Consider the following 226,048-nt stretch of genomic DNA (forward strand, 5'->3'; position numbering starts at 1 on the left):
GAATCTGGCGTACTGCGAGGCGTCCGCACACTGTTACTCGGACGTCTCCGCCGCGGGGAGTGCCGACACATCCAGCGCGAGGAACACCGGCACCGACAACCCGAACGCGAGGAACACCGGCACCGACAACCCGAACGCGAGGAACACCGGGACTGACACCCCGATCGCGGGGGACACCGGGACTGACACCCCGAACGCAGGGGACGTCATCACTGGCGGTTCCACCCCGGAGCAGACCGGCTCGACCGTCGACACCACCGAGGCGGTGACCGGAGGGCGAGACGAGTGACGGGCCGCCCGTTCGTCCCCGACGGTGCGTCGCGAGGGAGCGATCATCGCGATCGGGCAGACCGGCTGTCGGCACAGTTCGGAAACAGCGAGCAGCGCAACGATGTCTGGCGAGCGCTCGACCTCGTGTTGCCCACTGACGCGTACCTCAACATGGGCTATTCCCGGGCGTGGCAGACGCACCTGATCGGCGCACCGCAGCGACGCCTCGTCGAGCGAGCCCTCTCGGAACTGTCCTCGCTCGATCCGCACTGGCACGAGCGGCGCGTCCTCGATCTCGGATGCGGCCGCGGCGGCGCCACGCGGGACGTCGCAGCGCGCTACGCCGCCGACATCGTCGGCGTCGACCTCGTTCCCGACAACGTGGCCATCGCGCGGCGACACTCGACGTCCGACGACGCCGAACCGACGGCCGTCCCGTCGTTCGTCGCGGGCGACGCGACCCACCTGCCGTTCGATCGCGATGCGTTCGGCGCCTGCCTGTCGCTCGACGCCATCGTCTACGAACCCGAAAAGGAGCGCCTGTTCGGCGAACTCGCCCGTGTGATCGCGCCGCGCGGTGTCTGTGTCGTCTCCGACCTCCTCGCCGTCCCCGGCGTCGTCGACGAACGGGCACTCGCGCGCTTCCAGGACGCCTGGGACATGCCACCGCTGTGGACGCGCCACGCCTACCGGGAAGCGATCGAGTCGGCCGATCTCTCCGTGCCACTCATCACTGACATCTCCGCCTACAGCGTTCGTCGTTTTCGGGCGTGGACGCGACGGTTTCTCGTAGTCGCCGACGGGCCGCTCGGTCGACTCCTGAAACGCACGCTCGTTCACCTGGGTACCGACGCCGAGACGGTGGTCGAGCAGGTCCGCGCGGCCCACGACGCGCTCCCCGCGCTCCGACACGTACTCGTGCCGATATACGGGTCGGAGAAGTGAGTAGCGGACCGGATCGATCGTCGAGGCACCGCCAATCAGCCGACGAGCGGAGTTCGACGATTGGGCCGTCGTCCGATGTCACGGTCCCCATTACAGGCGTTCGAGAAACGTATCGAACGCGCCGCTCTCGGGGTGGACGTGGGCGTAGGTGCCGAGTGTCTGATGCTCGGTCAATCCGTCGTGGGTCCCGTCGATCCCCGTTCCCCGGACGGTCTCGAACGCGAACCGAGCGTCATCGTCGACGGTCGCCTCCGAGTAGTGGAACTCGTGGCCGCGAAGTCGTGCCCCGTTTCGTGCCGTCAGCGTCTCGTCGGTGGCGACGAGTTCGACGTGATCGAGCGCCTGGTACCGCTCCTGCATGGTCACGTCGGCGGGGAGAAGGTCGGCCATCGTGTGCGTGTCGCCCTCGGTAGTGGTCAGTGATTGCGACAGCGCCATCAGTCCGCCACACTCGCCCAGGATCGGGAGGCTGTCACTCGCGAGTCGCCCGAGTTCGGTGAGCGTCCCCGTTGATTCGAGTGCCTCGGCGTGCAGTTCCGGATAGCCGCCGGGGAGATAGACGCCATCGCACTCGGGAACGGGGTCGCCGGCGACCGGTGAGAACGTCACCAGGGTGGCTCGCTCGCGAACGCGCTCGATCGTCGCGAGATAGCGAAAGCAAAAGGCCGCATCGTCGGCGACCGCGACCGTGGGACCGCCCGGGGACGGCCCTGCCTCACAGGCTGCCGACGGCGGTGCCGGATCTCGCGCGACGTCGACGAGTTGCTCGACGTCGATCGGCTCCGCGGCCTCGGCGAGCGCGTCTTCCGGGACCGGCGCCTCGTCGGCCAGCTCGAGCCCGAGGTGGCGATCGGGAATTTCCAGGGCGGGAGTCGGCGGAATCCGGCCGAAATACGTGAGACTGTCCGGCAACGCCTCCCGGATACCCGTCTCGTGGCGACCGCCGTGGGCCCGCTGGGCGACGATCCCGGCGACATCGATCTCCCGCCCGATATCGTCGGCGTAGGTCTGGAACCCACGGGCCGTCGCCGCGACACTTTCCATGCCCGCACTCGCGTCGACGACGAGGACGACCGGCAGGCCGAGGGCCTCGGCCACCATCGCTGTACTCGATCCGTCACCGTCGTACAGTCCCATGACGCCCTCGACGACGCAGACGTCACCCTCGCCGCGGTGGTAGTTGCGCCGGAGGCCGTCTTCCCCGCAGAGCCACAGATCGAGCGTCCGGGATGGACGACCCGCGACCGCCTCGTGGTGACTTGGATCGATGAAATCCGGGCCCGTCTTCGCAGGTTGAACGTCGTAGCTGGCGCCTTCGAGGGCCGTCGTGATTACGAGCGTCGCGACGGTCTTGCCGACTCCTGAGCTGACGCCGCCGAGGACGAACCCGGGCGGTCCGGCCTCCCGTTCGGATCCGGCTGCCGCTCGGTCGCTCATCCGGTCGTCACCTCCCGCCAGCCGGGTTGTTCCAACAGATCAGCGACCATCGATGTCCCCGTTGGCCCCACCGTTACCGGCCGCGGAATGCCATTGGACCGATCGAGGACTCGACGCAACGGTGAGAGACTCCCGCGTCGTGGCGCTCGAACTCGCAGCTGCAGTCTCGGTACTATCGCCGCTTCCCGCCCGATTCTCGTCGTGGTGACTCCCCCGCTCGCCGACATCGGTGACGAAAGTGTGTTTGTGCAGCCACAAATACGATTGCATCTCGGTAGAGATCGTCTTTGGACGTCGTTTTCGATGTACAACGAAATGGTGACCGGAGCCGATACTGGTTTATTCGTCGACACCGAACGGTTCGATAAAATGGGCTCCGGGAGTCATCGATCGCCGGTGTCCTTCGACCGGGACGGGGCGATCGTTCGCGTGGGGGACGATATCGAACGAGCGGAAGTGCGTATCGAGGTCGACGGAGCGTCGGGACTCGAGCCGGCGCTCCCCGACGTATTCTTGTTTCCCGTCGACGAGGCAGTTTCGGTCACGGTCACCCAGCTGCGCTTCGCCGAGACGTTCGGCCAGACGCTCTGGGATGCGAACGGAAATCAGGTCGGAACGATCGCGGACGGGATCAGCGAGATGGCGCGGGGGACGTACTACGCTTCGCTCACCGGCGCAGTGAAGCTTCACCTCCGGATCGAGGACGCCACCTTCTGGGCCGAGGAGCATCTGGACGACGCGGGGCGATCGATCGTCGAGATGCGCTTCGACGAGCCGACGTCGGTGGCCATCGGCGCCCGCTCCCTTCGCTCGCATCCGACGGCGACGATCACGGTTCCCGACGATCCCGGAGCGCTCCTCGACGCGCTCCCGTACCTGGCCGCCTCGGTCAAGGAACACACCTGTGAACGGTCCTGGCCGACGATCCGACAGCACCCACCAGCACTCGAGCGGGGCGAGCAGTTGGACGTGCCAGCCGAACTCCGAGCGCCGGAGACGGGTGTCGAAATCCGAGTACCGTCGACGTACGAGCACTGCTACCGGGTGGCGCCGCTCGCGTTCTACCTCGGGGCAGACGTAAGCGCCGGCGAGTCACCGGCACTGATCCTCGAGAACGGCCACGTCGAACCGCTCGAGACGCGCCGGGCGACCCTGGCCGAACGCGTCGGAGACCTCCTCGACCGGTGTCTGTTGCTCGACTCGCTGGTGAGAGAAGCGGGTTACCAGCCGATGGGGAACGCCGAGTACGAGCGGCTGGCCCCGCAACTGCCGTTCTACCCGCCGAATCTCTACGACCTGCCCCCGGCCGACCAGTTGCTCGAGTACCTGGAGGTGCCACGTGAGGTACTCGAGCCCTTTACCCCGTGCTGGCCGAAGCGCGCCGTGTTGCGCCCGGCTCCCGAAGACGTCTCTGTGCTCCCCTCGTTACTCCACGAACTCGCGCGGATCGACGTCGCCCGCTCACCCGACGCGATCCCACCGACGGTCCCGTCCGACTCGACGGCTGGCGAGGGCCGCGATCGAGGGGGTGAAAAGCGTCGGTCGGATGCGCTACTGACCGCCCACACGTTCCCAGCGCAGGTACCGGGAACTTGCCGGTTGCACCCGGAGGCGATGGAACGGGCACGGACCGTCGAACGTCCCACGCCGGACGGAGCATCGCTGACGCTCGCGACGGCCGACTCGGCGCGGGCCCGGTCGTTCCGACAATTCGCCGACCAGGCTCGTAACGAGACAGCGATCACGGTCCTCGAACAGCCCACGGCGGCCGCCCTCCGCGACGCGGTCGAGGCGGATCGAACCGCCCTGTACTGTGAGATCCCGACTACCGAAGCGGGAATTCGCTGTGCCGACCGGACGCTCTCGTTCGACGAGCTGGGGCCCGTCGGCTCGCCGGTCGTCTGGCTCTCAGACGTCGCGCCCGGCGTGACGGGCGAACCGCTCGTTTCTGCTGGGGCGATCGCCATCGTGCTCACGGACGACGAACCGGACCTGGGGGCGGTCTGGGGTGCGCTCGACCAGCTGTGCGCCGGGTTCTCGGTCGCCGACGCGGTGTACACGGCCGACGTCGATCACGGAGTCGACGTCAGGTTCGTCGGTGACGCGTCCGTGACGGTCGTCCGCCGCGTGAGCAAAACGCCGACGGTCGTCGACGTCCGCCCGCTCGACGAGGACCGCTACGCCTTCACGATCAGAAGTTACCCCACTGACGTCGTCCGGCAGGGGACGGCCGTCAAACCCGTCAGCGCGGAAGACGTCGTGGGTCGCGTCCTGGAGGAGTGCAATCACGACGGCTACTGGCTGGTCGGCGCGGACGCGAGGCAAGCCCTGCCCATCACGTCGGCGGAGGTCGCCTCGCTCGTCGAGAACGACGGGTTCGCCGTCCGTCTCGACGGTCGTCTTCTGACCACCGCCGACGCCGACGACTGCCCGCTCCAGGAAGTCGTACAGGGTGGTCCCTGACAGCTCCACGGCGAGCACGTGGACGGTCGTCGCTACTGCTGTCACCGCGAGCGATCACACCAGTCGGTCCACGTGCAACACGCACGACCCGAGCGTCTTCGGATCGTCGTGGCTACCACGCCAGCAGCTCGACGACCCAACTGTGACAGAACGGCACGATCGTCGCACAGACCGGAGACGGCAAAAATATATCCTGCATAGACGAACAGCCAGAAGACGTGATGGATCGCAGTCCCAGCTCACCTGTTACCATCGAACGGGACGGCTCGACTGTTCGCGTGGGGGACGACATCGAACGTGCCGAAGTGCGGATCGAGGTCGACGGGGAGCCGGGCCTCGAGCCAGCGATGCCCGACCTGTTCTTGTTCCCCATCGACGATGCAGTCTCCGTCACCGTCTCCCGGATGCGGTTGCAGGGAACGGTCGGCCGAACGCTCTGGGACGGAAACGGGACACCGGTGGCCGAACTCTCCGACGGCCGAAACGAGGTTCCGAACGGGACGTACTACGCCTCGATCACCGGAACGGTGAAGATTCACCTCCGGATCGAGAACGCGGCGGTCAGCGCCGAACAGCACATCGACGACGATCAGGCGATCGTCGACCTGCGCTTCGACGAGCCGACGTCGGTGGCCATCGGCGCCCGCTCGCTCCGCTCACACCCGTCTGCGACCATCACCGTCCCCGACGATCCCGGAACCCTCCTCGAGGCCCTCCCCTACCTGGCGTCCTCGATCAAGGAGTTCACCTGCGAGCGCTCCTGGCCCACGCTCAGACAGCACCCGCCAGCGATCGAGCGTGGGAACGAACTGCACGTGCCGCCGGAGCTCCGAATCCCGGAGACCGGCGTGGAGATCCGCATTCCCCCGACGTACGAACACTGCTATCGGGTGGCGCCGCTCGCGTTCTACCTCGGCGCCGAGCTTACCCCAGCGGACGCCCCCGAACTCGTCCTCGAGAACGGCCACGTCGAACCGCTCGTCACCGAGCGCGCCAGCCTCGACGAGCGCGTTGCCGACATCCTCTCCCGGTGTCTGCTGCTCGACTCGCTCGTGAGAGCGGACGGTTACCAGTCGCTGAAGAAGGCCGAGTACGACCAGCTGGCACCGCAACTGCCGTTCTACCCGCCGAACCTCTACGACCTGCCCCTCGCCGATCAGTTGCTCGAGTACCTCGACGTGCCGCGCGACGTGCTCTCACCGTTTCTGGCGCGCTGGCCGAAGCGCGCCGTGTTGCGCCCGGAGCCCGAAGACGTCTCTGTGCTCCCCTCGTTGCTTCACGAACTCGCGCGGATCGATGTCGCCCGATCCGTCGAGCACGTTCCGCCGACAGTTCCGGCCGGCGAGAGCACAGCCGCCGACGGCGACCCGGCCAGCGGCGTGAGACGACCGGGCGCACTGCTGAGCGCTCACACGTTCCCCGACGACACGCCGGGAACCTGCCGCCTGCGCCCGGACGCAATGGAGCACGGACAGTTCCTCGAACGCACCACGACCGACTCGGCCCACCTCACGCTCGTAACGGCCGACCCGGACCGGGCGCGAGCGTTCAGTCGGTTCGCCGAGCGTACCGACGACGAGGCAGTGGTCTCGGTCCTCGAACAGCCCACGGCGGCCGCCCTCCACGACGCGCTCGAAGCCGATCGAACCGCCTGCTACTGCGAGTTGCCGGCGACAGAGGACGGCATCCGTTGTGCCGACCGTCCCCTACTGTTCGATGCGATCGACGACGTATCGACGCCGGTCGTCTGGCTCGCCGAAACCCCACCCGAGCCGATCGGCGACGCGCTCGTCGCCGCCGGATCGGTTGCGGTCGTACTCACCGACGGGGCGCCGTCTCCAGCCGCGATTCGGGCCACCCTCACCCAGTTGCTCGATGGCTACTCGGTCGCGGACGCAGCGTACACGGCCAGTCTCGACCGTGAAGTCGATCTCCGGTTCGTCGGTGACGCGTCCGTGACGGTCGTCCGCCAAGTGAGCAATTCGCCGACGATCGTCGATCTCACCGCGACCGGAACCGACCGGTATGCCGCCACAATCCGCTATTACCCCACAGACGTTATACGACAGGGATCAGTCGCGAAGAGAATCGGCGGAGCTGACGCCCTTAGCCGACCCCTGGAGGAGTCCGCCCGTGATGGGTACTGGCTGGTCGGCGCCGATGCGGAGCAAGGACTTTCGGTCACGCCGGCGGAAGTCTCGGCGTTCGTCGACGACGTCGGAGTCACCGTCCGGCTCGACAACCGCTTGCTGACCACGACGGACGACGAAGCACTCCAGACGCCGACGCTCACTCGAGGCGCGAACGAGGACAGCGGCTGACACGCTCGATCCAGCGACGGATAGCGATACGACTCCCTGGCCAACGGGCGTACGAGACTTATTGTTTCGATAGTGTGTTTCGGAACATGGCTGACAAATCCCGTGTGGGGATTTGGAAGCCACGTCCCGGGTATCATCACCACCCGGGGCACTTTCGTACCCATATGGACGCGGCTTCAGTGCGGATAATTGACGTGATGGGTGCTATGGGTACTGGTTAGCGTATGGAATACAGCGGGGGTAGGAGCATAGAATATCCGGATAACCATCTCGCTAGCCCAGTCACACTGACGCGGACGGAGATCGTTCGGCGGCCCCGACGAGTCGCTGTCCGGCGTTGCCGGCGGCCAGGATGGACCGGCTGAAATCGGTGTGGCGGCTCAGTCCCACGTCATCGAGATGTAAACCAGCGCGATCATGCACACGATCGCGACGAGAAAGATGGCGATCGTCGCGATCTCGGGGTAGAGCTGATCGATCAGCGCCGGGGTCGCGAACGCGCCGGCGATGGCGTCTCCGGTCATTATCGGGCGTTGGCGTTCCGATAGCAAAGCGTTGCTGATTCGACGGCAATCGAGGTCGCCGCTCACTCGTCGAGTTCGTCGACCAGCTCCGCCGCGACGCCGGTGTAGCCGGCCGGAGTCAGTGCCAGCAGTTCTTCGCGGACGCCTTCGTCGACGTCCAAGTCGGCGAAGAGGTCGCGGAAGTCATCGATGGTGACGCGCTTCCCGCGAGTGAGTGCCTTGACCTGTTCGTAGGCGTCGTCGCGGCCCTCGCGGCGGAGGATGGTCTGGACGGCCTCGCCGATGACTTCGGGCGTGGCCGCGAGCTCGTCGTCCATCACCTGCTCGGTGGGGGTGACCTTCGCGAGGCCGTCTTCGACCTTGGTGTAGCCGATCAGGCAGTGGGCGAAGGCGGCCCCGATATTGCGCTTGACCGTCGAGTCCGAGAGGTCGCGCTGGAGGCGGGAGGTAGTGACGTACTCGCCGAGGAACTGCAGGTCCGAGTTGGCCTTCGAGAGGTTGCCCTCCGAGTTTTCGAAGTCGATCGGGTTCACCTTGTGGGGCATCGTCGAGGAGCCCGTCTCGCCGGCGGCGGCCTCCTGGCCGAGGTAGCGATCGGAGACGTAGAGCCAGTCGTCGAGATCGAGGTCGAGGACGATCTGGTTCGCACCACGGAACGCGTCGAAGAGGGCTGCGAGGTCGTCGCAGGGGTTGACCTGGGTGGTCAGGGGTTCGAAGTCGAGGCCGAGATCCGTGACGAACGCCCGGGCAAAGACGGGCCAGTCGACGTCCGGGTAGGCAGCGTGGTGGGCGGCATAGGTGCCAGACGCCCCGCCGAGTTTCCCGCGCAGGCGATCGGTCGCGTCCGAAATGCGGTCGATCGCGGTGTCGAGCCGGCTCGCGTAGACGGCCATCTCCTTGCCGAACGTGGTCGGCGTGGCGGGCTGACCGTGGGTGCGCGCGAGCATCGGGCGATCGCGGTACTCGCGGGCCTGGTCGGCGAGGGCTTTGCGAACGTCTTCGAGGGCGGGCAGCAGGACCTCGCGCACGGCGTCGCGCACGTTCAGTCGGTGAGCGAGGTTGTTGACGTCCTCGCTGGTCAGGCCGAAGTGGATCCACGGAACGGCGTCGTGTTCGTCGGGGAGCTGGAGCCGGAGGAAGTACTCGACGGCCTTGACGTCGTGGTTGGTCGCCTCGAACGGGCCGTGCCCGGTCGTCTCGATCGCCTTGACGACGGCAGCGTCCTCGGCGTCGAACTCCTCGTAGGCCGCTCGGAGGGTAGCTCGGGTCTCTTCGTCTATGGAAAGCGGCGTCGCCTCGAGGTCGGCGAGCGCGAGGAGGTACTCGACCTCCACGCGAACGCGCGCCTGCATCAGGCCCGCCTCGCTCGCGTAGGGTCGGAGGGGCTCGGTTCGCCCGGCATACCGCCCGTCGAGCGGCGAGACGGCGTACAGCGAATCCACAGTTGTCATACCCGCGACTCGCCCGCGAACCCGAAAAAGCGTATCGTTTGGGCGACCAGTCGGGCCGACTGGCAGCAGCGACCGATCGACGCGCAGTCGGTGATGGGCAGTCGCCCAGTGGTGACTCGTGTCAGTCCATCCGCTGAATCAGAACCCCTTTGATTCGGGTGGCCGGAGTATCGAGCATGACGCGCATCGCCGGCATGGCGGGCAATCGGGGGCGAAACCTGTTGAACATCGCAGATCGGCAACCGGGCGGCGCCGAGGTCGCGGTTATCCTCACGAACGCCGCGGACGCGCCGGTGCTGGAGGCGGCAGCCGACCGCGGGATCCCGACCGAGGTCGTTCCGCAGGCGGACGGAATGGATCGACAGGAGCACGAGGAGGCGGTCCTCGACGCACTCGCGGACCACGACGTTGACCTCGTCTGTCTCGACGGCTACATGCGCATCCTCTCGGAGACTTTCCTCGACGCGATGCCGACGACGCTCAACGTTCACCCCTCGCTGCTGCCGGCGTTCCCCGGCATGGACGCCTGGGGTGACGCGCTCGACGCCGGCGTCTCGGTGACGGGCTGTACCGTCCACGTTGTCACCGACGCGACGGACGACGACGGCGACGTGATCGAGGAAGAAATCGACGCCGGCCCGATCGTGACGCAGGAGCCGGTGCCGATCTACGAGGGCGACGACGAGGAGACGCTGAAAGAGCGCGTTCTCTACGAGGGCGAGTTCAGGGCGTACCCGCGCACCGTCGAGTGGTTCGCGGAAGGCGCTGTAACCGTTGATATCGAACGGGGCGAGGTGAACGTGGCCGACGACGTTGCGAGCGTTGCGGACGCGGACCACGATGGGCTACCCACCCGTCGCCTCGTCTCGAACGACCGGGTCGACACCCTCCGCTACGGCGAGAACCCCCACCAGGACGCGGCCGTCTACGCCGACCGGACCTGCGACGAGGCGAGCGTGGTCCACGCCGACCAGTTGAACGAGGGCGCGAAGGCGCTGTCGTACAACAACTACAACGACGCCGACGGCGCGCTGAACCTGATCAAGGAGTTCGACGAGCCCGCCGCCGCGGTCATCAAGCACACCAACCCGGCCGGCTGCGCCACGGCCGACACCCTCGCCGGAGCCTACGAGAACGCCCTCTCCACGGACCCGATGAGCGCCTTCGGCGGGATCGTCGCGCTCAACCGCGAGTGCGACGCCGCCACCGCCGAACAGATCATCGACTCCTTCAAGGAAGTCGTCGTCGCGCCGGGCTACACCGACGACGCGCTCGACGTCCTCTTCGAGAAGGACAACCTGCGCGTCCTCGACGTTGGGTCGTTCGGGGACGAACCGTCGGAGCGATTTACCGAAAAATCCCTCGTCGGCGGCCGCCTCGTCCAGGAGCGCGACCTCCAGTCGGTCACCGTCGACGACCTCGAGGTCGTCACCGAGCGCGAGCCGACCGACGCGGAACTCGAGACGATGGTCTTCGCCTGGCAGACCCTGAAACACGTCAAGTCCAACGGCATCCTCTTCGCCGACGGCACCGAGACCGTCGGCGTCGGGATGGGACAGGTCTCCCGCGTCGACGCCGTCCGCCTCGCTGCGATGAAGGCCGACGAACACGCCGAGGGCAAGGACGCCGAGGGCGCCGTGATGGCCTCGGACGCCTTCTTCCCGTTCCCGGACGGGATCGAGGAGGCCGCGAAGGCGGGCATCGAGGCCGTCGTTCAGCCCGGCGGATCGGTCAACGACGAGGACGTGATCCAGGCCGCCGACGAGCATGGGATGGCGATGGCCTTTACGGGACAACGGTCGTTCAAGCACGATTAGCGCGATTCGGAGCGAACGAAGTGAGCGAGAATCGCGTAATTGCGAGCGGCGAACGAACGTGAGCCGCGAGGAGCGCGATTCGGAGCGTGCGAGGAACCGAGCGAAGCGAGGTTCCTCGGAAGCGCGAACGGGGAACGCACGTGACCCGTGAGCGAGCAAAGCGCGTGAGAACCGCGGGAAAGGCGAACGCCAAAGCCGTGAGCGGGCGGAACGAGTTGGAACCGAACGAAGCGAGGAACCGAGTTCGGACGAGACTTTTCCGAGGCAGGCCAGCCCCGTCTCGGCGAATCTTTTTCCCCTCGCGTGATAGTTCGAGGGTCGAATGGGCCTTTCCGGGAACCCGTCGCGACGCGGACTGCTCGTCGCTGGGGTGACGGCCACAGTCGGGCTTGCGGGGTGCATCGGCGGACCGGAGCCGTTTACGAGCCTGGAAGTCGACGTTTCTGCGCCGTTCGCGTCGGAACCGCCGGTGTCGGTTCCCCTGCGAGTCACCGTGCACGTCCAGAACGTCGACTCGCCGGACGTCGCGCTTCGGACCGTCGAACTGGTCGCGTACGACGCCGACCTGACCGAACTCGCGGCCGAACCGCTCGGCGATTTCGACTGGGCTGGGGCCGACGAGGCGAATAGAACCCGCGACGAACGCGGCGGACAGTTCGTCTCGACGACGGTCTACAGTGCCGATTGGGACGTTGAAACGAGCCTCGCGGTCGACGCGGTGCCGGAGTGGGTGACGGTTCGGGTCGGTGCGGTCTGGTTCGGCGACGAGCCGGCAGACGAAGCGTCCGCTCCAGCTGGTATCGTGAGTGCGTCGACACCGCCGCCGCTGTTCTCGGCGCACGTGGCGCGGTACGCGGGATCGCGACCGCCGCCCGAAACCGTCGAACCCGGTGACTTCACGCGGGACCGCGTCGAGACGGGCCGCGACGTCGAGGAACCGGTCCTCCCACCCGCCTCCGCGGGAGCGACGAACGGGTCGGCGTCGGACGGGTGATCCCGACTCACCGGCCGATACCGCGGAGTCCATCTTGGAGTCGGTACAAGAGGGTCTTCGCTGGGCGGTCACGTTGCCGACATAGCAGGACGTCGCTGTCGGCCTGCCGGGCGACCGACTCGGCGACGTCGTCGGCGACGATCCGGTGGAGAAGGCCGCTGCCGCCGGCGCCGAGTATCGTGAGGCCGTGTTCCGCGGTGTGATCGACGATCCCCACCGACACTTCGTTGCTTCGAAGCACGGTCGTCGCCACCGAGTCGACGGCGCCGAGGGCGGGCGACGTCTGCGCCAGAAGTGCCTGCGCCTCTTCGACGGTCTCCTCGTCAGCCCCGACGGCGACCACGGTGGCGAGCTCGACGCTCGCGTCGCGTTCGCGGGCGATCGAACCCGCTATTTCGGCGGCGTACTCGGTGTGCGGGCCGCCGGCGACGGGGACGAACACCGATTCGATCGGTCCTCTGTCGCGGTCGACGCGTTCGACGAGAACGTCGCAGGCCGCCTCGCGAAGCACCGTGTCGATGTAGCTCCCGAGGACGATGTCGCGCCGACGCGGTCGGCCGTGCCAGCCGAGTAGCATCGCCTCGACGTCGGCGCCACTCGCCAGATCGACCAGACTTCCCGCGACGTCGTGGCCGTATCGGACCAATCCCGTCGCCTCGACGCCAGCGGCGCGGGCGCGCTCGACGGTCTGCGAGACGACGGACTCGCCGGGTTCCCTGTCCATCGACGCGCGTGCCTGTTCGAGACTGGTCTGCGACGGGACGTCGATCACGTGCACGACGAGCAATTCGAGGCCACGATCCTGCGCGACGTCGACAGCCGTCTCGAGGAGCCGGTCGGCCGTCTCGGGATTGGCGACGGGCACGAGCAGGCGGTCCGCGGTCATCGTCTCACCTGCCACGGACCGGCACGTAAGCGTTGGCCCCGTTTCGCCGATAGGTGTGGGGAGTGACTGTCTGCTGTGGGTGGCCTCTGGGCCGACGACGCGAAAGCGTACTTACGTGGGAGTGTGTAGCTCGCGGTGACGGCCGATGAATACGCTCCGAGACTTCGTCGATACGGCGGCCAGTACTATCGATTCTCTCGATTGCTTGTCCTGGGTATCGACCACGCCGGGTGCCGGAGACGGCGTCTTTCTCGTCGACGAGGGCGATTCGGTTCGATTCTATACGCTGGAACGCGGGCACCGGTACTTCGACGTCGAAACGTCGTCGGCCGACGCGGCGATCCGCTACCTGCTCGCGTCGACGCCGGGCGTGTTGACCGAGCACCTGCCGTCGTCGGCGTCGGCGGCGGACGCGCGGGACCTGGTTTCCCATCGCGCGACGCTGGACAGCGCCAGGGTGGCGTGGGAACTCGGAGACGAGTCGTTGATCGTTCCCGACCCTCCTGGCTCGACGGCCCGCGACGCGATCGCGAACGCGCTCGACATTGAACCGGCGGCGATCACTCCCGTCGAGGGCCCCGCCGAACAGGTCGTGTGTCGCTGTCCGGCCGACACCGAGTCGACGACGATGGCGGTGCGGTTGCGCGACGCGTTCGTCCTCCCGGTCGCCGTCCTGATCGACGGAGACGAGACGCGGCGGGTCACGGCGCCGGACGTTCGGTAGCCACGACGCTCGCTTTGCTGGAGCGCTCGAAGGTACCTCGATACGACAAGCGAAGAAGAAACCTGCTGTGCGTGTTGCGTTCAGTCGTCGCAGGGGATCGCGCGCGATGAGGGTGCGTCGGTCATCGTGAGGACCTCGTCGAAGAAGTCGAGGGTGTCTTCGGGGCCGGGGTTGGCTTCGGGGTGGTACTGGCGGGTGATCACGTCGCAGTCGACGCCGGTGAGACCTTCGGGCGTCTCGTCGTTGACGTTGCGCTGGGCGACCTCGAGGCGCGGACCGGGGTCGTCGACCGTGTAGCCGTGGTTCTGCGTGGTCATGACGACGCGTCCCGATTCGAGGTCGATGACGGGCTGGTTGACGCCGCGATGGCCGAACGCCATCTTTTCGGTCGTGCCGCCCAGCGCGAGGGAGACGATCTGCTGGCCGAGACAGATGCCGGCGACGGGGTACTCGTCGACGAGGTCCTGCACGAGCGAGACGGCCTCGCCGTAGTTTTCGGGATCGCCGGGACCGTTGGAGATGAACAGGATATCGGGGTCGACGTCGCGAACGTCGGCCGGCGTCGCGTCGTGAGGAAGGACGTGGACGGTCGCGCCGCGCTCGACGAACGACTCGATCATCGAGAACTTGACGCCGCAGTCGACGAGGGCGATCGTCTCGCCGTCGTTTTCGGCGCCGTAGGTCTCCGTCGACTCGACGCTGACCTGGGCGCCGATCTCGGTGTGGTCGCTCATGCCCACGCAGCGATCGAGTTCGGCCAGGGCGTCCTCGGGTGTCGCGGCTTTCCCGACGGCGATCCCGCACTTCATGGCGCCGCCGTCGCGGATGTCCGTGACGACATCGCGGGTGTCGAGGTGGTCGACGGCCGGCACGCCTTCCTCGGTGAGCCAGTCGGCGACGTCGTCGGTCAACTCGCGTGCGAGGACGGCCCGCGGGTGGACGCGCTCGGATTCGAGGCGCTCCTCGCGGACGCCGTAGTTCCCGATGAGCGGGTAGGAGAACGTCAGGATCTGTTCTTCGTACGACGGATCCGTCAGACTCTCCTCGTATCCTGTGTAGGCTGTCGTGAAAACCAGTTCCCCGCGAGCCGTACCCGGTGAACGTCCACGCCCCTCGATCACGTGGCCGCCCTCCAGTGCGACGTAGGCCGGTGGCATTACGAGATACGAACTCGTGCCAGGGCTATAAATGTTGTCTTCGAAGCTGAATTACGATTTTCGTAATCATCAAGTGCGACCCCACCCTATCGTCGCATCTCAATGGACGACCTCGACCGAGAAATCCTCGCCGTCTTGCGACGAGACGCGCGGACGCCCTACACCGAGATCGCCGAGACGGTGGGGACCAGCGAAGGAACGGTCCGAAACCGCGTCGATCGGATGACCGAAGACGGCGTCATCGAGCGCTTTACCGTCGCCACGCGCACGGGAAACGTAAAGGCGATGCTCGAGATCGGTGTCGCCGTCGACGTCGACGCCCGCGAGACGACCGCACGGATGGCCGAGTGGGACGAGGTCGACTACGCCTGGCAGGTCTCCGGCGAGGACGACATCGTTCTCGTCGTCGACGCCGCCGACACGCGTGGCATCAATAGTCTCATCACGCGCGCACGGGAGCAAGACGAGGTCGTCGACACGAAGACCCGCCTGATTCTCGACGAACAGCGCGGCTGAGCACGCTGTTCTCGACTGGGGCAGGTGCGTTTCCGCCAACTGGCGGTGATCGGTCGCTCACTGGGACCGATCCTCGCCGTTGGGGGACGATCCTGCGTCATCGTCTCTATCCGCCGACGCTGTTGTCGATTCGGTCGTCGGTTCTTCCGGCGGCGTCCCCACGCCTGGCGTCGGTCCGGTGTCGAGGCGCTCGAACGCACGGGTGACGCCTTTTCGCTCGTGGACGCGCCGGTAGAGTCGACGGACGAACCGGTCCAGTGGGCCGCGGTCGATCCGATACTCGACGCGGCCGTCCCGGATCGCCTCGACCACCGCGTTCGGGCTGAGTTCCGGGGCGTCGATCCGCGTGTACGCGCGACCGACTTCGAACGGATAGTGGGCGTCGCTCCCGCCGACGAGCGGGAGGTCCCACGTCTCGGCCAGTTTCTCGACCAGCGGGAGCGATCGCGGGTGCTTCCCGTTGACCTCGATGGCGTCGAAGGCCACGTCGTCGACCTCGCGGACGGTGCTGTTGCGAAACGGGTGAGCGACGATCGCGGCACAATCGCGGTCGTGGGCCAACTCCACTGCCTCGGTGGGCGTCAGTTCGCCGGGGGTGACCTCCGACGGCGGGTCCGGCCCCACGACGAGGACGTGGCCCCGATCGGTCGAGATCTCGATCCCCGGGATGGTCACGACCCGGCCCGCCGAAAACGGCGTGTAGTAGTCGTGGTTGGTCGTCGCGAGTCCGTCGAGTCCCCGTCTGGCGGCGCTCCAGGTGAGCAAGCGGTGACCGACGGGGTCGAATCGGTCGCCGAGCGCTCGGCGCCCGTGAAAGAATCGCGTGTGCGTGTGGAGGTCGACGGTGTACACGTCAAGGTAGTATGCTGGCCAGGGACTTTTGCACTTTCTCCGCGTGAGTGACACTCATGACAGCTCCCGGGTTCGAGCGAGGGGTCGTCGTGGTGAATCCCGAAAGTGGAGGCGGCGACCACGTCGATTCTGTCGTCGAACGCGCGGGTGAGCGTGGCTTCGAGACGCGATTGACCGAGCAAGCGGGCGACGCGCGCCGAGTGGCGCGCGAGGAAGCCGCCGACGCGGACCTGCTCGTCGCCGCCGGGGGCGACGGGACGGTGAACGAGGTGGCGAACGGGATCGTGGAAGCGTCGGCACTGGATTCGACGACGCTCGCCGTCGTCCCGGCCGGCACTGGGAACAACTTCGCGGCGAACATCGGCGTCGCGGGGATCGCGGACGCGTTCGACGTCGTCGACGGTGGTCGTCGACGAGCCCTGGATCTCGGCCTCGCGAACGACCGGGTGTTCGTCAACTCCTGTGTGGGCGGCGTCACCGCCCAGGCGAGTACCGAGACGTCCTCCGATCAGAAGGCCTCGCTCGGCGTCCTCGCCTACGTCGTCAACACGCTCGAACAGGTCGCCTCGTTCGACGCCCCGCCGCTGTCCGTCGACGTTGGCGGTGAGGTCACCGACGGTCCCGACTGGCACGGCGAGGCGCTGTTCGTGTTCGTCGGCAACGCACGCCGGTTCTCGGGCACGCGGACGGCCCAGGCGAACGTCGAGGACGGCCTGTTCGAGGTGGTGGTCATCGAGCGGGCGCCGCCGTCCGAACTCGTCGGCGAGGCGGCACTCGGCCGCCTGTTCGATCGCGATGGCGAGTCGATCGTCCGCCATCGGACGCCCTCCGTCCGCATCGCCTGTGACGAACGACCGGTCGAGTACAGTCTCGACGGCGAACTGCTCGAAGCCACGCACCTGGAACTGGACGTCGCGTCCGACTCGTTCTCGGTCCTGGTTGGCGACGGCTATCGACCCGATCCGGACGCAGGCTGAGCCCCACCAGTGACGCGACGATCCACTTTTGACCCGCTCCTGTCACGGTGACCCCGTCTCGCGTCGGACCGAGTCGATACTGGTTTGGGCTCCCTTCGCCACGTTGGGCGTATGAGTACCGATCCTGACGCGGCCGAATCGCATCCGAACGCCGGCCAGGACGTCATCGCCGTCGACGAGAACGACACCGAGCAGGGACTGGTCAACCGACTCGAGGCGCACACCGGTGACGGCATCCGCCACCGAGCCTTCACCGCGCTCGTCTTCGACGGGGACGGGAACATCCTGTTGGCCCAGCGCGCCCCCGAGAAGCGTCTCTGGGGGACCTACTGGGACGGCACGGTCGCCTCACACCCCGTCGAGGGCCAGAGCCAGGAGGCCGCCACGCGAGAGCGCCTGGAGGAGGAACTGGGAATCACGCCCGACCAGTACGACGACGTCGAACTCACCGACCGCTTCGAGTACCGGCGCCACTTCGAGAACGCGGGCCTCGAACACGAGGTCTGTGCCGTCCTGCAACTCACGCTCGACGACTGCGAACTCGACCCCGACGAGTCGGAGGTCGCCGGACTCATGTGGCTACCCTACGACCGACTGCAGGACCATCCGGAGTGGTATCGACAACTCCGGCTCTGCCCCTGGTTCGAGATCGCGATGCAACGCGACGACTGAGGCGAACTGGGACGGGAGCAGTTACTGGTCTCGCAGGTCGATCGAACGCCGTCGCGCTGACTTATCATGTGTTTCTCCAGTCTGACCGACGCCGGTCAACGAGATAGGAACTCATACACTCTACTTACTCACTCACGCACGCACTCACTCAATCACACACTTGACTCACACACTCATCTCTCTCTCTCTCTCTCTCTCTCTCTCTCTCTCTCTCTCGATCCCCAGTTTGGTGGTGCGGGCTGTCTAGGCGTCCTCGCGGTCCCGAGTGTTCACTCACTGCGCCACCGAGGGTTCCATGGTAACAAGCAACAAGGTTTATGAGGTCCACTTTCGTACCAACGACGTGTGAGCCGGTGTCCGGCTCCGTTCCCACATGAGTTCCAGTCCGAGTAAAGCGAAGACGTACGACGTTGATTTCACCAGGGAGCAGGCGTGGATCGCCCATCACCGGGTCGTCACACAGGTCGACGAGTCGCTCGCCGCGGGATCGCAACCGCCGGCGTGGCTCGTCGACCTCTTCGAACGGCTCGAGACCGGTGCGGATTCGATTACAGGTCGACAGGCAGCGGAACTCCAGCGACTCCTCGCTGACTACGTCGAGGACACCGAGACGCCGGCCGACGACGAACGCGTCGCGACGGCGCTCATCGACGAACTGCCGACTATTTATCCGTAGAGAGGCGGCGCGACGCCCTCACGGGCGCGTCGTCGCCCACACGGCACCCGCTGCGAGCAACAGCGCCGGGAAGAGTGGAAAGAGGATGAGCGCGAATCGGTAGCCCTCGGCACCGGGCGGAAGTAGGTAGATGCCGGCGGGGGCGACGATGAACGCCAGTACGATGATCCCGACGAGCACCCAGCCGCGCCAGCCGAACGTCCGGTCGACTGACGTGGGGTGGACGCCGGTGAGTGTACTGTCCGACTCGTCGTCGGTTCGCTCGCCCGCCTCGTCGAACGTCGCCGGATCGTGGACGTAGCCCTCGTCGTCGCTCACACGAGCAAATTTCGTCCCATCGGATAAGTGCGCACCGTTTTCGTGGCGAACCCGGTTGGTACCGGGTAATCAACAGTTCGGAACGGGTACGACCGGCTGTCGGTGCCGACGGCTACAGTTCGCTGTCGGGGACGACTACGACCTTGCCGAACCCCTCTCGTTCTTCGAGCAGTTCGTGCGCGCGGGCGGTCTCGCTCATCGGGAGCACCTCGCGGATCGCCGGCTCGAAGGTGCCGTCCCAGACGAGTTCCATGACGTCGTCGACCTGCCCGGGTGTGGCCATCGTCGACCCGATGATCTGGAGCTGGTTCCAGAAGATCCGTGGAATGTCCGTCTCGGGATTCGGTCCACTCGTCCCGCCGCAGGTGACCAGCCGGCCACCCTTCGCCAGGCTCTTGATCGAGTCGCGCCACGTGGCCGCGCCGACGTGGTCGACGACGACGTCGACGCCGCGCTTACCCGTCTCCGCGCGGATCCACTCGGCGAAGTTTGCGTCCTCGTAGTTGCAGACGTGATCGGCGCCATAGTCGCGAGCGGCCTCGAGTTTCGCCTCCGTCGAGCCGGTCGCGTAGACCTCGGCGCCGACGTAGTCGGCGATCTGCACTGCCGCGTGGCCGACGCCGCCGCTCGCACCGAGGACCAGGATCGATTCCGAGGGCCCCAGGTCCGCCCGATCGACGAGCATGCGCCAGGCCGTCTGGAAGACGAGGCTCGTCGAACCGGCGACGGTCCAGTCGACGCCGTCGGGGACGGGGATCAGGTTGTCCTCGGGGACCGCCGCCTGCTCCGCGTGGACGCCGGGGACGTGCTCGCCGAGGATGTGATAGGAGACACAGCGCGTCGGATCGCCGTCGCGACAGAACTCACACTCGCCGCAACTGACGCCCGCCGTGACCGCCACCCGGTCGCCGACGTCGAACCGTGTGACGTCGTCGCCGACAGCCTCGACGACGCCCGCGCCGTCGCTGCCCGGCACGTGCGGTAATTCGAGATCGATCGTCGGGAGGCCGCCCCGCGTCCACACGTCGAGGTGGTTGAGCGCACCAGCCTTCACGTCGACGAGCACCTCGTCGTCGCCGACCGTCGGGTCGGGGTACTCGCCGTACTCGATGACGTCCCGGTCGCCGTGTGCGCTGAAGGTGACTGCGTCCATGTCTGCCCGATGGACGAGAATCGGGATAACGATTGGTATGTCAGATCTCGCCAGCGGATCGAAGCGTCCGGCTACGCCAATTCCATCAGTTCGTCGACGAATCGATTCCGGCTTCGGAGCAGTCGACGGGGGTTTGCATCACAAAGTACAATTCAAAGGAAAGTATTTTGTATTCGCTGACTGCAGTGTATGCCGAGTGACAATGGGACGACGTACTCCCCACGATCAGGGACCGTCCAGGGGGCAAGAAGCGACCATCCGGGCCGAACGCACCGATTCTCGCCCGATCCTGACCGACGGTGGTGTCGGGACGACGGACGCCGACTCCACGGCCAGAACCGGTACGTCCGCGCAGTCGAACGGAGCCGCACCGTCAGAGACGGGGGTGTCGGCACCGGCGCCCGACGCCGGGATGGCCGTCTGGACGAGTCAGGTCCGTGCGTTCGCCGAACGCTGTCTCCGGGAGCTCTCGACGGGTACGACCATGCTTCTGACCCTCGTCGGCACGGCTGCCGGGATGCAACTCTTCTACGGTTCGCTCTGGGAGGAGATGTCGGCCGCGATGATCGCCAGCGCCGCCATCGGAACGGGGATGTTCGGAGCCATCTACGTCTGTCTGTACGCTTTCGGTTACCTGCTCGCCGGCGACCTGGAGGATCGACGATACGAAGCCTATCGGTCCATGCCGATCGCGGCCTCGGCCGATCTGACCGGACGGATGGTCGCCGCCGGAGCACTCGCCGCCGTCGCCTTCGGCCTGACACTCGTCGCCGGCGTCGTGACCGGGGGAACCTTCGCCCTCCGGAGCCTCGCATCGATTCCCGTCGTGGTGCTCGCGTTCGTCGTCACCTGCCTCTTCTGGATGCTCGTGGCCCTCCCCGTTATCGCGACAGCAGCGAACGAGCGCCTCGCGGAGTACGGGGTGCCGATGATCGCCGTCCTCGGCTACATGCTCACCGGATTCAACGGCGCGAACGTCGCGATCTCGCCGCTGCAGGGCGAGGTGTTGAACTACCTGCCGAACACGCTCTCGACACGCCTGTTGATCTACCACCTCGTTCCGACGGGCGAGTGGGCCGACGCGGGGCTGGGGCCGCCGGGGCCGCCCGTGGGGCCGGAGTACGTCCTCCTGCTGGTCGCGTACGCGGTCGTCGTCCTCGTCGCGGGGACGGTCGTCACGAACCGCGTCCTCTACGAACGAGGGTGGTGGCCGTGAGCTGTATCGAGGTGACGAACCTGTCGAAGTCCTTCGACGACGGGCCCGTTCTCTCGGGCGTCGATCTGACCGTCGGCGAGGGCGAGGTGCTCGCCGTGATGGGCCCGAACGGCGTCGGTAAGTCGGTGCTGTTCACCTGTCTCGCCGGGAGCACGCACCCGTCGGGTGGTGACGTGACGGTCTTCGGGGTGGACCCGACAGACCGCTCCGACACGACTAGCTTCCTCTTGCAGGACGCGCTGTGTTCGGAGCGACTCACCGGTCGGGAGAACGTCCGCTACTTCGAGCGACTCCATCCGGCGTTCACCGACGACTGGCAACGCTATGCCGACCGACTCGGCCTGGACGCGCTCGACAAGCGCGTCGAGGACTACTCCGGCGGGATGACACGCAAGCTCGAACTCACGATCGCACTCGCCATCGACGTCCCGCTGTATCTGCTCGACGAGCCGACGGCGGCGCTCGATCTCTCGACGATCCAGGTGGTCCATCAACTCTTGCGGGAAAAACGCGACGCGGGACGGACGATCGTGCTCTCGAGTCACCAACCGATGGACGCCGACCTCGCCGACCGAATTGCGTTCGTCGCCGACGGGCGCGTCGTCGCGACCGGCACGCCCGAGACGCTCTTCGACGACGTTCCGACGGTCGTCGAGACGCGCCTCTCGAACGCCGACGCGCTGGACGACATCGCGCTCGCCGACGAGGTATACCCAGCCGACGGCGCGGTTCGCGCTTTCTCCCCGGACGTGGACGGCGAGTCGGCACCTGCCGGTGACGAACCGTCGCTGCCGTCGGCTGTCTCACTGGTCGATCGACCGACCTACACCGATCTCTTTACGTATTACACGCGAGTGGTTCCGGCACTGAGGTGACCGACGCTGACGAACACAGATCACGGCTCCGATTCGACGGAATCCGCCCTATCGACCGCCGAGAGCGGGGCCGGGCGGCCCGACGGTGATACCGGACGGCCCGATAGCGAACAGCTACGCGAGGAGCTCGGCCACATCAAACGCGCCGTGGGACTCTCGGAGTCACACCCGTACTGGTGGCGGTGGTGGCTCGTCGAGGGCCTCGGCGTCGCGCTCGGATTCACGCTGTTCAACGTTGGTTTCGTGTACGGCTTTTCGATACCCGTCATCGTCGGGCTGGTCGCCGTCTTCGGTGGCCACCAGTACGTCCTCTCCCGTGTCCAGCGTTCCTACGAGGAACCCACGACCGGCGTGCCCGGCTGGGGACGCTGGCACGTCGGCGTCTACGCCGGCCTCCTGGCCTGGATCGTCGGATTCTGGCCGGTTCAAAGCAGCGTCGAGGGTGTCGCCGAGACGCCGCTGATCTGGGTCGGTGCCGGTATCGTGATGGGCGTCGCCTTCGTCTACATGGGCCAGCTGCTGGGCGCCTACGACATCAGGTCGGCCGACCAGTACGCGTTCTACGTCGGCGGGTTCTGGCTGCTGGCCGTCTCGGCCGCACTGCCATGGATTCCGGCCGTCGAAAACTGGTCGTTTGCCACCCTCGGCCTCGCCTATGGCCTGTACTGCGTCGTCGCGTACGTCGTCCTCGCCCGTCGCTAACGATGGAACTCGACAAACTCGTCCACCAGCCGACCCGGTTGCAAATCTTCACCCACCTCTACGCGAACGGCGAGACGACGTTCTCCGCGCTGGCGTCCGCGCTCGACCTCACGGAGGGAAACCTCGCCAGCCACATCGAGCGGATGGAAGACGCCGATTGCGTGACCGTCGAAAAAACGTTCGTCGATCGAAAACCCCGGACGACGTACGAACTGACCGACCGTGGGGAAGCCCTGTTCGAATCCCACATCGAGTCGCTCGAGTCGCTCATCGACCGGATCGATTCCGACGACGGCTCGGCGTGATCTGGCCCGCGACCAAGCGATAAAGGTCCCACCGGTCTAGTCGGACGTATGGACGACGACGAGGCCGGACCTGGGACAGATGGGTCCGTGTCGGAGTCTGACGGAACCGCATCGGAAGCCGATGGGACCGAACCGGGGACTGATGGGAACGAGTCTGGAACCGACGGTCAGCCCAGCGTCGCGGACGACGGATCGGTGCTCGGCGTCGCCGTCGTTTCGATCGGTGTCGGTCTGACGGGCGAAGAGGCGACCGAGAAATCGGACGGGGAGACGGACTCGGAGCAGAACACGGAGACGGACGATGACGTGAACGAGGTGACGGAGAAGGACGTAAACGAGGTGACGGACGAGGAGCCGACCGAAGCGACGGACGTGCTGGCTGCACTCGCGGCCTCGATCGACGGGATCGAGCACGAGATCGCAATACGGGAACGGGTCGCAGCGGACTTCGATACCGTGCAGGCGACGGTATCGCGGCTGGCCGACCGCGACGACGTCGACGTCGTCCTCACGGCCGGTGGGGTCGGCATCGAGCCCGACGACGCGACCGTCGGGGCCGTTGGCCAGTTGCTAGACGCCGAACTGCCCGCGTTCGAGACGCTGTTTACGACCCGAGTCGCCGAGCGTGTCGGCACGGACGTCCTGTGTGTGCGTCCACTCGCCGGTGTCATCGCGGGCGTTCCGGTCTTCTGTCTCCCCGCCGACGTGGAAACGGCGACGTTCGCCATGTCGGAGCTCGTCGTTCCCCAGCTACCACGTGTGGTTTCGCTTGCGAGTCTACCAGCTGCGGGGCCCGACGACGAGGCGGAACACACGTAGTCTCGGCCGGTGACCGTTCGAGACGAATGCCATCCGACACGACCGATTCGGCGGCCGACGATGGTGACGAGCCCTCGGAGCTGCCGGATGCCGTCGACGGGGAACGGGCACCGGCGAAAGACGCCATCCGCGAGTACGTCTGGGACGACCTCGAGGCCGAGGGAGTGGCGCGCTTTCCGTTTCCGCCTCACGGCCGGATCCCGAACGTCGCCGGCGCGTCGGAGGCGGCGGCGCGACTGGCCGACCAGCCGGAGTGGCGAGACGCGGCGACGATCAAGGCCAATCCCGACGCGCCGCAATTACCCGTCCGTAGGCAGGCCCTACGGGACGGGAAACGCCTCCTCGTGGCCGTCCCGCGGCTGCGATCCGACGCGCCGTTCCTCGAACTCGATCCGGCGGTAATCGACGACTACGATGCAGCGACGACCGTTTCGGGTATCTCCGGGTACGGAACCCCGGTAACGATAGACTCGCTCCCCGAGATCGACCTCATCGTCTCCGGCAGCGTCGCCGTCACGACGGCCGGCGACCGGATCGGCAAGGGCGAGGGCTACAGCGATCTCGAGTACGCCATCCTCGCCGAACACGACTGCGTCGACGCCGACACGCCCGTCGCGACCACCGTCCACGAGCGGCAACTGGTCGACGCGATCGACGCAGCTCCCCACGACGTCGGTCTCTCCCTGCTCGTCACCCCGGACCGGACCGTTCGACCGGAGACGGTCTCCCGTCCCGACGGCCTCGACTGGGATCGCCTCCCCGCCAACCGGATCGAGGAGATTCCCGTTCTCTCGCAACTACAGCCGTGACGGCCCGACTCAGAGGTGACTCTGTACAACGTGGCGGGTTCCTATGAAAAACGAGTCCGGAGCCGGGAGGTGCTAGGCCCGGCCCGGACGACGTGGCACTGCTGAACGGTGCTGTGGTGGATGCTGGAAGCCACGGGTATCGAACGTGGATATTCGTTGTCGGTGCCCGCTGCCTCCACTCGGTTCGTTGGTCGGCGCCCCCTTCAAGGGGACCGACCGTCCAGCGCGATTGCGGATACTCAACCGGGATTGAACTGGATTTAATTCGGTTAAATCGGCCCCCTCGCCGGGGAGAACGGTCGATTACTGTGGTCGGTGTCGAACGGGGGCGGACCGGTCAGTCGTCGGTCGTCGTCAGTTCGTCGGCGACGATCGTGGCGTCCAGCAGCTGCGGATCGACGGCCAGATCGAGCTGGCCGCTGACGAACTCGGGAAGCGAATCGCGTGTGTAGCCGACGATCCGAATCTCGTCGGTCAGGTCGCGAACGATTGGTACGGCGGTCGCGTCGGCGGCATCCGTGAGGACGAACAGCGACGCCTCGTGCACGCCGGCCGACTCGAGCGCCGGCCGGGTCGAGACGTCGTCGATCCGTCGCACCGACTGCCCTTCGGCTTCCAGTGCGGTGGCAATGTCGTCCTCGTCGGGGCCGGAAACGATTGCGACCGGCGCCTCGCGGTCTGCGCTCATTCGTACTCGATCGTCGCCGGTGGTTTGTGCGTGACGTCGTAGACGACGCGGGCGACGTTCTCGTTCGCGCCGGTGATTCGTGACTGGATGCGCTGGAGTGTCTCCCAGTCGATCTCCTGGGCGCGGGCGGTCATGCCGTCGCGAGAGTCGACCGATCGAACCGAGACGACCCAGCCGTGGACGCGGTTGTCTCCCTTTACGCCGGTCGCCTTGCCGATGACGGCGGCCAGGGCCTGCCAGGGGTCGTACTCCTCGAGTTCGTCCTCGACGACGTGACAGGCCTCGCGGGCCACGTCGAGTTTCTCTTCGGTGACCTCGCCGATCACCCGGACGGCGAGTCCGGGCCCGGGGAACGGCATCCGCTCGGCGACGAGTTCGTCGAGATCGAGGTGGCGAGCCACCTCACGCACCTCGTCCTTGTAGAGGTCGCGCACCGGTTCGACGATGCCGTCGAAGTCGACGACGTCCGGGAGACCGCCGACGTTGTGGTGGGACTTGATTCCACCCTCGCTCTCGATGCGGTCGGGGTAGATCGTCCCCTGGACGAGGTAGTCTGCGTCGGCCGATTTCGCCTCGCGCTCGAACTCGCGGATGAACTGCTCGCCGATCACGGCTCGCTTTGCCTCGGGGTCGGTGACGCCGGACAGTTTCGAGAGGAAGCGGTCTTTGGCGTCGACGATCCGGAGGCTCTCCATGTAGTCGAAGGTCTCGCGGATCTGGTCGGTCTCGCCCTTGCGCATCAGGCCGGTGTCGACGTAGACGGGCGTGAGCTGTTCGCCGACGGCCTCGTAGGCGAGCGCCGCGGCGACCGAGGAGTCGACGCCGCCAGAGAGGGCGATGACGGCGTTCGCGTCGCCGATCTCGTCGCCGATCTCGTCGATCGCCTCCGGAACGAAGGAGTCGACGTCGACCATCAGGCGGTCACCTCCGTGTCGGGGGCGTCGTCTCGATCGTCTGTATCGTCGTCCGTCGAACCGGCTGTCCGGTCGTCGACGTCGGTCTCCTCGAGAATCGCCTCGACGAGGCCGACGAACGGCGGGCTCGGGTCGTCGGGTCGTGAACTGTACTCGGGGTGGAACTGCGTCCCGAAGAAGAACGGGTGATCGTCGAGTTCGAGGATCTCCATCCGGTTGCCAGCGGTGCCGGAGAAGACCATCGGTTCGTCCGCGAAGTCCTCGAAGTACTCGGGGTTGACCTCGTAGCGGTGGCGGTGGCGTTCGGAGCAGGAGGTGTCGCCGTAGAGGTCGTAGGCGAGCGTTTCGGGTTCGATAACCGTCGTGTGCTCGCCCAGGCGCATCGTGCCGCCCATGTTCTCGACCTCGTACTGCTCGGGCAGGATGTCGATGACCGGGTGTGGCGTGTCTTCGTTCATCTCCGCGGAGTGGGCGTCCTCGTAGCCCAGGACGTTGCGCGCGTACTCGACGACGGCCATCTGGAAGCCCAGACAGAGTCCGAGGAACGGGACGTCGTTCTCGCGGGCGTACCTGACGGCCTCGATCTTGCCCTCGGTGCCGCGCATGCCGAAGCCGCCGGGGACGATGACGCCGTCGGCCTCGCGCAGTCGATCGCGGTGTTTGTCGGCCATCTCGTCGGCGTCGACCCAGTGGGTCTCGATGTCGACGCCGAGTTCGAAGCCGGCGTGTTTCAGCGACTCGTGGATCGACATGTAGGCGTCTTCGAGGTCGTACTTGCCGACGAGCGCGATGTCGATCGTGCCGGTCTTCTCCGTGGTGACGATGTCGCGCCACTCGTTCGCGCGCTCGCCCTGCGGGAGCGCTTCGTCCGCGATGTCGAGTCGCTCGAGGACGTACTGGTCGAGTCCTTCCTCCTCGACGACGAGGGGGACGTGGTAGACGTCCTCGACATCGGGGTTCGAGAAGACGGCCTCGGTTGGGATGTCACAGAACAGGGCGATCTTCTCCTTCACCGACGGCTGGAGCGGATCCTCGCTCCGGCCGACGATGATGTCGGGCTGGAGGCCGATCGAGCGGACCTCCTTGACTGAGTGCTGGGTCGGCTTGGTCTTTTGCTCGCCGTTCTTCGAGTAGGGGACGAGGGTGACGTGCGTAAAGAGGACGTTCTCCTCGGGTTCCTCGTGGGCGAACTGGCGCAGCGCCTCGAGGTAGGGCATCCCCTCGATGTCGCCGACCGTGCCGCCGACCTCGACGAGACAGACGTCGGTGCCTTCGGCGGCCTCGCGGATGCGGCGCTTGATATCGTTCGTAATGTGGGGGATGATCTGGACCGTCTTGCCCAGGTAGTCGCCCGCGCGTTCCTTCTCGATGACGTGCTGGTAGGTCTTGCCCGTCGTGACGTTGTGGTCCGAGGTCATCTGCGTCCCGAGGAACCGCTCGTAGTTCCCCAGATCGAGGTCGACCTCGCCCCCGTCCTCCAGGACGTACACTTCCCCGTGCTGGAAGGGGTTCATCGTCCCCGCGTCCACGTTCAGATACGGGTCGATCTTCACGGCGGTGACGTCGAATCCGGCGTTCTTGAGCAGGCGGCCGGTGCTCGCGGCCGTGATACCCTTCCCAAGTCCGGACATCACGCCGCCCGTGACGAAAATGAACTTCCGGCCCAGCGTGGGATCGTACTCGGTTTCCGATTCCGTCGGCATACCGACTCTGCGCGGGTCCGGGTGAAAACGATTTCGGGACCACGTCGTGCGTGACAGGCGGTGACGCTCAACCCTGCTCGTGCGGATCGGTTGCCCGGGTCGACGCGCCCTCTCCTATGCGTCGACCCGGCGCTCCACCGGCTCGTCGAACGCCAGCCCCACCGCTTCGTGCGGTTCGTCGTGGCGAATGAAACAGTCGCCCGTCAGTGCTCCACGTACCGTTCGACCCACTCCTGGCGATGCTCGAGTTCACGTTTTCCTTTCGGTGTCAACGCGTAGTAGTTCGTCCGTCGGTCTAACTGTCCCTTCTCGACGAGGTCCTCTTCCACGAGGGCGTCCAAGTTCGGGTACAGTCGGCCGTGAGTGACTGGCTGTTCGACGTAGTCGTTGATGTCGTCCAGGATGTCCTGCCCGGACGGTCGGTCCATCCCCGTAATGACGTACAGGAGGTCTCGCTGGAAGCCGGTGAGCTGATCCATGGTTCCCTCTGAGAGTGACTGTATCGGAATCTGGGGCTTTGTTATGTGACTGGTACGTCCTGATAACGGGTCCGAACCGGCTACGTCGCCGGGTTTCCCGTTCTCGGCGGCCGTCGGCGTCGTTCGACGGCGAATCGGCCGTCGGTCGCGACCGACCGTCCCCGCCGGACGCGGCGCTTTTGTGGGGGCCTATCGTACCGCCTGCCATGCCCGAGCCGCCGCGTCGGTGGGAAACTCGCGACGAATCGGTAGCGTACTCCTGTCCCGGCTTCGACGTGATTACGCAGACCGTTCGCCTGCCCGACGGCACCGAAACCGACTTCGACTACCTCTCGGAGCCGCCCAGTGTGGCGATTTTGCCGTTCACTCCCGACGGCGCCGTGGTGACGACCCAGGAGTGGCGCCAGGCCGTCGAGCGGTGGGTCACCGGCGTGCCGGTCGGTGGCGTCGAATCGAGCGACGCCGATCTGTCTGCGGCCGCCCACCGCGAACTCGCCGAGGAGACCGGGTACGAGGCCGAGACGATCGACCCGCTCTGTACCGTCGAACCGGCGAACGGCCTCGCCGACAGCCTCCTGCACCTGTTCGTCGCCCGGGACTGTCGACAGACCGGCGACCAGTCCCTCGATCACGACGAGACGATCCGCGTCCGTGAGCGCCCGTACGACGACCTCAAACGGGCCGTCCTCGACGGCGAGATTCGCGACGGGCGCCCGGTTCTCGCCGTTTCGTACTACGAACTGGCGGGGCCTGCAGACTGACGCCCGTCGTGGGGCTGGTTTCCCGGCCGCCGGAACGCAACGTTTACCGACGCGGCCACGAAGCCCAACGCGATGGGTGAGCGCTTCGAACTTCAGACTGCGGACGCCGCCGGCCGGATCGGCGAACTCACGGTACCCCGGGCCGGGGTCACGGTCGAGACGCCGACGCTGTTGCCGGTGATCAACCCGCACCTGGACACGATCGCGCCGCGTCGGCTCGCCGACGAGTTCGGTGCCGAGGCGCTCATCACGAACGCCTACATCTTCCACGGCTCCGAGGACTACCGCGAGCGCGCGTTAGACGAGGGGCTCCACGACCTGCTCGACTTCCCGGGGGCGATCATGACCGACTCCGGCTCGTTCCAGCTGGCGGAGTACGGTGAGATCGACGTCACTACCGAGGAGATCCTCGACTTCCAGTTCGACATCGGCTCGGACATCGCGACGCCGGTCGACATCCCGACCGAGCCCGGCGTCTCCCGCGAGACGGCCGAAACCGAACTCGAGACCACGCAGGAGCGCCTCGAACTCGCGGCCTCGATCGACACCGGCGACATGCTCGTCTCCGCCCCGGTTCAGGGGTCGACCCACCCCGACCTCCGGGAGCGGGCGGGCGCACACGCCGCCGAAACCGGCCTCGACGTCTTCCCGATCGGTGCGGTCGTCCCGTTGCTGAACGAGTACCGCTACGCCGACGTCGTCGACGCGGTCGCGGCGGCGAAACGCGGCCTCGGCCCCGCCGCGCCGGTCCACCTCTTCGGCGCCGGCCATCCGATGATGTTCGCCCTCGCCGCGGCGCTCGGTTGCGACCTGTTCGATTCGGCGGCCTACGCGATCTACGCGCGCGACGACCGCTACCTCACCGTCCGCGGCACCCGCCATCTCGACGATCTCGACCACCTGCCCTGTTCCTGTCCGATCTGCGTCGATCACGGCGCCGCGGGCCTGCGTGATCTGCCAGACGACCGCCGCGAGACGGCGCTCGCGGCGCACAACCTCCACGTCAGCTTCGCCGAGATCAGACGCATCAAGGCGGCGATCCGCGAGGGGTCGCTGCTCGAACTCGTCGACGAGCGCGCCCGCAGCCACCCGGCCATGCTCGACGGCTACCGTGCCCTGTTAGACCACGCCGATCAGCTCGAACGCGAGGATCCGTCCTCGAAGGGCACGTTCTTCGCCACCTCCGCCGAGAGCGCTCGCCGGCCGGAGGTCGTCCGTCACCACGACCGGCTCGATCGGCTGTCGGTCCCGGACGCACTGTTCCTCACGGAGGGCCCCGATCCGCCGTCGGACGAGTACGACGACGTCTGGCGCGTCGTCCCGCCGTTCGGCCCGGTACCGAGTGCGCTCTCGCGGACCTATCCGCTCACCGCGGAGGTACCGACGCGACCCGATCGCGCGGCGCTCGAAGCGGCAGCGAGGGGCGTCTCTCGACTCGTCTGTGCCCACCCAGAGACGACGTTCGGCCTCGCCCACCGTGGTTGGCCGCCGGCGATCCTCGAATCGCTGCCCGACGAACTGGCCCTGTTCGACGGCGAGTCTTGACATCCTCCCCGCGCTGAAGCGCGAGGATTCCTCTCGTGGGAGTCTCAGTCGTCTGAGTCCCCGAGAGCGATATTCCCACCGTGAACAGTGGTACTCTGGTTTGTGTACGCCTCGTTGGCTGTTGTCTCCACGAGGGAGGGCGGGCTGTGGTGTTCCCGCCAATCGTGATTGTTCCACTTGAGGTACACGGGCCGTGCCATCGACCCGACTGCAGTGGTCTGCCGTCTCAAGAACGATTTGGACGCTACCAAATCAGCGTGCCCCTCGAACCCACACGGACACGTCAGCGTATCCTCATGACGAACCGTGTCATCACGTTCACCGCATTCAGGACATTCCTGACTCGTCCACACCTCGGATTCCTCCTCAACCGTGATACCATATTCTTCGCACACGCATTCGAGGCGGTTGATGAACCGTCGATACGCCCAGAAGTTATGCGTCTTCTCGTTCACACGAGCCGACCAATGCGTCGATAAGACACCTTTGATATCACCTACGTACAGCGTGGAGACACCCTCGTCGTAGAGTCGCTCCACGAGGTCTCGGACAAGGCTGTCCTGCGCGTGGTTTCGACGACTCGTGCGCTTACGGTACAAACAGTCGATACGCTTACTGGTCTTCCGTTGGCCTTCGAGGCGTGATTGCAGTTCTGCGATTCGGTGCGTCGTTTCGCGGAACCGCTCGAATTGCCCGCGCCCTTTGTATAGGTATTGAGACCCTGTCGAAACCGTGCAGGCGACGAGGTTGTTCGCACCTACGTCCAGAGCGGCTTCGTGGGAAGCCAGTGGTGAATCCAGTTGAGAATCATCAACAGTGACTGGTTGAAAAGCCCTGAATGTATCTGCGAGTTCGTCGTACACGAGTTCTAATCGGCCCTGCTCGCCGCTCCACTTCGGGTCACCCGACACCTCAACACGGAGACGCTGATTCCGGTTCAAGCCGAGTTCGTCTTTGAGTTCGGAGCCAATCGGGACTTCGAGTCGGGACCGTTCCCCGAGTTCGATGGTGTACTGGTCGTTGCGGACGTACGTGCGAAGTACCCGTCCGTCGTCTTCGTTGCCCCAGTATCCTGGTGGGCTGGGTTTCTCATCGAGTTTCCCAGCGTGGTACTTCTCGTTGAGGCTGAGGAACGACCGCCACGATTCCGAGTTCTTGCGGATGATTTGCTGGGCGACGGAGCTGCTGAGGGCGGCTTTGTATTTGCCTCCGAGTGCGCCTGTCTCAGCGTCCCAGACGCTCTCATTGCTGCCTGAGAGGAAGGCTTGGCGGCGAGCGTAGTTGGTCTCGTTCCAGAGACTGGCAGAAGCGTCCAACCAGCGTTTGAACACCTCACGCTCTTCCGTGAAGCGGGGGCGAACGTTGAACTGGTTGGCTCGCTTCATCCTCGATTTATTTCAATTGGGTGCTTGTAAAACTATGGGTTTTCGTTGGAGACTCGGGCTTTCTATCGAACGTGGATTGTTCAATCGTTGTCGGATTCATCCTCGCCCTAAAGGGCGAGGCTTTCTCCTCGCACTTCCGTAATCTCCGTCCAAGGGGTTGCTACACGACCCGCCGATGGTAACGCCGTAACTCCTCACGTCGCGACTCCACTCGAAGTGGAAACACCGAAGAGGGAGCGCTCGATTTCTCGGAACGATGGACGAAGGGGTCGCAACGGTTCGCGAGGTCGTCGGGGCCGGTATCGAGGCCGCGCTCGAGAAACCGATGGTAGCCGGTGGCGCGATCGGCGCGGTCGTACTGGTGATCGTCGGGTTCGTGGCCATCCGCCGCCTTCGACGTTGGTGGCGCGTCCGGCGCGACGTCCGCCGTTCTCGGACGAGTCACGAGCGTGCGCAGGACCGCGAGCCACCGGTGTCGGTCGGCGATGAGTACACCGTCGGCGTTCAGGAGTTCTCCCACCACCACTCTGGCGAGCGCCACGCGGTCGCGAAAGTCGAGGGGTTCGTCGTGTTCGTCACGGACGTCCCGTCGGACGTCGATCCGGCGGACACGATTCGCATCTCGATTCTCTCGTTCAATCGTGGGAAGACCTCTGCGACGGCCGCGTTTCAGGGCCGGGCGTAGTGGCCGATGGTGACGGACGATCGGCCACGTGTCGCTGTTGGTCGCCCGTACTCGTCGGACGTGCCGTCACTACCGCTCACGGTGGCTGTTAAACAGGCATTGATGCGCCCGAGGCGACCGAGACCTCCTCGACAACACTCCCTCACGTCCCGACTACAAAACCCGGTAATTTTTGAAGGTCCGCTGAATTGGTGGCCCCATGAACCGAGGGTTAGTGGCCGTCAGCGACACGGACCGGCACCGGGAACTGCTCCGATCGGCGGGTGAGTTCGCCGCCGGCGCGGACGCGGAACTGATTCTGTTCTCGACGCTCAGCTACGACGAGTACGAGGACGGGAAAGACGCGATGAAAGGCTTCGAACAGATCGAAGGGACGGATTACGGGATCGATACGTTCCGTAACCAGCTCGAACAGCGGATCGAATCGCTGGCGAACCAGGTCCTCGACGATCTCGACGTCGAGTACCGCATCGTCCCCCGTATCGTCGACGATCGGTCGGAGGCCGACGAGATCTTAGACGCCGCCGAGGAGACCGAGTCGGACCACATCTTCATCGTCGGACAGAAACGGTCGCCGACTGGCAAAGCACTGTTCGGCGACGTCGCACAGTCGGTGATCCTCGGCTTCGACGGCCGGGTCACCGTCGATCTGGAGTAAGTTCGACTCGTCCTCGCCAGGCGTCTCGTCGTTGCCAGCGTCTCGTCGTCGCCGGCCTTCGATCCACTGTCGGGTTTCGATACTCTCTTTCGCTTCCCGCTCGCAGTAGCGCTATGACCGAGTACTTCGAGATTCACGAGCGCGACGGGCCGGCGCGCCTCGGCGAGTTTCGCCTCGCCGACCCGCGTCAGACCCCGGCGCTCGTCGACGATATCCTGGTCGACGGCGGCTCCGAGTGGGTCGCCGACCGCGACCGGCCCGACGGCGATCCGTCGGCGCTCACCGTCCTTCCGCACCGGGCGTTCCCGGGCGGCACCGCAGCCGAGGTCCGCGATTCGTTCGCGCCAGCGACTTCTGCCGTCGACTATCCGAGCGCGGCCGTGATCTCGAGCGAGTCGCCCGTCGACTACGGCGCCGACGCGTACGTCCTCTCCGACGCCCAGTCGATCCGGGGTCACGGCGCCGCGTTCGCCGATGCCGTCGTCGACGTCCGTGAGACGGTCGCGACGGACGCGGCCGTGATCCTCTCCGGTGTCGCGACGCCGCGAAACGTCGCCGTGCTCGCCTCCGCCGGCGTCGACGGGGTCGATGCGGCACGTGCGACCGCCGAGGGAACTCGTGGGCGCTACCTGACGACCGAGGGCGACTACCCGCTCGACGAACTCGACGAACTCCCCTGTGCCTGTCCGGCCTGCCAGGGGCCGCGAGACGCGTTCACGCGTGCGGACTGTGTCGACCACAACCGGAACGCCCTCGCCGCGGAACTCGCGACCGTTCGCCAGCGCATCCGATCGGGCCGGCTGCGGGACTACATCGAGGGGCAAGCCCGCCACGATCAGTGGCTCACGGCCGCGATGCGCGAGCTCGACGACCAGTGGGCCTACGTCGAGGAGCGCGCGCCGATCCTCCGGGAGGCCGAGATCGCGGCAACGACGAGCGACACGCTCCGACGTACCGAGATCCAGCGCTACGCCGACCGGGTGACGAGCCGATACCGGAACCGATTCAAGAATCCGCTCGTCCTCGTCCCCTGCTCGGCCAGAAAGCCCTACAGCGAATCACAGAGCCACGGCCAGTTCCACGACGTCATCCGGTGGCGCGCCCACCTCGTCTCGATGACGAGTCCGATCGGCGTCGTCCCGCAGGAACTCGAGACGACCTATCCGGCCCAACACTACGACACCGTCGTCACCGGCCGCTGGAGCGCCGAGGAGATCGACTTCGTCGCCAGCATCCTCCGTCGCTATCTGGAACGCAACGAGTACTCGAAGATCGTTGCCCACGTCCCCGACGAGGGCTATCGCGACGTCGTCGAGCGCGTCGAGACCGAACTCGACCTCGGCGATCGCGTCACCTACACCGTCCCCGAGGGCGGCCATCCGACGGACGACGAATCACTTTCGAATCTCGCCGATGCGCTCGACGGCGAGCTCAAATACTCGAAGCGCGAGCGCGAACACAACACCGTTCGCGCCATCGCCGACTACCTGCTCGGTGACGGGGCCGGCGACGCCCTCTTCGCGGACGTCGACCTGCAGACGACGAGCCGCTACCCCAAGATCCAGGTGCGCGACGGCGAGGAGACGCAACTCGCGACGATGGTTCCCCAGTACGGGACGCTCTCCTTCACGCTCGACGGCGCTCGCCTGTGGGCCGACAGCGACGCACCCACGAAGCGGGTCGAGATCGACGGCTTCGTTCCGCACGGCAGCGTCCTCGCGCCGGGCATCGTCGACGCCGACGAGGAGATCCGTGTCGGTGACGAGGTGATCGTCGAAGGTCCGAAGGCGTTCGCCGTCGGTCGCGCGGAGATGTTTGGCCGCGAGATGGCCGAGAGTACGCGCGGCGAAGCCGTGGCGGTCCGTCACGTCGAGGAGTTGTAACTGCCGCTGCCAGCCGCTGTACTCTCTCGCGGAATCTATATAGATATACGTTACTCACCGATTCTCTCACGTCGCTTTTGATATACCCCCGGAATTTCTCCTATCCTCGATCACCGCATATTGACGTTCCGTTCTCGAGGAGGCGTTCTGGGCTGGATACTGGGCCTGTGGGCCGGGTATCGGTCCGATCCCCCCCGTTGTACTGGCTGCTACGGACGGCTCTATAGCACTTCGGATTCGGATATATAGATATTAGCATTCTACTTAACCCATCCCGGGAGACGCACAGGTGATGTCCGACGACAGATTCGGGCGGTTCACTGGTGGTGTATCGCGGCGGAACTTCATCGCGGCAGCAGGTGCGGTCGGCGCCGTGTCGGTTGCAGGCTGTTCGGAAACCGAGGGGGACGAAGGCGAGGGCGACCTTTCCGGCAACATCCGAATCTCCGGAAGCAGTACGGTCTATCCCGTGGCGACGGCAGTTGGCGAGCTGTTCAAAGAAGAGCAGCCGGAGGTCACGATTGACCTCAGCAAGGACGGGAGTTCCGGCGGCTTCGAGAACGTGTTCATCCCCGGCGACGCGGACATAAACAATGCGAGTCGAGCCATTAAAGAGGAAGAGATCCAGGCGTGTCAGGACAACGGTTTCGAACCCGTCGAGTTCGAAGTCGCCAAGGACGCCCTGACCGTCGTCGTCAATAACGACAACGAGTTCATCGACTCACTGACCTACGACGAACTCGAGGCCATCTGGACGCCCGACGACACACCCGAGACGTGGGCCGACGTCAACGCCGACTGGCCCGACGAGGAAATCGAACTGTTCGGCCCGGCATCGACGTCGGGGACGTTCGACTACTTCACCGAGACGATTCTCGGCGAAGCCGGCCGGATTCGCTCCGACTTTACCGGCACCGAGGAGGACGACCAGATTGCGGAGGGCGTCCAGGGCAACGAGTTCGCACTTGGCTATCTGCCGTTCGCCTACTACATGAACAACCCCGACGAGACGGTCGCCGTGCCGCTGGCCGCCACCGAGAGCGAGGACCCCGTCGAGCCGAGCCTCGATGCGGCGTCGACCGGCGAGTACGCGCTCGCCCGCCCGCTGTTCTTCTACGCTAACAGCGAGAAGGTCGCCGAGAAGGAGCACCTTCAGGAGTTCATCCGGTTCTACATCGACAAGACGACGGACAAGAAACTGATGGCGGAACGCATCGGCTACGTCCAATCCTCCGAAGATCGCGCCACGGAGAACATCGAGAAACTGGAAGAGTATCTCTGAGGAACGCGATCCGCATGACTTCGGTTTCCAATCCGATTGTAAATTAATTATTGAGAAATAAGATGGGTAACGAAATACACGTTCTACAGCGCGAGGGGATTGCGGTCCAGAAGGAGCGCCTCTACCGATACCTTTTGACCGGGTGTGCGCTCTTGACGCTGGGGGTGACACTGGGTATCGTCCTCGCGCTGTTGTTCGAGACGATTACGTTCTTTACGGAGGTATCGCTGATCGAGTATCTGACCGGCACTGACTGGAGCCCCATGATCGGGGAGCAGTCCTACGGTGTGTTGCCGCTGATCAGCGGCACGCTCACGGTGACGATCGTCTCCGCGATGATCGCGCTGCCGATCGGGCTCGCCATCGCCATCTACCTCAGCGAGTACGCGACACAGCGCGTTAGATCGGTGTTGAAACCGGCACTCGAAATCCTGGCCGGGATTCCGACCGTCATCTACGGCTACTTCGCGCTCGTGTACCTGACCCCGATCCTGGACAAACCGTTGCCGCTGACGATCCCGATACTACCATCGTGGCTTCCGGTAGTACCGGAGTTCTCGGTCACCATGCCGTCACTAGGGACGTTCAACGCGTTGTCGGCGTCGGTGGTCGTCGGTGTCATGATCATCCCGATGGTCTCCTCGATCAGCGAGGATGCACTGAGCGCAGTCCCGGATAGCCTCCGGAACGCAGCCTACGGGCTCGGGTCGACGAAGTTCGACGTTTCGACGAAAGTGGTCGTGCCCGCAGCCACGTCGGGGATCATCTCATCGTACGTGCTCGCCATCTCGCGGGCCATCGGTGAGACGATGGCGGTCACCATCGCCATGGGAACGAGTCCGCGCATGCCGTCGTTCCCGAACCTCCTCGACAACCTCGCACAGGGCGGCCAGCCGATCACGGCGGCAATGGTCGAGATCGCGAACGCCGAGAATCGCGGCGGCGTCCTGTTCGAGTCGATGTTCGCGCTCGGGCTGACGCTGTTCGTGATGACGCTCGTGATGAACGTCCTCGCCGAGTTCGTGCGGCGACGCTATCGGGAGGTGTACGACTGATGGCGGCCGAAACTGGCTCCCCGCCGACCTTCGAGGCCGACAGGGAACTCTGGTGGCGCCGCGTCAAGGGGCGACTCTTCGAGGGGGCGCTCGTCGTCGCGACACTGTTCGGGCTGCTAGCGCTCGTCGCGCTGTTCGTCCTCATCGGCGCCGATGCGTTCGGCGTCGACGCGGCCTCGCCGGAGTGGTATCTCGTCTACCTCGGCACGCTTGTCGGGCCGATCGGCGCGTACACGCTGTACGTCCGTCGACGGCCGGCGATGGCGGAGGTTAATGCGCGGTCGTACGTCGTCGTCTTCGGCTGTCTCGCGTTCAGCCTGGTCGCCTTCGCCGTTCCGGACGCGCTCGGCCCCCGCGACGTCGGCATTCACACGGTCTTCACGCTCGGTCCGCCCGCATTCGTCCTCGCGTACGCGCGTCTCGTCGGCGAGAACCAGTACACGGGGCCGGCTATTCCGATATCGACGTTACTCGGCCTGCTCGCGGGCTTTCTCCTTTACGACCTCGTCGCTCCGGTCGTCGCACTGGCCGCTGACTGGGTCCTATACGCGATTTTCGTGCCGATCTCCGTCGCGTTGATACTCGGCGAGATCGCTCGCCGGCGCCGGTCGCAGCGAGCAGCCGTCGTGACCGTGTCGGCCGTGCTCGGAGCCGTCGGTCTCACCGTCGTCGTCGCGTTGGTGCGTGGCGTCGACCCGTCGCTGTGGCTCGTCCTCGTCGGCGGGTTCGTGGCACCGGTCGCCTTCTTCACCGTCGACACGCTCCACCACAACCGTAACGGAGCAGCCGGGCTGCTCGGCCCGTACGTTCTCGTCGGCGGCATGCTCGCCGGGGCGTGGCTCGTGAGCTTCTTCGATGTCTCCTCGATTGAGACGTGGTTGACGCCGACACTGCTGCTGGATAGCTGGTCGGACTTTCGGCCCAGACAGGCCGGAATCTACCCGCAGTTGATCGGATCCATCGTGTTGGTGGGGCTGATGGCGCTGCTGGCGTTCCCCGTCGGCGTCGGGGCAGCGATCTATCTAGAGGAGTACGCCGCTTCTACCGGGTGGCGTGGCCGACTCGCGAGCGTGTTGGACGTCAATATCTCGAACCTTGCCGGCGTCCCGTCGGTCGTCTATGGCCTGCTCGGCCTCGCGCTATTCCGCCAGGGATTCGGCCTGACGCCGGGCATTCTCATCGCCGGCGCGGTGACGCTCGGCCTCCTGATTTTGCCGATCGTCATCGTCGCCGCACAGGAAGCGCTCCGATCCGTCCCCGACGAGTACCGCAACGCATCGTACGGGCTCGGCGCGAGCCGCTGGCAGACGGTGCGGAACGTCGTCCTCCCCGAGGCGGTTCCCGGTATCCTGACCGGGACGATTCTCGCGCTGGGACGCGCGATCGGGGAGACGGCGCCGCTCGTGATGCTCGCCATCGCGACCACGCGCTTCTCGCCCCCGGACGGTATCTTCTCCGGCGCGACCGCACTGCCACTTCAGATCTTCGCCGCGAAGGGCAACAACATCCCCGAGTACCGGACGGGCGTCGTCGCTGCGGCTGCCGTCGTCCTGCTTGCGTTGATGTTGCTGATGAACGCGGCGGCGATCCTGATCAGGAACCGGTACCAGAAGCGAGACAAATCATGAGCAAGAACGACATTGACGACGCGACAGTACAGCCAGTCGACGACGGCGGAACCGTCGGTGATGGACAGCAGTCGACAGGGGAGGGTCAACGGCCGACCGGCGACGGAGCACCCCAGTTCGACACGAACGTCTCGTACCGCGAGCGCAGGTCGACCCCTTCGGTCGTCGAGGTGCGAGACCTGAATGTCTACTACGGCGACGAGCAGGCGCTCGAGAACGTTGAGATGACGATCCCACGCCAGCAGGTGACCGCGATGATCGGTCCGTCGGGTTGTGGGAAGTCGACGTTCCTCCGCTGTCTCAACCGGATGAACGACCTCGTCGAGGCCGCCCGTATTGAGGGTGAGGTCCTGCTGGAGGGAACGAACCTCTACGGCGACGACGTCGACCCCGTCGTGTTGCGTCGCCGAATCGGCATGGTGTTCCAGCAACCGAACCCGTTCCCGAAGAGCATCTACGACAACGTCGCGTTCGGCCTCCGCGTCCAGAACAAGACGGTCACTGACGAAATCATCGAGCGGGCGTTGAAGCGGGCCGCGCTCTGGGACGAAGTAAAGGACAAGCTCCACCGGAGCGCACTCGATCTCTCGGGCGGCCAGCAACAGCGCCTCTGCATCGCCCGCGCTATCGCGGTCGACCCCGACGTCATCCTCATGGACGAGCCTGCGAGTGCGCTCGACCCGGTTGCCACCTCGAAGATCGAGGACCTGATCGAGGCACTCGCCGAGGACTACACCGTCGTCATCGTCACCCACAACATGCAGCAGGCTGCCCGGATCTCCGACAAGACGGCCGTCTTCCTCACCGGTGGCGAGCTCGTCGAGTTCGACGACACCAACAAAATCTTCGAGAACCCCGAACACGACCGCGTCGAGGATTACATCTCCGGGAAGTTTGGGTGATCTCAGTGTCACGAAACTCCTACCAGGACGACCTCGATCGGCTTCGGTCGGACGTCCTCACGATGAGCGATCTCGTCTGTGACCGACTGCGACTCGCGCTCGACGCGTTCGAATCCCGCGACGGCGAACTTGCCCAGCGCGTGGTCACGGGCGATCACGAGATCAACGACCAGTACCTCGATATCGAGGGCGACTGTATCGACCTGCTGGCGCTCCAGCAACCGGTCGCGAGCGACCTGCGGTTCGTCGTTGCATCGTTCAAGATCATCACCGACCTCGAACGGATCGCCGATCTGGCGACCAACCTCGCACAGTACACCCTCGATGCCGACCGCGTGCGGTTTCCCGAGATCGACGCCGTCCGGATCGGCGAGGCGACGGTCGAGATGGTCGAAGACGCGGCGGTGGCCTACGCCGAGGGTGACGGGGCCACGCCCCGTGAAATCGCCGCCCGCGACGACGAGATCGACGACCGGTGTCGACGGGCGAACGAGGTCGTGGTCCGCAACCTGTTGTCCGCCGGCGTGGCCGTCGACGCGCCGGAATCCGTCGAACCCGTTCTGGCGGACGTCTCGCGGGTCCTGCTGACGATTCGCGACCTCGAACGGGTGGGTGACCACGCGGTCAACATCGCGGCCCGGACCCTGTACATGGTCGAAAATGACGACGAACTGCTGTACTGATCAACCGAATCAATGAGCACCGAGATGTCAGACGCCGTCGAGCGGACCGTTCAGCTGGCCGGGAACTCGACCTTCGTCGTTTCCCTCCCGAAGACGTGGGCGCTCGAACAGGGGATCGAACGCGGCGCGTCGATCCGCCTCTACCCGCACGACGACCGGCTCGTCCTCGCGCCGGAGGCGCTCGAACCGGCGGCGCGTTCGACCCGCATCGACGCCGAGTCGGCGGACGCCTCGCTGGTACTCTCTCGCGTTCGGGACGCCTACGCTGCGGGGTGCGGGCGGATCGCGGTCGTCGACGCTGCGGCCATCGACCCGCCACTCCGGCGCGATCTGTCGACTCTGGTCGCCGAACTGATCGGTCTCGAGATCCACCGGGAATCCGAAACCGAACTCGTCGCGACGGACCTCCTCGACGCGGCCGATGTCTCGCTCGCCCAGACGGTGTCCCAGATCCGCCACCGCACGAACTCGGCGTACGACGCGGCGATCGAGGCCCTGGTTGCAGACGATGCTGCGTTCACGACTCGCGCCCTGGATTTGTCCGACGATGTCGATCGACTGGTTGCGTTCGTGTGCCGCGGCTTCCGCCGTGGCCTGGCCGACGTGACGGAACTCGACCGGCTCGGCGCCGATCGGACCGCCGCGTTCACGCACTACCGGACGGCCCGATCTCTCTCCCGGCTCGTCGACGAGGTCAAACGGATCGCGACCGCCGCCGCTCGCCAGTCGAGTCCACCGGAACCGCCGATACGGGAGGCCTTCGAGCCGGCCGACGAAGCGGTTCGGGCCGTCCTGGATCCGGCACTCGCCGGCCGGCCCGAACCCGTCCTGGATCGGTACGCTCGCGCCACGACCGAGGTAGCGGCGCTGTCGGAAGTGGCACGCGCGTCGGACGCCGTCCGCTACGAACTCGTCGCCGACTCCCTTCACCGGATCGCCGCCGCCGCTCGTTCGGCCTCGGAGGCGATCGACGCGGCCGACGGTGATTGTTGCTGAGACATTCGGCGGGCCGTGCCGCGATGGTCCGATCGTCGCCTGTTGACACCGTAACAGGATTCGCGAGCGCGTCTTCGCGCCACGGCGCATCGAGGTACCCGCGTCGGATCGTCGGCGGATCGAGTACCCCGGCGAACGTATCCCTACATAGTCTCCCGTACGCCTCATATAACGGCTTAACAAGCCCCAGAAAGCCGGTACAGATGTGAATGAATCGACCCGCTCGCCGGCGAACCCCGTCGACCGAATGGTGGCGGCGAAACGAGCACTCAGGGGAGAGCGGCGCCGTCTTTTGGCGGAAGCCCGCGCGTTCGAGACGTTCCTGGACGCGGTCGACGATGTCCCGGTCGCGACGTCGCCGACGACTGGTGGCGGGCAGTTCCTCGTTGGATCGGGCGCGGATCGATCCGGCGCCGCGGCGGTCAGGCGGGCCTACGAAGATACTGTCATGGATGTCTTTCACTACGCAGCCGACTACGACGACACGTATCCCGACAGCATCGCGGCCGAGTTCGGTCCGGACGTGGCGTCCGCGCTGCTAGCGGGCCCCTTCACCGACCTGTGCAAACGCGCGGTCCGCACGGCGGCGAGCGATGCGCGAGACCGTCGAACCCGATTTCTGGCCACTCTCGACGACGAACGGCACTCTCTCGAGGTGGCCGAACGGCCGATTCGTCAACTCTCGACGGGCCTCGAATCGCTCGCCGCGTCGTCCTCGTCACGTGACCCGTTCGACGACCGCGACGCGGTTCGCTCGACGCTCGTCACGATGGAGCGACGCTGCAAGTCCGTCGCGGCCGATCGACAGGAAGCGATCCAGGAGCACGCGCTCACCGGTAGCTGGCGGGTAGACACCAGCCACGTTCAGGAGTACCTCTACGCCGATCTCGAGTCGACATATCCGGTTCTCGCGACTGTCGCCGACATACTCTCCCGAATCGAGCGGCGCTACGAGTGCGACGAACGCCCCCTCGCCCGTGCCTGAGACGTCCCCGCTTGGCCGCTCACCCTCGCGTTCCGGTGGGCCGTCCACCTGGTAACCGTTTGGCCGCCGATTTCTCCCTGTCGACCGCTCGATTTCCGTTTGTCCGGTCCGACGACGTTCGTCCGCCTGGTTCGCCGCCGTCGATTCCGCACTCGCGTCGTTGCCACCCGAGCTGCGTCGGCTGCGCGCTCTGATCGGTCCGGATCACTCAATAGTCCTCTTAGCAGTCGTTTTTACCCCGCTCCCGATACCCGAAATCGGAGTGGTCGCACGCCCCGGAGTTCCATGACAGCCGACAGCCACACGCGGGGAAACCCGACCGACCAGATAGTGGACGATGGCCCAGCCCACGCCCCGGTCGATCTCGTCTCGACGGTCGTCCGGAACGACGCCGCCCCGGACCGACGCACCGTGTACCCGCGTCAGTGTTACGAGTGGGCGCGCCTGACGGCGTGGCTCTCCGCGGACGACGAGGTGTTTCTGGCCCTCGACGAGTGCCGGTGAGCGGCTTCCTACTGGGTCTGCACGTCACCGGCGCACATCGACCCGAACATCTATATGAGGGCCTGTTCAGATATTCAGATACTGATGCCCCAGTCATCCTCGCTCCGTCGATTGCTCGAAACACAACTCGACGAGTGCTGTGACGCGGACGTCGCCGACCGCGTGCGCGAACTCGAGTCGCTCGACGAGGCGGTTCCGACCGACCCGTCGGCCGATCTCGACGCACTCTCGACGCTCGGCAACGAGACCCGCTACCGACTCGTCTCGTTGCTCGTCGCAGCGGCGGACGAACTCTGTGTCTGTGAACTGTCACCGCTGGTCGACGTCAGCGACAGCGCGATCAGCCACGCGCTGTCGGACCTGACCGACGCGGGGCTCGTCACCCGACGGAAGGAGGGTACCTGGCGGTACTACCGTTCGACCGAACGTGCCGAAGTACTCGTCGCCGCGCTCGATGCGACGCGGGGTGAAGGGAGTGACTGACGCCCGCGACGTGGCGGTGGACGCGGACGCTTCCACCCTTCGGCTCGCGTTCGTCTGCGTCCAGAACGCCGGGCGCAGTCAACTGGCGACGGCGCTCGCCGAACGTGAACGCGACCGCCGTGGCCTGGAGGCCGTCGAAATCGTGACCGGCGGCACCGATCCCGCCGACGCGGTTCACCCGGTCGTCGCCGACGCGATGGCCGAGGCCGGACTCGACCCCGTGGACCGCGAGCCCCGGGCGATCACGCCCGACGAGTTGGCCGCTTGCGACGTGGTCTGTACGATGGGCTGTTCGATCGACGGCATCTGTCCAGCCACCTGGCGCGGTGACGCCCGGGACTGGGATCTGCCCGACCCCCACGGCGCGGATATCGAAACTGTCCGCGAGATTCGGGCTACGATCGCGGACCGGGTTCGGAACCTGTTCGACGAACTGGAGGGAAGCCACGATGAGTGATGGAACGTCCACGGCCGGCACCGATTCGGACCCGGTCGCTCAGCACGACCAGCGGTCCGACCCGGCCGTCCAGCACGACCACGGCCCGGACTGTGGCTGTCCGGATTGCGGCGACCCCCGGACAATGGATTTTCTCGATAAGTACCTCTCCGTCTGGATCGTCGCCGCGATGGTGGTCGGCGTGGGACTCGGCTCCGTCGCACCCGGCGTGGTCGACCCCATTCAGGACCTCCACCTCGTCGAGATCGGGTTGATCGCGATGATGTACCCGCCGCTCGCGAAGGTCGACTACGCGCGCCTCCCGCGCGTGTTCAGCCAGTGGCGAATCCTCTCGCTTTCCCTCGTGCAGAACTGGCTCATCGGGCCGACGCTGATGTTCGCCCTCGCCGTGGTCTTCTTCAGCGGCGTCGTCCCCTGGTTCCCCGCCCGCCCCGAGTACTTCCTCGGCCTGCTCTTCATCGGGATGGCGCGCTGTATCGCGATGGTGCTCGTCTGGAACGACCTCGCCGACGGCTCGAGCGAGTACGCCGCCGGCCTCGTCGCGTTCAACAGCGTCTTCCAGATCCTCACCTACGGCGTCTACGTCTGGTTCTTCGCCCTCTTCCTGCCGGGCCAGCTCGGCCTCGACGCGATGGCCACCGGCATCGAGACGTTCGACATCGGTCCGTGGGACGTCTTCGGAGCGATCGCCGTCTTCCTCGGGGTTCCCTTTGCCGCAGGTATCGGCTCGCGGTACGTCGGAACCCGCGCGAAGGGCGAGCGGTGGTACGACGAGACGTTCGCGCCGTCGATCAGCCCCCTCACGCTCGTCGCACTCCTGTTCACTATCGTCGTGATGTTCGCTACGCAGGGCGATCGGATCGTCGCCCAGCCGACGGACGTCCTGTGGATCGCCGTCCCGCTGACGATCTACTTCGTCGTCATGTTCCTCGTCAGCTTCGGGATGGGCCACGGGATCGGCGCGGACTACTCGACGACGACCGCGATCGGCTTCACCGCGGCGTCGAACAACTTCGAACTCGCGATCGCCGTCGCGGTCGCCATCTTCGGCGTCAGTTCCGGCGTCGCCTTCGCGACTGTCGTCGGCCCGCTGATCGAGGTACCCGTCTTACTCGCGCTCGTCCACGTCGCGATCCGCTTTCAACGCCGGTTCGATTGGACCGGTCACGAGACCGGTCGGCTGGACCGTGCGCCATCGGCCGACGGCTCCCCGGTCGATACTGGCGGTGATGAGTGAGTTGCCGTCGCTATCGCCGCCGTGGCGCACCAGACTCGTACTCGTGGGCCGAACACGCGACCGAGTACCGAACCCGTCATCACGCGCCGAACGCCGACAACGAGACCGGTTGGCTCTCCGCGAGAGAGGCACGGATCCGGTCGCGATCCCAGCCGAGCGGCGAGACGACGCTCTCGGCCGCCCGGATCAATAGGGTGGTGTAATACTCGACGTCGTAGTCCGGGCCCGAGCCGGTCTCGAGTTCGCCGTCGAGTTCGAGTCGCAATCGGACGCGCTCGCTCGTCCGACTCGCACCGTCGTCGACCACGACGTACTCGACCGACTGGCCCGGCTGGCGGGGCACGCCGACCGCCTCGTGGCGCTCCAGTGCGGCTACGGTGTGGGTCGCCTGCGTGTACGCCTCGAGCGACTTCGAGACACGCTTCGTCGCAACGAGATCGGCCGGTTCTACGGCGCCGCGCTCGAGCATGGAGACGTGGCGTCGGAGTCGATCACAGACGGCCGCTGGCTCGCGCTCACCGTCTATGACGTCCACGTACTCATGCTGGCAGTCGGCCACGAACGCCGGCGTCGAGCGCTGGCGAAGCTCGATCCCGCGGAACTTGTACTCGCCGGACGCGCGCTTGCCGAAGTAGCGGGTGAGAGCGCCCGGCGCCGTGGACGGCCCCCGCTCGGTCCCAGAGCCGCTCACCGTCCGCCCGCCCGTTCCGCGCGTCTCGCCACCACCGACCGAGTCGCGCAGCGGCACGAAACACACCCACTCGTAGGTCCCGTCGTGTTCGAGCGGGATGCCGACGTCGTCACTCACGTCGGCGATCACGTCCGCGAGCGGTTCCGGATCGTCGACGGCCGGCGTCACCCAGAGGCTGTCGACGATGCCGTGGACGATTCGCCAGCCGCCGGTCTCCAGGCGCTGTTTGGCCGAGAGGGCGATCTCTCGCGCGTACGCGTTGATCGCCTCGTGGCACTCGATGCGGCCGAACTTGGCGTTGCGATAGCCCTGATAGCCGAAACACGAGACGAGGACCCACTTGATCGCGCCCGACTGGCCGCGCAGCCGTCGACGCTCGCCCGCATCGAGGTCGTCTTCGGCTAGCCGTCGCTTGATCCCGGCGCGGTCTGTCAGCAGGTCTGCCAGTACGTCGGGGAGAAACCCTCGGTCCTGGCAGACGTGGGAGGCGAGTCCGGGAACCTCGTCACGCGGTTGCCGGTCGCCGTCCGGCCCGCAGCACGCACAGTCGACGGTGTCCGGACTCACGTTTCGCTCGCAGATGATCCGGGGATACAGCGACGCGAAGTCGATCTCGTGGACGTTCTCGTGGAGGCCCACCTCCGGGGCGAAGGTAAAGCCCCCACGGTCGGCCGCGTGCAGCGTCCGGACGTCTTTGAACGCTTCGGGCTCCCACTTGTTCCAGGGGGCGGGGACGTCTCGTGCCCGTGCCAGTCGAATCTGTCGCGAGGTGAGGAGCGTCCCGATACTCCCCCACGCCGCCTCCTGGAGTGGTCGACCGCTCGCTTCGACCATGTACAGCAGTCCCGAGAGCCCCGACTGATGCCAGAGAAAGCTGTTCGACTCGTCGACGATCGCCCGGCCGGGAACGCGGTATCGAGCCGGCGAGTGGCCGACCTGCCCGTAACTGGCGTACGTGTTCTCGCCCGCGATACGCGTCCAGCCCGGCAGCCGGCCCAGTTGGAAGTCGGCGATCCCTTCCTCGGCCGCCGTCTCGCAGAGCAGCGGGACCAGTTCGGCGTGACTCAGCACGAGCACGTCGGGATCCACCTGCGCCAGCCGATCCGATAGCGCCCGGAGGACCGCAACTGGCCCCCCATCGAGGCGCTCGGACTCGATCGACCCGTCGTCGGCCGTCCCACGTCCGACTCGCAGGGACGAGACGTCGCCGGCTGCGAGCGCTCGCTCGTCGACGGCGATGTGGAATCGCCGAAGCGCCCGGCCGGGGGCCGACGACGCTGGCGACTCGCCCCGATCCAGACAGTACCGGAATCCCGGGGCGAGATCCACGTCGAACAGGCGGAACGTCCCGGGAGCGAACTGTGGCTCACAATCGCGCCGTCCCCGGTCCCGGCTGGCGGTCGACCGACCGCCGTGCTCGCCCGATCGATCCGATACCGGTCCCTCGTACCGGTGGACGAGTTCCCGTGCGAGCGTCCGAACCTCGCCCATTCGGTCGAGCGAGACCGAAAGCATCGGGTCAGTCGCCGACCCTCGTTTCGTATCGCGTAATGTGGTATATTTCTCGACGAGCCGGGCGCTCGATACCTTCGGATCGGTCGCGAGATCGTCCCGAACGGTCGCCAACGCGTCCGGCGGTCCGTGGAGATACGTGGTCGGCTCGTACGACTCGTCGACGACTGCCTCCGCGCCGGTTTCGGTCAGGTACCAGGCACGGACCTCGTCGCCCTCGCACTCGATGGTGAACGGCCCCGTCTCTCTCGTCACTCCGCACCCACCCCCGTATCGGCATCGTGGGTACAGTCACAGGCCGTTCCCGTGTCCGCTCCCATCGACGTCTCCTTCGTCTCGGAGGTGCCTGATTGGTGCGACCGTTCGAGCTCGTCGAGTCGGTCGTTGAGGCGGCGAATCTCGGCTTCGTGAGCGAGCAAGAGTGAGAGGACGAGTGCACGTTCGGGATCCGGCGGGTTCGCGTAGCCCGCTGCATCGGCGTACCCGCGCGCCCGATCGAACAGCCGGTCGAAGTCGTGCTGGTACTCGCGACGGAGCGCGCGTCGCATCGGTTTCCACTCCGCCTCGAGTTGTGCGAGGGCGTCGCGATAGGTCGGGTTGGTTCGTCCCATCAGGCCTCACCACCGTCGATGGCTGGCGTCGAGCGCGTCAGTGGACCGCTCGCTCGATCCGTCGTCGGTGGTTCCCACTCCCGGGTGAGGTCGGGTGCGAGCAGTCCTCGGTCGTGGGCTGCGATCGCGGGATCGAGCGCGTCGGTGGTCCCGTAGCGGTCCGCCCAGTAGGGGATCGTCGTCTGCCAGCCGTGGCGGTCCCAGTAGCCGACCGATTCGACGCCGTCACCGTCCAGGCGCGTGCCCACGCGCGTGGTGACGGATTCGAGTGTGTGATCGGCGTACTCGTCGAGTCGCGGCGAAACAGTGTCACCGGTGGTCGTCACGAGCACCGGGACGTCGAGCGAGTGGCCGAGTTCCCGGAGCGTCGAGAGCGATGCCGCGAGCAATCGCTCTCGTTCCCACTCGTCGAGATCGTCGTCGTGGTACAGCGAGTCGACGTTCGGCGCCACGAGCATCGACGAACGCGCCGAGGCCTGGCGTGCCAGCGCCTGGACCAGTGAGTGGTGCTGATACGCGGTGAACGCTCTGGCGATGCGGAGCGGGGCCAGCGTCGTCGCGCTCGGCGCCTGGTCGTACAGGACGTGCGTACTCGCGGTGTTTCTCGCGTCGACCCAGTGGATCGGACCCGATTCGTCGACCAGTCTGGTACAGACGAGCTCGGGGACGACCGTCGACCGCGGCGACGTCACCCGGAGCACCGTCAGGCCGGTGTCGAACTCGACGTGATGCATACCGGCACGTCACTGGCCCGGGAGTTAAGGGTCGGAATACCGTTTCCGGAATTTCCGATACCGGCGTTCCTCATCGTGTTATCGGCGCGTATCGGACTCCGTGGGTGTCCGCCCGGTCGTGGTGGTGTCGGTGTACCAGGCGACGTCGGTGGCCGCTGCCTCGCGGACGCACGCGAGGTACGGTTCGAGCCGGTCGCCGCGATCGGCGAGCGTCACCGCGTCCGTTTCGCGGTCGTACGTGACGAGTCCAGTATCGGCAAGTGTCGGAAGGATGGCGTGGCGGAGTCGTTTTTGGGCGTGTCTGTTGGTGGGTGCGTCGGCGTCGCCCTGTTCCCCCGCGGTGAGCTCGTCGGCGAGTTCGCCGACCGGGACGGTTCCCCCACGATCGTACAGCGTCGTCAGCAGCCGTCGCCCACCGTCGCTCGCGAGCAGTGCGAAGACGTGCGCCGGTGAGTGACCGCTCTCGTCCCGCACCACTGGCTCGTCGCCCTCGCCAGATGCGCCCATACCCGTCAGTCACTCCCTGCCACGAAAACACTCCGGCGTGCACGTCCCACCACCTTTAGTCAGTCGTCCGGCCGGCGTCGCTCGGCGTGTCCATTCGATCGTTCGATAGTGCTCGTTCGCTCGCCCGATATCGCCCGGTTGTGCCGTAGATCGGATGGCTCGTCCGATAGTGGGTGCGGTGTACCGCCGCGGCTCCTTAGGGCGTGTCTACGACGGTCGACTCGACGATCCGGTACGTCCGTCCGCGGTTCTCTCCGGTGGCCTCGACGAGGTCGTAGTGGGCCATCTTCGTGAGGTAGTTGCGGACGGTCCGGCGCGTCTTCGGCTCGTCGGCGCGGTCCTCGTAGGCTTCGTAGAGGTCGCTGGGTTCGATCTCGCCGTGTTCGTCGATCACGTCGTAGAGCGTCCGCTGGTGGGTGGGGAGGTTCTCGATGGTCTTCTGGCGGATCGCGTTCCGGGCGTCCGGAATGGCATCTTCGAGCAGCGAGTCGGTGAGGCGATCGTCGCCGCGTCCCTGGGCACGCGTCGCGGCCGATCGAAGGATCCCGATCGCGACCCGGGCGTCGCCCGCCGCCGCGTCGGCGATCCGGCGGAGCTGCTCGTCGGTCACACTCTCGGGTTCGAGCCCCTGTCGGACCCGTTCTGCGAGGATGGCGACGAGCTCGTCCACGCCGTAGCGGTCCAGCGTGACGCGTGTGCCAGCTCGAAACCGCGACCGAACCCGGTCGTCGAAGCGAGCGAACAGCTCTTCTTCGCGATTGGCGACGAGGACGACCGAGACGTGCGGTAACCGGTGGACGTCGTAGAGCACCTCGCTCTCTTCTAGCTGGTCGACCTCGTCGAGAATGACCACGATCGGCGCCTCGTCGGCCGATCGGAGTCGACCGTACAACTCGTCCTGGGCGGTCGAGCGGTGGACGTCGTACGCCTGATCGACCGCTTCGAGGAGGCTGTAGAGGACGCGAAACCGGGTGTACTCCTGCCAGCAGTTGACGTACGCGACGCGAATGGAGGGCCGTCGCTCGGCCAGTTGATCCAGGGTGTACCGGGCGATGCACGTCTTCCCGACGCCCGTGGGACCGAAGAGGAACGCGGGATCGGCCCGTCCGCCGGAGAGCAGCGGTTCGACGGCCTCGGAGAGGCGTGAGATCTCCTCGTGCCGGTGAACCACTTCGCTCGGGACGAACGCTTCGGTCAGGACACGGTCGTCGACGATCACGGTCGTCTGTACCCGTTGGAGAATCTTAAGCGACGGTGACCGTCTTCCAATTTTCCGATTCCGCCGCCGAACGGGAAACGATTACGCCTGGAGCCGGCCCCCTCGCGACTACTTTATATGGTATATTGCATAGTGCGATACGAAATTTTGGTGACGGAGCGTCCCTCGAACGGTCGCAGTATCGGCCGAAATAGCTGTGTATCGGGCCTGAATGTGGAATTTGCACGTATGGTTTATATGGTTTAATTGATTGTCGGAGAGAACTAGCCGGGACGATATCGGAGTCCGCCGGTGGATTGGCCGATGTGCCGGTCGAACGCGGAGTGAGATCAGTGACCGCTCCCAGCTCGTTCCACGTACACCAGTTCGTCGGCCCGTTCTAACATCCGGACGCCCCAGGTGACCGTCACGGGGACGAGCGCGGTCGTGAAGATAGCGATGAAGACCAGAATCGAGAACAGCTCGGTGTCGATGACGCCGGCCGACAGCGCGACCGAGGCGATGATGATCTCGACGGTGCCGCGGCCGTTCATGCCGAAACCGATGACGAGGCCCTCACGCGACGTCAGCGAGGTGGGCAGGGCGAACAGCCACGAGCCGAGGATCTTGCCGAGGAAGGCGATCGCGACGAGGACGACCAGGATGCCGAACGAGTCGGCGAAGACGTCGAACGTGATGTCGAACCCGACGGTGACGAAGAACACGGGGGCGAACACGCCCATCGCGAGGGTGTAGATCACCGTGTGGATGTGCTCGTGCAGGCCCGGTTCGACGTCTGACTGGCGGAGGAACATCCCGGCGACGAAGCCGCCGATGATCATGTGCAACTCGGCGAGCGTCGCGAGCTGGGCGAACAGGAGCGAGACCAGCAGGGCGAACGTCAATCCGGTCGTCTGATCGACGAAGCCGTATCGCTCGCGTAACGTCTCGATGAGCGCCCACGCCCGCGGCAGGAAGAGGTAGCCGAGCAGGAGTGTGACGACGAAGAAGCCGAGTGCCTTCCCGAGGATCGTCACGACCTCGACGGGGTCGAGCGTCCCGGCCGTGACGTAGCTGTCGACGCCGGCGAAGACGACCAGCACGCCGACGTCGGAGGCGAGCGCGCCGCCGAGGAGGACGTTCGCGATTCGGGTGTCGAGCAGGTCGAGATCGGCGAGGATGCGCGATTTCGTCGCTAGCGAGGTCGCCGCCATCGCGAGCCCGAGAAAGAGCGCCGCGCCGGTCGACACGCCCAGCCAGACGCCGGCTCCGTACCCGAGTCCGAAGGGGACGACGAACGCGCCGAAGGCGATCAGCAGCGACGGCGGGCCGAGTTTGAACAGCTCCCGGAGGTCGACCTCCATGCCGACGTAGACCATCAGGAGGAAGATACCGAACTCCGCGAACACGGAGAGCAGGGTCGACGGTTCGAGCAGGCCCAGCAGCGGCGGGCCGAAGGCGATGCCGGCGAACAGCTCGCCCATCATCGTCGGGTAGCCGAACCGCTCGGCGACCGCCCCGAAGACCCACGCGACGGTGAGGACCAGCAGAAGACTGAGAATGTCGATGCTGACGGTTTCGACCATTGTCGAGGACCTCGATCGTTCGTCTGGGGACTGTCCACCCGTACGCTCTGACCAGAACCGTCCGAACCCGGTGACCGTCCGAACCCGTGCCGTGTCGCCGTCGATTCACTCGTATCGCGTCGGTACCCGAGCGAGTACGTTCCGGCGGCTGGTCTTCCTGTACCCGTCGTATGCCGGTGCCGACTGTGGACCCTCGAACACGGTGTCGAAGCGAAAGACGGAGGGCTGACTAATTGGATAGTTAGTTCATGCAGAACCGCGTCGATCGCGCTCGGTCGAGCTGGGTCGCGACGGCGGGACACTCGACGGTGCGACTCGAAACGGTAGGGTTCGCTACGGGGAACGTCCGGGTTGGTGTGTGGTCCGTGGCGCCGACCGCGATCGAACCACGTACATGCGTTCGGCCCCCAGCTGGGGCCGAGACCGATGACCGATCGATCGCGCCTCGCGCTCGTCGTCTGGAGCGTCCTCGTCTCGCAGGTGTTCCTCTACCCGGGGCTCTCGGAGACGGTCGTCGCGCTGGGCGGCGGCGACGACATCCTCGCCGGCACGTGGTTCCTCGTCGCGGAGTTCGGTGCGTTCGTCGGCTGTGCCGTGCTGTGGGGGGTGGCGAGCGACGCGCTCGGTCGGCGGACGCCGCTGGTCGTGCTCGGCGCCGTCGGCGGCGCGGCGAGCTACCTCGCGGTCGCGCTGTCACCGACGCTGGGCCTTGGGTTCGGTGTCGTGCTGGCGCTTCGTGTCGTCGGCGGGGCGTTCACGATCGGCGCCTTCTCGCTGGCGATCACCATGCTGATGGATCTCTCGGGCGGCCACGGCCGTAACATGGGTGCGGCGGGGACGGCGATCGGCCTCGGAGCGGCGCTCGGCTCGGTCGTCGGCGGGCAGTTCGCGACGATCGATCCACTGGCCCCACTGTACGCCGGCGCCGCGCTGCTCGCCGGCGCTGCAGCCCTCGCGGCGACCGTCCCCGACCGTGGACCCGGGGACGGCCTCCCCGTCGGGACCCTCGTCGCGCGCGTTCGCGACCGACCGACCCTCCTCGTCCCCTACGCGTTCGGCTACGTCGACCGGTTGACGGCCGGGTTCTTCGCACTGACTGGCGTCGCGTACTTCCGGGACGCGTTCGGCATCGACGCGGGGCAGGCGGGACTGACGCTGGCGCTCTTCTTCGTCCCGTTCGCCGTCTTGCAGTACCCGGTCGGCTCGCTCTCGGATCGTGTCGGCCGATTCCTCCCGGTCGTCGTCGGCTCGATGCTCTACGGTGTGGCGATCATTGCGGTCGGGCTCGCCCCGACCTACCTCCTCGCTGCCGGGCTGATGGTCGTCGTCGGGATCTGCGGCGCACTCGTCTCGCCGACGACGATGGCGCTGGTCACCGACATCGTCCCGTCGTCGGGCCGCGGTGCGGCGATGGGTGGGTTCAACGTCTTCGGCAGTCTCGGGATGTTCTCTGGCTTCCTCGTCGGAGGACTCGTCACGGACGCGTACGGCTACCTGGCGGCGTTCCTCGTCGCGGGTGGGCTCGAAATCGCGATCGCCACCATCGCGTCGGGAGCCGTCAGACGAATCACGTGGGAGTCGGCGACGGCGACGGGAAGCTAGCGGACTCGCGAACGTCCGCCCCACGTGACCGGTGTGAAAGGCTTATTGCTTACTATCCGGTTAGTTCTCGTATGGGCCACTCGATCTCGCAGAAACGGCCGTGGCTCGCCGCGGTGCTCGCGACGCTCGTGACCGGGCTCGGCCACCTGTACCTCAGGCGGTGGCGGCGTGCACTCGGCTGGCTGCTCGTCGTCTTCGTGACCGGTGCGCTGTTCGTCCCGCCGGAAGCGATGGAGGCGCTCGTCAACGAGGGTGCGATCGACCCTGTCGCCCTCGCCCCGTCGCTCCTCGTCGGTGCGTTCAGCGTCGTCGACGCCTATCTCGTCGCCCGCGCCCTGAACAGACGAAACCAGGCGGCTGCGGCGGCGATGGACGAAGCCGAGTCGGCGGTCAGTACCTGCCCGAATTGCGGGAAGGAACTCGACCCGGACCTCGACTTCTGTCAGTGGTGTACGACGTCGATCGACGACGCCGAACGGTGATGCCCACGCCGAACGGTACACATGTCGAACGGTGACACACACCAAGCGGTGACGCACACGTCGGCGTGTTCGCGCGGGAAAATTGTCCTCTCTATCGTCCCAGTTCTATCGCCCGGTCGATCACGCCGGTCGGTGATCGAGCGTCCCCGCGAGGTACTCGGCGGCGGCCCTCCTCGCGGTCGCTAACGCCGTCTCCTCGTCGAGCACGACCGCCCGGGTGCGCGCCCCGTCGACGATCGTCATGAGCGCCCGGGCGACGTGTTCGGCGTCCGCGTCGGCGAAGACGTCCGCGTCGATCCCCTGGTCGATCACGGTCTCGAGCAGGTACCGCACGTAGGCGTCGTTCTGTCGAAATCGCTCGCTGAACGGTTCGTTGTACGGTGCCTGACTTCGCATCTCGAGCATCGCGACCAGGAGATCGCTGTGGTCGCCCGCGCTCACCAGTAACTGATCGAGCAGTAACTCCAGGCGCTCCTCAGGGTCGGTCGTCTCGACCTCGTGGACGGCGTCCTTGAATCGCCCGAGAACGAAGTCGAGAAACGCGGCGAGCAGGTCGTCTTTCGTGTCGTAGTGGTAGTGGATCGCCGCCGTGGACTTGCCGTACTCCGCGGCGATCCGTTTCATCGTGAGATCCGCGTACCCGTGTGCAGAAAGCGCGCGATAGGTCGCACGCATAATCGCCTCGTCAGGGTCCGCGCTCGATCGATCCGGATCGTCGACCATCGAATACAGCATACACGGTCGGAGGGATAACGGTTTTGTACGCCAGTTATCGCCGTTCTCCCGATCGTGAGGGGCCTGTCGGGTTTCGGGCCCGGCTGGGATTCGCCGTCGGAATCGGTCGTCGGTCCGGCTGGCCACCCGGCTCGGCGACACACGCGGCCGCGTTCCCAAGGTTTTTGACTAACTGGTTAGTAAGCACTGCTACTCAATGGACGACTCGGGACGGACGATCCTCGACGCGGCCTATCGCGCTCTCTGCGAACGCGGTGACGCGGATCTGCCGATACAGCGTATCGCGGGCGGGGTCGACGCGTCTCTCGTCGGTGAGGACGCCGCAGAGGTGTGCGCCTGATGGGGCTCCGGGAGTCCGTCGACTCGCTGTTCAGAGGGCCCGAGGGAATGGACCTCACATCGGGTGGCATCGGCTGGCCGCTCTTTTACCTCTCGTTGCCGATCATCGTCCAGAACCTCTTTCAGGTGCTGTACAACCTGGCCGACACCTTCTGGCTCGGCCGTCACAGCACCGAGGCGCTGTCGGCAATCACGTTCGCGTTTCCGATCGTCTTCCTGATGATCTCGCTCGCGCTGGGCGTCTCGGTCGCGGGGAGCGTCCTCGTCGCCCAGCACGTTGGGGCCGGCAACGAGGGGCGCGCCGCGTACGCCGCCTCGCAGACGATGGCCTACGCGGCTGTCATCTCCATCGTGCTGGGGGTCCTGGGCTACGCCTTCGTCGACGACGTCACCGCGCTCATGGGCGTGAACGCCTCCGTCGAACCGCTCGTCGTGGAGTACATGCGCGTCTACGCGATCGGCCTGTTCGCGGTCTTCGGCTTCGCCGTCTTCATGGCGCTCATGCGCGGCTACGGCGACACCGTGACGCCGATGTACGTCATGGCCGGCTCCGTGGTACTCAACATCGTCTTCGACCCGATCCTCATCTTCGGTTTCGAGGCGAACCCGCTGTTCGGGGCGTTCGGACTCGACGGCCTCGAAGCCGCGGCGCTTGCCGCGACGGGCTTTACCGGCTGGGGGATCGGCGGCGCCGCCATCGCGACGGTCGGCTCCCGGGCGCTCGCACTCGTCGTCGGGCTCGTGATCATGTTCCGCGGGAATCACGGCGTGCAGATCCGCCTCTCGGAGATGCTGCCCGACCGCTCGTTCGGGCGGACCATCGTCGAGATCGGCCTGCCAGCCTCCGTCGAGGGGGCGGCTCGGTCGCTCTCGATCACGCTCTTGCTGGTCGTCGTGGCGACCTTCCCGAACGCCGTCAGCGGGGCGTACGGCATCGGAACGCGAGTGTTCTCGGTGATCTTCCTGCCGGCGCTCGCCGTCTCGCAGGGGATCGAGACGATGACCGGCCAGAACATCGGCGCCGACGCGGTGGAACGCGCCGCCGAGACGAACCATTTCGGCGCACGCGCCATGCTCGTGCTCCTCACGGTGGGCGGCGGCCTCATCATGCTCGCTGCGGGACCGATCGCCAGCATCTTCTCACCCGATCCCGCGGTGGTCGACCACTCCACGACCTTCCTCCGCGTGACCGGGCTCACCTTCGGCTTCATCGGCGTCATGCGCGCCTACACCGGTGGGTTCCGCGGTGCCGGGCACACGATGGTCGCGGCCGTCATCTCGCTCGTGACGCTCGGCTTCGTCCGCCTTCCGGTCGCCTGGATCGCGTCGGGCCCGCTCGGTGTAATGGGCCTGTGGATCGCGTTCCCGATCTCGAATATCGTCGGCGGCGTCGTCGCGTACTGCTGGTTCAAACGCGGGACCTGGCGCGACGGTACCCTGACGCAGAGCGGCCCGACGCCCGACGTGCCGGCACCCGACGCCCAACCGACAGACGACGACTGACGATGATGCACCTCACCGACCACACGGACCGACGCGCAGCGATCGACCAGTCAATCGAACATGCACTCCCGTCCGACCCGACCGGCTGTCTGGCGCCTGCCGACGCGCAGATGGACGCGTTCGAGGACCGGTGGTACGGCCGGCTCGTCTTCGTATCAGCCGCGGCGGGACAGGCCGGTGACGCACCGGCAGGCGATGTACCCGACTCGACGACCGGGGCGGCGTTCGGTGACGAAACAGGGTCAACAGCCGGCGCCGCGGCTGCCATCGAGTTACTTCGTGGCTACTGTTCGCTCCGGTACGCGCTTCTGTGCGATGGCGACGATCGCTCCCTCGAGTCGGTGACGCCGGAACTCCTCTCGAGTGACTATCTCTTCGCCGCAGCGTTCGAGCGCCTGGGGGATTCCGTGACCAGCGACGACGATACCGCCCGGCTCGAGTCGTGCTTCGAGACCCTCGCCGGGACCGCCGAGCGGAGTATCGAGGCGATGGCCACCGACGTACGCCGGTCGCCATCTCCCGACGCCTACGCGGATGTGATCGGGGAGACGGCGGGAGCACTCGGCTGGTGGGCGGCACGAACCGGGGCGGTGCTGGCTGGTTCCTCCACCGGTCACCGCCAGACGATCGCGTCGATCGGTCGTCTGGCGAGTGTCCACCGGCAACTTCGCCACGTCCTCGATCCGTCGACCGTTCCCGGGCCCGTGACGCCGTTTCCTGGCGTCGAGTGCGACGGTTCGGCGCCCGGAGACGCCGATCTCCGTCGCCTGGCGGGAAAGCGGCGTGACGAGGTGCTAACGGCGATCGAATCCTTGCCGGCGACCATCGACGCGACTGCACTGCGCTCACTCGTCCGGGCCGACTCTCGGAGATAGACGCTGATTTGTGATCGATCAACTGGGGTCCCGATCCGGAGTCAAGCGACGTGAGTATCGTCCGTCCTCCAGAATTGGATAGTATCGCGGCTTCAGCCCATCTCGGTCGGTACTCTTGTCGAGGGCGGAATCCCAGCTTGGAAGTCGACGACCGCAGGAGTGTTGTCACGCCGGGGTCCTCGGCTGGCTGTCGACCGAACCGTCCGTTCGATGGGTCCAGATTGGCCCTCAAAGCAAGAGCGCGACGATGGCGAGGACGATGAACAGCAGGACGAAGATTCGAGCGATCTCCATCGAAATGCCGGCGACACCGCGGGCGCCGATCGCAGCGGCCACGAGCGCCAGCACGAAGAAGATGATTGCCCAGTACAGGAACCCGCCGTTGCCGAGCTGGAGTGAGATGGCGTCGACCATAGCCTGTGTCGCCACGGAGTCGTACTTAAGTGATGCACACTGTTCGGTTTACAAATTGGTCAGATGACACGAGTAGTGAGTGCGTACCTCTCGTATTCAGCGATCTGGTCGGCCCATCTCTGCCGTCCCCTTTCCCACAGTGTGTGTCAGTACGAGCGTGCTCGGGGCGTGCCGGCGGTAGCGTTATCAGCTCCTGTGTGGTATGATAGCACATGACTGTGTTCGCCGTCGTCAGTCCGTTCGATCGGCTGCGTCGAACGTACGAAGCCGACGCTCGATGTACGTCCTGCGGGAGTGAGGATGCGAGCGAGTGGACCGTGCGCGCCAGCGGTCGCTCGGTCCGGTACGAGCGCGAGTGTCGCAGCTGCGGCGCTCGTGAGCGTCGCGAAATTCGCCTCCCGGCGTAGCAAACCGCGTGGATGGTGACCGGCTGCGGTCGAGCAGAGCGATCCGGGACGATTGTGCGACGAGCACCCGCCCGGTGAGACGAAGCGGCTATACGCGTCGGGGCGCTTTGCCCGGCAATGAGTACTCCCACGCCCGAGGTCTACGAGCAGGGCAAGGGCATGGACGCCCACAACCAGGTGATGCGGGAGATCCGCTCGCGCAAGGAGGCGAGCTACGACCCCCACGAGCCGACGCGCGTCTGGCTGGACGAAGACAACACGCCCGACGGCGTCAAACGGAGTCTGACGATCATCCTCAACACGGGCGGCTGTCGCTGGGCCCGTGCCGGCGGCTGTACGATGTGTGGCTACGTCGCCGAGAGCGTCGACGGCGGCAGTGTCTCTCACGACGCGCTGATGGACCAGATCGACGTCTGCCTGGCACACGAGGACGACAATGCCGAGGCGCCCGCCGAACTCATCAAGATCTACACCTCCGGCTCCTTCTTAGACGAGCGCGAGGTTGGTGCCGAGACTCGCCGGGCCATCGCCGAGACGTTCGCCGACCGCGAGCGAATCGTCGTCGAATCGCTCCCCGATTTCGTCGACCGCGAGAAAATCGCTGATTTCACCCAGCACGGCATCGACACGGACGTCGCTATCGGCCTGGAGACGGCCACGGACCGTGTGCGCCACGACTGCGTGAACAAGTACTTCGACTTCGCCGACTTCGAGGCCGCCTGCGCGGAGGCAGCCGTGGCGAACGCCGATGCGGATGGCGATACCGAAGCCGGCATCAAGGCCTACCTCCTGATGAAGCCGCCGTTTCTCGCGGAATCGGAGGCCGTCGAGGACATGATCTCGTCGATCGAACGCTGTGCCGACGTCGAGGGCTGTCACACCGTCTCGATGAACCCGTGTAACGTCCAGCGCTACACGATGGTCGACGACCTCTACTTCAACGACGGCTACCGCCCGCCGTGGCTCTGGTCGGTCGCCCACGTTCTCGAAGAGACCGCCGACGTCGACGCCATCGTCGTTTCCGACCCCGTCGGCCACGGCTCAGATCGTGGGCCACACAACTGCACGGAGTGCGACGATCTCGTCCAGAAGGCGATCAAGGACTTCGACCTCCGGCAGGATCCCACCGTCTTCGAGCAGGTCTCCTGTGAGTGCGAGACGACCTGGGAGACGGTGATGGAACAGGAGACGAGTTACAACATGCCGCTGGTTCGGTGAAGATCTGTGATGATGTGAACTCTCTGTCTCTAATTTAGACTAGAATCATATATGTAAAAATTATGCTAAAACGAATATCGCCAGTAGCCATAGGATGGCGGCAGTGCTTGAAAGATACTTCGCTAACAGTTCTCGCTCAGCCGGGAGCAATGATGCAAGCCCTAAAACAACCAACGGAGGAATGGAGAGGAGGCTAATAAGTTCGTTTTTGTGGGTGTAGAGTGCCCCATTAGACATGGCAAGAAAAAAACATATTAATGCCCAAAGAATGCTTATCGGTTGATAGTCCTCAGAATGCGCCATTTGTAGAGTTTCCTATACGGCCTTTATTTCAATATTTGTGAAATCCAGACCCCATACGCCTACAATATCCTTCATATCTACTTTGGCCTTTGATAGCCCTGTTGCACTAATTGCACATCCGCCCATAAGAATTAACCTATATGTGTAGTCACTATCTAAATTGCCAACTGTTATGGTCTCTGAATAGTTGTTTGTGTTACTATGGCTGAAGGTCCCGGAGTCATTAAAGTCATATAAGTCACCATAATCTATGATCCGAGAGTTTGGATCGTTTGTGCTTTGGTCTATCCGGTCAATTGCATAGCCAATCGAGTAACTCCCACCCGAGTTAGTTAGTGCTGCCAATAAGCTAACAGTTCCGACTCCCAAAGCAGCAATCGGAAGTATAAGTGGGGCTCCTTTCGGTTCATATTCCTCCCCATTAACGAACGTTGTGTTTTCGCTGATAGCCTCCCCTTCAACATTATTAGTGAGATCCGCATTTGAGAGGAGGGACCACCCTTCTGCCTCTACGTTTAGATCATAGTCAATGGTCAATTCCAATTCTTCTACGTCGTTGGAGATGTCGAAATAACACCAACCTGCTCCTGCGCGAAGAGTTTGTGAACGAATCACCTGCCCACCTGTATATAGGTCCATTGCTTGGCCTACTTCACCAACGACTGCTTTCGTGTTGCCGCCACCTTCACGCGCTACTGCGGTTCCGTGGAATTTCCAAGGGCTGATGGAGCGTCCTTCCTTTACTTTTCGAACCGTTGATCCGCCCGTTTCAACTCCACTTGGTAATTCAAATTCGGAGATCCCTTCACTACTCTGAGATTGTTCGGCTGCCACTCCTCTCATTAAACCTATGGCACCAACTGTTCCAGCCGATCCTCCGACCACGCTCTTCACAAATTTTCTTCTTTGCATGCTCAAGCAAATATTCGATAAATGGGTATATAATAATTTGCATTCTTGAATAGTTATAAATAATTTATATTCCAGGACGAGACCCATTAAAAATTCGGAATTAGTAAACCGAGGGCCGATATATGTTATTATTGAATTTCATATTCAAATATATTCTCACCCCTCTCCACCCTCGATTCTATTTGTGTATGTGTTTAATCACGACGGATGCTGATGCTTGAGACGCTCGCCGATCTTTCCCGGGACTGGCATCAGGCAATCCTTACACTTCCAGGTGGGATAGACGCCGCTATCCTCTTTCTTCAGGTCCTGCCGAAAGCGGAGTTCGGCACCACAGACACAGCGGTGAGTCGTCGATGCCATGACCGGGTTTCGACGTACGAGGGGATAATCGCCACGGCGAGCCGGACCCGATGAGACGAACGTCGTGGGCCACCGGTCGCAACGACACACTGGATGCGGCGAACCACCGTTCCCGACGACACCTGCGCACGATCTGGTATCGGACGCAGAAAGTATTTATCCGTGACACGAATTTGTCGAGTGATGCCCTCCCGACGTCGCGTTCTCGGAACCGTGGCGGCCGGTCTCTGCGCCACGCTCGCGGGCTGTATCGACGCGACCGGCGTCCTGCAGATGGACGAGGCCACGACGGACGAACTCCTCGACCCGGCGACGGTCGAGGTCGGTCGGACCGGTGAGGAGCGCGACATCGTCGTCGACGTTCTCGACACGGGTTCGGCGACCGTCTCCGGTGAGCGACCACCGCTCGGGGTCGATCAGCCGGTTACCTACGACGGAGCCGTCTACGAGCTGGCTCGTACCGAGACGGGCGACCGAACTCGCACCGACTACCGAGTCGTTCTCGAGACCGATCCCGGGGCGGCCGACACTGCCGACCGCCAGTTCGACACGCTCCCGGGCGTAGACGCCGAGCGGCTCGAACCACTGCTCGCCGAGCGCACGTCGGGCGACGATGCCGTCGGCGCCGACCTGTCCTACACTGAATCGGAGCGGGCGGAATCCGCCATCGTCCCCGACCCGGACTTCGACGTCCTCGCGGTCGACGGCGACCGATTCGGCGTCGCGGTCGAGCCGATCGAGACGACGGTGACGACCTACGAGTACACGCTGGTCGACGAACTGGGGAGCGAGGGACGCTACGCCGACGAGCTGGCGGCCGACCATCGATTCGACCTCGCCGGCCTCTCCGACGCTGAACGCGACGTCGTCGAGGAGGCCATCGACGAGGGCGGTTACTACGCCGACTCGACCGACGACGAAGCGTTCGAAGGCGTCGCGCGAACGTTCTTCGATCACGACCCCTTCGCGAGCGACGACGATCGGGCCTACTGGATCGCGACCTACGAGGGGACGACGTACGTCGCGATGGTGGACCCGATCCGGTGGCGCGACCTCCGGCGCGACGTGCCGGCCGCCGAGTAAGTGCGTGACGGATCGACCGGCGACCGGGTGCGTGACGACCGACCACCGACCGGGTGCGCAACGGGTCGACCGCCAATTGATTTCCCCGGCCTGACCTGGCTCGAACGACCCGCCTTCGGCACGGACCATCAGAGATAAATACGCGTCTGTAGCACCACTCAAACAGATGATTCCGATCGACGACTCCCCGATCGTCCGCGACGGAAAGGTACTGATTCTCGCGATGGACCACGGCCTGGAGCACGGCCCCGTCGACTTCGAGGACGTCCCGGAGAAGTTAGACCCCTCGACGGTCTTCGAGACGGCGACCCACGACGCCGTCACCGCGATGGCCGTCCAGAAGGGCATCGCCGAGGGCTACTACCCCAGCTACGAGGACGACGTCAACCTCCTGCTGAAGATCAACGGGACCTCCAACCTCTGGATGGGCGAACCCGACTCGGCGGTCAACTGCTCGGTCGACTACGCCGCGGAACTCGGCGCCGACGCGCTCGGCTTCACTGTCTACGGCGGCTCGAACAACGAGATCGAGATGGTCGAGGAGTTCCGCGACGTGCAAGAGGCCGGACGGGAACACGATCTCCCGACCGTCATGTGGTCGTACCCGCGCGGGCAGGGACTCAAGAACGACACCAAGCCGTCGACGATCTCGTACGCGACCCGTCTGGCGCTCGAACTCGGTGCCGACGTCGCGAAGGTCAAGTACCCCGGTAGCAAGGAGGCGATGGCCCACGCCGTCGACTGTGCCGGCGACATGAAGGTCGTCATGTCCGGCGGCTCGAAGACCTCCGACTACGAGTTCCTCTCGACCGTCGAGGCCGTCATGGACGCCGGCGCGAAAGGCCTGGCCGTCGGCCGCAACGTCTGGCAGCGTGAGGACCCGACCCACCTGCTCGACGCCCTCGAGAAGGTCATCTACGAGGGCGAGACCGCCGACGCCGCGCTCGACGAATGAGCGAGCGCGACGGCGACGGAGCGGACGCCGAACGAGACCGCGCCGCGACGGTCGATGCGATCGTCGACGTCGTCGCGGATTCGGCCGAGGACATCCGCAGCGGACTCGTCGGCCGCCGCGGGAAGGCCGGCCGTGAGAACCCGAGCGGTGAGGTGCAGGCCGAGGCCGACGTCTACGCCGACGACCTGCTCGAAGAACGCCTGTCGGCGATCGATGGCGTCGCCGAGTACGCGAGTGAAGAGCGCGCCGACGTGATCGACTGCGGCGGGTCGGCCGCCGACCCCGACGCTGTCGCCGTCGCCGTCGACCCGCTCGACGGCTCGTCGAACCTCGAACCGAACAACACGATGGGGACGGTCTTCGCCGTCTACGACGAGCCGCTTCCCGCGCCCGGAACGTCGATCGTCGTCTCGGGCTGGGTGCTGTACGGCCCGATCACGACGATGGCACTCGCTCGCGACGGCACCGTCACGAAGTACGAACTCTCGGGCGACGAACCGACCGTCGTCGAGGAGGACGTCACCATTCCCGACGATCCGCTCGTCTACGGCTTCGGCGGTCGCGTCCCCGACTGGCCCGACGACTTCGCGGACTTCGCCCGGGCGGTCGAATCCGATCCCTCGCACAAACTCCGCTACGGCGGCGCGATGATCGGCGACGTCAACCAGGTCCTGACCTACGGCGGCATCTTCGCCTACCCGGCGCTCGACGGCAGTCCCCGCGGTAAACTTCGCCTCCAGTTCGAGGGCAACCCGATCGGCCACCTCGTCGAGACGGCCGGCGGCCGATCGTCGGACGGCTCCCGGTCACTGCTCTCTGTCGAGCCGAACGAGCTGCACGATCGGGTCCCGCTCCACGTGGGCACCGCCGAGTTGATCGACCGTCTCGAGGCCACCCTCGAGTAGCCGGCCGGGACGCGCCGCTCGTTCTGCGATCCAGCATCGTCTCGCGGTGACCGTCAGAATCGTCTCGTAGTGACCGCCAGAATCGTCTCGTGGTGACCGCCGGAATTGGCTCGCCGTGACGGTTAGAATCACTCACTATGGCCGTCGGGCCGTCTCGACGGCGATGGCAGGTGACGCCGATACCGGACTCAGCAAACCGGCGACCCTGTACCGGATCCGGTGTGGGCCGACGGTACCGGCTCGCCTCACTCCGTCACGACGACGTAGCGTCTCCCCCACAACTGATACCAGCGTCGTCGTGGTACGACGTCACCGATGCATCAGCCCACGCTCCCGGCGCGGTCGATCGACGCCTACGCCGCCGTAACCGATCGGGAGCGACTCGATCGGCTTCGGTCGCTGGCTGGGGCGCTGTCGGACGTTCGGGTCCTCCACGTCAACTCGACGGCGGTCGGCGGCGGCGTCGCCGAACTGCTCCGGTCGATCGTCCCGGTGAGTAACGACCTCGGTGTCGACGCTGACTGGTTGGTCATGGACGCCGACGACGAGTTCTTCGAGGTGACCAAGGCGATGCACAACGGGCTCCAGGGAGCCGACACCTCGTTGACCGAGGAGATGAAGGCGACGTACCGTGCGGTGAACGAGCGGAACGCGGCCGAAATCGAAGGCGAGTACGACCTCGTCGTGATTCACGACCCGCAGCCGCTCGGATCGATCGATCGACTCCGTGAACGGCTGCCGGATGCGCCGATCGTCTGGCGGTGTCACATCGACCTGACCGATCCGGCGCCCGCGCATCTCGCGTTCGTCTCCGACTACGTCGCGCGGGTCGACCACGCGATCTTCAGTCGGTCGGCGTACGGGGCGCCGATCGAGATGCCGGCGGCGAGCGTCGTCTACCCCTCGATCGACCCGCTCGCGGCGAAGAACCGCGCTCTCGACGACGATACCGTCGCTGCGGCGTGCGACCGACTCGACCCCCTCTCTTTCGACGCGCCGGTCGTGACCCAGGTGTCGCGCTTCGATCCGTGGAAGGACCAGTTCGGCACCCTGGAGATCTTCCGTCGTGCCCGAGAGCAGGTTCCGTCCCTCCAGCTCGCGCTGGTCGGCAGCATGGCGGGCGACGACCCGGAAGGGCTCGCGATCTACGAGCGCGTCGCCAGGGAGGCCGTCGCCGAGCCGGACGTATACGTCCTGACCGACCTCCCGGACGCGACGGTGAACGTCTTGCAGCGTCGATCCGACGTCGTCGTCCAGAAGTCCATCCGCGAGGGCTTCGGACTGGTGGTCTCGGAGGCGCTCTGGAAGCGCACCCCGGTTGTCGGCTCGAACGTCGGCGGTATTCCCCTCCAGATCGAGGACGGACACACCGGGTACCTCGTCGAACCCGACGACGTCGCCCGCGCCGGGGACCACGTCGTCGAGCTGCTGCAGGACGAGGAACGCCTGGCGTCGTTCGGGACGAACGCACGCGAACGCGTTCGTGAGCGGTTCCTCTTGCCTCGACAGCTCGCCGACCAACTCGCGATATACGTCGAGGTGCTGGATCGCGACGAGTCCGTGTCCTGACGGAGTAGGTAACCGTCTCGACGGGGAGCCGAACGGTCCGATCCATATCGAGCCCCCTGCACCATTATCCGGTGAGGCGGTGAGTACCAACGCATGGCCCGGTTCATCGAGCGAGTCCTGCTCCCGACCGACGGCAGCGATGGGGCGCTCTCCGGGGCGAGACGCGGGATCGCGCTCGCCTCGCAGACCGCCGCGTCCGTGTCCGTCCTCTCCGTCGTCGACGCGCCCGTGGTGGGCGACGACGCCGCGATCGCGTCGCTCGAGTCGCGGGCGGAGGAAGCGGTCGAGACGGTCGCGAACATGGCGAGAGACTACGACGACGGGATCGACGTCACCACCGCGGTCGAACGAGGGACACCGTTCCAGGCGGTCAGGGAGTATGCCCACCGACACGAAATCGACGTCATCGCGATGGGCACGAAGGGTCGGACGGGACTCGACAGATTCTTGCTGGGCAGCGTCACCGAGAACGTCCTCCGAACGGCCAGGGTGCCCGTGCTCGCTGTCCCGCCGGACGCCGACGAACCCGGGATCGCGGACGTGGCGTTCGATCGACTGCTCCTGCCGACCGACGGCAGTGAGGGGGCCGAGATCGCCGCCGAGTGGGGGGTCGCCCTCGCCGATCACCTCGGGTCCGACGTGCACTCGCTGTACGCGGTCGATCCGGCCCCTCCGCACCACGAACCGGACGCGGTGATCGAGGCACTGGAACGGCGGGCGGAGGCGGCGATCGAAGCGACGAGCGAGCGGGCCGACGCCGTCGACGTGGCGGTGACCGAATCGATCGAGACGGGATCACCCGCGAACGCGATCCTCGCGTACGCGAGCGACCACGAGGTCGACCTGATCGTCATGGGGACACACGGACGGACGGGCGTCGGCCAGTGGTTTCTCGGCAGCGTCACCGAGAACGTCGTGAGAGGGGCCGACGTCCCGGTACTTTGCGTCCCGGTCACTGCCCCGTCGCCATAGCCGATCGAATCGGGTCGGTCGCCTCGTCACGCTCCCGCGCCCTCGCCCGGAATCTGCGTGTACGCTCCGACCATCGCGTCGACGACCTCGAGGTCGCCGAGCGACGCCCCTTCGTCGACGATCGACCGCCGGACAGTCGTCGCGGAGAGCGTCGCGTCCGGGAAGATCACCGCCCGTTCGACGTCGGCGTCGACGAGGGTCGCGTTCGGCATGACGTGAACGCCGCGGCCGACCGACGAGTGCTCGACGGACGCCGAGTCGGCAATCAGTGATCCCCCGTCGAGATACCAGTCGACGGCGTCGAGGTAACTCGCCCGCGTACCGACGTCGAACCAGTGTCCCGCGAACGAGTACGCGTACGTCGGTTCGCGAGTGTGGAGCCACTCGACGAACCAGCCGGGCTCGTCCGGATCGTTCCCGCCGTCGAGGTAGGTCCGAAGCGACGGCAGCGTCTCCCGGGGAAAGGCGTAGCACCCGATCGAAACGAGCGTCCCCGGGGGCTCGTCGGGTTTCTCCACGAACTCGATCACGCGTTCGTCGTCGACCGCGAGGACGCCGTAGTCGGTGGCCCGATCCGTCGAGCCGACGTCGTAGGCGGCGACGGTCGGCGCTCGCCGCCGATCGAAGTACTCGATGAAGTCGTCGATCGCGAAGTCGAAGACGTTGTCCGCGGCGACAACGAGCACGTCGTCGTCGATCGATTCGCGCTCGACGAGGGGCGCGAGGCCGCCGACGACGCCGTGCTTCTCGGCTTCCGCTCGCGTCGACTCGATCGACAGGCGGGGTTTGTCGTAGGCCGCCTCGGCCAGGTGCGCCTCGAAGTCGCCGGCGAATCGCTCGTTCGTACTGACGTACACCGTCTCGATCCGATTGCTCCGTTCGAGTTCGGCGTAGAGCCGGTCGATGACGGTTGTCTCCCCGAGCGGCAGGAACATCTTCGGCCGATGTTTCGTGATCGGCCACAGTCGGGACGCGTAGCCGCCGGCGAGCACGATCGCGTTCATCGACTCGTCCTCCGCGGTGACCACCGTCGGCCGGTCACGCACGTCGTCTTGACCGGTCCGAACTGCTCGTTGGTGCTGTCGGGGAACATGGCTAACTCGGCTGGGTCGACTCCCACGACGCCAGTGGTAAACCTTACACCGTGTCGACTCGTCTCGGGGTAGCGCGATCGACGCACGCCAGTACCACGATGACGGATCGATGCACACCAGTTCCCTGGTGAGTGCTGACGCACACCATTAACCTACTGGGGCGTGGAGGTGTCCGCGAGATGGCCGACGCTCGCGCCCAGCTGGACGCCGACATCGATGCGCTCGAGGGCTTGCCGGTGTTCGTGGCGTACAACGCCAACGTCGACGCGATCGTTCGCGTCGGCGAGGCACTGGCGTCGTTCTTGCCGCGCCCGGCCGACCCGGGAACCGAGGCCCCTCCGACCCCACTCGCGTCGACGCGCGATCTCGCGACCGCGATCACGCACACGATGGCGACGGGCGTGGGAGACGAGGTCGCCATGACAGATCCCCTCGCCGCGACGCTCGAAGCCGAGTTGTCCCCCGATTCGCAGCAGATGGGTGGACAGACCGGGATCATGACGAATCTCCTCACCGCGCTGGGTGCGGCACCAGTCGCGTACACCTACCTGCTCTCGGAGCGACAGCTGTCTCAGTTCGACCACCCCGGGGCAGTCCGGTATCCACGCGTCGAGGACGGCCGCGTCCGCCTGATTCCGTTGGCCGAGGCCGTCGACGCGGACCGGACGAAGATCAACTGGGTGTTCGAGTTCGGGGCCGGCGACGAACTCTTCGGGGTGCGTGCGACCGAGGACACGCGCTTCATCGCCGCCTCGCGACCGCCGGAGTTCGATCTCGTGACGGGCGATCTGGACGCCGAGATCGATCAGGTCGGTGCCGCCGTCGAGGGGGCGCTGCTTGCCGGGTACCACAACCTGACGCCCGACCACGTCGAGAGCGGCTACGACGAGGCACTTCGTCACGCCCGGGACGTCGTTCGCCGCCTCCGCGCCGGTGGCGACGTCGACGTCCACGTCGAGTACGCAGTGACCCACGACGACGCGCTCAGGGCGGGCATCTACGAGCGGATCCTTCCCGAGGCGGACGTCGTCGGCGTCGACGCCCACGAACTGTCGATGCTCGCCGACGACGCCGGACTCGACGTGGTCGAGGACCGTCCGAGCGAGGAGCCACCGTTCGAGGCGACCGAGATCGTCGCCCACTACCGCATGTGTTCGGCCCTGCTCGACGAACTCGACGTCGCCTGCCTGCGGCTCCACGCGATGCAGTACCACCTCGCCGTGATTGACGACTATCTGTCGCCCGACGCCGTCCGCCGGGGACTCGCGTTCGCCGCGGTCAACGCGGCGAGCAAAGCGGCACGAGGCCACATCGATTCGTCCAGTGATCTCGAGACCGGGCTCACCTACGAGCGATCGGCAGTGGGCCGCGAGGCGATCGACCGACTCGCCGCGCACGTCGGCGAACCGACCGACGACGGTGCGCTCTGCTCGCCGACCGTCGTCGCGTGTCCGAACCGCGTCGTCGCGGACCCGGCCGGCACGGTCGGCATCGGTGACATCGTCTCGTCGTCGAGCTTCGCGCTGGAGCAGGCCGTCGCCAGCGAGCGCGACGACGCGTGACGTACCTGTCCGTCGACTCCCTCTGTTCCTCGATTCGATCAGCGGACCACGGTCACCGGAACGGTCGCCCGCTCGACGACCGCCTTCGCGACGCTGCCGAGCATGGCCTCGGCGCGACGTGACCGTCCCTGGTGGCCGACGAAGATGGCGTCGAACCCCTGTTGGTCGGCGAAGTCGGTGATCGCCACGTCGGGATCGCCGTAGAGGAGTTCCCCCTCGGCGTCGACCCCGTCTATCGTTTCGAGCGCCGACTCGAGGACGGCCTGTCCGCGGGTCTCCGTGTCCGCGATGTTCTCGACGATCAGTCGCTGGTCGGCGTCGGAGCGCGACGAGATCGGTTCGCTGCCGCCAACGTCGTAGACGGCCGGATCGACCGCGTGGACGACGGTGAGTGAGGCGTCCATCGCTGCGGTAATCTCGGCGGCGTACGACAGGGCACGGTCGGCGGGGTCGGAGTCGTCGATTGCCACGAGGGACCTCATAGCACACGATACACCACCTGTGCCGATAAAGCGCTACCCGCCCTCGAAATCCGGGTCGATCAGCTGTCGGCGGGTCCGGGGCCACTCCCCGTCGCCGCTCCGAAGCTCGCGAAGGCGATGGCCCCGCCGATCACCGCGACGTAGAACGCCCAGCGGGGCCAGCCGGTCGAGACGAAAAGCAGCGTGAGCCCGACCACCCAGCCGGTCACCGTCAGTGCGAGCCACGCGAGTCGCCACAAGGCGGCACCGACTTGTTGGAGTGACAGGGTGTCGTACATTGTCTCAGAAGTGATAGCCGTGGGCGCTGGTGAGTGCGTGGGCCGCGATTCCCCAGCAGTGGTTCTGTCCCGGCCACCAGGTTCGGGCGCTGTTGACCGAGGCGACGAGCGCCCCGTCGACACCGGCCGGATCCGGATCGACGGTGACGGAGCCGCTGTCGCCATTTCCGAGGGTGGATTCGTTCCCCCAGGTCACCTGTCCCAGTCGGCAGCCGTCGGCCGTCACACAGGTGGCGGCGTCGATGCCGTGAATCGGGCCCATCGTGTAGCCGGTCGAGCCGCCGACTTTCGCGAGGGAGACACCACGGGCGACGCGATCCGCCAGCCCCCAGCGCGTGAGTTGACCGCGGATCGTCAGCTGGCCTCGATTCCCCAGCACGCTTCCCGGCGTGTGGCCGTTCGCGGGTGTCCCGATCGCGACGTCGCTGTCTGCGAGCGCCGCCGACGCGTGGCCGACGGTCTCCGTCTCCGGGGGCCCGTCGATCGGCACCGAGATCGCCGTCCCGTGAAATCGATCCTGGTCTCGAAAGGCGTGGAGCGCTGTCCCGAAGGTCGGGTGTCCGTCCGCATCGTACAGCGCTGGCGTAAGCGTCGCCGCGTGGCCCCCGGTCTGGCAGCGGACGCCGCCGGGAACCGGATCTATCGACCAGCCGAGCGCGAGGTGGTCCTCGCGTTCGACGTTGGCGTCTCGAATGTCGTCGATCACCTCCGTCCGCGTGACTCGCACGCCGATTCCCTCGAAGAGCCCGTGCCACTCGATGTCGAGCGTCGACACCAGCTCACCGATCGTCCGCGGAATCGCGCCGAGTTCATCGGGGCTGGCGTGGATCGAGATCCGGGCGGTTCCGTCCTCGTAGGGACCGGGGACGACGGCACTGTTCAGGTAACCGGGGAGGCGCGTCGCGAGCAGCCGTTCGTGGAGGTCGAAGGCGGCCTCGACTCGCGCTCGCCAGTCGGCGGGCACCGTCCGGGTCCGGGACTGGATCGCCGACGGGTCGATCCCGCCGTCTCCGGGGCCCGGGTGGACGAGAGCGGTCTCGACCGAGACGGTTCCCTCTGGCGGATCGAGGACTCGGTCCACGCCGAGGACTCGCGTCAGGCCGAGCGCACCGGCGACGCTCCCCACGGACGCGAGGACCGAGCGCCGGGAGGCGAACCGACCTGCGGCGCGTGCCGTCGACTCACTCGACGGATCGCCGTCGCGATCGGTCGCGGTAGTCGGTTCGTCGGGTGGCTCTCGGTCGGTCATCGGTCCCAACCCGGGTTATCGGGTCGGCGGAGAAAGGATGGCCGACTCGGTGGCAGTTGTGCTTGCGAGGTGCGGGCCACTGGGCTGCAGCGCGGGTGGTGAAATCCCTCCAGCCGTGACCAGCACGAATGGAAAACGGTTTGGCGTCGACCGCCGCAGATGGCGACATGAAAGTACGCATCGGGGCGGACGCGTCGGCTGACGAGGCCGAAGCAATCGCGTCGGCGATGGCCGAGCACGTCGGCGGAGAGGTTTCGGTCTACGTCGGTGACGACGCCGAGCCGGCCGCAGTCGAGGACGCCGCTGGTGACACCGACTCGCCATCTGGGACAGGCGGGACGACCGGTACGGTCACCCCACCGGCGGACGATCTGGGACCGACCGACCGCGAAGCAACGCTTCGCGAGGAGATCGCCGAGATCCTCGCGGGCGGCCCGGAGAAGTACAAGGAACAACTCCCCGAGGAGGACAAACTCTTCGTCCGCGACCGGATCGATCTCTGGTTTTCCGGGGACGGGAACGACTTTCTCTTCGAGGATGGCCGGTTCGCGGAGTTCGACGCCGACGACCAGCTCCCCGCCGACGGCCTCATCACCGGCGCCGCGACGTTCGAGGACCGGGACGTCCACTTCATGGCCAACGACTACACGGTCAAGCGCGGGTCGATGGCCGCCAAGGGTGTCGAGAAGTTCCTCCGGATGCAACAGCGCGCGCTGAAGACCGGCCAGCCGGTGGTGTACCTGATGGACTCCTCCGGCGGCCGGATCGACCAGCAGACGGGCTTTTTCGCCAACCGGGAGGGCATCGGCAAGTACTACTACAACCACTCGATGCTCTCGGGGCGCGTCCCGCAGATCTGTGTGCTCTATGGCCCCTGTATCGCCGGTGCCGCGTACACGCCGGTCTTCGCCGACTTCACGATCATGGTCGAGGGGATGTCCGCGATGGCGATCGCCTCGCCGCGGATGGTCCAGATGGTCACCGGCGAGGAGATCAGCATGCAGGAACTGGGCGGTGCGTCGATGCACGCCCGCCAGTCGGGCAGCGCCGACCTCGTGGCCCGCGACGAGGAACACGCCCGCGAACTCGTCTCCCAGCTGATCACCTACCTGCCGGACAACGCCGACGAGCAGCCGCCCAAGACGCCCGGTCGGCAGCCGGTCGCGTCGCCGGCGGGGATCGACTCGATCGTCCCGCAGGAACCGAATCGTGGCTACGACATGGTCGACCTGATCGACCGCGTCGTCGACCAGGGATCGTACTTCGAACTCAGCCCGGACTACGGCAAGGAGATCATCACGGCCTACGCCCGGATCGACGGCCGGCCGGTCGGCATCGTGGCCAACCAGCCGAATCACCGCGCGGGCGCGATCTTCCCCGACGCCGCCGAGAAGGCCGCCGAGTTCATCTGGAAGTCGGACGCGTTCAACGTCCCGATCCTCTATCTCTGCGATACGCCCGGCTTCATGGCCGGCTCGCAGGTCGAGAAGGACGCGATCCTGGAGAAGGGCAAGAAGTTCATCTACGCCACCTCCTCGGCGACGGTGCCCCAGCAGACGGTCGTCGTCCGCAAGGCCTACGGCGCCGGTATCTACGCCATGGGTGGGCCCGCCTACGAACCCGAGAGCGTCATCGGCCTTCCCTCCGGCGAGATCGCGATCATGGGTCCCGAGGCTGCGATCAACGCCGTTTACGCCCGCAAGCTCTCCGAGATCGACGACGAGGACGAACGCGCCGAGATGGAGGCCGAACTTCGCGAGGAGTACCGCGAGGACATCGACATCCACCGGATGGCCAGCGAGGTCGTCATCGACGAGATCGTCCCGCCGAGCGAGCTCCGCACCGAACTCGCGAACCGCTTCGCCTTCTACGAAGGCGTCGAGAAGGACCTCCCGAGCAAGAAACACGGGACGGTCCTGTAGCCGGTAGCTCACTCCGTCCGACTCGCCTCACTGTCTCGCCCCGATCCTTCTTCGCGACGTCGTTTCCCACGTCTCTCTGGAGCAACTCCGTAGCGGGTGACTCCACTCCCGGTCGCACGACGGGCGACTCCTCGTCCGGTTGCACGACGGGTAACTCCCTCCTACCGAGTACTCGCGGTACGGCACTCGCCCCGTAAGCACCGACTAGCGCCCCCACTATCGCCGTATCCCTGGGATAACTATTCGTCGAGCTGTGGCCCGCCTGGACGAGTCACTTCGGGGTAGCGGTGGACCCAGTTCGGGTTTCGTGGCGTACGTGTGGTCCCGTGGACCCGGCGATCGGTTCGAGTCCGGCGAAGTGGCCTCCATGAGCAGCCGTACGCAGCACGCCCTCGACTGGTCGCCGATGCCGACCCCGTCCGACACCGAACGCGTCCTGTGGGGCCTGGTCGCTATCGTGCTGATCGGCGACGTCGTGACGACGATCGTCGGCCTCCACCTCGGCCTCTCCGAGTCGAACCCCATCGCTAGATCGGCCATCGACGGCTGGGGCGTCGTCGGCATGCTGGCGCTGAAAGCCGGAGCGGTGGCCATCGCCGTCGCCTGTCGGGGGCTCGTTGCGCCGGCGTATCGATCGATCGTCCCCGCTGCGCTCGCGATTCCGTGGGGCGCGGCGACGATCGTCAATCTCTACATGCTGTCGCTGGTCGTCTAGGTTCGCCCTCGCGTATACCGCCGCGACTCCATCTCGATATTCTATTCGTTCCCTGAAATCGTGTCGAGAAAGTATGAATGCGAGCGGCCGGGAGTCCAGTCTCGATAGATCGAACGCGACCGTTAGAGTCGCGTCGCCGCGTCAAGACTGATGTCGATCGCGCGCGCGACGTTGTTCTTCGCCTTCTCCGGGAGCTCTTCGTCTTCGGTGTCCGTGCCCTTCTGGGTTCCCTCGACGAGGTTGCCGTCGACGGTGCAGATGGCGCCGGCGCGCAGGCCTTTCCGGCGGGCGAGCGTGAAGATGGCCGCCGCTTCCATCTCGACGGCGAGCATGCCCGCCTCTTCCCAGGCGGTGACGTACTCGTCCGTCTCGGCGTAAAACGCGTCGTCGGTCGCGACGGGACCGACGTGGACGTCCGCGGATTCGGCCTCGGCGGCGTCGACGAGCGCCGAGAGCACCTCGTAGTCTGGAACGGCCGGGATCGTCTGTTCTTCGTAGCGCTTGGTCGTTCCCTCGTCCTTCGCCGCACCGGTCGCGACGATCATGTCGCCGATCTCGAGGTCCGCCTGGAGGGCACCCGTCGTTCCGACCCGGACGACCGTCTCGACGCCGACCGCGGCGAGTTCTTCGATCGCAATTGCTGCCGACGGCGAGCCGATCCCTGTCGAACAGATGGTGAGGTCGCGACCCTCGTAGGTCGCGTTGACGACCCGGTACTCGCGGTTCTCCGCGATCGTCTCGGCCTCGTCGCAGTGGCTCGCGATGCGGTCGACCCGTCCCGGATCGCCCGGAACGAGCGCGAGATCGTGGACGTCTCCCTCGTCGACCAGCAGGTGTGGCTGGGTCATAGCCGCGGATTCGTCGCCCACCACAAAAAGGCGGCCGTCTCGCGTCGCCACCTCGTCGTGATCGAAATGCGACTCCGTTCGGTGACCGACTGAGAGAGAAATCGCCACCCGAGAGCGGTAGCTACTTTTCTTCCCGACCGAAACGGAGTCGTATGGAGTGGAAGCTGTTCGCCGACCTGGCCGAACGCGCCGGCGACAGACACGTGGCCGTCGATGTCGAACCCGGGGCAACCGTCGATGACGCCCTGCACGCCCTCCTCGACGGCCGGGGCGACCTTCGCGATCGCGTCCTCGACGAGGATGGTACCCTCAGCGATGGGATCAACGTCCTCCGCAACGGCAGCGAGATCCATACCCAGCAGGAGGGATTGGAGACGACGCTCGAAGCCGGCGACGAGCTCGCGATGTTTCCGCCGGTCAGCGGCGGGTAGTTCGTTCGGCGGACGGGTTCTGAATCGGTTGAGCCGTGATCCGCTGGATGCTGAGTCTCGAATGGCTGCGAATTCGCGATGCGCCTAGTTTCTGTGTGCGGTATTGTCACCCGTTCCGCGAGCGAACGCAGTGAGCGAGCGGGCCGACGACCCCACCGTAGGTGGGGGAGGAGTGCTTTTCATCAAAGCTAAGCGGAAGCTTCGCTTCCGCGAGGTCCAAAAGAGCCTCCGGCTCTTTTGAAGATTTTGCCGAGGGCCGGCTCCGCCGGCCCGCAGCGCAAAAGTTTGTAGTGGGAAAAGTTCGTTAGTAGTTCGTCAGGTCGATCCCGAGGACGAAGTCTGGTTCGTCGGAGAGGTCGGCGCCGGCGTAGGAGGCGTCGCTGACGGCGGTGACGGTTTCGGGGATCAGCACGCGCGTCTCGTCGGCGCCGAGTTCGGCGGCGTCGCGGGCGATGGCGGCGAAGAGGGATTTCGCGGCGGGCACGTCGGCCCAGGCGCCGACGCCGTATTCGGCCCAGTGGACCGTCTCGCCGTCGTCGTTTTCACGTTCGTAGTCGCGGCATCGGTAGGCCATTCCCGAGACGCCGGTGTCGCCGTCGACGGCGAAGACGGCGGTGTCGTCGGCGAGGGTGGCGAGGTCGTCGCGGGTGAGGTCGCGCATGGCCCAGGACTCGTCGGCGTCGAGTGTGAGTCCACGGAGGTGAGTACGGGCGTCGCTCGTCGTCCAGAAGCGCCAGGCTGCGTCCGGGTCGGCCGAGACGGTGTGGGGGCCGTCGGCGTCGGGATCCGGGTCGGGCTGGGCGAAGCGGAACTCGGTTTCGGGGGCGAAGCCACCGGCGCGGGCGGCACCGAGGGCGGCGACGTTCCAGGAGAACGTCATCAAGCGCCCGACGGTCGCGCCCTGTTCGATCGCCCAGTCGAAGCCGGCTTCGTTGAGCCGGCGACTGACACCCTGTCGGCGGTACTCGGGGTTGACCCGCATGCCCTGGAACCAGGCTTCGTCGGACGAGAGCATGACCGCCTGGACGATTCCCGCCACGTCGTCGCCGACGGTCGCGAGGAACGTTCGTTTGTGGTCGTCGGTCTCGTCTTCCAGCCAGTCGTGGTAGACGTGGTGGAGGTAGTCGCCGCCGCGGTCGTCCCAGAGATCGCGGGTGAAGGCGGCGACACCCTCGTAGTCGTCGTGCGTTGCGCGTCGGATCTCGATGTCGGTCGCGTGTGTCATTGGGTCAGTTGTAATCGGGTGTGGGTGGGCTCGCGTGTCCCCGCTGGTGACTAGTCCGTTCGGCACCCGTAGTGCGCGGATTGTCGACGGGTCAGGTCCACGGCACGGATCGTTCCTGCAGTTCGCCGGCGATCGACCGGCTCATAATCTCGTCGACGGCCTCGCCGTCGGCGTTTTCGAGCGCCCACATGAGTTTCACGAGGGCGGTTTCCGGGAGGGTGTCGCCGGCTTCGACCACGCCGGCGTCCAACAGGTCGCGGCCGGTGTCGTAGACGCGATCGCAGACACGCCCCTCGAGACACTGGCTGGTCACGACGACGGTGGTTCCGTCCTCGATCAGTGCTTCGATGCGTGGGATGAAGTCGGTGTGGACGTGCCCGAGGCCGGTCCCCTCGACGACGAGTCCGTCTTTCCCCTCGACCACGTCGAGGAACGCCGGGTCCATCCCGGGCGTGAACTTGACGAGTTCGACGTCGGATTCGAGGTCGTCGGCGAGGGTGAGCTCGGTAGCACCACGCTCGCGGTAGTCGCCGTGGAACGTGACGGCGTCCGTCTCGGGGGAATCGATCGCCTGGCCGTCTTCGTCCCGCCGGAGGTCGGCAGCCCGGTAGTCGACGGTGCCGAGCGGTTCGGCGCCGACGGTCTCGAAGGCGTCCCGTCGCGAGGTGTGGTTCTTCCGGACGCGGGTGCCCCGGTGGAGCGCACAGGTGTCGTCCGACTCGCTTCCGTGCATACAGACGAGGACCTCGGCACAGTCGGCTTTGGCCGCTTCGACCGCGCAGACGGCGTTCATGACGTTGTCCGAGGAGGGTCGGTCGGCCGAGCGCTGCGAGCCGGTGAAGACGATCGGAACCGGCGTTTCGAGCATGAACGAGAGTGCGGCGGCGGTGAACTGCATGGTGTCGGTGCCGTGCATGATAACGACGCCGTCGGCGCCGGCGTCGATCTCCTCGTGGACGGCCCGAGCGAGATCCTGCCAGATCGCCGGTTCCATGTTCTCTGAGAGGATGTTCGAGACGACGCGCCCGCGGTAGTTCGCTCGCCCGGCGAGTTCGGGCACGGCGCGAAGCACGTCCTCGGCGTCGAACTGGGCGGTCACGGCACCCGTCCGGTAGTCCACGGTCGAGGCGATGGTGCCACCGGTCGAGAGCAGTGCGATCGTCGGGAGCGAGTCGTCGAACGCGATCTCGGACGTCGCGTCGTCGGCTCCGTCACCGGCCCCGACGTCGTGGACGTCCGACTCGAGGACTTCGACGCTGGCCTCGTCGCGCTCGATGCCGACGTTGTAGCCGCCATCGAGCTTGACGACGAGGTGGTCCGGCGTACTCGAGGGAAGACAGACCCCTTCGACGGTTCGATCCGCCCGTTCGACGCGGATCCGGTCGCCTGGATTCATACCTGGCGATTGTCTGCGCGACGACTTGAACCCACCTTTTCGACAGTGAGTGGGCCTTCACACGAGGGCGAGCAGTCCGTGGCCGACGAGGAGCGTGGCGAAAACCACCGCGAGCCCGGCGATGACGAGACCGATCACTCGGACGGCGCCGAACAGCGGCCCCACGGTTTCGGGCTGGCGTTCCATGGTCAGTGCCAGCCCGCCGGCGATCCCGGCGGCCGCGTAGCCGCCGAGTCCGATCACGATCGCCACCACCCACTCCATGGCCTCGGTTCGGACGCGCAGTCTCCTATACGCTGGGGCCGCCAGTCTGACCGGGAACGACGGCGACGGGAGCCGTCACCCAGCCTGATGGGACGTCACTCGGCTCGGGAGCGACACAGATCCCTCGCGTGGTGGGAAAAACCCATCCCGGTCGACGCCGAAGGAGTGGTATGGCCGGCGAGTCAGAGGACACCGTCTCGGAGACGCGTTCGACGGAAGAGATTCTGGCGGAGACCGAGCAGTTGCTCTCGGAGACGGGCGCTGTCGGCGACGCCGGACTCGATTCCGCGGAAACGGACTCTGCAGCACCAGCCCACTCCGAAACGGACGCTGCCGACGCCGGACTGAATGGGGCGTTCCCCAGTGAGACCGAAGCTGACCAGTCGGACGAGCGTACGGGCGCGGGCCGCTCGTGGCGAACGCGGCTCACGCCATCGCTGCCGTCGCTCAGTCTGTCGTCGGTCTTCTCGGTTCGAGCGTTCCTCGGACTCGTCGCCGCGCTCGGTGTCGGCTACGTCGGCGGCGGCCTGACGATTCCCATCGCTGGCTCGCTCATTGGGCTGTTCGCCGTCGCGTTCTTGATCGGCGCCGTGACGTCGAAGCGACGCTACACGGAGATGGTCGCTGCTGGAAGCGCCGTCGGCGGCGTGACGGCGCTGTTCGATTACTTCGTCGTGATCGTCGGCGGGTTCAGCAGTCGACTCGTGCTGGTCGGGCTCGCGACTGGCCTGCTCGCCTGTCTCTTTGGCTATTACTTCGGCCGAGACCTCCGTGCTGGGCTGACGCGGGAACCCTAACACGACGACTGCTGCGAGCGCAAATCCGTCGATTGTAGCGGGGAGTAACAACACGGCAACCGTGAAGAGTACGGGTCGATCGCCAGATCGGGCGGTCTATCTACTATCGTCCGTTCGACGATCGCGTTACGCCACCGTCGATTGCTGAGTGAGTTCCCAGCCGCGCTCGGTCCGGCGGACGATGCCCCGATCGGCCATCGCCTCCAGGAGTTCTGCGACGACCTCGCGCGGGGCGTCTAGGTCTGCGCTGATGGCGCTGACGCTCTTTGGTTCGCGGCGGATACTCGCGAGGAGGTCCGCGTAGACCCGACTGTCACCGTTCGAGCCGACCGACTCTGAGATTTCGTCGAGTACCTCACAGAGCTGTCCCTGTACCCACCGCTGAGCCAGCGAGAGCTCGTTCTCGAGGCGTTCGAGGCGTTCGAGCTGGCCGAGGAGCCCCGAGAGCGCGTCGTCGTCTTCGCGGCCGACGTCGAGGCTGAGGTGACGACAGCTCGTGATGTCGACGTTCGTCCCTTCGGGGTAGGCGCTCTTACTGGCGAAGCCGTACGGCGAGAGGTTCACCTCGAGGCGGACGTTACGGGCGATGTGGAAGTACTTGCGTCGCTGGTCGTCGGTTCGACTCTCGACGAGGCCGGCTTCTTCTAGTTTCCGGAGGTGTTCGATGACGGCCTTGGGGCTCACGCCCAGGTACTCGGAAATCTCGGTCACGTAGCAGGGCTTCCGCGAGAGAAGCCGGAGAATCCGCCGGCGATTCTCGTTCCCGAGCAGGTTGAGCAGAGCCGCGGAATCCATCTGCCCACGGGTAAGCGATGGACGCTGAAAAGCGTGTCTGCTCGACGGTCTCGGCGTGTCGTCGTTCGCCGAGTCGTCGGGACCGTCTGCTCGATTCGCTTCGTCGATATCGTTCCGGCGTTCCCTCGGGCTCACTCACCCGGGAACCCCGAGGACGGTGATCTCGTAGCGATCGAGCACTGCTGGATTCTCGAGGATGATGACGGTGAACGCCCAACTGTCGCCACCGGCGAGGTCTCCGGTTCTGGCCATGTACTGCCCGAGCTGGGCCCCGGATTCGTCGTACACTCTGGTGCGGACCTCGACGAGTTGTGCCTGGCTGTCTCCGCTGTTCCTGACGGTTCCCTGAATCGTCGATCCCTGATAGCCGCCCTCGTAGACGAACGAGTGCTCGGCAAGCGAGAGCGATTCCACCGGTGAGACGCCGCTTGCGGTGCTCGTGGTCGCGCTCGCAGTCGCCGCGACCTGTTGCTGGGCGGTTCGATTACTGCCGTTGACTGCCGGGATCGAGCCGGATTCGTACGATGGCCCACCGCCCCCGAGGCAGCCGGCGAGTGTGGCCCCGACGATGCTGGCGCCGACGACGGATAGCCAGCGACGCCTCCCGGGTCGTGGTGATTCCCCCGCGGACATCGACGGCTCCCCGTCGGGTATCGACGACTCCTCTGCGGACATCGACGACTCCCCGTTGGGCATACCCCTTCGACACCGCGATTCCATTTCAGTCTACAGCCTGCCCCCGCCGGATTACCCGGCTTACGGGCTGCTGGCCCATCAGACCGGAGCCGGTACGCAGCGCATGCGCACGTCGCAACGCCGAGCCTTTTGCGGCCGCCCACCGAAACTTTCCCCCGATGGCCGCAGACGCCGACGACAGCGGGGCGCCCGGTCGGACGACCGGCGCGGAGTCGTCGCTCGACGACGCGTCCCCGCTCGGTCGGGTGCTGGAGTGGTTCCTGCTCGATGGCGACCGCCTCGTGGTCGCGACGGTGCTCGTTCTCGTCGTCTTGCTGGCGACGCTCGTTCTCGAGGCGATCGGGGCGATATCGTTCACCAACCCGGGCGCGATGACGCGGGTGGCGAGCGGGTTGATCGCCGGCTCGTTCTCCCTGGTGACGGTCGTCGTCTCGATCAACCAGTTGATTCTCTCGAGTGAGTTCGTCGCCGCAGGGACGGCCGAAGATCGCCTCGAGGGCGTCGAGTCTGTCCGCGACGATATCGCCGAACTCGCCGGCGTCCCCGCGGCCCCGGCGGCACCAGCGGCCTTGCTCGAGCTGCTGGTCGAGACGGTGAACCGGCGAGCGGGTGCGCTCGAATCGGCCGTCGAGTCGACGGACGCTCACGAACCGGCCGATGGATCGACGGAGGCACACGAATCTACTGCCGGGTCGGCGGGTGCGTCGACCGACCTATCGGTGCAGCGCTACGCCGCCGAGTTGCGCCACGATACGGATCGAATCGACGACGCGCTGGATTCGACCTCGTTCGACGCGTTCGACACGCTGTCGCTCGCCGCCCGGTTCGACGACGGCTGGTACCGGTACGCCGGTGAGCACCTGCGGGCCGCACGCGAGGACACTCTCAACCCCGAGGCGACGGACGCCTTCGACGACATCCGCTCCGGGTTGCGGTTATTCGCCGTCGCCAGAGAACACGTCAAGACGACGTATCTCCAGCGGGAACTGACGCGATTCTCCCAGTTGACGATCGGCTTCGGCGTCCCGTCGATCCTCGCCGCCGTGTTACTCGGCGTCACCTACGCCGACGCGGCGGGGCCGACACTCTCCTACACCGCGCTGCCGGCGGTCGTGAGCGTCATCGTGACGATCGCCATCGCGCCGGTGGCGCTGCTGGCCGCCTACATCCTGCGGACGGCGACGATCACGCGCCGAACCGCTTCGACCGGGCCAATGCTGCCAGCGAAGGCGGCGGACGAGGGCCCTTTCGACGTGACCGATTCGGACGACGAGGGGACCTGATCTTCTCGCGTATCGACCTCCTACTTATCCTGCCGCGAGTCGTCGACGCGCCGGATGGGGCTCAGAGACGACGTCAGTGCCGGGATCAACGTTGCCCTGCACGTTACGATGCTCGGCGGGTTGGCCTGGGTGACCGGTCAGCCGATCCTCTTTCCGAGTCTGGGTCCGTCGGCGTACCTGCTCGCGACGGGCGAGAACCCGCGAGCGGAGGGTGCCTATCACGTCGTCGGCGGCCACGCCATCGCGGCGGTCGCCGGCCTGGCCACGTACGTCGTCTTCGCCGACGGCCTCGTCTCCGTGGACGCGTTCGAAGCGGGGACGCCGTTCTCACCAGCCGTGGGGCGCCTGGTCCTCTCGGGGCTCGTCGCGATGGTACTGACGACGATCGGCATGCTCTGGTCGAACACCAACCACCCGGCCGCCTGCGCGACGACGCTCATCGTCGCCCTGGGGCTCATGTCGACACCGCTCGCGGTCGTCCTCATCGTCGTCTCGGTCGCGCTCTTGGTCGCCTTCCACGGAGTCGTCGTCGAACGAGTGCAAGCGCGCTACGGTGTCGAACCGACGGATCCACGGTAGGTGTGTGACCCGCAGTTGTGAAATCCGCAGTCCGGTGCCCAGTTCGTCGGGCGAGGTATTTTGACGACGCCGGTCGTATCCGGTGACAGACCGGCCGGCAGGCCGGTATCCTCGAATTGACTATGGTCTCGACTGCCGAGGGCCGGAACGGCGGCCGCCTGCGTGGTCTCCGAGAGTACCTGTTGCTTCGGATGAATCGCTGGCTCCTCTCCGCCGTTATTCTGCTCGTCGTCTACGCCGCGCTCGTCCTGGCGAGTCGCCTCGGGCTCACGCCGCTCCGGCAGATCAACGAGGCCCAGGGTGGGATGGGTTTCTTCTTCACCGCGTTCATCGGGGCGATCATCACCGGCACGTCCATCGTCGTCACGATCAATCAACTGGTCCTCTCGCAGGAACTCGGCGCGGTCGGCGATCAGCGCGACCGGATGGACGCGGCGATGACGTTTCAGCGCGACGTCGAGGAGTCGATCGGAATCGATATCACCGAACCGGAGCCGTCGGTCTTCGTCAGGGAACTGCTCGCCGGGATCAGCGACCAGGCCGGGACGCTTCAGGCGGTCGGTTCGAGTGCAGACGCGGACGCCCGTGACGATATCGACGCGTACGCGACGACGCTGGGCGACGTGGCCGACCAGGTGCACGAGATGCTCGCGTCCGCACAGTTCGGTACGTTCGACGTCATCTGGGTGATGATGCACTTCGAGTACTCGCGGCTGATCCACCAGGGGCGGTCGCTCCGGGACGAACACGAACTGCCCGACGACGTCGACGCCGAGATCGATACCGCCGTCGACCTGTTGACGTTCTTCGGGCCGACCCGCGAGCACTTCAAGACGCTTTACTTCCAGTGGGAGTTGATCAACCTCTCGCGCGCGCTGTTGTACGCCTCGATTCCGGCGCTCACGGTGATGGCGATGTTCATCATGTACGTCGACGCGGGCACGTTCGTCGGGTCGACGCTGGGCGTTTCCCACCTGGTCTGGGTCGTCAGCGCCGGGGTCGTCGTCGGGTTCTCGCCGTTCGTCATCTTCATTACGTTCATCGTTCGCATCGTCACGGTGGCCAAGCGAACACTCGCGATGGGACCGTTCATCCTCCGCGAGACGGAACAGACCAACTGATCGGCGGACGACGCCCTACCGGTCCCGGAACGAGACGACCGTCGACACGCCGTCCTGGCCGTCGACGGCCTCCGTGGCGACGTCGACGCCGAATCGTGGTTCCTCGTCGAGTGTCTCCGCGACGATCGACCGAACCGCCTCGGCGCCCGCGTCCTCGGCGAGGACGATCCTGACGAGGTCGCGGTTCGTCGTTACCTCGCTGACGTCGTAGCCGGCGGCTTCGTACGCGGATTGCAGGTCGGCTGTGAGATCACTCATCAGCGACCAGGTTCCGTCCGTGTCGGCATAAAATGCGGTGTCGCTCTGTAGTGGCTCCGTGTGGTTTCGCTCTGCGGTGACACCGTGTTGTGTCGCACTGCGCGGTCGCAGTTTGAAGATCGGCTCCGACACTGGCCTACTGCGTCCCGGCGCCGGTTCCCGGTCGATCCATCGCTTCGAGGTCGATCCGGCCACCGGGCAGCGGGACGCCATCGTACGGGTCGTCGTCGAGCAGGAGCGAGCCGTCCAGGTCGGCGTAGTCGAGCAGCGGTGCGAGGTGACAGGCCGCGGCGATCGAGGCGTTGGACTCCGACATGCAGCCGCACATCACCTGGAGCCCGTGGGCGCGGGCGGCGTGGACGATCCGTTTCGCCTCCCGGAGGCCGCCGCACTTCATCAGCTTCAGGTTCGCGACGTCACAGCGATCGGCGACCCGGGGGACGTCGTCGACCGTGATGAGCGACTCGTCGGCTGCGATCGGGAGCGGGCTGTGTTCGGAGACGTATCGAAGCCCCTCCGGGTTCTCGGCAGGCACGGGTTGTTCGACGAATTCCAGGTCGTAGGCGGCGAGCCGTTCGATCGTGCGGACGGCCTCCTTCGGCGTCCAGGCCTCGTTCGCGTCGACGTAGAGACGGACGTCCGGCGCGACGTCGCGGATGGTCTCGACGATCTCGACGTCTCTGTCGGTCCCGAGCTTGACCTTCAGCGTGTCGTGGCCGCGATCGAGCGCGATCTCGGTCTTCTCGCGCATCCGCTCGGTATCGTCGATGCCGATGGTGTACGATGAGGTGACGGTCTCGGTCGGATCGAGTCCCCAGTAGCGATAGAGCGGGACGTCGAGGCGCTTGCAAACGAGATCGTGCAGGGCGATACTCACCGCACAGCGTGCCGCCGGATTGTCCGCAATTGCCGCACGCATCCGGCGCTCGATCCGGCCGAGCTGGTGGGGGTCGCCGACGGTTTCGACGACTTCGAGCAGCGAGGGAAGCACCGCCTCGACGGTCGCCGCCGTCTCGCCGTAGTGTGGCGACGGTGCGGCGCCGCCGATCCCGACGCGCCCATCGTCGTCCTCGACCTGGACGATCACGTTCTCGGCCGCCGTCTGCGTCCCTCGCGCGATGGTAAAGGGGAACTCGAGGGGCAGCGAAACCCGTTCGAAACTCGTCTCGAGGCTCATACGATCGCCTCCAGGACCTCGGCCGCGTCGAAGCGGATGGGGTCGGTCGCGGGTCCACCCAGTTCGTCGGCGAAGGCGTCGACCGCCTCCCGAGCCGCGTCGTCGCCGTCGACGTTCCGCGTGTTGAGCATCCCCGCGACCACCTCGGCCTCGTTCACCGGTGCGGCGAGCGACTCGTAGAGGTCGACGTACGTCGGGATCGGCTGGAGGGCGAAGGATTCGTAGCCGTGGATCCGCTCGCGGCCGGCCTCGTGACAGAGGACGAGCCGGTCGGCCATCGCGCCGTGGAGGATGCCGCAGGTGACCGCGGAGTACGCCGGGTGGACGATGCTGCCCTGCCCCTCGACCACGAGGAGGTCGTGTTCGTCGCCCTTCTCGACGATCATCTGCTCGACGGAACCGGCGGTGAAGTCGCTGATCACGCGATCGACGGGATTACCCCAGCCTTCGACCACGATACCGGTCTGGCCCGTCGGGATGACGGCCGCGTCGTGGCCCGCCTCGCGGGCGGCCTCGACGAGTTCCATCGTGGCCGTCATCTTGCCGACCGAGCAGTCGGTGCCGACCGTACAGACGATTTCGGCGTCGACGTCGGCCGCGACACCCTCGCTGACCGTGAGGTCTTCGGGCGGCTTCCTGACGTCCCAGATCTCGCCGCCGTGCTCGTCGGCGAGGGCGGCGAACGCCTCGTCCTCGGCGAGGAAGTAGTGGAGTCCGGAGACGACGTCGCAGCCGCGTTCGAGGGCGGCGCGGACGTCCGGTCGCCAGGACTCCTCGAAGCCGCCGCCGATCGGGGCGATGCCGATCACCAGCGCGTCGATCGACTCGTCCACGTCGTCCATCCCCGCGACGATCGGGGCGTCCTGGACGTCCGGGACGTGCTCGGCGACGCGGTCGCCGGCCGTGTCGCGGTCGAGGACGGCGACCACGTCGTAGTCTGCGTACCTGAGAATGCCCTGGGCGGTCTTGGCCCGGTCGGGAAACTGCTCGTGGGCGAGGAGTGCGACGCGCATACCGTCACATTGTCGACCCGGTACTTAGACGTTCGAGATGCGGTGACCTGTGTCACCCGTCGAAAGCCACGACGGATCTCCAATCTGCCAGTGGGCTAGATGACGAGCAACTCCGTCGACCAGAACGAGCGGTGGGCGTCGTCGAGGGCACGTTCCGTGTCGCCGGTCGCGTCGACCGCCGCGAGGGCGTCGGGGCCCGGATCCAGCTGGTCTGCGAGTTCGTCGAGGACGTCGCGCTGGCCGGCCAGGTAGAGGGGCAGGTCGGCCGCCTCGTCGCGAACGTCTTCGATCGCCGCCCTCGCCTGGGCGACGTGGTCGTCGATCTGTTCGTCTCGAATCCGTTCGAATCGTGCCTGGGAGAAACCGCCCTTCGAGTGGGCGCCCTTGACGTCGCTCTCGAACCCGGCGTACTCGACTCGCTCGGTACCGTCGTAGCGCCCGATCGCGAACCGGTCGGCCCGGACGAGCGCCAGGAGATGTGGTCCCGTCGGCCGGAAGCGAGCCGTGTCGAGCTCGACGCGGTCGCTCCAGGTCGGTTCCACGTCGACGGGAAGCGGGCCGTCGAGAGCGACCGAGACGAGGCCGGCATCGTCGGCGACGACGAGGCAGGGCGCGGCGTCGGCCGCGAGGCGGGCTCGATCGCCCAGCGCGGACGCCACCGACTCCGGAACGGCGTCCGGTTCGACCGACGCCGTCAGGACGGATTCCGGCGCTGCACGAAGCGATTCGAGCCGGGCAAGGACGTCCGCAAGCCGGCTATCGTGGAGTGTCTCACGACGTCGGTACGTCAGGTCGTCGCCGCTGTCGTCGCGCCGCTCGAGCTCGCCCTCGAGCTGTGCGATCCGGTCTTCGAGGCGGTTTTCCCGTTCCTCGGCGGTTTGGCGTTCCCGAACCGCCTCGCGACGACGATCCGATTCGGCCTCGTAGCGCTCACGCAGGCGTTCACACTCGGTTTCGAGCTCGTCGATGCGGTCCCTGAGCGACGCCCGGCCCAGCCACTCGTCGAGCTTCGACATCGATCGAATCCGGGCGGCGCTGGTACTTCTAGGTTCCGACGGGCGGCGTGGCGCCGTGCGTCTCGGCGAACGTGGTGGCCTTACATTCCCGCCGGCGGGGTTCCGTCGGGCTCGTCCCCGCGCACTGGGGTGTCGGGATCCCAGCCCGCGAACTGGAGGAGCTGGCGAGCCCGGTCGCGACTGGCGAGAAAGACCGACGAGAGCGCTGGCGGGTTGTCGATCTCCGTCTGTTCGAGGACGGCTGTCGGGACGGCGAGCGTATTCGCCGGGAGTGATTCGGTTCCGTGAACCGGGAAGTGCTGTGTCTCGAGTTTCATCACCAGCGGCGTATCGAGTCGTTCGACGCCGTCACCGCTCGCGTACAATTGTTCGTTGACGCGCTCGTGCTGGGTTCGTTCCATGGTGACCCGGTCGGTTTCGGTCGGCGTCACGTAGAGACGACCCAGGTAGTAGTGTTGCGAAAACCGCTCGAACATGCCATATGGTAACAGGGGTCGGTCACAGATAACCGTTGTGCGGGAACCTTTACGTCGAAGGGCTTTCAGGCACTTCTTTCGCGTCCGTGAGACGAGTGAACTGCTCGATCGTCGTTCCGGACCGAGGCGACACACCCCACTCCAAATCACCGAAACCAACAGGCAGCCGGGAACGGAATCGTCGCCAGTAAACGGTGGTTCGAACGGTCTGAACGCTTCGAACGAAGATTTATCCTTTTATGGACGACCAGTAGAATGGACACTCGATGACGACACATCGGATCGCGCTCGTCGCTGCACTCGTCGTCGGTGCGCTTGCGCTCACGTCAGTGGGGGTCGTCGGGGTGGGGAGTGACGCGCCCGCATCGTCCGCCGACAACGAGTCGACGATGGGTGACAGTATCGGCGCGTTCATGCAGGCAAGTTCGGCGTCCGCCGACGGGAGTATCGACCGTGGGATGTTCGACCAATCGCTCAACGAATCGGCCGACAAGGAGGCACTCGTCCGTGAGCGTATCGAAGCGCTCGAAGCGGAGTACGAGGAAGCCAGAAAGCTGTCGGCGTCGGTCGACACGAACTCGTCGTTACCGGCCCCGGCCCGCCGGGCGACGCTGGTTCGCCTGACGATGCAACTCGATTCGCTCAACGCGTCGATCGAGGAAACTAGTGACCACGCTCGAGCTGTCGGGGTGGACACCGAGCGTCTGGAGACACTACGGGCGAACGCCTCCGAACTGACTGGCCCGGAAGTGGCCGAAATCGCGACCGAGATGGCCGGTGTCGACCCGCCAGGGTTGCGAGACGGCCAACCGGGAAACGGTAATTCGGGGGCCGGCGCCCCCGGGAACAGTAGCGGATCGTCGACACCGGGTGGTTCGGGAAACGGTAATTCGGGGGCTGGCGTCCCCGGAAACAGTACCGATTCACCGGGTACTGGTGGTCAGGGAAACGGTAACGGGGGAGCTGGTGCTCCCGGGAACGACTCATCAGGAGACGCCGGCGATTCACCAGGAAACGCCGATTCGGGATCGACTGATTCGGCGAACGGAACTGGTGCGGACGGAGGAGCGGACACGGATCTCCTCCGGTCGGTCGTCGTGCCGGTTGGCTTCCCGCTTTGGTGACGAAGGCGGTCAGCAGAGCTCGGGCAGCGCCACGTCGACGTGAAACAGTGGTTCCGTCGTCCCAGTCTGCAACCGATTCTTCTCCGCTGGTCACGGTTCATGTCTTGTACGGCCCTGTCTATTTCCGCCGAGACGGATCTCGTCGGTCTTGACAGGGACCTCGTCCTAGATTCCCTGTCCCATCAGGTGACTGCGCAGGACGTCGGCGTTCTTGTTCCCGGCGCCGGTGTTGACGATGGCAACCGTGTCGTCGGCGTCGAACTCACCCCGTTCGGCGAGGGCCCACGCCCCGCTCGCCGCGGCAGCACAGGTTGGCGCCATCTCGAGACCCTCGTTCTGGGCGACGGCAACCGCGGCGTCTAAGATCTCGTGGTCGTCGGTGGCGACGGCTCCGCCTCCGCTCTCGCGAAGGGCGTCCAGAATCCACCGGCTCGCACCCGGATCCGGAATTTCGATACCGCCGCAGATGGTATCCGGATTTTCGATCGGCTCGTGTTCGTCTCGGCCGGCGTCGAACGCCTCGACGATCGGCGCACAGCCCGACGCCTGCGCGGCGTAGAACGCGGGTATCTCGTCGATCAGGCCGAGTTCGCGCCACTCGCGGGCCGCCTTGTACATGCCGACGAGGCCCACGCCGCCACCGGTCGGATAGACGATCGCATCCGGCACCTGCCAGTCGCGCTGTTCGACCAGCTCGTAGAGCATGGTCTTCTTTCCCTCGTGGCGATAGGGTGTGACGAACGACGACAGCGAATACCAGTCGTCGTGCTCGGCCATCGCGTCCGTCGCTGCAGCGCCGGCGTCGCCGATGCGGCCACCACTGACCGTCAGATCACCGCCGTGGACGTTCACCATCGCCTTCGTCGTGAAACTCGAGCGCGACGGGAGGAAGACGTGCGCGTCCAGGCCCGCGCGAGCGGCGTACGCCGAGGCGGCTTGCCCCGCGTTCCCGGCCGACGGAAGGACGACGTCGGTCGCCCCGTGGGCCACCGCCGCCGTCACGGCCATCGAGGCGCCCCGATCCTTGAACGTGCCAGTCGGGTTTCGCCCCTCGTCCTTTATCAGCACCTCCCCGACGCCGAGTTCGTCCGCGAGCGTCTCGCACTCGACCGCCGGTGTCGCACCCTCGTCCATCGACACGGCTACGTCACGCTCGAACGGCAGGAGTTCGGCGTAGCGCCACAGCGAGTCGAACGGGCGATCAGCCAACGATTCTCGCGTGACGTCGATCGCGTCGTAGTCGTAGGTCGGATCCAGGATCCCGCCGCAGTCCGCACAGCGGTGCGTTCCCGCCTCCGGAGCGTACGACCGATCACAGTCATGGCACTCGAGTCCGGTGAACGCCTCGGTGGTCTCCATACCGTGGTGTTCGGTTCCGCGGCCAAATTCCTATCCATTGCTGTCGTCGTGAGCGTCCGGCGTCGAACACCGCTCGATCGACGGTTCGCCCACCTGCGCTTTATTTCACTGGCCGGTGAATCGCTCTCCCGAGAAACGATGGGACACGATCGCAGGAAGCGCGGTCGGTGAGCGATGACGTTCGAAGACGTGGCGATCGTCGGCATCGGCGAGACGGCAAAGCGCCGGCCGGACGATCCCGCCGAACTGCGGAGTCTCGAACGGCTGTACGCGGACGCGACCGCGAGCACGCTCGCCTCCGCCGGCCTCCCGCACGCGGCGATCGACGGCGTCGGCGTCATTCGGCCGGGGGTCGAAACCCCGGCTAACTTCGTCGGCCACCTCGTCGAGACGCTCGGCTTCGAGAACGTTCGCTGGGCGACCACGGCCGACACCGGCGGCTCGAACGCGGTCTCCCTGGTGCTACAAGGGGCGCTGGCGATCGACGCCGGTATCGTCGACACGTTCCTGTGTCTCGGCGCCGACGCACCCGTCGATCCGACGGACTCCTCGGCGGGACTGTTCGGGCGCGATCCCCGGGGATACGTGCGAAACTACATGGACCCGTTCGGCACCCAGGGGCCGAACTCTCGCCTTGCCCACGTCCAGACCGTCCATGCCGACGAGTACGGCACGACGCGGGAACAGCTGGGCCATATCGCCGTCGTCCAGCGACGCCACGCGACGCTGAATCCGCGTGCGTGGTTCGACGACCCGATCGATCTGGCGGCGTACCTGGACGCGACACCGATCGCCGATCCGATCGGCCTGCTCGACTGCGTGATCCCGGTCAACGCGGGATTCGGCGTGGTCCTCGTGTCGGCCGAGCGGGCGTCGACGCTCGACGTCGACCCGGTCGAGATCGCCGGCTTCGGCGAGTGCTCGAACTACGGCGACTCGCGATCGCCGGACGTGACGACGACGGGCGTTACCGTCGCCGGTCGAGCGGCCTACGACCGCGCTGGCGTCGGCCCGGACGCGATCGACTGCTGGCAGGTGTACGACGATTACCCGATCGTCGTCGCGATGCAACTGGAGGACCTCGGACTCTGTGACAAAGGCGATGGCGGGCCGTTCGTCGCCGGCACCGACCTCGGGTTCGACGGCGACGTCCCCCTGAACACGTCCGGCGGGCAACTCTCGGCCGGCCAGCCGGGGATGGCGGCCGGCTTCGTCCAGCTCGTAGAGGGAATCCGACAGCTCCGCCGCGACGCCGACGACCGACAGGTTCGGGGGGCGACCCGTGGCGTCGTCACCGGGGCTGGCGGCGTGGCGTACGGGAAAAATCTTCGGCACTGCTCCGTGCTCGTGCTCGAGCGAGGTGATCGGTCGTGACCGACTCGCGACCGCTCCCGTCGCTCGCGGAGGCGTCGTACGCGCGCGAATTCTGGGACGCCGCCAACGAGGGGCGACTGGTCGTTCAGCGGTGTGAGACGTGTGCCACGACGCAGTACTTCCCGCGACCGCGGTGTGGGACGTGTGGGGGATCGGTCGATTGGGTCGAGGCGTCCGGGCTCGGAACGGTGTCCAGTCACGCGGTGATCCGCCGACCGGTTTCGAATCCCGCGTTCCGCGACGAGATTCCCTACGTCACCGCGTACGTCGAACTCGAGGAGGGGCCGCGGCTGTTCACGCGGATCGTCGATTGCGAGCCCGAAACGGTCGAACGGGGGTTACCGGTGTCGGTCACGTTCGAACGGGTGTCCGAGACGGTGACGCTGCCGACGTTCGAACCACGATAGCTTGGCGGTAGACGGATTCGCGTCGTCGGACGGATCGATTCTCACCGGATCGGCCGCGTCGGGGGGCCTATGTGACCTGATCGCAAACAGCTCCGGTATGACCGATCGCCCGTCGGTGATCGTCGTCGGTGGCGGACTCGCCGGGCTGGTGGCCGCTCGTCACCTCGCTGCGGGCGGTGCGGACGTGACACTCGTAGAGCGGCGCGATCGCGTCGGCGGTCGCGTGGCCACCCGCGAACGGGACGGCTACCGGTTCGACCGCGGATTCCAGGTGCTGTTTACCGCCTATCCGGCCGTCCGCCGCGAGCTCGACCTGGACGGGCTCGATCTCCGGCGGTTCGCGCCGGGAGCCTGCCTCGCGCGCCCGAGCGGCCGCTCGACCCTCGCCGATCCGCTCCGGGAGCCGAGGGCGCTTCCGGCGACGCTGCGCAACACGGACGTCACGGTCGGGGACAAACTCCGCGTTCTGCGACTCCGGCTCGCGCTCGGGCGGACCGATTTCGCGGACATCTTCGAGGGTCCCGATGGCGATATCGAGGCGTTCCTCGCCAAGCGCGGCTTCTCGGCCCGCTTCAGGAATCGGTTCGCGGCACCCTTTCTCGGCGGGATCACGCTCGACCGCTCGCTTTCGACCTCTGCACGGGTGTTTCGCTACGTCTACAAGGCCCTCGCCGAGGGTCACACCGCCGTCCCCGCGTCGGGAATGGGCGCGATCCCCGCGCAGTTGGCCCGAGGCGCACGGCGCGCGGGGGCGACGATCGAGACCGACACGGCGGTCGACCGCCTGGAGCCCGCCGCAGAGACGGTCGACGGCGCCGGCGGGACTGGCGGCGTCGAACTGTCGATCGGCGGCGAGACCCGCCTCGCTGACGCGGCGGTAGTCGCGACCGAACCGCCCACCGCCCGCGAGCTGACCGCCGTCGACGCCATCCCGACCGACGGACGGGGCTGTGTCACCCAGTACTACGCGCTCCCGGGCGGCGAACTGGACGTCGGCCGTCGGTTGGTGCTGAACGCCGACCCGCCCTCGGAGCGCGGGGAGGGCGAAGCGTGGCCCAACCACGTCGTCCCACACAGCGCCGTGGCGCCGTCGTATTCGCCGGATGACGTCGCGCTGGTCAGCGCGACGTACCTGGGTGTTCCCAACGCGACCGACGCGGCCCTCGCCGAGCGGAGCCGCCGCGCGCTCGAATCGTGGTTCCCGGCACGTCGGTTCGACGGCCTCGAACGCCTGCACACCGACCGGATCCCGTTCGCCCAGTTCGACCAGCCGCCGGGGATCCACGACCGGTTGCCCGACGTTCGCGCCCCCGACGGCCCCGTCTACCTCGCCGGTGAGTACACGCGCTGGTCGTCGATCCAGGGGGCGATGGCAAGCGGACGGGACGCGGCGGCTACGCTGCTGGCGGATCTCGGCTCGGGGTGATAGACGGCGCCCGCGGCGGTCAGAGGGCGTGTCGACACTCGTCGAGTGGCGGGAACCAGAGCGTCTCCTCACCGTCGACGTCCCTGACGGCCGGTGAGGCCCCGCCGACGCCGGTCACCAGCGGCGACTGGAAGTCCCGGGCGCGGCGCGTGTTGATCGTCGTTCCGCGTGCGAGTTGCGAGAACGCCGGGAGAACGAGTAGATCGCCGCTTACCGCGGCTTCTTCCGAGGGAACGGACAGAAAGCAGGGATACTTTCGCCCGTCGATCGAGAGCGCGGGGTGGTCGTGGCCGATCACGTACAGCGACGGCGGTGAGCTGCCGGTGGACACGCACTCGGTGGGCGGTCGTTCGTGACCGTGACAGACGACGGTTTCCCCGTCGTCGAGCTGGAACGCGGCCGCGGTCTCGCCGTCGAACGCTTCGTCGAGGACGCTATCGTGATTGCCCGGCGTACAGACGAGCGACGCCTCGGCGCCAGCGACGACTCGTTCGATCTCGGCGACCGTCTCGCGAACGCCGTCCGGGATCCACGAGAACGAGTGGAGCAGATCACCGGCGACCACGACCGTCTGCGGGTCGAACCGACCCAGGAGGTCCTCCAGGCGTCCGACGGGGTCGTCGGCGGCGTCGATCGGTGCGTCGACGGCTGACGACGCCCCCCGACCGAGGTGAACGTCTGCGAGGACGAGCGTCTCGGCGGGCTGGACGTAGACGGCACGTTCGGCGAACGACAGGGGGTGTCCCCCCGCTTGCATCATCACCAGCCGTCAGTCACCTGCGGCCTTGCCCGTTTCGGATTCGGGTCCGAACACCTCGGCCAGGTCGTACTCGGTCCCGGTGAGGACGAACAGCACCTCCTCTAACGGCTCGACGACCTCCGGGACGATCCTGATGACGATGTAGGCGATCCCGACGAGCGCGATCACCGCGCCCGGCTGGAAGATGACGTTGTGCGAGATCAGAAACGAGGTGCGCTCGGGAACGGCCCCCATCCACTCGGTCGCGAGGTAGACGAAGAAGTCCTGCTGGAACCAGCCGTACGGCGTGGCGAGCGAGATGAAGACGTTGCGGACGAGGTTCAGGAACCAGATGATCCCGACGGCGACGACGAAGCCTGCCGCTTTGCGACGTAGCGGCGCGCGGACGGCGGCGATGAGGCCGCCGAAGATGGCCATGCTCCCGATGCCGGTACACGCGAGCACGATGTAGGTCGTCCGTCCGGTGGGGACGGTGTCGGTGTCGAAGGCGAACCGGCTGTGGTAGCCGTTGCCGCCGGTTTCGAGGCCCGGACTCTCCGCGACGATGTCCATCGCGAGGTGGGTCTGGTACGCGGTCGTCTCGATGAGCCACTGGCGGGCGAGCGGGATCGTCTCGACTGGCAGGTAGATGATCCCCATGACGGCGACGGCACGGACGAGGATGAGCATCGACTCCCGGCCCTGGAACAGGAGGTACGTGGCGTACAGACACAGCGGGAACGCTGCGAGGGCGAGCATCGTCTCGAGCGGACTCTGCATCTCCGTCCAGTAGTAGGGGACCATCGCCAGCCAGAAACTCCCGAAGAGGACGCTGGCGACGGCGCCGACGTAGCGGGCGGCGTCGATCTCGTCTCGCCACTCCAGCGCGATCGCGACGAGGAACGCGGCGATCGAGATCCACGCGAGGTAGTCGACGGCGCCCATCGTCGCGTTCGCGGCCGACAGCGGCAGCCGCGGGATCGACTCGGCCACCCCGGTGACTGCGGTCACGCTGTGTCGGCCGGCCTGAAGTATCGCGTCCGGGTCACTCACGGGTACTGATGAATAGCTAGGACGGTCGCACTATCAACTTGACGCACTGGATCGGGCGGGGCCGCTTTCGTGGCCGGCCGCCTACATTTTTGTGGGTTCGGGCGAACAGTCGGCCGTGACGACCCTGTTCCCGGACCAACTCGAGACCGACCGCCTCCGACTCGACGTCGTGGACCCGGCGTCGACGGACGCGTTCGAGCACTACGAGGCGTTCGCGGACGATCCAGACCCGGAGACGGTCTACGAGTACGTGCCGGTCTCGGAGCCGGCCACACCCGACGAATCCCGCGCCTTCGTCGAAAATGCCGGCTCGAACCGGGACGACGCCGACGCGGTCACCTACGCGATCTACCCGACGGGTGACGAACCGATGGCAGGCACCCTCGCCGGCACGACGACTCTGTTCGTCGAGTGGGACCGCGAGGCGGCTTCCTCCGCGATCGTCCTGCGAAAACCGTTCTGGGGACGGGGCTACTCCGGCGAGCGGGCGGGTGCACTGCTCGAGCTGGCGTTCGGTCGACTCGACCTGGCTCACTTCGGGGTGTCTTGCGTCGCCGGGAACGACCGGTCGAAACGCGCGATCGAGAAATACGTCGAGGCACACGGTGGGCGGTACGACGGCCGATTGCGTCACGCCCACGCGATCGACGGGGAGCCGGTCGATCTCCACTGGTTCTCGATCTCCCGGAGCGAGTACCGGGCTGCAACTGACGACGCCGACTAACCGATCATCGACACCAGGGTTTATTCTGTCCGCCGAGAACGACGTGGGTACGTGTTCGACCGATGACCGACCTCTTCCCCGATACGATTCGCACCGATCGGCTCCGGCTGGACGTCGTCACCCCGGAGACGGTCGACCTCTTCGAGTTCTACGACCACGCCGGTACCGATCCCGATATCGAGGAAATCACGCGGTATCTCACCTGGGAGCCCCACGAGACGCCGAAGGCGACGCTCGAGTTCGTCGAGCACGTCGGCGAGCAGTACGGGTCCGGTGAGGGCGCGACATACGTGATCCGGCCGCGCGATGGAGAGGACGGTGCCGGCGAGTTCGCCGGCGTCGCCGGGTTCGACGTCGACTGGGACCGCAAGACGATGACCCTCGGCACCTGGCTCCGGAAGCCGTTCTGGGGCCGGGGCTACTCCGGCGAGCGCGCCGCGGCGATGATGCAACTGGCGTTCGACTGCCTCGATCTCGACATGGTCGCTGTCACCGCCCACGTCGACAACGAGAAGTCGAACCGGGCGATCGAGAGATACGTCACGGCTCACGGCGGGCGGAAAGAGGGAACGCTTCGCAACTGGGACACCTTTGGTGACGAACTCGTCGACGTGGTTCGGTACACCGTTTCGAGTGACGAGTGGGTGGCCAATCGCGACGACGCAGTTGCCGAATTCGACGGTTTCTGAGGCGGCCGGTCCGATTCGTTCGGTTTCTGAGACGACCGGTCCGACCCGTTACTCGGCGAGTGATGCAATCGCCGAGAGCGACCGCTCTCTGTCCGCTTCGTCCATCCCGTCGACGAACGTGACCTGGACCGCGTCCACGCCGTCGATGGCCGCGTAGTCGGCGACCCACTCGCGAACCTCGTCCGGCGTCCCCGTCGCGGCGAGTTCGTCGAGCAAGTCGTCCGGCAACGCGTTCGCCATCGCGTCGGTGTCCCGTTCGGCCCAGGCGTCTCTGATCGCCTCGACGACGTCCGGATAGCCCTGTTCGGCGACGGACTTGCCGTAGAATGGGCCGTACGCGCCGAGCATGAACGCGACGGCGGATCGGGCGAGCGATCGGGCCCGGTCGGGATCGTCGTCGACGACGCACCTGACGATCGGCGCGACGCGGACGTCGTCGATCGTTCGATCACCCAGGTTCGCGCCCCGGCGAAGATCCTCGAGGCGGGTCTCCAGTCCGTCGCGGGTGAACAGCTGGGGCAGCCACCCGTCGCCGAACCGGCCGGCAAGCTCGGTCGCCGTCGGCCCGAGCGTGGCCAGGTCGATCGGTGGCGGCGATTCGGGCAGTGGTCGCTCGAACGCGAGGCCGTCGACGTCGATCACGTCGCCGTGGTAGGCCGAGGTTCCCTCGGTCGAAATCGTCCGGACGAGCTCGACGGTCTCGCGGAGCCGGCGCAGCGGGCGATCGAACGAGCGGCCGTGCCAGCGCTCGGTGATCGCGGGCGAACTTGGCCCGAGACCGAGTCGGAATCGCCCGTCCGACGCGTCGGCGAGCGTCAGTGCGGTCTGGGCCAACAACGCCGGCGACCGTCCGTACGGCGACAGCACCGCTGTCCCGATGTCGATCTCGTCGGTTCGGTCGGCGATCAGCGAGAGCGCCGGGACGACGTTCCAGCCGGTCGTCTCGCCCACCGTGACCGTCCGGTAGCCGAGTTCTTCCGCGCGGGCGGCGCGCTCGGCGACAGCCTGTGGCCGATCGTACTGAGAGACGTCGAGAAACCAGTCCAGCTCGGGCATCGACCGTGAACGGAACGGCGAGGATAATAACGATGGCTGTTCGAACCCCGCAGGCGGCGGCTGGTCGTTACCGACGAGCACTCCGGTCGATCAGAACGGGAGGCTCACGACGAGCAGCAGGCCCGCCAGGACGACGAGGCCGAGCCAGCCGAAGAAGATCGCAACCGCCTGTTTTCCAGTCAGTGCTTCTCCATCCAGTACTTCCCCGAGTGACATTACGGAATCGAAGGGCCCGACGAGGCGTGCTGCTTTCGCCGATTCTCGCACTGTGGGAATCGGCGACCCACCTGCAGGGTCCCTTGACGAGGCGAAGTCACTGTTCTGGGCGGACGAACGGGTGGGCGGGTAGAATGGACGTTACGATCGGGGATCGTCGGGCGGACTGGTATCACGGACGAGCAGTGCGACCCCGACGGCGATACCGGAACAAACCATGACGATTCCGAGAATCGCGAACGGTCCCTCGACGACGGCTGCCGTGGCGAGTCCCACGAGGAGTGCGAGGGTGGCGAGTCCACCCAGCGCGATCGTTTCGGGTCCGATCGCGTCACCTATCCGATCGAGCGGGTGGTCGGTAGACCGGTCGTCGGTCGCGGGCGTCGCGAGCCGTTCGTCGACGTCGACGCGGCGGTCGTCACCGACGCCACCGGTCAGCGTGACGTCGATCGCCGTCGAGTTGGCGCCGAATCGCGTTTCGAGCGAGAGCGTTCCGGACAGCGGTCCGTCGTGCCCGTGGACCGAAATCGGCACAGTGACGGTTTCGTCGGCGTCGACGTACGTGTTCGGACGCTGGACGGTGAGTGTGTCGGCGAGTGTCGACCCTGGACTGACGTAGAGGTGGACCGGATCGCCGTGGTTTTCGACGCTCAGCTCGAACGCACGGTCGGTCGAGAGTGTCGACTGGCCGACGTCGATCGTCCCGTGGCCGGACCGGTTGACGTAAACGCTGATCGACTCGGGCACGTGTGTGACACCTCAGGCGGGTGTCTCTTCTCGCATGTCCGGGGGCAGGAGGTTCGGAATCCCGTCCTCGATCGGATATCGTTCGCCGCACTCGGTGCAGACGAGCGTCCCGGATTCGACGTCGTCGTCACCGACTGCGTCCTCGAGTTCGAGGTCGTGTTTGTCGAGCGGACAGCAGAGAACGTCGAGCAGTGACTCCTTCATGGCTGATATCCGGTTGGGGGAGGCCAAAAGGTTTCGGGAACGCCACGTGTCTCAGCTCACCAATCGGGCCCCAATCGCCGGTCGACTCACGAACCATCGGCATTCAATTCGGATACAACGGTAGTCCGTTCGGCAGCCGGCACGGGTGATATTTATCACACATCCCCGATAATACAGTTGCAGATGGCGGACGGAACTGCGGCGGACGTGATCGAGGACGTCTCTCACCCTGGACTGGCCGACCGAGTGACACGACTGCGTACGCTCGCGGACTCGATCGAGGCCTGTGAGTCCGCAGACGAGCTCTACGAGCGGTGTGTCACTCCTGATGGGCACGTCCTCGACTTCGACGCGGCGATCGTTGCGACCGCCCAAGCGGACGTCTTCGTTCCACGGGCCGCGTACGCGGCGCAACTCCGGCCAACGGAGCCGCTGGCCGACGATAGTGGTATTGCCGGTACCACGCTTGCGTCCGGAACGACGACCGTCGTCGACGACGTTCGAACCGAGGCCGCCGCCAGCCCGACCGGCCCGTACCGGTCTGTCCTCTCGATTCCGTTCGGCGAGGCCGTCTTACAATTTCACCACCACGAGCCCGGCGCGTTCTCCCAGGTCGATCGGGAGTTCGGTGAACTCTTCGTCTCGATCGCGACCAGCGCCCTCGATCGGATCAGGTACGAACGAGCGCGCGATCGGGAACGCGACCAGTTCGCCGCGCTCTTCGAGAACGTTCCCGACGCGGCGCTGTCCTACCGCGTCGAAGACGGCGTCAAGACGATCCAGGCCGTCAACTCCGCGTTCGTCAGCGTCTTCGACGTTACCGGCGCAGACGTCGTCGACGAACCCGTCTCGTCGGTCGTCTGCCCGTCGGCGACAGACTCGATTTCGGAGCCGCACTCGACTGACGAGATCGGCCGTCGGACCGACGTCGAAGTGACCAGGCAGACCGTGGATGGGCCGCGACCGTTTCTGCTCCGTAACGTCCCGATGCGGTCGGACGACGAGGTGACCCGCGGCTACCTGATCTACACCGATCTCGAGGCGCTCAAAGCCCGCGAACGAGAACTCGAACGAAAGAACGAGCGCCTCGATCAGTTCGCCAGCATGGTGAGCCACGACCTGCGAAACCCGCTCAACGTCGCCGCTGGCTACCTCGATCTCGCGCGGGAGCAACACGACTGTGCAGAGCTCCGCTCGATCGAACAGGCACACCGCCGGATGGAGCGACTCATCGAGGACCTGCTGTCACTCGCGCGGGCCGGTGACACCGTCGACGAGGTCCAGCCCGTCCACCTCGGAACCGTCGCCAGGGAGGCCTGGGACAACGTCTCGACGACCGACGCCGAAATCGAGATCGACGGCGACGCCATCGTCGAGGCCGACCCCGGACAACTGCTGGGGCTTCTCGAGAACCTCTTTCGAAACAGCGTGGAACATGGTTCCACGAGCAGTCGGCCGAAGGCCGACGACAGTGTCGAGCACGGCTCGACAAGCAGTCAGGGCGGTTCCCGCCCTGACGACAGCGTGGAACATGGTTCCACGAGCAGTCGGCCGAAGGCCGACGACAGTGTCGAGCGCGACTCGACGTACCAGTCGACGACTAGCGAATCCCCGGGGACGGACGACCACCCGGGGACGGACGACCACCCGGGGACGGACGACCACCCGGGGACGGACGATCATCCATCGACGGACGATGGGGTGGATACTACCGTTTCGGTCCGACTCGGTTCCACACCGGACGGCTTCTTCGTCGCGGACGACGGACCGGGTATTCCACCCGAAGACCGTGAGCGGATCTTCGAATCCGGATACACGACGGCCGAGGAGAACACCGGACTCGGCCTCGCGATCGTCGACCAGATCCGCGAGGCACACGACTGGGACGCGACCGTCGGCGTCGGGGTCGATGGCGGGGCCCGATTCGACTTCGTCACCGGTGAGCCGTCGTTCGACCTGACCGACACCGAAACAGGCGAGTCATCGTCCGATTCGATCGATACCGACGAGTCGCCGTTCGATTCGACCGACACCGAAGTCGGTGAGTCGCCATGACCGAGACGGCGGCCAGCGATCGACTGATCGACGAGTCCGACAGCCCCGTCGACATCGAACTGCAGGGGACGAGCCTTCGAGCGACGGATAGCGCCGGAAACGTCTTTACCTGTGACCTCACCGGCTTCAGTGAACTCTCGTGGACCCACTCGTTCGAGGAACCGATCGACGCGACGCTCTCCGGGCGCGTCTCCGAGTTGCGATGTGACCTCAGGAACGTGATCGCGCTCGAACGTCGTGACGCCCCGCTCCGCTTCGTCGATCGGGACGAACCGATCGAGGGCGAACACTTCGACATCGGATTCGAGGACGACGTCACCGTCCGACTGCCGGCCGGTGAGTACTACTGCCAGTACGACTGCGAAATATTCGCACGGATCCGGTTCGACGGTGAGGCGCGGATCCGAAATCGGTCCCAGGGCGAACTCTCGATCACCTTTCCACACCCGACCCCACTGACGATCGGATTCAAGTCGACGGTCGAGGTCCCGCGAGACCGGCTCACGATCGAACCGACGACGACCGGTCTCGCGACGGCGATCACGAATCTGTCCGCTGCGCTCCGGACCACGGGGCCCTCGCGCGTCCACCGGAGTCACCGGGGGTACCCACCGCTGGTAGGCGTCGGCGACGAGACGGTCGTCCCCGAGTCGGTGCGTGAGAACCGGCCGGAGACGGGACTCGACCTGTTCGTTCCCGACACGATCGACGCGATCTACACCGCCGCCCCGGTCGCGTACTTCCTGGGTGCACGAGTCGTCCCGACGTCGGATCGGTCCCCGCGGCTCGTCGCCGAGGCGGCTGACTTCTCGTACCAGATCCCGACCGACCCGTCGCTCGCTACCGGGATCTCCACGGTACTCAGACGGACGTTCTTCCTCGACCTGCTGGTCGACTGGATTCAACCCGACGCCCCGACGCTCGCCGAACACACCCAGCTGGCGGAGGCTGGTATCGACCTCGAACCCTGTCGGGATCGATCGCTCGCCGACCGCGTCGCCACCTATCTCGACCTCCCCGCGGATCCCGTCGACGAGATCCTCCCCGGCTGGCCGTACCGGATGACGATGGCCCCCGACCCGTCGTACGCGCCCGCACTACCGCACCTGTGTTACGATCTGGCGGCAATCGACACGCCCCAGACGAGTCAGGGTCACGGGACCTCGGCCCCCGTCGAGTCGAAGCCACCGCAGCAGGCGCTGCTCGACACGCAGCCACTGCACGGAACTGTCGGCAGCGTCGATCGGGAGGCCGACTTCGAGGCCAGGCTTGCGGCCTACGAGAACCGGATCCGCTCGCTCGAACGCGGAACCGAACGAAGGTCGATCGTGGTCGCGACCGGTCCATCGGTCGACCCCGCGCTCGGTGCGGAACTCGCGGCGGCCTACACCGATCGCGAGGAGACCGTCCCGACGACGGTCGAGACACTCGCCCAACCGACGCGGGACACGCTTCGTCGAGCGCTCACCGGCGGCGCCGACTTCTTCCACTACGTCGGCACGTGTACGGACGGTCTCGGCTGTCTGGACGGGCCCCTCGACCCGGAATCACTCTCCGAGATCGATCCCACGGTCGTTCAACTGGACGGTCCCGGTGCGCGATCGGTGGCGGACGCGTTCGTGACCGCCGGCGCCGTCGCCGTCGCCAGCCGTGACCGGGTGCACGAGGGCCGGGCGGGATCGCGGCTCGGGACGCTCCTCCTGTACGGTCAGAGCGTCGCGACGGCCGCTCAGTGTAGCCAACTCGTCGACTTCGATCCGACGCTTTCGGTCGTCGGTGACGGAGCCCACCGCTACGTGGCGAAGTGGAAACCGACCGCCATCCAGACCGTCTCGGCAGACGCTGCGGACTCCCTCGAAGTGACCGTCGTCCCGTTCTCCGTCGATCCCGTGGGGGCCCACTGGCGACCTGACTACGACTCCCGCATCCACCTCATGCCGGCGGCCTACTCGTACGACGTCGAGGCCAGCGCGTACAGCCAGCACTTCCTCCACAACAATCAGCCAGTCCTGCTCGACGACGGGCTGTATTTGCCGGACGAACAACGCCGGTTGCTGTATCCGATCGCGTGAGTTCGGCCCGTCAGTTGGTATTCCGACGTCTCGAGAGGGCACTCGATGGGGAGCGTGTCGTGGTGAATTTCGGTCGATCGGATCGATACCTCTCTCGGCGACGGATGGGTCGGTGCTGTCGGACTGATCGGATCGGTCCGGAAAAACGAGGGCGTGGCTCAGGCGAACGGATCAGACCGAACGACGGTCTGGTCGCGGCCGGGGCCGACGCCGACGGCGTAGATCGGGACGTCGAGTTCGTCTTCGATGTAGGTGAGGTACGTCCGCGCAGCCGCCGGCAGGCCCTCCCAGCCCTCGGTTGCGACGGCGTCCCAGTCGACGTCCGGCCAGCCCTCGAACGTCCTGAGGGTGGCTTCACACCGGCCCCACTGCTCCGTCGTGGGCGGCATCACGTCGCGTTCGACGGTGTCGCCGTCGCGGGTCGTCATCGTGTACGTGTGACCGACCGCGACCTCGTCGAGGCCGGCGAGCGTGTCGACGTGGTTGACGACGAGCCCGGTGAACCCGCTCGTCCGGGCTGCGTGGCGCAACATCGGCATATCGAGCCAGCCGACGCGTCGAGGTCGGCCGGTTACGGTGCCGTACTCGCCGCCCTCGTCGCGGATCCAGGTCGCCAGTTCTTCCTCGTCGTCGGGTGCGGAGCCGGGTTCGTACGCCGGCGTCTGTCCCTCGACGCCGCCCAGTTCGGTTGGTAGTGGACCGGTCCCGACTCGTGAGAGGTAGGCCTTCACGATCCCGATGACCTCGCCGTCGCCGACGACCGAGGGGGCCACGCCGGCGCCGACGGCGACGCCGCCGGCGGTCGGGTTCGAGGACGTGACGTACGGGTAGACGCCGTAATCGATGTCGAGGGCCGTCCCCTGCGCGCCTTCGAACATGATCTCCTCGTCGTTGTCGAGGCGATCGGCGAGGAAAGCGCCGCAGTCGACGACCATCTCCTCGGTGTCGAGTCGGTCGCCGTATTCACGACAGGTCTCGTAGAGTTCCTCGATGTCGAACGCGTCGTCGAGTTCGGCGCCGTAGACGTCGCGCGCCAGCGCTCGCTTCTGCGGGACGACGTACTCGAGACGCGATCGAAGCACCTCCGGATCGAGGAGGTCGCCGACGCGGATGCCGCGCCGGCCGGCCTTGTCCTCGTAGGTCGGACCGATCCCGCGCTTGGTCGTTCCGGCCGCGAGATCTGCCTTCTCGGCTTCTTCGATTCCATCGAGAACGCGGTGGTACGGGAGGATCACGTGCGCCCGGGCGGCGACGCGCACGTCCGGATCGAGCCCACGCGATCTGAGCTCGTCCAGTTCCTCGAACAGTGTCTCGGGGTTTACCACGCAGCCGTTGCCGAGGACCCCGACCTTGCCCCGGACGGCACCGGAGGGAACGAGCGAGAGCTTGTACGTATCGCCGTCGGAGACGACGGTGTGGCCCGCGTTGTCTCCGCCCTGATACCGGACGACGACGTCTGCTGCCTCACCGTAGATATCGACGACGCCGCCCTTCCCTTCGTCGCCGAGCTGTGACCCGACGATAGTGACGGTCATGACAGCGACGGCTTCTTTCCCGGTCGATAAACCGATTACGATCCCTCCGCCGACGCACCGTCGACGAGCAGTTCTGTTCTGTGGCGATTTCGTACCACCGAGCAACTACAGACTCTCTCTTCGTGGTGTTGTCACGGCTTGAGGGAACCACCGCCCTGGTACACGATCCGATGGCTCGCCGTCGCCGACTCCAGTCCCGTCACGACCAGAAGTGTTAACCCCTGCCACGTCGAAGTATTTCCTATCGTCTCGCGACCGCCCCGACGAAAAGCTTTAAAAGGGGCAACGACAAGTTAACAAATGCCATGATAGACCGACTGGAGAAGGAGGTAGACATGCTGGAACGACATTTGCAGGTCCTGAAAATGGTTCTCGAGAACGAACCCATCGGGATCGTCAAGATGTCGAACGAGACCGGCTACCCCCACCACAAAGTTCGCTACTCGCTGCGCGTCCTCGAAGAGGAGAATCTCATCGAGCCGTCGAGCCAGGGAGCGATCAAGACCGAGGAGACCGAAGACTTCGTCGCCGACCTCGACGACAAGATCGACAGCATCTCGGAGACCCTAGAACGGATGAAGATCGAGAACACCGCCGAAGCCGAGAACTGATATTCTCCTGGCCGCCGACGGCCGCTTTGCTCTCACCGATTTTGCGTCCCGATTGGGGCAGCCGTACTCCCGAGTCTCGGAAACGACTCTGCGCGAACGATCGGTGTCGTCGGAGACGGTTCGAGGAGCGGCTGGCAGCCGAGTGAACCCCGTTACAGTTCGGGGACGGTCATGTGGAAGCCACCACTGCGAGATTCGACGAGACAGCAGTGATAGCCCTGTTTTCGCGAGAGATTGACGTAGCTGACCTTCGAACTGCGGCTGAGGAAGCCGCTCGTCGTCACCTCTTCGGCGAGTTCGAGCGCGCCGGGGTCGAAGAAACTGGACGTAACGACGACCGCCGCGCCGAGGTCGGGATAGTTCGCACACACAGCCGAGGCGTCGGCCTCGAGCCCTTCGAGCATCCCCTTCGTCGCCGGGTCGCGCGAATCGTTACAGTTCGCGACGACGAGGGGCGTCCCGCGCTTGTCGAACGCGGCGACGTCGAACGTCACCTGATCGGGGACGTCCGCTCTGTCGTCCTCTTCGAGCGAGACGGTCGCTGCGAGTTCGATGCGGTCGATACGCGGGATGACGTCGTAGAGGTCGGCGAGATCGGCGGCGTTGCCGGTCTCCCTGATCTCGAAGAGACAGGTTCCGACGAGCCACTCGACGAAGCGGTACTGCATGGACGCCTCGACGAACGAGTCGTAGGGCTGTCCGTCGACGGCCGTCGTCTCGGCGTCGAACTGTGTGTGTCGTTCGAGCTGCAGGTTGCGGTCGAGATCGCCACGCGAGCCCTCGCCTTCGTGGGCCGATTCGAGCGTCGGCTGACTCTTCGAGCCGTACCGAACGAAGACGTTCGTCTGTTCGAGCGCCTGTTGCGGTGTGAGCGTGAGCTCCGGCTCACTGGACGGCGATTCGGTCGGTGTCGCCGGAGCGTCCCCACCAGTCGGTGCCGGTTGCGACCGGACTCGCTTGAGTTCAGCCTCGAGCTCCTCGATCGTCGACTGAAGCTTGGAGACCTGTGCTGTGAGGTCTTCGTTCTCGCTCTGCAGCTGGTCGCGCTCGCGCACGAGTTGCTTGCGTGTTTCCTCCAGCTCGGTCACCCGCTGGGTCAGGTGATCGATCTTGTCCTCGCGTTCGAGCATATCCGACCGGAGCGCCTGTTCGGTCGAGGCGACGTCCGCCGGTGTCGGCCCGTCTCGTGTGCGCGAGCTATCGGCCTGTGACTGCGAGCGACTCGTGTCCGACTCGGACTGGCTACGCTGCGAGCGGGCGCTGCCACGACCGGCCGAACTCTGTTTGGTCGCGTTCTCACTCGACGATTCGGGATCGATCGAGGGGATCTGTCGGGTTTCGCGCCAACGCTCTTCTTCTTTGAGGCGTTCGTCGTGCTCGTCCGTCTCGGCGTCGTCGGTCGGCGTCGTCTCGGCCGATCCGGTATCAGACGGCGATCCGGAGACCGTTGTCCGATCGCTTCCGGCCGAATCCTCGCCGGTCGTGATGCCTGTTTCGGAGGATTCGGTGGGTTCCCGTTCGGTGGTGATCCCCGGCCGGTCGGCCGCCGGTTCGGTCGTCGACGACTCCGCCGCTGGCTGTCCACCGGCGCTCGTCGATTCGGCGGCTGCCGTCGAGTCGGCCGTCCCGGTTTCGGTGTCGCTGTAGGACACTTCGGTGTCGTCGGTCACCGACTCGTCGCCCGCCACCTTCTCGGACCGGGTCTCTTCCTGGGTCTCGGACGGTTCGGTGTCGGTTCCGGTCGCTCTCACCGTCGTCTCGTCGCTCGGCGTTCGCCCGGCGGACGACTCGTTCCGCCCGACTGGTCCGTCTGTGTCGGTCACAGCCGTCGAGGGATCGGTCGACTCGCCTGTGGAGCGCCGGTCACCGGAGCCGGTGCCCGCAACGGTGGAATCTGTCCCGGCCGCGGAATCGGCTGTGCCCGCCGCTGGGTCGGCTGCAGTGTCGTTCGTCCGCGCGTCGTCCTCGCGATTCGCGGTGGCAGTTTCGTTCGCCGACGCGTGACCGGGGACGTCGGTCACGGAGATGTCGACGTCGATGACCGAGTAGATGCCAATCTCGTCGTCGGCGCGTTCGAACGCCTCGTCGCCGGTGAGCAGGCGCTCGGCGTTTCCGATGTAGGCGGCGGCCATGCGCTTGCCGCCGTAGTAGACGAGGTAGTAGTCGCCCGAGAGCACCTGTTCGCTCAGTTCGACGTAGCCGGTGAACGACCCCTGCTGCAGTTTGCGATCGACCGATGCGAGAGCGGTATCGTTGGTGTAGTACTGTGCTCGTGGATCGCCCCCCTGCGTTTGCATCGCAGCGAGCAGGGGAAGCGCGTCGGCGGGGGCCTCGTAGATGGTTCCGGAGGCGTCCACGAGCGTCTCGATCGAACCGTCGGCGACGCCGACGATCCGGCCGTTCAGCATGAACGCCCAGACGCCGGCCGCTGTTACGGCTCCGGAAAACGTGTCGTCGGCGAGGGTCGTGAGCGCGTCTTCTCCGCCGGAAAACGGCCGCGACTCCCACCGCTCGACGCGCTCTTTCGTGCGCGGGTCCATACGCAAACAAACGGTAACCCGACCATAACCGTTTCGCCTGTCGAAGGGAAATGGGGGCGACGAACCGGCGGTCGTCCCATGTGGGCCAGTTGCCGGCCAGAAGCCAACTCGTCAGTTACCGGTTACGGGCCAGCTCGTCAGTTACTGGTGAGGGCCCCCAATCAGTTGCCGGTCAGGAGCCAGTTCGTCCGATCAGATCTTCGACTCGGCGTCCTCGGCGAGTTCTTTCATCCGCTTGCCGATCCGACCCGCACTCGAGAACTCGTCTTCGCTCATCGCGTTCGCCAGCGAGTTTCCGAGGACGAACACGGCGTGTTTGTGTTCGCTCTTGGATTTGTGGGCGTCGTCCGGATCTACGTCGATCTGGTGGTAGGCGTCGAAGAGCCCCTCGTCGACGCTTTCCTGTTCCGAGAAGTACTCCATGATGACCACCAGTTCGGCGTGCAATTCGAGAAGCTCGTCTTTGTGCATACGCTCGCTACGGACGGTTCCATGTTAAGCGTTTTGCGCCGTGGGGGCGTCTCCCTACTCAATCGGCCGAATCGGCGCTCTCTCGCTGGTCGGCGGGGAACCAGGCGAGTTCGTGATCGGCCGTCACCCGGACGCCGACGCGCTCGCCCAACTGGATGCGATCCGAGTGGTTGTGCATACACTCGATCGTCTCCCCATCGTCGAGTTCGACGCGATACAGGACTGTCGGGCCGAGGTAGCGACGATAGATCACCTCTCCGTCGGTTTCGGCGCCGGTCGCCGGGTAGGCCGTCACGTCGTCCGGCCGAACGAGGAGATCGACCTCCGTGCTGTCGTACGCTTCGACGAGGCCACCGACGTCGTCACGGAGAACGCGACCGAGTGCGGTGTCGACGTGATCGCCGGTGACGGTCCCCGAGAGGAAGCTCGCGTGACCGAGAAAGCCCGCGACGAATCGGGAGGTCGGCTGCTGGAAGACCGTCTCGGGGATGCCGACCTGCTCTAACTGCCCGTCGTACATGACGGCGACCCGATCGGAGATCGAGAGCGCCTCCTCCTGGTCGTGTGTGACCGAGATCGCCGTGACGCCGGTCTCTTTGATGATGCGCCGGACCTCTTCACGCATCTCCACGCGGAGATCGACGTCCAGGTTCGAGAAGGGTTCGTCGAGCAAGAGCAGGTCGGGTTCCGGGGCGATCGACCTGGCGAGGGCGATCCGCTGTTGCTGGCCGCCCGAGAGCTCCCCGGGATAGGCGTCGGCCTGATCGGCGAGCCCGACGAGGTCCAGCAGTTCGGCGACGCGTTCGTCTCGTTCGTCCGTCGGCCAGTCGTCGATACCGAATCGCACGTTCTCGGCGGCGGTGAGGTGGGGGAATAGCGCGAAATCCTGGAAGACAACGCCGACGTTGCGATCTTCGGGTGGCTCCGATCGGTCGCTGTCGGCGACGACCGTCCCGTGGAGCTGGATCTCGCCCGCGTCGGGTGACTCGAGCCCGGCGATGAGCCGGAGCGTCGTCGTTTTTCCACAGCCGGATGGACCGAGCAGCGTGAGGATCTCGCCGTCGTATACCTCGAGCGAGTACGACTCGACGACGCACTCGCTTCCATAGCTGTGTTCGATTCCCTCGAGCGAGAGGACGGGCTCGTCCTGGCGCTCATCGGATATTTCCTGCGATGACGCCGTCTCCGTCGTGATCGTCTCCGTACGTCCCGTACTCTGAGCCATGGGTGTCTCGAACTGTCCGGTCGGGTCCGGCACTCGTCTATTTAGGTGGCCCTAAACAACTTATAGTTGCCGGTTGCGACGAACCTGCTCAGAGTTCGACGCCGCCGGGAATGAGGCTTCGCTGGCGGAGGAGGCTTCCCTCGTCGTCGTAGACGAGGAACGTCTGTTTCTCGTAACTGATCAGATGTTCGCCGTCGATCTCGATGGTGACGTCGTACCGGCCGTCGTCGTCGCTGGTGTGTTCGCCGTAGCGCCGCGCGGCCGTGATGAAGGTGAGCACGTCGTCGGCGTCCACGTTCAACTCGAGGACGAAGTCGCCGGTCAGACGATCGGTCACGCTGACCACGCCCGTCGCGTCGGTGTCGACGGGCCCCTGCAGGCGGAGGGCGACGTCCGTCTCGTCGGCGGCGAGCAACTCGTCGCCGGGGCCTGTGAGGCGGTCACGCAGATCCGGCCCGTCTTCGGCACAGTCGATGGTGACCGACGGTTTTCGGGGGTCGCCGTCGGCGTCGACCCACTCGACGTCGTCGACGGAGAGCGTGATGTGTTCGCGCCTCATTCGATACCCGATGTTGGGTCCCCGGCGGTATGAACGTAACGCCCACGGCCACCGAAACGAATCGGACTGCTCGCTGATCGGTTCCGTTTCGGACCAGTCCGTTTCGTGGGGTATCGGCCAGGACACTGCGGCCTCCTCGCCACCACGATCGAACGCACCTCACTTGCTGCCCTCGAACGCACCTCACTTGCTGACGTCGGGCGATCGAAGTTGCTATCGCCTCTCGACGTACGCTGATTCCCGGCCACCCGATTTAAGAGGTCACCACCCCCATATCGGAGACAGTCACCCGAGACGTCCCGTGACCCCCGATGGACCAACACGATCCCAGTCAGCACGCCGACGATCCGGCGTCCGACCCGTCGTCGATCCGAGCGACACTCAGCGACCGCTTCGACGACGTTCGACGCTCACTGTCGGCGCTGGGCGACGTGATCCGGGGCACGCGAATCGACGTGGGCCGATACGATCCGACCGTCCACGAACCGCTCGTCGCCTTCGACGGCGTCGAGGGAACGATCGAACGCGAACGCTACTGGGTGAACGCGCCCTTCGCGTTCGTCGCGATCCTCGAGGATCCGGCGCGGAACGCCTTCCAGTACCACGTCGTCGAACCGTCGCTCTCGACGGACGAGCGCGCCCTCCTCGATACCGTCCTCGACGACATCCGCGATCCGCTCATCTATCGCGACGGCGGCGACGTCGACCCCGAAACGCGGCTTCGAGAGGCCCTGCTGGAACTCCTCGAACGCTACGGCGTCGACGTCTCCGTCGAGCGCTTCTACCGCCTCTTTTACTACGCTCACCGGAACTTCCTCGGCTACGGGCGGCTCGACCCGATCATGCACGACCCGCACGTCGAGGACATCTCTTGCGACGGCTACGACCTCCCGATCTTCGTCTATCACGACGACTACACGGACATCGAGACCAACGTCTCGTTCGACGCCGACACGCTGGATCAGTTCGTCGTCCGCCTCGCCCAGCGCTCCGGTCGTCACATCTCGATCGGCGACCCGATGGTCGAGACGACCCTGCCCGACGGCTCGCGCGCGGAACTGGCGCTCGGCCAGGAGGTCACGCCGCGGGGGTCGGCCTTCACCATCCGGAAGTACTCCGACGAACCGTTCACGCCGGTCGACCTGATCGAGTACGGAACGTTCGACGTCGCCCAGCTCGCGTACCTGTGGCTGGCGATCGAGCACAACAAGAGCCTCATCTTCGCCGGCGGCACCGCGTCGGGGAAGACGACGAGCATGAACGCCGTCTCGATGTTCATCCCGCCCCGCTCGAAGATCCTCACGATCGAGGACACCCAGGAGCTCCAGCTCTATCACGACAACTGGCTCTCGTCGGTCACCCGGGAACGCATCCACGAGGGGACCGACGTGACTATGTACGACCTCCTGCGCTCGGCGCTGCGCCACCGCCCCGAGTACATCGCCGTCGGGGAGGTCCGCGGCGAGGAGGCGATCACGCTCTTCCAGGCGATGAACACCGGCCACACGACCTACTCGACGATGCACGCGGACTCCGTGCAGACAGTCATCAATCGCTTAGAGAACGAGCCGATCAACGTCCCGCGGGCTATGGTCCAGAGCCTCGACATTCTCGCCGTCCAGACCCTCACGCGCCTCGAGAACGGAGAACGCGTCCGCCGAAACGACACGCTGGCCGAGATCGAAGGCATCGACCAGCGGACCGGCGAACTCGACTACTCCACCGCGTACACCTGGGACGGCGAGACCGACACCTTCTCCGAATCGGGCAGCTCGATCCTGGGGGACATCCGCGAGCAACGCGGCTGGACCGAACGCGAGCTGCGAGTCGAACGAAAGAATCGCGAAGCCTTCCTCGAGTACGTCCACGACCGCGGCCTCTCGGACTACCGGCGCTTTACCGCCCTCGTCAACGAGTACTACGCGGACAAACCCGCCGTCCTCGAGCGCATCGGTCGTGACGACGCGATCGAGGCGAGTCCGGCCGGCCGAACGGATGTTGGCGACGAATCTGACGACGATGGAACCGACGCAGCCGCGATCGAGGCCGACGACGATTCGAACGACGACCGCACCGACGTACCCGCTGCCCTCGCCCAATCGAGTGACGATCTGACCGACGGCGCGTCGTCGTGGGACCTGGCGGAATCGTCCCCACTCGCCGGCGATTCAGCGCGTTCCGGCTCCGGATCCGATGGGGTCCCCGCCGATGAATCGATTGACGCCTCAACTGACGAATCAACCAACGTTTCCATCGACGAACAGACCGTCCACTCCATCGACGAACAGACCGACCCCTCCATCGACGAAGCGACGGATACACCGGATGATGCGTCGGCGGAGTCCGACCGATGAATCCCGTGACTCTGCTGCCGCTCACCGTTGCCGTGCTGTGTACGCTCCCGTTCGCCCTGGCGCAGGTGTTGCCCCCGGTAGATCGGGTTCTGACCCGACTGTCGATACACGCCTTCGGCGGCTACGTCGACGAGTTCCGGAGCGAGCACCCGCAGCGCCAGGCGGCGCTCCGGGCGGCACACGCGCCAGCGAGTTATCGTGAATACGGGGCTCGGTCGTTCGTCTACGCGCTTCTCGGTGGGTTCGTCGGCAGCGTCACTGGCGTCTACCTGATCTGGGCGGTTCTGACCGTCCTCTCGATCGATGCGGCGACGCTCAGCAGTTCGTTGCCCGATCTTCTCGCCCCGCTGTCGGCGATCGCGGCTGTGGGGAGCGCCGCGCCGACCACGCTGCTCGGACTCCTCCTCGTCTCTGGCCTCACGCTCGGCGTCGTCTTCGGGGGCGTCACCTACTGGTTGCGCTGGTGGTATCCGGGCTACGTGGCCTCCCGGCGGGCGCGCGCCATCGAGGCGTCGTTGCCGTCGACGGTCGCCTTTTGCTACGCGCTCTCGCGAAGCGGGATGGAGTTCACCGAGGCGATCCGAATCGTCGCTCGGAACGGTGACGCTTACGGACAGGCGGCCGCGGAGTTCGACGTCGCCGTCACGAACATGGACGCCTTCGGGATGGACGTCACCGCGGCGTTGCAGTTGATGGGGCGGCGAACGGCCAGCGACCAGTTCCGCGAATTCACCGAGAATCTCGTGAGCGTCCTCCAGAGCGGCCACAGCCTCTCCGACTTTCTGGAACGGCAGTACCACGACTTCCAGGAGGAGGCCGAATCACAACAAGAGAGCATTCTCAACATGCTCGCGACGCTGGCCGAGGCCTACGTCACCGTGCTGGTCGCCGGCCCGCTCTTTCTCATCACGATCCTCGTGGTGATCGGCTTCTCCGTCGGCGACACGGTCGACTCGCTCCGGGCGGTCATCTACGTCATCCTTCCGTTCGGCAACCTCGCGTTCGTGGTCTACCTGAGTACCGTCACCGATTCGATCAACCCCGGTCGGTCGAATCAGCCGAGCGAGGGGGCACTCGGCCCCGGTTCCCGTGCGACCCTCCCGGACGGTGGGTCCGTCGTGACGGGCGCGTCGGCGCTGGGCGATGGCGACGTCGATCCCACAGACGGACACCTCTCACCGACGCGACATCGGCTGGCGATCTACGAGCGCTTGCGCTGGGTTCGAGGGGTGCTCGCCAGCCCGTTCCGAACGCTGCTCGACCGGCCGGACCGCCTCCTGTGGGTGACGCTTCCGCTGGCGGCCGTGATCGTCCTCCTGTTGATTCCGCGAGCGCTCGAGGCGGGCATCACGGCGATCGAAGACGCGCTGGTCGTGCTCGCACTCGTCGTGATGGGCTCGTACGCGGTGGTCTACGAACGCCATCGGTACCGGATCAGCGCGATCGAACGGGCCGTCCCGGACCTGCTCGATCGTCTCTCCAGCGTGAACGAGGCCGGGATGTCGGTCATCGCCTCCGTCGATCGCGTTCGTCAGTCCGACCTCGGCGTGCTGGACGACGAACTTGATCGCGTCTGGGCGGACGTCCGCTGGGGTGCCGACCTCCAGACGTCGCTGTGGCGATTCGAGCATCGCGTTCGCACCCGCGCCGTCTCCCGTATGGTGACGCTCCTGACCGAGGCGATGAACGCCAGCGGCGACCTCGCGACGGTACTGCGGATCGCCTCCCGACAGGCCTCGGCCGATCTGCGCCTCGATCGCGAGCGCAAGCAGGTGATGACCGAGTACATGGTCGTCGTCTACGTCTCCTTCCTCGTCTTCATCTTCATCATCGCCGTCCTCTCGGCGTACCTGCTCCCGAGTCTCCCCACGGAGTCGGTGACGGAAGCGACCGGTCAGCAGCTCGACGGGCCGATCGCCGCGCTCGGGACGACCGACACCGACGTCTACATGACGCTGTTTTACCACGCGACGGTGATCCAGGGGGCTACCTCCGGCTTCGTCGCCGGCCAGCTCGCCTCCGGTGACCTTCGCTCCGGGGCGAAGCACGCGACGCTGATGACGCTCATCGCGTTCGTCCTCTTCACCTTGGTCCTCTAGTCGGGCGCCGAACGGGCGTCGTTGCGGATCGAATCCGTTATCGGTCCGTCCGCCCCACGCGGAGACATGTCCCGCCGGCGCGACGTCCGCGACACGTACGAGCGCATCGGGCGTCACTTCGCGACGACGCGCGAGTACGCCTGGCCCGAGGTGGAGGACTTCGTCGCCCGGGTCACCGCCGACCGGTCGTTCGACCGCGGCCTGGACCTCGGCTGTGGCAACTGCCGGCACGCGGAGGTCCTCGCCGACCACGTCGAACACGTCGTCGGCCTCGACGCGAGCCGTGCGCTCCTCGATACCGGTCGCGACCGCGCCGCCGAGCGCGACTTCGAAGCCCCCCTCGCTCTCATCCAGGGCGACGCCGCGAACCTCCCCCTCCGCGACGACTCGGTCGACTTGGCCGTCTACGTCGCCACGCTGCACCACCTGCCGACCGAGGCCGATCGCCGCCACAGTCTCGACGAACTCGGGCGCGTTCTCACACCCGACGGCCGGGCACTCGTCAGCGCCTGGAGCACGGCCCACGACCGCTTCGACGACGCCACCGAGGCGGACCAGACCGGCTTCGACAGGACGGTCGAGTGGACCCTCCCCGGCGGCGAGCCTGTGGACCGGTTCTACCACATCTACGCCCCCGACGAGTTCGAACGAGATCTCGAAGCGAGCGCCCTTGAGCTGCTGGAGTGGGAGGTTTCGAGCGGGAACTGCTACGCGACGGTCGCAGGAAGCCAGTAGGTCATTCACCAATCCGCCCCGGTCAACCCCCTTCCGAGAAAAGAGAACTCTCTTAACCGAGCACCAACAACCGGGGGATGGAGCGCGGATGGTCTAGTGGTAGGACCTGAGCCTTCCAAGCTCATGGCGGGGGTTCAAATCCCCCTCCGCGCATTGCTGCTGCGAGCAAATCCGCGAGCAGCAGCAATCGTCCGAGGGATTTGAATGAGAGAAGTCGCAGCCCGCGCAACGAAGTGAGCAGGACCGTCTTCGCGTGGTTCAAATCCCCCTCCGCGCATCAACCTTTTGCGCTGCGCTATTTCCGCGCCGGGAGCGCTATCGCGCTCCACGGCGCGTAGACGCTCGGCAAAATGTTGATCAAAAGCACTCCTCCTTCCTCGCCGCTCGCTTCGCTCGCTTTGAGTCAGTCGTCGGCCCACTCACTCGGCCTTCGGCCTCGCTCGTGGTAGAGTACAGTACAGGGTCAGCCACCGGAATTCAGGTCCGTAATTCCGTAGCGGCGCAATCGCTTGGGTTCACTCCCTCCTTCATACTAACCGTTGTGTGGGTAGTCGTATCAGCGAAATCCTTTTCCGAATTGTAGCCGCTTGCACTGTGGATCTTGTTCGCTGGATGTCCATCATGTTCTGTACTTTGTGTTCAACCAACGAACGCTCACCTCGCTTCATTCTACTTATTCCGGACAAAACTAGTTAGTTATTTATCCTATCAGATAGAACCCTCCCACCGGAAGCCACGCTGTCCATCTCGTGCGGGGACATGCCTCAGAAATGTCCCGGGTGCTGGAACCACCCGAGACGTGGCTTCCAAGCGAGCGCTTGGTCACCATGATTCGAAATACACCACCGAGACAAAAACGTCTCGCCAGCGGGTTGCATAATCAGCGACTGCACTGCTCGATTACGCTCTCCGGTCTCAGTGAGGTGGGGAGTATCGACGCTGTCTATTCGGAGGGCCGGTGATGGGTCGCTACGACTACGACGAACCCACGCCGAACCCGGCGTGTGAGCGCTGTGAGGTGGGTCTCACGGCGGATCACTGGGTCCGGCTCGAGGCGCTCCATCAGGGGACGCTGTCGGACCAGTACCAGGATTCGGAGAAGCTGATCTGCGTGGATTGCGTGGCCGCGCTCGGGATGCTGGAGTTTTCCACGGCGAACACGTCCGAAGGTCGGTCTACGTAGGTAGTGAACCTTCCAATTCTCTTTCCTTTATGGTAGGAAAACAATTATGATAGAGAAAATTGAACTACATAGATATGAAAAGTACGACTGACCTGGCTCGGTCAGTAACCCTTTCTCAGCCAACGGAGGATGGCTAGATGGGTCGGAAGAAGGATCGCCGACGGAACCGCAGAAGCGGCGAGCGACGGGAGCGTGGGCGGGACGACCGTCGCGAAGAAAGCCGTGAAGACGACCAGCAGGCGTTCGCTCCCATGGGAATGCCCGATGCGCCGATTCCCGACGCGCCAGTCCCGGACGCGACACCACCCGATGCCACGCCGTCGGTCGGCCTGCCAGCAATGGAGAACGTGGATCCGGTTCCGCGGACAGACCGGGTGCCGATGGCCAGTCGCGGCTACGGGCACGAGGCGCAGGAACACATCATGCGCGCGACGGAGGGGACGGAGACGGATCCGCACGACATCCCCGATCCGGTGCTCGACGTACTCGAAACTGGTTCTGGGAAATCGCTCGACGCCTCGATTCAGCGCGCGTTAGAAGAGCGGATGGACGCCGACTTCTCTACTGTGGAAATCCACACGGGTCCAGAAGCGGCGACGGCTGCCGACGCCATCGACGCACGAGCGTTCACCTGCGGTAACGCCATCGTGTTCAACGACGGCGAGTACGACCCGGAGAGCGCAGAGGGGCAGCATCTGCTGGCGCACGAGTTGGCGCACGTGAAACAACAGACCGGGGCGGTGATTTCGATGATGCCGCAGCCGGACGCCGACCTGGAGATCGATCCCGATCCGCAGTTAGAGCGGGAAGCGGAGCAGGCGGCCGAGGAGGCGCTGTCGGGCGAGGAACCGCTGATCGTCAACCGGCTGGGCACGAACGTTCACATCCAGCGGGCCGAGAAAACACGTCGAGAAGTCCTCAACGGCGACTTTTCGACGACTGAAATCGCCGCAGGTATCGAAGAAGCTTCCCTGTTGAGCGTTGATCCCGGCCAATTCCGCGACGCGTACAAGTTCGCGGAGCACGCAGCTACGCTCAGTGGGACCAATGCAATTGTCCAACCGCTAGTCTCTGAATTCGGACTCAGTCGGCCGGAGGCGTTGGCAGTGACGTTCGCGGTCGGCGGATCAATCCATGTTGGAAAGGATCGACTCCACCGCGAAGACATCTATCTGACGCTCGAAATCGCCCGGCTGTTGGGCGTTGAGGAGCGGGCTATTACGCTCTTCGAGAGGTTAGATATCGAGATACCAGAGGACAAGGAGCGTCCGGAAAGTGTTCCAGCGCCCAACGAGGTGTGACAATGGAGGCCAGAATTGGTGACGAAGACGAAGAGGGAGTGGGTTTGAGAATAATTGATAACAACGGTGTTAGTCACGGAATCCACGTGAGTTTTGACGGGGAAATCACCTACCACGAGCAGGACGCGTACCCTACTAGCGCGACGAAGCAGACAGCCGACGAGTCGGTCCGCCTGCGACAGGCGCAAGAATATGCCAGGTACATGGTCCAGCGCGAATTGGGGTATCAGACGCTCCAACCACGGTTAACGCCGGAATGGCTACCGTACGCACTGGGTTCGGTGTTCGGACTGTCGTTCGACGCGTTCGAAGACCGTTTCGGACACTACGCCCAGCAGTACCACAGCGCGCTTCGGCCAACGATCGATCCGGTTATTGAGTTGCCTGACGAAGATGCCCCGGTCGGAGGGATCACCTACCGTGCGGATGTGTTTCTCGGGCTGGACTTCGAGGCCTACCTCGACGATCCGGCAGCGGCGTCACCAGTGGACGCAGTTGCGGGGATCACAGACGCATACGCTTTGTACGAGGTTCTGAGCGAGGAACTGTCCGACCGGATCACCGACGACGCTGCAGCGATCAAAGAGGTGTCGGCGCTGGATCTACAATACCAGCGACGGGCCAGCGACGGACGCGTCGAGGAACCCGTCGTGGGCGAACGGAGCTACACCAGCGAGGGGCCGCCCGACGCCCAGTTGCAAATGACGCCGCCCCAAACTAGCATCGAGTCTACCCTTACGACCGAAATCATCCAGGGACTGGTCTGTCACCATCTCCAGTGCCAGGTCCGTGACGCCTACCTCCGCCTGGGGCTCGAACCGCCGGAACCGTTCCGGGTACTCGGCCAGGGTCTGGCCGAGCAGACAATGCACTACCAGCACGCCGACTGCTACCCGGAGTACCACCTGACTGACGCCGATATCGAGGGGTACCGCCAGCCAGGCGTCGAAACCGGTGCACTTGGAGTCGGGGAGATCGAGCCCGGTTCTGAGCTGTCGTCGTTGTCGACCCGCCTCAAGCGTGCACTGTTCGGCGGGTGACCGTGGCCGATCCCTGCTGGCATCTCTGCGAGAGGAACGACACCCGGGCGTTCACCTGCGGCAACGCGATCGTCTTCAACGATGGGGAGTACGACCCCGAGAGCGCGGAGGGACAGTACCTGCTCGCTCACGAGTTGGCCCACGTGAAGCAGCAGACGGGCGGCGCGAACGGAGTGAGGGCCGCCGGAGTAGCGAGCGGGAGCGAAGCGACACACGAGACGGGCGCGGCGATCTCGATGATGCCGCAGGGGGACGCGGATTTAGAGATCGATCCGGATCCGCAGTTGGAGCGCGAGGCTGATCAGGCGGCCGAAGACGCGCTGTCCGGGGAGGAACCGCTGGTCGTGGACCGGCTCGGTACGGACGTTCACATCCAGCGGGTACCGGAAAACAAGGTGTTCGAGGCGATGGCGCTGTTCGAGGCCGAGAACGAGAGCGGCGAGATCAGCGACTTCCGTGAGGACCAGAACGAAAATCGGCTTGCGTATCTGCACGGAGTGGCTCAAGACGTTATCGAGAAGCAGCAGAAGGAATCCGAGCTAGCCTCGAAACAGGAGTTACAGAATTCGCCGTCGAAGGCTGCACAGGAGGTGGCCAAACGCGGCCCGTCGCAGGCGGATATCAAGACGCAAATCGAGAACCTCAAATCGGACATCGATGTCGACCTGAGCGACGTGGCGCTGACGGAGGATCAGCGAGAGTTGCTCGACGGTAACGTCGAGATCAGCAAGTGGGACAAAGCGTCGTGGGGGTTGATCAAGAAGATCCTGTCGGCGACGACGATTCCTGCGCTCATTTCGTTAGCTAACCTGGGTTCGAGTGCCGCCGATTACGACATCGACAAACGTGGGTCACAGACGATCGGCCAATTTCGACAAGGCAAGATAACGAGTCTCGACGATCTGAAGGATATCTGGCGACAGACGAATGGGTCGTTGGAGGAGCGTGCAAAACAGATCGAACAGGAGATTCGGGAGGGCACGTGGCTCGAGGATCAATCACGTGGCCTGTCACACAGCACACAAGAATAATTATGGATGCAACTATCACAGGAGAGAAGGACGATGCAGTTGGGTTAAGCGTTATTGACAATGCTGATGTGGAGCATTTGGTCGAGATGGAGGCTGATGGGGAGATTTATCATCACACTTGCGACGAAATAGCGAACAACCCGGCTAAACGGACACGAGAAGAGTGTGAGCGCGTCGATCAGGCCCGTCGATTCGCCCGCTGGCACGTCTACCGCGAACGCGGATACGACACGGTTCCACCAACCGAAAACCCCGACCGCCTCGTGGCTGGCCTGCTGGCCATCACCATGCTCTCCGAAGGCGAGTTCGACGACTATTTCGGCGATCTCCACGCCAAACTTCGTCGCCACTACGACGGATTCGGCGTCGAATTGCCGTTCGACGACGCAGATCCCGACGACGCCATCGTCTACCAGAAGGACGTCTACCTGCAACCCGATCCGGTCGATTTCGACCCGCCGGTCCTCGAGCAATTCCTCGGTCGGTTCGACGGGGATGCCGATTCACCGGCCGTCGGCGACGGCGACATCCCGTTCGACGAGATGGACGAACTCGATTTCGAGCTCGAAGCCGTCTCGGGGATGCACGTGTTGCACAACGACGGGCAGGGGAACGAGCAGGTATCCCACGGCGAACACCCACTCGATCGCGACCCGGACGTTCGCGTCGAACTGATGGCGTTCGATCCTGCGTCGGTTGACTCGTTCCAGCACTACGTCGTCTCGAATCTCGCCTGCCAGATTCGCGACCGGTTCCTGCTGATGGGCGTGAAACCACCGGTTCCGTTTCGCGCACAAGGGTGGGGAACCTACGAGGGCTTCCAGAGCCAGAAGTTCTGCTCGTTGTACGACGAGTACTGGTCGAGCGAAGCGGCTGTCTCGTCCTGGGAACCCTGGTAACGCCCCATACGATTCTCGGTGTTTGCGTCGACATCACTGGTCCGTTCCCGTGTCTGACGACGGCCCGTGAACGCGAACTTCCTTATGGAGGGGTTGCGAACCGTCGGCCAGATCACACGTCGCCATGGCGGGGTCCAAGCTCGAGCGGATGGCCGGCACGATTGGCGATGATACGACGGCAGCCACGGCGCTCGCTCGACTCCGCACGCGGCTCGGAATGGACGTGCGGGCGATCGCCTCGTTTCGCATCGGCCTCGGGCTGGTGGCGCTCTTCGATCTGCTCGCCCTCCGACTCCCGGGTCTGGTGACGTTCTACACCGATCGCGGCGTTCTCTCGCGCGCCGCGCTTGCGGAGGTGTCCCCGACGCTCGCGCAGTGGTCCCTCCACGCCCAGAGCGGGGCAGCGTGGTTTCAGGGACTCCTGCTCGGCGTGACGGTACTCGCCGCCGTCTGCGTGCTCGTCGGCTACCGATCCCGGGTGGCGGCCGTCCTCCTCGCCGGATTGCTGGCATCGATGCACGCGCGAAACCCGTACCTCGTCAACGGCGGCGACACGATCCTCATCTCGCTGTGTCTCTTCGGTGCGGCACTGCCACTCGACGCACGCTGGGCGATCCGCCCCCGCGGGAACTGGACGACCGAGCGGATCGTCTCTACGGGAACGGCGGTACTCAGTTTGCACGTCGTCAGCATCTACGCCATCAACGCGCTCCTCAAACTCCAGAGCGACGCCTGGATGCGCGGTGACGCCGTCCCGCGCATCTTCCAGCTCGAGGACTTCACCTTCCTGCTCGGCCCGACGCTCTCGGCTCACCCGTCCGTGCTCACGGGGGTCAACTGGCTCTGGGTGGTCACGATCTCGGTAGCGGTCGGGCTCGTGGTCCTCACCGGCTGGGCACGTCTCGCCGTCGTCGCCGCCTTCGTCTGCGCCCACCTCGGCATGGCGATGACACTCCGACTGGGCGCCTTTCCGTTCATCATGTGCGTCGCGCTCGTGCCCTTCCTCCCACCGCTCGCCTGGAATCGGGTCGAGCGCACCCTCGCAGTGCAGCACCTTCCCTCCCGCCTGTCCGCCTTCGCGAGGGCCACCGGATTCGAACCGCGGGGAACGAACATGCGCCCTGTCGTTCCAGCGTCCATCCAACGGCGCCTCGAGGTCGCAGGTACCCTGGCTCTCGTCGGTGCGTTCGTCGCCGTCTTCGGCTGGCAAGTCGCTGCGGCGGATCTGACCGACCCGTCTGCAGTGGACGACGGCCCCTTCGAGGGGGCGAGCTGGGAATTCTTCGCACCCGACCCACCTTCGTCGTACAGCTGGTACGTCGCCGAGGCCGACCGCGACGGCGGGGAGTCGATCGATCTCGTCGACGGCGGCCCCGCGGCGTTCGACCGGCCACCTGACGCTATGGACCGCTATCCCTCGACGCTCTGGAAACGATACGGATCCAAAGGGAAAGGATCGGGTCCCGCGGTCGCCGAATCGGCGGCGCGGTACGCCTGCGGCCAGGCACCGGCGACCGTCGAGTCCGTCACGCTCTATCGTGTCGATCAGCCGGTCGACGAGTCGGGACCAGTCGGAGAACCGGTCGTCGATCGGCTCGCGTCGTACACCTGTGACTGAGCACTCACTGTGTGGGGAGAAAACCGAAGAAACCGCGATCGCGACGCCGACGACGCCAGGGCGTTTTCGGCGGCCGAGTCGATCCGTCGCCTCGCTCGGGACCGATCAGGCGTTGTTCATGCGCTGGCTGTCGCGGTGGCCACAGCGCTGGCACTCGGTGACGCGGTAGGGTTCGCGAGAGAACGCCGCGTTCTCGGCTTTCGAGCTTTCGGTTCGAAGCTGTACCGAAACTTCGTGCAGCGTATCCAGGTCGCATTCCTGACAGTGTTCCGTAAGTCCGTCAAAGGCGTCGTCGGTGGTTGCCATGGCGGATAATTGGAATCTCACCATGTTATACCTTTCTATTGGAGAAATTCACTCCGGGAAGAAGGCCGCGACGGTGATTCCCAAAACGAATAAACGCGATGGGAAGCCGATCAGTCGAGCACATGATTCACGACAGCCCGATGAGCGAACGTTTTCCGTCGGGCGACCGTCCGTCGAGTCGTGGAGGCCGAACTACTCGGGTGGCCGGCCGACGGACCGACGCTCAGACTCGACTACGAGCGCTTCGCCTACGCGGGCAAGTTCGTCATGTCCTCGACCGGAAAGGCCGTCGCCCGCGAGGACGGCGAACTCGTCGGAGCGGTCGCGTTCAACGCCGATCGGACCGACGAGACCGTCTGCTGGCTCCGCTACGTGACGGTTCGCCAGGATCGGAAGGGCGAGGGGATCGGGCCGCGTCTCTGCAGATTCGTGCGAGATCGGGCGCTGGAACGAGGCTACGAGGAGTTGCGGATCGCGGTCAACAATCCCTACGCGTACGAAGCGTTGCATCGCGCCGGCTTCGGATTCACCGGCGAGACGACCGGGATCGCCGAACTCGTCCTCACGTTCCCATCGGAGGATGCCGTCGACGAGCGCTATCGCGAGGGACTCGAACGCTTCCGCGACCGCGAGCTCACCGACGCGGAACGATCCTTCGTCTCGGAGTGCCTCGAGCGTGGTCAACCGGCCGAGTCAGACGATCGCGCCCGCCGGACGGATCGAACTGGAGTGGCCGATCGGGCCGCCCGAGACGATCGAACGGGCGGGTAACGAAACTCGGTGGCCGTCGAAGAGGCCAACGCTCAAATCCCAGCCGTTCGAAGGGTGTGTCGATGGGAAACGCAGCACTTCGGGACATCGCGTCGATCGAGTCGATCCCCTTCGACGAGCTCGAGGGGTCGGTCGTCGCGGTCGACGCCCACAACTGGCTCTACCGATACCTGACGACGACGGTGAAGTGGACCAATTCGTCGATCTACACCACTGCGGACGGGACGGAGGTCGCGAACCTCGTCGGTATGGTGCAGGGCCTACCGAAATTCTTCGAGCACGATATCGTGCCGGTGATGGTCTTCGACGGCGGTCCGTCGGAGCTCAAAACGGACGAGATCGAATCCCGTCGCGAGCAACGCGAATCCTACGAGGAGCAACTCGAAGTTGCCCGTGAGGAAGGCGATCAGGTCGCCATCGCACAGCTCGAGTCCTACACGCAGCGGCTCACCCCGACGATTCAGGAGACGAGCCGCGAACTCCTCAGATTGCTGGACGTCCCGGTAGTCGAGGCGCCGGCCGAAGGCGAGGCCCAGGCGGCGAACATCGTCCGGAACGGCGACGCCGACTACGTCGGATCGGAAGACTACGACGCGTTGCTCTTTGGCTCGCCTCGAACGCTGCGCCAGCTCACCAGCAAAGGTGATCCGGAACTGATGGATCTCCAGGCGACCCTCGACGATCACGACCTCACGCTCGAACAACTGATCGACGTGGCGATCATGATCGGGACGGACTTCAACGACGGCGTCGACGGGATCGGTCCGAAGACGGCGCTCTCGCTCATTCACGAACACGGCGACCTCTGGAGCGCACTGGAATCCCGTGGCGACCACGTCGAGTACGGCGACCGGGTTCGCCAGCTGTTTCGTGATCCGAACGTTACCGACGACTACGAGTTCACCACCGATCTCGACCCGGACGTCGCGGCGGCCCGCGACTACGTCTGCGAGGAGTGGGCGGTCGACGCCGACGAAGTCGCCCGTGGATTCGAACGCATCGAGGAGTCGCTCGTCCAGTCCGGACTCGATCGCTGGACGTAGGTGCCGTCCGCATTGCTCGCACGCCGATCGGATTGCCTCAGCCGGCGGGCGTCTCCGGCTGTTTCGACTGTTCGGTTACCCACCGACTTCCAACCGCGCCAGCCGCGCGGCTGCTCGTCGTTCACCCAGTTCCAGCAGGTACCTCGCGCTGACGGCCGCCTTCGCAGTCTTCGCCGGATTGCCGGTGAGGATCCGTGACCCGATCGTCGCCACCGCGTCGTCGCCGACGCTGACGACCCACCCCGGCGAAGTGAAGTGAAACTGTGCCAGTTCAGCCGTATCGGTGGGCGTCCCCGTCCGGTCACGCTCGATCAGTCTCGCGACGTTGGTCGCGGCCGTTCGAGCCGCTCGTCGGGCCGATTGGGCGCTGGCAGGGACGAGCTGACCGGTCGTATCCTCGATCTGTGCGGCGTCCCCGCAGACGAATGTGTGCTCGTCGAGGCGGAGGTCCGGGCCGACACGCGGCCGATCGGCGGCCATCGTGTCGGTCCCCCGGATGCCACCCGTCCAGACGAGTTGCTCGTACGGGATGGCGCCGTCTCCCTCGAGTTCGACGGCTGTATCGTCGGCACCCGTCACTGTCGCCTCCGTCCGTACGTCGATCCCCGTCTCCGCGAGGGTGCTGGCGATCGCTTCCCCGAACCGGGCTGGGAGGTTGGGGGCAACGCGCGATCGCTGCTCCAGTAGCGTGACGGTCGTTCGCTCGCCGGCGTCCCACGCGTTGGCGAGTGCCGCGAGCTCGCCGGCGACCTGCACGCCGGAGAGGCCGGCGCCGCCGACCACGATCCGGACGGAGCCGGTCGTCGCGTCGAGCACGGTTCGAAACTCGTCGCGGATCGCCAGTGCGTGGCGAATACGTTTCACCGGTGTGGCCCGCTCACGGACAGATTCGAGGCCGTGGAACGCTGTCTGTGTACCGAGACAGACGACGCAGTAGTCGTAGGCGAGCGTCCCGCTCGACAGAGAGACGGTTCTGTTCTCACGATCGAGGCCGTCGACGGTCGCGACGCGAATGCGAGTCCGATCTGTCGCCTGCGTGAGCGGAACGACGAGGTCGTTCGCCACGGCGGGCCGTCGGAGCACTCGGTGGAGTTCGTGCTGCAGCACGTGATCGGGTGTGTCGGTGGCGAGCGTGAGATCGACGTCGGCGGGAAGCAGGTGCTCGAGCCGTCGAACGGCTGCGACACCGGCGTAGCCACCGCCGAGGACGACGACGTGCATACGGCGTCCTATGGTGGCGACGGTAATAGCAGTACACGTCATCGCCGGGCCAGTAGCTGGCGATCCTGTGCATCGAGAGTGTCCTATCCAAAGTCGTGTCTGTAACCGAATCTGACACGAGCCTATAAGCGTTGTATCGTGGTGAGTTGCCGTATGGAACCCGCGGTCGAGCGTCGATGTCACTTGCTGGTTTTGCTCTCGTTGATACTCCTGACGATCGGAATCGGCTACTGTGTCGTCTTCGAAACCTGCCTGGCCGACTTTCTCGTGGTGATCGTGGGACTCGTCGTCGGGTGGGTCGCGATCATCTACTGCCTCGCGAACGCCCGGTGGCGGTAGTCGCTGGTGGACCGCCGCTTGATCGATCGCTGATTATTCGTTCGATGCGTACTCGAGATCCGGTTGCTCCTCGGAGTCGTCGCCACCTGGTTGGGCCGCAGCGTCGTCGCCGGCGTCAGGGTCGTCGTCCGACCCACTGTCTCCCTCGCACGCGGCCTGTTCTCGGTGTGCGAGTTCGAACAGCTCTCTGGCTTCCTCGTCCGTCGCCTCGACGATCTCGACCGGGTGAGCGTCGAGTCCGACGCGGCGACACGCCTCGATCCGTTTGTGGCCGTTGAGCAGCTCGTAGGGGGCGCGGTCGGGGTCGTCGATCGGGCGGACGACGGGGTAGCCGCCGGCGAACTGGTCACGTGAGGCGGCGCGCATGTCCTCGTCGGAGGCCTCGAAGGCCTGGTCGTGAAGCGGGGAGGGTTCGACGTCGTCGAGCGCCACGAGTTCGATCGTTTTCGAGGGAGAGAGGACCTCGATCGTCTCCACGACGCGGACGTAGACCGACCCGAGGTCCCGTTCCCGGTCGCCGGTGACGTCGGTCGCGTCGTGAAGGACCACGCTCGATCGCTTGTGGTGAATACGGTCGACCCACCCCTCGTAGACGCGATTCGTCCCGTGGACGCGGGCGTACTTCCCGCGAAAACTCCAGTCCAGGGTGTTGTTGAATGGGTTCATTGGTATTAGCGGAGGGTGCGTGTAAATCAGTATTCGTCCCGGCGGATCTTATGAGTGCCGATACCGACAACGGACTGATGGGTTCGGTGGTCGTGGTCGGTGACGAGAGGGTCTCGGACACCAGCGAGGAACTGATTCCCGGGCGATATCCGTGTTTGCCAGTTCCGGAGACGGGGTGGCCTGGCGCGCAGTCGCGCGAGCGATCTGCGCGCCAACGGGGAAGGGCTGGCATGCTCTAGCGCACTCACCGCGAACGAGGCGTCAGCCGAGTGAGCGGGCCGACGACCGACCCGGAAAGCGCGGCTCCGCCGCGCTGAAGGGGAGGGAGGAGTGCTTTTCATCGAAGTTTTCCCGAGGGCCGGCGCAGCCGTCCCGCAGCGGAAAAGTTCGTTTAAAAGAGGTGATCGTCTTCGTCGTCCAAGAGCTTGGCGGGGCCGCCGACGCTCCAGGTGGTGGTCGAGACGCCGGTGTCGGCGACGGCTTCTTCGACGCGGTCGACGTGTTCCTCGGTGGTGTTGACGTAGACGCTGGCGCCGGTGTCCGTCGAGAAGTAGACGGGGACGTCCTCCTCTTCGCGGAGTTCACGGACCGTGTTGAAGACGGCGAGGGTGGCCGGTTGCCAGTAGACCCAGCCCTCGGGGCCGGTCATGGTGGTCGCGGCGAGGCTGAGGGAGTCTTTCTCGGCGATGTCGAAGGTGCGCTCGAAGTCGTCGTCGCGGAGCGCGGCTTTCATCTCGGCGAGCTGGTCGTCGACGAAGGCTCTGCGGGCGTCGAACATGTGACTGTCCGCGGCCTCTTTGTGCGCGTCGTCGGTGTCCTTGTGGTACGGCACCAGCGCGACGACGGTTCGGAGGTCCTCGTGCAGCGAGGTCTGGAGCCGGCGGGCGTGGCAGTCCTCGTCGGTGAGCCCCTGGGTGAGGATGGAGAAGGCGCCGGTGACCGAGCGGGCGGCCGAGGAGGAGCCGACGCGGGCGATGGTCGAGATCTCGGCGCGGGAGGCGTCGATTTCGGCCGCCTCGGAGAGCGCCATCGCGGCGGCGGCGAAGCCCGAGGAAGAGGAGCCGAGACCGACGTTCGAGGGGAAGGAGTTCTCCGATTCGATCCGGCAGGGGTAGACGGTGTGGGCGGCGTCGGACATGCCGCGGGCCTTCTCGACGACGCGTTCGAGGCGGTCGAAGCCGGTGCCTGTGAGCTCCTCGCCGTCGACGACGTAGGTGTCCTCGTCGTAGTCCATGGAGAACTCGACGGTCGTCCGTGTGTGGCTGGGCGCGGTACAGACGCTGATACTGTCGTGATACGGGTATCGCTCCAGATCGTCCCGCAGCCCGTGATACTTGACGAGTCCCTGGATGGGATGGGCCATTGCCGTCGCTTTCATACCGTGACACGGGAGAGAAGGTCGCATAAAGGTCACGGCTCGCCGCTCGACCGACGCGTCGGCAGGCGATCCAACCCAGCCGCGTTCGGGAACGAGTTTACGTGGAATTCTTCCTGTCTTCGCCGTCTGCGTCGGGAACCGACTCCTCGTAGGATTTGCGCCACTGAATCATGTCGACGGCGTGCCATTCGAGCGTATCGACGTCGTCTTCCAGCGAGTCGACCGCCGACTCGAACTCCGATTCGAGTGCGTCGATCCGTTCTTCGAGCTCTGCTCGGACGGATTCGAGTTCGTCTCTGGTTTCGGACTGGAGCATCGTGGCGGCCTCTTCGAGCGTCTCGTTGACGGCGTCGAGGTCGTCTTCCAGGGCGTTCGTCCGTTCGTCGAGCGAGGATTCGAGGTCGTCGAGCCGGGTTTCGACCGTCTCGATCCGCCTTGCTTTCGAGGCGAGGGCGGTCGTTCGCGTGTCGAGGATCCGTTCTAAGTGATCGATTCGTTCGGTCACGTCGGCCTGGTCTCCTGGCGGCTCGGACGGCGACGCGTCGCCGTCTGCGTCTGGCTGTGTCTCGGTGGTCTCGTCTCCGTCAAGGTCCGAACGCAGCTCACGAGCCGCGGTTTCGAGGGCCGCCTGGCGTTCGGCGAGGTCAGAGAGCCCGCCTTCGATCGTCTCGATTCTGTCCTGAACGTCGGTGGCCGTCCGGAGTTCGTCGACGGCTGCCCGGAGCGCCTCTCGCTCGTCGGCAGCCGCGTCGAGCTCGGCGCGAACGTCGTCGGACTCCCCGTCGTCGGTCGATTCCGACAGGGCCTGGACGTCGGCTTCGAGCTGCTGGACGGCCGCCGCGAGCTCGGTGCGTCGCCGATCCTGGGTGTCGTCGGGCTCTGGGCGGTGGTCGATCGCCCGTTTGAGCGCTTCGGTCCGTGCACCGCCCTGGTCGTCCCTGAGGGCCTCGAGAAGCGCGTCGAGTGCGTCGGCTCCCGATCCGTCGAACGATTCCCCGCGGGTGTCGTGCTGTCCGTTTGTCACTGTCATGCTCGCTCACTGCCAGACGTCGGCCGGTCCGGCGGGTGTTCGGCGCGGGTAGGGCTGTCTCCCCGACCGATCCGCTCCTGTCGCGCCGAGTGCCTGCCCTGGGTCGCGTCTTGGTGACCAAGCGAACCAGAATATAATAAGGATGTGTGATAGTTCGAATAAACTATAACTTATTTGAACCGATTTGCCCGGTCCGTTGAGCCATCGTCGATCGGTGGATTTCGGTCGGTCGAGCAACCGCGCGGAGGCGACTCCCACGAGTAGCCATTGTTGCGCCGGGTGTGCAATCTGCCGTCCTGCACGTGCTGGCAGTAACGGGAAAACTCGACGGCATTGGCCATCCCGTACTCGCCGGCAGCGGCGCCTGGTCTGTGGTGCTGGCCGCAACCGAATTCCTGAAATGATCGCTCTCGGAAGGAGGTCCATGGGCACGCCACGCGAGACTCGCGACGACCAGACGGTCGAGGTCATCGATCGGCTGGAGGCCGAGTATCCCGACTCGACGATTTCGCTTCGCTACTCGAACCGGCTGGAACTGCTGATCGCCGTGATCCTCTCCGCGCAGTGTACCGACGAGCGGGTCAACGCGGAGACCGAACACCTCTTCGAGACCTACCAGTCCCCCGAGGACTACGCGAATGCCCCACAGGAGGAACTCGCGGAGGCGCTCAACTCGATCAACTTCTACAACAACAAGGCGGGGTACATCCGGGAGGCCTGCGAACTCATCGTCGAGGAACACGATGGCGAGGTCCCCGACACGATGGACGAGTTGACCGAGCTGCCCGGTGTCGGCCGCAAGACGGCGAACGTCGTCCTTCAGCACGGCCACGACGTCGTGGAGGGCATCGTCGTCGACACGCACGTCCAGCGCCTGACCCGACGGCTCGGGATCACCGAGGAGGAGCGACCGGAGGCCATCGAACAGGACCTGCTCGATATCGTCCCCGAAGGCTACTGGGTGCAGTTCACGCACCTGCTGATCGACCACGGGCGAGCGACCTGTACGGCACGCAATCCCGACTGCGAGTCGTGCGTGCTGGCGGACATCTGTCCGTCGGAGAAGGGTGACGGCGACATCGATCTCGCTTCAGGTGACCCCTGGTAGGCGCCGAAATCTGTCAGCACAGGTTCGGCCGTCCTCCTGACAGACGACGCGCATGCAAGCCCAACCCACTTTTTCGCACCGGCGGTACCGCCGCGCCGGTGACTGCCACATGGTGAACGAAACGGACGACCACGGACTCGACGACCACCCGGCCGCGGCCGACGAGGAGGCAGAAGAGGCCGACGAAAACGACGGCCTGCCGGCCCAACAGCAAGAAGCCAGGGAAGCCGCACAGGAATCGGACCGACGGCAGAACGTCGAATACGACTCCCAGGAGCGTGAAGGCGACGCGCTTGAGCAGGAGAACCCCGATTATCACCGTGACGAGGCACCCGAGAACAGCTGATCCCGGGGACCGGTGGGACGCGTTCGTCGCGTTCACCCGATGACCTAGTCCAGGTCGGCCGGCGTCACGATCGAGAGGTCGGGTCCGGGGGCGATGGCCATCGTCGATCCGGCCGGGATCGTCCGACGCACGTGTCCATCACACTGGAGCTGGGCGTCCGGGCCGTCGCTCGCGATGGACAGTTCGAGCCCGTCGGGTGAGCCGACCCACGGGGCGATATCGGTGGTAAACGGGGACAGAGCGACGACGGTGACGGCGTCTAGTTCCCACTCGAGGGTCGGACCGCCGGCAGCGTGGGCGAACCCGCGGCTGCCCGCTGGCGTAGCCACGACGAGGCCGTCGGCGCGAACTTCGGTGATCGGATCGCCGCGGGACGTGGCGGTGAACGTCGCGATCGCGCCCGGCTCGGTGGTGACGAGGGCAAGGTCGCGCACGGCGAGCTCCGACGTCGTGTCGGTCTCGATCGAGAGCGTCGCGAGTCGGCGGGTGTCGCCGCCAATCTCGAACAGCGTCCGAATGGCGTCGGCCGTTTCCGCCGGAGCGACGCCGAACGGCGGGGTGTGGTCGCTATCCCACTCGACAGTGGCGTCGGTCGAGTCCGACGTCGTTCGTGGTGGTTCGATGGGGAGGATTGGCGCGTCGAGTTCACGACGGGCGATCGATCGAAGCCCGTCGTTGCCGTCACAGAGGACGAGTGACGGGTCCGTCGCCTCGAGATCGAGTTCGCCACCGTGACGGAATTCGATCCCCAGCTCCGCGCCGACTCCCTGGAGGCCCGGGATCGCGTCGACCGCCGTCCCGACGAGATTGACGGTGAGGGATTCTGCGGTTCCCTCGAGTGGATCCATGCGTGCTCATCGGTCCCGTCGGCAAAAGAAATCGGGGTCGATCGGCGGTCACGAACCAGGAACTGAAACTTTTTCACCCCGGTCTGTGACCGCAGACCTATGCAAGAGACGCTTCTCGAGTGGCGGCCCGCCATCGACGAGGCCATCGCCGACGTTCTTCCCCGGGAGGTCGACGCGGCGTACCTCGAGTCGTACTTCGGCGAGCCGACCTTCGAGTACGACCCCGAGAGCATTCAACGGGCGCTCGCCGACCCGATCTGGGACTTGCTTGACCGCGGCGGTAAACGCTGGCGTGCCGTCCTCTTTCTGGTGTTCGTCGAGGCATTTGGCGAAGCGCCCGAGGACTACCTTCCCTACGCGACGATTCCCGAGATCTTGCACAACGGGACGATCATCGTCGACGACGTCGAGGACGAGGCGGAATCGCGGCGTGGGGAACCCGCCTTGCACCACCGTTTCGGTCAGGACGTCGCGCTCAACGCTGGCAACGCGATGTACTTTCTGCCGCTGAAGATCATCACGAACAACCCGGGAGGCCTCCCGGAGTCACAGCGTCTGGCCGCCTACGAGATGCTGATGCACGAACTCAATCGCACCCACCTCGGCCAGGGGATGGACATCTGCTGGCACAACGAACGTGAGGTCCGGGCGACTCGGGAGCAGTACCTCGAGATGTGTGCGTGCAAGACGGGCTGTCTGGGCCGCATCGTCGCCCGTCTGGCTGCCATCGTAACGGACCAGTCCGCCGAGGTCGAGCGTCACGCGGCCGAGTACGCCGAGACGGTCGCGGTCGCCTTCCAGATCGGCGACGACGTGCTCGACGTCGAGCACTCACTGGGCCGCGCGGGCGACTTCGGGAAGGCCTTCGGCAACGACATCCGTGAGGGCAAAAAGACCCTGCTCGTCCTCCACGCGATCGAGGAGAGCGACCCCGCGGACGCCGAGCGCCTGGCTGACATCATCGCCGCCGAGGAGAACACCGACGAGGAGATCACCGAGGCGCTGCGCATCATCGAGGCCTCCGGGAGCATCGAGTACGCGAAGGACCGCGCACGAGCACTCTCGGAGGAAGCACTCGCCCACGTCGACGCCCTCGACATCGATCGCGACGCGGCCGAGCAGTTGCGTTCGTTCGCCGAATTCGTCGTCGAGCGGGACGTCTAGATTGAATAGGAGGTGTCAACTACGCCAATTTGAAGAATAACGGCCTATTGGCAACTTTTAATAATACATCCTTATTATTTTTTGATTCTATGGGATATTTTCAGCCCCTCCCTTCGAAATTCCTCTTTAACCTCAAACCATGTTTAATATTTTAAATTAGAAAAATACTTATATCTATAGGTGGAATTATGGGGTGTAATGTCTGGTGAAGAACCCAAAAACTCCAGGCGACAAATCCTCAGGGGGATAACTGGATCGCTCGCATCGTTGCCAGTTGTCGTTTCAGGCGCCAGTGCAGACGATCAGGAGCAAACCATTGACGTCACGTTCGACCCAACTGATAGGAAGCAAACTCTCGAGTTTATCACGACTACATTCGAAGAAAGCGAACGAATCCATACACAGGCAAACTCAAACAAGTTAGCTCGTGATCGAATTCAGTCTGTTCGTCAAAGAACACTAGACCAACTAAGCGACGAGCAGATCGAAGCAATCGGTGCAGAACTTGCAGACATAAACCTGAAAATCGAGGGCCGCCCGGTTATCCGTGGTGGAGGAACTGAACAAAAGGCGGAAGAGCCGTGGGACTACGCGGACTTTTCCACTACCGTCACAGCGAAGATTGAACTCCGCGCCATCGGTAGGACCGAATATGAGGCGTTTGATTTCACGCACGAAATTGAGTGGGAGCACAAGCCACTGGAAGGCGTGCGGGCGATCGACGCGACAGGATCGGGAACCGGGAAACACTACGTACTGGCGTACTGGGATTATAAGGGTACTGACGATAAGGATATCACCATCAGACAGGACGGAAACTTCTTCACCTCAGATATGACTGGTGTTTTCGAGGGTTGCCTTTTCATCGGAGGTTGGACCTGCCAGCGTGACGATCGAATGTACACGCGAACAGCTGGTAACTGGAACGGAACAGGAACTCTCCTTGAAAGTGAACTTCAATAATCCGTTTTGGCGAAGTCAAAACCGTGCTGTAGCACGCTAATATGACCGGTTCGTCGAACTATTATCGGGACCCGCCACGAGGTCCAGTCGAGATTCCGGCTGCGGTTCTTGGCTGTGGCATTTTACTCGCACCGCTGGTCGTGTACACGAACGCGGTGCTCGGTTCCCCTCTCGAACAGGACACAGTTAAAACGATACTACTCGCGGTTTGTGGGGTCGGGACGGTACTTCTCGTGGTGGGGGTCTGGTCCCTCGACCGACTCTGGACCTATGTCCTCGTCCTGATCACCACGGCTATCGGCGTCGCTGCACTTGGTGCCGGTATCGTACTCGTGATCGACAGTGAGATTCCCGGAAGCGATCCAGCGCCCATCGCCATCGTCTGGGCGATCGCGTATCCGATTACGTTCGTACTGGTGAACCGAATCGGGATACGCCTGTAAGTACCGCTGGCATTCAGTTCTCGTCCTGGGACGACGATCTCTTGCCAGTCGGTTTGCCTTGCCGTACTTCGGCGCGAACTAGTGCCTTCTCAGCGTGCAACTCTGCTCTTGGATCCGATGACGTGGGCCAAAACGAGTCGAGAATCTGCGATCGTTCGTCGAATTCGTGTTCGGACGTGAGGTAAGAGACGGTGTTCGCGAGCAGCGCCGTCAGGACTCGCGCCACTTGTGGCCGCACTCGACACAGGTGAACAGCCGAACCTCGTAGGAGCCGCCCGGCTTCGGCATCAGCTCGGAGTGGGCCCGGTCGCTGTCGCAGTCGGCCGCCGGACAGGGCTCCTGCGTCGTCTCGGTGGCGCCCTGGGTCGCGTCGGCCACGGCGGGTGCCCCGTCGTCCCGCTGTCCATCCTGGGTCGCCATCGCCGCTTCAGCTTGCGAGTCCCGCGGCTCCTCGTTCTCACAGGAGCGACACACCCACGTGTCGCCCTCCGTGTGCATCATCGACCCGCACTCGTCGCAGAATTGCATATAGGGGAGGTAGAGACGGGTGTTGGATTTATGTGTTTACTTCCGGTCCAGTGTGGGTTTCGGCTGCTCGTGGCGACCGTAGTGCGGTTTCGAAGAGGAACGATCGACTCGCCCGACACATAGCAACCGGCGGGTGTGGGAGAGGTAGCACAGCATCTCGAACCGAACGGGACGTCGGTTCTCCGTCGACTGCTCCACGAGCCGTTGTGGTATTCGAGGTGACAAACGTGGGTGATCGTCGTCGAAACTCGGCGCGGGTTTCGTGGCAACCGCATTCGACGTGATGGAGCGGAAAGAACCGTGACTGCATCGGCTACCGCACGCCGATCTAGGTGAACCCGGCGAAGGCGTCTTTACCCGATCTGTCGGGTAAATAGCCGTCTGTGTATCACGAGGTACGTCCCCGCCGCACTGGCGAACACGAGCGTGGCCACGAGGGCAGTCGCGGACCGCTGCCACGTCGCCGTCCGGACGGTGAGACCGAGCAGGACCGCGATCGCGACAAGTACCCCGAGAGGTACCAGTGAGCGCTCTATGGTCAGTGCGAGTATGGTGAGCAATGGAATGAGCCAGAGCTGTGGGCCGACAGCCATTCCAAGTCCACCGAGGGTGGCGATCACAAGTGCAAGGAAGAGTGCGGCCCGGTCATGAAACTCGATGAGGGCGAATGCGGTCCCGATCGTTAGGGCAACAACTCCGAGTGCGAACGTAATCGCCGGTAGTGTCGCTGATCCGGCTGGCGACATTGTTATATATGAAAAAGCACCAATAGAAATAATTACGATATTGATCGCAGACACGATCCGCAATTGCCGTTGTTTCTTGATCTTTTCCATAGCAACATGAACCTTGGGAGAATATGTAAACGTTTCATATTGGTCCTTTGTCCTGTGGCCAATTTCTGATAAGTAATAGGAGAGTAGCCATACCACTATCTCTTATATGCTGGTGGGGTGGTCGACGCCAATGCCCCACATCTCTCCTACTTTCATATTATGAGATAGAAACTAGATTAATATATGCGTGCGGCATAGCTGTTGTATGGTGCGGAAATTCACAGGCAGACGGGAAATGATTCGAGGTCTCGTTGCCGGAAGTGGATTCGCTGGTCTGTCATCGGGTGTATCAGCGGTAACCCGGTCAAATAATATTGACTGGCTGAATATTGAAGCTACATACCGAATCACTTCAAACAACCGTAATACTGAACGGGGGCGTGTGGAAGAAATAATTAAAGCGGAGGTTATCCACAATGGCAACAATTCAATTGTTATTGAAGTGATGGATGAATCGGGTAACCACACAGCACGTTATGATATTCCTAAATCAAGCACTCGGCCACAGCTACGTGGTGATCGAGTAGAAAGAGGAAATGGAGAGGCCTATGTAGAGGCTGAAACTGGTATGGCACCACGCGTGGTTAGAAAGGTGCGAGATGGCTGGTATACCAGATTTACGGTACACAATTCCTCAATAAATGAACATCGTCCAGGACAACAGACTGATCCAAATCACTCGCTCGACATTGAACTTCTTGAATGGTCTGGTGGTAGTATTGGAGACATGAATTCACCTCTCGTAATTCTTCCACATGCTATCCCTCCGAACCGACGCGGTCGAGCTGATGCGCGAACTACCGTTGAAAAGTCTGTATCTGTAGGCGAAACCGATCCCACCTCCACAACCCAATATGCATATTCTGACCTTACTACAACCGACAATCCTGTAGCAGGAATTGACACTTCGAAAACAGATATAACTTGCTATGCTACATTTGACGATGGGTCTTATACTAATATAGATATGATTTGGAATATGACACTAGCGTCAACTGGTTCAGGGATGAGGTAACGATTGTTCCTGACGTTGAGGATGATCAAGCAAGATTATCTATTGGTGTACAGTTCCAGGGATACTTCCCTGGTGGTCCTTCTTTAACGTGGCGTGCAATTCATGCAAATGATTTCCGGTTTCAAACAGATGAAGTGATACAGAGCCTCACAGGACAAATTCAAAGAAATATGGCGGGAGAATGGGGCAATTGGAAATTAAAAAATTTCTACCTTATGGAACCGTTCCCAATTGGTGGAAGAACAAGTGGAGATTGGTATATATTGGATAACCCATTATAGCGTAACTAATCGTTTTCTCTCGCTCAGTCCTCGTTCACTTGCGCCTGAATCTCCGCGACGATCTCGGGGTTGCGAAGCGTCGAGGTGTCGCCCAGCTCTGCGCCGGAGGCGACGTCTTCGAGCAGGCGACGCATGATCTTACCAGAGCGGGTCTTCGGGAGTTCGGGCGTGAAGATGACTTCTTCGGGCCGGGCGATCGGGCCGATGGCGTCCTCGACGCCTTCGACGACGCGCTCGCGCATCTTCTCGGTCGGTTCCTGGCCGTCTTCGAGGATGACGTAGGTGTAGACGGCTTCACCCTTGACGTCGTGCGTGCCGCCGACGACGGCGGCCTCGGCGACGCCGCTGACGCCGACGATCGCGCTTTCGATCTCCATCGTTCCCAGGCGGTGACCGGAGACGTTGATCACGTCGTCGACGCGGCCGAGGACCGTGATGTAGCCGTCATCGTCGAGTTTAGCGCCGTCTTCCGGGAAGTAGACCCACTCGTCCGTGTCGGGGTCGGAGTACTCGCGCCAGTATTCGTCGATGAAGCGCTCGTCGTTTTTGTAGAGCGTGCGGAGCATTCCGGGCCAGGGCTTCTGGACGGTGAGGTAGCCCGCCTCACCGGCTTCGACCGGGTCGTCGTTCGCGTCGACAACTTGCGCGTCGACGCCGGGCAACGGCGGGCCCGCGGAGCCGGGTTTCATCGTGTCGATGCCCGGGAGGGTAGTGACCATCATGCCGCCAGTTTCGGTCTGCCACCAGGTGTCGACGATGGGGCACTTCTCGTTCCCGATGTGTTTGTAGTACCACTTCCAGGCACGCGGGTTGATCGGTTCGCCGACGGTGCCGAGCAGGCGGAGGCTCGAGAGGTCGTGGCGCTCGGGGTACTCCGTGCCCCACTTCATGAACGAGCGGATGGCGGTCGGGGCGGTGTAGAAGGTGTCGACTCGGTTTTTCTCGATCAGCTTCCAGAGTCGGTCGCGTTCCGGATAGTCAGGCGTCCCCTCGTACATCATCGTCGTGGTCCCGAGCGCGAGCGGCCCGTAGACGATGTAGGAGTGGCCGGTGATCCAGCCGATGTCCGCAGCACACCAGTAGGTGTCCTCGGGCTTGACGTCGAGGACTGCCTGACTCGTCCAGGCGGTGTAGGCCAGGTAGCCTCCCGTCGTGTGCTTGACGCCCTTGGGTTCGCCGGTGGTCCCGGACGTGTACATCAGGAAGAGCATGTCCTCGGCGTCCCGAGAGACGGGTTCGACCGACGCGCCCTCGTGGGCCTCGACGAGTTCTCCGTAGTCGTGGGCGTGCTCGCCGAGGAAGTGAGTGAGTTCGTCGCCGAGTCGGTCGACGACGACCGTCTCGACGTCGCCCTCGACCCCGCGGAGCCCGTTGTCCGTCTTTTCCTTGTGATTCAGTGCGTCGCCCCGGCGATAGTAGCCGTCGCAGGTGACGAGGTACTCGCTCTCGGCCGAATTCATCCGGGTCGCGAGTGCGTCGGCGGAGAAGCCAGCGAAGACGACCGAGTGCGGCGCGCCGATGCGCGCACAGGCGAGCATCGCGATCGGCAGCTCTGGGATCATCGGCATGTAGAGCGTGACCACGTCGTCCTCCTCGACGCCGAGGTCCCGGAGGCTCGCGGCGAACGCCTCGACCTCGTTCAGCAGATCGCCGTAGGTGTAGGTGCGCGTCTCACCGAGTTCGCCCTCCCACTTGATGGCCGCACGGTTCTTGGCCCCGTTCGCGACGTGGCGATCGAGGCAGTTGGCCGAGGCGTTGAGCGAGCCGCCGGTGAACCACTCGTAGTGTGGCGCGTCGCTGTCGTCTAACACCTCGTCGTAGGTCTCGTCCCAGGTGAGGAGGTCGGCCGCCTCCGTCCAGCACTCGGGCCACTCCTCGGCGAACCGCTCGCGGATGCCCTCGTCACTGACGTTCGCCTGCTCGACGAACGACGCCGGCGGCTCGAAGGATTCCTGTTCCTCGAGGCGGGCCTCGAGTTCGACCGCGGGATCGTCACTCATAGTCACGAACTCCTTCACCCATGAGCCCGATAAACATTCTCCCTCTCATCGAATTCTGGATCGCGTCGAACTCCACCGTCGCGCGGGGGCGCGGACTGGAATACCCAATGGGGGATGTACACCCCACGGGAGATGCTTACGCCCTTGCCGACCGAAGGACGCCTGTGACTCGCGATCAGACCGGCTGCCCTGGAGAGACAGCTGAGGCGGCTCCGAGCGAGGCGGCTCCGTCACCCCTTCTCAGCGACGTGATCGGGTCGCTGTCGCCCGGCCGCGCACTCGACGTGGCGACCGGTCACGGACGCAACGCGATCTCCCTCGCCGAGCACGGGTGGACGGTCGACGCGATCGACATCTCGCGAGCGATGCTGGATCCAGCTCGACGGCGGGCGAACGAGCGGGATGTGTCGGTGAACTGGCTCCTCGCTGACGTCGACGACTACTGTTTTCCATCGGGCGCGTACGATCTGGTGACGATCAGTTTCTTCGACGCCCGCCACCGACTGGATGCGATTCGGGACACACTCTCCCCGGGCGGCGTCCTCTACTACGAGCACCACCTCGTCAGGGACACCGAAGCGGCGGCACGCGTCGACGCGCGATACCGGTTCGAACCGGGTGAGCTGCGAGCGGCGGTGGCGGGGTTGGCCATCGACCACTACGTGGAGGAACTGGATGCCCGCCGCGTCGAACTCGTCGCACGAAATCCGCCTGAGTGAGCGACGATGACGGCGAGCGATCATCCGTTCTATCGCACCACCACCGGCCGAACGCGAACGACTAATCCCCTCCGGCCCAGACGATCCCGTAATGGCCACGCTCGACCGCCTGCGCGTCTACCCGGTGAAAGCGCTCGATGGGATCGACGTCGAGTCGTCGGCGTTCACCGCCGGTGGGACCCTTGCCCACGACCGTGAGTTCGCGCTGTCCGACGACGAGGGCGCAGTGATAAACGGCAAGCGGACGGCCGCCGTCCACACCCTCGAGACGTCGTTCGATCCGGATTCGTACACGCTCACCGTCGAGACGCCGGACGGGACGCGACGGCGATTCGACCTCGACGCCGAATCGGATCGACGGGATGCGGCGTCGTGGTTCGGCGAGTACTTCGACTGCGACGTGACCATCGAACGCGACCGCTCGCTCGGCTACGTCGACCGGCGGTCGATGGGCCCGTCGGTGATCAGTACGGCGACGATCGAGACCGTCGCGGACTGGTTCGCGGACCTCTCCGTCGAGAGCGTCCGACGGCGACTCCGAGCGAACGTCGAGATCGGCGGCGTCGATCCCTTCTGGGAGGATCGATTCGTCGGCGCGGACGCACCCGCCTTCGAGATCGACGGCGTGCGGTTCGAAGGCGTGACGCCGTGCGGTCGCTGTATCGTCCCGGCGAGAGACCCGGACTCTGGCGAGGAGACGCCCGAGTTCCGCGAGCGGTTCGCCCGCAAACGCCGAGAGACGTTCCCCGACTGGGCGGACGAGAGCGCGTTCGATCACTTCTACAGCCTGATGACGATCACACGCGTTCCCGAGGCGGATCGCTCCGGGACGCTCCGTGTCGGTGACGAGGTCACGTTCGTCGAGTAGGAATTGCGTATGGTCGTCGCTGCTACCCCAGCAATCGGCTCACGCCAGGCCGATCTGTTCGGTGTAGGCGCCGTGGACGGCTTCGAAGACGTCCATGATCTCGCCCATCGTTGCGTAGGCCTTCACGGCGTCGACGATGTAGGGCATCGTGTTCTCGCCGGCCTCGGTGGCCTCACGGAGGGCATCGAGCGAGTCCGCGACGGCCTCGTCGTCGCGTTCGTCCTTGACCGCTTCCAGGCGCTGGAGCTGGCGTTCCTTCGTGGCTTCCTCGTCGACGTGGAGCAGGTCCGGACTGGTGTCTTCCTCCAGGGTGTACTCGTTGACACCGACGACGACCTCCTCCTCGCGTTCGACGCGTTCCTGGTACTCGTAGGAGGCTTCCTGGATCTCTCGGAGGAAGAACCCGTCGTCGATGCCCTGCAGGATGCCGTCACGAACGGAGCCGTCGCCGAGGTCTTTGATCTCCTCGATGTAGGCCATCGCCTTCTCCTCGACCTCGTTCGTCAGACTCTCGACGGCGAACGAGCCGCCGAGCGGGTCGACGATGTCCGCGGCGCCGGACTCCTCGGCGATGATCTGCTGGGTGCGCAGCGAGACGCGGACGGCGTCCTCGCTCGGGAGTGCCAGCGCCTCGTCGAAGCTGTTGGTGTGGAGGCTCTGTGTGCCACCCATGACACCCGCGAGCGCCTGGATCGTCACGCGGACGACGTTGTTGAGCGGCTGCTGGGCGGTCAGCGACTGGCCGGCGGTCTGGGTGTGGAATTTCAGCCGTTTCGACTCCGCCTGCTCGGCGTCGTACCACTCGTCCATCACGCGGGCGTAGATGCGCCGGGCGGCGCGGAACTTCGCGACCTCCTCGAAGAAGGAGTTGTGGCAGTTGAAAAAGAAAGACAGGCGCGGGGCGAAGTCGTCCACGTCGAGCCCGCGGTCCATCGCGTCTTCGACGTAGCCGAAGCCGTCCGCGAGCGTGAAGGCCAGTTCCTGCACCGCGGTCGAACCGGCCTCGCGGATGTGATAGCCCGAGACCGAGATCGGGTGGAACTGTGGCGTCTCCTGGGCGCTGAACTCGACGACGTCGGTGACGAGATCGAGTGAGGGCTCCGGGGGGATGGTCCACTCCTTCTGGGCGATGAACTCCTTGAACATGTCGTTCTGGAGGGTGCCGCGGATCTCCTCGCGGGGAACGCCCTGTTTGTCGGCCAGGGCGACGTACATCGCGTAGATGACTGGTGCGGAGGGGTTGATCGTGAAACTCGTCGAGACCTCGTCCAGGTCGATCCCATCGAAGAGGATCTCCATGTCCCGCAGGGTGTCGACGGCGACGCCTTCCTTGCCGACCTCTCCCTGGCTCATCCGGTGATCGGAGTCCAGCCCCATCAGCGAGGGCATGTCGAACGCCGTCGAGAGCCCGGTCTGGCCCTGGTCGATGAGGTAGTGAAAGCGCTCGTTGGTCTCCTCGGCGGTACCGAAACCGGCGAACTGCCGCATCGTCCACGTGCGCCCGCGATACATCGTCGGATATGGGCCGCGCGTGTAGGGTTCCTCGCCCGGGAAGCCCAGATCCGCGTCGTAGTCGAGGTCGGCCACGTCGTCGGGCGTGTAGAGCCGATCGACCTCGAGGTTCGAGACCGACGCGAAGCGATCCTTGCGTTCGCCGAAGCGGTCGAGTACCGGATCCAGTGTCTCCGATTCCCACCGGGACTCGGCCTCCCGGATCTCGGAGAGCTCCTCCTCGTCGTACATGACCCGAGGTTACACAGGTATCGACATTAGCCTTCGGGAACGGTGTGGCGGTGCGGTTCGGACCAGCGATTCCGCGTCGTCCCGGGAGCAAAGACAGCGGTGCCGACGCGTCAGTAGTGGCCCATCACACCCAGCCGCCGTGCCCGACGAACGCACAGGCGGAAGACGAGGTAGCCCACGAGCGGGTACGCCACGGCCGTGACGACGAGCAGCGCGAGATCGGCGAGCGGGAACGTCCAGAGGACCTGCCCATCGCTCATCGAGGCCTGTAACATGGCGCTCCCCATCGAGAGCGGGAGCAGGCCGACGGCCCAGTGGGCGTTCGTCACGGGCGCGACGATGAGCCCGATGAAGGCGAACTGCATGAGTTGCTGGACGTTCTCGATGCGCTTGTAGAGCAGCGAGAGTCCGGCGAAGACGAAGCCGACGCCGAGGACCGAACAGACCGCAAGCACCGTCACGACCGAGATGGTCAGGACGTCGACGGTCAGCGTCCGCCCCGTCGTAACGAGCATGACCACGAGCAGGATCAGGGCGATGGCAACGCTCAGGGCGACGTTCCAGACGGACTTGACCGCCATCACGCGGCCGATACCGTGTGGCGACATGAACAGCTGTTCGAGCGTGCCCCACTGGGCCTCGCTCTGGATGTTCGCCGCCGTCCCGAAGAACGCCGAGAGCGTCGCCGTAAAGAGGAAGAAGCCGACGACGATCCCGTCGAGCGAATCCTCGATGGCCGGGCCGGCGACGGCCTGTCCGCCGTAGAAGATCATCGCGAAGAAGATGTAGGTGGTGACGAGCATCGCCGCCGTGTTGATCCAGTAACGCCTGAGGAGGACGAGTTGCTTCTCGAAGATAGCTGCCGTGAGTCGGCGAAGTGACGCGACGCTCGATCGGCGGTACTCGTGTCCGTCTGTCGGTCGACGCTGCTCGTCTTCGGCAGTCTCCCCTGGAGTGCGTTCCGCTCCGCCAGTGCCGTGACTCATTCGTCGTCCTCCGAGTCGGTCACGTCGAGGAAGATCTCCTCCAGGTCCGGTTCCAGCAGGTCCACGGACCGGAACGCTGCTTGCGACGTGCGGATCGTCGCCAGCATCTCGTGAAACGCGTCACCCTGGACCGCCGGGGCGTCGAACTGCGTCGTCTCCCCCTGTTCGACCCAGTCGGTTGCGTTGACGGTCGACTCGAGCGTCGCTTTCGTCTCGGCGGTGAGCGTCCCGTCGAGACGGACGCGGTAGGACTGCGTTCGGAACACCGAGAGGAGGTCGTCGATCGTCTCGTCGGCCACGACGCGGCCCTCGTTCATGATCACGACGCGGTCGCAGACGGCCTCGATGACGTCCATGTCGTGGCTCGAGAGGATCACGGTTCGCTCTTCCTCGTCGACGAGCGTCCGGAGTTCACGACGCAGATCGAGCGAACTCTCGACGTCGAGTCCGAGCGTCGGCTCGTCGAGAAAAACCACTGGCGTCTCCCGGACGAGCGTACACGCCAGCGAGGTCTTCTGTTTCATCCCTCGGGAGAGTTCGTTGACCGTGGTGTCGGCCTTCTCGGCCAGGCCGACCTGCTCGATCAGCGCGTCGATTCTGTCCGGATCGGCCGGCCGATCACCGAGTCGTGCGAAGTACCGGACGTTCTCTCTGACGGTGAGACGCCAGTAGACGTTGCGTGCGCCCTCTAACATTGCGCCGACCGCACGATAGCCCACTCTGGGCGAGTCGATAACGTCGACACCATCGATCAGCGCCTCGCCAGCGTCCGGCAGGATCAACCCGAGCAGGAGTTTGATCGTCGTGGTCTTGCCCGCCCCGTTCGGTCCGAGGATGCCGACGACCGTCCCCCGCTCGATCGCGAGGTCGACGTCGTCGACTGCCGTGACCGCGTCGTCGCCGCTGCCGTACGTTTTCGTGAGTCCGCGAGCCTCGACGATGGGGTCGGTCGAGGAGGACGCCGGTGGCGCCGACTCCGAAGATGTCGATTCGCCGTCGCTACCGGTTCGGTCACCCGAAGGGACCGTCTCCACGGCCGCTCGGTCGGCCGAGTCGATGGCCGTGTCCGCGTTGGTCATTCACTCGCGCCAACGAGTGGTTGGTGTATAAACATTTCCGTCGAACGGGTGCCCGACGATCGGTCGCTCCACAGGCGACGCTCGCTGCCTCACTCGCTTTCGGACTGTAATCGCTTCGTCGTCTCGACGAGCGGATGGCGGGCGTAGTCGACGACCTCGATGTCGTCGATCGAGGACAGGTTCTCCTTCTGGGCGGTCCGGGCCATGCCCAGATCGAGCGGCTCGCCCGTCTCGATGATGTAGGCGTCCATTTCGTCGATATCGAGGCGATCCGCGGCGAGGACGCGGTGGTGGCCGTCTGCGAGCAGCGTCGCGCCGGCGTTGTCGATGACCACGAGGGGTTCGGCGAGGCCGTGTTCGAGCTCGTAGCGCCGGCCCTCTAACTCGTCGGCGTAGACCCGTCCCTGGGTGGGGACGAGGTCGTCGAGCGGGACCGTCCGTCGCGTGCGCTCGAAGTTGACGCCGTGGATATTCTGCAGCGTCCGGATGAGTTTCCCGACCTTCTCGGGCGTGGCGCGCTCGATCTGGCTGCGGATCACGTCCGCGTTCGAGATGATGCCGACGAGGTTGCCCGCGTCGTCGACCACCGGGAGCTTCTGGATTCCCGAGCGCAGAATCACGCGGGCGGCGTCGGTCACCTTCATCTCGGGGTGGGCGACGATGAGGTTCGTCGACATCACCTTCCAGATCGGCTCGCCGTCGTCGGCGAGCAACAGATCGCGTGCGCTGACGAACCCTTCGACGCGCCGGCGATCGCAGACGGGATAGCCGCTGTGATTGTCGCTCTCGGCGATGCGAACCGCGACCTCCTCGACCGTCGCCTCCGGGGCGACCGTCGCGACGTCCTGGGTCATATACTCGCCAACCTGGGGCTTGCTCCCGCGCCACGCCTCCTCCATACGTCGCCGAACACGTCGCGTGCGCAAAAACCTGCTCCTCTCTCGATCACACGCACCGTCGCTCCGGATCTTGTTCGACACCTCTCGGGCCGGTCGTCTCCCACCGGGATGGCCCCGCCTTTCAACCCGGCGACGCACTCGCTAGGTCGAGCGTTCGCCCTCGTCCCGGGAGACGACGCCGGTACGTGTCGGGTCGAACAGCAACTCACTCTCGCGCGTGTAGCCGCCTTTCGGGACGTCGGGGATCGAGTCGATCGCCTCGATAAAGCGGTGTTCGACGACGTCCTCGACCGCCGAGACGATGACGGCGGCGTGGTCCGGTTCGTCACCGTCGGTCCCGTCGGTGTCTCTACTCCCGAGGACGCCGATTTCGAGCTGGGCGCCGGCCATGTCGCTGTGGCCGCCCGCACTGCCGATCGGTTCGAAGGCGTCACGAATCACTTCGCCGACGTCCTGCTCGTCGTCGCGAGATCGGGCCGAGAGGTAGACCATGTCGTCGATGAACCCGTAGACCAGCGTCGTGTCGACACCGTCCATCGAGAGCAATCGGTCGGCGGCCTGGGGAAGGGCGTCACGGCTCGCGATCTGCCCACAGCTCGAGACCACGACGTCGTCGTATCGCTTCCGATTTTTGATCGCGCGGGCGATCGTGTCGACCGTCTCTCCGTCGACCGTCGGCCGTTCGATACGGTCGAGTGCCGTCTGGTCGACGTGGGGGCTGAGCGCTGCGGCCGCACGGAAGTCGAGCGCCGTCGTCTCGCGCGTGAAGTCGTTCGTGTCGATGCGAATCCCGAAGAGGAGCGCCGTCGCCGTCTGCCGATCGAAGTCGACACCGAAGCGGTCGACGTACTCCGTCATGACCGTACTCGTCGCGCCGGCCAGGTGCCGGATGTCGACGAACGAGCCCGCTACCGGGCCGCGAGGTGGGTGGTGGTCGATGACGATATCGACGTCGGCGTCCGTCGCCAGTCCGTCGTTGATCCCGGGCCGGGAGTGATCGACGAGGGCGACGCCGTCGTAGGCATCGATCGCGCTGGCCGCCTCGAGGTGGCGGACCTCGAGGTCGAGGACGTTGAGCATCGCCCGATTCTCCTGATGTGAAATCTCCCCGTAGTAGCAGGCGTCGGCGTCGATGCCGACCGATTCGGCCAGCACGACGAGTGCGATTGCGCTGGCGATGGCGTCCGGGTCCGGATTGTCGTGTGTGACGACGGCGAGTCGACCGTCGATCGCCGAGAGCGCCGACCGGAGCCGTCTCGCCCGTTCGGCCGCCGGACTCGCTCCCTCTTCGAGGACGCGATCGGCGAGCGCCCGTGCGCCCTCGACCACGTCGTCGGCGACCGCCTGGAGCTGCTCGACGACCGTCTGTGTGGGATCGGCGCCGGCGTAGACGACGAGTCGGGCCTCGGGAAACCGGTCACGGGCCAGGGTCGCCGCCGCCAGATTCTCGTCGCCCCGATCGCCGGCGACGAGGATCGTCCCTGGCGAGTCGAGGTCGGCGAGCGTCGCGGGTTCCGTCGGATCCCCTCGCCTGGCCGGGACACCACGGTCGCGCAGTCGATCCACGACGGTTCGATCGTCGTCGATACCGAGGACTGACGTCGGCTCCGCCCCCAGTGACTCGGCGAGTCGCTCACCGACGTCGCCACACCCGAGGATCAGCCGACGGACCATGGGCGGAGTTCGGCCGACGCGTGTAAAAGCTACCCGGGTTCAGTGCTCGAGCGCCGATCAGGAGGTGAGCACTGCCGTCGCCGCGTCGAGTGCCGAGTCGGCGATCGGCCCGAAGCCGGGGAGGACGACGACGGTCATCACGGCGGCCGCGATGAGTGCCGCGTAGAGGCCCACCGGCTGGGCGAGCGACCCGTGGTCGGTCACCGGCTCTTCGAACCAGACTGCCTTCACCAGTCGCGAGTAGTAGTACAGCGAGAGCGCGCTGTTTACCACGAGCGCACCGGCGACGAACAGCATGCCGGCCTGGAGCGACCCCCAGAAGAGGAGGTACTTGCTCAGGAATCCGCCCAGTGGCGGAATCCCCGCCAGGCTGAACATGAACACCGTCAGCGCGACGCAGGCGATCGGGGCGCGTCGACCGAGTCCGTTGTAGTCGGCGAACGTACGGCCGACACCCCAGTACTCGGCGAGTGCGACGAAGAGGAACGCGCCGGTGTTCATGAACGCGTAGACGAACAGGTGCATGAGCGCGGCGCCGAGGACGAGTTCGTTCGCCCCGGCTCCGACACCGGCGAGGCCGATCAGCGCGTAGCCGGCGTGACCGACCGAGGAGTACGCGAGCATGCGCTTGACGTTCTCCTGGACGGCCGCGGCGAAGTTGCCGATCGTCATCGTCGCGACCGCGAGGACGGCGAAGGCGACCGACCAGTCGAACCCGACCAGTCCCGCGGTCGCCTCGACGGGGAACGCGGTCGTGAACACGCGAATCGCGATCACGAAGCCGGCAGCCTTCGAGGCCGACGAGAGGAACGCCGCGATCGGCGCGGGCGCGCCCTCGTAGGCTTCCGGTGCCCAGAAGTGAAGTGGGACGCTCGCGGTCTTGAACGCGATTCCGACGAGGAGCAACACGATCCCGACGCCGAGCAATCCGTCGTGGCCCGCGACGTCGTGGGCGTTGCCGGTGAGGACGTGCTGGCCCGTCTCACCCGTGATCGCCTCGGCGACGAGGTCGAGCTGGAGGACGCCCGTCGCCCCGTAGACCAGGCTGATCCCGTAGACGAAGATGGCCGACGAGAGCGCGCCGAGCAGGAAGTACTTCAGTCCCGCCTCGACGCTCCCGCGATTGTCCTTCAGGATGGCCACGAGCGCGTACGACGGCAGACTCGCCAGTTCGAGCGCGAGGAAGACGGTGACGAGGCTGTTGGCCGCGGCCATCGTCGCCATGCCGGTCGCCGCGAGCAGGACGAGCGAGTAGTACTCGCCCTGGTGGGCGTGTCCGTCCATGTAGTCGTAGCTCGCGATCGCGACCAGCGCCGTGACGATCGCCGTCACGAGCATGAAGAACAGCGCGAGCTGGTCGACGACGAGCTGGCCGTCGAAGAGGGAGATGACGCCGGCCCCGTCGGGCTCGGGGACGCCGACGCCGGCGATCATGTACCAGACGCCGACGCCGAGTGCGAGGAGCGAGCCCGTGGCGGTCGTCCCCGCGAGCAGCCCTCGGTCCGGTTCGTGCGGTCTGACACTGTCGAACACGAAGACGATGAGCGCCGTCAGTCCCAGGACGAGCGCCGGACCGAGCGCCGCGGCGTCGGGGAGCTGGACGGGTTCGATCACGCCGCCTCACCTCCGTAGGCCGCGACGATCGGCTCGGTCGCGTCGGTGATCATCCCGAAGATGGTGTCGGGGGCGACCCCGAGGACGACGATCAGCGCGAGCAGGACGAGCATCGGCGCGACGTCGTGAAGCGGCGCGCGATCTAACTCGTAGTCCGTCTCCAGGGCGAACGGCCCGAAGAACGTCCGCTGCATCGCGTACAGCAGGTAGCCGGCGACGATGACGATGCCGAACATCGCCACACCGGTAAAGAGCGGCGCATTGGAGAGCAGTTCCGAGCCGAAGGCGCCGTAGAAGATGGCGAACTCGGCGTAGAAGCCGGACATGAGCGGCAGGCCCATGTAGCCGAACGCGCCGGCAACGAAGATCCAGCTCGCGACCGGCATCTTCGCCGTGATCCCGGACATGTCCGTCACCATCCGGGTGTGGGTCGCGTTGTAGACGACGCCGACGGCCATGAACATGAGCCCGGAGATCAGCCCGTGGCTCACCATCTGGAAGGTCGCGCCGCCGATGCCGAACTGCGTGTACGCGACGAGTCCCAGGATGACGTAGCCCATTGACGAGACGGACGAATACGCAACGATTCGTTTGAGGTCCGTCTGGGCGAGTGCGAGCATCGCGCCGTAGATCACGCTGATCACGGCGATCGCGGCGATCGGGATCGCGAACGTCTCGACCTGTTCTGGGAACATGGTGAAGTTGAATCGCAACAGGGCGTAGGTCCCCATCTTCAGCAGGACGCCGGCCAGCAGCACCGACGCGGGCGTCGGCGCCTCGACGTGGGCGTCTGGGAGCCAGGTGTGGAACGGGACGATGGGCACCTTCACCGCGAAGCCGAGGAAGAGCGCGACGAAGATCGCGGCCGACAGCTCGGCGGCGCCCAGCCCGAACAGCGAAGTTCCCTCCGGAATGCCGCCCGCGTGCATCGCTTGCGCGATCTCCGGCAACGCGAAACTCGAGACGCCACCGTCACCCCCGAGGGCGAAGACGAGCGTCACGAACGCCCCGAACAGCACGAGCGAGGCGACGTTCGTGTAGACGAAGAACTTGATCGCGGCGTACTTGCGTCGCGGCCCGCCCCAGACCCCGATCAGGAAGTACATCGGGATGAGGACGGCCTCCCAGAAGACGAACCACAGGAGGAAGTCGAGCGCGACGAAGACGCCGAGCAGGTTGGCCTCGATGAACAGCACGAGGCCGTAGAACTGCGACTGGCGCTCGTCGATGGGCGTCCACGACGAGAGGATCGCGAGCGAGGTCAGGATCGTCGTCAGGACGACCAGCGGCAGGCTGATACCATCCAGTCCGACGAACCAGCTCACGGCGTACTCGCCGACCTGGAACCACTCGGCCTGTGACTCGAACGCCAGCTGCCCGCCGGAGAGCAACGCGTTGCCGCTCCCGTCGAACGCCGTCAGCATCCACAGCGAGATGCCGGCGGGCAGCAGGCTGATGGCGAACGCGAGTTTGCCGGCGATTCGATTCGGTGCGAGGAACGTGACGGCCGCGCCAACGAACACGACCGCGAGTAACAGCTCGATCATCACAGGAACCACCCTCCGTTGATACCCAGAACGACCAGTAACGCGAGCACACCGAGTATCACGAGCGCCGCGTAGTCGGTCACCTGCCCCGTCTGGAGCCGTCTGAGTCGCTCGCCGCCGAAGCGGCTGACGCTACCGACACCGTCGACGACGCCGTCGATAGCCGTCTGGTCGAACCGGTCGCTCGCCCGGGCCAGCGGCAGCGTGAGGCCACGTGCCAGCCAGACCTGGTACTCGTCCTGGTAGTAGTTGGCGACGGCGAGGTCGCGAAGCGCGCCGAGGCGCTCGGTGTGACGCGTCGGCTCCGGGCCGCCGTACAGTGTCCAGGCGAGCCCGGCGCCAGCCAGCGCCAGGCCGAGCGAGAGGACTGCAGAGAGGACCACCGTCCCCTCGGGACCGCCGATGTACTCGTGACCGTAGTGGACCGTCTCGCTGTAGGCGTGGTAGGTCAGCCCGTCGACCGAGCCGACACCCTGCCCGTCGAGCCATCGTTCGAGGAACGCAACCTCGAGGCCGGCGAGTTCTTCGAGCGGCTTCAGGTTCATCGCCCCACCGACGAGTGCCAGGACGCCGAGTACGGCCAGCGGAATCTTCGCCGGCAGGCCGATCGCGTGGGGTGATTCGGCCGCCTCCGACCGGGGCTCGCCGTGGAACGTCAGCCGGACCATCCGGATCGTGTAGAATCCGGTGAAGAACACGGCCAGTAGCGCCATCGCGTACGCGGCGAGGATGAGCGGTTCGTCCAGGCCGACGATGAGCGCGTCGTAGAGCACCTCGTCTTTCGACCAGAAGCCGGAAAACGGGATGATGCCCGCGAGCGCGAGCGAGCCCGCGAGGAACGTGTAGTAGGTAACGGGCATCCGGTCTTTGAGCCCGCCCATCTTCCACATGTCCTGCTCGTGGTGCATGGCGATGATGACTGCGCCGGCCCCGAGGAACAGCAGCGCCTTGAAGACGGCGTGGTTGAGCAGGTGGAAGACGCCGGCGACGTAGCCGCCGACGCCCATCGCGAGCATCATGTAGCCGTACTGGCTGATGGTGGAGTACGCGAGCACCTGTTTCACGTCGTCTTTGACACAGCCCATCGTCGCCGCGAACAGTGCCGTGAAGCCGCCGACGAACGCGATGACAGCGAGCGCCGTGGGCGACAGCGCGTAGTAGCCGAACATCCGGGCGACGAGGTAGACGCCGGCGGCGACCATCGTCGCCGCGTGGATGAGCGCCGACACCGGCGTCGGACCCTCCATCGCGTCGGGCAACCACGTGTGCAGCGGGAACTGGGCGGACTTGCCGATTACGCCGCCCAGGACGAGGAGTCCGGTGATCGTCACCCAGGTGTCGGCGTCGAAGCCGAAGAAGGTCTCCGAGTCGATCGCCGACTCGGCCGCGGTGACGAACGACGCGTCACCGGCGAAGCTGAGTGTGCCGTAGGACGCGGCGATGGCGACGACACCCACGAGGAAGAAGAAGTCCCCGAAGCGCGTGACGAGGAACGCCTTCTTCGCCGCGGAGGGCGCCGATTTCGTCCGGTACCAGAAGCCGATGAGGAGGAACGAACACAGTCCCACCAGCTCGAAGAAGACGAACGACATCAGCAGGTTGTCCGCGACCACGAACGCGAGCATGCTGAACGTAAAGAGGCCGAGTCCGGCGTAGTACCGCGGCAGGCCGGTCTCGCCCTCGCCGTTCATGTAGCTCAGGCTGAAGATGTGGACGAGGAAGGCGATCAGCGAGACCACGACCAGCATGGCCGCCGACAGCGGGTCGATCAGCAGGCCGAAGTGGAACGTGATCTCGGGTGTCTCGAACCACGTGTACACCAGTTCGTTCGTCGTCTCGCCGCCGGCGACGGCCGCGGCCATCACCAGCGAGAGCGCGAGCGATCCGCCAGTCGCGACGATACCCGGGATCGCACCGCCGAGGGGCAGGTAGCGGCCCACGAGCAGCGTGATCGCGAACGCCACCAGCGGGAACAGCACGATTGCGGGCGCGAATGTAAACAATCCTTCCATGTTACCACCTCATCGTCGTCGGTACCGAGACGTCGATCGTCCCGAAGTTTCGATACAGTACCAGGATGATCCCGAGGCCGATCGCGACCTCCGCGGCCGCGAGTCCGAGGACGAACAGCCCGAACACCTGTCCGGACAGCGTGCCGTGGTACAGCGCGAACGCGATCAGGTTGATCACGGCTGCGTTGACCATCAGCTCGATGGCCATCAGGAACATGAGTGCGTTGCGCCGGGTCAGGATGCCGAACAGTCCGATGCAGAACAGCCCGGCCGAGAGGAGGACGTAGCCCTCGATGGCCATCATGCCTCGTCACCTCCCTCGTCTGCGTCGTCCTCGTCGCCTTCCATCTCGGCGACGAGCTCCTCGGCCTCGGATGCCGGTTTGCCGTCGGTCTCCGTCGTTCCGTCAACCGCACCACCGTCGGTCGCGGCCGTCCCGTCTGCCTCGGTGTCGCCGGTCGAACCGGTCGACGGGCCGTCGAACGCGCTCGGGCGAACCGACTCGTCGGGGCCTTCGCGCGTCGCGAGCACGAGCGAGGCGTCGAGCGCCGCGTCGAGGACGATCGCGATCAGGATGAACGAGACCAGGAACGACTCCGTGTTCGTCTCCTGCAGTTCGGTGAAGTCGAACAGTGCGTAGCCGATCTCGGCGGTGACCGAGAGGTCCTCGGGGAAGCCGACGTAGCCGGTAAAGTCGGTGCCGACGACGACGGCGGCGAACACGCCGAACAGGGCGAACGCGAGGAGCCCGGGCACGAGCCGTGAACTCAGCGAGACGAGTCGTGGTCGGCTCATCGGCCGGTCACCTCCCCGTCTCCCGTCGCCGTCTCCGGCGGTGTTTCACCGGCCTGGGTCAGCATGACGGCGAAGGAGATCAGCACGAGGACGCCACCGACGTAGACGAGCACCTGGATCACCGCGAGGAACTCGGCGGTGAGCATCACGTAGTGGACGGCCACCGAGAGCAGCGAGACGCCGAGCATGAGCGCTGAGTGCCAGGGGTCCCGGAACAGGACGACGCCGGCCGCACTGGTCAGCGTGACGGCGGCGAACAGGGCGAAGGCGGCGGTCTCCATCATTGGTAGTCCACCTCCCCGTCGCCCTCACCGACCCAGCCGCCACGGTCGGGTTCGCGCACCTCCAGCGGGTCGATGTCCTTGTACCAGGGGACGGCCTTGAGCTGTTCTTTGTTGTAGACGAGTTCGGACTTCGTATCTCCGGTGAACTCGAAGTTCTGGGTCAGCAGGATGGCGTCGGTCGGACAGACCTCCTCGCACAGCCGGCAGTAGACACACTGGCCGATGTGGAGGTTGTACTGCTCGCCGTTTCGCTTGTCGTCCATCACGATCTGGATGGTGTCGTTCGGACAGACCTTCTCGCACTGACGACACCAGATACAGCGTTCCTGGCTGAACTTGTGGACGCCGCGAAAGCGCGGCGAGACCTTCGGCACCTCGTCGGGGTAGGCCACGGTGTACACTTCGCCGTCCAGTGCGTGCTTCATCGTCGTCGCCAGTGATTTGAGTAGTCCGATCATGCGAAGAACACCCCCACGATTCCTGCCGTCAGCAGCAGGTTCGCGAACGAAAGCACCAGCAGTCCCTTCCAGCCGATCTCGATCAGCTGGTCGATCCGGACGCGGGGCATCGCCGTCCGGAACCACTGGGTCAGCAGGAAGAACGCCACGACCTTCGCCAGGAACCAGACGATTCCCAGCGCGGCCGGACCGGGCCCTGCCGGGCCGCCGAGGAAGAGCGTCGCCATAATCGCGCCGGCGAGGAAGATGTGCAGGAACTCAGAGAGGTAGACGAGCACGAAGTAGATGCTCGAGTACTCGGTCTGGTAACCGGCGACGATCTCGGTCGGGGCCTCCGGGACGTCGAACGGGTTCCGGCCGACCTCGGCCATCCCCGCCGCGAGGAACAGGACGAACGCGAACGGGTTGACGAACGCGAACCAGGCCGGGATCGAGACCGGCCCGAGCTGGACGAGCGTCTCGGCCTGTACCGCGACGATCTCGCTCATCTGCAACGACCCGGTGTAGAGGATCACCGACGCGCCGGTGACGATCAGCGGAATCTCGTAGGCGATGTTCTGTGCGGTCGCACGCAGGCCGCCCATCAGCGCGTACTTGTTGTCGGAGGCGTAGCCCGCGATCATCATGCCGAGCGTCGACAGCGAGGCGATCGCGAACGCAAAGAGCAGGCCGACTTCGGGGTCGGCGAGGTGAATTCCGCTGCCCATCGGGATCACGGCGAACCCGAAGAGCGCGGAGAACACCATGATGATCGGTGCAATGTCCCAGGCGGGCCGGTCGACTCCCTTCGGCACGATCAGCTCTTTCGACATGAGTTGGACCGCAGCCGCCGGGATGATGAACAGGCCCCAGGGCCCGTGTTCGGTGATCGCGTAGCGATCCGAGAAGTCCGCGAAGATCTTTCGCTTGCCCCACGGGCCGGCGAACGCCGCCATCACGAGCAACACGTTCGCGATGAGGAACGCGGCGACGAACGCGGTGATCGCCTGGCCGATCAAGCCGAAATCGCCGAGTCCGACCAGGTCGCTGATCGCGTCGGGGAGCGGCATGGCCGTCGCCACTGTCTGGGGCGACATTACCGGTCCACCTCCCCGAGGATGACGTCGATACTGCCGAGCGTGGCGATCAGGTCGGCGACGTACTCGCCGTTGGCCGCCTCGCCCAGCACCTGCAGGTTACTGAAACACGGGCTTCGGATCTTGAAGCGCGCCGGTTTGTCGGAACCGTCGGAGCGAATGTAGATGCCGAGTTCGCCCTTGGCTCCCTCGACGGCCCGGTAGACCTCCGCGTCGGCGTCAGGCTTCAAGGTTCGGGGAACGTTCGACTGGATCTCCCGGTCGTCTTCGTCCCAGTCTTCCAGGATGTCGACGCACTGGTCGACGATCTTCGCCGACTCCTCGAGTTCTTGCATGCGAACGAGCATGCGCGCGTAGTTGTCGCCTTCGTCCTGGACGGCGACGTCCCAGTCGAGTTCCTCGTAGTAGCCGTAGGGGTCGTCGCGGCGCAGGTCGTAGTCGATGCCGGAGCCACGGGCGACGGGGCCGGTGACGCCGTAACTCTTCGCGGTTTCCGCGTCGAGATGGCCGGTGCCGATACACCGACGCTGGAAGATCTCGTTGTTCGTCAGCAGGTCGTGGTACTCGTCGACCGAGCCCTCGAAGCTGTCGAGGAACGTCCGGATGGACTCGAAGAAGTCCTCGCGCGGTTCCGGCAGGTCCCAGACGACCCCGCCGAGACGGAAGTAGTTGAACATCATCCGCTGGCCGGTGAGGTCCTCGAGAATGTTGAGGACGTCCTCTCGATCCTGCCAGGCGTACTGGAAGGTGACGGTGAAGTCGCCGACGACGTCCAGTGCGAACGCGCCGATCGAGATGAGGTGGGCGGCGATCCGGCAGAGTTCCGCCCCCATCGTTCGGATGACCTGTGCGTACTCCGGTACCTCGATGTCGGCCATGTCCTCGATCGCCCGGGCGTAGGACCACTCGTTGATGAGGCCGGCGGAGACGTAGTCCCAGCGGTCGGGGTAGGGCATGATCTGGTGGCGATAGGTCCCCTGCTGGCACATCTGCTCCTCGCAGCGGTGGAGGTAGCCGATGTCGGGGTCGACGTCGACGACCGTCTCGCCGTCCAGCACCGTCTTCAGGTGGAGCACACCGTGGGTCGCCGGGTGGTGGGGACCGATGTTGAGAAACATCGTCTCTCCCTCCTCGTCGTGGTGGTGCTCGGCGATCGGGTTGGCGTGTTCAGAGAGGCTGACGAGCTGGGGTTTGTCCTGATCGTAGTCGAGCCCCAGCGGGTGGCCCTGCCAGGTCTCCGGCAGGAGGATCCGTCGGAGGTCGGGGTGATCTTCGTACTCGATCCCGACGAGGTCGTAGGCCTCGCGCTCGTGCCAGTCGGCGGTGCGGTAGACGGCGTCCGCACTCTGGCTGACCGGCTCCTCTTTGGTCGTCGGCACGACGACGCTGACCTCCTGTGTCCGGTCGTCGTACTTCGACAGGTGGTAGATACTCTCGTAGCGGTCGGCGTACTCCTGAGCGGTGACGGCCGAGAGGTGGTCGAAGCCGCCCTCGTCGCGTAGTGCTCGCAGCGCCGACTGCACCTCGTCCGGTCGGATCACGACACCCTGGGCGTTGACGTGTTCTTCCCAGCCGATGGCGTGATCGCCGAGGATCGATTCGAGCGACTCCCGGTCGTCCGTTCGTGCGAGCGGATCCTCGTGCCGGGACGCTTCCAGACTCACGGTGAGTCACCCCAGTTGTACCGCATGACGAGGGTCTCCTCGTCGATATCGTTCGCGAGCTCGCGGACGACCTCGTCGCGATCGAGGTCGCCGAACTCCTCTAGCTCGTAGGGTTTGACGGTGACCGGGGCGGATTCACCGTGCTGGACGCGATCCTGGAGTTTCCGGATGCCGTAGATCAGCGCCTCGGGTCGTGGCGGGCAGCCGGGGACGTGGATGTCCACCGGAATGATCTCCTCGGCGCCCTTCACGACGTTGTAGCCTTCCTGGAAGGGACCGCCGGAGATCGTACACGAGCCCATCCCGACGACGAACTTGGGTTCGGGCATCTGGTCGTAGAGGCGTTTCATCCGCGGGCCGAACTTCGAGACGATCGTTCCCGGGACGATCAGCAGGTCCGCCTGTCGGGGCGAAGCACGGGGAACGCCCGTTCCGAAGCGGTCCAGGTCGTGTCCCGGCATGTACGTCCCCATCATCTCGATCGAACAGCAGGCGATACCGAACTGGAGGACGAACATGGAGGAACTGCGCGCCCAGTTCAGGAACGCGTCGAACTTGGTCAGGATGAAGGGGGTCGACCCGAACAGCTCCCGAAGGCGGGAGTTGAACCGGTCGTCGGTGTCTCCCATTCGGGCCTGCTGTGTCTTCGACGCGACGTCTCGCGGCCCTGTCGTGTCGTAGGTGTCGTGTGAACTCATTGGTTCTGTGTCGATCGCCAGTCGGTTGACTCACTACGCGCCCAGCTGACGGCGCCGTTACGCCAGGCCCAGATCAGCCCGACGACTAAAATGGCGAGGAATGCGAGCATCGGGGCCAGTACGGCGACCACCGTCGGCTCGCCTTCGAGGGCGTCACGGTAGGTGACGACCCAGGGGAAGATGAACGCGGTTTCAACGTCGAAAATAACGAACAAAAGAGCAACCATGTAGTACTGGACGTTGAAGCGAAATCGCGTTCCGCCGGTCGGGATCTCCCCGCTCTCGTAGGTCTGGCGTTTGCCGTCTTCGGGGACGCTCGGCCGGAGCAGGCTCGACAACGTGATCATGCCGATCGGCAAGCCGACCCCGATGAGGGCCATCGCACTAATCGCTATCCACGCGGTACTCATCTCGCGTTTGGCTTGGGTACAACCCTATATAAGGATTCTCAAACCCTGAGACGGTCGTGTGTGACTGATTCGGTCCCGTTCGGCACGCTCCGTCGATCCTATCGGCGGGACGGGTTCACGTCGCGGTTGTGGGACCTACTCCTCGCGATCGGCGGCGAACGCCTCGGTGCCGTGGTCGTGGAGGTCGCGGGAGACGGTTCCCACTCCCGAGCGGAGCTCGTCGTGGTACGCCACGAGCCGGTCGCGGATCTCGTCGTGCTGGCGGGCGAGAATCTGTGCCGCGGAGAGCGCCGCGTTGAACGACTTGCCGGCGTCGACGGCGACCAGCGGCGCGCCCGTCGGCATCCCGATGACCGAATCGACTGACTTCTCCTGAACGGGGACGCCGATCACCGGCAGCGGGTAGGCGATCGAGGCGGTCATGTTGGGCAGATCGGCCGACTTGCCACCTGCGCCCGCGATGATTACTTCGAGGCCCCTGTCTTCGGCCGTTTCGGCGTAGGCCGTCATCAGGTCGGGCGTGCGATGGGCCGAGGTGACGTACGTCTCGAAGGTGAAGCGCTCCCCCGGTGGCGCTTCGAAATCCGTCTGTTCGGCGAAGCCGAGTTCGTCGACGAACGCGTCGTAGGCGCCGCGGCGACGGCCACCCTTCAGCATCGTCTCGAGGTCTGAGTCGCTCCCCATGACGATCCCCACGTCTGGTGTTTCGGCGGCCGGACGATCCTGCGTGGCTTCGTCGTGGAGCCGGTCGATCAACTCGGAGACGGCACTCTCGCTCATACGAACGGTTCGACAGGGAAAGGCAATGAAAGGTACGGGTTCCGCGTTGGGACGGATTTACGGCGAACGCGAGAGCAGAGAACGATTACTCGAACGTCACGGTATCCCGAAGCTCGGTTGCTCGCGAGAGCAGCGTCTCGACGTCGTCGCCATCGGTCCCGGTCACCGTCACGTGCCCCATTTTTCGGAGTGGCCGCGTCTCGGCCTTCCCGTACCAGTGGAGGTGGGCGCCGTCGGTTTCGTGAATGCGGTCGACGTTAGCGAGTGCGGCGGGTTTCGCCTCCTCGACGTCGCCGAGCAGGTTGGCCATCACGGTGGGGGATCGCAGCGTCGTGGAGCCCAACGCCCACCCCAGCACGGCGCGAACGTGCTGTTCGAACTGTGAGGTCTCGGCACCCTCGATGGTCCAGTGGCCGGAGTTGTGCGGGCGTGGAGCGATCTCGTTCAGGAGTATCTCCCCATCTTGCGTTTCAAAGAATTCGATCCCGTAGACACCGCGGCCGTCCATCACGTCGAGGACGTCCAGCGCGACCTCTCGGGCCCGCTCCCGTGCCGCGTCGCTCGATCGCGTCGGGACGATCGTCTCGCGGAGGATCTCCTCGCGGTGGACGTTCTCGCCAACGGGGAAGGTCGCCACCTCGGTTGCGCCAGATCCGCTCGCACCGTCGTCGGTCTCGCCAGCCGATTCGTCGGTCGCACCCTTCACGGCGATGACGCTCACTTCGCGCGTGTAGTCGACGAAGGACTCGACCATGGCGGGACCGGCGACGGCGTCCAGGGCGTCCTCGGCGTCGGCTTTCGACTCGACGGGGACGTTGCCGCGACCGTCGTAGCCGCCGGTGCGGGCCTTCAGCATGACCGGGGCACCGTAGTCGTCGATCGCCTCGCGAATGTCCGCGGCGTCCTCGACCGCACGGAACGGCGGGACGGGGATCCCCGCGTCCTCGAGTTCGCGTTTCTGGACGAGTTTGTCGTGGATCGTTCGCAGCGTGGACGGCTTCGGGTGGATCGGCACGCCCGTCTCGGCGCTCACCCGTTCCAGCGCGTCCTGATCGGCCAGTTCGATCTCGAACGTGAGGACGTCCGAGCGTTCGGCGAGTCGGCGGATGGCCGCTTCGTCGTCGAAATCGGCGATCAGCTGGTCCCGGGCGACGGGGGCGGCCGGGCAGTCGGGCGTCGGATCGAGCACGACCAACTCGACGCCGAGCGGCGCCGCCGCCTCGCCGAGCATCCGTCCGAGTTGTCCCCCACCGACGACCCCGAGCGTGGGTCCTGGCGTCCGTAGCGTCGTCATTGGATGGCCGTTTCGGCGGTTGGCGCTTAAGAATTCTCACTCGGTTCGGACCGGGGCGTTCCCGTGGCGACCGTCCGACGCCTCTCACCGCCTGCCACGCGTCGGACGGTGTGTACGGAACGATGGACGAATGGTAGATGTATTCAAACGGCCTCCTGAATCGTCCGTCTGGCATTCCCGTTACATCTGTTTCGACGCTCTCACGTCTCGATGTGTCTGTGGATTATCGGGAGCGAAATATCCACGTAATGCTGTATCCGCTCTGACTACATGCTGGTTCGGCCGTTTCGTGTGGCGGACTATTGTTGACAGTTGAATTCGAAGAATGACTAGGCAAATTATGACGTCGCTCGAGTGGGTCCAACTCAGCATTAACAATATGATACACTAATGGCCACCAGATATGGGTTTTACCCCCTCCAGAAGACGTGTGGTCATATCGAGTGGGCTGCTCACAGCTGGTCTCGCCGGTAGTCTGGGTGCCGCTCAGGAAGGGAGCGATCTAGGCGACACGCCCCCGACCCAGGTTCAAATCCAACAAGACGGTCCGGCACCGGTCGATCTCGGGACGGCCTGTGACTTTTCGATCCTGGCCAAATCCGGGATATCGAGCGTTCCTAATTCCGACGTGGCGGGGGATATCGGCGTGAGTCCGATTGCGTCGACCGCCATAACTGGGTTTTCGTTGACGCTGGACGGGTCCGGCGTTTACTCGACGTCGACGCAGGTGGACGGACGGGTGTACGCGGCCGATTATTCGGAGCCGACCCCATCCAGGTTAACGACTGCGGTGAGCGATATGGAAACCGCATTTACTGATGCATACGGCCGCGTCCCACCGGACTTTACAAATTTAGGCGGCGGCAATCTTGACGGAGAAACACTGACTCCAGGCGTGTACAATTGGGATACCGGCCTCTCGATTGACGGAGATATCACCCTCGACGGTGGTCCGGACGACACCTGGATCTTCCAGGTCGCGGGCGGTCTCAGCGTGGCGAGCGGGGTGACCGTCAATCTGGAAGGGGGCGCGCAGCCCGAAAACATCGTCTGGGTGGTCGCCGGCGGTCCCGGCGTCGAGATCGGCACGGACGCGGACTTCGCGGGGATCGTGCTGGCCCAGACGGCGATCGACGTGCTCACCGATGCGACGGTGGACGGCTGCTTGTACGCCCAGACCGATGTCAACCTTCAGATGGCGACGGTTACCGGGTGCGATTGCGATCTCGTCGACCTGCAGGTGGACTCGGCGTGCGTCGACGAGGACGGGGAGATCACGGTAACGAACCCCAACGACGTCTCGGTGATGGTGACCGTCACCGGTCCCGATGCGTACGAGGAGACGATGGAGGTTCCCGCCGGCGGGTCGGCGACGTGGGGGGATCTCGCGGACGGAACGTACACGCTCGAGACCGACAACGTCGCGATCGGGCTCGATATCACGACGCTCGCCATCAGTTGTGACTCGGACGTCCCCGACGTCGTCACGACGCCGGCGACGGACGTTAACGGCTCGACGGCGACGCTCAACGGTGAGTTGACCGACCTCGGCGACTACGACGACGTCGACGTCTTCTTCGAGTGGCGCGAACTCGGCGCTGACGACTGGATCTCTACCACGCCTCAGACGCTCGACGGGCCCGGCGACTTCGACGCCGAAATCGCGGGCCTCGAACCCGGTAGTACGTACGAGTTCCGGACGGTCGGGCTGGCCAACGGCGAACGGGTCGAAGGGGCCACGCTTCGCATTATCAAGACGGTGCCGGGCGTCCCGGAGGTCATTACGTCACCGGCAACCGAGGTGAACGGCTCGACCGCCACGCTCAACGGCGAACTGCTCGATCTCGGTGACTACGACGACGTCGATGTCTTCTTCGAGTGGCGCGAACTCGGCGCGGACGAGTGGACCGCGACCGAGACGCAGATGCTCGACTCACCTGGCGAGTTCGACGCCGAGATTGCGGGTCTCGAACCCGGAAGCACCTACGAATTCCGGGCGGTCGCAGTGACCGACGACACACGCGACGAGGGGGCCGTTCTCTCGTTCACCAAAGCCGAACCCGGCGCACCCATCGTCGAAACCCAGCTGGCGACCGAGGTCAACGGCTCGACGGCCACGATCAACGGTGAGTTACTCGATCTCGGCGACTACGATGCGGTCGACGTCTTCTTCGAGTGGCGTGAACTCGGAACGGACGACTGGATCGCCACAGAGATGCAGACGCTCGACGCGCCTGGCGACTTCAGTGCCGAAATCGCGGGCCTCGAGCCCGGCAGCACCTACGAATTCCGGGCGGTCGTCGTGGCCAACGGCGAGCGCGATGAAGGAACGATCGTCGAATTCACCAAAGCTGAGGCCGGCGTCCCCAGCGTCGAGACACAGCCAGCGACGGAGATCAACGGCTCGACGGCCGTGCTCAACGGCAACTTGCTCGATCTCGGGGACTACGAAGCGGTGGACGTCTTCTTCGAGTGGCGCGAACTCGGTGCGGACGAGTGGATGGCTACCGAGTCCCAGACACCCGACGCGCCCGGCGACTTCAGCGCCGAAATCGCCGGCCTCGAACTCGGAGCCACGTACGAGTTCCGGGCGGTCATGGTCGCGAACGGCGACCGGTTCCTCGGAGCGACCCTCTCGTTCACCAAACTGGCGCCGGAAGATCTAGCGGTCGAGACGAAGCCAGCGACTGAGGTCAACGGCTCGACGGCCACGCTCAACGGCAAACTGCTCGAACTCGAGGGTGCGGAGGAAGTGACCGTCTACTTCCTGTATCGCGTCGAGGGAACTGAGGTGTGGACGTTTACCGGCGAGCAGGTCCTCACCGAACCCGGGCCGTTCAGCGCGACGGCGACGAACCTCGAGACGGGAACGACCTACGAGTTCCGAGCGGTCGCTCAGGTGGGCGATACGGTCGTCTACGGCGATGTCCTGATGTTCACGAAGCAACCCGACGATGGGGGGAAGGGAGAGGATGGGAAGCACAAGAAGCAGAAAAAGCGCGAATACAAGCGCGCAAAACGCGAGTACGAGAAGTACAAGAAGCAATACGAGAAGGGCAAGGTGAGCAAAAAGCAACTGAAAAAGAAGCGACACGCCTACGAGCGTGCGAAGCGCGAATACGAGAAGTCACGGACGTGTAAGAACCCAGCCTGATTCGGTCGACACCGAACCGGGGCTGCCGACGGCGATCGTGAGCGACGAGATCGAACGAGAACGGTACCTCTTTTACCAGTCCACGTGACTCCTCGCGTATGCCCACGCTCGGACTTGTGGTCGCGCAGTTCAACCGGCCGATCACCGAGGAGATGGAGGCGGCGGCCCGCGAGGCCGCCGACGACGCCGGTGCCACGGTCGGTTCGGCCGTCTCGGTGCCTGGCGTCTACGACGCGCCGCTCGCGGCAGACCGACTTGCGCGTCGCGACGAGATCGACGCTGTCGCCGTCATCGGGGCGGTCATCACCGGCGATACGGACCACGATCAGGTGATCACGGACGCCACTGCCCAGCACCTGTCCGACGTGAGTCTCGAACGGGACACGCCGGTCACGTTCGGCGTCACCGGACCGGGGATGTCCGCCGCCGAAGCCAGAGAACGCGTCGAGAACGCACGGAGCGCAGTCGACGGCGCACTCGACCTGCTCGCCGAACTACCCGATCCTTGACTACCGAACGCCACCCACCACACCAGCTCCATGCCCATGCACTACGCAGATCGCGTCACGAGAGTCGAACCGTCCGCAACGCTCGCCATCTCGGCGCTCGCCTCAGAACTCGAGGCCGAGGGCGCCGACGTCGTCGACCTGAGCGTCGGCGAACCCGACTTCCCCACGCCCGAGAACGTCGTCGACGCCGGGCAGACGGCCATGGACGCCGGCCACACCGGCTACACCACCTCGAACGGGATTCCCGAGCTCCGTGAAGCGATCGCTGAAAAACTGCAGGCCGACGGATTGAATCACGGGCCCGAGAACGTGATCGTCACCCCCGGTGCCAAGCAGTCGCTGTACGAGATCACCCAGACGCTCGTCGACGACGGCGACGAGGTCGTCCTGCTCGACCCCGCCTGGGTCTCCTACGAGGCGATGGTGAAACTCGCCGGCGGCTCACTCGTCCGCGTCGATCTCTCGCCGTACGACTTCCGCCTCGAACCGGCCCTTCCCGACCTCGAGAACGTGATCAGCGACTCGACGGAGCTGCTGATCGTCAACTCCCCGTCGAACCCGACGGGCGCCGTCTACACCGACGATGCGCTGGCGGGCGTTCGCGACCTCGCCGTCGAGCACGACGTCACCGTCGTCGCCGACGAGATCTACGGCGAGATCACCTACGACACCGACCCGACCAGCCTCGGCTCGCTCGACGGGATGGCCGAGCGCACCGTGACGGTCAACGGTTTCTCGAAGGCCTACTCGATGACCGGCTGGCGGCTGGGTTACTTCGCCGGGCCGGAGGAACTCGTCGACCAGGCGGGCAAACTCCACAGCCACTCGGTCTCCTGTGCCACCAACTTCGTCCAGCACGCCGGCGTCGAGGCGCTCGAGCAAACCGAGGCGGCCGTCGACGAGATGGTCGACGCCTTCGAGCAGCGTCGCGACCTCCTGCTCGACCTGTTCGCCGACGCGGGTGTCGACGTGCCGACGCCGGACGGTGCGTTCTACATGATGCTACCTGTGGAGTCACCGGATACCGAGTGGTGTGAAGGCGCACTCGAAGACGCCCACGTCGCGACCGTCCCCGGCAGCGCCTTCGGCGCACCCGGCTACGCTCGTCTCTCCTACGCCGCCAGCGAGGAGCGCCTCCGCGAGGGCGTCGAGCGACTCGTCGACGCCGGCTCCCTCTGAAGCCCTGACCGTTTTCACACGTAAAATCGAGTCGAGTCCCGTTCTCCGCCGTCTTCCGTCGACGCCGACTCAGTACCTGCGAACTCCCCCTGCCTTCTACCTTGCTCGACGGTGAAGGACGGACAATGAGCTATCGAACGACTATCGGCTGGTCCCTCGTCTCCTCGGGACTCGTCACCCTCGCACTGATCGGCCTGCCAGGCGACTCGCTGTGGTGGGGGATCGGGTTGCTCGTCGTCGGCGTGATCGTGCTGGTCGTACGAAGAACGTGACAGTCTCGGCTCCCTGGCGGTGTTCGCCGACGGTTCACCCGCGTCGCTCGAGAATCCGTTCGACGATCTGCCGGCTGGAGTAGAGTTCGTCGTCCGCCGGTTCGACCCCGCTGGCCCGGCGGACCTCACACTCGATGTTCCGTCCGGCGAGTTCCTCGGCGAGGGCGTCCTCGTCGTGGTGCTGGTCGTGGCCGAGGGCGATCACGTCCGGATCGAGTTCCTCGATGGGCACGAAGATGTCCGACTCGTGGCCGAGGATGGCCCGATCGACCGGTGCCAGTGCGTCGACGACGTCCCGTCGCTGTGTCGCCGGGCAGATCGGTTGGGCCTTGTGATCGACGTTCGAGCGCCGCGCGACGATGACGACCAGTTCGTCGCCCATCGAGGCTGCGTCGCGCAGGTAGTGGGCGTGCCCGGGGTGGAGAATGTCGAAGGTTCCCTGGGCGACGACGAGCGTTCCGTCGGGGTCGCCGTCGCCGCCCCGATCCGCTGTCTGGTCGTCGTCCCGATCCGCTGCCCGGGAGGTGTCCCGGCTGCCTGCCGACGTTCCGTCGATACTGCCGTCCGTCTCGTCGCCGTCGCTCAGTTCCATTTGAGTTCCTCGTCGATGTCTTCCTGGGTGAAGTGAAAGAAGTCGTCCTCGTCGGGGACTTCGACGTCGATGACGTGCAACGTCGTCGGCTTCCCGTCCGAGTCGAACGCCTGCCAGTCGTGGCGCCCGTACGGCGCACCGATGATGACGTGGACCGATCCGCGCGTAAACGTGCCCAGATCGGCCTGGCTCGGTCGCAAGACGCCGTTCGGGTGCGAGTGGACGCTCCCGAGCGCTTTCGTGTCGTTCGGGATCGAGTTCGTCTTGACGGTCGCGCTCACGCTGTTCTGGCTGGTCCCGGGGATCACGAGCACGTCGGTGATGACGAGCCCGTCCCGGTCGAGCCCCAGTCGGCTCGCCTCGGTCCCTCTGAGAAAGCCCATGTACTCGTTCGGGTGCGTCGCTTCGGAGGACTCGAGGACGAACTCGAGGGTCTCCTCGGCGATCCCGAGAATCTCGCTCGAGCGGAAGAGCCCGGAGAGCAGCCCCATGCCCGTCCCTCCGTGCTTGCCGTTGCTAAACGTTCCGGATGCGGACGCCACTGGTGGCCCGGCCGGGAGGCGGTTCACTCCAGCCGGGGGAGCGTCAGCGTGACGACGTTGCCGCCGTCTGCCGTCTCGTCGAAGGCCAGCGAGCCGCCGGAGCGCCGGACGATCAGTTCGACGAGCCAGAGGCCGAGCCCGGTTCCGTGAAACAGCGGTTCGGGCGTCCGCTCGCCGGTGAGGACGTCGCGTTCCATGTCCGGGATCACGGGCCCTTCGTCGGCGATCGCGACGTCGACCGTCTCGTCGGTCACCGTGGTCCGGATGGCGATCCAGGGCGCTTCGTCACCAGTGTGAATTGCGGCGTTCTCGAGCACCTCGACGAACGCGCGTTCGAGTTCGGGAATCGCCGCGACCGTCGCCGACTCGATCGTGACTGCCGTGGGCGTGACGTCGTGTCTCGATTCGACGATCGCGATGGCTCGTTCGATCGCACTGTCGATCGCAACGTACTCCCGGTCGTGCGGCGTCGTTAGCACGTCCACGATCGGTTGTGTCTTGTCGACGGTCGTCAGCAGGCCGTCGATCCGATCGAGCATCGCCATCGTCTCCTCTTCGAACCCCACGCTCTCCTCGGCGATCATACTGGTATAGCCGCGGACGACAGTCATGTCGTTACGGAGGTTGTGGCGGAGCAGATGGCTGATGACCTGTAACTGGTCGGCTCGCTCGCGCCTGTCGGTGACGTCGATGATGAATCCCTGAAGTCGCGGTGTGGCGTCGGGGGCGGGCTCGATCTGGCGGCCGCGCTCCCAGACCCACTTCGTCGTCCCGTCTGCGGTCGTGATCCGATAGGTGAACTCGAAGGTACCCGTCGATTCGAGTTCCTCGAAGATCACGTCGGCGACGCGTTCGCGGTCGTCAGGATAGATGACGTCACTCCCCCAGCTGACGGCACCCGAAACGAGTTCGGCTGTGGTGTAGCCGGTGAGCCGTTCGGCTTCGCCGGTGACGTACTCCATCGGCCACTCGGTCGTCGCCCGACATCTGTAGACGATACCAGGAAATCGCGCGGCGATCGATTCGAGCCGATCGCGCTCGTCGACCGTCGTCGCGACCTGCTGACGATGCTCGAGGTGTGACGCGATCCGACTGGCGAGTTCGCCGATGGGTGTGACCTCGTCGGCGGCCGTGTCCTCGCCGTCGTGCAAGAACCGATCGGCCGACTCGCCCGCCGGGACGCGCTGGACGTCGGTCACCCCGTTCTCGATGGCGGTGGCCGCAACGCCACTCGATATCGCTCGACCGTACAGGACGACCGGGACGGCCGGTCGATCCTCGCTCGCAGCTTCGAGGACGGTCGACGAAACGAGGTCGTCAGTCGACGTCGACGCACTCGCGTCTGTCTGCTCGGATCCGTCGAAAACGAGGACGATGCACCCGACGGATTCGGATCGGAGTCGTTCGCACACGGTTTCCGGGCTAGCCTCGAAGTCGACGGACAGGTCCGGTCGCTGCTCCTCGAGCGCTGCCGCGAGGTCGTCTCCCGCTCCCGGCTCGCGGTCGTGTACGATGACCCTGGTGACCGGGTCGTCGTCCGATATCGGGTCCGACTCGGTGGCTGGCCCCGTGAGACGACTCATGGCCCGGATTCGATGCAGTGGTCCAAAAGTGTAGTGGCGACCCTATCGGCCGTGAGCCTGAATAGCCGGGCTGTCAGCCCGATTGGCCCGATCTCTTGGTCCGGCCGGGCCGGTCTCTCGCCGTGGTAGTGATTCGTGAGGCTGGGTGGAGATGGGGTGCCCAGGTCGAGGCCGGCGAGCTGTGGCGCTCCGGAAAGGCGCTTGATAAGGGTTATACGCGACGGTCGCAAACGACCGGCAACGATGACACGCGAGACCGCCGGCGACGCCGGCGAGCCACGCGAGTCGGTCGTCTACGAGCTCGACCCGGAGTGTACTGCCGAGGAGGTCGAGCCCGAGACGCCGTATCTCGCGGAGATAAACGGTATCGTCGACTACGGTATCTTCGTCGATCTCTCGGAGCACGTTTCCGGACTGATCCACGAATCCGTTCTCGAAGGAACGTACCGCGTCGACGACGAATTGGTCGTCGAACTGGAGACGGTCAGAGACAACGGCGACCTCTCGTTCGCCCCCGCCGACGTCGATGAGTACGAACTCGTCGCCGTCGAACACGACGTCTCACTGACCGGGACGAATCGACTCGACGCGAACCTCGGTGAGCAGATCCACGTCGAGGGCGAGATCGTCCAGATCAAACAGACGGGCGGACCGACGATCTTCCACGTCGCGGACGAACACGGCGTCGTCCCGGCCGCAGCCTTCGAAGAAGCCGGCGTTCGGGCCTTCCCCGCCGTCGACGTCGGCGACGTCGCCCGCATCAACGCGACGGTCGAACGCCGAAACGACGCGATCCAGCTCGAGGTCGACGGACTCACCGTTCTCGACGGCGAGGACGCGACGGACGCCAGAGACCGACTGCAGCGTGCCCGGGACGAACGGGCTGCGCCACACGAGGTCGACCCGCTCATCGACTGGCCCGCACTCGAGCCGCTCCGCGAAGAACTGGCCGAGGTCGCCCGAACCCTGCGCCGGACCGTCCTGGAAGGGCGCCCGATCCGCGTGCGTCACCACGCCGACGGCGACGGAATGTGCGCCGCAGTGCCGCTCCAGCTCGCCCTCGAGCGCTTCATCGCCGACGTCCACGAGTCGCCCGAGGCCCCGCGTCACCTCTTCAAACGCCTGCCGTCGAAGGCGCCGTACTACGAACTCGAAGATTCGACGCGCGACCTCACGTTCGCGCTGGAGGACCGGGACAAACACGGCCAGCAACTCCCCATGTTGTTGATGCTGGACAACGGGTCGACCGCCGAGGACGTCCCCTCCTACGAGACGCTCGCTCACTACGACATCCCGATCCTGGCGATCGATCACCACCACCCTGACCCCGACGCCGTCGAGGACCTGCTCGACGCCCACGTGAACCCGTACCTCCACGACGAGGACTATCGGATCACGACCGGGATGCTCTGTGTCGAACTCGCCCGGATGATCTACCCCGACCTGTCCGACGAGATCGAGCACCTGCCTGCGGTCGCCGGGCTCGCCGACCGTTCGAAAGCCGACGCCATGGGCGAGTACATCGACCTGGCGGTCGAGGCGGGCTACGACGAGGACCACCTCCGCGACGTCAGCGAGGCGCTTGACTACGCGGCCCACTGGCTCCGCTACAGCGCCGGGACACCGCTGATCACCGACGTCCTCGGGATCGACACCGACCCCGACCATCACCAGGCCGTGGTCTCGTCGCTCGAGTCGAACGCCACCGAGGCGATTCAGACACAGCTCGACGACGCGACGCCCCACCTCGAACACGAGTCACTCGACAACGGTGCCCACCTCTACCGAATCGACGTCGAGAACTACACCCATCGCTTTACCTACCCTGCCCCGGGCAAGACGACCGGCGAGATCCACGACGTGCAGGTCGAGGAGACCGGCGATCCGGTCATCACGGTGGGCTACGGTCCAGACTTCGCCGTCCTCCGCAGTGACGGCGTCCGACTGGACATTCCCGAGATGGTCGCCGAACTCAAAGCCGAGGTTCCGGGCGCCGGTATCTCCGGTGGCGGGCACCTCGTCGTCGGCTCGATCAAGTTCGTCCGCGGCAAGCGCGAGGAGGTCATCGACGCGCTCGTCGAGAAGATGGCCGATGCCCCGATCGACGAAGCCCTCTCGAGTGCGGCCCCGCTCGACGACTGATCACCTGCTGTCCGTTTTTCTCGTCCGTTTTCCCCGAGTACGGCCACTAGGCTTCCGACGGTGCGCCGTCGACGATCGCGACGCCGCTCGAGGCCCCGATCCGTTCGGCACCGGCCTCGATCATCGCCATCGCATCGTCGTAGGAGCCGATCCCGCCGCTGGCCTTGACCGGGAGGTATTCGGCCATGAGACGGACGTCCTCGACGGTCGCACCACCGTCGGCGAATCCGGTCGCCGTTTTGACCATCGCGGCGTCGGCCTCGACGGCGGCCTCACAGGCGGTACGTAGCTGGTCGGGCGTGAGCCGCGGCGCCTGAACGATCACCTTCACCGGGATCGGGACGGCGGCGACGACCTCGGCGAGTTCGTCCGTGACCGATTCGGTGTCTCCCGACAGGAGTCGGCCCACGTTACAGACGACGTCCAGTTCGTCGGCGCCGGCACGCCAGGCGGCGACGGCCTCCTCGACTTTCACGGCCGGCGCTTGCTGTCCGTGCGGAAAGCCGACGACCGTCGCAATCGTGAGGTCGGGGAACGTTTCACGAACGTCCGGGAGGTAACACGGTGGGAGACAGGCATTCATGCCGTAGTCGACTGCCTCCTGACAGATGCGTCGTGCCTCGGACGCCGTCGTTTCCGGTCCGAGAACGGTGTGGTCGATCCGTGGGGCGAGCGTCGTGCGGTCCATGGTCGGGGCCTCTCCCCGAGCCACCAAAAGCCGAGGGGATCGTCCGCGAAGGCCGGTGAAAACTCACCACTGGTCGGATGGGGATGGACTCTTCGTAGCCGGTTCGACGGAGTGGGACGCGACGATCGACGGTCATCGACACCGATCGGTCGTAACCGCAACTTGTTTGACCCTGCTATGTACCTGTTAGTGCATGGTACTGCCGGAGGGATTCGCGATACCACCGTGGTATTTCACCGTGGTGTTACTGCTCGGGGTTGCGGGCGTCGGCGCGCTGCTGTGGGCGATCGACCCGCCCGTGACCGACCGCACGGTCCTCGCCTTCACCCCGTGGATGATGTTCGGGTCGACGCTGTACGTGCTGGGACGTGACCCGATCAGTGCGTTCCCGGAGCCGATCGCGCCGCTGTTCGAGGCGCCAAGTGTCTACGTCACGACGGCGATCCTTGCGGGATTCATCTGGATCGTGGCGAATATCCTCCACGCGGGCGGGCTCTACCGGTCGATTCCCCGGTTCGTCGGCATCTGTGGAACGGCGTTCCTGTCGGTCTTCGCGACCGCCGCGATCATGACCGGAATCGAGAGCGGGACGTTCGCCCCGTTCTGGCCGGTCGTCGCCGTCGTGATCACCGGCATCGTCACGGCGATCGGCTGGCTCGCACTGAGTCTCTGGGCGACGGAGGTCGCCGCCATCACCGGTCTCACTGGCGCCCTGGTCTGCTTTGCCCAGGTGTTAGACGGGACGTCCACGGCGATCGGCTACGACGTGCTGGGTGCCGGTGAACAGGTTCCACTCTCGACGGCCGTCCTCGAACTGGCCGGGAGTCTCCCCACGGCCGAGTATATCGGCGCCGGCTGGTTGTTCGTCCTGGTGAAACTGACGCTCGCACTCGTCGTCGTCTGGCTGTTCGCCGACCTGGTCCGGGATCGTCCACGCGCCGGTCGCATCGCGCTCGGCTTCGTCGCTGCCGTGGGGCTCGGCCCTGGCGTTCACAATCTGCTCTTGTTCACGATCTCCGGCTGAGGCGGTCGCGCTCTTCGTTTCCAGTCAGCCACCGTTTTCATCCCCTCTGATCCAGCCAGCGCCCGTTCCCACCCAGTGTGAGTGGGCGGGACACCTAAGACCGGAGCGGCCGTCCTCCGTGGTGAATGGGCCGTTGTCTCGTCGCTGGCCACGTCAACTGGGACGTTACCCTCCGCGTCGATTCGCTTCCTCCCGTCGACGGTGAGGCGACGATTCGTGACCGACACTGTGGATGCGGTGGGAGCGCTGCGAACGTCGCGGTCGGGCTCGCCGGACTCGGCGTCGACGTCGACCTGATCGGGAGCGTCGGTGACGACGAGTGCGGCCGTGACGCCGTAGCGACCCTCGAGGGGGCTGGCGTGGACTGTACGGGAATTCGACGGATTCCCGACGCGACGACCGCTCGCAAGTACCTCGTGGTCGACGAATCTGGCGCCGTCTCCGTCCTCGGTGACGACGGCGCGAACGAAGCTGTCGGCCCGTCGGACGTCGATCCTGTCCTCGTTCGGCGGGCAGACCACGTTCACCTCACGGGCAATCGCCCGGAGACGACGGGGGCCATCGCGTCGCTGGCTGCCGAGGCGGGCGTGTCCGTCAGCTACGATCCCGGTCGGCAACTCACCGAGCGCTCGATCGAGGCTCCCATCGACCTGGTCGACGTGCTCTTTCTCTCGAGCCGGGAGGCCGACGCCGTCCGTGCCACTGCGGCCGGTGAACGGGCGTTCGGCGAACGGACTGTCGTCGTCACGGACGGCGACGACGGCGCGGTCGTCCACGCCCCCGACGCAACCTATCGTCACGCCGGATTCGACGTCGATACGACGGATACGTCGGGTGCAGGCGATGCGTTCGTCGCCGGCTTTCTCACGAACTGGTTACAGGACGGTGACGTGGAACGGGCGCTCCGGGTCGGAAACGCCTGCGGTGCGCTCGCCACCAGGACGGTCGGTGCCCAGTCGTCACTCTCTCCACAGCGGCTCGAGTCGCTGCTTGCCGACTGTGAGATGTAAACTGTCGCGAAGGGCAGAGAGACGGCTACCCACGTGGATGGGTGATATACTCACGCACGGGGTTCTCACCCCTCGGTGTCTGACGGAAGCGATAAGGGGGCGGTCGTTGGCGGTGTATCTAGCCCGTCGGACAGACGGCAGAGAGACATGAGAGAGGCCAATACTACTGACTGCGGCCCGAAGCTGGGGATGCGCCGTGGGTGGGTGGAGTACAGTCGATCGACCGACGAACCACCGAGCGTCGCCGTCGCGAAAGCCCTCGCCCAGTTCGAGGGCTGCTCGCCGACGTCGATGGAGACGCCGCTGTACGAGTTCATCGATCCGGACGCCCTCGATGCGCTGTTCGCGACCCGTCCAGACGAGACGTCGCGCGATCCAGGCGAGGTTCGCTTCGCGACCGAGACGGCGACGATCGTGATCAGACCGGAGATGGTCCGCGTGTTCGAGCGGGTGACCTGCTGAGCTAGCTCTCCCGACCGCGAGTGTCGTTGCAACCGAATTCGCAACTGCGACTACGATCGTATTACGTTCGGCGAATCGACCGGCATCGGCTGGATTTATCAGCGTCCCCGTCCCAGCAGTGGCTATGCGCGACGAGACCGACGGGCCGCCCGCTCCGACGGATTGGCGGTACCTGTTGACGACGCGTGGCACTGTCGGACTCGCGCTGGCGGTCGCGGTGTTGTCGATCGCGACCGCGTTCTTCAACATCGGTACCGGGGCGGTCACGGCCCAGGGCGCCCCGTACGTTCCGGAGGCCGTCCAGGAGGCTGCCGGCTTCACCGGCGCGCTCACCGGGTTCGTGATCGTCGCCAGCGTGCTCGCTCTCCGTCGCGGCCTGCGCGCCGGCTGGTGGGCGACGCTGTTGCTCATGCCGTTGACGGCCGCCCAGGGCTTCTTGCAGTCGAGTCCGTACTCCGCTCCCCTGATCGTCCTCTCACTGTGTACGATTCCGGTGCTACTCCTCACCCGCGAGCGATTCGACGCTAGCCTGTCGCTGGCGACCACCCAGCTCGCGGCCGGCGCCGCACTCGTCGCCGTCCAGGCCTACGGCACGATCGGGAGCTACCACCTCCGGGAACACTTCGACGGCATCGACACGATCCTCGACGCCTTCTACTTCACCTTGATCACGTCGAGCACCGTCGGCTACGGTGACATTACGCCGAATAGCGCTTCGACTCAGGGGCTGCTCTTTACCATGTCCGTCCTCGTTCTCGGTGTCGCCAGTTTCGGTATCGCGATCGGCGCCCTCGTCGGGCCCGCGATCCAGGCCCGCATCTCGAAAACCCTCGGAAAGATGACCGACTCACAACTGCAGACGTTAGACGACCACGTCCTCGTGCTCGGCCACGGGGACCTGACCGAATCGATCATCGACGAACTCGCCGACGCTGGGACGCCGTTCGCCGTCGTCTCTCGCGACCCGGACGTTGGTGAGTCACTCTCGCTGGACGAGAGCGTGCCGGTCCTGTCCGCCAATCCAAGCGACGAAGCACCACTCGAACGCGCTCGCGTCGATCGGGCACTGGCGATCGTCGTCGCAACGGACGACGATGCCACCGATGCGCTGGCGATCCTGACCGCCCGCGAACTCCGTCCCGACGCCCGGATCGTCGCCGCAGCCACGGACCGTGAAAATGTGAAGAAACTGAAGCGTGCGGGTGCAGACTCGGTTATCAGCCCCTCACAACTCGGTGGCCACCTCCTCGTCAAGTCGGCACTCGACGGCGATTCGACCGCGATCGTCGACCATATTCTTCGAGATGAATAATCTGCCTGTTTCCCCTCCGGCTGGCGACGTCCTCACGACCTGAGTGGCTCAGCCGGTGACGGTCGCAGTCCCGTCGGTGACTTCCCGAAACCACGACGTCGCGAGCGTGTCGAGCCGGTCCTCGGCGTCGGCGGCCGGAAGCACGTCCGTCGTCCCACGCCACTCGATCGCGACCTTCGACACCGGCGCGAGGGCGAGTCCGGAGATGGTCACCGGGCCAGCGGCGGTCCTGACGACCCAGGTCGTTCGTGTTCGGCCAGCCGCGAGTTCGACCGCCTCGACGCCGGTTCCGTCCTCGTCCCACCGCTCGGCGAGTCCGCTCGTGATCCGGTGGAGGCGGTGGCGCCCGCGAAGGTGTGCGAGAACGCCACCGGTCGCGAGCATTCCGAAGGCGACCACGGCGAGTGGGAGGCCACCGAACGGAACGTTGACCGATGCAGCGAGCGCGGCGAGTCCTCCGACGACCGCGAGCAAGCGGAGATCTACGGGGCGTGGGACGGAGCCATCCCAGCGGTCAGTCGACTGATCGTGCATGGGATCGATTCGATCGGCCAGGTGGTAGGCGGCGGGCTGTCTCACTGTAGCAGTTAAGGGGCAGGTGGGGGCCGATCGTCGGGTGGCGTATCGCCCTCTCGGTCGTTGTCGGTCCGGTCCCGACGCTCGATCGTCACTGGCGTCGCGGCCTGCGGTGGCGTCTCACGGGCCGGTCCAGTCGCCGCCGGTCCGTCGTCGAACCGAATGTAGCGCCGACCGAGCAGCAGCGCCCCGGCGAGTCCGGCCAGGACGGCCAGGGCGAGCGAAACCGGGAGTGACCACGCCGACCCGTCGCTCCAGTCTCTCTCGAAGACCGACGCGTAGTACGCTGCGGGTTCCGTCCCGTGGAGGACCAGCGCCACCTCGCGATTCTCGGTGAGCGAATTGTCGTTCCAGTTGACACTCCCGAGGACGGTGGTTTCGCCATCGATGATCACTCCTTTCGCGTGAATCTTCTCGAACCGGTCGCCCCCGTCTGCGAGACGCACGTCGAGCGGAATGTCTTCGTTCGCCGCGGCGGCGTCGAGGCGGTCGGCGAGCGCGCGATTCTCCTCGGCGACGTACCAGGACCCGTCGAGCAGCAGGTCGACGTCGACGCCGTCGTGAGCCGCAGCGAGCGCCGCCTCGAGCAACACGAAGTCGGGTTCGCCGACGTCAACCTGGACGATCTGGATGGATTCGTCGGCGCCGTCGATCAGTTCTCGGAGCCGTGTGCCGGCGTTGTCGGGGGCGAGGAGGAGTTCGACCTCGTCGACGTCGGCGACTGCGGGCTTATGTCTCTCCGGAAACGACTGACTGGTATCCGTCTCGGCGTATTCTGGCGCCCCGTCGTCGACGAACTCTAGCGACGGGAGTCGCTCCGCCCAGGTGGCTGTGTCGCGTCCGCTCGCGTCGGCGTCGAACACGTCGCCGAGCGCGTCGGCCAGCTCGGGGTCGGACACGACGACGCCCCAGCCACGACTCGACTCGCCGCCGACGCCGGCCGGTTTCCAGTTCTCCGTCGTCACGAGGACGGTGTCGTCGACCACGGCGTACTTCGGATGATGGAAGCCGTACCGATCGCCGTCCTCGCCGATCGTGCGGACGGTCGCGCCAGCTTGCTCGAGTTCCGTCAACAGGGGACGCGTCGCCTCGGGAAGGCCGCCGACTGGGCTCGTCTCGACGAGAATCTCGACGTCGACGCCCCGATCGATCGCGTCGTGGAGTGCCTGCTGGACGTCGCTGTCCGTGAAGGTGTAGCCAGCCAGTCGGATCCGCTCGTTCGCACCTGCGAGGGTCCCGGTGACGGCCGTCGGCGAGTCGGGGAGGACGAACGTCGTCGCGTCGTCGACGTCGAACGCGGAAACAGGGTAGCACGTTCGTCCCTGTGACCACCACTCGCCGCGGCGAATCGCCTGCGACGAGGTCGACGTCGTGGCGCCGTCAGGCGTTCCTGTTCGGTACCAGATTGCTCCCTCGGGTGCGTCGTCGTAGATGACTCGGTCGACTGTCCCGTTCGGGCCAGACAGGGTGAGCGTCTCTCCATCTGCAGCAAGTCTGAGATGGTCCTGTAGCTCGACGACTGGGTAGTCGGTGAGCTTCCGGGTCACGTTCGGATCGAGGCTGACGGCGACGCGCCCGGCCGGTCGATCGGTCGGTACTCGCGCGGTGGTGTACCCGTCGGAGAGGGTGAGCGGCGTGCTTCCGTTCGGACGGTGAATGACGACGTACTCGCCGACGTTACCGTCCGTCGGTGGGTTCGGGTAGAGTTCGACGATCCGGGGTGACGAAGCGCGGTGGCGGTGGCTGTTCGTCACGACGCTGCAGTTCGGTCCACCGGTCGATGCGACGCTGGCCCGAAGCGATCGCTCGACGATCGGACTCGAGTCAGCTAGCCCGGGTATACTCACTGTCTGAACGGCTCCATGACCACCACCGTCGGTTGCGGTCCCGATGGGTGCGCCGGTGATGCAGGCCGCGAGACAGACGAGCACACCGAGGCTCGCCTGGAGGATACACACCGCTCGCCGTGCGTGGTTCGGCTCCGTAGCGGGGACCGATGCGGCCCGTCGGGTCACGGTCTCGGGTGGCCGCGTCTTCCGACTTAAACTAGTGGATCGAAATAGTGACGACTTGCGGGTCGTAGTGGCGTCGGCGACTGGATCGAAGCGGAGGAGTGGACCGTCTCGACACGGTGCGACGAATCGGGCGCCTTACTGTGCTCGCTGGGCTTCGGCCTGGACGAGGTAGACCCGATCGTCTGCGTAGGGTGTGACCGCGTCCAGTGCGTCTTCGGTGCCGATCTGTCGGAGCGCCCACGCGGCGCTGGCGCGGACGGTGTCGCTGTCGTCGTCGGCGAGGACGTCAGCGAGTGGGGCAATGGCTCGCGTATCGCCGATGAGTCCGAGCGAGCGAGCGGCGCGACTGCGGATCGTCTCGTCGTCGTCTGCGAGCTGGTTCGCGATCGGCTGGACGGCCTCGTCGGTCCCCAGCTGACCGAGGGCACGCATCGTGGTCGTCCGCATCGCGACGTCGCCGGTGTCGACGTAGTCGAGCAGGGTGTCGACCGCCGCGTCGTCTGGTTCGCCGATCGCGCCGAGGACAGCGATCGCGTTCTCGTCACGACGATTTGCTTTCTGGACCATGACGTCGATCGCGGCCGGGTCGGCCAACCGTTCCAGTGCCTCGAAGCAGTGTTTCTCCATGTAATCCGAGTCGAGCGACTCGAGCGCGAGCAGGATCATCTCGACGTTGCCCTGGCGCTGGTGGACCTTGAGCGCGTGCCACTCCGGCGGGAAGTCCTTGACGTGATCGAGGACGTCGTAGAACCCCTCCCGACGGAGCTGTTCGCGCACTTCGAGGTCGTCCCAGGCGGTCGCGTCGTCGACGCCGGACTGGAGGTCGTCCGCGATCTCGAGGAGCGTCGCGATCGTCGCCGCGTCGTCGTCCGCATCGAGTCCGGCGGCCTCGACCGCTTCGTCCGCATCGTCGAGCGTCGCCACGAGTTCGTCGATCGCCTCGCCGATTCGGTCGTCGATGGCGGTCCGCCTCGCACCCGGATCGTCCGCTGTCGGGCGATCGGCCTCGGCAGCGTCGTCGGACGCTAGCTCGACGTTTGACGCGTCGAACGCCGATTCGTCGACGGGCTCGATTGCGGCATCGTCGGCGCCGAGCGCGTCGACGATATCCCCACGGGCGGTGGCGACGACGGCGCGGAGGTCGTCGACCCCTTCTGCGGTCCAGCGCGTCGAGTCGATATCGTTTCGCGCGCTCGTAAGCTCGTCGCGGACGTCTTCGCCGTAGGGTCCACGCTGGTCTTCGATCCCCGAGTCGACGTCGTCGAGCGCGTCACCGAGTTCGTCGTGGTCGTCTCTGACGTCCTCGTAGGGATCTTCCGGTGGCTCTTGGTCCTCGTCGTCCGGTTCCTCCGGTGGCTCTGGGATCTCGTCGATCGCCTCGTACTGATCCCGAACGTCGGCGAGATCGGCTTCGACCGCGTCGAGGTCCGGCTCGGTCTCGGCCGCCTCGAGGGCGGCTTCGAGGTCGTCGATCCGCTCGCGGACGGCTGCGAGTGCCGACTCGAGCTCGCCGACGGGGGCTGGGTCGTCCGCCGATTCGTCGTCGGCGTCGTCCTCGTCGCTCATGCCCGCACCTCCGCGCGGTCGGGTGACCGCCGATAGCTGGGCGTCTTCATACCCGCCGTTCTGGTACAAATCCCCCTAAGCGTTTCCATACACCCGGGCGGCGAACGCACCGCCGCGCCAGTAGAGCCAGGGGCCGAAGACGAGGTAGGCGACGCCGAGGGTCAAGAGGCCGTAGGGGAACGTCCGGCCGGCGAACGAGGGGATCGCGACGGCGAGGACGTGGACGACGCCCATCAAGAGTGCATCCCGGGCGAGTAGCTCCGGGTAACGAATCGTCGACACCATCAGGTAGGAGAAGGCGACGGTGAGTCCGAGGACGACGGCGGGTTCGTCGACGCCCGCGAGGATGGCCGCGCCGAGGATCGTCGCGGCGAGTGTCGTCTGGACGCCCTCCGTACACTCCGAGGTGGTATCGTAGGCGGTGTAGAGCCCGAGTCTGGCGACGGCCATCGCGACGAACGTGGCACAGACGACGGCGATCCCTGCCAGTTCGACGCTCGGACTCGCCTGGCTGACGTCGAAGCCGCGCGTGAGGACCACGTACGCGAGCGTCGCGGGCGCGACGGCGAAGGATGCCACGTCGGCCAGTGAGTCGAGGTAGGGGCCGGCCGCCGTCCCGCCGTAGCGGCGGGCGAGGACGCCGTCGAGCCCGTCGAGGACGGCTGCGAGCAGGACGAGCCGGGCGGCGAGCCGAACGTCGACGAACGCGAAGACGACGGCCAGAAAGCCGAGCACCGCGTTCCCGATCGTGACGACGTCGGCGACGCCCAGCCGACCGACGAACCGGGGTCGCATATACGTCTCCGTGGCGCGGCACCGACCTTACGTGTTCCGTCTCGGCGTGAGTGGGTGAGTGTGTGACTCCTCCATCGTCGTCCATTCCCAGCGCGTGGGTGCGAACCGCGCGGGTTAAACGCCCACCGTCCGAACTCGACGGTATGCGACGGCGCGCGTACCTCGCGGGTGCGGGATCGGTCGGCCTCGTCTCGCTATCGGGCTGTGCGGCGATCGGTGACGCCGCGAGCGCCCTGTTCGGCGACGAGTACGACATCGGAATGGACCGCAACGCGTTCACGCCCAAGACCTACGAGACGACCGTCGGCGAGCCGATCCGCTGGAAGAACACGAGCGGGTCCGTCCACACCGTCACGGCGTACGGCGGCGTTTTCGAGACCAGCGAGGCGGACTACTTCGCCTCCGGTGGCTACGAATCCGAGTCGGCCGCTCGCGACGCCTGGTTCGACGACCAGGGCGGCGCCATCGGTGTCGGCGAGACGTTCGAGCACACGATTTCTGTCCCCGGCGAGTACCAGTACTTTTGCGTGCCACACGAGACCGACGGCAACGGTCGCGTCCGGATGGTCGGGACGATCGTCGTCACTGAGTAAGTGTCTCGGTGGTTCCTGGCGCTACGTCGCGATGGCCGAATCGGGTCTCGTCCGTTGTGTGCGTAGCGGACGTCGTTCGATGACTCGCCGAGTCGGACTGATTTGGGCGATGCAATCGCTCGTTGGTGCAACGCACTCGAAAACGAAACGCTCCGCACGAACGGCTCAGTCGTCGGTTTCGACGTCGCTCTCGTCGAGGTCGACGGACGTCGCTTCCTCTTCGGCGACCTCTTCGGGGTGTGCGACGAGCGTCGTCTTCTGGACCTCGACGCGTCGAAGCGGGTAGATCGTCTTGGCCTCGCCGTAGATCGCCGACGAGAGGCGACCGTGGACGATGCTGTCGACGAGCTCTTCGAAGGTTCGGTCGGCGGCGGCCGACTCGACCATCTCGACCATCTGTTCGCGGATGGCCTGCTCCTGGCTCGCGTCGGCGCTCTTGGTCGTGAACGCGACGGGCTGGATCTGGACGCGGTAGTCGTCGGTCGTCAGCACGGTCACGTAGGCCTCGATCTTGGAGGCGCCGCGCCGGACGAGCGAGCGCAGGTAGTCCCGTGTGAGCGAGTGTTCGACGAACTCGGTGTACGCCGAGTCGCTGCCGACGTCCGTGATGCGGAACGTGAGCTTGATGTTGTTCTCGCTGGCGTTGTTCGTCAAGTCGCCGAGCGTCGTGTCGATGGTTCGGTCGTATACCTGTTCGGCTTCGTCCGCGGGGGTCTCGCCGAGCTCCGTCCGGTCGAACATCTCCGGAGCGAGCACGGTGTACCACCGCTTCTCTTGCTTCGTGCGTGAAACTGATCGTTCACTCATAGTGTATCGTTGGTGTCTGTCGTTGGTTGGTCGGCTGTCGATGCGGCTTCGGTCGACGTCTCGGCGCCCGATGCCGGTCTGGTGTCCGGCTCGTCGTGGGCGAGGGACGCGACCTGATCGGCGACGGCGAGATTGACGAGCGTGTCGTCCACGGTGGCCTGGAGGCCACTGGTCGCGTCGCGCTCGATCGTCGTGACGACGACCCGGTCGCCAGCGTCGGTCGCTGCCGTGTCGTCGCCGGCGGGTTCGACGCGCGTCGCCATCTCGTCGGTGTTGTCGGGCGCGAGCGCGGCGGCGATCGTCTCCGGCTCGGCGTGGGCCGTCCGGATCGTCGCGCGCCGCGTCATGGTCGCCCCCGTGCGGTCTCGACGATCGCGTCGACGTCCGTGTCGGTCGCGCGTTCGTCGGTCTCACTCGTCGCTTCGGTGTCGTCGTCGAGGTGGACCGTTGCGGTACGGTGTCCGGCGTCCCACGGGAGTCCGTGGGCGCCGGCGATGGCCTCGGCGTGCGGGACGACCGATTCGTCCGTGGTCGCGAGGCCGAGGCGGTCGTCGCCGACGACGCACACCAGCGGTTCCGGCGTGCTCGTCGCGGCGACCAGCCCGGCGACGGATTCGATCGCGTCCGTGCGAGCGAGGTCGGGCGTCTCCTCGTCCAGCCGCAGGACGTAGACGCCGTCGTGGCGTTCGGCGTCCGCGGTGTCGATCGCGGCGTGGACTGCCTCGCCGTGGGTCCGCCAGGCGTCGAGCGCGGCGTCGGTGCCGCCGTGGCCGATCGCGAGGGCGATGGCTGCAGCGGGCGACGTGTGCGCCGTCGCCGTGAGGACGTCGGCCAGGCCACCAGCGGTCGCGAGCGGGCCGTCGGGCGTGCCGTCCGGCCGGACGAACCGATCGATCGTGGTCGCGGCGCGCTCCGTGGCCTGCTCGTGTCCGACGGCGTCGATCGCGACGATCGAGGCCAGCTGGCGCCCTTCGGTGTCGCCGATCGCCTCTGCGACGGCGGCCTCGTCGCCGGACCACGCGGCGCGAACCAGCGTCGAGTGGGCGAGCCCGTCGACGGGATCGGTTGTCGGAATCGCGACGCCGGGTTGCCGGTCGAGCCGGCCCGCCTCGCGGGCGATCTCGACGACGGTCGCGACGGCTTCCGCGTCGGCTTCGGCGTGGCCGGCCGCGATGGTCCCCGCGAGTGCGAGGGCCGGATCCGGTCCGGCGGTGGCCGTGCCGTCACGGTCGTCTGCACCCTCGGTGTCGGCGTCGAGTTCGTCGACGAGTGCGACGGCCTGTCCCGTCAGTGACCCCGCTTCGGGGTCAAGGATACGAACGTCCGGGTCGTCCCCAACGTCCGTCCCGTCGTCTGTCGAGTCGCCTTTGTCGGCCAGTGGGCCGAGGGCCACCGTCACCGCATCGTCGTCCGTCGCGACGCGTGTCGCGCGTTCGGACCGTTCACCGAGGCTCACCTGGTACGGCGTCTCGCGGGCGGCGAGCGCCCGTGCGAGGACGCCAGCCGCGGCGAGGGCGTCGCCGTCGGGGCGAGCGAGCAGTGTGACGAAGCCGGCGCTCTCGATGGCGGCCGGCTGCGCCTCGGTGGTGCGGCCCGTTGCAGTCATTTACTCCTCGAGGAGTTCGACGGCGACGTCGTAGCTGTAGGTGAACTCGGCCGCGATCTCGTCACCGCTGTAGTACTGGACGAGTCGGCGGACTTTCGACTCCGTGTTCTGCAGTGCGCGCTTGTTCTGGTGGTCCTGCGGGTTCTCCTGCATGTGTTCGCGCAGGCGGATGGCGCGCTTCATCAGGTTGCGCAGGTCCTCCGGAAGCTCCGGGCCGGCGTCGTTCTCGTCGAGAATGTCCGTGATGGACTTGCCCGTCGCGAGCGAGACGTCCGGGACCGGCGTCCCGGTGACGCCCTCGTCGCGCAGCTTCATGCCGATCTGGCTGGGGTCGTGGCCCTGCTCGGCCAGTTCGACGACGCGCGCTTCGATCGCGTCTTCGTCTACGTCACTCCACTCCGGTGGGTCGTCTGCCGTCGGCTTGTCCGAACCGGACGAGCCGCGACGGCGGGTGTGCATTCGTGCCATTGGCTGAGGATAGGAACCACACTGACCGCGAAGATCCGGCTCCGTGCCGGGCGCACTTCCGCAATCTCGAGTCGCGCGAGATAGATCACGTCCGAGGTGGACGCGAGGCGCGACGGGTCAGATTTGCGGCCGTGCGATTCCCAACGCGTCGTTGTTCACTGGCGGGGAAAAGGGTTTCTAACGACGGGAGATCGGGTGGCAGGATGGTCGAGGCCGTGTCACGGACTGGCGCCCGCCTCGCGCTTTCGAGGGGTTTATCTACACCCGCGGGAAATTTCCTGCTGCGCAGGAGGGCTCGTAGATCAGTGGTAGATCACTCCCTTGGCATGGGAGAGGCCCCGGGTTCAAATCCCGGCGAGTCCATCGGAGCGACCGAGTTTTACGAGGGAGCGAGAATGGACGAGCCGAGCGTCGCGTGGATTTGAAGCCCTATTAGTCGCAGCCCGCACAGCGAGCGAAACGAGCGAGCAGGAACGTCTAATTCCGGGTTCAATTCCCGGCGGATCCAATTCTGCCGCACTCTGTTCGCAAGGAGCCGACGGCTGTCGATTTTGGCTACATATTGGTCTCAACCCGAATAGTGTCGGAGTGGCTTCCATTCTCACTCTGCCGAGTGTAGCACTCTTACTCTTATTAGCGGACATGTCAACAAATACAGTGCATTGCAATAGATCTTGTGTGTTTACACCTTCAACGAGAGCTCCGTTCTTCACACCCTCCACCACAGCAATTCATCGGTTGAGATGATTAGAAGGTTTTTATATGCGGGATTTGAATTGGGTGCAATGACGGATTATGTGTTCCCTTTCTATAACTTGACTCTTCCTGGACAGAGTGATTACACTAATGATGCACACAATGTGCGAATAGAATTACTTGAGGGAGCAGAGGAGTTCGAAAATGATCGAAGAAAAACCGATAGTGACTATAGAACAGGATATTGGCATACAGCTAATATTCATATTGAACAATCAAAAGAGGATGCAATAAGGACAGCAAACCATATTTCTCAGATATTGTCATTTGCACTTCATCGAGATGTGCGATTTAATGGATATTACAAAGGTACTGAACAGAACAATCCATTCCACACTATCTCAACAAGGACCTTTGATATAGATAATACAAATCTCAAGATTGTTAATGGCGTTGTGACCGGTCCCCCAAACCCAGGAATTGAACTCGGTCCATTTATTGATGTGGTTCTTGACACAGTTATACCTGCTTCAGAAGCCGAGCAGAATCGAAAACTAAAACCGATAAGCCAGTTCTTAGAGGCCAGTGCCGCCAATTTTGTGTCTAACAAATTTACCATCCTTTGGATAGCCCTTGAATCAAGTGCGAACCGAAATTACGAGTCATATCAAGAAGAGGTGGGGGATTTATTTACAAAAGAAGAAAGAGAACAGGTCCAATCAATTCTATTAGAAAATGTGGAAGACCAGTTCAGACAAAAACAGCTGGAATTTTTAGAATACAGGTTTGGGCAGAAATATCTATATGAGCACAGTATAGATGTGAAGATAAAAATATTCCTTGAGTATCTTGACATTGGGTTCGATATGGACGAAATTGAAGAGATTATCCAGGAATCCCGGGAAATCAGGAATTTAGTGGTGCATGAAGGTGACTCGGAACGCTTAATCGACAATACAAACCGTTGGACTGATTTACGTAAAATAGTAATATATGTGATTCTACGCAATCTGGGAGTAGATAATGAATTCCAAGAACGTCTTATTATGCCTATGATAGTCGGGCCGGACGTTTCCTAAATTCACTTCGACTTCTCTCCAGTTGATGTAGCGCTACTATCAGGACCATGACCAACCGGGGTCGTGTCCAACCACATTAAATTCCAAAAATCTCCAGATGGCGTTTGGTTGTAGAACATCTTCACTTTGGATTTGTGCCTGAAGAATATCCCCCGGACTTACCTTCTCAATCCTGGAGGTCATTTCATCATTATAATCACGATGTTTAGTTTCAACTGAAACTCCGCCCATAAAAGCGAGGTCTATTAAATCAATGTCCTCCTTATTAACTCTCATGACTGCATATTGACTCTCTTGAATTTGTGCCATTCGTGAATAATCATGCACTAAGAATTATAACTGTTTGGGACAATGGCTTACCATGGTCGTACGTCCCAGAGAGCTCCCAGGTAGAGATGTTATTTATTCTTTGCAACAGTTTGAATGGAGGTTTCAGACGCTAAAACGAGATGGGGAACAATTAAATCAGATTGAGGACCCGGGACTAGATAAGTCTGCAACTCAGCATCGATTCACTAATCGAGAGCACCTTCATGAAGCTGAAAGGCGATTACATCACTTTTTGTCTGGGTACTACACATTCAAATGTTTAGTCACGACACTTGCACAATCTGTACCAGACCCTGTGTGTACTGACCGTCTCAAGTATCGGAGAGACAACTTCGCAGACAAGTCCAGCTCCCGTGTAATCCTTGGTATGAGGCATTATGTTCAACACCATAATGTCCTCCCAGTGCTGGTAAAAAACTCAACGTTCTCTAAGAGTTTTCCTAGGTATGCCATCAACGTAGATGACCTTCATATGGATGGGAACAGCTATCGTCTTCCTCAAATGGTTATTGATATTGGAGAGCACAACGATGGTTACGACTATTTCTATGAGAGTGTGGACGACATCTGCATCTATCCTTTTGAAATAATAGCTGAGAACTGGGATGATGTAGTTGATCTAAGAGATGACGTATATGCCATTGTCAGAATGACATTGCAAGAGGAGTTGGACGAATATGTCGAACAAATTCGAGAGCTGAAAAGGGTTCGCGAAGAGTTGCGAGACGAACATGAAATTTTTGATGATATGTTACAGGAATTGGAGAACGAAGGTGTCCTTCCGAGCATGAGGGAGCTACTAACGCCTGAAATACACGACCGGATTACGGAAGATGACTGCTCTTAAATTAGTACGAATTATAGTCCGTTAAGATATTTTGTTCTGTTTTGCCGCTTTTGCTCCTTGTCTCGTGCATCATAGTGATGGTCAAGCACTTTCTCAGAGACGTTCATCCGCTCAGAAACGATGGCCTTTGGAACATCAGAGTAGAGATGATGTGTTATTGCGCTCCGACGAATCGGATGACTGCTCACCGAATCAGGATACTTTGAGTAGCCCCGATAGGAGGTTCCCTCACATTTTTCTATGTCTCGGTCATGTGGGCAACTCTTAGCGAAGTAACACGGTCGAGTGACTTTGTAGCAGATTTCAGATGTAGTCTTGTAATGGAAACGTCCTTGCTTCGAGGCCAGGAGCGGCTCCCTCTCGTTATCATCTGTCACGTCTGGGCGCTGCCGATTCACCCATTCATTGAAAGCCTCGACCAGCCGAGAATCGGTGACACTGACGTTCCGGTCACCTTCTGATTTGAGCTTCAGAGCAGTTCCCTGCTCCGGCCTGTGACGGACAGCCAGATACTGCTCGTCAGTGTACCAATCATCCACGTCAAGCGAGTAGAGCGACGAACGACGCATCCCCGTATGATAGAGGGTGTGGAAGGCGATGTTGGCGGTTGATGCCCACTCGTACTGGCAGAGATAGTCAATAATCTGCATTGCCCTGTCGTGTGAGATATGGACGTCACGGGCCTTCTTCGAGTCGGATACCTGTGGTACGATAATGTTCTCTGCGACGCCCTCATCGACTGCTCCGACGCTCTCACACTTTGGGAACTCCTGTGTATGAGACAAGCGAATAAACAGAGTGGGACCCGCTAAACGAAATTATTGGATGGCCGCAATAGGCTATCAGTGAGTTTGAATACGAATTTTCCCCTGAGTGAAGAAGTACGCGAGTCCTCCTAGCCCGCCAAAGAATAATGGATAAATGATGCCTGAAACGATAAGTGCCATCCAGATATCGGGCCGCATTGTTCCCGAGATGCCCCAATCAGTCATCGAGGCCGAGAAGATGACAACGCCAGCTCCGACAGCGATGAGATACCCGAAAAAGACAGATGCTCCATTGATGACTGAAGAAGAGATACGCTGCGTGCTTCTTGCACTCGCAGCTGCGAGAATTCCAGAGACGAATAGTGCGAGTGGTGGAATCACATAGAGGAATTCTAAATATCTGGATGTATCTTCCAATTTGATTAGGTTGTACCCTGAGGCAGTTGCTGTTTCGCCGAACGCTGTAACCTCTTCAGCAATCGGTACCGTGTGGGCGTTGTAATGGAACCAACCGGTGATCGTTGTTTCGCTGGCCTCCACACCGCTATCAGGCAGCGGGCCCATGAGTACCATATGCCGGGTCAGCAGATAGCCCAAGACGAAAGCGAATGCTCCGGCGATGATTCCGTTCCACCAACTAATTCTATTTATGTTGAACTGTCTCATGGTCTGCTAATGAGCGTTCTACTACAAGTAAATATCCGCCGCATCCCCTCACTCTCGAAAACGGGTAACTTCAGACGCGCTTACATACAATCTTCATCCGCCGTATCAGCCGAACTTCTCAACAGAATAGATTGATAGAATCGGTGGTTCAGCATCCGTATGAACGAGACGATTGGCCAGTGAATCTGTCTGCCTATCCTAACCCGGCTTGTTCCTTCCACTCCTCGGTAAACTCCAGCATTCCCATCGCAGCGACGCAATCCTGACAGCAGAACCGGACCGAGTGGGCGTAGTCCGCCAGCGTGTCCGGCGGCGCCACGTCGATCCGGAAGAGCAGCGCTGGTGCCACGTCCCGATTACACCGATAGCACTCGCGGTCACGAGTCCCATCGCCAGCTCCGTCGCTCGTTCGCTCGACGGATTTCATCCGAGCACCTCGCAGCGTTGGCGATCGAAGTGACTCGGCCCCCAATCCCCGAAAACGAAGCTCTGCGACGGATAGCGATACGACTCTCTAAACCAGCGGCGTGCGAGACCTTTTTGTCTCGGAGGTGTCTTCCGGAACATGGCAACCAAATCGCGCAGCGGTTTGGAAGCCAAGCGTCTCGGGTGGTGCAACACCCGGGACATTTCTAACGCAGTCCCCTGCGACGGATGGAGACGCTGGCTTCCAGCGTGGGCTACGTGCTGCTGGCAAATATAATTGTTGGAGGGGATAGAAATCTAATAACTTGGTGCTGGAGTGGAATCCTCTCTGTGACTTTGGATCTTCGCCCCATTACCATTTTAGATAGTTGTGCAAAACGCCACATGGCCCTTCGATGCCCTTCATCGAGCCTCTATCGGAACGACCCCAAACACTCTTTACTGTTTCTCTGTAAACTGTAATCAGACACAACGCCATGTCGCGCACCTCGAACCGGACCGACGGCGATATCGTCCGCGACTTCCTCTCGGTCGCGGACCTCCTCGAAGAGCCGCCGCTGGCTCGGCTGTACGCGTACTTCGCTCGTGAGGGTGAAGCAACCGTCCAGGACGCACTGACGGCGCTCGATCTCGCACAGGGGACGGCCTACACCTACGTCAATCGGCTCGTCGACGCCGGTGTGGTCGAGGTGGCTGACGACGAACAGCCACGTCACTATGCGGCCCGCGAGATCGACCTGACCGTGACGGCGGCCGACGATCGCACGTACACGATCACGCCGTCGCTGGTCGACGCCGTCGGTCGCCGCGAGACCGACGACGATATCGACGTCTACATCGACCGCCACGGGGTCGCCGGCCTCGCGACGGCGCTGTCCTACGCCGTCGCACGCGAACGCGGGAACGTGACTCACCGGCTGATGGCCCAGGATCTCGACATCTCGCCGCTGGCCGCCGAGCTCGTTCTGCAGGCCCTCCGGCCCATCGTCCACGAGCACTACGGGATCGAGGACTCGGGGGCGTCGATAGACGCACTCGACGTCGACGACCGCGACGCGGCTGACCACGCGTGACTTCCCTCCACATCGCCGACAGCGGCCTGTTCATCGCGATGGGTCAGCCGTCGAACGACCGATACAGGGCCGTCCGGTGATCATGACCCCTTGCGGAACTCATCGAAGCGGGTGCGTGGAGCGACGCACAGGCTGACCGGGCGAAGGAGTCGATCAGGCAGTCGCGGGAGAACTGGCGATGACGTTTCTGGGCGGTGGGTCAATAGCCACTCACACTTCTCCCCAACAAGTATACCACAAAGCCGTCGAATCTGGTAGCCGTGTTCGTCCGCGATGCGCTCTCCGCGGCCGTCGAGACCGCCTGCGACCCGGACCCCGCCATCGACACCATCTCCACTATCGAGGCGGGGAACAATCACGCGTATCGCGTCACCCTGGCGGACGACACCGATCTTCTCCTCAAAGTCGGGACGCGGTTTCCCGACGCGTTTCCGGCCGAACCGGCGACGATGCGACGTGTTCGCGCCGAAACGGACCTTCCCGTCCCGCGCGTTCACGGCACCGGGACGGACCCGCTGGAGTACCCCTACGCCGTCTACGAGTACGTCCCCGACTGCGAGGCCGAGTGGGTCGGCGACCTCTCCCACGAGGCTGCCCAGCACCTCTGTCGGGAGGCCGGTCGGCACCTGCGCGAACTCCACCGGATCACGTTCCCCGAGTTCGGCCGAATCGGCCTCGATACAGACGCTTCCGCTGACGATACTCCCGTCGCCGACGTTCTCGACGCTGACGCCCTCACTGTCGTCGATCCGACGCCGCTCGACGACCTCCTTCGCCAGTCGCTCGACCGGCAGCTCGGTGACCTGGCGGACACCCCATTCGACACACGACGCGACTCGCTCGAAGCGCTTGGAACGGACCTCGTCGAGCGAATCGATTACGACGACGTGACTCCAGCGCTCGTCCACGGCGACTATCGACTCGACAACCTCTGCGTCGATCCGAGTGCCGACCGGGTCACTGCCGCCGTCCTCGACTGGGAGCTGCCGACGGCGCTCGACCCGCTCTGGGATGCGGTGATGGCCCAGTCGCTCCTCACAGCGGGCCACCGACTCGATCCGGACTCCCGCCGGTCGCTCCGGCGTGCGTTCTGGGACGCCTACGGCAACGGCGTGGTCGACACGCCCCGGCGGCGATGTTACGAACTCCTCGCACGAATTCGACTGGCGCGCCATCTCGACACGGAGTGTCGGGGACTGTCGGATGCAGCGCGTCGCGCCCGCATCACCGACCATCACGAAGCGTTCGACGAACTGCTGGCGGATCGGTGACGAGCGAGGAGGTCAAACTAGCCTCTCGTCGGTCCCGGAACAGCTAAAACATCGGCGTATAGACACCTTTCCATGACCGACACACGAGCGGAAAATCGGAAGCTCTGGGAGGAGTGGAGCGAGGACTTCCAGGCGCTCTGGAACGCGAACACGGCCGAGGGCGAGGCCCCGCCGGCGCCGTGTCCGTTCACCGACGACCCGCCCGGCGGGAGTCAGCCCGACCTCCTCCCGACGGTCGAGGGAATCGACTTCGTCGAACTGGGTTGTGGCGGCGGCCAGGGCAGCGTCGGGACGGCGCTGGAAGGTGCGGACACGGTCGTCGGTGTGGACTTCTCTGCGGCCCAGCTCGACCACGCGCGCCACCTGCGGGACCACTACGGCGTCGACGCGCGGTTCGTCCGCGGCGACGTCACGAATCTGCCCCTCCCGGACGCGTCCTTCGACGTGGCCTTTTCCGGCTGGGTCTACCAGATGGTGCCGGACCTCGAGGCCTGTCTGGCGGAAGCCCGCCGCGTCCTCAGGGACGACGGCCTCCTGGTGTTCGACGTGCCGCACCCGATGTACGAACGCATGGATCCGGAGACGAACACGCTGACCCGGAGTTACCACGCCGACCCGCGGCGCGAGATCGTCATCGACGAGGACTACGAGGCGGACATGGTCGCGTTCGACCGGAAGGTCAGTACGCTCCACAACGCGGCGGTTGCGGCCGGTTTCGACGTGCAGCGACTCCTCGAGCCAGGGACCGCCGACCCGGACGACTACGAGGACAAGCCACTCGAAAGCGATCGACCGGACCTGAAGGCGATGGTCCCGCGAACCGTCCGCTTCTGGGCGACGGCACGGTGACCGACGGGGACACCCGTACTGGACGTGACGAGCACCACCGCCATCTCAACGCTTTTCGCGATCCGCGGCGAACCCGTGGAGGATGACCGAACCAGTCGAAGGGGAGACCCGATCGTTCGAGCGGACGTTCACCGTCGACGACGTCCGGCAGTTCGGCACCGTCTCGGGCGACGATCAGGCCCGCCACACGGAGCCAAACGAGGACGGCGAGGTGATGGTTCAGGGGCTGTTGACGGCGACGTTACCCACGAAGCTGGGGAGTGAGGACGAGGTACTGGCCAGTTCGATGGATATCGATTTTCACCGGCCCGTCTACACCGGCGACCCGATCACGTGCCGGTCGACGTACGAAACCGTAGTCGAACGCGACGATCGCTACGAGTTCACCTCCGACGTGGTCTGCGAGAACGGTGACGGCGATGTCGTGCTGACCGCGGCGGTCGAGGGCATGATCTGGAAGGATCGGTGATCGAAGCGCTACCGACGTGGTTCGTTGCGTACCGAGGGTTCTCCGTATCACGACGCGCCCGTCGCGAACCCCCTACGGTCGCCACGCATCGTTCGGACGCCGTGCGGTACGCGACGCGGCGCTGGCCCGCCGGACCGACGACGCGGCAGTCGGAGATCGTCGCCCCGAGCGACTCGGCGTCGCGGTGTTGTGCGGGTGGACCGTCCTTCCCACTCGGCCGAGTCGACGCGTCACGCTACACCGAACTCAACACGGCAACGGGGCACGCCGCCGTCGTTGCCACGCGTTCGACGGTGGGGCCGAAAAACGCCCGTCGGGAGATCCGTCGCGTGCTCGACCCCATCACGATCGCGTCGGCCCCCGTTTCGTCGGCCAGGTCCACGATCGCCTCGCCAGGATCGCTCGCTTGCGTGACTGTCGTCGTCACCTTCGCGTCGAGTTTTCGTCCGAGTTCGGCCTCGCGATCGACGATTTGTCGCCCGATTTCCCGCTCTCGGGAGACGTCGGGGGGACCGGCGAACTGGTCGCTCGGATCCGGACGGCTGATCACGTGAACGATCTCGACCAGCGCCCGTTCGGCCGTGGCGATCGCGAACGCCACTTCGGCGGCGTGACGGCTGGATTGCGTGCCGACCGTCGGCAGCAGGATCCGTCGGATCGGTTCGTCGATCAGCGCCGGGTCGCGCTTTACTCGATCGGACGTGCTGACGACCATCGTCGGACAGGGGATCTCCTGGACGACGCGATCGATCGACTTGCTGAATAGTGGCTCGTCGAGCCCCCGTCCGAGCGTTCGTTCGCCGAAGACGACCAGGTCGTAGTCGGTGCGCGCGGTCTCGAGGATGGCGTCCGAGACGTTGCCGTCGGCATCGCGTGTGAGTCGCCGCCCGGGTCGATTCCACCGGGCGAGCTGGGCGTCGATATCGTCGAAGGCGTCAGCGGGAGGGGGCTCTGCACTTCGTTCCCCGCGCTCCGGGTGGTCGCCTCGGCGAACGATGGTCTTCCATGCGGAGCGTCCTCCCGGGCGGAGCCAGCGTCGGAGCCGCCCGCCTCCGCCGTTCCGGTCCGACCGCAGCGTCACGGACAACACGTCGAGGTCGGCTTCCGTCTCTCGAAGCAGTGGCCCGAGTAGTCGGGCGGCGTAGCGGGCGTCGACGGTGCCTCGCGTCGACAATAACACTCGAGTCAGGCTCCCTACGAAGCTCTCCCTGGCGTATTGCTCCCGCTCGATCCTCGCCCGTTCGGCCTCGCTCATCTCGATCTTCGGAATCGACCAGCGCATGATCGCGGGAGCCATGAGGGAGGTGACGATGGCGACGGCGACGATGATGCTGAACGTACTGGTCGTGAGGATCCCGAGTCCGAGGCCGATCGTCGCCACGATTATCTCCATCGCTCCGCGGGCGTTCATCCCACCGCCGATCGTAATGGCCTCCCACCAGGAGAGACCTGCGGGACGTGCGACGCCGACGACCCCGCCGAACTTCCCGATGCAGGCGACGCCGAGCACGATGAGCCCGACGCCGAAGACCGTCGGATCGGCCAGCGCGACGAGATCCGTCCGCAGCCCCGCGATCGCGAAGAACAACGGTGCGAAGACGGCGAGCGTAACCGTCTCGAAGCTGCGTCGAACGCGGCGCTCGAACCGGTTGACTCGGCCGACCAGTACGCCGACGACGAACGCGCCGAGAATCGCTTCGAGTCCCAGAAACTGGGTGACCGCGCCCGCGGCGAGCGCGAAGAGCATCAGTGTCGAACACAGCGCGATGTCGCCGCCGACAGCGTTGTCCACCCATCTGATCGTCGTCGCGACGACGCGCCGACCGACCGTGATCGCGAGTCCCAGAAAGACGAGGACGGAGAGCACGGTCGTCGCGGCCGTGCCGAGGTCCACGCCACCCGTCCGGGCGAGTCCGGCGACGGTGGCGAGCAGGATCCATCCGATCGTATCGTCGATCATGCCGGCCGCGAGGATCAGCTGTCCGACGTCGCGGCGGATGACGTCGAGTTCGAGGAGGACCTTCGCGATGACCGGAATCGCGGAGATACTCATCGCCGTCGCGATGAAGAGGCTGAACACCAGCCGCTGTCCGGGCGCGGCGATGAACGCGACCGGCATGACCCACCCGAGCGCGAAGCCGGTGGTGAACGGCACGACGATGCCGCCGAGTGAGAGGACGAGCGCGGTTCGGCCGTTGGCGAGGATCAGGTCGAGGTCGGTTTCGAGACCGGTGACGATCAGCAGCATGATGAGCCCGAGCCAGGAGACGACTTCGAGCAGGTGGAACTGGGCCTCGGACACGGCGAACAGCGATCGGTAGACCCCCGGCGCGATCAGTCCGAGAACGGATGGGCCGAGGAGGACGCCCGCGAGCAACTCTCCCACCACCGCCGGCTGGCCGATCGACGCGAACGCCTCGCCGAGAACCCTCGCGACGAGGAGCAACACCGTCAGCTGGACGATGACGACGAGTAGTTCGTGGTGATCGAGCGGAGCGATGACTTCCATTGTTCCACCGGTGGGACGGGCTGCTACACCGTCGAGGTATTTCGTTCCGCACCCCGCACGACAACTGCTTCGGCGCCGTCGACGCCGAAGTCCCGGTGGCGGCTCCGGAATGGGCCACCTCCGTAGCCCGTTCGAGACCGGGGCGTTTCGCTGAAGGAGATCCGGATCGTCGAACACCTCCCTCCCCGTCTCGACTGGTACCGGCTATCTCGAGGTATTCTCGCCATCTGCCGACCGCCTCGGCTACCGCGGCTGCGAACGCCAGCGACCGATCGGTTCGATCGACTCGTCGTCCCAGCGATCACTCACCCGAACCGCGCTCGCTCCTGTTCTCGCAGTTCGATCCGTCGGATCTTCCCACTAGAGGTCTTGGGGAGTTCGTCGACGAACTCGATCCGACGCGGATACTTGTACGGTGCCGTCTCCGCTTCCATGAACTCCTGTAGCTCCGTTTTTAGCTCCTCACTCGCCGTGGCTCCCGCCGCCAGGACGATGTAGGCTTTGACGACGCTGCCCCGTTCATCGTGCGGGCTGTCGACCGCGGCGGCCTCGGCGACGGCGTCGTGACTGACGAGTGCGTCTTCGACCTCGAAGGGGCCGATGCGGTAGCCCGCCGAGATGATGATGTCGTCGGCCCGACCCTCGAAGAAGAAGAAGGAGCCGTCCTCGTCCATCGACGCGAGGTCGCCGGTCCGGTAGTACTCGCCCGAGAACGTCCGATCGTCGAGGTGGGGCTTCTCGTAGTAGCCGTCGAAGATGGCGGGCGAGTCGATCGGGACCGCGATCTCGCCGATCTCGCCCGGCTCGACGGGTACCTCGTCGTCCACGTCGAGGATGGTGGTCTCGATGCCCGGCGACGGTTTTCCCATGCTACCGGGTTTGACCGCCATCTCGGGCGTGTTCAGCACCAGCGCGACGGTCTCGGTCTGGCCGTAGCCGTCTCGCGGCGTCACGCCCCAGGCGGCTTCGATCTGTTCGATCTGTTCGATCGGTTCGCGGTTGAGCGGCTCGCCGGCCGAGAGTGCGTCGGTCAACTGGACGTCGTAGGCCGCGAGGTCGGCGCTAGCGAACATCCGGTACTGGGTCGGCACTGCACAGAGTTTGGTGACACCCTCGGCTTCGAGCACCTCGAGGAAGCGCTCGGGTTCGAAGTCGCCGTCGTAGATGAACTGCGACGCGCCGGTCGTGGGGCCGACGCCGACCGGGCTCCAGAACCACTTCGCCCAGCCGGTGCCCGTCGTCGCCCACAGGAGTTCGTCGTCGAGATCCGTCTCTTCGTCGATCCCCCACCAGTGGCGGGCGTTCACCCGGTTGAAGCAGTACTGCCAGCGGTGTTTGTGCAGGACGGGTTTGGGCTTGCCCGTCGTTCCGCTCGTGTAGTTGATCGACATCGGGTCCTCGGCGCCGACGTCGGGACCGTCGTACGCTGTCGACTGGCCGTCCATCACGGCCTCGACCGTCGTCCACCGGTCGTCTGCGACCGCGCCTGTCCCGTCGAGGACGATCACCCGTTCGATCGGGCTCTCGGTCAGGACGGGCTCGACCATGTCGGTGAGCGACTCGTGGACGACGATGGTCTCGGCCGCACAGTCGTTCGCGCGGAATTCGATGTCCGCGGGCTGCAACATCGCCGAACTGGGAACGAGCAAGGCCCCGACCGAGAGGGCGCCGAGTTGTACCGCGAACGCGTCGGGGTGGCGGGGAAAGAGGTGCATCACCCGGTCGCCCTGACCGACGCCTAGCTGTTCGAGCCCGTTCGCGAAGCGATGCATGTCGTCCCGAAGGTCGGCGTACGTCCGCTCCGCTCGATCACCGGTCTCGCTCAGAAACGAGAGGGCGACTCGATCCCCGACTGCCGCTGCGTGTTCCTCGACGGCCGACGCGACCGTGTACTCCGGCGGGATCTCCCAGTCGATCGTCTCGGGTCCGCCTGTGTCATCCGCTTCCATGGGGGTCGAGACAATTGCTCGCCATTTACCAGTTTCCCTCGGAAACAGCGACTGGCGACGCCATCGATGATCGCCACACTAGCGGTGTCGTCCACGCTTGCCAGGTCGTCGTTTGACGGCCGTTGTGAGTCGCATATTCTTGCTTTCGTCTGCCGCCTAGCCGGACTCGTTTCCACCCGTGCTCGAGTCGGTTCCCGTTGCATCGTCCTCATCGACACCCGTGTCACTACTGCTGGAGCCGGTTTCGCCACCCTCGTCGGTCGATCCGCCGTTCGCTCCACTGGTGTCCCCCGAACCGCTTTCGCCGTCTCCGTCGTCGGTGCCGTCGCTCGCTCCATCGTCCGCACCCTGTGACGATCCACTGTCACTGTCGTCGCTCGTTCCACCGCCGTCTCCGCTATCGGTAGACCCGCCGTTGGCCGGGTCCGTTCCGTCACTCTCGCCACCGGATGATCCACTTGCGTTGCCATCGCTCGTGCCGTCGGTCGCTCCAGCGCTCTCGCCGGTCGTTCCGTCACTCCCACCGTCCGTCGACCCGCTGTCGGCGCTGTCATCCGACCCTTCGCCGTTTTCGGCGTCGGACTCACTCCCACTCACCCCGCGGACGGACACCGACGTGGACGCGCTCGCGCCGTCGACGCGCACCGTCACGGGGAAGGTCACGTCCTGTTGGACCGGGTAGGTCGAATAGCCAAGCGTCACCGGTTGTGACCCGCCCGCGGGGACCGACACACCCCGCGAAGCGACCGTCTCGCCACCGACGACCAGCGAGGCGGTCGCCGACCCGTCGGCATCGCCCGCGTTGGTGATCGTCGTCGAGATGTCCAGCCGGTCACCACCGTCGACCGGCGCGTTGGTGCCGTCGATCGACACGCCGAACGAGGCGGACCCACCGTCACTGTCGTCACCGTCGTCCGACCCGCCGTCTTCACTACCGGACTCGTCACCCGATTTCGACGACTCGTCAGCGCCGTCGCCCTCCGTGCCGTACACCGTCACCGGCGTCGCGACGCTCCCGTCCGCCGTGCGCACCGTCACTTCGAACGTGGAGTCGTTCTTGACCGGATAGGTGTCGTACCCCAGCGTGATCGACTGGGACGACCCGGCACCCAGCGATACCGTCTTCGCGTCCACTACCTCGCCCCCGACGACCAGTTCGACGACCGCGTCGGTGGTGGCCGTCCCGTCGTTGGTCACCGTCGCGGAGACGTCCAGGCGCTCGCCACCGGTCACCGGCGCGGTCGTGCCCGTAATCGACGCGGTGACCGGGCCTTCGTGGTCGGTGCCGAAGACTTCGACCTGCGTGGTCGCCGAGTCGTCGGGCGTGCGTACCGTCACGGGGAAGGTCACGTCGTTCGTCACCGGGTAGGTGTCGTATCCCAGTGTGCGGATGACCGTCGACTGGCCCGCCATCTCGATCTCGCGCGTGTCGACCACTTCGTCACCGACGACCAGCTCGGCGGTGAACGACCCGCGGTCGTCACCGCTGTTGACGAACGAGGCGGCCACCTCGAGACGGTCGCCACCCGCGACGGGGTCGTTCACCTGGAAGATGGCGACGCCGAACGGCCCGTCGCGGTCCGGGTCGGACCCGGCGGCGGCGACCGACACCGTCACGGTATCCGACCCGTAGGGCGTACACACCGCCATTTCGAACTCGACGTCGGTTTTCACCGGGTAGGTCTTGTACGCGAAGACGAGTTCCTGCGTCTCGCCCGGGTCCAGGACCACCTGCGCTTCGTTGACGACTGCCCCTTTGCCGACCGAGACGAGTTGCGCGACCGTGTTGATGCGCGTGTCGCCCGTGTTCTCGAACTCGGCGGTGATTTCGAGCGTCTCGCCGCCGCGGACGCCATCGTCGTCGACGTCGGTGATCGAGACCCGAAGGTCCTGCTCGGGTGGCGTCGTGTCCGCCGCCGGGCCAACTCGGATGTCGATCTCGTCGGCGTCGTCGGGCCCTTCTGCACGAACGGGAAACTCGACGGCCTGCTGGACGGGGTACGTGTCGTAGCCGAGGACGATCGTCGTCGATTGTCCGTAGCCGAGATCCACCGTCGTTCGGTCGACCGTGGTGCGGTCGCCACCGACGCGCAGGCGAATCTCCTGTTCGGACGGCCCGACGTGCTGGAGATCGCCGACGTCCTCGACGCTGATCGTCGCGTCGAAGCGGTCGCCGCCCGACAGCGGCATGGTCGTGTCCACGATATCGACCGCGTACGGGCGACGCACTGCTGGGCCCTCGATATCGACGCGGGCGGTCTCGCGCCCGTCCGTCGTCGTCGCGCGGACCATCGTGGGGTAGCCGGCCCGGAGCCACTTGGGGACTTCGTCGAACGAGACGGTGCTGGTAGCCTCTGTGCCCGAAACGTCGTCCGTCTGGAAGACCAGCACGTTACGCCCGTCGATCCACTCGATCGTGTCGAGTCGTCCCTCGGGATCGACAGCCGTCGCCGTCGCGGTAATCGAGTCGTTCACGCCGACGACCGCGTCGGGTCCCGGGTCGTGGGACCCACTGGTGATCCTGAGGCCGGTCTGGTCCGTTGCCAGTTCCGACTGCGCTCCGCGAGGGGTGGCGATGCACCCAGCCACGCCGAAACTGGCGGCGCCAGCGAGGAGCGTTCTCCTGTCCATGTGTGTAACTCACAAACACGGGGTCGAAAACCTACGCGCGGCGTGGGACGGGGACTTATGGGACGTCGTTCACGCACTCTCGAGAACCACATCCGTGATTCACGACCGTCGGGAGACGATACCTTCTGCAACCGGGATCCGTACCGATCGCTCAGACGAACGCGCCGACGAAATACAGCGGGACGTAACTCGCGAGTGCCCACCACGGTTCGTGGCGAACCGTCCGCAGGCCGATCGAGCGGGGGTACTCGACGTGGTCGTGGGGCAGCGAGTGAAACCGTGGGCGCCCCAGGATTGCGTACAGCGGCAGGAGCGGCCCGAGGACCGGGACGCTGTAGCCGACCAACAGCCCCACTGTCCCGAGGAGCGCGGCGTGGACTTCGTTGATCGTGATCGGGTGTCCGAGTGGGCGAGCGAGGGCCTCGTCACCTTCGTCCAGTCGTGTTCGCGCCTTCGACGGTTGACTCACGGTCGATCTGAACGTACTCGTGGGCATCATCATATAATTTGGCGTGGAAGTCACCAAAAGCTATGCGCGTTCCAACAGATCTCGACCAGACGCGAATCGGGTTTCTTACTCTTCGGCGGAGACGGCGTCGCCGTCCTCCATGGGCCACGCCAGTTCGACCTCGAGTTCCGCTTCGTCGGCCGCTACCTCGTACTCCACCTCGAGTTCGAACTGTTCCGGAATTTCCGCCGTGAACCCGTTCTCACCCTCGATCTCGATTCGCCCGTCCTCGACCCCGTCGGCGACCTCGCGAAGGATCGCCGCACCGTCAGCCCGGTCCATGACGCGCTCGCCTTCGTGTTCGGTCTCGTCGGACTCGTTTTCAGTTTCATCGGCTGCCATACCGTGCTCTTCGACCCGCCGATTCAAAGTACCACACCCATGGGGCCCGCCGTTCGTCTCCCGGCGTCGCGACTCGTCGGTGCTATCTCGACAACTGTGACTGACGATCGACCGGGGCACACTCGTTCCTCCGTACGCGCTTCGAGTCTCGGGTCGCCCCTCGTCTTCGTCGGTCCCGAGCCCTGAAGCCGTCTCAACGTGGTACTAACCGTCGCTTCGTGGTTAGTCGAGACGATGCGATACGTCGAAATCGCGATCCCCGAGGGGCGGCGCGGGGCCGTCCTCGGCGTCCTCGACGACGCGGGAATCAACTACGTCATGAGCGACGAGACCAGCGGGGCCCGGTACAGTTCCGTCGTCCGGTTCCCGGTCCCGACGAACGCGGTCGAACCGGTGCTGGACGACCTGGCGCGGGTGGACCTCGAAGACGCCCACGTCGTCGTGGTCAACGCCGAGACGGTCGTCTCCGAGGCGTTCGACGAGGTCCGCGACCAGTACAGCGCGAGCGGTGCGGGCGGGGCCCGCACGTCCCGCCAGGTGCTGCGGACGAAGGCCGACGAGTTCACGCCCGCGCTGTCGATCTACCTCGTCATGCTGTTGATCAGCGCCGTGGTCGCGACGGCTGGCCTCCTCGCGGACTCCCCGGCGGTCGTCGTCGGCTCGATGGTCATCGCGCCCCTACTCGGTCCGGCGCTCGCGGCCAGCGTCGGTATCGTCACGGGCGACGACGCCCTCCGGCGCGGGGGCTTTCGGTACCAGGTCCTCGGCGTGAGCGTCGTCGTCCTCGCCTCGATCGGCCTCGCGACGCTCGCTCGCCTGGCCGGCCTCGAACCCGCCGGTGTGGACATCGTACTCGTCGCAGAGTTGGAAGAGCGCGTCTCGCCGAACCTGTTCTCGGTGCTGGTCGCCCTGGGAGCCGGCGTCGCCGGCATCCTGAGTCTCACCCGCGGGTTCTCCGAGGCCATCGTCGGCGTGATGATCGCCGCCGCGCTCATCCCACCCGCAGCGGCCGTCGGTATCACGACCGCCTGGGGGATGAACGGCGCCGCGCTCGGCGCCCTGATCCTCGTCACGGTGAACCTGCTCTCGATCAACCTGGCGGCGCTGGTGACCCTCTGGATTGCCGGCTACCGGCCCCAGGGTCTCTTCGAGGTGTCGCCGACCCGACGGGCGACGATGCGGTACATCGCCGTCTTCGGAGTCGGTCTGCTGGTGCTGGCGGTGCCCCTCGCCGGATTGACGCTGAACGACTTCCAGACGACGGAACTCGAGGCGACCGCCCAGGACGAAGTCGAGCGAATCCTCGACGATCCGCAGTACAACGAGGTGACAAACGACGACGTCACGGTCGTGCTCGACGACGACTACCCGGCACGGTCGGTCGAGCGCGTGATCGTCGTCGTCAAGGGGTTCGATCCAGGGCCGGACCCGGAACTCAGTGACCGGATCTACCAGGCCATCAGCGAGGAGACGGACGCGTCGTTCCTCGTGGAAGTGCAGTACGTCGTCGCCGAGGAACGCGGTGAGACGGGTGAAGAGCGAATCGTTCGGACAGCGGGAGCCGACGGGTGAGGTCGGAGATCCCGTGGGATCTGCTACTGCGGTGAAAGACAGCAGCCGGTGCATTGCCCTCTCTCGAAAGTGTCCAGCGATGGGCGGAGAAAGCCCACGGCGCAAGCTGTGGGATGAATCCGGTTCAGTCGTCGCTTTCACTACCGATAGCTCGTCGCGGCCGGGTCCGGTCGGATCGCGTGTTCCCCGGCCGATCTCGAGCGAGCGGTTCCACCGGCTACTCGATTACTCGTCGGATTCGTTCCCCACTGACGCGTTGCCATCGTCGATCGATTCGTTGTCCGCACCGTCGTCCACGGATTCGTTCCCGACGTCTCCACTCTCGTTTCCGGCACCGTCGACGGATTCGTTATCGGTTTCGTTGTCCATTCCATCGTCGCCGGCTGCGTCGTCGTCTATCTCGTCGTCTTCCCCGTCTTCGGTGTCTGCTTCCTCTTCGTCTTCCTCCTCACTGCCGACGGCGTTCTCGTGCGGTTCGATGGTCTCACCTTCGCCCTCGGGGACGATGCGCCAGACTTCGCCGGTTTCGCCGTCGGTGTAGCGCGCGGTGGTCAGGACGTAGAGTTCGTCGTCGTGGTCGCGACCGAACGCGAGGACGAAGCGATTGATCCGATCGTTCGGCGCGTCAGAGACCGAGAGCTCTTGAATGTCCCAGAGATCGTCCTCGGAGCGGTCGGCGGACGGTTCGTAGTCCTGTACGGGCGAGGCGAACAGCGACCCGTCGGGCGACCCGAACCCACGGCTCCAGTCACCGTAGACGTACATGTCCTGCAATTCCGAGGCGGCCTCGCCCTCGTAGACGTAGCCGCCGGTGATCGAGATCCCGAGCGTCTCGCCGTCGACGATGTGTGGGTACTGGATCACCGGGTCGAGCAGGTCCTCGCCGCCGCGAACGTCTTCGGGGGTCGAACTCGGACACTCGTCGCCGGGTTCGCCCGGGTCCTCGGTGCTGAAGCACTCGATCCCCTCCTTGACGTTCCACCCGTAGTTGCCGCCGTTCTCGACGATGTTGACTTCCTCGAAGAGATTCTGCCCCACGTCGGCGACGTAGAAGTTCCCCTCGCTGTCGAAGGAGACGCGCCATGGGTTGCGCAGCCCCCACGCGTAGTACTCGTCGAACCCCTCGTCGCTATCGACGAACGGGTTGTCGTCGGGGATGCCGTAGGGCCGGTCACCGTCGCCATCGGCGTCGACGTCGATCCGGTGGATCCCGCCGAGGAGGGTGTCCGTCGTGTTCTGGCCGTTGCCGCCTTCGTTCTCGTCGTACCAGTCCTCAACGTGGCCGAGACCGGTGTCGTCGGCGTCTCCACCGTCTCCGAGGGGGACGTAGAGGTATCCGTCCGGCCCGAAGACCACGGCGCCGGCGTTGTGGTTGAACTGCGGTTCCGGCACTTCGAGCAGTATCTCTTCGGACTCGGGGTCAGCGGTCGAGTGTTCGTCGTCAGCGGTGGTGAACTCCGAGAGGACGGCCGTGTGGTCGTAGTCGTCCGGCGTGTCCTCACTCGGTGGTGCGCTGTAGCGGACGAAGAATCGCCCGTTCTCCTGGAAGTCCGGGTGGAACGCGAGTCCGAGCAACCCCCGCTCGTCGAACTCGCCCGTCCCGCCGCTCACCTCCACCATCCGATCGCTCACGTCGAGGAACGGTTCGTCCCGAAGCTGGAGCGGACCGCCATCGCCGTTCGAGGCCCCTTCCAGTACGTGGATCTGGCCGAGTTGATCGACGACGAAGTATCGGTCCTCGTCGTCCGGTGCGACCTCGAATCCGACCGGCGAGGTGAAGCCCTCGCCGACGAGTTCGAGGCCGATCGTCGGTCCGTCGGTCACGACCTCGTCGGCCTGCGAATCGCTCGCGTCGCTGTCGTCCGTCTCGTTGTCCTCGTCGTCTTGCGCGACGCTGACGCCTGAGATACTCGCGACCGCACCGGTTGCGGCAGTCACTTGCAGGAAGCGCCGTCGCGACGAATTCCTGCGCCTTTGCTGTCCGTCTCGCCCGGGTGGTGAGTGGGTCATGTCTCCCTCACTTCCCGGGTGAGATGTGTCTATAAATGGACGATATCGTTCCACGCGAAACCCAGGTTTTCCGCTCGCCCGCCGCCAGTAATGACGGTTTCGTCCGGTCGAAAATCGGTTGGATTCCGTCGCTGACGGGAGAGATTGTCGTTGAGGGATCGCCGAACCGCGCCGGCCGATCGTCCGCGCCCGTATCGGATGCCTACCGTCGGGATATCTGGTCCACACCTTCGCTGGATCGCAGGACAGTAGTGCGAGAACCGACCCGGCCGGGAGGTGCGGCAAGCCTGGGAGAGCGGCCACTGGATCGTTACGCGTGAAGACACGTGGTGAGCGCAACGTCAGTGGCGAGGGGAACGTCATCGATCGGAGCCGTCAGTGGTGAGGGGAACAATCGGAGCCCCGCGCACGGGTCGGGTTCGGTGACAGTCGTGCACCCAAACTGTTTTGGGGGCCCGCGAGCACCGTCCCCTGTGCGTTCGTTCGCTCGTCACGCCGAATCGCTGCGCCCGCAACCCCGTCCGCTCCCGACGCCGTTTCGGGCTGGGCAGCGGTGTCGATGGCCGGGTTCGGATCGATGACCGATCCCGTTCTCTCGACTGGTGCCCTCGTCGTCTTTGCCCTGATCGCTGTCACGCTGGTTCTGTTCGTCACGGAGGCCATCCCGACCGACGTGACTGCGATCGGCGTGCTGGTCTCACTCGCCGTCCTCGAACCGCTGACCGGTGTGTCGGCTGGCGACGCCATCTCCGGCTTCGCCAGCACGGCGACGATCACCATCGTCGCGATGTACATGCTGAGTGCGGGCATCCAGCAAACTGGTCTCGTCCAGCGACTGGGTCTCTCGCTCGCACGCTTCGCCCGCGGCAGCGAGACACGTGCGCTCGCGGCCACGATCGTGACCACCGGTCCTCTCGCAGGGTTCGTCAACAACACGCCGATCGTGGCCGTCTTCATCCCGATGATCTCGGAACTCGCCCAGAAGACGGGGATGTCGCCCTCGAAACTCCTGTTGCCGCTTTCGTACGCGGCCATCCTCGGGGGCACGCTGACGCTCATCGGGACGTCGACGAACCTGCTCGCGAGCGAGTTCGCCGTGGAGCTCGTCGGCCGCGACCCCATCGGGTTGTTCGAGTTCAGCGCACTGGGCGTCGTGATCCTCGTGGTCGGACTCGCGTACCTCATGACGGTCGGTCGCTGGTTGACACCCGGACGAGCGCCCATCGAGGGGGACCTCGTCGACGAGTTCGACCTCCAGGACCACCTCACCCAGGTTCGGGTGCGCCCGGACGCATCGGCCATCGGGTCGACCGTGGGCGAGCTCGAATCGCGATCGACGGCGAAGATACGCATCCTCCAGTTGCGACGCGAGGACGCCCCCGAACTGACGTACGACGAGTCAGTGTCGAGCGGGACGACCGCCAGCGAGCCACCGACCGAACACCCACCGACGGCGGCCGATGCAACCGGTGACACCCACACGATCGACCACCGCGGACACGACGGGCCCGTTGCGGAACGCTCCGATTCACCGTCGGTTTCGGCGGGTGCGGGTGTCGACGAGACGATCTCGTTCGCATCGGTCAGCCCGGACACACGGATCGAGGCGGACGACGTCCTCACCGTCCACGGTACGCTGCAGGCGGTCAATCGCTTCGTCGGTAATCAGGGACTATCGCAACTGGTCCGCCGATCGGTCACGGAAGAGACGTTCGAGGCGGCCGCGAGCGACGACGTACTCGCGAAGGCCGTCGTCCCGCCGGAATCGTCGTTCGCCGGCGAGCGCCTGGCCGATTCACACCTCCGAGAGGTCTACCGGACGACAGTACTCGCGATCCGTCGCGACGGCGAGTTGCTCCGCACTGACCTGGGCGAACAGCGGCTGCAGCCCGGTGATCTACTCCTGATCCAGACCGTTCCCGAGACCGTCGATTACTTCGGCGACGGGACGGACCTGGTCGTCGTCGACGAGGACGTCCTCGACCGATTGCTCGAAGACGACTCGACCGAACGGGCGTCCCTCTCGCCGAAGACGCCGGTCGCGGTGGCGATCATGGCGGGCGTGATCGGCGCGGCTGCACTGGGACTGGTCCCGATCGTGATCTCGGCGCTGGCCGGCGTCTTCTGCATGGTCGTCACCGGCTGTCTCTCGACGAGCGACGCCTACGACGCGGTCTCCTGGAACGTGGTGTTCCTCCTCGCCGGCGTCTTACCGCTGGGGATCGCACTCGAGGCGACGGGCGGGTCGGCGGTCATCGCAGGTGCGCTCGGCGGGACGGCGTCGTACCTTCCGCACGCGGGGATCCTGTTCCTCTGTTACCTCGCGACGGGAGTGCTCGCGAACGTCATCACGCCCGTGGCGACGATCGTTTTGATGGCGCCGATCGCCGTGGATACCGCGACGAGCCTCGGCGCCGCACCGTACCCGTTCTTGCTCGCGGTGACGTTCGCCGCGGCGACGTCGTTCTCGACGCCGGTCGGCTACCAGACCAACCTGATGGTGTACGGTCCTGGGCAGTACGAGTTCACCGACTTCCTTCGGGTCGGCGGCCCGCTCCAGCTGTTGCTCTCGGTCGTCACGTCGATCGGTATCGTCGCCATCTGGGGCGTGTGACGTCGTCGCGACGGTCGGAAGCGGGTCCCGGTAGGTGCCGCTTGCGTCGGTGACTGCCATCACTCGATGCACTTTCGATCGCTCTTCCACCCGCGGCAACTCTCTCGGCAGGGTGCCCGCTGGAGGGACGCGTGACCACCCCGATAACTCACAGCGGCAAGAACGAGACCCCGATCGTGTAACTGGCGACGATGTCGAGGGCGAAGAGGAGGAAGATTCCGGCTGCGATCCGGTGGAGCCACGTCCGATCGACCCGGTGGGCGCTCCGATCGATGAGCAGCGCCGTCGCCAGGCTCACCGGGACGATCGCGAGCATTTCGCCGATCCAGATCGCGGACGTCACGCCGTACTGGGCGGCCAGCCCGATGGTGACGAGCTGGGTCTTGTCGCCGAACTCGCCGACGACCATCAGGGAGAACGCCGGACCGAACCCGCGATACCCCTCGGGGACGACCGATTCGAGCCGCGAACCGGTGTGGCCACCGTCAGTGTGTGGACTCGCACTGGCCTGGACGCCACCATCGGTCGTGGCGATGTCGCCGGCTGTGTCTGCCCCGTTGGTTTCCGCGTCGCTGGTCTCGTTTCCACTCGAGGCGTACAGGATCCAGACGGCGAAGACGACGAATAAGCCAGCGGTGATGGCGTCGAGATAGCCGGCGGGAAGGGCTCCTTCGAGGGCACTCCCGAGGAGGATCTCGATCACGGTCCAGCCGCCGAACGCCGTCGCCGCGCCGGCGACGACCATGTACGGATTGTACCTGGTCGCGAGACTGGCGATGACGAGCTGGCCCTTCTCACCGGGGAGCGCGAGGAGCTGGGCGATGAACGCAATCCAGACGATGTCGACGAAGTCGCTCATCGTCGACACCACCTCGGTCGACCCGGCTGGGTCCGGTGCTGGACACCAGCCCACGTTCGTCGCGTCGCTATCCCTGTCTCGTCCATTCGAACGTGACCGAATTAGACTGGGCTAACAAAGAGGCTTGTGGTAACTAACGTCGATTGCTGCCGGTTTCGCGGTGCGTCGATGTACTGCTCGCTGTGACGACGTGTGCTCACTTCGATCGAAAACTCAGTGTTGTCTCGAGAATCGAGCGCTCAGATCGTCGAACCGCTCGTCGTCTCGGCTTCCTCGCGTCCCTCGTCGGGGACGGTCGTATCGAACTCCTCGTCGATATCGTCGATCTGCATCTCGAAGGTGTACTCGACGGCCTGGTCGCCCTGGACCATCTCTGCCGTCATCTCGGTCGATCGAAGGTGGTTACTCTCGGCGTCGAAGCGCTCGACGATCTCGACGTCTCGCCACTCGACGGACCCGGCGTCGGCGACGGTCGGGTCGGCCGATTCGGCCTCGTCGATGAACGCGGCCATCTCGTCGCTGTCGAGCGTCGTCGTGACCTCGATGATGTCCGATCCTGCATCGACGTGCACGTCGCCGTGTTCGTACTGGGCGTCGGCGATAGCGAGCTGCCCCTCGACGTCCCAGACGTTCTGGTTCGCCTGATCGGCTGGCATCTGCACCCACTCGCCGTCTACGTTCATGAAGGCATCCTGTCCGTCGATGTACATGACGAAGTCGCTGGGGCCGACCATCCCCATCCCACTCATATCGAAGTCCATCTTCATCTCTTCGGCGGCGAGGTCGGTGACGCCGGATGCATCCATCGTGATCTGCTCACCCGCACCGCTCATCTCCATCGACATGTCGAACGAGAACGAGTCCAGTTCCTCGTTCGCCGTCGTCGCCCCCGAGAGGAGGGTATCGAACTCGTCCGCCGAGTAATCGCCGGTCAGTTCTGACTCCGCCTCTTCGGGGTTCGTGTCGCTTAGCGGACCGAGACAGCCAGCTGTGAGCAGGCACAGTGCGAGTACACCGACCACTGCACGAACGCGAACCCCTCCCATAGTGATAGTTGCGTTAAAGGTGAATAATAAGTCTATCGACACTGACTACAGAACCGACACGGCGCCGTCCGTTTCTGTCGTCCGAAGCTGTGGCGATCCGTTCGAGTACGCCGTTCGACCCGCCGATGGGAAACAGGTCACCTAACGGGTCACCTACTCGTTCAGATGCGAGCGATAGCCTTTGGGTTCGAAACCGCGTCTGCAGATGATGCGCTGTCGACCGACGGTGATCGCACTGACTTGGTCGTCGTCTTCCATCTCGGAGACGACGCTCTCGAGTCGCTCCGACGTCCACCCGGTCTGCTCGATGACGGTCTCGCGATCGACGCGCCCGCCGCGCTTGACCAGGAGCCGCAGGACGCGATCCTCGTCGGCGAGGTCGTTCTCGTCGACGCCGTACTCGACCTGTTCGGCGTAGCTCAACGTCTCCTCGTCGTCCGCCTCGCGATTCGCCGGTCGCGACTCGCTCTCGTCGATGGAGTCGCCGGCGAATCGGGCGGACAACTGTGACCAGATGTTCTTGAGTCCCATGTGTGAGATCACCGTTCGCAATTGGTCGTCCTTCGACGCCCTCCTACCTTTCCCTTGTGTCCGGACTCACATATCGGTGGCGGGTGTCACCAGTCGATATACACGACGCCGGTGGCCGGATTCAACGCCCTGCTTGCGGGGGCAGGGCGGTGCCACGCGGTTTCCCAGTCCCGGATTCTGCCGCCAGACCACGTCGCGACCACTGGTGACGGTCGAACGTGCGTTTCCCGCCACCTGATTCACGGATACGCGGCGGCGATCGACTCCAGCGCGTCGACCGATCCCGACGTGTGGGGCGCGACGAGTGGGGAGACGCTGATTCGTCCCTCCGCGACTGCGCGCCGATCGGTTCCCGGCGGGTCCGGAATGGTCTCCGGATCCATCGACTCCCAGACGCGATCCTCGACCGTGATCGTCGTCCCGTCGCGCTCGGCGGTCATCTCGTAGCGCGTCGAGGGGATCGTGACGTCCATCGGGAGGTTCGCGCCGGCGTCCATCGGGACGTTGACGTTCAGATACGAGGCCTCCTCGAAGACGCCGCCCTCGATCGACTGCTCGACCAGGTGTCGCGTCGCTCGCACCGGTTCGGCGAAGTCGTCTGGCGTCGTCTGAACGTCGGCGAGCGTCCCCTCGCCCACGGGAACGTACATCGAGGTGGCGATCGCCGGCGCGCCGAAGAAGGCGGCTTCGACGGCGGCGCTGATCGTCCCGGAGCGCCCGAGGACGTATGCACCCAGGTTCGCCCCTTCGTTGCAGCCCGCGACCACCAGGTCCGGATCCGGGACCAGTTCCGAGAAGCCGGCGACGACGCAGTCGGCGGGCGTCCCGCTCACGGCGTAGCCGTCCGACCGTTCTTCGACCGTCACCTCTTCCGAGAGGCGCCGCCCCACGGCACTCTGGTCGTCTGCCGGCGCCACGACCGTGACGTCGCCGACGGCCGCGAGCCCGTCCGCCATGGCCTGGATTCCCGGCGCGTCGATACCGTCGTCGTTCGTCACCAGGATCTCCAGCTCGTCGTCCATACAGGTGTCGTTCACGCGAACTGCGAAAAGCGCGTCGGAGTCTCGACTCGCCTGGCGCTGGCTGGTCACCCAACCGGTCCACCGATTGGTAGCGGACTCATGTCGACGGCCGATCGCTGGCAGGCCCGAGTCGGTGACCGGTCGCTGGTGGGCCCGAGGTAGTCGGCCGGTCGCCGGACGGCTGATCGGCCGCTCGATCCGGTCACGCGAGCGGGTCGACGATCGTCTCTTCGTCGACGACGAGGTTGTACGCCGCTTCGTCGTCGTTCCACAGCGCCAGGACGGACTCGAACGCGAGCAGGTCGCCGTAGTCGGCTTCGATAAGGGGTCGGTTGAGCGCCGTCTCTTTCGTCACGACGGCGTAGTGGTCGCGCGACTCACTGCCGTCCGTGATCTTGAAGAGCGGATTCGGGTCGTCGGCCTGACCACCGCGCTGGGTCGCGTTTTCCTCCGACAACGCCCCGCCCTCGCTCAGTGACCGACTCACCTTGGCCGCGACGAGGTCGATGCGGTTCGAGACGTGGCGGTCCATCTCGGCCATCTTCGCCCACTGACTCGTATCGAGCGAGACGTTGGTGTGTCGCGTCCCGTCCGTCCGCAGGATGCTGTAGGCAAACTGCACGTCGACGTTCTCGAACTCACCGGGTGCGTGGTCGGGGTCGTCGGCGTCGTCGTCCAGACGAGATTGCACCGACGGGACGGCGAGGTCGGGCCGGACGTCGAACGACCAGCCGCGATCGGTCGGGCGCTCACCCGGCCAGAGTCGGACCATGGGGCCGTAGACGCTGACGCTTCGGTGTTCGTCGGCGTCGATGTCGTCGTCGGCGCTCCCTCCCGAACTTCCGTCTTCCAGGGCGCGCTCGATCTCGCGCAGGCCGATGGCCGTCTCGCGGTCGGCGGGTGCCATCGCGAGTAGCGAGCCGTCCTCGGCGAGGGCGTCTATGTACCGCCGGGCGACCGCGACCGGTTCGTCGAGTTCGCTGAGAACGTTACACGCCAGGATCAGGTCGTAGGTCCCATCGTCGGTGCCGTCGGTCGGCTCGAAGGCCTCCGCCGTCGTCCGGTGGACCGTCGCGTGGACGTTGCGGCCGGTCTCCTCGAGCATCGCTTCGAGGACGTCTGCGGCGGCGCTGGGCTCGACGGCGTGGTACTCGATCAGGGCGTCGTCCGGGAGATAGTCGAACAGGCCGAGGGCGGGCCCGCCGACGCCGGCGCCCACGTCGAGCACCCGGAGGTGGCGGTCTAACAGGCGCCGCTCGGCGAGGTCGTCGAGCGCGTACTGGATCGCCGCGTAGTAGCCCGGGAGGTGGTAGATCGCGTAGCTCGCTGCGACGTCCTCGTCGTAAGTGACGGGGCCACCCTCCAGGTACTGCGCCTTCGTCCGGCGGAGCGTCGAGCGTAGAAGGTCGCCCGAGGCCCCCTCGTGCCAGTTCGGCCCGTAGCGATCGGCCAGCCAGTCGTCCAGCCGCCGGACGTATCGAGCGGGGAACTCGTGAATCGGGTCCGTGCGCTGGGGTACCGGCTCGTCGGAGACGGGGACGAAGGTGCCGTCGTCGCGCTCGATCAGGCCGAGATCTGGCGCCTCCTCGCGAAGGAGCTGGCGGACCACGGCCGGGTGCGCCTGCCCCTCGACGTACTCGGCGATCTCCTCGGGGTCGATCGGCCGGACGTGCTGGAGGTACAACGCGTTCTGCCGGACCGCTTCGCGCTGATCCGTCACGCGCCGTCACCTCCACCGTCGGCCCACCGATCACCGAGTTCGGCGACGATCGCTTCGAGTTCGTCGTGATCGGCGCTCGCCACCCGCTCGGCGGCCGCGGCCACGTCGGTCGAGCCGTCGAATCGCGCCTGAATGTCCGCGTAGACGCGCGGTGTCCCGCCGGCCAGCCGCTCGACCTGCTCACGAAGGGCGGCGTACACAGGTGTCTCGAACGTCGACGGGACGCGTTCAGCGGCCAGTCCGAACGAGAGGACGGCCGCGTGCGTCGCGGCCTGAACGGATCCCATCGCCGCGTCGTGCTCGGCGGCCGTCGTCTCGACGAGGTCGTTGCCGGCGGCTTCGAGGTCAGCCAGAATCGCGGCGGTCAACGGCCCCCGGTTTTCGGCGACGACGGCGATGGAACCCGGCGCTCGCTCGGGTGCGAACAGCGGGTGGAGGCTGCAGTGTTCCAGGTCGGGGGCGTGGCCGGCCATCGCCTCGAGCGCGGGTTCCATCACGCCAGTGACGTCGACGAGTACACCGCGAGCACGGTCCGCGTGAGCCGCGACCGCCTCCTCGACGAGTGCCATCGGGACGGCGAGACAGACCACGTCGAATTCGGCCGACGCCCCATCCGCATCACCGTCGGCCTCGCCGTCGGCAGCGGGTCCGGTGACCGGGTCGAGCGGTGCGACTCTTCCCCCGACGGCCGCGGCCGTCTCCCGTGCCACGGCCTCGTCGACGTCGGCGACGGCCACCTCCGCGTCGAGTACGTCGGCGATCCAGCGCCCCATCGCGCCGGCGCCGACGACGAGTACGTCCATTGGCGGGTGGTATCCGGCGCCCCCGCAAAAGGAGTTCGGTCGGTGCAGGGTGTCGGCATGCTGCTGCGCTGAAGCACGAACCGTGACGCAGCTCAACGAGTCCCTTCTCGCAGGCCCTGTCGATCAGGGCCCGATCTGGCCCACAGGAGGAACGAAGCGACGTACACCGTAACTCCGAGGAGCCCACCGAGCAACACGTTTGCAACCGCCGCGAAGGGAACGGGAACGAACACCACGATCAGAACCATCACACAGCAATACAGCGCGGTGACTGTCAGCCGACCGCCCAGCCCGATCGCCCGGAACCAGTGACCGATGGTGTCCCCAAGCGCTGTATTGGCAACCGGACCGAGCGCGAGAACGGCCGTGACGAATCCGGCGCCGATGCCCGGCCACCACGGTGACGCAAGCATCGATCCGATCAGGAGGACGAGCGCGACGCCGCTCCCTGCGGAGAGGGACTCGCTCCGTTTCGGCGGCCGTTCGGGGAACCACAGTGCTGGACCGATTCGATCACGCATACGCACATTCGATTGGCAACCGCTATTACTGTTTGTGAGGTGGCCGGGTGGGCGTCGCCGTGACTGGACTGTCGGTCGCGGGTCCGATCAGCGTCGATCTTCGGGCTCGATAGCGATCGGGTAGTCCGTGAGGTTCTCGTAGCCGTCCTCGGTGACGACGACGAGGTCCTCGATCCGGACGCCGCCGACCGCGGGGTCGTAGATTCCGGGTTCGACGGTGACCACGTGGCCGGGTTCGAGCTCCTCGCCGCCGAACGAGAGGCGCGGTCCCTCGTGGATGTCGAGGCCGACGCCGTGGCCGGTGCCGTGGATGTAGCCGGTGTCGGTCTCCGGGTCGCTCCGCAGGGTCGCGTAGCCCGCGTCTTCGATCACGTCACAGACGATCCCGTGGACCTCGTCACCGGTGACGCCCGGCTCGATGGCGTCGAGAGCGGCCTCGAACGCCTCGTCGGTCGCGTCGTAGCGGCGCTTCAGTTCGTCACTCGGCTGCCCGCGGACGAACGTTCGGGTCATGTCGCCGAAGTAGCCCGTCTCCTTGTCGCGCGGGAAGATGTCGATCACGATCGACTCGCCGGCTTCGAGCGGGCCGCTCCCGCGGTCGTGGGGATCGGCGGCGTCGGCGCCGCAGGCGACGATCGTCTCGTCTAACGCACAGCCCTCGCGCAGGAGCGCGATCTCGATCTCGGTCGTGACGCGCTCGCTCGTCAGTGGCTCGCCCTCGTGGTAGAGGACGCCGTCGCGAACCTCGGCGGCTGCGATCAGCCCCTCGGCGACGGCCATCGCCCGCTGGTTCGCCGCCTGCGTCTCGTGGATGGCATCGATTTCGGCGCCGGACTTCGTCGCGCGGATCTCGCCCACGACGTCGTCGGCCTCGACCGTGACGTCGACGCCGAGGTCGCGCAATCCGTCGGCCGTTCCGATGGGGCAGTGCTGAGGGACCGCGATCGACGAGACGTCGTGGTCGGCGAGAAAGGCCTCGATCGTCCGGAGCCGTCCCTCGCGAGGCCCGTACTCGTCCCGCAGGTCCTGTGCATCGTACGCCGCCGTGTTGGTGACGGAGTCGGCGTCGGCCTCGCTTCGAGCGCGGCCGTACTCGAGCCCGGAGACGAGGAGGTGGACGCCGTCGTCGGTGACGAGCGTCTGGAACGGGTCAGGTGCACTGAATCCGGAGACGTAGCGCTGTTCGGGTTCGTCGCCAGCCGCGTCGATCAGGTAGCCGTCGACGTCGGTCGTCGTGAGCGCCGATCGCAGGGCAGCAAGCTCGCCAGTCATACCCGTCCGTTTCGCGGGATCGACCTTAATCCCCCGCTTCCCGGCGGAATCGTGCCGGTTCGTGGGGCGATCTGGTCTACTCGGACGGAACCCGTCCTCGTTCGTAGTGTACTGGGTCTATCGAGCCGGCCCGACGTCGGACCCGTCCTTCACGACCGCTCGGCTCTGGCGACCCGCCCCGTTGTCGCGACCGGTACCGTGATAGGCGAACCGGCCGACACCGTCTGTATGGACGTCACGATCTCGCCAGGTCCCGTCGGTGGCACGGTTTCCGCTCCGCCGTCGAAGAGCTACACGCACCGGGCGATCCTCGCTGCGGGCTGTGGCCAGCGCGCCGTCGTCGCGGACCCGCTCTGGAGCGCCGACACCCGGGCCACCGCCCGCGCCGTCGAGGCGTTCGGCGGATCCATCGAGCGACGGACGGACGGTGCGCTCGAGATTCAGGGCTTCGACGGGGGCCCCACAATTCCCGGGGATGTGATCGACTGTACGAACTCGGGCACGACGATGCGTCTGGTCACGGCGATTGCCGCCCTCGCCGACGGGACGACGGTCCTGACGGGCGACGCGTCGCTCCGATCCCGGCCGCAGGGTCCGCTTCTCGACGCGCTCTCGGAACTCGGTGCGACGGCCCGTAGCACCCGCGGAAACGGCCAGGCACCGCTGATCGTCGACGGACCGATGGCGGGCGGGACGGTCTCGATCCCGGGCGACGTCTCCTCGCAGTACGTGACGGCGCTGCTCTTCGCCGGCGCGCTCACCGACGCTGGCGTCGACCTTCGCCTCGAAACCGAACTGAAGTCCGCACCGTACGTCGAGGTGACGCGCGAACTCCTCGCGGACTTCGGCGTCGAGACCCGGGAAACGACCGACGGTTTCGCGGTCGAAGGTGGACAGTCGTACCGCCCGGCCGATGGCACGTACGCCGTCCCCGGCGACTTCTCCTCGATCTCGTACCTCCTCGCGGCGGGTGCCGTGGCCGACGGGGACGTGGGCGGTGCTACTGCGGGAACTGGGGAGGGGACGCTCGAAATAACGGGCGCCCGACCGAGCGCCCAGGGCGATAGCGCCATCGTCGAACACGTCACCGAGTTCGGCGCGCCAGTCGAGTGGGATCGCGACGACGGCACGCTGACGATCGAACCCGCGCCGCTGTCCGGCATCGAGGTCTCGGTCGCCGACACGCCGGACTTGCTCCCGACGCTCGCCGTCCTCGGTGCGGTCGCCGACGGCGAGACCAGCATCGTCGATGCCGAGCACGTCCGGTACAAGGAGACAGATCGGATCGACGCGATGGCGAGCGAACTCGCGAAACTCGGCGTCGAGACGACCGAGGAGCGCGACTCGCTGACCGTCCACGGCGACGAGTCGACGCTCACCGGGGCGACGGTCGACGGCCACGGCGATCACCGGATCGTCATGGCGCTTGCCGTCGCCGCGCTGGTTGCCGACGGTGAGACGACGATCCGGGGCGCCGAGCACGTCGACGTCTCCTTTCCAAACTTCTTCGATGCGTTCGAATCGCTCGGCGTCGTGATCGATCGCCACGAATGACGGCCTCACGAACCGGATAGTGGTTGCGGAACCGGCTGGCCAGCGTCGCCGAAAGTGTTAGGACGTCGGACCGGTTCGACTGTGGCATGCGTCGGCACGAACTGGTCGACGAGTTGTGTGCCAGGGGCGAGGAGGGCGTCGTCGAACCGGCCTACGGCGGCGACTGCGTGACGAACGCTGCCGAGTCGGCGCTCGCTCTCCTGAACCCGGCGTTCGAGCGTACTTTGCCGGACGAAGCGTTTCGCGGCGTCGAGACCGACGTCGAGACGGTGGTCTTCGTCTTGCTCGACGGGTTCGGCTACGACGAGTGGACGCGGTTCGAATCGCGCCGGACGCTCGCCCGCCGATTCGCCGAGTCGGGAGCGGTCCGTCCACTCACGTCGATCTATCCCTCCGAGACGGCGGCGGCCTTCACCTCGATCACGACCGGCACGAACCCCGTCGAACACGGACTCCTCGGCTGGTTCCAGTATCTGGAGCCGATCGATCGCGACGTCGTCACCTTACCGTTTACCACGCTCGACGGGACGCCCATCGACGAGGTCGACCCGTCGCTAGACGGGACGGCCCTCTTCGACGCCGACCCGCTCTCGGCCCGCGCGGCCGAGACCGACGTCTCGTTCGAGACGGTCCTCCCGGCGTCGATCGCCGACTCGCCGTACAGCCGGGCGATCTTCGACGGCGCGAGACGGACCGGATACGAGGAACGGGAGACGTTCGCGACCCAGCTTCGCGACCGCGTCGAGGCGGCGTCCGGGCCGACGTTCGTCTTCGGCTACGAGCCGTCGATCGACGCGGTCGCCCACGAGGAAGGGTTGACGAGCCGGTCGGCCCGACAGACGATGGCGGACGTCCTCACCGGATTGCAGGCCGATCTCGTCGATGCGCTCTCGCCGTCGATCGCCGCGGACACGCTCCTCGTCGTCTCGGCCGACCACGGCCTCGTCGACACGCCGCCCGCCGAAAATATTGACGTGACCGAGTGGTCACACTGGGATACCCTTCAGGGCCGATTCCGTCGTGACGCGGCCGGAGGACCCCGACGCCCGACGGGCAGTCCACGGAACGCGCACTTCCACGTCGAACCCGAGGAACTCGATGCGGCCCACGCCGAACTAGAAGACGCCGTCGAGGGACGAGTGTACACGCGCACCGAGGCCGTCGATTCGGGCCTGTTCGGCGAGGGAGAGCCCACCGAACGCTTCGAACGCCGGTGCGGTGACCTGGTCGCGATCCATCGCGAGCGCGGCCTGTGCTGGCGGGCCGACGATCGCTCGAATCGCGGGATGCACGGCGGGCTCACCCGGGCCGAGATGCTCGTCCCGTTCGCCGCGGCACGCGTCGACGCGTTGCAGAACTGAGCCGCCAGCGGTCGGCGGGCAGCCCGCGAGTGGGCCGGGTGGATCGAACGGCCCTGCACTGCTGCGTCGCCGGCGACTGCCCGTCACACTCACCCTGTACCATTTTACCCGAGAAGCCCGTTTAAGGGGCTATGGTCGTACGAACCGACGACAGCCGGGAACTCGGGCGCACGGACGTGGCGGCGCTCTTTCGCGAACTCGCGGACGAGTTCGAGCGGGGCGGCGAGACGGTGTCGATCCCCGTCGGAAACAAGACCGTCGCCTTGCGTCCGCCCGACGACGTAACGACGGAGGTCGAAGTGTTAGAACGGTCGGGGATGGTCCGCGGGGATCAGGAGCGCCTCCGAATCGACGTTCGATGGGCGCCAGCCGCGAAGGAAGAGCCACGGCCGGTCGGCGAGGCGGACGACGGCGGGACGGAGCAAGAGCGTCTCGATCGACAGCCCGCGAGTGACCGCCAGGAGTCGTGATCGGCGAATGTCGTCCTGGCCACGGACGACGCCGTTCCCGGCGGGCACCCACCGACCAGTAGCCTTTTTGGGTCGCCGACCCGAGGTCCCGCCAATGTCCCCCGAGGCGGCCGGAGCGAGCACGCGCGCCCAGCAGCCGGCGCCAGCGCAGTCGCCCGGCGTTCCGAAATCGTCCGTCTGCATTCTTCTCCCGACGCTGAACGAAGCGGCGACCATCGGCGACATCGTGAGCGACTTTCGAGCGCGCGGGTACGACAACGTCCTCGTGATGGACGGTGGATCGACCGACCAGACGAGAGATATTGCCCGCGAGGCGGGCGCTCGCGTCGTCGAACAATCGGGTGAGGGAAAGGGCCAGGCGATTCGCGAGGCGATGGCGTACGTCGACGTCCCGTACGTTCTCATGCTGGACGGCGACGGCACGTACGACCCCGCGGACGCCGAACGGATGCTCGAGCCGCTCGCCGACGGCTACGAACACGTCATCGGCGATCGGTTCGCCGACATCGATCCGGACGCGATGACTCGTCTCAATCGCGTCGGCAACCGACTCATCAACCGCTCGTTCACGACGATCCACGGCGCCGAGTACGCCGACATCCTCTCGGGCTACCGGGCCTTCACCGTCGACTCGTTCGAGCGCTGTTCGCCGTCGGCGGATGGCTTTACGATCGAGACCGAACTGGCCGTCGAGTGTGTCAAGCAGGGAATCGACACGACGGTCGTCCCGATCAGCTACGGCGCTCGGCCGGACGACTCGGAGACGAACTTACGCCCCGTCCGCGACGGCGGGCGGATCATCGTCTCGCTGTACTCGCTGGCCCGGACCAACAACCCGCTCTTTTTCTTCGGGAGTCTCGGGCTCGCGAGCATCGTCGTCGGCGCGGCCGTCGCGCTGTTCGTCCTCACGCAGTGGCTCGTCCACGACATCGGCCACAACATCCTCGCGCTCGTCGGTGCGGCCGCAATCTTGCTCGGCGTCCAGCTGCTCATGTTCGGTGTCCTCTCCGATATGATCGTCTCGTTGCATCGCGATCAGCGTCGGCAACTCCAGCGTCTCAGCCACGTCGAACGGACGCACTCGGCCGATCGACCGGCCCACCGTGAGCACGATCCCGACGACGAGTAATCGAATCGACGACGCAACTCCCGATCCGGCGACGCAGTTTCCTCATACGTCAACGCGGCACCCGGTCCTTCACTCAAAACGGCAAGAGCCCACGAAGCCGGCCGATCAGCGACGCGCCACGATTGGCTCGATACGCTTCGAACACGGGGTGCAGTTCGTTCAATAGTTCCTGTCGGGAGTCGAACGAGCTCGTGTCCACCTCGGCGAGCGCCTCCGAGAGCGACACCGTCGAACCAGCCGGGTCGTACGGGACCGGCCGGTCGCCGAGTGCACTGTCGACGGCGTCGGCCGAGGCCGGAAAGTCGAGATCGGCGTCGCGCAATCGAGCGTCGACTGCGGCGATGCCGAATTCGATCGTTTCGGGCTCCGTATCGTCGCCTCCCTGTGGCGGCCGAACTCCCATGGCCGGAGGTAGGGGACTCCCCACAAAAAACCGCTACGCTGCGCGACGCCGGTCGACGGCGAGCCGTCGGTCGGCAGACGGGATGGATGACGCGGCGGTCAGTGAACGCCGGTTGTCGACATCCCTTTGGGAATCCACGGCGATATCCCGCCATGACCGAGTACACGACGGTCTCGATTCCGAAGGAGCTCGCCGAACGCGTCGACGAGACGATCGAGGGAACGAGTTTCACGTCGACGAGCGATCTGGTCCGCTTCTTGCTTCGGAGCATCGTCATCCAGCACCAGCGCTCTGGCAAACTCACCGAATCCGAGTTCGAAGAGATCGCCGAACAGCTCCGCGGCCTGGGCTATCTCGAGTGAAGCGGGGTTCGCGGCCGGCGGCGGTCGACTCAGTCCTCGAACGGCCGTTCCGGTGGTTCGGCGTCGAGTAACTTGAGCGCCAGTCGATCACCCGACCGATCGAAGGCACGAAGGGACGTTTCGTTGGGTTCCCACGGCGGGACGGCCACGAGAACGACCGCGCCGAGATCGTCGCGGAGCGTCACGTCCAGGACGCCGTCGGGATGGGAGACGAACCGGCCCTGCGTACTCCGGTTCGGCGTCGAGAGTTCGACGCCGAAGACGTGCGTGAGCGAGTTCCCCGGATCGGGGAGCAGATACTCGGCGAAGACGGACTGTGCCGGGTCGAGCGATTCGACACCGTCGCCGTCGAGCTCGCCGGCCGGGACGGTCGAGATACCGGTCGAGACTGGGTCGGGATCGTTGGCACTCGCCAGTTCGAGCAACGCTTCGACCATCCCGTTCGTGATATAGACGGTTCGAGGCCCAGAACCCGGGTCTGCGCTGGCGGTCACGACTCGGTCACCGGGAGTTGCATGTGTGCCCTTCGTCCGCGATGGCCGTAACCGTTCGGGCGTGTCGAAGACTCTCGGCAAATCGGGCGACCCGACGAGGCGCTGATCCGGGGCGGTTCACCCGCTCCACTCCTCGAACGAGCCGTAGATCCCCTTCGAGAGGTAGCGTTCGCTGGAGTCCGGAAAGACCGTGACGACGGAGTCGTGCGGGGCATCGATCTCGCCGTCGGCGATCTGGGTCGCGACGTGTCGGGCCGCGACGCTCGCCGCACCGGCGCTCGAGCCGACCAGGTGGCCCTCCTCGGCGGCGAGTCGCGCGAGTTCTTCGTGTGCGTGCTCGTCCGGGATCGGATAGATGTCGTCGACGAGTTCCGGTTCGAACAGCTCGTTCGTGTCGGTGTTGTGGGTACCGATCCCCTCGATCTTGTACTCGCCTTCCGATCGATCTTCGCCGAGGAACTCGCCGTAGAGCGAGCCCTCGGGTTCGACCGCCGCGACGTAGGTGTCGGGATTCTGCTCGCGTGCGTAGCGGGCGATTCCCATGAGCGTCCCCGCCGTTCCACAGCCGGCGACGACGGCGCCGACCTCGTCCAGCGCGTCGTAGATCTCCGGGCCGGTCGTCTCGTAGTGGGCCTCCGTGTTGAGCGGGTTCGAGAACTGCTGGGGGACGACCGCGTCGTCCAGCTCGTCGGCGAGTTCGTGGGCACGATCAATCGCGCCACCCATGCCGTCGTCGGTGGGCGTGTTGATGACCTCGGCACCCAGCGCCCGCATGAGTTGCTGTTTTTCGAGACTGAATCGCTCGGGGACCACGAAGACGGCGTCGAGGCCCAGCTGTTGGGCGGCGACGGCGAACCCGATCCCCGTGTTCCCCGCGGTGGGCTCGACGACGGTCCCGCCTTCGCCGACGTCGCCCCGTTCGAGCAGCCGCTCTAACATGTAGGCGCCGATTCGATCCTTGACGCTCGCGCCAGGGTTGAACGATTCGAGTTTCGCGTAGATGGAGACGTCGGCCGGCCCGGCCTGCACACAGACCAGCGGCGTGTTCCCCACGGTGTCGAGCACCGACGACAGCGCTCGGTCGTGTTCGGTCATGTTCGAGGCAACGTTTGCCCCGGGTGATAGCTGTTATTATCGAGCGGAACCCGCCCGCCGGTCGATCAGGCGTTGGGCTCGGACGCGGCCGTGGCGTCGGCCCCGTCTTCCGCCGTTCCGTCGCCGTCGGTCGCCGCCGTCTCCGTTTCGTCTTCATCCGCTGGTTCCGTTCCATCGTCGGTCGCGGCCTCGGCCAGAATCGCCTCGACGTCGAGGCCGCGGTCCTCCGCGATCGCTTCGAGGAGCGCGTGCTGTTCGGCGACGTCGGCTTCGAGATCGGTGACCGTGTCGTGTGTCTCGTCGACTTCGCCCTCGAGGTTGATGATTCGCTGCTGGAGCTGCTGGACCTGTGTGTACATCTGCTCGGCCTTTTCGGAGACGAGCTGGATCTTCTTCGCCGTCGAGCCTAATCCCATACATCCTCCTGTGTGATCCAGCCAGTTGGTTCTTTCCACTCGAATTTCCGATGGTACCAGCGCTGGGTCGGTTGCGTGTCACCGCCGGTGTGTGTGTGTGTGTGACACGCCCACCTTTCTTGCGTGGACACCACCGATCGGGAGTGGAAACGTCGCCGCAGTCTGGTGATCGTGGAGGCGAAAGGTCCTTAAGTCGGACCTGCCTAGTAGCACCCGGACTAGGTCGGGCAGTTAGGCCCTGCTCGCCACCCGCGATATGGCCTTTAGCGGGGACCGAACACCGCGGGCGTCCGGTCTGCCCGACCGGGGCCCCGGGAGCCAACGTGGAAGCCTCGTCCGTCGGGGACAGCGGTCCGCGATGATCGTCCGCAGGGACGTCCCATCGCGGTTAGCCGGCGACAGCCCATCAGGCGCGGAAGCGAGCAGTGGACCGTCGGACACCTGTCGCTCGTCGGGTTGCGGGGTGGAGGAGGCAACCGGGATTCCCCCGGCCGGAACGCCGGGCAAGCGTGGCCGTCCACTTCCGAAATTTTACACTGCGGAGCAGCGGCGCTGTGCGCCGCGCTCCTCGGCAAAATCTTCAAAAGAGCGCAAAGCGCTCTTTTGGACCTCGCGGGATCTTCGATCCCGCTCAGTTTCGATAAAAAGCACTCCTCCCTTCCCTCCAGCGACGCTTCGCGTCGCTTCCGGGTCGGTCGTCGGCCCGCTCGCTCGGGCACACGGCGCCCTCGCTAGCGGTGATGATCCCTTCGAGAGGCCTGCCCTTCCCCGTCGTTGCGCGGATCGCTGGCGCGATCACGCGCTCCGGGCCACCGACGCCCTCGCAGGAACGTACGGATGAAAAAAACCTGAACGGTCGGTCCGTCGCGTCGTCAGCTATCGCCGTGGCCGCAACAGGGTCTGGGTGTGCTTTTTCCGTCGCCGGACCCGTGTAACGTGCGCTCCTATCGGTACAACACGGCCGTGTGGCCGCGCGTATCGTGAATCTTTGCGTTGACCTCCTCGGCCAGATCAGTCGCGAGTGCTTCGGTGTCGGTTCCCCCGCGAGCGGCGCGCAAGAACTTCACTTTCACGAGGTCGTTATCTGCCAGCTGGTCGTTCAGTTCGTCGACGACTGATTCGATGCCGTGCTTGCCGACCCAGACGGTCACGTCGAGATCGTGTGCGCGCGACGTCCGCTCTGTTTCGTCCATGAGCGGACGAACGGTCGGCCGGGGTTTGAATGGCCCGTCTCGCGACGGCGCGGATGTCTGGCGTCGTGTGTCGTCACTCGTACGGATATCTGGCCTGTTCGCCACAGTCGCAGGTGACGACGACGTGGCCGTCTCGGAGCCGGACGCGGGCGTTGGCGCCCGGTCGGAGGTAGGCGTCGCAAGCGTCGCAGGTAAACCGTGTGAACGATCGTGGCAGCGCGAGCCGGTTGCGCTCTGCGATCCGCCTCGCCAGCCGGACGTACGAGCGGGCCCGATCGTCGTTCCCTTCGGCTGCGGCCGCGGCTGCGAGTGCTTCGAGCCGCTCTACGCGTTCCGCAGCGATACTCACACGTACATCGCGACGGGCCACGTAAATCGGTGTTTCGTTCTCCGGGATCCGTGCCGACCCCGCTAGACTGGGGCTGCAAGTCGAACCACAAGACTGGTAGGGACGACACGAGTACGGGGATGATAGTATGCAGTTCGGTCGCCATCGCCAACGTCTCTCCCCGCGCACACCTCGGCCTGTAGCCGGTCGCAGGCGGCGACCGACCAACGCGTTCGGTCGCATCTCTCCGTGTGAGCGAATCGGAGCGAGCCACTCCTGGGTGAGCGGCCCACATGGCCGTTCCGGGTGGGTTACCCGACTGAATGGGCGCTCACGGGCCGCAAAATGGCAGTCGTTCACATGGCAGCTTGTCTGTCGTAATGTAGTTATAGGCCGAGAGACACAACCGAGGTAAGACAGCATGACCGGAACCGGACCGCGCTCGAGCGGTCGACACTCCCGTCGGACGTTTCTCGCAACCGTCGGGACTGGTGTCACCCTTTCGACCAGCGGTTGCACCGAACTGTTCACCGAGGTCTCGTCGTGGGGCGATCAACTTTCGGTGACGATTACGACGGTTCCGGACGACGACGATCGACAGAGCAACGGGATCTTCAAACACCTCGAATCGTCGCTTCGGGCGGCCGGTATCGACGTCACACCGGAGCTCAGGACGACTGCCCAGTTCGAGAAGAAGGTCCTGATAGACCAAGATTTCGACATTTTTGTCGGTCGGTATCCCGGAACACCACGGCCCGACGGGCTGTACGAACTCCTCCACTCGACGTTCGCCTACGAGCCCGGGTGGCAGAACCCCTACGGGATGACGGACATCGATCTCGACGACCGGCTCGAACGGCTCCGTCACGCGACCGGAACCGACCGATCCGCCGCGATCGAGTCCGTCTTCGATAGCTTCCTCGATACGAAGCCGTTCGTCCCGATCTGTGCCCCCTCGATCTACTACGCCGTCAACGACCAGCAGTTCACCGGGTGGGACCGCCAGTCGTTTCGGACCCGACTCGGCTACGTCGACCTCGATCCGGCCGCCGCCGTCGACCAGTTCGACGGCCTCGTCACGGATGCCCGTCCGATGCAGAACCTGAACCCCCTCGCCACTCACTACCGCCACACGGGTGCCATTACCTCGCTCCTGTACGACTCGCTGGCAACCCGGTCGGGTGCCGGATTGTCTCCCTGGATGGCCCACGACTGGGAGTGGCGAGACGGACGCCTCACAGCGACGATGCGGCCCGACCTGACGAGTCACGACGAGGAACCGGTCACTGCCGAAGACGTCGCGTTCACGTTCGAGTTCCTCGCCGACCTCTCGCTCGGGCGAGCGGACTCCCCGATCCCGGCGCCTCGGTTTCGCCGGGAGACGTCGGCAGTCACCTCGGCGACGGCAACCGACGACGAGACGGTCGAATTTACCGTCGACGCCTCCCGAGAGGTGGCGACGTCCGTCCTCACCGTTCCGATCCTTCCGGAGCACGTCTGGCGTCCGATCGTCGACGAACTCGACGAGGAGACGGCCTCGACGGCCACCTGGCTCCGTGAGGAACTCATGAACGAGGAGATTAGCCGCGTCGGCAGCGGTCCGTACCGGTTCGGGAGCTGGGTACAGGGCGACCTGCTCACGCTCGATCGATTCGACGGGCACTTCTCGGTGGAGGATCCGGACCTTCCGGGCGTTCCGGTCGAGTCGCTCGTCCTTCGAAACGCCTCCAACGGGTCGGTCGCGATCGAGATGGTCGACGCCGGTGACGCCTCGGCTCTCGTTACACCGATCGAAGCCGACGTCATCGGCGAGACCCAGGAGATGGAGACGGCCGCCCGAATCCACGATCCGGGATGGGCGTATTACCAGATCGGGTTCAACACCCAGAAACACCCGTTCAGCAACCACCGATTCCGCCGGGCCGTCGCCTCCCTGATCGATCGCCAGTGGCTCGCGGAGACCGTCTTCCACGGCCACGCACAACCACTCTCGGTCCCAAAAGTCGACTCGTCGGCGATGGATGACTACGCGTGGACGGGTGCCGATCCGGAGACGCCGTTCGTCGGCACAGACGGTGAGATCGACGTCGAGGCCGCCCGGGACCTGTTCCGGAAGGCGAGTTTCGAGTACAACGACTCGGGCGAACTGGTGGTGGACGACTGATGCTCGTCGGCCTCCTCAGCCGGGCGACCGTCATCGTGGCGCTCTTGCTCGTGATCGCGATCTGGCAGGTTATCGGGTTCGATACGCTCTTCCGGGCGCTTCGCAACTGGCGACCGCGTGTCCGTGCTGCGTTGCCCGTGACGCTCGCGCTCGTCCCCGTGTTGATCGTGAACAAACTCGCCAGACAGGACCTCGTCACCATTTCACAGGAGTACGGCTTCCGGGTCGGCGACCTCTTCTGGGTCATCGAGGGCGAGTTTATCCTCCTCTTCGAGTCGGTCGCTTCGACACCACTCACGCAGTACTTCTCGTTCATCTACATCTACGGATACGCGTTCTTGCTGATCTTCCCGGTCGTGATGTACTTCACGCTGCGGGACTCGACGAGATTGCGGCGTCTGCTCGGTGCGTACGCGCTCAACTATACCATCGGCGTCACGCTGTACGTACTGTTTCACGCCTTCGGCCCACGACAGTACTTCGGGAGCGACGTCGAGACGATGCTCTATACGTTCGAACCCTCCTATCAACTGCTCACCAGAGAGATCAACCACTACACGAACGTGTTTCCGTCGCTTCACACGTCGCTCTCTGCGACCGTCATGATCTTCGCGATCAGGTCCAGATCGCAGTTCCCTGCGTGGACACCGACGGCAAGTGTTCTGGCCGTAAGCGTCTGGCTCTCGACGATGTATCTGGGCATTCACTGGGCGATCGACGTCCTGGGGGGACTGCTCCTGGCGGGGACGTGTGTGTGGCTCTCGTGTCGCTTGATCGGCCGATACGACGTCGACAGCCACCTCCAGCCCGCCTACGATCGACTGGCTGCGGTCGTCGATCGGGTCAAGACGACCGGCGACAGTGCGGACGAACGAGGGCACCGGTAACGCATCGAGCAGTGAAGAGACGTCCGCCCAGCCTGCACCAGTCCACTCGCTGTTGGGGGATTGCCCGCACGTCGTGCTCGGGCGTAATACTGTTATAGTCAGCCCGTCGAACGGTGAACGAACTGAATGGATTCGACTACCCGCGAGTCTCCCCTCTCTCGGCGAACGGTGCTCGGGACGGCGACGGCTGGTGCCGTTCTCGGCCTCTCCGGCTGTCTGCGCGGAATCAGGAACCTCTTTCGCGACGAACCGGCCGACGGGTTCTCGCTCTCAGTCGCGAGTGTCAGCCCCGCCGACGATCCCCAGGCTGCCGCCGTGGCGGACCGGCTCGAGTCGGCACTCGAGACCGCCGGGATCGACGTCGAGCGAGAAACACTTCCCCAATCGCGCTTTCTCCGCCGGATTCTGATCGATCACGAGTTCGATCTCTTCGTCGATCGAACGCCGCGACTTGCCGATCCGTCGGCGCTGTACGGACTGTTGCACACCCGGTTCGACGCGGAGTGGGGCTGGCAGAATCCCTACGGCTACTCGAACGTGACGATCGATTCGGCCCTCGACCGGCAGCGAGGCCGAACGGGAGCCGCCCGCGACCGGGCCGTCGAGCAGACACTCGAATCGTTCGCCAACGACCAGCCGTTTACCCCGCTGTGTCGGCCGACCGCGAAACACGTCTGGAACGGCGATCGATTCGTCGGCTTCGACCGCCATCCACTCTCCGAACGATACGCGTTCGTGGACATCGAGTCGATCGCCCCCGACGGGACGCTTCGGGCCGTCGTGACCGACGAGCGCGTGACGCGTCACTTCAATCCGCTCGGAATCGGGGGTCGCCACTCGTGTTCGCCGATCGACGACCTCCTCTACGACTCGCTCGCGACGACCGTCGACGGCGACGTGCACCCGTGGCTGGCCGACTCCTGGGCGTGGGAGGACGGCACCGCGACGCTGACACTCCGCGAGACGTCGTGGCACGACGGTGAGCCGGTCTCCGCCGAGGATGTCGTGTTTACGTACGACTTTCTGGCGGACACGTCGATGGATTCCGCCGAGGCGCCGATTCCCGCACCACTCTACCGTGGCCTGGCGACGGCGATTGCGGACGTCACCCGTCTCGACGACCACCGGGTTCGGATCACGGCCGAAGCCGGGAGGGCCGCCGCAGAACAGGCGTTCACGATCCCGATCTTGCCAGCCCACATCTGGCGGGACCGGACCGAGTCGGCCGAGTTCGTCGACGTGGAGACGCCCAGTGGTGCGACGGTCGCCGTCGTCACGGATAACGTTCCGCCGATCGGGAGCGGACTCTTCACGTTCGACGACCGGGAGGAAGGCGAGCGCCTCACCCTCTCTCGAAACGGTGACCACTTTACGACGACCGCCGATCTTCCGGAGACGCCGATCACCACGCTCGAAGTGACCGTTACGGAAGACACCGAGGCGGCGGTCGCGGCGATCGAAGACAGTGAGGCCGACCTGACGCTGTCGGCACTCGATCCCGAGACGGCGAGTTCGTACACCGCGGCGCCACCCCTGGTCACGCACGAACGCCCCAGCCAGTCGCTTTACTACATCGGATACAACGTCCGCAACGCCCCGTTGTTGAACCCGAACTTCCGCCGGACGATCGCCAGTCTC

At 65.2% G+C, this 226,048-nt stretch carries 221 protein-coding genes, 2 tRNA genes and 1 other RNA gene (2 of these 224 running past the window's edge); 112 read left to right on the forward strand and 112 right to left on the reverse strand.

All coding sequences use genetic code 11. The features are described from left to right. Together HALRU_RS15840 and HALRU_RS03115 are read left to right on the forward strand one after the other, a co-directional pair. Nucleotides 1-289: the 3' portion of a hypothetical protein gene (locus HALRU_RS15840; RefSeq protein WP_015299952.1), read on the forward strand. The gene continues 311 nt to the left of window position 1, outside the view; 289 of the gene's 600 nt are visible here — the last part of the coding sequence; its start codon lies off the left edge, out of view; it ends in the stop codon at nt 287-289. Next, on the forward strand, nt 286-1,215 hold the full coding sequence (locus HALRU_RS03115; RefSeq protein WP_015299953.1) for a methyltransferase domain-containing protein: 930 nt from the start codon (nt 286-288) through the stop codon (nt 1,213-1,215). The genes HALRU_RS15840 and HALRU_RS03115 overlap by 4 nt, the downstream gene beginning before the upstream one ends. Before the next feature lie 90 nt (nt 1,216-1,305). Here the strand turns inward: HALRU_RS03115 and HALRU_RS03120 are convergent, their stop codons facing one another. Then, nucleotides 1,306-2,652, reverse strand: coding sequence for a cobyrinic acid a,c-diamide synthase (locus tag HALRU_RS03120; protein ID WP_015299954.1), 1,347 nt, complete (start codon nt 2,650-2,652; stop codon nt 1,306-1,308). A 303-nt stretch (nt 2,653-2,955) separates the two neighbouring features. Here HALRU_RS03120 and HALRU_RS03125 point away from each other — a divergent pair, with 303 nt between their 5' ends. Continuing rightward, on the forward strand, nt 2,956-5,115 hold the full coding sequence (locus tag HALRU_RS03125; protein ID WP_015299955.1) for a hypothetical protein: 2,160 nt from the start codon (nt 2,956-2,958) through the stop codon (nt 5,113-5,115). Nucleotides 5,116-5,336: 221 nt separating this feature from the next. Next, nucleotides 5,337-7,436, forward strand: a complete 2,100-nt coding sequence (locus HALRU_RS03130; protein WP_015299956.1) for a hypothetical protein — start codon at nt 5,337-5,339, stop codon at nt 7,434-7,436. 380 nt (nt 7,437-7,816) lie between these two features. Here HALRU_RS03130 and HALRU_RS15560 read toward each other — a convergent pair whose 3' ends face one another. Together HALRU_RS15560 and purB are read right to left on the reverse strand one after the other, a co-directional pair. Beyond that, nucleotides 7,817-7,960, reverse strand: coding sequence for a hypothetical protein (locus HALRU_RS15560; protein WP_015299957.1), 144 nt, complete (start codon nt 7,958-7,960; stop codon nt 7,817-7,819). A 62-nt stretch (nt 7,961-8,022) separates the two neighbouring features. Beyond that, entirely contained in the window at nt 8,023-9,411 is a 1,389-nt protein-coding gene (gene purB, locus HALRU_RS03135; protein ID WP_015299958.1) for an adenylosuccinate lyase, read from the reverse strand. A 176-nt stretch (nt 9,412-9,587) separates the two neighbouring features. On the opposite strand from purB, the gene purH reads away from it, so the two are divergent. Continuing rightward, nucleotides 9,588-11,228, forward strand: a complete 1,641-nt coding sequence (gene purH, locus HALRU_RS03140; protein WP_015299959.1) for a bifunctional phosphoribosylaminoimidazolecarboxamide formyltransferase/IMP cyclohydrolase — start codon at nt 9,588-9,590, stop codon at nt 11,226-11,228. Between the two features lie 322 nt (nt 11,229-11,550). Beyond that, nucleotides 11,551-12,222, forward strand: a complete 672-nt coding sequence (locus HALRU_RS03145; protein WP_015299960.1) for a hypothetical protein — start codon at nt 11,551-11,553, stop codon at nt 12,220-12,222. Nucleotides 12,223-12,229: 7 nt separating this feature from the next. Here HALRU_RS03145 and HALRU_RS03150 read toward each other — a convergent pair whose 3' ends face one another. After that, nucleotides 12,230-13,108 (reverse strand): universal stress protein, encoded by an 879-nt coding sequence (locus HALRU_RS03150; RefSeq protein WP_015299961.1) that lies wholly within the window; start codon nt 13,106-13,108, stop codon nt 12,230-12,232. A gap of 145 nt (nt 13,109-13,253) precedes the next feature. Between HALRU_RS03150 and HALRU_RS03155 the strand changes: the two genes are divergently transcribed. Next, complete coding sequence (locus tag HALRU_RS03155; RefSeq protein WP_015299962.1) at nt 13,254-13,832, forward strand: hypothetical protein; 579 nt, start codon at nt 13,254-13,256, stop codon at nt 13,830-13,832. Nucleotides 13,833-13,912: 80 nt separating this feature from the next. On the opposite strand, the gene carA is transcribed toward HALRU_RS03155, so the two are convergent. Further along, on the reverse strand, nt 13,913-14,989 hold the full coding sequence (carA, locus tag HALRU_RS03160) for a glutamine-hydrolyzing carbamoyl-phosphate synthase small subunit (protein ID WP_015299963.1): 1,077 nt from the start codon (nt 14,987-14,989) through the stop codon (nt 13,913-13,915). Nucleotides 14,990-15,091: 102 nt separating this feature from the next. Here carA and HALRU_RS03165 point away from each other — a divergent pair, with 102 nt between their 5' ends. Continuing rightward, entirely contained in the window at nt 15,092-15,505 is a 414-nt protein-coding gene (locus tag HALRU_RS03165; RefSeq protein WP_007698935.1) for an Lrp/AsnC family transcriptional regulator, read from the forward strand. A gap of 57 nt (nt 15,506-15,562) precedes the next feature. Here the strand turns inward: HALRU_RS03165 and HALRU_RS03170 are convergent, their stop codons facing one another. Then, nucleotides 15,563-16,357 (reverse strand): PHP domain-containing protein, encoded by a 795-nt coding sequence (locus HALRU_RS03170; RefSeq protein WP_015299964.1) that lies wholly within the window; start codon nt 16,355-16,357, stop codon nt 15,563-15,565. Between the two features lie 56 nt (nt 16,358-16,413). On the opposite strand from HALRU_RS03170, the gene HALRU_RS03175 reads away from it, so the two are divergent. The 3 genes from HALRU_RS03175 to HALRU_RS03185 all read left to right on the forward strand — a co-directional run bounded on the left by HALRU_RS03175 (nt 16,414) and on the right by HALRU_RS03185 (nt 18,682). Beyond that, nucleotides 16,414-17,334, forward strand: coding sequence for a diacylglycerol/lipid kinase family protein (locus HALRU_RS03175; RefSeq protein WP_015299965.1), 921 nt, complete (start codon nt 16,414-16,416; stop codon nt 17,332-17,334). Nucleotides 17,335-17,445: 111 nt separating this feature from the next. Then, entirely contained in the window at nt 17,446-18,006 is a 561-nt protein-coding gene (locus HALRU_RS03180) for an NUDIX hydrolase (protein WP_015299966.1), read from the forward strand. Nucleotides 18,007-18,379: 373 nt separating this feature from the next. Further along, nucleotides 18,380-18,682, forward strand: a complete 303-nt coding sequence (locus HALRU_RS03185; protein WP_015299967.1) for a DUF7853 family protein — start codon at nt 18,380-18,382, stop codon at nt 18,680-18,682. Nucleotides 18,683-18,700: 18 nt separating this feature from the next. Here HALRU_RS03185 and HALRU_RS03190 read toward each other — a convergent pair whose 3' ends face one another. Beyond that, nucleotides 18,701-19,000, reverse strand: a complete 300-nt coding sequence (locus HALRU_RS03190) for a hypothetical protein (protein WP_015299968.1) — start codon at nt 18,998-19,000, stop codon at nt 18,701-18,703. Between the two features lie 112 nt (nt 19,001-19,112). Beyond that, the gene (locus HALRU_RS03195) at nt 19,113-20,153 is read right to left on the reverse strand and encodes a zinc-binding dehydrogenase (RefSeq protein ID WP_015299969.1); all 1,041 of its coding nucleotides are present in this window, start codon (nt 20,151-20,153) and stop codon (nt 19,113-19,115) included. Nucleotides 20,154-20,355: 202 nt separating this feature from the next. Between HALRU_RS03195 and HALRU_RS03200 the strand changes: the two genes are divergently transcribed. The 6 genes from HALRU_RS03200 to HALRU_RS03225 all read left to right on the forward strand — a co-directional run bounded on the left by HALRU_RS03200 (nt 20,356) and on the right by HALRU_RS03225 (nt 24,879). Next, a complete protein-coding gene (locus HALRU_RS03200) occupies nt 20,356-21,369 on the forward strand; it encodes a hypothetical protein (RefSeq protein ID WP_015299970.1) in 1,014 nt (337 codons plus the stop codon). Continuing rightward, a complete protein-coding gene (locus HALRU_RS03205; protein WP_015299971.1) occupies nt 21,357-22,244 on the forward strand; it encodes an ABC transporter ATP-binding protein in 888 nt (295 codons plus the stop codon). The genes HALRU_RS03200 and HALRU_RS03205 overlap by 13 nt, the downstream gene beginning before the upstream one ends. Before the next feature lie 147 nt (nt 22,245-22,391). Next, nucleotides 22,392-22,946 carry a hypothetical protein gene (locus HALRU_RS03210; protein WP_015299972.1) on the forward strand — a complete coding sequence of 185 codons (555 nt, stop codon included), beginning with the start codon at nt 22,392-22,394 and terminating at the stop codon, nt 22,944-22,946. A 2-nt stretch (nt 22,947-22,948) separates the two neighbouring features. Next, complete coding sequence (locus HALRU_RS03215) at nt 22,949-23,251, forward strand: transcriptional regulator (RefSeq protein WP_015299973.1); 303 nt, start codon at nt 22,949-22,951, stop codon at nt 23,249-23,251. A 48-nt stretch (nt 23,252-23,299) separates the two neighbouring features. Continuing rightward, nucleotides 23,300-24,070 (forward strand): MogA/MoaB family molybdenum cofactor biosynthesis protein, encoded by a 771-nt coding sequence (locus HALRU_RS03220; RefSeq protein WP_015299974.1) that lies wholly within the window; start codon nt 23,300-23,302, stop codon nt 24,068-24,070. A gap of 26 nt (nt 24,071-24,096) precedes the next feature. Next, a complete protein-coding gene (locus HALRU_RS03225; protein WP_015299975.1) occupies nt 24,097-24,879 on the forward strand; it encodes a 5-formyltetrahydrofolate cyclo-ligase in 783 nt (260 codons plus the stop codon). A 337-nt stretch (nt 24,880-25,216) separates the two neighbouring features. Here the strand turns inward: HALRU_RS03225 and HALRU_RS03230 are convergent, their stop codons facing one another. The 4 genes from HALRU_RS03230 to HALRU_RS03245 all read right to left on the reverse strand — a co-directional run bounded on the left by HALRU_RS03230 (nt 25,217) and on the right by HALRU_RS03245 (nt 28,663). Continuing rightward, complete coding sequence (locus tag HALRU_RS03230; RefSeq protein WP_015299976.1) at nt 25,217-25,567, reverse strand: DUF7126 family protein; 351 nt, start codon at nt 25,565-25,567, stop codon at nt 25,217-25,219. Continuing rightward, entirely contained in the window at nt 25,564-26,481 is a 918-nt protein-coding gene (gene guaA / locus HALRU_RS03235) for a glutamine-hydrolyzing GMP synthase (protein WP_015299977.1), read from the reverse strand. Before guaA ends, HALRU_RS03230 begins: the two co-directional genes overlap by 4 nt. Continuing rightward, on the reverse strand, nt 26,481-28,184 hold the full coding sequence (gene pyrG / locus HALRU_RS03240; protein ID WP_015299978.1) for a glutamine hydrolyzing CTP synthase: 1,704 nt from the start codon (nt 28,182-28,184) through the stop codon (nt 26,481-26,483). The genes guaA and pyrG overlap by 1 nt, the downstream gene beginning before the upstream one ends. A 203-nt stretch (nt 28,185-28,387) precedes the next feature. After that, nucleotides 28,388-28,663: a PadR family transcriptional regulator gene (locus tag HALRU_RS03245; protein WP_007698902.1), complete on the reverse strand. Its 276-nt coding sequence runs from the start codon at nt 28,661-28,663 to the stop codon at nt 28,388-28,390. A 206-nt stretch (nt 28,664-28,869) separates the two neighbouring features. Between HALRU_RS03245 and HALRU_RS03250 the strand changes: the two genes are divergently transcribed. Together HALRU_RS03250 and tgtA are read left to right on the forward strand one after the other, a co-directional pair. Further along, nucleotides 28,870-29,424 (forward strand): NUDIX hydrolase, encoded by a 555-nt coding sequence (locus tag HALRU_RS03250; RefSeq protein WP_015299979.1) that lies wholly within the window; start codon nt 28,870-28,872, stop codon nt 29,422-29,424. 72 nt (nt 29,425-29,496) lie between these two features. After that, on the forward strand, nt 29,497-30,969 hold the full coding sequence (gene tgtA / locus HALRU_RS03255) for a tRNA guanosine(15) transglycosylase TgtA (protein WP_015299980.1): 1,473 nt from the start codon (nt 29,497-29,499) through the stop codon (nt 30,967-30,969). A 44-nt stretch (nt 30,970-31,013) separates the two neighbouring features. On the opposite strand, the gene HALRU_RS03260 is transcribed toward tgtA, so the two are convergent. Continuing rightward, nucleotides 31,014-32,354, reverse strand: coding sequence for an IS200/IS605 family transposon protein TnpB (locus HALRU_RS03260; RefSeq protein ID WP_015299981.1), 1,341 nt, complete (start codon nt 32,352-32,354; stop codon nt 31,014-31,016). 256 nt (nt 32,355-32,610) lie between these two features. On the opposite strand from HALRU_RS03260, the gene HALRU_RS03265 reads away from it, so the two are divergent. The 14 genes from HALRU_RS03265 to arsB all read left to right on the forward strand — a co-directional run bounded on the left by HALRU_RS03265 (nt 32,611) and on the right by arsB (nt 45,792). Then, nucleotides 32,611-33,039 (forward strand): RNA-binding protein, contains TRAM domain, encoded by a 429-nt coding sequence (locus HALRU_RS03265; RefSeq protein WP_015299982.1) that lies wholly within the window; start codon nt 32,611-32,613, stop codon nt 33,037-33,039. Between the two features lie 199 nt (nt 33,040-33,238). After that, complete coding sequence (locus tag HALRU_RS03270; RefSeq protein ID WP_015299983.1) at nt 33,239-33,697, forward strand: universal stress protein; 459 nt, start codon at nt 33,239-33,241, stop codon at nt 33,695-33,697. A gap of 113 nt (nt 33,698-33,810) precedes the next feature. Then, entirely contained in the window at nt 33,811-35,580 is a 1,770-nt protein-coding gene (arcS, locus tag HALRU_RS03275; RefSeq protein WP_015299984.1) for an archaeosine synthase subunit alpha, read from the forward strand. 292 nt (nt 35,581-35,872) lie between these two features. After that, complete coding sequence (locus tag HALRU_RS03280; RefSeq protein WP_015299985.1) at nt 35,873-36,862, forward strand: PstS family phosphate ABC transporter substrate-binding protein; 990 nt, start codon at nt 35,873-35,875, stop codon at nt 36,860-36,862. A gap of 62 nt (nt 36,863-36,924) precedes the next feature. Further along, entirely contained in the window at nt 36,925-37,917 is a 993-nt protein-coding gene (pstC, locus tag HALRU_RS03285; RefSeq protein ID WP_015299986.1) for a phosphate ABC transporter permease subunit PstC, read from the forward strand. After that, a complete protein-coding gene (gene pstA / locus HALRU_RS15925) occupies nt 37,917-39,545 on the forward strand; it encodes a phosphate ABC transporter permease PstA (RefSeq protein ID WP_015299987.1) in 1,629 nt (542 codons plus the stop codon). The genes pstC and pstA overlap by 1 nt, the downstream gene beginning before the upstream one ends. Continuing rightward, nucleotides 39,542-40,447, forward strand: coding sequence for a phosphate ABC transporter ATP-binding protein PstB (gene pstB, locus HALRU_RS03295; RefSeq protein WP_015299988.1), 906 nt, complete (start codon nt 39,542-39,544; stop codon nt 40,445-40,447). The genes pstA and pstB overlap by 4 nt, the downstream gene beginning before the upstream one ends. 5 nt (nt 40,448-40,452) lie before the next feature. Further along, nucleotides 40,453-41,130 (forward strand): phosphate signaling complex protein PhoU, encoded by a 678-nt coding sequence (gene phoU / locus HALRU_RS03300; protein WP_015299989.1) that lies wholly within the window; start codon nt 40,453-40,455, stop codon nt 41,128-41,130. 12 nt (nt 41,131-41,142) lie between these two features. Then, a complete protein-coding gene (locus tag HALRU_RS03305; RefSeq protein ID WP_015299990.1) occupies nt 41,143-42,126 on the forward strand; it encodes an AbrB/MazE/SpoVT family DNA-binding domain-containing protein in 984 nt (327 codons plus the stop codon). 205 nt (nt 42,127-42,331) lie between these two features. Beyond that, nucleotides 42,332-43,111: a DUF7260 family protein gene (locus tag HALRU_RS03310; RefSeq protein WP_148680415.1), complete on the forward strand. Its 780-nt coding sequence runs from the start codon at nt 42,332-42,334 to the stop codon at nt 43,109-43,111. 330 nt (nt 43,112-43,441) lie between these two features. Further along, complete coding sequence (locus HALRU_RS03315) at nt 43,442-43,615, forward strand: DUF7511 domain-containing protein (protein ID WP_245547782.1); 174 nt, start codon at nt 43,442-43,444, stop codon at nt 43,613-43,615. A gap of 84 nt (nt 43,616-43,699) precedes the next feature. After that, a complete protein-coding gene (locus HALRU_RS03320; RefSeq protein WP_015299993.1) occupies nt 43,700-44,098 on the forward strand; it encodes an ArsR/SmtB family transcription factor in 399 nt (132 codons plus the stop codon). Then, on the forward strand, nt 44,091-44,555 hold the full coding sequence (locus HALRU_RS03325) for an arsenate-mycothiol transferase ArsC (protein ID WP_245547783.1): 465 nt from the start codon (nt 44,091-44,093) through the stop codon (nt 44,553-44,555). The genes HALRU_RS03320 and HALRU_RS03325 overlap by 8 nt, the downstream gene beginning before the upstream one ends. After that, nucleotides 44,548-45,792 carry an ACR3 family arsenite efflux transporter gene (gene arsB / locus HALRU_RS03330; RefSeq protein WP_015299995.1) on the forward strand — a complete coding sequence of 415 codons (1,245 nt, stop codon included), beginning with the start codon at nt 44,548-44,550 and terminating at the stop codon, nt 45,790-45,792. Before HALRU_RS03325 ends, arsB begins: the two co-directional genes overlap by 8 nt. 79 nt (nt 45,793-45,871) lie before the next feature. Here arsB and HALRU_RS03335 read toward each other — a convergent pair whose 3' ends face one another. From HALRU_RS03335 to HALRU_RS03360, 6 genes are all read right to left on the reverse strand, one after another. After that, the gene (locus HALRU_RS03335; RefSeq protein WP_015299996.1) at nt 45,872-48,250 is read right to left on the reverse strand and encodes a DNA polymerase domain-containing protein; all 2,379 of its coding nucleotides are present in this window, start codon (nt 48,248-48,250) and stop codon (nt 45,872-45,874) included. Then, nucleotides 48,247-48,606: a hypothetical protein gene (locus HALRU_RS03340; RefSeq protein WP_015299997.1), complete on the reverse strand. Its 360-nt coding sequence runs from the start codon at nt 48,604-48,606 to the stop codon at nt 48,247-48,249. The genes HALRU_RS03335 and HALRU_RS03340 overlap by 4 nt, the downstream gene beginning before the upstream one ends. Then, nucleotides 48,606-49,340, reverse strand: coding sequence for a hypothetical protein (locus HALRU_RS03345; protein ID WP_015299998.1), 735 nt, complete (start codon nt 49,338-49,340; stop codon nt 48,606-48,608). Before HALRU_RS03345 ends, HALRU_RS03340 begins: the two co-directional genes overlap by 1 nt. A gap of 78 nt (nt 49,341-49,418) precedes the next feature. Continuing rightward, nucleotides 49,419-49,847: a DUF7344 domain-containing protein gene (locus HALRU_RS03350; protein WP_015299999.1), complete on the reverse strand. Its 429-nt coding sequence runs from the start codon at nt 49,845-49,847 to the stop codon at nt 49,419-49,421. A 196-nt stretch (nt 49,848-50,043) separates the two neighbouring features. Further along, the gene (locus HALRU_RS03355; protein ID WP_015300000.1) at nt 50,044-51,066 is read right to left on the reverse strand and encodes a Cdc6/Cdc18 family protein; all 1,023 of its coding nucleotides are present in this window, start codon (nt 51,064-51,066) and stop codon (nt 50,044-50,046) included. Nucleotides 51,067-51,395: 329 nt separating this feature from the next. Further along, nucleotides 51,396-52,631, reverse strand: coding sequence for a cation:proton antiporter (locus tag HALRU_RS03360; protein WP_015300001.1), 1,236 nt, complete (start codon nt 52,629-52,631; stop codon nt 51,396-51,398). Nucleotides 52,632-53,057: 426 nt separating this feature from the next. Between HALRU_RS03360 and HALRU_RS03365 the strand changes: the two genes are divergently transcribed. Both HALRU_RS03365 and HALRU_RS03370 read left to right on the forward strand, forming a co-directional pair. Next, on the forward strand, nt 53,058-54,233 hold the full coding sequence (locus HALRU_RS03365; RefSeq protein WP_015300002.1) for an MFS transporter: 1,176 nt from the start codon (nt 53,058-53,060) through the stop codon (nt 54,231-54,233). 71 nt (nt 54,234-54,304) lie between these two features. Beyond that, a complete protein-coding gene (locus HALRU_RS03370) occupies nt 54,305-54,715 on the forward strand; it encodes a zinc ribbon domain-containing protein (RefSeq protein ID WP_015300003.1) in 411 nt (136 codons plus the stop codon). 120 nt (nt 54,716-54,835) lie between these two features. Here HALRU_RS03370 and HALRU_RS03375 read toward each other — a convergent pair whose 3' ends face one another. Beyond that, a complete protein-coding gene (locus HALRU_RS03375; RefSeq protein ID WP_015300004.1) occupies nt 54,836-55,438 on the reverse strand; it encodes a TetR/AcrR family transcriptional regulator in 603 nt (200 codons plus the stop codon). 208 nt (nt 55,439-55,646) lie between these two features. On the opposite strand from HALRU_RS03375, the gene HALRU_RS15850 reads away from it, so the two are divergent. Genes HALRU_RS15850 through HALRU_RS03390 form a run of 3 tightly spaced genes read left to right on the forward strand, consistent with a single transcriptional unit; the run spans nt 55,647 to nt 58,167 of the window. Further along, nucleotides 55,647-55,790: a hypothetical protein gene (locus HALRU_RS15850; RefSeq protein ID WP_015300005.1), complete on the forward strand. Its 144-nt coding sequence runs from the start codon at nt 55,647-55,649 to the stop codon at nt 55,788-55,790. Next, nucleotides 55,790-57,292, forward strand: coding sequence for an MATE family efflux transporter (locus tag HALRU_RS03385; protein WP_015300006.1), 1,503 nt, complete (start codon nt 55,790-55,792; stop codon nt 57,290-57,292). The genes HALRU_RS15850 and HALRU_RS03385 overlap by 1 nt, the downstream gene beginning before the upstream one ends. 2 nt (nt 57,293-57,294) lie before the next feature. Beyond that, complete coding sequence (locus HALRU_RS03390) at nt 57,295-58,167, forward strand: hypothetical protein (protein WP_015300007.1); 873 nt, start codon at nt 57,295-57,297, stop codon at nt 58,165-58,167. Between the two features lie 228 nt (nt 58,168-58,395). On the opposite strand, the gene HALRU_RS03395 is transcribed toward HALRU_RS03390, so the two are convergent. Further along, nucleotides 58,396-58,581, reverse strand: a complete 186-nt coding sequence (locus HALRU_RS03395) for a DUF1328 domain-containing protein (protein ID WP_015300008.1) — start codon at nt 58,579-58,581, stop codon at nt 58,396-58,398. 212 nt (nt 58,582-58,793) lie between these two features. On the opposite strand from HALRU_RS03395, the gene HALRU_RS03400 reads away from it, so the two are divergent. Both HALRU_RS03400 and HALRU_RS03405 read left to right on the forward strand, forming a co-directional pair. Further along, nucleotides 58,794-58,988 (forward strand): HVO_0649 family zinc finger protein, encoded by a 195-nt coding sequence (locus HALRU_RS03400; protein ID WP_015300009.1) that lies wholly within the window; start codon nt 58,794-58,796, stop codon nt 58,986-58,988. 117 nt (nt 58,989-59,105) lie between these two features. Beyond that, a complete protein-coding gene (locus tag HALRU_RS03405; RefSeq protein WP_015300010.1) occupies nt 59,106-60,206 on the forward strand; it encodes an archaeosine biosynthesis radical SAM protein RaSEA in 1,101 nt (366 codons plus the stop codon). 315 nt (nt 60,207-60,521) lie between these two features. On the opposite strand, the gene HALRU_RS03410 is transcribed toward HALRU_RS03405, so the two are convergent. Further along, nucleotides 60,522-61,508, reverse strand: coding sequence for a hypothetical protein (locus HALRU_RS03410; RefSeq protein WP_148680416.1), 987 nt, complete (start codon nt 61,506-61,508; stop codon nt 60,522-60,524). A 126-nt stretch (nt 61,509-61,634) separates the two neighbouring features. Between HALRU_RS03410 and HALRU_RS15565 the strand changes: the two genes are divergently transcribed. The 6 genes from HALRU_RS15565 to HALRU_RS03435 all read left to right on the forward strand — a co-directional run bounded on the left by HALRU_RS15565 (nt 61,635) and on the right by HALRU_RS03435 (nt 67,268). After that, a complete protein-coding gene (locus tag HALRU_RS15565) occupies nt 61,635-61,838 on the forward strand; it encodes a hypothetical protein (protein ID WP_171814976.1) in 204 nt (67 codons plus the stop codon). 129 nt (nt 61,839-61,967) lie between these two features. Beyond that, nucleotides 61,968-62,867 (forward strand): hypothetical protein, encoded by a 900-nt coding sequence (locus HALRU_RS03415; protein ID WP_015300014.1) that lies wholly within the window; start codon nt 61,968-61,970, stop codon nt 62,865-62,867. A 166-nt stretch (nt 62,868-63,033) separates the two neighbouring features. Continuing rightward, a complete protein-coding gene (locus tag HALRU_RS03420; RefSeq protein ID WP_015300015.1) occupies nt 63,034-63,822 on the forward strand; it encodes a class I fructose-bisphosphate aldolase in 789 nt (262 codons plus the stop codon). Further along, nucleotides 63,819-64,727 carry a class 1 fructose-bisphosphatase gene (locus HALRU_RS03425; protein ID WP_015300016.1) on the forward strand — a complete coding sequence of 303 codons (909 nt, stop codon included), beginning with the start codon at nt 63,819-63,821 and terminating at the stop codon, nt 64,725-64,727. Before HALRU_RS03420 ends, HALRU_RS03425 begins: the two co-directional genes overlap by 4 nt. A gap of 315 nt (nt 64,728-65,042) precedes the next feature. Further along, the gene (locus HALRU_RS03430) at nt 65,043-66,296 is read left to right on the forward strand and encodes a glycosyltransferase (protein ID WP_015300017.1); all 1,254 of its coding nucleotides are present in this window, start codon (nt 65,043-65,045) and stop codon (nt 66,294-66,296) included. A 93-nt stretch (nt 66,297-66,389) separates the two neighbouring features. Then, nucleotides 66,390-67,268 carry a universal stress protein gene (locus tag HALRU_RS03435; protein WP_015300018.1) on the forward strand — a complete coding sequence of 293 codons (879 nt, stop codon included), beginning with the start codon at nt 66,390-66,392 and terminating at the stop codon, nt 67,266-67,268. Nucleotides 67,269-67,294: 26 nt separating this feature from the next. Here HALRU_RS03435 and HALRU_RS03440 read toward each other — a convergent pair whose 3' ends face one another. Further along, nucleotides 67,295-68,272: a sugar phosphate nucleotidyltransferase gene (locus tag HALRU_RS03440; protein ID WP_148680611.1), complete on the reverse strand. Its 978-nt coding sequence runs from the start codon at nt 68,270-68,272 to the stop codon at nt 67,295-67,297. 269 nt (nt 68,273-68,541) lie between these two features. Here HALRU_RS03440 and HALRU_RS03445 point away from each other — a divergent pair, with 269 nt between their 5' ends. Beyond that, nucleotides 68,542-69,924 carry an ADP-dependent glucokinase/phosphofructokinase gene (locus tag HALRU_RS03445; RefSeq protein ID WP_015300020.1) on the forward strand — a complete coding sequence of 461 codons (1,383 nt, stop codon included), beginning with the start codon at nt 68,542-68,544 and terminating at the stop codon, nt 69,922-69,924. A gap of 38 nt (nt 69,925-69,962) precedes the next feature. On the opposite strand, the gene HALRU_RS03450 is transcribed toward HALRU_RS03445, so the two are convergent. Genes HALRU_RS03450 through HALRU_RS03460 form a run of 3 tightly spaced genes read right to left on the reverse strand, consistent with a single transcriptional unit; the run spans nt 69,963 to nt 71,933 of the window. Next, nucleotides 69,963-70,406, reverse strand: coding sequence for a universal stress protein (locus tag HALRU_RS03450; protein ID WP_015300021.1), 444 nt, complete (start codon nt 70,404-70,406; stop codon nt 69,963-69,965). A 59-nt stretch (nt 70,407-70,465) separates the two neighbouring features. Further along, nucleotides 70,466-70,684 carry a hypothetical protein gene (locus HALRU_RS03455; protein WP_015300022.1) on the reverse strand — a complete coding sequence of 73 codons (219 nt, stop codon included), beginning with the start codon at nt 70,682-70,684 and terminating at the stop codon, nt 70,466-70,468. A gap of 4 nt (nt 70,685-70,688) precedes the next feature. Then, nucleotides 70,689-71,933: a hypothetical protein gene (locus HALRU_RS03460; RefSeq protein ID WP_015300023.1), complete on the reverse strand. Its 1,245-nt coding sequence runs from the start codon at nt 71,931-71,933 to the stop codon at nt 70,689-70,691. Nucleotides 71,934-72,100: 167 nt separating this feature from the next. Between HALRU_RS03460 and HALRU_RS03465 the strand changes: the two genes are divergently transcribed. Together HALRU_RS03465 and HALRU_RS03470 are read left to right on the forward strand one after the other, a co-directional pair. Next, a complete protein-coding gene (locus HALRU_RS03465; RefSeq protein WP_148680417.1) occupies nt 72,101-73,855 on the forward strand; it encodes an acyl-CoA carboxylase subunit beta in 1,755 nt (584 codons plus the stop codon). A gap of 367 nt (nt 73,856-74,222) precedes the next feature. Next, complete coding sequence (locus tag HALRU_RS03470; protein WP_148680418.1) at nt 74,223-74,570, forward strand: DUF5658 family protein; 348 nt, start codon at nt 74,223-74,225, stop codon at nt 74,568-74,570. 122 nt (nt 74,571-74,692) lie between these two features. Here HALRU_RS03470 and HALRU_RS03475 read toward each other — a convergent pair whose 3' ends face one another. Next, complete coding sequence (locus HALRU_RS03475; RefSeq protein ID WP_015300026.1) at nt 74,693-75,418, reverse strand: nucleoside phosphorylase; 726 nt, start codon at nt 75,416-75,418, stop codon at nt 74,693-74,695. Nucleotides 75,419-75,570: 152 nt separating this feature from the next. Between HALRU_RS03475 and HALRU_RS03480 the strand changes: the two genes are divergently transcribed. Further along, a complete protein-coding gene (locus HALRU_RS03480; RefSeq protein ID WP_015300027.1) occupies nt 75,571-75,849 on the forward strand; it encodes a ubiquitin-like small modifier protein 1 in 279 nt (92 codons plus the stop codon). Between the two features lie 304 nt (nt 75,850-76,153). On the opposite strand, the gene HALRU_RS03485 is transcribed toward HALRU_RS03480, so the two are convergent. The 3 genes from HALRU_RS03485 to HALRU_RS03495 all read right to left on the reverse strand — a co-directional run bounded on the left by HALRU_RS03485 (nt 76,154) and on the right by HALRU_RS03495 (nt 78,734). Then, nucleotides 76,154-77,074, reverse strand: coding sequence for a GNAT family N-acetyltransferase (locus tag HALRU_RS03485; protein ID WP_015300028.1), 921 nt, complete (start codon nt 77,072-77,074; stop codon nt 76,154-76,156). Nucleotides 77,075-77,165: 91 nt separating this feature from the next. Continuing rightward, complete coding sequence (gene gatD, locus HALRU_RS03490) at nt 77,166-78,470, reverse strand: Glu-tRNA(Gln) amidotransferase subunit GatD (protein WP_015300029.1); 1,305 nt, start codon at nt 78,468-78,470, stop codon at nt 77,166-77,168. A gap of 57 nt (nt 78,471-78,527) precedes the next feature. After that, nucleotides 78,528-78,734, reverse strand: coding sequence for a hypothetical protein (locus HALRU_RS03495; RefSeq protein WP_015300030.1), 207 nt, complete (start codon nt 78,732-78,734; stop codon nt 78,528-78,530). Between the two features lie 170 nt (nt 78,735-78,904). Between HALRU_RS03495 and HALRU_RS03500 the strand changes: the two genes are divergently transcribed. Beyond that, complete coding sequence (locus HALRU_RS03500; protein ID WP_015300031.1) at nt 78,905-79,531, forward strand: hypothetical protein; 627 nt, start codon at nt 78,905-78,907, stop codon at nt 79,529-79,531. 126 nt (nt 79,532-79,657) lie between these two features. Here the strand turns inward: HALRU_RS03500 and HALRU_RS03505 are convergent, their stop codons facing one another. Next, complete coding sequence (locus tag HALRU_RS03505; protein WP_007698797.1) at nt 79,658-80,326, reverse strand: metalloregulator ArsR/SmtB family transcription factor; 669 nt, start codon at nt 80,324-80,326, stop codon at nt 79,658-79,660. Between the two features lie 135 nt (nt 80,327-80,461). Beyond that, complete coding sequence (locus HALRU_RS03510; RefSeq protein WP_015300032.1) at nt 80,462-81,022, reverse strand: FxLYD domain-containing protein; 561 nt, start codon at nt 81,020-81,022, stop codon at nt 80,462-80,464. A gap of 158 nt (nt 81,023-81,180) precedes the next feature. On the opposite strand from HALRU_RS03510, the gene HALRU_RS03515 reads away from it, so the two are divergent. From HALRU_RS03515 to HALRU_RS03525, 3 genes are all read left to right on the forward strand, one after another. Beyond that, nucleotides 81,181-82,305: a hypothetical protein gene (locus tag HALRU_RS03515; RefSeq protein WP_015300033.1), complete on the forward strand. Its 1,125-nt coding sequence runs from the start codon at nt 81,181-81,183 to the stop codon at nt 82,303-82,305. Nucleotides 82,306-82,359: 54 nt separating this feature from the next. Further along, nucleotides 82,360-82,884: an HPP family protein gene (locus HALRU_RS03520; RefSeq protein WP_015300034.1), complete on the forward strand. Its 525-nt coding sequence runs from the start codon at nt 82,360-82,362 to the stop codon at nt 82,882-82,884. 122 nt (nt 82,885-83,006) lie between these two features. Further along, a complete protein-coding gene (locus HALRU_RS03525; protein WP_015300035.1) occupies nt 83,007-84,005 on the forward strand; it encodes a hypothetical protein in 999 nt (332 codons plus the stop codon). Nucleotides 84,006-84,020: 15 nt separating this feature from the next. Here the strand turns inward: HALRU_RS03525 and HALRU_RS03530 are convergent, their stop codons facing one another. The 5 genes from HALRU_RS03530 to HALRU_RS03550 form a co-directional block, all read right to left on the reverse strand. Then, the gene (locus HALRU_RS03530) at nt 84,021-84,263 is read right to left on the reverse strand and encodes a hypothetical protein (protein ID WP_148680419.1); all 243 of its coding nucleotides are present in this window, start codon (nt 84,261-84,263) and stop codon (nt 84,021-84,023) included. Between the two features lie 136 nt (nt 84,264-84,399). Then, complete coding sequence (locus HALRU_RS03535; RefSeq protein ID WP_015300037.1) at nt 84,400-85,440, reverse strand: dipeptide epimerase; 1,041 nt, start codon at nt 85,438-85,440, stop codon at nt 84,400-84,402. Continuing rightward, on the reverse strand, nt 85,437-86,453 hold the full coding sequence (locus tag HALRU_RS03540) for a DUF1611 domain-containing protein (protein ID WP_015300038.1): 1,017 nt from the start codon (nt 86,451-86,453) through the stop codon (nt 85,437-85,439). Before HALRU_RS03540 ends, HALRU_RS03535 begins: the two co-directional genes overlap by 4 nt. A gap of 95 nt (nt 86,454-86,548) precedes the next feature. Beyond that, entirely contained in the window at nt 86,549-87,469 is a 921-nt protein-coding gene (locus tag HALRU_RS03545) for a Vms1/Ankzf1 family peptidyl-tRNA hydrolase (protein ID WP_015300039.1), read from the reverse strand. 80 nt (nt 87,470-87,549) lie between these two features. Then, nucleotides 87,550-87,945, reverse strand: coding sequence for a DUF5802 family protein (locus HALRU_RS03550; RefSeq protein WP_007698772.1), 396 nt, complete (start codon nt 87,943-87,945; stop codon nt 87,550-87,552). A 266-nt stretch (nt 87,946-88,211) separates the two neighbouring features. Here HALRU_RS03550 and HALRU_RS03555 point away from each other — a divergent pair, with 266 nt between their 5' ends. Next, nucleotides 88,212-89,069 carry a hypothetical protein gene (locus HALRU_RS03555; protein ID WP_015300040.1) on the forward strand — a complete coding sequence of 286 codons (858 nt, stop codon included), beginning with the start codon at nt 88,212-88,214 and terminating at the stop codon, nt 89,067-89,069. A gap of 165 nt (nt 89,070-89,234) precedes the next feature. Here HALRU_RS03555 and HALRU_RS03560 read toward each other — a convergent pair whose 3' ends face one another. After that, nucleotides 89,235-90,428, reverse strand: a complete 1,194-nt coding sequence (locus HALRU_RS03560) for a threonine synthase (protein WP_015300041.1) — start codon at nt 90,426-90,428, stop codon at nt 89,235-89,237. Between the two features lie 174 nt (nt 90,429-90,602). On the opposite strand from HALRU_RS03560, the gene HALRU_RS03565 reads away from it, so the two are divergent. The 3 genes from HALRU_RS03565 to HALRU_RS03575 all read left to right on the forward strand — a co-directional run bounded on the left by HALRU_RS03565 (nt 90,603) and on the right by HALRU_RS03575 (nt 93,635). Continuing rightward, complete coding sequence (locus HALRU_RS03565) at nt 90,603-91,802, forward strand: thiolase family protein (RefSeq protein WP_015300042.1); 1,200 nt, start codon at nt 90,603-90,605, stop codon at nt 91,800-91,802. Further along, complete coding sequence (locus tag HALRU_RS03570; RefSeq protein ID WP_015300043.1) at nt 91,799-92,209, forward strand: Zn-ribbon domain-containing OB-fold protein; 411 nt, start codon at nt 91,799-91,801, stop codon at nt 92,207-92,209. The genes HALRU_RS03565 and HALRU_RS03570 overlap by 4 nt, the downstream gene beginning before the upstream one ends. 97 nt (nt 92,210-92,306) lie before the next feature. Then, nucleotides 92,307-93,635 (forward strand): NAD(P)/FAD-dependent oxidoreductase, encoded by a 1,329-nt coding sequence (locus tag HALRU_RS03575; protein ID WP_015300044.1) that lies wholly within the window; start codon nt 92,307-92,309, stop codon nt 93,633-93,635. A 19-nt stretch (nt 93,636-93,654) separates the two neighbouring features. Here HALRU_RS03575 and HALRU_RS03580 read toward each other — a convergent pair whose 3' ends face one another. Beyond that, nucleotides 93,655-94,395 (reverse strand): metallophosphoesterase, encoded by a 741-nt coding sequence (locus HALRU_RS03580; protein ID WP_015300045.1) that lies wholly within the window; start codon nt 94,393-94,395, stop codon nt 93,655-93,657. A 9-nt stretch (nt 94,396-94,404) separates the two neighbouring features. Continuing rightward, the gene (gene artA, locus HALRU_RS03585; protein ID WP_148680420.1) at nt 94,405-95,385 is read right to left on the reverse strand and encodes an archaeosortase A; all 981 of its coding nucleotides are present in this window, start codon (nt 95,383-95,385) and stop codon (nt 94,405-94,407) included. 157 nt (nt 95,386-95,542) lie between these two features. Here artA and HALRU_RS03590 point away from each other — a divergent pair, with 157 nt between their 5' ends. Next, a complete protein-coding gene (locus tag HALRU_RS03590; protein ID WP_015300047.1) occupies nt 95,543-96,151 on the forward strand; it encodes a GNAT family N-acetyltransferase in 609 nt (202 codons plus the stop codon). Between the two features lie 62 nt (nt 96,152-96,213). Beyond that, nucleotides 96,214-96,840: a GNAT family N-acetyltransferase gene (locus HALRU_RS03595; protein WP_015300048.1), complete on the forward strand. Its 627-nt coding sequence runs from the start codon at nt 96,214-96,216 to the stop codon at nt 96,838-96,840. A gap of 48 nt (nt 96,841-96,888) precedes the next feature. Here HALRU_RS03595 and HALRU_RS03600 read toward each other — a convergent pair whose 3' ends face one another. The 4 genes from HALRU_RS03600 to HALRU_RS03610 all read right to left on the reverse strand — a co-directional run bounded on the left by HALRU_RS03600 (nt 96,889) and on the right by HALRU_RS03610 (nt 99,063). Continuing rightward, nucleotides 96,889-97,896, reverse strand: a complete 1,008-nt coding sequence (locus HALRU_RS03600; protein WP_015300049.1) for a TIGR04024 family LLM class F420-dependent oxidoreductase — start codon at nt 97,894-97,896, stop codon at nt 96,889-96,891. Between the two features lie 90 nt (nt 97,897-97,986). After that, nucleotides 97,987-98,112, reverse strand: a complete 126-nt coding sequence (locus HALRU_RS16085; protein WP_015300050.1) for a hypothetical protein — start codon at nt 98,110-98,112, stop codon at nt 97,987-97,989. A 141-nt stretch (nt 98,113-98,253) separates the two neighbouring features. Beyond that, nucleotides 98,254-98,859 (reverse strand): DUF7524 family protein, encoded by a 606-nt coding sequence (locus HALRU_RS03605; RefSeq protein WP_015300051.1) that lies wholly within the window; start codon nt 98,857-98,859, stop codon nt 98,254-98,256. Nucleotides 98,860-98,871: 12 nt separating this feature from the next. Beyond that, a complete protein-coding gene (locus tag HALRU_RS03610; RefSeq protein ID WP_007698719.1) occupies nt 98,872-99,063 on the reverse strand; it encodes a methytransferase partner Trm112 in 192 nt (63 codons plus the stop codon). 183 nt (nt 99,064-99,246) lie between these two features. Here HALRU_RS03610 and HALRU_RS16090 point away from each other — a divergent pair, with 183 nt between their 5' ends. Both HALRU_RS16090 and HALRU_RS03620 read left to right on the forward strand, forming a co-directional pair. Then, nucleotides 99,247-101,118, forward strand: coding sequence for a sensor histidine kinase (locus HALRU_RS16090; protein WP_015300052.1), 1,872 nt, complete (start codon nt 99,247-99,249; stop codon nt 101,116-101,118). Then, a complete protein-coding gene (locus HALRU_RS03620; protein ID WP_015300053.1) occupies nt 101,115-103,190 on the forward strand; it encodes a hypothetical protein in 2,076 nt (691 codons plus the stop codon). The genes HALRU_RS16090 and HALRU_RS03620 overlap by 4 nt, the downstream gene beginning before the upstream one ends. A gap of 158 nt (nt 103,191-103,348) precedes the next feature. On the opposite strand, the gene HALRU_RS03625 is transcribed toward HALRU_RS03620, so the two are convergent. Beyond that, nucleotides 103,349-104,725 (reverse strand): adenylosuccinate synthase, encoded by a 1,377-nt coding sequence (locus tag HALRU_RS03625; protein ID WP_015300054.1) that lies wholly within the window; start codon nt 104,723-104,725, stop codon nt 103,349-103,351. Nucleotides 104,726-105,030: 305 nt separating this feature from the next. Between HALRU_RS03625 and HALRU_RS03630 the strand changes: the two genes are divergently transcribed. Further along, nucleotides 105,031-105,336, forward strand: coding sequence for a hypothetical protein (locus tag HALRU_RS03630; RefSeq protein WP_007698687.1), 306 nt, complete (start codon nt 105,031-105,033; stop codon nt 105,334-105,336). A gap of 152 nt (nt 105,337-105,488) precedes the next feature. Here HALRU_RS03630 and HALRU_RS03635 read toward each other — a convergent pair whose 3' ends face one another. The 4 genes from HALRU_RS03635 to HALRU_RS03650 form a co-directional block, all read right to left on the reverse strand. After that, entirely contained in the window at nt 105,489-107,876 is a 2,388-nt protein-coding gene (locus tag HALRU_RS03635; protein WP_015300055.1) for a DUF7527 domain-containing protein, read from the reverse strand. 192 nt (nt 107,877-108,068) lie between these two features. After that, entirely contained in the window at nt 108,069-108,347 is a 279-nt protein-coding gene (locus HALRU_RS03640) for a UPF0058 family protein (RefSeq protein ID WP_007698682.1), read from the reverse strand. Nucleotides 108,348-108,405: 58 nt separating this feature from the next. Further along, nucleotides 108,406-109,572: an ABC transporter ATP-binding protein gene (locus HALRU_RS03645; protein ID WP_015300056.1), complete on the reverse strand. Its 1,167-nt coding sequence runs from the start codon at nt 109,570-109,572 to the stop codon at nt 108,406-108,408. Nucleotides 109,573-109,660: 88 nt separating this feature from the next. After that, entirely contained in the window at nt 109,661-110,131 is a 471-nt protein-coding gene (locus tag HALRU_RS03650) for a DUF5793 family protein (RefSeq protein WP_015300057.1), read from the reverse strand. Between the two features lie 311 nt (nt 110,132-110,442). On the opposite strand from HALRU_RS03650, the gene HALRU_RS03655 reads away from it, so the two are divergent. The 10 genes from HALRU_RS03655 to HALRU_RS03700 all read left to right on the forward strand — a co-directional run bounded on the left by HALRU_RS03655 (nt 110,443) and on the right by HALRU_RS03700 (nt 122,391). Next, on the forward strand, nt 110,443-112,485 hold the full coding sequence (locus HALRU_RS03655) for a type II/IV secretion system ATPase subunit (protein WP_015300058.1): 2,043 nt from the start codon (nt 110,443-110,445) through the stop codon (nt 112,483-112,485). Continuing rightward, nucleotides 112,482-114,584 carry a type II secretion system F family protein gene (locus HALRU_RS03660; protein ID WP_015300059.1) on the forward strand — a complete coding sequence of 701 codons (2,103 nt, stop codon included), beginning with the start codon at nt 112,482-112,484 and terminating at the stop codon, nt 114,582-114,584. The genes HALRU_RS03655 and HALRU_RS03660 overlap by 4 nt, the downstream gene beginning before the upstream one ends. 66 nt (nt 114,585-114,650) lie before the next feature. Continuing rightward, nucleotides 114,651-115,319: a class I SAM-dependent methyltransferase gene (locus HALRU_RS03665; protein ID WP_015300060.1), complete on the forward strand. Its 669-nt coding sequence runs from the start codon at nt 114,651-114,653 to the stop codon at nt 115,317-115,319. 82 nt (nt 115,320-115,401) lie between these two features. After that, a tRNA-Gly gene (locus HALRU_RS03670) sits at nt 115,402-115,472 on the forward strand. A gap of 808 nt (nt 115,473-116,280) precedes the next feature. Continuing rightward, entirely contained in the window at nt 116,281-116,502 is a 222-nt protein-coding gene (locus HALRU_RS03675) for a hypothetical protein (RefSeq protein ID WP_015300062.1), read from the forward strand. Between the two features lie 251 nt (nt 116,503-116,753). After that, nucleotides 116,754-117,803, forward strand: coding sequence for an eCIS core domain-containing protein (locus HALRU_RS15940; protein ID WP_015300063.1), 1,050 nt, complete (start codon nt 116,754-116,756; stop codon nt 117,801-117,803). Between the two features lie 86 nt (nt 117,804-117,889). Next, nucleotides 117,890-118,843, forward strand: a complete 954-nt coding sequence (locus HALRU_RS03685) for a hypothetical protein (RefSeq protein WP_245547785.1) — start codon at nt 117,890-117,892, stop codon at nt 118,841-118,843. A 2-nt stretch (nt 118,844-118,845) separates the two neighbouring features. Continuing rightward, a complete protein-coding gene (locus HALRU_RS03690; protein ID WP_394294993.1) occupies nt 118,846-119,874 on the forward strand; it encodes an eCIS core domain-containing protein in 1,029 nt (342 codons plus the stop codon). Nucleotides 119,875-119,876: 2 nt separating this feature from the next. Then, nucleotides 119,877-120,773 (forward strand): hypothetical protein, encoded by an 897-nt coding sequence (locus HALRU_RS03695; RefSeq protein WP_015300066.1) that lies wholly within the window; start codon nt 119,877-119,879, stop codon nt 120,771-120,773. A 124-nt stretch (nt 120,774-120,897) separates the two neighbouring features. Next, nucleotides 120,898-122,391: an HTTM domain-containing protein gene (locus HALRU_RS03700; RefSeq protein ID WP_015300067.1), complete on the forward strand. Its 1,494-nt coding sequence runs from the start codon at nt 120,898-120,900 to the stop codon at nt 122,389-122,391. Between the two features lie 105 nt (nt 122,392-122,496). On the opposite strand, the gene HALRU_RS03705 is transcribed toward HALRU_RS03700, so the two are convergent. Beyond that, the gene (locus tag HALRU_RS03705; protein WP_007698649.1) at nt 122,497-122,697 is read right to left on the reverse strand and encodes a DUF7835 family putative zinc beta-ribbon protein; all 201 of its coding nucleotides are present in this window, start codon (nt 122,695-122,697) and stop codon (nt 122,497-122,499) included. A gap of 180 nt (nt 122,698-122,877) precedes the next feature. Here HALRU_RS03705 and HALRU_RS03710 point away from each other — a divergent pair, with 180 nt between their 5' ends. Further along, nucleotides 122,878-123,468, forward strand: coding sequence for a GNAT family N-acetyltransferase (locus HALRU_RS03710; protein WP_015300068.1), 591 nt, complete (start codon nt 122,878-122,880; stop codon nt 123,466-123,468). A gap of 62 nt (nt 123,469-123,530) precedes the next feature. Beyond that, a complete protein-coding gene (gene fen, locus HALRU_RS03715) occupies nt 123,531-124,511 on the forward strand; it encodes a flap endonuclease-1 (RefSeq protein ID WP_015300069.1) in 981 nt (326 codons plus the stop codon). Nucleotides 124,512-124,586: 75 nt separating this feature from the next. On the opposite strand, the gene HALRU_RS03720 is transcribed toward fen, so the two are convergent. After that, complete coding sequence (locus tag HALRU_RS03720; protein WP_015300070.1) at nt 124,587-125,732, reverse strand: NAD(P)/FAD-dependent oxidoreductase; 1,146 nt, start codon at nt 125,730-125,732, stop codon at nt 124,587-124,589. 153 nt (nt 125,733-125,885) lie between these two features. Here HALRU_RS03720 and HALRU_RS03725 point away from each other — a divergent pair, with 153 nt between their 5' ends. Continuing rightward, nucleotides 125,886-126,071 (forward strand): hypothetical protein, encoded by a 186-nt coding sequence (locus HALRU_RS03725; RefSeq protein ID WP_015300071.1) that lies wholly within the window; start codon nt 125,886-125,888, stop codon nt 126,069-126,071. 33 nt (nt 126,072-126,104) lie between these two features. On the opposite strand, the gene HALRU_RS03730 is transcribed toward HALRU_RS03725, so the two are convergent. The 3 genes from HALRU_RS03730 to HALRU_RS03740 form a co-directional block, all read right to left on the reverse strand. After that, a complete protein-coding gene (locus HALRU_RS03730) occupies nt 126,105-126,737 on the reverse strand; it encodes a ParB N-terminal domain-containing protein (protein WP_015300072.1) in 633 nt (210 codons plus the stop codon). Between the two features lie 391 nt (nt 126,738-127,128). Beyond that, a complete protein-coding gene (gene mvaD, locus HALRU_RS03735; RefSeq protein WP_015300073.1) occupies nt 127,129-128,115 on the reverse strand; it encodes a phosphomevalonate decarboxylase MvaD in 987 nt (328 codons plus the stop codon). Nucleotides 128,116-128,212: 97 nt separating this feature from the next. Continuing rightward, entirely contained in the window at nt 128,213-129,145 is a 933-nt protein-coding gene (locus tag HALRU_RS03740; protein WP_015300074.1) for a hypothetical protein, read from the reverse strand. Between the two features lie 424 nt (nt 129,146-129,569). Here HALRU_RS03740 and nth point away from each other — a divergent pair, with 424 nt between their 5' ends. Together nth and HALRU_RS03750 are read left to right on the forward strand one after the other, a co-directional pair. Continuing rightward, on the forward strand, nt 129,570-130,253 hold the full coding sequence (nth, locus tag HALRU_RS03745) for an endonuclease III (protein ID WP_015300075.1): 684 nt from the start codon (nt 129,570-129,572) through the stop codon (nt 130,251-130,253). 109 nt (nt 130,254-130,362) lie between these two features. Then, nucleotides 130,363-130,599: a hypothetical protein gene (locus HALRU_RS03750; RefSeq protein WP_148680421.1), complete on the forward strand. Its 237-nt coding sequence runs from the start codon at nt 130,363-130,365 to the stop codon at nt 130,597-130,599. Between the two features lie 44 nt (nt 130,600-130,643). On the opposite strand, the gene HALRU_RS03755 is transcribed toward HALRU_RS03750, so the two are convergent. Next, nucleotides 130,644-131,447, reverse strand: coding sequence for an NAD(+)/NADH kinase (locus HALRU_RS03755; RefSeq protein WP_015300077.1), 804 nt, complete (start codon nt 131,445-131,447; stop codon nt 130,644-130,646). Between the two features lie 99 nt (nt 131,448-131,546). Here HALRU_RS03755 and HALRU_RS03760 point away from each other — a divergent pair, with 99 nt between their 5' ends. The 3 genes from HALRU_RS03760 (at nt 131,547) to HALRU_RS03770 (ending at nt 134,017) form a co-directional block, all read left to right on the forward strand. Then, nucleotides 131,547-132,611 (forward strand): polyprenyl synthetase family protein, encoded by a 1,065-nt coding sequence (locus HALRU_RS03760; RefSeq protein ID WP_015300078.1) that lies wholly within the window; start codon nt 131,547-131,549, stop codon nt 132,609-132,611. 198 nt (nt 132,612-132,809) lie between these two features. Next, nucleotides 132,810-133,574 carry a hypothetical protein gene (locus HALRU_RS03765; protein WP_015300079.1) on the forward strand — a complete coding sequence of 255 codons (765 nt, stop codon included), beginning with the start codon at nt 132,810-132,812 and terminating at the stop codon, nt 133,572-133,574. 236 nt (nt 133,575-133,810) lie between these two features. Beyond that, nucleotides 133,811-134,017 (forward strand): hypothetical protein, encoded by a 207-nt coding sequence (locus tag HALRU_RS03770; protein ID WP_148680422.1) that lies wholly within the window; start codon nt 133,811-133,813, stop codon nt 134,015-134,017. Nucleotides 134,018-134,227: 210 nt separating this feature from the next. Here HALRU_RS03770 and HALRU_RS03775 read toward each other — a convergent pair whose 3' ends face one another. Together HALRU_RS03775 and HALRU_RS03780 are read right to left on the reverse strand one after the other, a co-directional pair. Beyond that, nucleotides 134,228-134,545, reverse strand: coding sequence for an RPA12/RPB9/RPC11 RNA polymerase family protein (locus HALRU_RS03775; protein WP_015300081.1), 318 nt, complete (start codon nt 134,543-134,545; stop codon nt 134,228-134,230). Between the two features lie 353 nt (nt 134,546-134,898). Beyond that, nucleotides 134,899-135,381, reverse strand: coding sequence for a hypothetical protein (locus tag HALRU_RS03780; RefSeq protein WP_015300082.1), 483 nt, complete (start codon nt 135,379-135,381; stop codon nt 134,899-134,901). 205 nt (nt 135,382-135,586) lie between these two features. On the opposite strand from HALRU_RS03780, the gene HALRU_RS03785 reads away from it, so the two are divergent. Further along, a complete protein-coding gene (locus tag HALRU_RS03785) occupies nt 135,587-136,396 on the forward strand; it encodes a hypothetical protein (protein ID WP_015300083.1) in 810 nt (269 codons plus the stop codon). A 304-nt stretch (nt 136,397-136,700) separates the two neighbouring features. Here HALRU_RS03785 and acs read toward each other — a convergent pair whose 3' ends face one another. Continuing rightward, a complete protein-coding gene (acs, locus tag HALRU_RS03790) occupies nt 136,701-138,677 on the reverse strand; it encodes an acetate--CoA ligase (RefSeq protein ID WP_015300084.1) in 1,977 nt (658 codons plus the stop codon). A 164-nt stretch (nt 138,678-138,841) separates the two neighbouring features. Between acs and HALRU_RS03795 the strand changes: the two genes are divergently transcribed. Beyond that, nucleotides 138,842-139,396, forward strand: a complete 555-nt coding sequence (locus tag HALRU_RS03795; protein ID WP_148680423.1) for a class I SAM-dependent methyltransferase — start codon at nt 138,842-138,844, stop codon at nt 139,394-139,396. A 91-nt stretch (nt 139,397-139,487) separates the two neighbouring features. Beyond that, a complete protein-coding gene (locus tag HALRU_RS03800; RefSeq protein WP_015300086.1) occupies nt 139,488-140,264 on the forward strand; it encodes an MOSC domain-containing protein in 777 nt (258 codons plus the stop codon). Between the two features lie 39 nt (nt 140,265-140,303). Here the strand turns inward: HALRU_RS03800 and HALRU_RS03805 are convergent, their stop codons facing one another. The 18 genes from HALRU_RS03805 to HALRU_RS03890 all read right to left on the reverse strand — a co-directional run bounded on the left by HALRU_RS03805 (nt 140,304) and on the right by HALRU_RS03890 (nt 159,277). Next, complete coding sequence (locus HALRU_RS03805; RefSeq protein ID WP_015300087.1) at nt 140,304-142,007, reverse strand: methylmalonyl-CoA mutase family protein; 1,704 nt, start codon at nt 142,005-142,007, stop codon at nt 140,304-140,306. Between the two features lie 110 nt (nt 142,008-142,117). Beyond that, nucleotides 142,118-142,993 carry an ABC transporter permease gene (locus tag HALRU_RS03810; RefSeq protein WP_015300088.1) on the reverse strand — a complete coding sequence of 292 codons (876 nt, stop codon included), beginning with the start codon at nt 142,991-142,993 and terminating at the stop codon, nt 142,118-142,120. Then, nucleotides 142,990-144,072: an ABC transporter ATP-binding protein gene (locus HALRU_RS03815; RefSeq protein WP_015300089.1), complete on the reverse strand. Its 1,083-nt coding sequence runs from the start codon at nt 144,070-144,072 to the stop codon at nt 142,990-142,992. The genes HALRU_RS03810 and HALRU_RS03815 overlap by 4 nt, the downstream gene beginning before the upstream one ends. A gap of 89 nt (nt 144,073-144,161) precedes the next feature. Next, the gene (locus HALRU_RS03820) at nt 144,162-144,971 is read right to left on the reverse strand and encodes a CBS pair associated ParBc domain-containing protein (protein WP_015300090.1); all 810 of its coding nucleotides are present in this window, start codon (nt 144,969-144,971) and stop codon (nt 144,162-144,164) included. Between the two features lie 141 nt (nt 144,972-145,112). Beyond that, nucleotides 145,113-146,645 carry a DHH family phosphoesterase gene (locus tag HALRU_RS03825; RefSeq protein ID WP_015300091.1) on the reverse strand — a complete coding sequence of 511 codons (1,533 nt, stop codon included), beginning with the start codon at nt 146,643-146,645 and terminating at the stop codon, nt 145,113-145,115. 57 nt (nt 146,646-146,702) lie between these two features. Further along, nucleotides 146,703-148,256 carry an NADH-quinone oxidoreductase subunit N gene (locus HALRU_RS03830; RefSeq protein ID WP_148680613.1) on the reverse strand — a complete coding sequence of 518 codons (1,554 nt, stop codon included), beginning with the start codon at nt 148,254-148,256 and terminating at the stop codon, nt 146,703-146,705. After that, nucleotides 148,256-149,809, reverse strand: a complete 1,554-nt coding sequence (locus tag HALRU_RS03835; RefSeq protein ID WP_148680424.1) for a complex I subunit 4 family protein — start codon at nt 149,807-149,809, stop codon at nt 148,256-148,258. The genes HALRU_RS03830 and HALRU_RS03835 overlap by 1 nt, the downstream gene beginning before the upstream one ends. Beyond that, complete coding sequence (gene nuoL, locus HALRU_RS03840; protein WP_015300094.1) at nt 149,806-151,818, reverse strand: NADH-quinone oxidoreductase subunit L; 2,013 nt, start codon at nt 151,816-151,818, stop codon at nt 149,806-149,808. Before nuoL ends, HALRU_RS03835 begins: the two co-directional genes overlap by 4 nt. 1 nt (nt 151,819) lies before the next feature. After that, a complete protein-coding gene (gene nuoK, locus HALRU_RS03845; protein ID WP_015300095.1) occupies nt 151,820-152,122 on the reverse strand; it encodes an NADH-quinone oxidoreductase subunit NuoK in 303 nt (100 codons plus the stop codon). After that, the gene (locus HALRU_RS03850) at nt 152,119-152,613 is read right to left on the reverse strand and encodes a hypothetical protein (protein ID WP_015300096.1); all 495 of its coding nucleotides are present in this window, start codon (nt 152,611-152,613) and stop codon (nt 152,119-152,121) included. Before HALRU_RS03850 ends, nuoK begins: the two co-directional genes overlap by 4 nt. Next, entirely contained in the window at nt 152,610-152,894 is a 285-nt protein-coding gene (locus HALRU_RS03855) for an NADH-quinone oxidoreductase subunit J (protein WP_007698542.1), read from the reverse strand. The genes HALRU_RS03850 and HALRU_RS03855 overlap by 4 nt, the downstream gene beginning before the upstream one ends. Continuing rightward, nucleotides 152,894-153,355 (reverse strand): NuoI/complex I 23 kDa subunit family protein, encoded by a 462-nt coding sequence (locus HALRU_RS03860; RefSeq protein ID WP_007698540.1) that lies wholly within the window; start codon nt 153,353-153,355, stop codon nt 152,894-152,896. Before HALRU_RS03860 ends, HALRU_RS03855 begins: the two co-directional genes overlap by 1 nt. Further along, entirely contained in the window at nt 153,352-154,431 is a 1,080-nt protein-coding gene (locus tag HALRU_RS03865) for a complex I subunit 1/NuoH family protein (protein WP_015300097.1), read from the reverse strand. The genes HALRU_RS03860 and HALRU_RS03865 overlap by 4 nt, the downstream gene beginning before the upstream one ends. Next, nucleotides 154,431-156,089 (reverse strand): NADH-quinone oxidoreductase subunit D, encoded by a 1,659-nt coding sequence (locus HALRU_RS03870; RefSeq protein WP_394294994.1) that lies wholly within the window; start codon nt 156,087-156,089, stop codon nt 154,431-154,433. The genes HALRU_RS03865 and HALRU_RS03870 overlap by 1 nt, the downstream gene beginning before the upstream one ends. Before the next feature lie 2 nt (nt 156,090-156,091). Next, nucleotides 156,092-156,793: an NADH-quinone oxidoreductase subunit B gene (locus tag HALRU_RS03875; protein ID WP_015300099.1), complete on the reverse strand. Its 702-nt coding sequence runs from the start codon at nt 156,791-156,793 to the stop codon at nt 156,092-156,094. Next, complete coding sequence (locus tag HALRU_RS03880) at nt 156,790-157,203, reverse strand: NADH-quinone oxidoreductase subunit A (RefSeq protein ID WP_015300100.1); 414 nt, start codon at nt 157,201-157,203, stop codon at nt 156,790-156,792. The genes HALRU_RS03875 and HALRU_RS03880 overlap by 4 nt, the downstream gene beginning before the upstream one ends. A gap of 135 nt (nt 157,204-157,338) precedes the next feature. Further along, nucleotides 157,339-157,983 (reverse strand): AIR carboxylase family protein, encoded by a 645-nt coding sequence (locus HALRU_RS03885; protein ID WP_015300101.1) that lies wholly within the window; start codon nt 157,981-157,983, stop codon nt 157,339-157,341. An 85-nt stretch (nt 157,984-158,068) separates the two neighbouring features. Next, the gene (locus HALRU_RS03890) at nt 158,069-159,277 is read right to left on the reverse strand and encodes a 5-(carboxyamino)imidazole ribonucleotide synthase (RefSeq protein ID WP_015300102.1); all 1,209 of its coding nucleotides are present in this window, start codon (nt 159,275-159,277) and stop codon (nt 158,069-158,071) included. Between the two features lie 403 nt (nt 159,278-159,680). Between HALRU_RS03890 and HALRU_RS03895 the strand changes: the two genes are divergently transcribed. The 4 genes from HALRU_RS03895 to HALRU_RS15570 all read left to right on the forward strand — a co-directional run bounded on the left by HALRU_RS03895 (nt 159,681) and on the right by HALRU_RS15570 (nt 164,391). Further along, on the forward strand, nt 159,681-162,431 hold the full coding sequence (locus tag HALRU_RS03895) for an ice-binding family protein (protein ID WP_015300103.1): 2,751 nt from the start codon (nt 159,681-159,683) through the stop codon (nt 162,429-162,431). A 98-nt stretch (nt 162,432-162,529) separates the two neighbouring features. Then, nucleotides 162,530-162,940, forward strand: a complete 411-nt coding sequence (ribH, locus tag HALRU_RS03900; protein ID WP_015300104.1) for a 6,7-dimethyl-8-ribityllumazine synthase — start codon at nt 162,530-162,532, stop codon at nt 162,938-162,940. Nucleotides 162,941-162,970: 30 nt separating this feature from the next. Continuing rightward, the gene (locus tag HALRU_RS03905) at nt 162,971-164,119 is read left to right on the forward strand and encodes a pyridoxal phosphate-dependent aminotransferase (protein ID WP_015300105.1); all 1,149 of its coding nucleotides are present in this window, start codon (nt 162,971-162,973) and stop codon (nt 164,117-164,119) included. A gap of 125 nt (nt 164,120-164,244) precedes the next feature. Then, nucleotides 164,245-164,391 (forward strand): hypothetical protein, encoded by a 147-nt coding sequence (locus HALRU_RS15570; protein ID WP_015300106.1) that lies wholly within the window; start codon nt 164,245-164,247, stop codon nt 164,389-164,391. Between the two features lie 34 nt (nt 164,392-164,425). Here HALRU_RS15570 and HALRU_RS03910 read toward each other — a convergent pair whose 3' ends face one another. The 3 genes from HALRU_RS03910 to HALRU_RS03920 all read right to left on the reverse strand — a co-directional run bounded on the left by HALRU_RS03910 (nt 164,426) and on the right by HALRU_RS03920 (nt 167,108). Continuing rightward, a complete protein-coding gene (locus HALRU_RS03910) occupies nt 164,426-164,983 on the reverse strand; it encodes an adenylyltransferase/cytidyltransferase family protein (protein ID WP_015300107.1) in 558 nt (185 codons plus the stop codon). After that, complete coding sequence (locus HALRU_RS03915; protein ID WP_015300108.1) at nt 164,974-165,474, reverse strand: Mov34/MPN/PAD-1 family protein; 501 nt, start codon at nt 165,472-165,474, stop codon at nt 164,974-164,976. The genes HALRU_RS03910 and HALRU_RS03915 overlap by 10 nt, the downstream gene beginning before the upstream one ends. A gap of 74 nt (nt 165,475-165,548) precedes the next feature. After that, the gene (locus HALRU_RS03920; protein WP_015300109.1) at nt 165,549-167,108 is read right to left on the reverse strand and encodes a PAS domain-containing sensor histidine kinase; all 1,560 of its coding nucleotides are present in this window, start codon (nt 167,106-167,108) and stop codon (nt 165,549-165,551) included. A 243-nt stretch (nt 167,109-167,351) separates the two neighbouring features. On the opposite strand from HALRU_RS03920, the gene HALRU_RS03925 reads away from it, so the two are divergent. Next, complete coding sequence (locus tag HALRU_RS03925; RefSeq protein WP_015300110.1) at nt 167,352-169,250, forward strand: DHH family phosphoesterase; 1,899 nt, start codon at nt 167,352-167,354, stop codon at nt 169,248-169,250. 46 nt (nt 169,251-169,296) lie between these two features. Here the strand turns inward: HALRU_RS03925 and deoC are convergent, their stop codons facing one another. After that, nucleotides 169,297-169,938, reverse strand: a complete 642-nt coding sequence (gene deoC / locus HALRU_RS03930; protein WP_015300111.1) for a deoxyribose-phosphate aldolase — start codon at nt 169,936-169,938, stop codon at nt 169,297-169,299. Between the two features lie 193 nt (nt 169,939-170,131). Between deoC and HALRU_RS03935 the strand changes: the two genes are divergently transcribed. From HALRU_RS03935 to HALRU_RS03950, 4 genes are all read left to right on the forward strand, one after another. Next, the gene (locus HALRU_RS03935; RefSeq protein ID WP_015300112.1) at nt 170,132-170,962 is read left to right on the forward strand and encodes a DUF63 family protein; all 831 of its coding nucleotides are present in this window, start codon (nt 170,132-170,134) and stop codon (nt 170,960-170,962) included. Between the two features lie 125 nt (nt 170,963-171,087). Then, complete coding sequence (locus HALRU_RS03940) at nt 171,088-171,972, forward strand: carbohydrate kinase family protein (protein ID WP_015300113.1); 885 nt, start codon at nt 171,088-171,090, stop codon at nt 171,970-171,972. Nucleotides 171,973-172,119: 147 nt separating this feature from the next. Then, entirely contained in the window at nt 172,120-172,434 is a 315-nt protein-coding gene (locus HALRU_RS03945) for a HalOD1 output domain-containing protein (protein WP_015300114.1), read from the forward strand. Between the two features lie 124 nt (nt 172,435-172,558). Then, nucleotides 172,559-173,746, forward strand: coding sequence for an NAD-binding protein (locus HALRU_RS03950; RefSeq protein ID WP_015300115.1), 1,188 nt, complete (start codon nt 172,559-172,561; stop codon nt 173,744-173,746). A 48-nt stretch (nt 173,747-173,794) separates the two neighbouring features. On the opposite strand, the gene HALRU_RS03955 is transcribed toward HALRU_RS03950, so the two are convergent. The 4 genes from HALRU_RS03955 to HALRU_RS03970 all read right to left on the reverse strand — a co-directional run bounded on the left by HALRU_RS03955 (nt 173,795) and on the right by HALRU_RS03970 (nt 178,698). Further along, complete coding sequence (locus tag HALRU_RS03955) at nt 173,795-174,325, reverse strand: hypothetical protein (RefSeq protein ID WP_245547787.1); 531 nt, start codon at nt 174,323-174,325, stop codon at nt 173,795-173,797. Nucleotides 174,326-174,333: 8 nt separating this feature from the next. Further along, a complete protein-coding gene (locus HALRU_RS03960; RefSeq protein ID WP_015300117.1) occupies nt 174,334-176,337 on the reverse strand; it encodes a phospholipase D-like domain-containing protein in 2,004 nt (667 codons plus the stop codon). Nucleotides 176,338-176,472: 135 nt separating this feature from the next. Beyond that, nucleotides 176,473-177,903: a HEAT repeat domain-containing protein gene (locus tag HALRU_RS03965; protein WP_015300118.1), complete on the reverse strand. Its 1,431-nt coding sequence runs from the start codon at nt 177,901-177,903 to the stop codon at nt 176,473-176,475. A 75-nt stretch (nt 177,904-177,978) separates the two neighbouring features. Continuing rightward, entirely contained in the window at nt 177,979-178,698 is a 720-nt protein-coding gene (locus HALRU_RS03970) for a protein sorting system archaetidylserine synthase (RefSeq protein ID WP_015300119.1), read from the reverse strand. Between the two features lie 143 nt (nt 178,699-178,841). Here HALRU_RS03970 and HALRU_RS03975 point away from each other — a divergent pair, with 143 nt between their 5' ends. Next, nucleotides 178,842-179,291: a cupredoxin domain-containing protein gene (locus HALRU_RS03975; protein ID WP_015300120.1), complete on the forward strand. Its 450-nt coding sequence runs from the start codon at nt 178,842-178,844 to the stop codon at nt 179,289-179,291. A gap of 165 nt (nt 179,292-179,456) precedes the next feature. Here HALRU_RS03975 and HALRU_RS03980 read toward each other — a convergent pair whose 3' ends face one another. The 4 genes from HALRU_RS03980 to HALRU_RS03995 are packed head-to-tail and all read right to left on the reverse strand — an operon-like array spanning nt 179,457 to nt 182,172. Further along, on the reverse strand, nt 179,457-180,098 hold the full coding sequence (locus HALRU_RS03980; RefSeq protein WP_007698471.1) for a 30S ribosomal protein S3ae: 642 nt from the start codon (nt 180,096-180,098) through the stop codon (nt 179,457-179,459). After that, nucleotides 180,095-180,445, reverse strand: coding sequence for a KEOPS complex subunit Pcc1 (locus tag HALRU_RS03985; RefSeq protein WP_015300121.1), 351 nt, complete (start codon nt 180,443-180,445; stop codon nt 180,095-180,097). The genes HALRU_RS03980 and HALRU_RS03985 overlap by 4 nt, the downstream gene beginning before the upstream one ends. Beyond that, nucleotides 180,442-181,704, reverse strand: a complete 1,263-nt coding sequence (locus tag HALRU_RS03990) for a hypothetical protein (RefSeq protein ID WP_015300122.1) — start codon at nt 181,702-181,704, stop codon at nt 180,442-180,444. The genes HALRU_RS03985 and HALRU_RS03990 overlap by 4 nt, the downstream gene beginning before the upstream one ends. Then, on the reverse strand, nt 181,705-182,172 hold the full coding sequence (locus HALRU_RS03995) for a 30S ribosomal protein S15 (RefSeq protein ID WP_148680425.1): 468 nt from the start codon (nt 182,170-182,172) through the stop codon (nt 181,705-181,707). 291 nt (nt 182,173-182,463) lie between these two features. Here HALRU_RS03995 and HALRU_RS04000 point away from each other — a divergent pair. Both HALRU_RS04000 and HALRU_RS04005 read left to right on the forward strand, forming a co-directional pair. After that, nucleotides 182,464-182,535, forward strand: a tRNA-Ala gene (locus HALRU_RS04000). Nucleotides 182,536-182,957: 422 nt separating this feature from the next. Continuing rightward, nucleotides 182,958-183,947, forward strand: coding sequence for a HEPN domain-containing protein (locus HALRU_RS04005; protein WP_015300124.1), 990 nt, complete (start codon nt 182,958-182,960; stop codon nt 183,945-183,947). A 39-nt stretch (nt 183,948-183,986) separates the two neighbouring features. On the opposite strand, the gene HALRU_RS04010 is transcribed toward HALRU_RS04005, so the two are convergent. Further along, a complete protein-coding gene (locus HALRU_RS04010; protein WP_148680426.1) occupies nt 183,987-184,256 on the reverse strand; it encodes a hypothetical protein in 270 nt (89 codons plus the stop codon). 424 nt (nt 184,257-184,680) lie between these two features. Here HALRU_RS04010 and HALRU_RS04015 point away from each other — a divergent pair, with 424 nt between their 5' ends. Next, nucleotides 184,681-185,124, forward strand: coding sequence for a hypothetical protein (locus tag HALRU_RS04015; RefSeq protein ID WP_148680427.1), 444 nt, complete (start codon nt 184,681-184,683; stop codon nt 185,122-185,124). An 11-nt stretch (nt 185,125-185,135) separates the two neighbouring features. Here HALRU_RS04015 and HALRU_RS04020 read toward each other — a convergent pair whose 3' ends face one another. From HALRU_RS04020 to HALRU_RS04030, 3 genes are all read right to left on the reverse strand, one after another. Next, the gene (locus HALRU_RS04020; RefSeq protein WP_148680428.1) at nt 185,136-185,909 is read right to left on the reverse strand and encodes a tyrosine-type recombinase/integrase; all 774 of its coding nucleotides are present in this window, start codon (nt 185,907-185,909) and stop codon (nt 185,136-185,138) included. Between the two features lie 57 nt (nt 185,910-185,966). Next, the gene (locus HALRU_RS04025; protein ID WP_015300126.1) at nt 185,967-186,557 is read right to left on the reverse strand and encodes a hypothetical protein; all 591 of its coding nucleotides are present in this window, start codon (nt 186,555-186,557) and stop codon (nt 185,967-185,969) included. Between the two features lie 193 nt (nt 186,558-186,750). Beyond that, nucleotides 186,751-186,984, reverse strand: a complete 234-nt coding sequence (locus HALRU_RS04030; RefSeq protein ID WP_015300127.1) for a hypothetical protein — start codon at nt 186,982-186,984, stop codon at nt 186,751-186,753. Nucleotides 186,985-187,459: 475 nt separating this feature from the next. On the opposite strand from HALRU_RS04030, the gene HALRU_RS04040 reads away from it, so the two are divergent. From HALRU_RS04040 to HALRU_RS04055, 4 genes are all read left to right on the forward strand, one after another. Further along, nucleotides 187,460-188,056 (forward strand): DUF7437 domain-containing protein, encoded by a 597-nt coding sequence (locus HALRU_RS04040; protein WP_015300128.1) that lies wholly within the window; start codon nt 187,460-187,462, stop codon nt 188,054-188,056. Between the two features lie 260 nt (nt 188,057-188,316). Beyond that, nucleotides 188,317-189,327, forward strand: a complete 1,011-nt coding sequence (locus HALRU_RS04045; RefSeq protein ID WP_015300129.1) for a phosphotransferase family protein — start codon at nt 188,317-188,319, stop codon at nt 189,325-189,327. 72 nt (nt 189,328-189,399) lie between these two features. Further along, nucleotides 189,400-190,176 carry a class I SAM-dependent methyltransferase gene (locus HALRU_RS04050; protein ID WP_015300130.1) on the forward strand — a complete coding sequence of 259 codons (777 nt, stop codon included), beginning with the start codon at nt 189,400-189,402 and terminating at the stop codon, nt 190,174-190,176. A gap of 82 nt (nt 190,177-190,258) precedes the next feature. Further along, nucleotides 190,259-190,645: an acyl dehydratase gene (locus HALRU_RS04055; RefSeq protein WP_015300131.1), complete on the forward strand. Its 387-nt coding sequence runs from the start codon at nt 190,259-190,261 to the stop codon at nt 190,643-190,645. 235 nt (nt 190,646-190,880) lie between these two features. Here the strand turns inward: HALRU_RS04055 and HALRU_RS04060 are convergent, their stop codons facing one another. The 5 genes from HALRU_RS04060 to HALRU_RS04080 form a co-directional block, all read right to left on the reverse strand. Beyond that, a complete protein-coding gene (locus tag HALRU_RS04060) occupies nt 190,881-193,154 on the reverse strand; it encodes a cation:proton antiporter domain-containing protein (RefSeq protein WP_015300132.1) in 2,274 nt (757 codons plus the stop codon). Nucleotides 193,155-193,459: 305 nt separating this feature from the next. After that, complete coding sequence (locus tag HALRU_RS04065; RefSeq protein ID WP_015300133.1) at nt 193,460-195,103, reverse strand: acyl-CoA synthetase; 1,644 nt, start codon at nt 195,101-195,103, stop codon at nt 193,460-193,462. A 156-nt stretch (nt 195,104-195,259) separates the two neighbouring features. Beyond that, on the reverse strand, nt 195,260-197,734 hold the full coding sequence (locus HALRU_RS04070) for a hypothetical protein (protein WP_015300134.1): 2,475 nt from the start codon (nt 197,732-197,734) through the stop codon (nt 195,260-195,262). Nucleotides 197,735-197,885: 151 nt separating this feature from the next. Continuing rightward, a complete protein-coding gene (locus tag HALRU_RS04075) occupies nt 197,886-198,203 on the reverse strand; it encodes a hypothetical protein (protein WP_148680430.1) in 318 nt (105 codons plus the stop codon). A gap of 105 nt (nt 198,204-198,308) precedes the next feature. After that, a complete protein-coding gene (locus HALRU_RS04080) occupies nt 198,309-198,584 on the reverse strand; it encodes an amphi-Trp domain-containing protein (protein WP_007698448.1) in 276 nt (91 codons plus the stop codon). Between the two features lie 234 nt (nt 198,585-198,818). Here HALRU_RS04080 and HALRU_RS04085 point away from each other — a divergent pair, with 234 nt between their 5' ends. Beyond that, on the forward strand, nt 198,819-200,156 hold the full coding sequence (locus HALRU_RS04085) for a TIGR00341 family protein (protein ID WP_015300136.1): 1,338 nt from the start codon (nt 198,819-198,821) through the stop codon (nt 200,154-200,156). A 225-nt stretch (nt 200,157-200,381) separates the two neighbouring features. Here HALRU_RS04085 and HALRU_RS04090 read toward each other — a convergent pair whose 3' ends face one another. Beyond that, on the reverse strand, nt 200,382-202,166 hold the full coding sequence (locus tag HALRU_RS04090) for a PQQ-dependent sugar dehydrogenase (protein WP_015300137.1): 1,785 nt from the start codon (nt 202,164-202,166) through the stop codon (nt 200,382-200,384). 559 nt (nt 202,167-202,725) lie between these two features. Here HALRU_RS04090 and HALRU_RS04095 point away from each other — a divergent pair. Then, nucleotides 202,726-204,780 (forward strand): SLC13 family permease, encoded by a 2,055-nt coding sequence (locus HALRU_RS04095; RefSeq protein ID WP_015300138.1) that lies wholly within the window; start codon nt 202,726-202,728, stop codon nt 204,778-204,780. A 148-nt stretch (nt 204,781-204,928) separates the two neighbouring features. On the opposite strand, the gene HALRU_RS04100 is transcribed toward HALRU_RS04095, so the two are convergent. The 8 genes from HALRU_RS04100 to HALRU_RS04135 form a co-directional block, all read right to left on the reverse strand. After that, nucleotides 204,929-205,639 carry a TMEM165/GDT1 family protein gene (locus tag HALRU_RS04100; RefSeq protein ID WP_015300139.1) on the reverse strand — a complete coding sequence of 237 codons (711 nt, stop codon included), beginning with the start codon at nt 205,637-205,639 and terminating at the stop codon, nt 204,929-204,931. A 239-nt stretch (nt 205,640-205,878) separates the two neighbouring features. Beyond that, nucleotides 205,879-206,685: a DUF6612 family protein gene (locus tag HALRU_RS04105; protein WP_015300140.1), complete on the reverse strand. Its 807-nt coding sequence runs from the start codon at nt 206,683-206,685 to the stop codon at nt 205,879-205,881. A gap of 153 nt (nt 206,686-206,838) precedes the next feature. Beyond that, nucleotides 206,839-207,216 (reverse strand): helix-turn-helix transcriptional regulator, encoded by a 378-nt coding sequence (locus tag HALRU_RS04110; protein ID WP_015300141.1) that lies wholly within the window; start codon nt 207,214-207,216, stop codon nt 206,839-206,841. 239 nt (nt 207,217-207,455) lie between these two features. Further along, entirely contained in the window at nt 207,456-208,238 is a 783-nt protein-coding gene (surE, locus tag HALRU_RS04115; protein ID WP_015300142.1) for a 5'/3'-nucleotidase SurE, read from the reverse strand. Nucleotides 208,239-208,440: 202 nt separating this feature from the next. Continuing rightward, nucleotides 208,441-209,958, reverse strand: a complete 1,518-nt coding sequence (locus HALRU_RS04120) for a small ribosomal subunit Rsm22 family protein (RefSeq protein WP_015300143.1) — start codon at nt 209,956-209,958, stop codon at nt 208,441-208,443. Beyond that, nucleotides 209,955-210,761: a prephenate dehydrogenase/arogenate dehydrogenase family protein gene (locus tag HALRU_RS04125; protein ID WP_015300144.1), complete on the reverse strand. Its 807-nt coding sequence runs from the start codon at nt 210,759-210,761 to the stop codon at nt 209,955-209,957. The genes HALRU_RS04120 and HALRU_RS04125 overlap by 4 nt, the downstream gene beginning before the upstream one ends. 92 nt (nt 210,762-210,853) lie before the next feature. Further along, complete coding sequence (locus tag HALRU_RS04130; RefSeq protein ID WP_015300145.1) at nt 210,854-211,282, reverse strand: hypothetical protein; 429 nt, start codon at nt 211,280-211,282, stop codon at nt 210,854-210,856. A gap of 87 nt (nt 211,283-211,369) precedes the next feature. Continuing rightward, the gene (locus HALRU_RS04135; protein ID WP_015300146.1) at nt 211,370-212,554 is read right to left on the reverse strand and encodes a M24 family metallopeptidase; all 1,185 of its coding nucleotides are present in this window, start codon (nt 212,552-212,554) and stop codon (nt 211,370-211,372) included. A 228-nt stretch (nt 212,555-212,782) separates the two neighbouring features. Between HALRU_RS04135 and aroA the strand changes: the two genes are divergently transcribed. The 4 genes from aroA (at nt 212,783) to aglJ (ending at nt 217,068) form a co-directional block, all read left to right on the forward strand. Next, nucleotides 212,783-214,108, forward strand: a complete 1,326-nt coding sequence (gene aroA / locus HALRU_RS04140) for a 3-phosphoshikimate 1-carboxyvinyltransferase (RefSeq protein ID WP_015300147.1) — start codon at nt 212,783-212,785, stop codon at nt 214,106-214,108. A gap of 86 nt (nt 214,109-214,194) precedes the next feature. Further along, nucleotides 214,195-215,469, forward strand: a complete 1,275-nt coding sequence (locus tag HALRU_RS04145) for an alkaline phosphatase family protein (protein WP_015300148.1) — start codon at nt 214,195-214,197, stop codon at nt 215,467-215,469. A gap of 131 nt (nt 215,470-215,600) precedes the next feature. Continuing rightward, entirely contained in the window at nt 215,601-215,939 is a 339-nt protein-coding gene (locus tag HALRU_RS04150) for an amphi-Trp domain-containing protein (protein WP_015300149.1), read from the forward strand. A 94-nt stretch (nt 215,940-216,033) separates the two neighbouring features. After that, nucleotides 216,034-217,068 carry an S-layer glycoprotein N-glycosyltransferase AglJ gene (aglJ, locus tag HALRU_RS04155; RefSeq protein WP_015300150.1) on the forward strand — a complete coding sequence of 345 codons (1,035 nt, stop codon included), beginning with the start codon at nt 216,034-216,036 and terminating at the stop codon, nt 217,066-217,068. A 73-nt stretch (nt 217,069-217,141) separates the two neighbouring features. On the opposite strand, the gene HALRU_RS04160 is transcribed toward aglJ, so the two are convergent. After that, nucleotides 217,142-217,471 (reverse strand): DUF5789 family protein, encoded by a 330-nt coding sequence (locus HALRU_RS04160; protein ID WP_015300151.1) that lies wholly within the window; start codon nt 217,469-217,471, stop codon nt 217,142-217,144. A gap of 152 nt (nt 217,472-217,623) precedes the next feature. Here HALRU_RS04160 and HALRU_RS04165 point away from each other — a divergent pair, with 152 nt between their 5' ends. Further along, nucleotides 217,624-217,833 (forward strand): ribbon-helix-helix domain-containing protein, encoded by a 210-nt coding sequence (locus HALRU_RS04165; protein ID WP_007698383.1) that lies wholly within the window; start codon nt 217,624-217,626, stop codon nt 217,831-217,833. A gap of 29 nt (nt 217,834-217,862) precedes the next feature. Here the strand turns inward: HALRU_RS04165 and HALRU_RS04170 are convergent, their stop codons facing one another. From HALRU_RS04170 to HALRU_RS04180, 3 genes are all read right to left on the reverse strand, one after another. After that, a complete protein-coding gene (locus HALRU_RS04170) occupies nt 217,863-218,270 on the reverse strand; it encodes a hypothetical protein (RefSeq protein WP_015300152.1) in 408 nt (135 codons plus the stop codon). Nucleotides 218,271-218,444: 174 nt separating this feature from the next. Next, the gene (locus HALRU_RS04175; RefSeq protein ID WP_015300153.1) at nt 218,445-219,422 is read right to left on the reverse strand and encodes a PLP-dependent cysteine synthase family protein; all 978 of its coding nucleotides are present in this window, start codon (nt 219,420-219,422) and stop codon (nt 218,445-218,447) included. Nucleotides 219,423-219,487: 65 nt separating this feature from the next. Further along, the gene (locus HALRU_RS04180; protein WP_015300154.1) at nt 219,488-219,838 is read right to left on the reverse strand and encodes a DUF5798 family protein; all 351 of its coding nucleotides are present in this window, start codon (nt 219,836-219,838) and stop codon (nt 219,488-219,490) included. A gap of 211 nt (nt 219,839-220,049) precedes the next feature. Here HALRU_RS04180 and ffs point away from each other — a divergent pair. After that, nucleotides 220,050-220,361: signal recognition particle sRNA (gene ffs, locus HALRU_RS04185), an RNA gene on the forward strand. A 421-nt stretch (nt 220,362-220,782) separates the two neighbouring features. Here ffs and HALRU_RS04190 read toward each other — a convergent pair. After that, nucleotides 220,783-221,031, reverse strand: a complete 249-nt coding sequence (locus tag HALRU_RS04190) for a YhbY family RNA-binding protein (RefSeq protein WP_015300156.1) — start codon at nt 221,029-221,031, stop codon at nt 220,783-220,785. A gap of 73 nt (nt 221,032-221,104) precedes the next feature. Then, nucleotides 221,105-221,380, reverse strand: a complete 276-nt coding sequence (locus tag HALRU_RS04195; protein WP_015300157.1) for a ribonuclease P protein component 4 — start codon at nt 221,378-221,380, stop codon at nt 221,105-221,107. Nucleotides 221,381-221,780: 400 nt separating this feature from the next. On the opposite strand from HALRU_RS04195, the gene HALRU_RS04200 reads away from it, so the two are divergent. The 3 genes from HALRU_RS04200 to HALRU_RS04210 form a co-directional block, all read left to right on the forward strand. After that, a complete protein-coding gene (locus HALRU_RS04200; RefSeq protein WP_015300158.1) occupies nt 221,781-223,523 on the forward strand; it encodes an ABC transporter substrate-binding protein in 1,743 nt (580 codons plus the stop codon). Continuing rightward, nucleotides 223,523-224,410: a phosphatase PAP2 family protein gene (locus HALRU_RS04205; protein ID WP_015300159.1), complete on the forward strand. Its 888-nt coding sequence runs from the start codon at nt 223,523-223,525 to the stop codon at nt 224,408-224,410. Before HALRU_RS04200 ends, HALRU_RS04205 begins: the two co-directional genes overlap by 1 nt. Nucleotides 224,411-224,536: 126 nt before the next feature. Next, nucleotides 224,537-226,048, forward strand: partial view of an ABC transporter substrate-binding protein gene (locus tag HALRU_RS04210; RefSeq protein WP_015300160.1) — the 5' portion only. 228 nt of this gene lie beyond the right edge of the window; the window shows 1,512 of its 1,740 coding nt (coding positions 1-1,512); it begins with the start codon at nt 224,537-224,539; its stop codon lies beyond the right edge, outside the window.

The organism is Halovivax ruber XH-70, assembly GCF_000328525.1.
Taxonomy (GTDB): Archaea; Halobacteriota; Halobacteria; order Halobacteriales; family Natrialbaceae; genus Halovivax; species Halovivax ruber.

Excerpts from the sequence above, each read along its gene's own strand:
- HALRU_RS03410 (WP_148680416.1), bottom strand. The coding sequence starts at position 61,508 with ATGGGTCTCGTCCTGGAATATAAATTATTTATAACTATTCAAGAATGC.
- HALRU_RS03970 (WP_015300119.1), bottom strand. The coding sequence starts at position 178,698 with ATGCGACCCCGGTTCGTCGGTCGGCTGGGCGTCGCCGACGTCGTCACG.
- HALRU_RS03910 (WP_015300107.1), bottom strand. The coding sequence starts at position 164,983 with ATGGAACTGAGCGACGGCGACGAGACGGACGGCAGTATCGACGGAACG.
- HALRU_RS03805 (WP_015300087.1), bottom strand. The coding sequence starts at position 142,007 with ATGTACGACGAGGAGGAGCTCTCCGAGATCCGGGAGGCCGAGTCCCGG.
- HALRU_RS03520 (WP_015300034.1), top strand. The coding sequence starts at position 82,360 with ATGGGGCTCAGAGACGACGTCAGTGCCGGGATCAACGTTGCCCTGCAC.
- HALRU_RS03365 (WP_015300002.1), top strand. The coding sequence starts at position 53,058 with ATGACCGATCGATCGCGCCTCGCGCTCGTCGTCTGGAGCGTCCTCGTC.
- HALRU_RS03600 (WP_015300049.1), bottom strand. The coding sequence starts at position 97,896 with ATGCCCGAGCTGGACTGGTTTCTCGACGTCTCTCAGTACGATCGGCCA.
- HALRU_RS03280 (WP_015299985.1), top strand. The coding sequence starts at position 35,873 with ATGTCCGACGACAGATTCGGGCGGTTCACTGGTGGTGTATCGCGGCGG.
- HALRU_RS04070 (WP_015300134.1), bottom strand. The coding sequence starts at position 197,734 with ATGGACAGGAGAACGCTCCTCGCTGGCGCCGCCAGTTTCGGCGTGGCT.
- HALRU_RS03660 (WP_015300059.1), top strand. The coding sequence starts at position 112,482 with ATGAATCCCGTGACTCTGCTGCCGCTCACCGTTGCCGTGCTGTGTACG.
- HALRU_RS15560 (WP_015299957.1), bottom strand. The coding sequence starts at position 7,960 with ATGACCGGAGACGCCATCGCCGGCGCGTTCGCGACCCCGGCGCTGATC.
- HALRU_RS03305 (WP_015299990.1), top strand. The coding sequence starts at position 41,143 with ATGAGCACCGAGATGTCAGACGCCGTCGAGCGGACCGTTCAGCTGGCC.
- HALRU_RS03185 (WP_015299967.1), top strand. The coding sequence starts at position 18,380 with ATGAGTTCCAGTCCGAGTAAAGCGAAGACGTACGACGTTGATTTCACC.
- HALRU_RS03815 (WP_015300089.1), bottom strand. The coding sequence starts at position 144,072 with ATGACCAACGCGGACACGGCCATCGACTCGGCCGACCGAGCGGCCGTG.
- HALRU_RS04030 (WP_015300127.1), bottom strand. The coding sequence starts at position 186,984 with ATGAAATCCGTCGAGCGAACGAGCGACGGAGCTGGCGATGGGACTCGT.
- ribH (WP_015300104.1), top strand. The coding sequence starts at position 162,530 with ATGCCCACGCTCGGACTTGTGGTCGCGCAGTTCAACCGGCCGATCACC.
- HALRU_RS03665 (WP_015300060.1), top strand. The coding sequence starts at position 114,651 with ATGTCCCGCCGGCGCGACGTCCGCGACACGTACGAGCGCATCGGGCGT.
- HALRU_RS03865 (WP_015300097.1), bottom strand. The coding sequence starts at position 154,431 with ATGTCGCCCCAGACAGTGGCGACGGCCATGCCGCTCCCCGACGCGATC.
- HALRU_RS03860 (WP_007698540.1), bottom strand. The coding sequence starts at position 153,355 with ATGATCGGACTACTCAAATCACTGGCGACGACGATGAAGCACGCACTG.
- HALRU_RS03540 (WP_015300038.1), bottom strand. The coding sequence starts at position 86,453 with ATGCGCGTCGCACTCCTCGCCCACGAGCAGTTTCCCGACCGGGCCAAG.
- HALRU_RS04025 (WP_015300126.1), bottom strand. The coding sequence starts at position 186,557 with ATGAGACAGTTCAACATAAATAGAATTAGTTGGTGGAACGGAATCATC.
- HALRU_RS15565 (WP_171814976.1), top strand. The coding sequence starts at position 61,635 with ATGCTTGAGACGCTCGCCGATCTTTCCCGGGACTGGCATCAGGCAATC.
- HALRU_RS03420 (WP_015300015.1), top strand. The coding sequence starts at position 63,034 with ATGATTCCGATCGACGACTCCCCGATCGTCCGCGACGGAAAGGTACTG.
- HALRU_RS04170 (WP_015300152.1), bottom strand. The coding sequence starts at position 218,270 with ATGGTCGAAGCGTTGCTCGAACTGGCGAGTGCCAACGATCCCGACCCA.
- HALRU_RS03535 (WP_015300037.1), bottom strand. The coding sequence starts at position 85,440 with ATGAGCCTCGAGACGAGTTTCGAACGGGTTTCGCTGCCCCTCGAGTTC.
- HALRU_RS03485 (WP_015300028.1), bottom strand. The coding sequence starts at position 77,074 with ATGACACACGCGACCGACATCGAGATCCGACGCGCAACGCACGACGAC.
- HALRU_RS03360 (WP_015300001.1), bottom strand. The coding sequence starts at position 52,631 with ATGGTCGAAACCGTCAGCATCGACATTCTCAGTCTTCTGCTGGTCCTC.
- HALRU_RS04040 (WP_015300128.1), top strand. The coding sequence starts at position 187,460 with ATGTCGCGCACCTCGAACCGGACCGACGGCGATATCGTCCGCGACTTC.
- HALRU_RS03495 (WP_015300030.1), bottom strand. The coding sequence starts at position 78,734 with ATGGAGTGGGTGGTGGCGATCGTGATCGGACTCGGCGGCTACGCGGCC.
- HALRU_RS03705 (WP_007698649.1), bottom strand. The coding sequence starts at position 122,697 with ATGGCAACCACCGACGACGCCTTTGACGGACTTACGGAACACTGTCAG.
- HALRU_RS04135 (WP_015300146.1), bottom strand. The coding sequence starts at position 212,554 with ATGACTGGCGAGCTTGCTGCCCTGCGATCGGCGCTCACGACGACCGAC.
- HALRU_RS03810 (WP_015300088.1), bottom strand. The coding sequence starts at position 142,993 with ATGAGTCACGGCACTGGCGGAGCGGAACGCACTCCAGGGGAGACTGCC.
- HALRU_RS04010 (WP_148680426.1), bottom strand. The coding sequence starts at position 184,256 with ATGGCACAAATTCAAGAGAGTCAATATGCAGTCATGAGAGTTAATAAG.
- HALRU_RS03945 (WP_015300114.1), top strand. The coding sequence starts at position 172,120 with ATGAGAGAGGCCAATACTACTGACTGCGGCCCGAAGCTGGGGATGCGC.
- arcS (WP_015299984.1), top strand. The coding sequence starts at position 33,811 with ATGACCGAGTACTTCGAGATTCACGAGCGCGACGGGCCGGCGCGCCTC.
- HALRU_RS03510 (WP_015300032.1), bottom strand. The coding sequence starts at position 81,022 with ATGCCCAACGGGGAGTCGTCGATGTCCGCAGAGGAGTCGTCGATACCC.
- surE (WP_015300142.1), bottom strand. The coding sequence starts at position 208,238 with ATGGACGACGAGCTGGAGATCCTGGTGACGAACGACGACGGTATCGAC.
- HALRU_RS03755 (WP_015300077.1), bottom strand. The coding sequence starts at position 131,447 with ATGGATCCACTCGAGGGAACCGCAGAATCCCTCACCGTCAATCTCGTC.
- HALRU_RS03675 (WP_015300062.1), top strand. The coding sequence starts at position 116,281 with ATGGGTCGCTACGACTACGACGAACCCACGCCGAACCCGGCGTGTGAG.
- HALRU_RS03750 (WP_148680421.1), top strand. The coding sequence starts at position 130,363 with ATGGTGAACGAAACGGACGACCACGGACTCGACGACCACCCGGCCGCG.
- HALRU_RS03640 (WP_007698682.1), bottom strand. The coding sequence starts at position 108,347 with ATGCACAAAGACGAGCTTCTCGAATTGCACGCCGAACTGGTGGTCATC.
- HALRU_RS03625 (WP_015300054.1), bottom strand. The coding sequence starts at position 104,725 with ATGACCGTCACTATCGTCGGGTCACAGCTCGGCGACGAAGGGAAGGGC.
- HALRU_RS03340 (WP_015299997.1), bottom strand. The coding sequence starts at position 48,606 with ATGGGACGAACCAACCCGACCTATCGCGACGCCCTCGCACAACTCGAG.
- pstA (WP_015299987.1), top strand. The coding sequence starts at position 37,917 with ATGGCGGCCGAAACTGGCTCCCCGCCGACCTTCGAGGCCGACAGGGAA.
- HALRU_RS03220 (WP_015299974.1), top strand. The coding sequence starts at position 23,300 with ATGGACGACGACGAGGCCGGACCTGGGACAGATGGGTCCGTGTCGGAG.
- HALRU_RS03430 (WP_015300017.1), top strand. The coding sequence starts at position 65,043 with ATGCATCAGCCCACGCTCCCGGCGCGGTCGATCGACGCCTACGCCGCC.
- HALRU_RS03915 (WP_015300108.1), bottom strand. The coding sequence starts at position 165,474 with ATGGGGCTGCTCTCCGGGCTCTTCCGCTCGAGCGAGATTCTCGGGATC.
- HALRU_RS03635 (WP_015300055.1), bottom strand. The coding sequence starts at position 107,876 with ATGGACCCGCGCACGAAAGAGCGCGTCGAGCGGTGGGAGTCGCGGCCG.
- HALRU_RS03505 (WP_007698797.1), bottom strand. The coding sequence starts at position 80,326 with ATGGATTCCGCGGCTCTGCTCAACCTGCTCGGGAACGAGAATCGCCGG.
- arsB (WP_015299995.1), top strand. The coding sequence starts at position 44,548 with ATGAGTGATGGAACGTCCACGGCCGGCACCGATTCGGACCCGGTCGCT.
- gatD (WP_015300029.1), bottom strand. The coding sequence starts at position 78,470 with ATGAATCCAGGCGACCGGATCCGCGTCGAACGGGCGGATCGAACCGTC.
- HALRU_RS03925 (WP_015300110.1), top strand. The coding sequence starts at position 167,352 with ATGACACGCGAGACCGCCGGCGACGCCGGCGAGCCACGCGAGTCGGTC.
- HALRU_RS04160 (WP_015300151.1), bottom strand. The coding sequence starts at position 217,471 with ATGGGAGTTCGGCCGCCACAGGGAGGCGACGATACGGAGCCCGAAACG.
- HALRU_RS03655 (WP_015300058.1), top strand. The coding sequence starts at position 110,443 with ATGGACCAACACGATCCCAGTCAGCACGCCGACGATCCGGCGTCCGAC.
- HALRU_RS03345 (WP_015299998.1), bottom strand. The coding sequence starts at position 49,340 with ATGCATCACGTCGAGTTCGACACCGGCCTGACGGTGCTCCGGGTGACG.
- HALRU_RS03885 (WP_015300101.1), bottom strand. The coding sequence starts at position 157,983 with ATGAGCGAGAGTGCCGTCTCCGAGTTGATCGACCGGCTCCACGACGAA.
- HALRU_RS03695 (WP_015300066.1), top strand. The coding sequence starts at position 119,877 with ATGGATGCAACTATCACAGGAGAGAAGGACGATGCAGTTGGGTTAAGC.
- pstB (WP_015299988.1), top strand. The coding sequence starts at position 39,542 with ATGAGCAAGAACGACATTGACGACGCGACAGTACAGCCAGTCGACGAC.
- HALRU_RS03775 (WP_015300081.1), bottom strand. The coding sequence starts at position 134,545 with ATGCAATTCTGCGACGAGTGCGGGTCGATGATGCACACGGAGGGCGAC.
- HALRU_RS03385 (WP_015300006.1), top strand. The coding sequence starts at position 55,790 with ATGGGGCTCCGGGAGTCCGTCGACTCGCTGTTCAGAGGGCCCGAGGGA.
- HALRU_RS03530 (WP_148680419.1), bottom strand. The coding sequence starts at position 84,263 with ATGAGTGATCTCACAGCCGACCTGCAATCCGCGTACGAAGCCGCCGGC.
- HALRU_RS03545 (WP_015300039.1), bottom strand. The coding sequence starts at position 87,469 with ATGTCGAAGCTCGACGAGTGGCTGGGCCGGGCGTCGCTCAGGGACCGC.
- HALRU_RS03555 (WP_015300040.1), top strand. The coding sequence starts at position 88,212 with ATGACGACACATCGGATCGCGCTCGTCGCTGCACTCGTCGTCGGTGCG.
- HALRU_RS03880 (WP_015300100.1), bottom strand. The coding sequence starts at position 157,203 with ATGAGTACCGCGTGGATAGCGATTAGTGCGATGGCCCTCATCGGGGTC.
- HALRU_RS03905 (WP_015300105.1), top strand. The coding sequence starts at position 162,971 with ATGCCCATGCACTACGCAGATCGCGTCACGAGAGTCGAACCGTCCGCA.
- HALRU_RS04205 (WP_015300159.1), top strand. The coding sequence starts at position 223,523 with ATGCTCGTCGGCCTCCTCAGCCGGGCGACCGTCATCGTGGCGCTCTTG.
- HALRU_RS15850 (WP_015300005.1), top strand. The coding sequence starts at position 55,647 with ATGGACGACTCGGGACGGACGATCCTCGACGCGGCCTATCGCGCTCTC.
- HALRU_RS03995 (WP_148680425.1), bottom strand. The coding sequence starts at position 182,172 with ATGGCACGAATGCACACCCGCCGTCGCGGCTCGTCCGGTTCGGACAAG.
- HALRU_RS04165 (WP_007698383.1), top strand. The coding sequence starts at position 217,624 with ATGACCGAGTACACGACGGTCTCGATTCCGAAGGAGCTCGCCGAACGC.
- HALRU_RS03350 (WP_015299999.1), bottom strand. The coding sequence starts at position 49,847 with ATGGGCGCATCTGGCGAGGGCGACGAGCCAGTGGTGCGGGACGAGAGC.
- HALRU_RS03645 (WP_015300056.1), bottom strand. The coding sequence starts at position 109,572 with ATGGCTCAGAGTACGGGACGTACGGAGACGATCACGACGGAGACGGCG.
- HALRU_RS03475 (WP_015300026.1), bottom strand. The coding sequence starts at position 75,418 with ATGACCCAGCCACACCTGCTGGTCGACGAGGGAGACGTCCACGATCTC.
- purH (WP_015299959.1), top strand. The coding sequence starts at position 9,588 with ATGACGCGCATCGCCGGCATGGCGGGCAATCGGGGGCGAAACCTGTTG.
- HALRU_RS04055 (WP_015300131.1), top strand. The coding sequence starts at position 190,259 with ATGACCGAACCAGTCGAAGGGGAGACCCGATCGTTCGAGCGGACGTTC.
- HALRU_RS03445 (WP_015300020.1), top strand. The coding sequence starts at position 68,542 with ATGGCCGACGCTCGCGCCCAGCTGGACGCCGACATCGATGCGCTCGAG.
- HALRU_RS16090 (WP_015300052.1), top strand. The coding sequence starts at position 99,247 with ATGGCGGACGGAACTGCGGCGGACGTGATCGAGGACGTCTCTCACCCT.
- nuoL (WP_015300094.1), bottom strand. The coding sequence starts at position 151,818 with ATGGAAGGATTGTTTACATTCGCGCCCGCAATCGTGCTGTTCCCGCTG.
- HALRU_RS03180 (WP_015299966.1), top strand. The coding sequence starts at position 17,446 with ATGAGTACCGATCCTGACGCGGCCGAATCGCATCCGAACGCCGGCCAG.
- nth (WP_015300075.1), top strand. The coding sequence starts at position 129,570 with ATGGGCACGCCACGCGAGACTCGCGACGACCAGACGGTCGAGGTCATC.
- carA (WP_015299963.1), bottom strand. The coding sequence starts at position 14,989 with ATGCCACCGGCCTACGTCGCACTGGAGGGCGGCCACGTGATCGAGGGG.
- HALRU_RS03370 (WP_015300003.1), top strand. The coding sequence starts at position 54,305 with ATGGGCCACTCGATCTCGCAGAAACGGCCGTGGCTCGCCGCGGTGCTC.
- HALRU_RS03225 (WP_015299975.1), top strand. The coding sequence starts at position 24,097 with ATGCCATCCGACACGACCGATTCGGCGGCCGACGATGGTGACGAGCCC.
- HALRU_RS15940 (WP_015300063.1), top strand. The coding sequence starts at position 116,754 with ATGGGAATGCCCGATGCGCCGATTCCCGACGCGCCAGTCCCGGACGCG.
- HALRU_RS03515 (WP_015300033.1), top strand. The coding sequence starts at position 81,181 with ATGGCCGCAGACGCCGACGACAGCGGGGCGCCCGGTCGGACGACCGGC.
- HALRU_RS03920 (WP_015300109.1), bottom strand. The coding sequence starts at position 167,108 with ATGAGTCGTCTCACGGGGCCAGCCACCGAGTCGGACCCGATATCGGAC.
- HALRU_RS03230 (WP_015299976.1), bottom strand. The coding sequence starts at position 25,567 with ATGAGCGCAGACCGCGAGGCGCCGGTCGCAATCGTTTCCGGCCCCGAC.
- HALRU_RS03740 (WP_015300074.1), bottom strand. The coding sequence starts at position 129,145 with ATGACAGTGACAAACGGACAGCACGACACCCGCGGGGAATCGTTCGAC.
- HALRU_RS03980 (WP_007698471.1), bottom strand. The coding sequence starts at position 180,098 with ATGAGTGAACGATCAGTTTCACGCACGAAGCAAGAGAAGCGGTGGTAC.
- HALRU_RS04080 (WP_007698448.1), bottom strand. The coding sequence starts at position 198,584 with ATGGCAGCCGATGAAACTGAAAACGAGTCCGACGAGACCGAACACGAA.
- HALRU_RS03215 (WP_015299973.1), top strand. The coding sequence starts at position 22,949 with ATGGAACTCGACAAACTCGTCCACCAGCCGACCCGGTTGCAAATCTTC.
- HALRU_RS03195 (WP_015299969.1), bottom strand. The coding sequence starts at position 20,153 with ATGGACGCAGTCACCTTCAGCGCACACGGCGACCGGGACGTCATCGAG.
- HALRU_RS03940 (WP_015300113.1), top strand. The coding sequence starts at position 171,088 with ATGGGCCGTTGTCTCGTCGCTGGCCACGTCAACTGGGACGTTACCCTC.
- HALRU_RS03890 (WP_015300102.1), bottom strand. The coding sequence starts at position 159,277 with ATGACGACGCTACGGACGCCAGGACCCACGCTCGGGGTCGTCGGTGGG.
- HALRU_RS04150 (WP_015300149.1), top strand. The coding sequence starts at position 215,601 with ATGGTCGTACGAACCGACGACAGCCGGGAACTCGGGCGCACGGACGTG.
- HALRU_RS04190 (WP_015300156.1), bottom strand. The coding sequence starts at position 221,031 with ATGGACGAAACAGAGCGGACGTCGCGCGCACACGATCTCGACGTGACC.
- HALRU_RS03270 (WP_015299983.1), top strand. The coding sequence starts at position 33,239 with ATGAACCGAGGGTTAGTGGCCGTCAGCGACACGGACCGGCACCGGGAA.
- purB (WP_015299958.1), bottom strand. The coding sequence starts at position 9,411 with ATGACAACTGTGGATTCGCTGTACGCCGTCTCGCCGCTCGACGGGCGG.
- aglJ (WP_015300150.1), top strand. The coding sequence starts at position 216,034 with ATGTCCCCCGAGGCGGCCGGAGCGAGCACGCGCGCCCAGCAGCCGGCG.
- HALRU_RS03850 (WP_015300096.1), bottom strand. The coding sequence starts at position 152,613 with ATGAGCCGACCACGACTCGTCTCGCTGAGTTCACGGCTCGTGCCCGGG.
- HALRU_RS03165 (WP_007698935.1), top strand. The coding sequence starts at position 15,092 with ATGGACGACCTCGACCGAGAAATCCTCGCCGTCTTGCGACGAGACGCG.
- HALRU_RS03820 (WP_015300090.1), bottom strand. The coding sequence starts at position 144,971 with ATGGAGGAGGCGTGGCGCGGGAGCAAGCCCCAGGTTGGCGAGTATATG.
- HALRU_RS03435 (WP_015300018.1), top strand. The coding sequence starts at position 66,390 with ATGGCCCGGTTCATCGAGCGAGTCCTGCTCCCGACCGACGGCAGCGAT.
- HALRU_RS03610 (WP_007698719.1), bottom strand. The coding sequence starts at position 99,063 with ATGAAGGAGTCACTGCTCGACGTTCTCTGCTGTCCGCTCGACAAACAC.
- HALRU_RS03150 (WP_015299961.1), bottom strand. The coding sequence starts at position 13,108 with ATGACCGCGGACCGCCTGCTCGTGCCCGTCGCCAATCCCGAGACGGCC.
- HALRU_RS04125 (WP_015300144.1), bottom strand. The coding sequence starts at position 210,761 with ATGGACGTACTCGTCGTCGGCGCCGGCGCGATGGGGCGCTGGATCGCC.
- HALRU_RS04175 (WP_015300153.1), bottom strand. The coding sequence starts at position 219,422 with ATGACCGAACACGACCGAGCGCTGTCGTCGGTGCTCGACACCGTGGGG.
- mvaD (WP_015300073.1), bottom strand. The coding sequence starts at position 128,115 with ATGAAAGCGACGGCAATGGCCCATCCCATCCAGGGACTCGTCAAGTAT.
- HALRU_RS03985 (WP_015300121.1), bottom strand. The coding sequence starts at position 180,445 with ATGACGCGGCGCGCGACGATCCGGACGGCCCACGCCGAGCCGGAGACG.
- HALRU_RS03550 (WP_007698772.1), bottom strand. The coding sequence starts at position 87,945 with ATGTTCGAGCGGTTTTCGCAACACTACTACCTGGGTCGTCTCTACGTG.
- HALRU_RS03575 (WP_015300044.1), top strand. The coding sequence starts at position 92,307 with ATGACCGATCGCCCGTCGGTGATCGTCGTCGGTGGCGGACTCGCCGGG.
- HALRU_RS03390 (WP_015300007.1), top strand. The coding sequence starts at position 57,295 with ATGATGCACCTCACCGACCACACGGACCGACGCGCAGCGATCGACCAG.
- HALRU_RS04085 (WP_015300136.1), top strand. The coding sequence starts at position 198,819 with ATGCGATACGTCGAAATCGCGATCCCCGAGGGGCGGCGCGGGGCCGTC.
- HALRU_RS04110 (WP_015300141.1), bottom strand. The coding sequence starts at position 207,216 with ATGGGACTCAAGAACATCTGGTCACAGTTGTCCGCCCGATTCGCCGGC.
- HALRU_RS03125 (WP_015299955.1), top strand. The coding sequence starts at position 2,956 with ATGTACAACGAAATGGTGACCGGAGCCGATACTGGTTTATTCGTCGAC.
- HALRU_RS03565 (WP_015300042.1), top strand. The coding sequence starts at position 90,603 with ATGACGTTCGAAGACGTGGCGATCGTCGGCATCGGCGAGACGGCAAAG.
- HALRU_RS03855 (WP_007698542.1), bottom strand. The coding sequence starts at position 152,894 with ATGGAGACCGCCGCCTTCGCCCTGTTCGCCGCCGTCACGCTGACCAGT.
- HALRU_RS04100 (WP_015300139.1), bottom strand. The coding sequence starts at position 205,639 with ATGAGCGACTTCGTCGACATCGTCTGGATTGCGTTCATCGCCCAGCTC.
- HALRU_RS03580 (WP_015300045.1), bottom strand. The coding sequence starts at position 94,395 with ATGATGCAAGCGGGGGGACACCCCCTGTCGTTCGCCGAACGTGCCGTC.
- HALRU_RS03395 (WP_015300008.1), bottom strand. The coding sequence starts at position 58,581 with ATGGTCGACGCCATCTCACTCCAGCTCGGCAACGGCGGGTTCCTGTAC.
- HALRU_RS04105 (WP_015300140.1), bottom strand. The coding sequence starts at position 206,685 with ATGGGAGGGGTTCGCGTTCGTGCAGTGGTCGGTGTACTCGCACTGTGC.
- HALRU_RS03700 (WP_015300067.1), top strand. The coding sequence starts at position 120,898 with ATGGCGGGGTCCAAGCTCGAGCGGATGGCCGGCACGATTGGCGATGAT.
- HALRU_RS03480 (WP_015300027.1), top strand. The coding sequence starts at position 75,571 with ATGGAGTGGAAGCTGTTCGCCGACCTGGCCGAACGCGCCGGCGACAGA.
- HALRU_RS04180 (WP_015300154.1), bottom strand. The coding sequence starts at position 219,838 with ATGGGATTAGGCTCGACGGCGAAGAAGATCCAGCTCGTCTCCGAAAAG.
- HALRU_RS04145 (WP_015300148.1), top strand. The coding sequence starts at position 214,195 with ATGCGTCGGCACGAACTGGTCGACGAGTTGTGTGCCAGGGGCGAGGAG.
- HALRU_RS03560 (WP_015300041.1), bottom strand. The coding sequence starts at position 90,428 with ATGGAGACCACCGAGGCGTTCACCGGACTCGAGTGCCATGACTGTGAT.
- HALRU_RS03440 (WP_148680611.1), bottom strand. The coding sequence starts at position 68,272 with ATGAACGCGATCGTGCTCGCCGGCGGCTACGCGTCCCGACTGTGGCCG.
- HALRU_RS03720 (WP_015300070.1), bottom strand. The coding sequence starts at position 125,732 with ATGCACGTCGTCGTCCTCGGCGGTGGCTACGCCGGTGTCGCAGCCGTT.
- HALRU_RS03465 (WP_148680417.1), top strand. The coding sequence starts at position 72,101 with ATGAAAGTACGCATCGGGGCGGACGCGTCGGCTGACGAGGCCGAAGCA.
- HALRU_RS03470 (WP_148680418.1), top strand. The coding sequence starts at position 74,223 with ATGAGCAGCCGTACGCAGCACGCCCTCGACTGGTCGCCGATGCCGACC.
- acs (WP_015300084.1), bottom strand. The coding sequence starts at position 138,677 with ATGAGTGACGATCCCGCGGTCGAACTCGAGGCCCGCCTCGAGGAACAG.
- HALRU_RS04005 (WP_015300124.1), top strand. The coding sequence starts at position 182,958 with ATGACGGATTATGTGTTCCCTTTCTATAACTTGACTCTTCCTGGACAG.
- HALRU_RS04130 (WP_015300145.1), bottom strand. The coding sequence starts at position 211,282 with ATGCGTGATCGAATCGGTCCAGCACTGTGGTTCCCCGAACGGCCGCCG.
- HALRU_RS03895 (WP_015300103.1), top strand. The coding sequence starts at position 159,681 with ATGGGTTTTACCCCCTCCAGAAGACGTGTGGTCATATCGAGTGGGCTG.
- HALRU_RS04050 (WP_015300130.1), top strand. The coding sequence starts at position 189,400 with ATGACCGACACACGAGCGGAAAATCGGAAGCTCTGGGAGGAGTGGAGC.
- HALRU_RS03875 (WP_015300099.1), bottom strand. The coding sequence starts at position 156,793 with ATGAGTTCACACGACACCTACGACACGACAGGGCCGCGAGACGTCGCG.
- HALRU_RS03730 (WP_015300072.1), bottom strand. The coding sequence starts at position 126,737 with ATGAACCCATTCAACAACACCCTGGACTGGAGTTTTCGCGGGAAGTAC.
- HALRU_RS03725 (WP_015300071.1), top strand. The coding sequence starts at position 125,886 with ATGGAACCCGCGGTCGAGCGTCGATGTCACTTGCTGGTTTTGCTCTCG.
- pstC (WP_015299986.1), top strand. The coding sequence starts at position 36,925 with ATGGGTAACGAAATACACGTTCTACAGCGCGAGGGGATTGCGGTCCAG.
- HALRU_RS03500 (WP_015300031.1), top strand. The coding sequence starts at position 78,905 with ATGGCCGGCGAGTCAGAGGACACCGTCTCGGAGACGCGTTCGACGGAA.
- HALRU_RS04200 (WP_015300158.1), top strand. The coding sequence starts at position 221,781 with ATGACCGGAACCGGACCGCGCTCGAGCGGTCGACACTCCCGTCGGACG.
- HALRU_RS03200 (WP_015299970.1), top strand. The coding sequence starts at position 20,356 with ATGGGACGACGTACTCCCCACGATCAGGGACCGTCCAGGGGGCAAGAA.
- HALRU_RS03650 (WP_015300057.1), bottom strand. The coding sequence starts at position 110,131 with ATGAGGCGCGAACACATCACGCTCTCCGTCGACGACGTCGAGTGGGTC.
- HALRU_RS04090 (WP_015300137.1), bottom strand. The coding sequence starts at position 202,166 with ATGACCCACTCACCACCCGGGCGAGACGGACAGCAAAGGCGCAGGAAT.
- HALRU_RS03990 (WP_015300122.1), bottom strand. The coding sequence starts at position 181,704 with ATGACTGCAACGGGCCGCACCACCGAGGCGCAGCCGGCCGCCATCGAG.
- HALRU_RS03460 (WP_015300023.1), bottom strand. The coding sequence starts at position 71,933 with ATGACCGACCGAGAGCCACCCGACGAACCGACTACCGCGACCGATCGC.
- HALRU_RS03175 (WP_015299965.1), top strand. The coding sequence starts at position 16,414 with ATGACAGCTCCCGGGTTCGAGCGAGGGGTCGTCGTGGTGAATCCCGAA.
- HALRU_RS03120 (WP_015299954.1), bottom strand. The coding sequence starts at position 2,652 with ATGAGCGACCGAGCGGCAGCCGGATCCGAACGGGAGGCCGGACCGCCC.
- HALRU_RS03155 (WP_015299962.1), top strand. The coding sequence starts at position 13,254 with ATGAATACGCTCCGAGACTTCGTCGATACGGCGGCCAGTACTATCGAT.
- HALRU_RS03455 (WP_015300022.1), bottom strand. The coding sequence starts at position 70,684 with ATGTACGACACCCTGTCACTCCAACAAGTCGGTGCCGCCTTGTGGCGA.
- HALRU_RS16085 (WP_015300050.1), bottom strand. The coding sequence starts at position 98,112 with ATGTCACTCGGGGAAGTACTGGATGGAGAAGCACTGACTGGAAAACAG.
- aroA (WP_015300147.1), top strand. The coding sequence starts at position 212,783 with ATGGACGTCACGATCTCGCCAGGTCCCGTCGGTGGCACGGTTTCCGCT.
- HALRU_RS04060 (WP_015300132.1), bottom strand. The coding sequence starts at position 193,154 with ATGGAAGTCATCGCTCCGCTCGATCACCACGAACTACTCGTCGTCATC.
- HALRU_RS03800 (WP_015300086.1), top strand. The coding sequence starts at position 139,488 with ATGGCCACGCTCGACCGCCTGCGCGTCTACCCGGTGAAAGCGCTCGAT.
- HALRU_RS03975 (WP_015300120.1), top strand. The coding sequence starts at position 178,842 with ATGCGACGGCGCGCGTACCTCGCGGGTGCGGGATCGGTCGGCCTCGTC.
- HALRU_RS03760 (WP_015300078.1), top strand. The coding sequence starts at position 131,547 with ATGCAAGAGACGCTTCTCGAGTGGCGGCCCGCCATCGACGAGGCCATC.
- HALRU_RS03825 (WP_015300091.1), bottom strand. The coding sequence starts at position 146,645 with ATGGTCCGTCGGCTGATCCTCGGGTGTGGCGACGTCGGTGAGCGACTC.
- HALRU_RS03620 (WP_015300053.1), top strand. The coding sequence starts at position 101,115 with ATGACCGAGACGGCGGCCAGCGATCGACTGATCGACGAGTCCGACAGC.
- HALRU_RS03785 (WP_015300083.1), top strand. The coding sequence starts at position 135,587 with ATGGTGCGGAAATTCACAGGCAGACGGGAAATGATTCGAGGTCTCGTT.
- fen (WP_015300069.1), top strand. The coding sequence starts at position 123,531 with ATGGGAAACGCAGCACTTCGGGACATCGCGTCGATCGAGTCGATCCCC.
- HALRU_RS03320 (WP_015299993.1), top strand. The coding sequence starts at position 43,700 with ATGCCCCAGTCATCCTCGCTCCGTCGATTGCTCGAAACACAACTCGAC.
- HALRU_RS03260 (WP_015299981.1), bottom strand. The coding sequence starts at position 32,354 with ATGAAGCGAGCCAACCAGTTCAACGTTCGCCCCCGCTTCACGGAAGAG.
- guaA (WP_015299977.1), bottom strand. The coding sequence starts at position 26,481 with ATGGTCGACGTCGACTCCTTCGTTCCGGAGGCGATCGACGAGATCGGC.
- HALRU_RS03265 (WP_015299982.1), top strand. The coding sequence starts at position 32,611 with ATGGACGAAGGGGTCGCAACGGTTCGCGAGGTCGTCGGGGCCGGTATC.
- HALRU_RS03950 (WP_015300115.1), top strand. The coding sequence starts at position 172,559 with ATGCGCGACGAGACCGACGGGCCGCCCGCTCCGACGGATTGGCGGTAC.
- HALRU_RS03525 (WP_015300035.1), top strand. The coding sequence starts at position 83,007 with ATGGTCTCGACTGCCGAGGGCCGGAACGGCGGCCGCCTGCGTGGTCTC.
- HALRU_RS03415 (WP_015300014.1), top strand. The coding sequence starts at position 61,968 with ATGCCCTCCCGACGTCGCGTTCTCGGAACCGTGGCGGCCGGTCTCTGC.
- HALRU_RS03250 (WP_015299979.1), top strand. The coding sequence starts at position 28,870 with ATGCCCGAGCCGCCGCGTCGGTGGGAAACTCGCGACGAATCGGTAGCG.
- HALRU_RS03405 (WP_015300010.1), top strand. The coding sequence starts at position 59,106 with ATGAGTACTCCCACGCCCGAGGTCTACGAGCAGGGCAAGGGCATGGAC.
- nuoK (WP_015300095.1), bottom strand. The coding sequence starts at position 152,122 with ATGATGGCCATCGAGGGCTACGTCCTCCTCTCGGCCGGGCTGTTCTGC.
- HALRU_RS03780 (WP_015300082.1), bottom strand. The coding sequence starts at position 135,381 with ATGGAAAAGATCAAGAAACAACGGCAATTGCGGATCGTGTCTGCGATC.
- HALRU_RS03400 (WP_015300009.1), top strand. The coding sequence starts at position 58,794 with ATGACTGTGTTCGCCGTCGTCAGTCCGTTCGATCGGCTGCGTCGAACG.
- HALRU_RS15570 (WP_015300106.1), top strand. The coding sequence starts at position 164,245 with ATGAGCTATCGAACGACTATCGGCTGGTCCCTCGTCTCCTCGGGACTC.
- HALRU_RS03245 (WP_007698902.1), bottom strand. The coding sequence starts at position 28,663 with ATGGATCAGCTCACCGGCTTCCAGCGAGACCTCCTGTACGTCATTACG.
- HALRU_RS04065 (WP_015300133.1), bottom strand. The coding sequence starts at position 195,103 with ATGGAAGCGGATGACACAGGCGGACCCGAGACGATCGACTGGGAGATC.
- deoC (WP_015300111.1), bottom strand. The coding sequence starts at position 169,938 with ATGGACCGCACGACGCTCGCCCCACGGATCGACCACACCGTTCTCGGA.
- pyrG (WP_015299978.1), bottom strand. The coding sequence starts at position 28,184 with ATGCCGACGGAATCGGAAACCGAGTACGATCCCACGCTGGGCCGGAAG.
- HALRU_RS03375 (WP_015300004.1), bottom strand. The coding sequence starts at position 55,438 with ATGGTCGACGATCCGGATCGATCGAGCGCGGACCCTGACGAGGCGATT.
- HALRU_RS03450 (WP_015300021.1), bottom strand. The coding sequence starts at position 70,406 with ATGAGGTCCCTCGTGGCAATCGACGACTCCGACCCCGCCGACCGTGCC.
- tgtA (WP_015299980.1), top strand. The coding sequence starts at position 29,497 with ATGGGTGAGCGCTTCGAACTTCAGACTGCGGACGCCGCCGGCCGGATC.
- HALRU_RS03630 (WP_007698687.1), top strand. The coding sequence starts at position 105,031 with ATGATAGACCGACTGGAGAAGGAGGTAGACATGCTGGAACGACATTTG.
- HALRU_RS03595 (WP_015300048.1), top strand. The coding sequence starts at position 96,214 with ATGACCGACCTCTTCCCCGATACGATTCGCACCGATCGGCTCCGGCTG.
- HALRU_RS03145 (WP_015299960.1), top strand. The coding sequence starts at position 11,551 with ATGGGCCTTTCCGGGAACCCGTCGCGACGCGGACTGCTCGTCGCTGGG.
- HALRU_RS03935 (WP_015300112.1), top strand. The coding sequence starts at position 170,132 with ATGGTACTGCCGGAGGGATTCGCGATACCACCGTGGTATTTCACCGTG.
- HALRU_RS03765 (WP_015300079.1), top strand. The coding sequence starts at position 132,810 with ATGTCTGGTGAAGAACCCAAAAACTCCAGGCGACAAATCCTCAGGGGG.
- HALRU_RS03130 (WP_015299956.1), top strand. The coding sequence starts at position 5,337 with ATGGATCGCAGTCCCAGCTCACCTGTTACCATCGAACGGGACGGCTCG.
- HALRU_RS04095 (WP_015300138.1), top strand. The coding sequence starts at position 202,726 with ATGGCCGGGTTCGGATCGATGACCGATCCCGTTCTCTCGACTGGTGCC.
- HALRU_RS03425 (WP_015300016.1), top strand. The coding sequence starts at position 63,819 with ATGAGCGAGCGCGACGGCGACGGAGCGGACGCCGAACGAGACCGCGCC.
- HALRU_RS03965 (WP_015300118.1), bottom strand. The coding sequence starts at position 177,903 with ATGAGCGACGAGGACGACGCCGACGACGAATCGGCGGACGACCCAGCC.